Annotated in this window: 240 protein-coding genes and 4 pseudogenes (2 of these 244 only partly in view); 149 read left to right on the forward strand and 95 right to left on the reverse strand. The window is 40.2% G+C overall.

Annotation, left to right across the window (positions count from 1 at the left end):
• From MHI58_RS08895 to glnA, 3 genes are all read left to right on the forward strand, one after another.
• Positions 1–438: the 3' end of an aminotransferase class I/II-fold pyridoxal phosphate-dependent enzyme gene (locus MHI58_RS08895; RefSeq protein WP_045035117.1), read on the forward strand. The gene continues 843 nt to the left of window position 1, outside the view; the window shows 438 of its 1281 coding nt (coding positions 844–1281); its start codon lies off the left edge, out of view; its stop codon occupies positions 436–438.
• Between the two features lie 91 nt (positions 439–529).
• Complete coding sequence (locus tag MHI58_RS08900; RefSeq protein WP_045035116.1) at positions 530–940, forward strand: MerR family transcriptional regulator; 411 nt, start codon at positions 530–532, stop codon at positions 938–940.
• Positions 941–1000: 60 nt separating this feature from the next.
• On the forward strand, positions 1001–2335 hold the full coding sequence (gene glnA, locus MHI58_RS08905) for a type I glutamate--ammonia ligase (RefSeq protein WP_007499421.1): 1335 nt from the start codon (positions 1001–1003) through the stop codon (positions 2333–2335).
• A gap of 111 nt (positions 2336–2446) precedes the next feature.
• Here glnA and MHI58_RS08910 read toward each other — a convergent pair whose 3' ends face one another.
• Genes MHI58_RS08910 through MHI58_RS08920 form a run of 3 tightly spaced genes read right to left on the reverse strand, consistent with a single transcriptional unit; the run spans position 2447 to position 5019 of the window.
• Positions 2447–3601 (reverse strand): tyrosine-type recombinase/integrase, encoded by a 1155-nt coding sequence (locus MHI58_RS08910; RefSeq protein WP_368004409.1) that lies wholly within the window; start codon positions 3599–3601, stop codon positions 2447–2449.
• A gap of 21 nt (positions 3602–3622) precedes the next feature.
• A complete protein-coding gene (locus tag MHI58_RS08915) occupies positions 3623–4681 on the reverse strand; it encodes an ImmA/IrrE family metallo-endopeptidase (RefSeq protein WP_202734478.1) in 1059 nt (352 codons plus the stop codon).
• Positions 4678–5019 (reverse strand): helix-turn-helix domain-containing protein, encoded by a 342-nt coding sequence (locus tag MHI58_RS08920; RefSeq protein WP_202734477.1) that lies wholly within the window; start codon positions 5017–5019, stop codon positions 4678–4680. The genes MHI58_RS08915 and MHI58_RS08920 overlap by 4 nt, the downstream gene beginning before the upstream one ends.
• 95 nt (positions 5020–5114) lie before the next feature.
• On the opposite strand from MHI58_RS08920, the gene MHI58_RS08925 reads away from it, so the two are divergent.
• From MHI58_RS08925 to MHI58_RS08940, 4 genes are all read left to right on the forward strand, one after another.
• On the forward strand, positions 5115–5351 hold the full coding sequence (locus MHI58_RS08925; RefSeq protein WP_202734476.1) for a helix-turn-helix transcriptional regulator: 237 nt from the start codon (positions 5115–5117) through the stop codon (positions 5349–5351).
• A gap of 108 nt (positions 5352–5459) precedes the next feature.
• Positions 5460–6233: a phage antirepressor KilAC domain-containing protein gene (locus MHI58_RS08930; RefSeq protein WP_368004410.1), complete on the forward strand. Its 774-nt coding sequence runs from the start codon at positions 5460–5462 to the stop codon at positions 6231–6233.
• A 13-nt stretch (positions 6234–6246) separates the two neighbouring features.
• Positions 6247–6558, forward strand: a complete 312-nt coding sequence (locus tag MHI58_RS08935) for a DNA-binding protein (protein ID WP_368004411.1) — start codon at positions 6247–6249, stop codon at positions 6556–6558.
• Between the two features lie 40 nt (positions 6559–6598).
• The gene (locus tag MHI58_RS08940) at positions 6599–6844 is read left to right on the forward strand and encodes a hypothetical protein (RefSeq protein ID WP_217967175.1); all 246 of its coding nucleotides are present in this window, start codon (positions 6599–6601) and stop codon (positions 6842–6844) included.
• Here MHI58_RS08940 and MHI58_RS08945 read toward each other — a convergent pair.
• Complete coding sequence (locus MHI58_RS08945; RefSeq protein WP_202734474.1) at positions 6841–7218, reverse strand: DUF2513 domain-containing protein; 378 nt, start codon at positions 7216–7218, stop codon at positions 6841–6843. The two genes, MHI58_RS08940 and MHI58_RS08945, sit on opposite strands and share 4 nt — an antisense overlap.
• Positions 7219–7280: 62 nt before the next feature.
• Between MHI58_RS08945 and MHI58_RS08950 the strand changes: the two genes are divergently transcribed.
• The 48 genes and pseudogenes from MHI58_RS08950 to MHI58_RS09185 all read left to right on the forward strand — a co-directional run bounded on the left by MHI58_RS08950 (position 7281) and on the right by MHI58_RS09185 (position 45426).
• Complete coding sequence (locus MHI58_RS08950) at positions 7281–7550, forward strand: YqaH family protein (protein WP_217967174.1); 270 nt, start codon at positions 7281–7283, stop codon at positions 7548–7550.
• A gap of 256 nt (positions 7551–7806) precedes the next feature.
• Positions 7807–8361 (forward strand): host-nuclease inhibitor Gam family protein, encoded by a 555-nt coding sequence (locus MHI58_RS08955; RefSeq protein ID WP_368004412.1) that lies wholly within the window; start codon positions 7807–7809, stop codon positions 8359–8361.
• A 3-nt stretch (positions 8362–8364) separates the two neighbouring features.
• Entirely contained in the window at positions 8365–9303 is a 939-nt protein-coding gene (locus MHI58_RS08960) for an AAA family ATPase (RefSeq protein ID WP_368004413.1), read from the forward strand.
• Entirely contained in the window at positions 9293–9607 is a 315-nt protein-coding gene (locus tag MHI58_RS08965) for a hypothetical protein (RefSeq protein WP_113387296.1), read from the forward strand. Before MHI58_RS08960 ends, MHI58_RS08965 begins: the two co-directional genes overlap by 11 nt.
• 20 nt (positions 9608–9627) lie before the next feature.
• Positions 9628–10065, forward strand: a complete 438-nt coding sequence (locus MHI58_RS08970; RefSeq protein ID WP_368004414.1) for a DUF669 domain-containing protein — start codon at positions 9628–9630, stop codon at positions 10063–10065.
• A 60-nt stretch (positions 10066–10125) separates the two neighbouring features.
• Positions 10126–12540: a phage/plasmid primase, P4 family gene (locus MHI58_RS08975; protein WP_368004415.1), complete on the forward strand. Its 2415-nt coding sequence runs from the start codon at positions 10126–10128 to the stop codon at positions 12538–12540.
• A gap of 210 nt (positions 12541–12750) precedes the next feature.
• Positions 12751–13188 (forward strand): hypothetical protein, encoded by a 438-nt coding sequence (locus MHI58_RS08980; RefSeq protein ID WP_368004416.1) that lies wholly within the window; start codon positions 12751–12753, stop codon positions 13186–13188.
• Positions 13185–13724 (forward strand): ERCC4 domain-containing protein, encoded by a 540-nt coding sequence (locus MHI58_RS08985; RefSeq protein ID WP_368004417.1) that lies wholly within the window; start codon positions 13185–13187, stop codon positions 13722–13724. The genes MHI58_RS08980 and MHI58_RS08985 overlap by 4 nt, the downstream gene beginning before the upstream one ends.
• Positions 13725–14292: 568 nt before the next feature.
• Positions 14293–14817 (forward strand): putative metallopeptidase, encoded by a 525-nt coding sequence (locus tag MHI58_RS08990; protein ID WP_202734465.1) that lies wholly within the window; start codon positions 14293–14295, stop codon positions 14815–14817.
• A complete protein-coding gene (locus MHI58_RS08995; RefSeq protein WP_368004418.1) occupies positions 14817–15032 on the forward strand; it encodes a hypothetical protein in 216 nt (71 codons plus the stop codon). Before MHI58_RS08990 ends, MHI58_RS08995 begins: the two co-directional genes overlap by 1 nt.
• 27 nt (positions 15033–15059) lie before the next feature.
• Positions 15060–15293, forward strand: coding sequence for a hypothetical protein (locus MHI58_RS09000; protein ID WP_144468312.1), 234 nt, complete (start codon positions 15060–15062; stop codon positions 15291–15293).
• A gap of 102 nt (positions 15294–15395) precedes the next feature.
• On the forward strand, positions 15396–15569 hold the full coding sequence (locus MHI58_RS09005; protein ID WP_368004441.1) for an XtrA/YqaO family protein: 174 nt from the start codon (positions 15396–15398) through the stop codon (positions 15567–15569).
• Between the two features lie 112 nt (positions 15570–15681).
• Positions 15682–15828 (forward strand): hypothetical protein, encoded by a 147-nt coding sequence (locus tag MHI58_RS09010; protein WP_368004419.1) that lies wholly within the window; start codon positions 15682–15684, stop codon positions 15826–15828.
• 17 nt (positions 15829–15845) lie between these two features.
• Complete coding sequence (locus MHI58_RS09015) at positions 15846–16280, forward strand: ArpU family phage packaging/lysis transcriptional regulator (RefSeq protein ID WP_368004420.1); 435 nt, start codon at positions 15846–15848, stop codon at positions 16278–16280.
• Positions 16281–16365: 85 nt separating this feature from the next.
• The gene (locus MHI58_RS09020) at positions 16366–17013 is read left to right on the forward strand and encodes a hypothetical protein (protein ID WP_368004421.1); all 648 of its coding nucleotides are present in this window, start codon (positions 16366–16368) and stop codon (positions 17011–17013) included.
• Between the two features lie 194 nt (positions 17014–17207).
• The gene (locus MHI58_RS09025) at positions 17208–17789 is read left to right on the forward strand and encodes a hypothetical protein (RefSeq protein ID WP_286067369.1); all 582 of its coding nucleotides are present in this window, start codon (positions 17208–17210) and stop codon (positions 17787–17789) included.
• A gap of 106 nt (positions 17790–17895) precedes the next feature.
• Positions 17896–18612 carry a hypothetical protein gene (locus MHI58_RS09030; protein WP_368004422.1) on the forward strand — a complete coding sequence of 239 codons (717 nt, stop codon included), beginning with the start codon at positions 17896–17898 and terminating at the stop codon, positions 18610–18612.
• 130 nt (positions 18613–18742) lie between these two features.
• Complete coding sequence (locus MHI58_RS09035; RefSeq protein ID WP_368004423.1) at positions 18743–19351, forward strand: hypothetical protein; 609 nt, start codon at positions 18743–18745, stop codon at positions 19349–19351.
• 45 nt (positions 19352–19396) lie between these two features.
• Complete coding sequence (locus MHI58_RS09040) at positions 19397–19774, forward strand: HNH endonuclease (RefSeq protein ID WP_368004424.1); 378 nt, start codon at positions 19397–19399, stop codon at positions 19772–19774.
• 396 nt (positions 19775–20170) lie between these two features.
• Positions 20171–20677 (forward strand): phage terminase small subunit P27 family, encoded by a 507-nt coding sequence (locus MHI58_RS09045; RefSeq protein WP_368004425.1) that lies wholly within the window; start codon positions 20171–20173, stop codon positions 20675–20677.
• Between the two features lie 14 nt (positions 20678–20691).
• Positions 20692–22389, forward strand: coding sequence for a terminase large subunit (locus MHI58_RS09050; RefSeq protein WP_368004426.1), 1698 nt, complete (start codon positions 20692–20694; stop codon positions 22387–22389).
• An 11-nt stretch (positions 22390–22400) separates the two neighbouring features.
• Entirely contained in the window at positions 22401–22583 is a 183-nt protein-coding gene (locus MHI58_RS09055) for a hypothetical protein (protein ID WP_066030385.1), read from the forward strand.
• Positions 22584–22589: 6 nt separating this feature from the next.
• Positions 22590–23831 (forward strand): phage portal protein, encoded by a 1242-nt coding sequence (locus MHI58_RS09060; RefSeq protein WP_368004427.1) that lies wholly within the window; start codon positions 22590–22592, stop codon positions 23829–23831.
• Positions 23824–24459, forward strand: a complete 636-nt coding sequence (locus MHI58_RS09065) for an HK97 family phage prohead protease (RefSeq protein ID WP_368004428.1) — start codon at positions 23824–23826, stop codon at positions 24457–24459. The genes MHI58_RS09060 and MHI58_RS09065 overlap by 8 nt, the downstream gene beginning before the upstream one ends.
• A gap of 40 nt (positions 24460–24499) precedes the next feature.
• Positions 24500–25681, forward strand: coding sequence for a phage major capsid protein (locus tag MHI58_RS09070; RefSeq protein ID WP_368004429.1), 1182 nt, complete (start codon positions 24500–24502; stop codon positions 25679–25681).
• Positions 25682–25691: 10 nt separating this feature from the next.
• Positions 25692–25991: a hypothetical protein gene (locus MHI58_RS09075; protein ID WP_368004430.1), complete on the forward strand. Its 300-nt coding sequence runs from the start codon at positions 25692–25694 to the stop codon at positions 25989–25991.
• 24 nt (positions 25992–26015) lie between these two features.
• Positions 26016–26414, forward strand: a complete 399-nt coding sequence (locus MHI58_RS09080) for a collagen-like protein (protein ID WP_108611788.1) — start codon at positions 26016–26018, stop codon at positions 26412–26414.
• 14 nt (positions 26415–26428) lie between these two features.
• A complete protein-coding gene (locus MHI58_RS09085; RefSeq protein ID WP_368004431.1) occupies positions 26429–26770 on the forward strand; it encodes a head-tail connector protein in 342 nt (113 codons plus the stop codon).
• Positions 26706–27071, forward strand: a complete 366-nt coding sequence (locus tag MHI58_RS09090; RefSeq protein WP_368004432.1) for a phage head closure protein — start codon at positions 26706–26708, stop codon at positions 27069–27071. The genes MHI58_RS09085 and MHI58_RS09090 overlap by 65 nt, the downstream gene beginning before the upstream one ends.
• A complete protein-coding gene (locus tag MHI58_RS09095; RefSeq protein WP_322535922.1) occupies positions 27064–27447 on the forward strand; it encodes an HK97-gp10 family putative phage morphogenesis protein in 384 nt (127 codons plus the stop codon). Before MHI58_RS09090 ends, MHI58_RS09095 begins: the two co-directional genes overlap by 8 nt.
• Positions 27444–27812: a DUF3168 domain-containing protein gene (locus MHI58_RS09100; RefSeq protein ID WP_368004433.1), complete on the forward strand. Its 369-nt coding sequence runs from the start codon at positions 27444–27446 to the stop codon at positions 27810–27812. The genes MHI58_RS09095 and MHI58_RS09100 overlap by 4 nt, the downstream gene beginning before the upstream one ends.
• A gap of 11 nt (positions 27813–27823) precedes the next feature.
• Positions 27824–28450: a major tail protein gene (locus MHI58_RS09105; protein WP_017367768.1), complete on the forward strand. Its 627-nt coding sequence runs from the start codon at positions 27824–27826 to the stop codon at positions 28448–28450.
• Between the two features lie 38 nt (positions 28451–28488).
• Positions 28489–28824: a hypothetical protein gene (locus MHI58_RS09110; protein WP_368004434.1), complete on the forward strand. Its 336-nt coding sequence runs from the start codon at positions 28489–28491 to the stop codon at positions 28822–28824.
• 2 nt (positions 28825–28826) lie between these two features.
• A complete protein-coding gene (locus MHI58_RS09115) occupies positions 28827–29021 on the forward strand; it encodes a hypothetical protein (protein ID WP_017367766.1) in 195 nt (64 codons plus the stop codon).
• 72 nt (positions 29022–29093) lie between these two features.
• Positions 29094–33053: a phage tail tape measure protein gene (locus MHI58_RS09120; RefSeq protein ID WP_368004435.1), complete on the forward strand. Its 3960-nt coding sequence runs from the start codon at positions 29094–29096 to the stop codon at positions 33051–33053.
• Entirely contained in the window at positions 33054–33887 is an 834-nt protein-coding gene (locus MHI58_RS09125) for a phage tail domain-containing protein (protein WP_368004436.1), read from the forward strand.
• An 11-nt stretch (positions 33888–33898) separates the two neighbouring features.
• Entirely contained in the window at positions 33899–35632 is a 1734-nt protein-coding gene (locus MHI58_RS09130; RefSeq protein WP_368004437.1) for a phage tail protein, read from the forward strand.
• Between the two features lie 29 nt (positions 35633–35661).
• Positions 35662–37572 (forward strand): hypothetical protein, encoded by a 1911-nt coding sequence (locus MHI58_RS09135; RefSeq protein ID WP_368004438.1) that lies wholly within the window; start codon positions 35662–35664, stop codon positions 37570–37572.
• Positions 37573–37583: 11 nt separating this feature from the next.
• A complete protein-coding gene (locus MHI58_RS09140) occupies positions 37584–37841 on the forward strand; it encodes a hypothetical protein (protein WP_255835948.1) in 258 nt (85 codons plus the stop codon).
• Positions 37838–39250, forward strand: coding sequence for a BppU family phage baseplate upper protein (locus MHI58_RS09145; protein WP_255835947.1), 1413 nt, complete (start codon positions 37838–37840; stop codon positions 39248–39250). Before MHI58_RS09140 ends, MHI58_RS09145 begins: the two co-directional genes overlap by 4 nt.
• A gap of 10 nt (positions 39251–39260) precedes the next feature.
• Positions 39261–39608: an XkdW family protein gene (locus tag MHI58_RS09150; RefSeq protein WP_368004439.1), complete on the forward strand. Its 348-nt coding sequence runs from the start codon at positions 39261–39263 to the stop codon at positions 39606–39608.
• Entirely contained in the window at positions 39598–39810 is a 213-nt protein-coding gene (locus tag MHI58_RS09155) for an XkdX family protein (protein WP_255835945.1), read from the forward strand. Before MHI58_RS09150 ends, MHI58_RS09155 begins: the two co-directional genes overlap by 11 nt.
• A gap of 44 nt (positions 39811–39854) precedes the next feature.
• Complete coding sequence (locus MHI58_RS09160) at positions 39855–40274, forward strand: holin family protein (protein WP_202734439.1); 420 nt, start codon at positions 39855–39857, stop codon at positions 40272–40274.
• Between the two features lie 47 nt (positions 40275–40321).
• Positions 40322–41119 (forward strand): N-acetylmuramoyl-L-alanine amidase, encoded by a 798-nt coding sequence (locus MHI58_RS09165; protein WP_202734438.1) that lies wholly within the window; start codon positions 40322–40324, stop codon positions 41117–41119.
• A gap of 95 nt (positions 41120–41214) precedes the next feature.
• Positions 41215–42240 carry a hypothetical protein gene (locus tag MHI58_RS09170; protein ID WP_202734437.1) on the forward strand — a complete coding sequence of 342 codons (1026 nt, stop codon included), beginning with the start codon at positions 41215–41217 and terminating at the stop codon, positions 42238–42240.
• A gap of 513 nt (positions 42241–42753) precedes the next feature.
• A pseudogene (locus MHI58_RS09175) lies at positions 42754–42873 on the forward strand (hypothetical protein); the annotation flags it as partial.
• Positions 42874–43042: 169 nt separating this feature from the next.
• The gene (locus MHI58_RS09180; protein WP_045035115.1) at positions 43043–43510 is read left to right on the forward strand and encodes a hypothetical protein; all 468 of its coding nucleotides are present in this window, start codon (positions 43043–43045) and stop codon (positions 43508–43510) included.
• A 188-nt stretch (positions 43511–43698) separates the two neighbouring features.
• Complete coding sequence (locus MHI58_RS09185) at positions 43699–45426, forward strand: hypothetical protein (RefSeq protein ID WP_045035114.1); 1728 nt, start codon at positions 43699–43701, stop codon at positions 45424–45426.
• A gap of 277 nt (positions 45427–45703) precedes the next feature.
• On the opposite strand, the gene MHI58_RS09190 is transcribed toward MHI58_RS09185, so the two are convergent.
• Together MHI58_RS09190 and MHI58_RS09195 are read right to left on the reverse strand one after the other, a co-directional pair.
• The gene (locus tag MHI58_RS09190) at positions 45704–45979 is read right to left on the reverse strand and encodes a hypothetical protein (protein ID WP_045035224.1); all 276 of its coding nucleotides are present in this window, start codon (positions 45977–45979) and stop codon (positions 45704–45706) included.
• A 148-nt stretch (positions 45980–46127) separates the two neighbouring features.
• Entirely contained in the window at positions 46128–46298 is a 171-nt protein-coding gene (locus MHI58_RS09195; protein WP_234710333.1) for a hypothetical protein, read from the reverse strand.
• A gap of 94 nt (positions 46299–46392) precedes the next feature.
• On the opposite strand from MHI58_RS09195, the gene MHI58_RS09200 reads away from it, so the two are divergent.
• Positions 46393–47001: a hypothetical protein gene (locus MHI58_RS09200; RefSeq protein WP_045035222.1), complete on the forward strand. Its 609-nt coding sequence runs from the start codon at positions 46393–46395 to the stop codon at positions 46999–47001.
• Positions 47002–47184: 183 nt separating this feature from the next.
• Here the strand turns inward: MHI58_RS09200 and MHI58_RS09205 are convergent, their stop codons facing one another.
• Positions 47185–47325: a hypothetical protein gene (locus MHI58_RS09205; protein ID WP_156132665.1), complete on the reverse strand. Its 141-nt coding sequence runs from the start codon at positions 47323–47325 to the stop codon at positions 47185–47187.
• Positions 47326–47409: 84 nt separating this feature from the next.
• Positions 47410–47631 carry a helix-turn-helix transcriptional regulator gene (locus tag MHI58_RS09210; protein WP_045035221.1) on the reverse strand — a complete coding sequence of 74 codons (222 nt, stop codon included), beginning with the start codon at positions 47629–47631 and terminating at the stop codon, positions 47410–47412.
• Between the two features lie 172 nt (positions 47632–47803).
• Between MHI58_RS09210 and MHI58_RS09215 the strand changes: the two genes are divergently transcribed.
• The 9 genes from MHI58_RS09215 to MHI58_RS09255 all read left to right on the forward strand — a co-directional run bounded on the left by MHI58_RS09215 (position 47804) and on the right by MHI58_RS09255 (position 55296).
• Positions 47804–48160: a hypothetical protein gene (locus MHI58_RS09215; protein WP_045035220.1), complete on the forward strand. Its 357-nt coding sequence runs from the start codon at positions 47804–47806 to the stop codon at positions 48158–48160.
• 2 nt (positions 48161–48162) lie between these two features.
• On the forward strand, positions 48163–48342 hold the full coding sequence (locus tag MHI58_RS09220) for a hypothetical protein (RefSeq protein ID WP_045035219.1): 180 nt from the start codon (positions 48163–48165) through the stop codon (positions 48340–48342).
• Between the two features lie 1070 nt (positions 48343–49412).
• Positions 49413–49913, forward strand: a complete 501-nt coding sequence (locus tag MHI58_RS09225; RefSeq protein ID WP_045035218.1) for a hypothetical protein — start codon at positions 49413–49415, stop codon at positions 49911–49913.
• A gap of 159 nt (positions 49914–50072) precedes the next feature.
• A complete protein-coding gene (locus MHI58_RS09230) occupies positions 50073–51167 on the forward strand; it encodes a helix-turn-helix domain-containing protein (RefSeq protein ID WP_045035217.1) in 1095 nt (364 codons plus the stop codon).
• A gap of 201 nt (positions 51168–51368) precedes the next feature.
• Complete coding sequence (locus tag MHI58_RS09235; protein ID WP_045035216.1) at positions 51369–51629, forward strand: hypothetical protein; 261 nt, start codon at positions 51369–51371, stop codon at positions 51627–51629.
• A 658-nt stretch (positions 51630–52287) separates the two neighbouring features.
• Complete coding sequence (locus MHI58_RS09240; RefSeq protein WP_045035215.1) at positions 52288–52833, forward strand: S8 family serine peptidase; 546 nt, start codon at positions 52288–52290, stop codon at positions 52831–52833.
• Between the two features lie 131 nt (positions 52834–52964).
• On the forward strand, positions 52965–53696 hold the full coding sequence (locus MHI58_RS09245) for a DUF3986 family protein (protein ID WP_226650716.1): 732 nt from the start codon (positions 52965–52967) through the stop codon (positions 53694–53696).
• Between the two features lie 502 nt (positions 53697–54198).
• The gene (locus MHI58_RS09250) at positions 54199–54321 is read left to right on the forward strand and encodes a hypothetical protein (protein ID WP_255290856.1); all 123 of its coding nucleotides are present in this window, start codon (positions 54199–54201) and stop codon (positions 54319–54321) included.
• A 405-nt stretch (positions 54322–54726) separates the two neighbouring features.
• A complete protein-coding gene (locus tag MHI58_RS09255; RefSeq protein WP_308732662.1) occupies positions 54727–55296 on the forward strand; it encodes a sulfotransferase family protein in 570 nt (189 codons plus the stop codon).
• Positions 55297–55605: 309 nt separating this feature from the next.
• On the opposite strand, the gene MHI58_RS09260 is transcribed toward MHI58_RS09255, so the two are convergent.
• Complete coding sequence (locus MHI58_RS09260) at positions 55606–55866, reverse strand: YesK family protein (RefSeq protein ID WP_045035214.1); 261 nt, start codon at positions 55864–55866, stop codon at positions 55606–55608.
• A gap of 33 nt (positions 55867–55899) precedes the next feature.
• The gene (locus MHI58_RS09265; RefSeq protein WP_045035213.1) at positions 55900–56319 is read right to left on the reverse strand and encodes a hypothetical protein; all 420 of its coding nucleotides are present in this window, start codon (positions 56317–56319) and stop codon (positions 55900–55902) included.
• A gap of 191 nt (positions 56320–56510) precedes the next feature.
• On the opposite strand from MHI58_RS09265, the pseudogene MHI58_RS09270 reads away from it, so the two are divergent.
• The 6 genes and pseudogenes from MHI58_RS09270 (at position 56511) to MHI58_RS09295 (ending at position 60617) form a co-directional block, all read left to right on the forward strand.
• A pseudogene (locus tag MHI58_RS09270) lies at positions 56511–57349 on the forward strand (SMI1/KNR4 family protein).
• A 29-nt stretch (positions 57350–57378) separates the two neighbouring features.
• Positions 57379–57816 carry an NUDIX pyrophosphatase gene (locus MHI58_RS09275; RefSeq protein ID WP_017359023.1) on the forward strand — a complete coding sequence of 146 codons (438 nt, stop codon included), beginning with the start codon at positions 57379–57381 and terminating at the stop codon, positions 57814–57816.
• A gap of 419 nt (positions 57817–58235) precedes the next feature.
• Positions 58236–59327, forward strand: a complete 1092-nt coding sequence (locus tag MHI58_RS09280) for a Rap family tetratricopeptide repeat protein (RefSeq protein ID WP_045035211.1) — start codon at positions 58236–58238, stop codon at positions 59325–59327.
• 2 nt (positions 59328–59329) lie between these two features.
• Positions 59330–59464, forward strand: a complete 135-nt coding sequence (locus MHI58_RS09285) for a hypothetical protein (RefSeq protein ID WP_258165329.1) — start codon at positions 59330–59332, stop codon at positions 59462–59464.
• 524 nt (positions 59465–59988) lie between these two features.
• Positions 59989–60177 (forward strand): hypothetical protein, encoded by a 189-nt coding sequence (locus tag MHI58_RS09290; protein ID WP_017357918.1) that lies wholly within the window; start codon positions 59989–59991, stop codon positions 60175–60177.
• 104 nt (positions 60178–60281) lie between these two features.
• Positions 60282–60617: a hypothetical protein gene (locus MHI58_RS09295; protein ID WP_045035210.1), complete on the forward strand. Its 336-nt coding sequence runs from the start codon at positions 60282–60284 to the stop codon at positions 60615–60617.
• Between the two features lie 131 nt (positions 60618–60748).
• On the opposite strand, the gene MHI58_RS09300 is transcribed toward MHI58_RS09295, so the two are convergent.
• Positions 60749–61735, reverse strand: a complete 987-nt coding sequence (locus tag MHI58_RS09300; protein ID WP_045035209.1) for a YhdH/YhfP family quinone oxidoreductase — start codon at positions 61733–61735, stop codon at positions 60749–60751.
• A gap of 112 nt (positions 61736–61847) precedes the next feature.
• Here MHI58_RS09300 and MHI58_RS09305 point away from each other — a divergent pair, with 112 nt between their 5' ends.
• The 6 genes from MHI58_RS09305 (at position 61848) to MHI58_RS09330 (ending at position 67851) form a co-directional block, all read left to right on the forward strand.
• Positions 61848–62267: a MarR family winged helix-turn-helix transcriptional regulator gene (locus tag MHI58_RS09305; RefSeq protein ID WP_007499409.1), complete on the forward strand. Its 420-nt coding sequence runs from the start codon at positions 61848–61850 to the stop codon at positions 62265–62267.
• Positions 62268–62863: 596 nt separating this feature from the next.
• The gene (locus MHI58_RS09310; RefSeq protein WP_045035207.1) at positions 62864–63742 is read left to right on the forward strand and encodes a hypothetical protein; all 879 of its coding nucleotides are present in this window, start codon (positions 62864–62866) and stop codon (positions 63740–63742) included.
• 182 nt (positions 63743–63924) lie between these two features.
• A complete protein-coding gene (locus MHI58_RS09315; RefSeq protein ID WP_110487543.1) occupies positions 63925–65853 on the forward strand; it encodes a T7SS effector LXG polymorphic toxin in 1929 nt (642 codons plus the stop codon).
• 5 nt (positions 65854–65858) lie between these two features.
• Positions 65859–66338, forward strand: a complete 480-nt coding sequence (locus tag MHI58_RS09320) for an immunity protein YezG family protein (protein ID WP_045035332.1) — start codon at positions 65859–65861, stop codon at positions 66336–66338.
• Positions 66339–66487: 149 nt separating this feature from the next.
• Positions 66488–67357, forward strand: coding sequence for a DNA/RNA non-specific endonuclease (locus MHI58_RS09325; protein WP_234823337.1), 870 nt, complete (start codon positions 66488–66490; stop codon positions 67355–67357).
• 5 nt (positions 67358–67362) lie between these two features.
• On the forward strand, positions 67363–67851 hold the full coding sequence (locus MHI58_RS09330) for an immunity protein YezG family protein (protein ID WP_045035320.1): 489 nt from the start codon (positions 67363–67365) through the stop codon (positions 67849–67851).
• A gap of 68 nt (positions 67852–67919) precedes the next feature.
• Here the strand turns inward: MHI58_RS09330 and MHI58_RS09335 are convergent, their stop codons facing one another.
• A complete protein-coding gene (locus tag MHI58_RS09335) occupies positions 67920–68381 on the reverse strand; it encodes a macro domain-containing protein (RefSeq protein WP_025207379.1) in 462 nt (153 codons plus the stop codon).
• 186 nt (positions 68382–68567) lie between these two features.
• Between MHI58_RS09335 and MHI58_RS09340 the strand changes: the two genes are divergently transcribed.
• On the forward strand, positions 68568–69110 hold the full coding sequence (locus MHI58_RS09340) for a GNAT family N-acetyltransferase (RefSeq protein ID WP_045035319.1): 543 nt from the start codon (positions 68568–68570) through the stop codon (positions 69108–69110).
• Between the two features lie 140 nt (positions 69111–69250).
• On the forward strand, positions 69251–69832 hold the full coding sequence (locus tag MHI58_RS09345; RefSeq protein ID WP_035700890.1) for an undecaprenyl-diphosphatase: 582 nt from the start codon (positions 69251–69253) through the stop codon (positions 69830–69832).
• Positions 69833–69890: 58 nt separating this feature from the next.
• Here the strand turns inward: MHI58_RS09345 and MHI58_RS09350 are convergent, their stop codons facing one another.
• Positions 69891–70262: an iron chaperone gene (locus MHI58_RS09350; RefSeq protein WP_008343954.1), complete on the reverse strand. Its 372-nt coding sequence runs from the start codon at positions 70260–70262 to the stop codon at positions 69891–69893.
• A gap of 385 nt (positions 70263–70647) precedes the next feature.
• On the opposite strand from MHI58_RS09350, the gene MHI58_RS09355 reads away from it, so the two are divergent.
• The 5 genes from MHI58_RS09355 (at position 70648) to MHI58_RS09375 (ending at position 74755) form a co-directional block, all read left to right on the forward strand.
• Positions 70648–71301 carry a CotZ-related putative spore coat protein gene (locus MHI58_RS09355; RefSeq protein ID WP_045035321.1) on the forward strand — a complete coding sequence of 218 codons (654 nt, stop codon included), beginning with the start codon at positions 70648–70650 and terminating at the stop codon, positions 71299–71301.
• Positions 71302–71375: 74 nt separating this feature from the next.
• Positions 71376–71720 (forward strand): DUF3992 domain-containing protein, encoded by a 345-nt coding sequence (locus MHI58_RS09360; protein ID WP_008343952.1) that lies wholly within the window; start codon positions 71376–71378, stop codon positions 71718–71720.
• A 44-nt stretch (positions 71721–71764) separates the two neighbouring features.
• Positions 71765–72712 (forward strand): collagen-like protein, encoded by a 948-nt coding sequence (locus tag MHI58_RS09365; RefSeq protein WP_056408620.1) that lies wholly within the window; start codon positions 71765–71767, stop codon positions 72710–72712.
• A 247-nt stretch (positions 72713–72959) separates the two neighbouring features.
• A complete protein-coding gene (locus tag MHI58_RS09370) occupies positions 72960–74072 on the forward strand; it encodes a tetratricopeptide repeat protein (protein WP_045034818.1) in 1113 nt (370 codons plus the stop codon).
• A 461-nt stretch (positions 74073–74533) separates the two neighbouring features.
• Positions 74534–74755, forward strand: coding sequence for a hypothetical protein (locus tag MHI58_RS09375; RefSeq protein WP_008343948.1), 222 nt, complete (start codon positions 74534–74536; stop codon positions 74753–74755).
• Positions 74756–74794: 39 nt separating this feature from the next.
• On the opposite strand, the gene MHI58_RS09380 is transcribed toward MHI58_RS09375, so the two are convergent.
• Both MHI58_RS09380 and MHI58_RS09385 read right to left on the reverse strand, forming a co-directional pair.
• On the reverse strand, positions 74795–75490 hold the full coding sequence (locus MHI58_RS09380) for a YoaK family protein (RefSeq protein ID WP_045034817.1): 696 nt from the start codon (positions 75488–75490) through the stop codon (positions 74795–74797).
• Between the two features lie 34 nt (positions 75491–75524).
• Positions 75525–77390 (reverse strand): DNA ligase D, encoded by a 1866-nt coding sequence (locus MHI58_RS09385; RefSeq protein ID WP_045034816.1) that lies wholly within the window; start codon positions 77388–77390, stop codon positions 75525–75527.
• A 115-nt stretch (positions 77391–77505) separates the two neighbouring features.
• Between MHI58_RS09385 and MHI58_RS09390 the strand changes: the two genes are divergently transcribed.
• The gene (locus tag MHI58_RS09390) at positions 77506–78354 is read left to right on the forward strand and encodes a Ku protein (RefSeq protein ID WP_045034815.1); all 849 of its coding nucleotides are present in this window, start codon (positions 77506–77508) and stop codon (positions 78352–78354) included.
• A gap of 28 nt (positions 78355–78382) precedes the next feature.
• Here MHI58_RS09390 and MHI58_RS09395 read toward each other — a convergent pair whose 3' ends face one another.
• Positions 78383–78826 (reverse strand): DUF2188 domain-containing protein, encoded by a 444-nt coding sequence (locus MHI58_RS09395; RefSeq protein ID WP_007499382.1) that lies wholly within the window; start codon positions 78824–78826, stop codon positions 78383–78385.
• A gap of 159 nt (positions 78827–78985) precedes the next feature.
• Between MHI58_RS09395 and MHI58_RS09400 the strand changes: the two genes are divergently transcribed.
• The 8 genes from MHI58_RS09400 (at position 78986) to MHI58_RS09435 (ending at position 87098) form a co-directional block, all read left to right on the forward strand.
• Entirely contained in the window at positions 78986–79459 is a 474-nt protein-coding gene (locus MHI58_RS09400; RefSeq protein ID WP_051626170.1) for a VOC family protein, read from the forward strand.
• A 48-nt stretch (positions 79460–79507) separates the two neighbouring features.
• Positions 79508–79921 carry an Rrf2 family transcriptional regulator gene (locus tag MHI58_RS09405; protein WP_035700902.1) on the forward strand — a complete coding sequence of 138 codons (414 nt, stop codon included), beginning with the start codon at positions 79508–79510 and terminating at the stop codon, positions 79919–79921.
• A 135-nt stretch (positions 79922–80056) separates the two neighbouring features.
• On the forward strand, positions 80057–80908 hold the full coding sequence (locus tag MHI58_RS09410; RefSeq protein ID WP_045034814.1) for an SDR family oxidoreductase: 852 nt from the start codon (positions 80057–80059) through the stop codon (positions 80906–80908).
• A gap of 506 nt (positions 80909–81414) precedes the next feature.
• Entirely contained in the window at positions 81415–82731 is a 1317-nt protein-coding gene (locus MHI58_RS09415; RefSeq protein WP_226650718.1) for a M48 family metallopeptidase, read from the forward strand.
• A gap of 246 nt (positions 82732–82977) precedes the next feature.
• A complete protein-coding gene (locus MHI58_RS09420; protein WP_045034812.1) occupies positions 82978–83694 on the forward strand; it encodes a (Fe-S)-binding protein in 717 nt (238 codons plus the stop codon).
• A gap of 21 nt (positions 83695–83715) precedes the next feature.
• On the forward strand, positions 83716–85140 hold the full coding sequence (locus tag MHI58_RS09425) for a LutB/LldF family L-lactate oxidation iron-sulfur protein (protein ID WP_045034811.1): 1425 nt from the start codon (positions 83716–83718) through the stop codon (positions 85138–85140).
• Positions 85137–85859: a lactate utilization protein C gene (locus MHI58_RS09430; RefSeq protein WP_045034810.1), complete on the forward strand. Its 723-nt coding sequence runs from the start codon at positions 85137–85139 to the stop codon at positions 85857–85859. Before MHI58_RS09425 ends, MHI58_RS09430 begins: the two co-directional genes overlap by 4 nt.
• Positions 85860–86189: 330 nt before the next feature.
• Positions 86190–87098, forward strand: a complete 909-nt coding sequence (locus tag MHI58_RS09435) for a DMT family transporter (protein WP_039167701.1) — start codon at positions 86190–86192, stop codon at positions 87096–87098.
• A 13-nt stretch (positions 87099–87111) separates the two neighbouring features.
• On the opposite strand, the gene MHI58_RS09440 is transcribed toward MHI58_RS09435, so the two are convergent.
• Positions 87112–87303: a hypothetical protein gene (locus MHI58_RS09440; protein WP_045034809.1), complete on the reverse strand. Its 192-nt coding sequence runs from the start codon at positions 87301–87303 to the stop codon at positions 87112–87114.
• A gap of 107 nt (positions 87304–87410) precedes the next feature.
• Between MHI58_RS09440 and MHI58_RS09445 the strand changes: the two genes are divergently transcribed.
• From MHI58_RS09445 to MHI58_RS09480, 8 genes are all read left to right on the forward strand, one after another.
• Positions 87411–89615 (forward strand): RNA ligase, encoded by a 2205-nt coding sequence (locus tag MHI58_RS09445; protein ID WP_045034808.1) that lies wholly within the window; start codon positions 87411–87413, stop codon positions 89613–89615.
• Between the two features lie 76 nt (positions 89616–89691).
• The gene (locus tag MHI58_RS09450; RefSeq protein WP_045034807.1) at positions 89692–90402 is read left to right on the forward strand and encodes a DUF421 domain-containing protein; all 711 of its coding nucleotides are present in this window, start codon (positions 89692–89694) and stop codon (positions 90400–90402) included.
• A gap of 228 nt (positions 90403–90630) precedes the next feature.
• Positions 90631–91212, forward strand: coding sequence for a TetR/AcrR family transcriptional regulator (locus tag MHI58_RS09455; protein ID WP_045034806.1), 582 nt, complete (start codon positions 90631–90633; stop codon positions 91210–91212).
• Positions 91213–91233: 21 nt separating this feature from the next.
• Positions 91234–94377 carry a bifunctional cytochrome P450/NADPH--P450 reductase gene (locus MHI58_RS09460; RefSeq protein WP_045034805.1) on the forward strand — a complete coding sequence of 1048 codons (3144 nt, stop codon included), beginning with the start codon at positions 91234–91236 and terminating at the stop codon, positions 94375–94377.
• A gap of 188 nt (positions 94378–94565) precedes the next feature.
• Entirely contained in the window at positions 94566–95474 is a 909-nt protein-coding gene (locus MHI58_RS09465) for a serine protease (RefSeq protein ID WP_045034804.1), read from the forward strand.
• Positions 95475–95619: 145 nt separating this feature from the next.
• A complete protein-coding gene (locus tag MHI58_RS09470) occupies positions 95620–97614 on the forward strand; it encodes a glycosyltransferase family 39 protein (RefSeq protein WP_368004440.1) in 1995 nt (664 codons plus the stop codon).
• Between the two features lie 227 nt (positions 97615–97841).
• Entirely contained in the window at positions 97842–98222 is a 381-nt protein-coding gene (locus tag MHI58_RS09475) for a NucA/NucB deoxyribonuclease domain-containing protein (RefSeq protein ID WP_224559893.1), read from the forward strand.
• Between the two features lie 143 nt (positions 98223–98365).
• Positions 98366–99214, forward strand: coding sequence for an STAS domain-containing protein (locus MHI58_RS09480; protein ID WP_045034802.1), 849 nt, complete (start codon positions 98366–98368; stop codon positions 99212–99214).
• A gap of 32 nt (positions 99215–99246) precedes the next feature.
• On the opposite strand, the gene MHI58_RS09485 is transcribed toward MHI58_RS09480, so the two are convergent.
• Positions 99247–99789: an IseA DL-endopeptidase inhibitor family protein gene (locus MHI58_RS09485; RefSeq protein ID WP_017359584.1), complete on the reverse strand. Its 543-nt coding sequence runs from the start codon at positions 99787–99789 to the stop codon at positions 99247–99249.
• 296 nt (positions 99790–100085) lie between these two features.
• Here MHI58_RS09485 and MHI58_RS09490 point away from each other — a divergent pair, with 296 nt between their 5' ends.
• Positions 100086–100529, forward strand: coding sequence for a hypothetical protein (locus MHI58_RS09490; protein WP_008343821.1), 444 nt, complete (start codon positions 100086–100088; stop codon positions 100527–100529).
• Positions 100530–100576: 47 nt separating this feature from the next.
• Here MHI58_RS09490 and lexA read toward each other — a convergent pair whose 3' ends face one another.
• Positions 100577–101197, reverse strand: coding sequence for a transcriptional repressor LexA (gene lexA / locus MHI58_RS09495; RefSeq protein WP_007499350.1), 621 nt, complete (start codon positions 101195–101197; stop codon positions 100577–100579).
• Positions 101198–101356: 159 nt separating this feature from the next.
• On the opposite strand from lexA, the gene yneA reads away from it, so the two are divergent.
• The 6 genes from yneA to MHI58_RS09525 all read left to right on the forward strand — a co-directional run bounded on the left by yneA (position 101357) and on the right by MHI58_RS09525 (position 105773).
• Positions 101357–101668 (forward strand): cell division suppressor protein YneA, encoded by a 312-nt coding sequence (gene yneA / locus MHI58_RS09500; RefSeq protein ID WP_007499348.1) that lies wholly within the window; start codon positions 101357–101359, stop codon positions 101666–101668.
• A gap of 17 nt (positions 101669–101685) precedes the next feature.
• Positions 101686–102333, forward strand: a complete 648-nt coding sequence (locus tag MHI58_RS09505; RefSeq protein ID WP_017359583.1) for a recombinase family protein — start codon at positions 101686–101688, stop codon at positions 102331–102333.
• A gap of 69 nt (positions 102334–102402) precedes the next feature.
• Positions 102403–102633 (forward strand): DUF896 domain-containing protein, encoded by a 231-nt coding sequence (locus MHI58_RS09510; RefSeq protein WP_008343816.1) that lies wholly within the window; start codon positions 102403–102405, stop codon positions 102631–102633.
• Between the two features lie 188 nt (positions 102634–102821).
• Positions 102822–104825: a transketolase gene (tkt, locus tag MHI58_RS09515; protein WP_045034801.1), complete on the forward strand. Its 2004-nt coding sequence runs from the start codon at positions 102822–102824 to the stop codon at positions 104823–104825.
• A gap of 198 nt (positions 104826–105023) precedes the next feature.
• Complete coding sequence (sirA, locus tag MHI58_RS09520) at positions 105024–105470, forward strand: sporulation inhibitor of replication protein SirA (RefSeq protein ID WP_041507216.1); 447 nt, start codon at positions 105024–105026, stop codon at positions 105468–105470.
• 84 nt (positions 105471–105554) lie between these two features.
• Positions 105555–105773 carry a YneF family protein gene (locus MHI58_RS09525; RefSeq protein WP_003212379.1) on the forward strand — a complete coding sequence of 73 codons (219 nt, stop codon included), beginning with the start codon at positions 105555–105557 and terminating at the stop codon, positions 105771–105773.
• A gap of 268 nt (positions 105774–106041) precedes the next feature.
• On the opposite strand, the gene MHI58_RS09530 is transcribed toward MHI58_RS09525, so the two are convergent.
• A complete protein-coding gene (locus tag MHI58_RS09530; RefSeq protein ID WP_008343814.1) occupies positions 106042–106209 on the reverse strand; it encodes an aspartyl-phosphate phosphatase Spo0E family protein in 168 nt (55 codons plus the stop codon).
• A 214-nt stretch (positions 106210–106423) separates the two neighbouring features.
• On the opposite strand from MHI58_RS09530, the gene MHI58_RS09535 reads away from it, so the two are divergent.
• Complete coding sequence (locus MHI58_RS09535) at positions 106424–107131, forward strand: cytochrome c biogenesis CcdA family protein (protein WP_008343813.1); 708 nt, start codon at positions 106424–106426, stop codon at positions 107129–107131.
• Between the two features lie 94 nt (positions 107132–107225).
• On the forward strand, positions 107226–107708 hold the full coding sequence (locus MHI58_RS09540) for a CcdC family protein (protein ID WP_041507215.1): 483 nt from the start codon (positions 107226–107228) through the stop codon (positions 107706–107708).
• Positions 107709–107729: 21 nt separating this feature from the next.
• Here MHI58_RS09540 and MHI58_RS09545 read toward each other — a convergent pair whose 3' ends face one another.
• From MHI58_RS09545 to sspO, 4 genes are all read right to left on the reverse strand, one after another.
• Positions 107730–108158, reverse strand: a complete 429-nt coding sequence (locus tag MHI58_RS09545; protein ID WP_007499335.1) for a DUF2621 domain-containing protein — start codon at positions 108156–108158, stop codon at positions 107730–107732.
• Positions 108159–108415: 257 nt separating this feature from the next.
• Complete coding sequence (locus tag MHI58_RS09550) at positions 108416–108805, reverse strand: Hsp20/alpha crystallin family protein (protein WP_025207398.1); 390 nt, start codon at positions 108803–108805, stop codon at positions 108416–108418.
• Between the two features lie 102 nt (positions 108806–108907).
• Entirely contained in the window at positions 108908–109054 is a 147-nt protein-coding gene (locus MHI58_RS09555; RefSeq protein WP_003211331.1) for a small acid-soluble spore protein P, read from the reverse strand.
• A gap of 17 nt (positions 109055–109071) precedes the next feature.
• Positions 109072–109218: a small acid-soluble spore protein O gene (gene sspO, locus MHI58_RS09560; protein ID WP_017359581.1), complete on the reverse strand. Its 147-nt coding sequence runs from the start codon at positions 109216–109218 to the stop codon at positions 109072–109074.
• A gap of 220 nt (positions 109219–109438) precedes the next feature.
• On the opposite strand from sspO, the gene acnA reads away from it, so the two are divergent.
• The 7 genes from acnA (at position 109439) to MHI58_RS09595 (ending at position 114231) form a co-directional block, all read left to right on the forward strand.
• Positions 109439–112168 (forward strand): aconitate hydratase AcnA, encoded by a 2730-nt coding sequence (acnA, locus tag MHI58_RS09565; RefSeq protein WP_039167737.1) that lies wholly within the window; start codon positions 109439–109441, stop codon positions 112166–112168.
• 66 nt (positions 112169–112234) lie between these two features.
• Positions 112235–112738 carry a TlpA disulfide reductase family protein gene (locus tag MHI58_RS09570; protein WP_008343807.1) on the forward strand — a complete coding sequence of 168 codons (504 nt, stop codon included), beginning with the start codon at positions 112235–112237 and terminating at the stop codon, positions 112736–112738.
• 76 nt (positions 112739–112814) lie between these two features.
• Positions 112815–112940 (forward strand): FbpB family small basic protein, encoded by a 126-nt coding sequence (locus MHI58_RS09575; protein WP_003211002.1) that lies wholly within the window; start codon positions 112815–112817, stop codon positions 112938–112940.
• 51 nt (positions 112941–112991) lie between these two features.
• On the forward strand, positions 112992–113135 hold the full coding sequence (locus tag MHI58_RS09580) for an acid-soluble spore protein N (RefSeq protein ID WP_008357830.1): 144 nt from the start codon (positions 112992–112994) through the stop codon (positions 113133–113135).
• A 15-nt stretch (positions 113136–113150) separates the two neighbouring features.
• Positions 113151–113393, forward strand: a complete 243-nt coding sequence (tlp, locus tag MHI58_RS09585; RefSeq protein WP_017359579.1) for a small acid-soluble spore protein Tlp — start codon at positions 113151–113153, stop codon at positions 113391–113393.
• 103 nt (positions 113394–113496) lie between these two features.
• The gene (locus MHI58_RS09590) at positions 113497–113919 is read left to right on the forward strand and encodes a thioesterase family protein (RefSeq protein WP_008343800.1); all 423 of its coding nucleotides are present in this window, start codon (positions 113497–113499) and stop codon (positions 113917–113919) included.
• A gap of 3 nt (positions 113920–113922) precedes the next feature.
• Entirely contained in the window at positions 113923–114231 is a 309-nt protein-coding gene (locus tag MHI58_RS09595) for a hypothetical protein (RefSeq protein ID WP_024719080.1), read from the forward strand.
• A gap of 41 nt (positions 114232–114272) precedes the next feature.
• Here MHI58_RS09595 and MHI58_RS09600 read toward each other — a convergent pair whose 3' ends face one another.
• Together MHI58_RS09600 and plsY are read right to left on the reverse strand one after the other, a co-directional pair.
• Positions 114273–114560, reverse strand: coding sequence for a HesB/YadR/YfhF family protein (locus tag MHI58_RS09600; RefSeq protein WP_008343795.1), 288 nt, complete (start codon positions 114558–114560; stop codon positions 114273–114275).
• A gap of 96 nt (positions 114561–114656) precedes the next feature.
• Positions 114657–115238: a glycerol-3-phosphate 1-O-acyltransferase PlsY gene (plsY, locus tag MHI58_RS09605; protein WP_008343794.1), complete on the reverse strand. Its 582-nt coding sequence runs from the start codon at positions 115236–115238 to the stop codon at positions 114657–114659.
• Between the two features lie 154 nt (positions 115239–115392).
• On the opposite strand from plsY, the gene MHI58_RS09610 reads away from it, so the two are divergent.
• The 3 genes from MHI58_RS09610 (at position 115393) to parC (ending at position 120633) form a co-directional block, all read left to right on the forward strand.
• Positions 115393–115806 carry a CoA-binding protein gene (locus MHI58_RS09610; RefSeq protein WP_045034800.1) on the forward strand — a complete coding sequence of 138 codons (414 nt, stop codon included), beginning with the start codon at positions 115393–115395 and terminating at the stop codon, positions 115804–115806.
• A gap of 415 nt (positions 115807–116221) precedes the next feature.
• A complete protein-coding gene (parE, locus tag MHI58_RS09615; protein WP_007499323.1) occupies positions 116222–118189 on the forward strand; it encodes a DNA topoisomerase IV subunit B in 1968 nt (655 codons plus the stop codon).
• 2 nt (positions 118190–118191) lie between these two features.
• Positions 118192–120633 (forward strand): DNA topoisomerase IV subunit A, encoded by a 2442-nt coding sequence (gene parC / locus MHI58_RS09620; RefSeq protein WP_024719079.1) that lies wholly within the window; start codon positions 118192–118194, stop codon positions 120631–120633.
• Positions 120634–120686: 53 nt separating this feature from the next.
• Here the strand turns inward: parC and MHI58_RS09625 are convergent, their stop codons facing one another.
• The 3 genes from MHI58_RS09625 to MHI58_RS09635 form a co-directional block, all read right to left on the reverse strand.
• The gene (locus MHI58_RS09625) at positions 120687–120812 is read right to left on the reverse strand and encodes a hypothetical protein (protein ID WP_008343787.1); all 126 of its coding nucleotides are present in this window, start codon (positions 120810–120812) and stop codon (positions 120687–120689) included.
• 29 nt (positions 120813–120841) lie between these two features.
• On the reverse strand, positions 120842–121189 hold the full coding sequence (locus MHI58_RS09630; RefSeq protein ID WP_008343786.1) for a hypothetical protein: 348 nt from the start codon (positions 121187–121189) through the stop codon (positions 120842–120844).
• 195 nt (positions 121190–121384) lie between these two features.
• Positions 121385–122557 carry an MFS transporter gene (locus tag MHI58_RS09635; RefSeq protein WP_045034799.1) on the reverse strand — a complete coding sequence of 391 codons (1173 nt, stop codon included), beginning with the start codon at positions 122555–122557 and terminating at the stop codon, positions 121385–121387.
• A gap of 77 nt (positions 122558–122634) precedes the next feature.
• On the opposite strand from MHI58_RS09635, the gene MHI58_RS09640 reads away from it, so the two are divergent.
• Complete coding sequence (locus MHI58_RS09640) at positions 122635–123798, forward strand: isocitrate/isopropylmalate dehydrogenase family protein (RefSeq protein WP_045034798.1); 1164 nt, start codon at positions 122635–122637, stop codon at positions 123796–123798.
• 2 nt (positions 123799–123800) lie between these two features.
• Complete coding sequence (locus MHI58_RS09645; protein ID WP_045034797.1) at positions 123801–124355, forward strand: sugar O-acetyltransferase; 555 nt, start codon at positions 123801–123803, stop codon at positions 124353–124355.
• A gap of 211 nt (positions 124356–124566) precedes the next feature.
• Here the strand turns inward: MHI58_RS09645 and arsC are convergent, their stop codons facing one another.
• From arsC to MHI58_RS09680, 7 genes are all read right to left on the reverse strand, one after another.
• Positions 124567–124986, reverse strand: coding sequence for an arsenate reductase (thioredoxin) (gene arsC / locus MHI58_RS09650; protein WP_041507211.1), 420 nt, complete (start codon positions 124984–124986; stop codon positions 124567–124569).
• Positions 124987–125000: 14 nt separating this feature from the next.
• Complete coding sequence (locus MHI58_RS09655) at positions 125001–126299, reverse strand: arsenical efflux pump membrane protein ArsB (RefSeq protein WP_041507210.1); 1299 nt, start codon at positions 126297–126299, stop codon at positions 125001–125003.
• 12 nt (positions 126300–126311) lie between these two features.
• Complete coding sequence (locus MHI58_RS09660; RefSeq protein ID WP_041507570.1) at positions 126312–126626, reverse strand: metalloregulator ArsR/SmtB family transcription factor; 315 nt, start codon at positions 126624–126626, stop codon at positions 126312–126314.
• Between the two features lie 729 nt (positions 126627–127355).
• Positions 127356–127808, reverse strand: coding sequence for a VOC family protein (locus MHI58_RS09665; RefSeq protein ID WP_039167759.1), 453 nt, complete (start codon positions 127806–127808; stop codon positions 127356–127358).
• Between the two features lie 201 nt (positions 127809–128009).
• Entirely contained in the window at positions 128010–128723 is a 714-nt protein-coding gene (locus MHI58_RS09670) for a DsbA family oxidoreductase (RefSeq protein ID WP_041507209.1), read from the reverse strand.
• A gap of 125 nt (positions 128724–128848) precedes the next feature.
• Complete coding sequence (locus MHI58_RS09675; RefSeq protein ID WP_041507208.1) at positions 128849–129469, reverse strand: FMN-dependent NADH-azoreductase; 621 nt, start codon at positions 129467–129469, stop codon at positions 128849–128851.
• Positions 129470–129596: 127 nt separating this feature from the next.
• Complete coding sequence (locus MHI58_RS09680; protein ID WP_039167765.1) at positions 129597–130241, reverse strand: NAD(P)-dependent oxidoreductase; 645 nt, start codon at positions 130239–130241, stop codon at positions 129597–129599.
• Between the two features lie 226 nt (positions 130242–130467).
• On the opposite strand from MHI58_RS09680, the gene MHI58_RS09685 reads away from it, so the two are divergent.
• Positions 130468–131055, forward strand: coding sequence for a TetR/AcrR family transcriptional regulator (locus MHI58_RS09685; protein WP_041507207.1), 588 nt, complete (start codon positions 130468–130470; stop codon positions 131053–131055).
• 341 nt (positions 131056–131396) lie between these two features.
• Here MHI58_RS09685 and MHI58_RS09690 read toward each other — a convergent pair whose 3' ends face one another.
• On the reverse strand, positions 131397–131978 hold the full coding sequence (locus tag MHI58_RS09690) for an NAD(P)H-dependent oxidoreductase (protein WP_056408588.1): 582 nt from the start codon (positions 131976–131978) through the stop codon (positions 131397–131399).
• Between the two features lie 124 nt (positions 131979–132102).
• Here MHI58_RS09690 and MHI58_RS09695 point away from each other — a divergent pair, with 124 nt between their 5' ends.
• Entirely contained in the window at positions 132103–132447 is a 345-nt protein-coding gene (locus tag MHI58_RS09695) for a helix-turn-helix domain-containing protein (protein ID WP_017359567.1), read from the forward strand.
• Positions 132448–132835: 388 nt separating this feature from the next.
• Here the strand turns inward: MHI58_RS09695 and MHI58_RS09700 are convergent, their stop codons facing one another.
• The 5 genes and pseudogenes from MHI58_RS09700 to MHI58_RS09720 form a co-directional block, all read right to left on the reverse strand.
• Complete coding sequence (locus tag MHI58_RS09700; protein ID WP_168948636.1) at positions 132836–133939, reverse strand: threonine synthase; 1104 nt, start codon at positions 133937–133939, stop codon at positions 132836–132838.
• Positions 133940–134011: 72 nt separating this feature from the next.
• On the reverse strand, positions 134012–134386 hold the full coding sequence (locus MHI58_RS09705; RefSeq protein WP_017367342.1) for a RidA family protein: 375 nt from the start codon (positions 134384–134386) through the stop codon (positions 134012–134014).
• Between the two features lie 11 nt (positions 134387–134397).
• Positions 134398–135048: a transcriptional regulator gene (locus MHI58_RS09710; RefSeq protein ID WP_035700980.1), complete on the reverse strand. Its 651-nt coding sequence runs from the start codon at positions 135046–135048 to the stop codon at positions 134398–134400.
• 162 nt (positions 135049–135210) lie between these two features.
• Positions 135211–135870, reverse strand: coding sequence for a TetR/AcrR family transcriptional regulator (locus MHI58_RS09715; protein WP_056408622.1), 660 nt, complete (start codon positions 135868–135870; stop codon positions 135211–135213).
• 63 nt (positions 135871–135933) lie between these two features.
• Positions 135934–137102 (reverse strand): annotated as a pseudogene (locus tag MHI58_RS09720) (FAD-dependent oxidoreductase).
• 242 nt (positions 137103–137344) lie between these two features.
• Between MHI58_RS09720 and MHI58_RS09725 the strand changes: the two are divergent.
• The 3 genes from MHI58_RS09725 (at position 137345) to MHI58_RS09735 (ending at position 138670) form a co-directional block, all read left to right on the forward strand.
• Entirely contained in the window at positions 137345–137533 is a 189-nt protein-coding gene (locus MHI58_RS09725) for a hypothetical protein (RefSeq protein WP_041507201.1), read from the forward strand.
• A gap of 108 nt (positions 137534–137641) precedes the next feature.
• Complete coding sequence (locus MHI58_RS09730; RefSeq protein WP_156351431.1) at positions 137642–137809, forward strand: YdhR family protein; 168 nt, start codon at positions 137642–137644, stop codon at positions 137807–137809.
• Between the two features lie 93 nt (positions 137810–137902).
• Positions 137903–138670 (forward strand): pentapeptide repeat-containing protein, encoded by a 768-nt coding sequence (locus MHI58_RS09735; protein WP_056408594.1) that lies wholly within the window; start codon positions 137903–137905, stop codon positions 138668–138670.
• Between the two features lie 43 nt (positions 138671–138713).
• Here MHI58_RS09735 and MHI58_RS09740 read toward each other — a convergent pair.
• From MHI58_RS09740 to MHI58_RS09750, 3 genes and pseudogenes are all read right to left on the reverse strand, one after another.
• Positions 138714–139117: pseudogene (locus MHI58_RS09740) on the reverse strand (cytidine deaminase).
• 224 nt (positions 139118–139341) lie between these two features.
• On the reverse strand, positions 139342–140268 hold the full coding sequence (locus MHI58_RS09745) for an alpha/beta hydrolase fold domain-containing protein (protein WP_056408597.1): 927 nt from the start codon (positions 140266–140268) through the stop codon (positions 139342–139344).
• 26 nt (positions 140269–140294) lie between these two features.
• The gene (locus MHI58_RS09750) at positions 140295–140696 is read right to left on the reverse strand and encodes a MerR family transcriptional regulator (protein WP_056408599.1); all 402 of its coding nucleotides are present in this window, start codon (positions 140694–140696) and stop codon (positions 140295–140297) included.
• Positions 140697–141080: 384 nt separating this feature from the next.
• Here MHI58_RS09750 and MHI58_RS09755 point away from each other — a divergent pair, with 384 nt between their 5' ends.
• Positions 141081–141389 carry a DUF4870 domain-containing protein gene (locus MHI58_RS09755; protein ID WP_007499277.1) on the forward strand — a complete coding sequence of 103 codons (309 nt, stop codon included), beginning with the start codon at positions 141081–141083 and terminating at the stop codon, positions 141387–141389.
• A gap of 54 nt (positions 141390–141443) precedes the next feature.
• Here MHI58_RS09755 and MHI58_RS09760 read toward each other — a convergent pair whose 3' ends face one another.
• The 15 genes from MHI58_RS09760 to MHI58_RS09830 form a co-directional block, all read right to left on the reverse strand.
• Complete coding sequence (locus MHI58_RS09760) at positions 141444–142847, reverse strand: sensor histidine kinase KdpD (RefSeq protein ID WP_056408603.1); 1404 nt, start codon at positions 142845–142847, stop codon at positions 141444–141446.
• A 2-nt stretch (positions 142848–142849) separates the two neighbouring features.
• Positions 142850–143557, reverse strand: a complete 708-nt coding sequence (locus MHI58_RS09765) for a response regulator transcription factor (protein WP_008343743.1) — start codon at positions 143555–143557, stop codon at positions 142850–142852.
• 131 nt (positions 143558–143688) lie between these two features.
• Entirely contained in the window at positions 143689–144954 is a 1266-nt protein-coding gene (locus MHI58_RS09770) for a glycoside hydrolase family 30 beta sandwich domain-containing protein (protein WP_082055589.1), read from the reverse strand.
• A 41-nt stretch (positions 144955–144995) separates the two neighbouring features.
• On the reverse strand, positions 144996–146540 hold the full coding sequence (locus MHI58_RS09775; protein WP_056408605.1) for a glycoside hydrolase family 43 protein: 1545 nt from the start codon (positions 146538–146540) through the stop codon (positions 144996–144998).
• Positions 146541–146764: 224 nt separating this feature from the next.
• Positions 146765–148225 carry a CoA-acylating methylmalonate-semialdehyde dehydrogenase gene (locus MHI58_RS09780; RefSeq protein ID WP_008343737.1) on the reverse strand — a complete coding sequence of 487 codons (1461 nt, stop codon included), beginning with the start codon at positions 148223–148225 and terminating at the stop codon, positions 146765–146767.
• A 366-nt stretch (positions 148226–148591) separates the two neighbouring features.
• Complete coding sequence (locus MHI58_RS09785; protein WP_007499268.1) at positions 148592–149923, reverse strand: alpha-glucosidase/alpha-galactosidase; 1332 nt, start codon at positions 149921–149923, stop codon at positions 148592–148594.
• A gap of 31 nt (positions 149924–149954) precedes the next feature.
• The gene (locus MHI58_RS09790; RefSeq protein WP_056408608.1) at positions 149955–150785 is read right to left on the reverse strand and encodes a carbohydrate ABC transporter permease; all 831 of its coding nucleotides are present in this window, start codon (positions 150783–150785) and stop codon (positions 149955–149957) included.
• Complete coding sequence (locus tag MHI58_RS09795) at positions 150785–151717, reverse strand: carbohydrate ABC transporter permease (RefSeq protein ID WP_041507194.1); 933 nt, start codon at positions 151715–151717, stop codon at positions 150785–150787. The genes MHI58_RS09790 and MHI58_RS09795 overlap by 1 nt, the downstream gene beginning before the upstream one ends.
• Before the next feature lie 30 nt (positions 151718–151747).
• Positions 151748–153004 (reverse strand): ABC transporter substrate-binding protein, encoded by a 1257-nt coding sequence (locus MHI58_RS09800; RefSeq protein WP_041507193.1) that lies wholly within the window; start codon positions 153002–153004, stop codon positions 151748–151750.
• A gap of 217 nt (positions 153005–153221) precedes the next feature.
• Complete coding sequence (locus MHI58_RS09805) at positions 153222–154262, reverse strand: LacI family DNA-binding transcriptional regulator (protein ID WP_041507192.1); 1041 nt, start codon at positions 154260–154262, stop codon at positions 153222–153224.
• Positions 154263–154445: 183 nt separating this feature from the next.
• The gene (gene alsE / locus MHI58_RS09810; protein ID WP_008343724.1) at positions 154446–155138 is read right to left on the reverse strand and encodes a D-allulose 6-phosphate 3-epimerase; all 693 of its coding nucleotides are present in this window, start codon (positions 155136–155138) and stop codon (positions 154446–154448) included.
• Positions 155139–155155: 17 nt separating this feature from the next.
• Positions 155156–156418 (reverse strand): PTS ascorbate transporter subunit IIC, encoded by a 1263-nt coding sequence (locus MHI58_RS09815; RefSeq protein ID WP_056408609.1) that lies wholly within the window; start codon positions 156416–156418, stop codon positions 155156–155158.
• A gap of 25 nt (positions 156419–156443) precedes the next feature.
• The gene (locus MHI58_RS09820; RefSeq protein ID WP_017359544.1) at positions 156444–156710 is read right to left on the reverse strand and encodes a PTS sugar transporter subunit IIB; all 267 of its coding nucleotides are present in this window, start codon (positions 156708–156710) and stop codon (positions 156444–156446) included.
• A gap of 15 nt (positions 156711–156725) precedes the next feature.
• Complete coding sequence (locus tag MHI58_RS09825) at positions 156726–158798, reverse strand: BglG family transcription antiterminator (protein WP_258165330.1); 2073 nt, start codon at positions 158796–158798, stop codon at positions 156726–156728.
• 273 nt (positions 158799–159071) lie between these two features.
• A complete protein-coding gene (locus MHI58_RS09830; protein ID WP_041507189.1) occupies positions 159072–159515 on the reverse strand; it encodes a GNAT family N-acetyltransferase in 444 nt (147 codons plus the stop codon).
• Positions 159516–159623: 108 nt separating this feature from the next.
• Here MHI58_RS09830 and MHI58_RS09835 point away from each other — a divergent pair, with 108 nt between their 5' ends.
• Entirely contained in the window at positions 159624–160925 is a 1302-nt protein-coding gene (locus MHI58_RS09835; protein ID WP_045034783.1) for a PLP-dependent aminotransferase family protein, read from the forward strand.
• A 280-nt stretch (positions 160926–161205) separates the two neighbouring features.
• On the opposite strand, the gene MHI58_RS09840 is transcribed toward MHI58_RS09835, so the two are convergent.
• On the reverse strand, positions 161206–161679 hold the full coding sequence (locus MHI58_RS09840) for a GNAT family N-acetyltransferase (protein ID WP_045034782.1): 474 nt from the start codon (positions 161677–161679) through the stop codon (positions 161206–161208).
• A gap of 133 nt (positions 161680–161812) precedes the next feature.
• Positions 161813–162232, reverse strand: a complete 420-nt coding sequence (locus MHI58_RS09845) for a MarR family winged helix-turn-helix transcriptional regulator (RefSeq protein ID WP_045034820.1) — start codon at positions 162230–162232, stop codon at positions 161813–161815.
• A gap of 170 nt (positions 162233–162402) precedes the next feature.
• Here MHI58_RS09845 and MHI58_RS09850 point away from each other — a divergent pair, with 170 nt between their 5' ends.
• On the forward strand, positions 162403–163926 hold the full coding sequence (locus MHI58_RS09850; RefSeq protein WP_017359534.1) for an MDR family MFS transporter: 1524 nt from the start codon (positions 162403–162405) through the stop codon (positions 163924–163926).
• Between the two features lie 41 nt (positions 163927–163967).
• Here the strand turns inward: MHI58_RS09850 and MHI58_RS09855 are convergent, their stop codons facing one another.
• From MHI58_RS09855 to MHI58_RS09875, 5 genes are all read right to left on the reverse strand, one after another.
• The gene (locus MHI58_RS09855; RefSeq protein ID WP_025207447.1) at positions 163968–164837 is read right to left on the reverse strand and encodes a class II fructose-bisphosphate aldolase; all 870 of its coding nucleotides are present in this window, start codon (positions 164835–164837) and stop codon (positions 163968–163970) included.
• Positions 164838–164839: 2 nt separating this feature from the next.
• Positions 164840–165298 (reverse strand): PTS sugar transporter subunit IIA, encoded by a 459-nt coding sequence (locus MHI58_RS09860; protein ID WP_039167830.1) that lies wholly within the window; start codon positions 165296–165298, stop codon positions 164840–164842.
• Positions 165299–165313: 15 nt separating this feature from the next.
• Positions 165314–166729 (reverse strand): PTS fructose transporter subunit IIC, encoded by a 1416-nt coding sequence (locus MHI58_RS09865; RefSeq protein WP_045034781.1) that lies wholly within the window; start codon positions 166727–166729, stop codon positions 165314–165316.
• Positions 166730–166741: 12 nt separating this feature from the next.
• Entirely contained in the window at positions 166742–167656 is a 915-nt protein-coding gene (pfkB, locus tag MHI58_RS09870) for a 1-phosphofructokinase (RefSeq protein ID WP_041092776.1), read from the reverse strand.
• Positions 167657–167786: 130 nt separating this feature from the next.
• Positions 167787–168563, reverse strand: coding sequence for a MurR/RpiR family transcriptional regulator (locus MHI58_RS09875; protein ID WP_007499235.1), 777 nt, complete (start codon positions 168561–168563; stop codon positions 167787–167789).
• A 161-nt stretch (positions 168564–168724) separates the two neighbouring features.
• Here MHI58_RS09875 and MHI58_RS09880 point away from each other — a divergent pair, with 161 nt between their 5' ends.
• On the forward strand, positions 168725–170131 hold the full coding sequence (locus MHI58_RS09880) for a phosphatidylserine/phosphatidylglycerophosphate/cardiolipin synthase family protein (protein ID WP_045034780.1): 1407 nt from the start codon (positions 168725–168727) through the stop codon (positions 170129–170131).
• A gap of 12 nt (positions 170132–170143) precedes the next feature.
• On the opposite strand, the gene MHI58_RS09885 is transcribed toward MHI58_RS09880, so the two are convergent.
• Genes MHI58_RS09885 through MHI58_RS09895 form a run of 3 tightly spaced genes read right to left on the reverse strand, consistent with a single transcriptional unit; the run spans position 170144 to position 171776 of the window.
• Positions 170144–170629 carry a DMT family transporter gene (locus tag MHI58_RS09885; RefSeq protein WP_024718278.1) on the reverse strand — a complete coding sequence of 162 codons (486 nt, stop codon included), beginning with the start codon at positions 170627–170629 and terminating at the stop codon, positions 170144–170146.
• A 21-nt stretch (positions 170630–170650) separates the two neighbouring features.
• On the reverse strand, positions 170651–171337 hold the full coding sequence (locus MHI58_RS09890) for a Crp/Fnr family transcriptional regulator (RefSeq protein ID WP_039167844.1): 687 nt from the start codon (positions 171335–171337) through the stop codon (positions 170651–170653).
• 13 nt (positions 171338–171350) lie between these two features.
• Positions 171351–171776 carry a DMT family transporter gene (locus MHI58_RS09895; RefSeq protein ID WP_008343684.1) on the reverse strand — a complete coding sequence of 142 codons (426 nt, stop codon included), beginning with the start codon at positions 171774–171776 and terminating at the stop codon, positions 171351–171353.
• 212 nt (positions 171777–171988) lie between these two features.
• On the opposite strand from MHI58_RS09895, the gene MHI58_RS09900 reads away from it, so the two are divergent.
• From MHI58_RS09900 to cysI, 3 genes are all read left to right on the forward strand, one after another.
• Positions 171989–173416 (forward strand): aldehyde dehydrogenase family protein, encoded by a 1428-nt coding sequence (locus MHI58_RS09900; protein ID WP_024718275.1) that lies wholly within the window; start codon positions 171989–171991, stop codon positions 173414–173416.
• A gap of 213 nt (positions 173417–173629) precedes the next feature.
• Positions 173630–175441: an assimilatory sulfite reductase (NADPH) flavoprotein subunit gene (locus MHI58_RS09905; RefSeq protein WP_045034779.1), complete on the forward strand. Its 1812-nt coding sequence runs from the start codon at positions 173630–173632 to the stop codon at positions 175439–175441.
• A 33-nt stretch (positions 175442–175474) separates the two neighbouring features.
• Positions 175475–177193, forward strand: a complete 1719-nt coding sequence (cysI, locus tag MHI58_RS09910; RefSeq protein WP_045034778.1) for an assimilatory sulfite reductase (NADPH) hemoprotein subunit — start codon at positions 175475–175477, stop codon at positions 177191–177193.
• Between the two features lie 222 nt (positions 177194–177415).
• Here the strand turns inward: cysI and MHI58_RS09915 are convergent, their stop codons facing one another.
• The 10 genes from MHI58_RS09915 to MHI58_RS09960 form a co-directional block, all read right to left on the reverse strand.
• Entirely contained in the window at positions 177416–179350 is a 1935-nt protein-coding gene (locus MHI58_RS09915) for an AMP-binding protein (RefSeq protein WP_045034777.1), read from the reverse strand.
• Between the two features lie 14 nt (positions 179351–179364).
• Positions 179365–180888, reverse strand: a complete 1524-nt coding sequence (locus MHI58_RS09920) for an acyl-CoA carboxylase subunit beta (protein ID WP_045034776.1) — start codon at positions 180886–180888, stop codon at positions 179365–179367.
• An 18-nt stretch (positions 180889–180906) separates the two neighbouring features.
• Positions 180907–181689: an enoyl-CoA hydratase gene (locus MHI58_RS09925; protein WP_045034775.1), complete on the reverse strand. Its 783-nt coding sequence runs from the start codon at positions 181687–181689 to the stop codon at positions 180907–180909.
• Between the two features lie 15 nt (positions 181690–181704).
• Positions 181705–182610 carry a hydroxymethylglutaryl-CoA lyase gene (locus tag MHI58_RS09930; protein WP_024718290.1) on the reverse strand — a complete coding sequence of 302 codons (906 nt, stop codon included), beginning with the start codon at positions 182608–182610 and terminating at the stop codon, positions 181705–181707.
• A gap of 12 nt (positions 182611–182622) precedes the next feature.
• Positions 182623–182838 carry an acetyl-CoA carboxylase biotin carboxyl carrier protein subunit gene (locus MHI58_RS09935; RefSeq protein WP_017367387.1) on the reverse strand — a complete coding sequence of 72 codons (216 nt, stop codon included), beginning with the start codon at positions 182836–182838 and terminating at the stop codon, positions 182623–182625.
• Positions 182835–184184, reverse strand: a complete 1350-nt coding sequence (locus MHI58_RS09940) for an acetyl-CoA carboxylase biotin carboxylase subunit (protein WP_041507175.1) — start codon at positions 184182–184184, stop codon at positions 182835–182837. Before MHI58_RS09940 ends, MHI58_RS09935 begins: the two co-directional genes overlap by 4 nt.
• An 8-nt stretch (positions 184185–184192) precedes the next feature.
• Positions 184193–185830, reverse strand: coding sequence for an AMP-binding protein (locus MHI58_RS09945; RefSeq protein WP_045034773.1), 1638 nt, complete (start codon positions 185828–185830; stop codon positions 184193–184195).
• Positions 185831–185872: 42 nt separating this feature from the next.
• Positions 185873–187015: an acyl-CoA dehydrogenase family protein gene (locus tag MHI58_RS09950; protein WP_039167867.1), complete on the reverse strand. Its 1143-nt coding sequence runs from the start codon at positions 187013–187015 to the stop codon at positions 185873–185875.
• A 159-nt stretch (positions 187016–187174) separates the two neighbouring features.
• Positions 187175–188710, reverse strand: coding sequence for a glycoside hydrolase family 10 protein (locus MHI58_RS09955; RefSeq protein WP_045034772.1), 1536 nt, complete (start codon positions 188708–188710; stop codon positions 187175–187177).
• Positions 188711–188734: 24 nt separating this feature from the next.
• Entirely contained in the window at positions 188735–189622 is an 888-nt protein-coding gene (locus MHI58_RS09960) for a tyrosine-protein phosphatase (RefSeq protein ID WP_045034771.1), read from the reverse strand.
• A 90-nt stretch (positions 189623–189712) separates the two neighbouring features.
• Between MHI58_RS09960 and MHI58_RS09965 the strand changes: the two genes are divergently transcribed.
• Together MHI58_RS09965 and MHI58_RS09970 are read left to right on the forward strand one after the other, a co-directional pair.
• Complete coding sequence (locus tag MHI58_RS09965; protein WP_017359514.1) at positions 189713–190465, forward strand: DeoR/GlpR family DNA-binding transcription regulator; 753 nt, start codon at positions 189713–189715, stop codon at positions 190463–190465.
• A 122-nt stretch (positions 190466–190587) separates the two neighbouring features.
• On the forward strand, positions 190588–190977 hold the full coding sequence (locus MHI58_RS09970; RefSeq protein ID WP_024719417.1) for a tautomerase family protein: 390 nt from the start codon (positions 190588–190590) through the stop codon (positions 190975–190977).
• A 33-nt stretch (positions 190978–191010) separates the two neighbouring features.
• Here MHI58_RS09970 and MHI58_RS09975 read toward each other — a convergent pair whose 3' ends face one another.
• A complete protein-coding gene (locus MHI58_RS09975) occupies positions 191011–191565 on the reverse strand; it encodes a hypothetical protein (RefSeq protein ID WP_017367394.1) in 555 nt (184 codons plus the stop codon).
• A 125-nt stretch (positions 191566–191690) separates the two neighbouring features.
• On the opposite strand from MHI58_RS09975, the gene MHI58_RS09980 reads away from it, so the two are divergent.
• From MHI58_RS09980 to MHI58_RS10005, 6 genes are all read left to right on the forward strand, one after another.
• Positions 191691–192824, forward strand: coding sequence for a sugar diacid recognition domain-containing protein (locus MHI58_RS09980; RefSeq protein WP_041507170.1), 1134 nt, complete (start codon positions 191691–191693; stop codon positions 192822–192824).
• Between the two features lie 77 nt (positions 192825–192901).
• Entirely contained in the window at positions 192902–194311 is a 1410-nt protein-coding gene (gene glcD / locus MHI58_RS09985) for a glycolate oxidase subunit GlcD (protein WP_024719419.1), read from the forward strand.
• Positions 194308–195648: a (Fe-S)-binding protein gene (locus MHI58_RS09990; protein ID WP_045034769.1), complete on the forward strand. Its 1341-nt coding sequence runs from the start codon at positions 194308–194310 to the stop codon at positions 195646–195648. The genes glcD and MHI58_RS09990 overlap by 4 nt, the downstream gene beginning before the upstream one ends.
• A 78-nt stretch (positions 195649–195726) precedes the next feature.
• On the forward strand, positions 195727–197214 hold the full coding sequence (locus tag MHI58_RS09995; protein WP_045034768.1) for a spore germination protein: 1488 nt from the start codon (positions 195727–195729) through the stop codon (positions 197212–197214).
• 12 nt (positions 197215–197226) lie between these two features.
• A complete protein-coding gene (locus MHI58_RS10000; protein ID WP_045034767.1) occupies positions 197227–198327 on the forward strand; it encodes a GerAB/ArcD/ProY family transporter in 1101 nt (366 codons plus the stop codon).
• On the forward strand, positions 198324–199424 hold the full coding sequence (locus MHI58_RS10005) for a Ger(x)C family spore germination protein (RefSeq protein WP_234710313.1): 1101 nt from the start codon (positions 198324–198326) through the stop codon (positions 199422–199424). The genes MHI58_RS10000 and MHI58_RS10005 overlap by 4 nt, the downstream gene beginning before the upstream one ends.
• A 43-nt stretch (positions 199425–199467) precedes the next feature.
• Here the strand turns inward: MHI58_RS10005 and MHI58_RS10010 are convergent, their stop codons facing one another.
• Positions 199468–199698, reverse strand: coding sequence for an excisionase family DNA-binding protein (locus MHI58_RS10010; RefSeq protein WP_008346618.1), 231 nt, complete (start codon positions 199696–199698; stop codon positions 199468–199470).
• A gap of 155 nt (positions 199699–199853) precedes the next feature.
• Here MHI58_RS10010 and MHI58_RS10015 point away from each other — a divergent pair, with 155 nt between their 5' ends.
• Genes MHI58_RS10015 through MHI58_RS10025 form a run of 3 tightly spaced genes read left to right on the forward strand, consistent with a single transcriptional unit; the run spans position 199854 to position 201815 of the window.
• Positions 199854–200273, forward strand: coding sequence for a GtrA family protein (locus tag MHI58_RS10015; RefSeq protein ID WP_051404175.1), 420 nt, complete (start codon positions 199854–199856; stop codon positions 200271–200273).
• A gap of 4 nt (positions 200274–200277) precedes the next feature.
• Positions 200278–201159: a UTP--glucose-1-phosphate uridylyltransferase GalU gene (gene galU, locus MHI58_RS10020; protein ID WP_045034765.1), complete on the forward strand. Its 882-nt coding sequence runs from the start codon at positions 200278–200280 to the stop codon at positions 201157–201159.
• 53 nt (positions 201160–201212) lie between these two features.
• A complete protein-coding gene (locus MHI58_RS10025) occupies positions 201213–201815 on the forward strand; it encodes a DedA family protein (protein WP_045034764.1) in 603 nt (200 codons plus the stop codon).
• A 39-nt stretch (positions 201816–201854) separates the two neighbouring features.
• Here MHI58_RS10025 and MHI58_RS10030 read toward each other — a convergent pair whose 3' ends face one another.
• On the reverse strand, positions 201855–202676 hold the full coding sequence (locus MHI58_RS10030; RefSeq protein ID WP_045034763.1) for a uroporphyrinogen-III synthase: 822 nt from the start codon (positions 202674–202676) through the stop codon (positions 201855–201857).
• A gap of 142 nt (positions 202677–202818) precedes the next feature.
• Between MHI58_RS10030 and MHI58_RS10035 the strand changes: the two genes are divergently transcribed.
• Positions 202819–203439, forward strand: a complete 621-nt coding sequence (locus tag MHI58_RS10035) for an acetate uptake transporter family protein (protein ID WP_024425703.1) — start codon at positions 202819–202821, stop codon at positions 203437–203439.
• A 38-nt stretch (positions 203440–203477) separates the two neighbouring features.
• Here the strand turns inward: MHI58_RS10035 and MHI58_RS10040 are convergent, their stop codons facing one another.
• The gene (locus MHI58_RS10040) at positions 203478–204497 is read right to left on the reverse strand and encodes an LLM class flavin-dependent oxidoreductase (RefSeq protein WP_045034762.1); all 1020 of its coding nucleotides are present in this window, start codon (positions 204495–204497) and stop codon (positions 203478–203480) included.
• Positions 204498–204670: 173 nt separating this feature from the next.
• On the opposite strand from MHI58_RS10040, the gene MHI58_RS10045 reads away from it, so the two are divergent.
• Complete coding sequence (locus tag MHI58_RS10045; protein WP_368004314.1) at positions 204671–210523, forward strand: beta strand repeat-containing protein; 5853 nt, start codon at positions 204671–204673, stop codon at positions 210521–210523.
• Between the two features lie 21 nt (positions 210524–210544).
• Here MHI58_RS10045 and MHI58_RS10050 read toward each other — a convergent pair whose 3' ends face one another.
• From MHI58_RS10050 to MHI58_RS10065, 4 genes are all read right to left on the reverse strand, one after another.
• Complete coding sequence (locus MHI58_RS10050; RefSeq protein WP_045035315.1) at positions 210545–211105, reverse strand: CatB-related O-acetyltransferase; 561 nt, start codon at positions 211103–211105, stop codon at positions 210545–210547.
• 64 nt (positions 211106–211169) lie between these two features.
• Positions 211170–212537 (reverse strand): MATE family efflux transporter, encoded by a 1368-nt coding sequence (locus MHI58_RS10055; RefSeq protein ID WP_045035314.1) that lies wholly within the window; start codon positions 212535–212537, stop codon positions 211170–211172.
• Positions 212538–212562: 25 nt separating this feature from the next.
• Positions 212563–214047, reverse strand: coding sequence for a D-alanyl-D-alanine carboxypeptidase/D-alanyl-D-alanine-endopeptidase (gene dacB, locus MHI58_RS10060; protein WP_368004315.1), 1485 nt, complete (start codon positions 214045–214047; stop codon positions 212563–212565).
• Positions 214048–214173: 126 nt separating this feature from the next.
• Entirely contained in the window at positions 214174–215148 is a 975-nt protein-coding gene (locus MHI58_RS10065; RefSeq protein WP_044332996.1) for a pectinesterase family protein, read from the reverse strand.
• A gap of 187 nt (positions 215149–215335) precedes the next feature.
• On the opposite strand from MHI58_RS10065, the gene MHI58_RS10070 reads away from it, so the two are divergent.
• A protein-coding gene (locus tag MHI58_RS10070) for an IS3 family transposase (RefSeq protein ID WP_156351405.1) occupies positions 215336–216486 on the forward strand; the annotation gives its coding sequence in 2 pieces (ribosomal slippage) (positions 215336–215609 and positions 215609–216486; 1152 coding nt in all).
• A 32-nt stretch (positions 216487–216518) separates the two neighbouring features.
• Here MHI58_RS10070 and MHI58_RS10075 read toward each other — a convergent pair.
• The 5 genes from MHI58_RS10075 to nirB (MHI58_RS10095) form a co-directional block, all read right to left on the reverse strand.
• Positions 216519–217226 carry a DUF421 domain-containing protein gene (locus tag MHI58_RS10075; RefSeq protein ID WP_045034971.1) on the reverse strand — a complete coding sequence of 236 codons (708 nt, stop codon included), beginning with the start codon at positions 217224–217226 and terminating at the stop codon, positions 216519–216521.
• A gap of 66 nt (positions 217227–217292) precedes the next feature.
• A complete protein-coding gene (nirD, locus tag MHI58_RS10080; protein ID WP_044332990.1) occupies positions 217293–217616 on the reverse strand; it encodes a nitrite reductase small subunit NirD in 324 nt (107 codons plus the stop codon).
• A 23-nt stretch (positions 217617–217639) separates the two neighbouring features.
• On the reverse strand, positions 217640–220051 hold the full coding sequence (gene nirB, locus MHI58_RS10085) for a nitrite reductase large subunit NirB (protein WP_045034972.1): 2412 nt from the start codon (positions 220049–220051) through the stop codon (positions 217640–217642).
• Between the two features lie 90 nt (positions 220052–220141).
• Complete coding sequence (locus MHI58_RS10090) at positions 220142–222280, reverse strand: molybdopterin oxidoreductase family protein (RefSeq protein ID WP_041507108.1); 2139 nt, start codon at positions 222278–222280, stop codon at positions 220142–220144.
• Positions 222277–224538, reverse strand: a complete 2262-nt coding sequence (nirB, locus tag MHI58_RS10095; RefSeq protein WP_041507107.1) for a nitrite reductase large subunit NirB — start codon at positions 224536–224538, stop codon at positions 222277–222279. Before nirB (MHI58_RS10095) ends, MHI58_RS10090 begins: the two co-directional genes overlap by 4 nt.
• A gap of 169 nt (positions 224539–224707) precedes the next feature.
• Here nirB (MHI58_RS10095) and MHI58_RS10100 point away from each other — a divergent pair, with 169 nt between their 5' ends.
• Positions 224708–225910 carry a NarK/NasA family nitrate transporter gene (locus MHI58_RS10100; RefSeq protein ID WP_041507106.1) on the forward strand — a complete coding sequence of 401 codons (1203 nt, stop codon included), beginning with the start codon at positions 224708–224710 and terminating at the stop codon, positions 225908–225910.
• Positions 225911–225973: 63 nt separating this feature from the next.
• Here the strand turns inward: MHI58_RS10100 and gltD are convergent, their stop codons facing one another.
• Together gltD and gltB are read right to left on the reverse strand one after the other, a co-directional pair.
• Complete coding sequence (gene gltD / locus MHI58_RS10105) at positions 225974–227458, reverse strand: glutamate synthase small subunit (RefSeq protein ID WP_008346585.1); 1485 nt, start codon at positions 227456–227458, stop codon at positions 225974–225976.
• Positions 227459–227474: 16 nt separating this feature from the next.
• Positions 227475–230686, reverse strand: partial view of a glutamate synthase large subunit gene (gene gltB / locus MHI58_RS10110; RefSeq protein ID WP_045034973.1) — the 3' portion only. Its footprint extends 1360 nt past the window's final position; the window shows 3212 of its 4572 coding nt (coding positions 1361–4572); its start codon lies beyond the right edge, outside the window; its stop codon occupies positions 227475–227477.

Consider the following 230686-nt stretch of genomic DNA (forward strand, 5'->3'; position numbering starts at 1 on the left):
CAAGGATTTTTCTTAGCACCGCATGTTGTTGCACAAAGTTTAAAAGGTGCCGTGTTTACAGCGCGTTTTCTTGAAAAACTCGGGTTCCAAACAAACCCGTCGTGGAATGCGAAAAGAACCGACTTGATTCAATCTGTAGAATTTGGAGACCCTAAAAAAATGATTGCATTTTGTCAGGCGATTCAATATGCATCACCGATTAACAGTCATGTCACACCGCATGCAAGCTATATGCCGGGATACGAGGACGATGTGATTATGGCAGCGGGCACATTTGTCCAAGGAGCCAGCATTGAATTATCAGCTGATGGTCCGATTAGACCGCCTTACACAGCCTATGTTCAGGGCGGTCTCACGTATGCCCATGTGAAAAATGCCATTTGCAGTGCTGTAGATGCCTTACTAGAGCAAGGTTTTATTGAAGTGCCTGCTCGATAAAAAAATCCATGTTAATATTCCTAACATTTCGTTGACACATAATATAACATGACATATAATAAATTTAAGCAAAGAGGAGGAGACAGTTGAGATGAGTGATAACATTCGCCGCTCAATGCCTTTATTCCCAATTGGGATTGTCATGCAGCTAACAGAATTATCTGCAAGACAAATTCGCTATTATGAGGAAAATGGTTTAGTATTTCCAGCGAGAAGTGATGGGAATCGCCGATTATTTTCTTTCCATGATGTTGATAAATTACTAGAAATCAAAAACCTCATCGAACAAGGTGTAAACATGGCAGGCATCAAAAAGCTATTTGCCAAAGCTGAGGCAGAACATCCATCGTCTGAAACAAAGACAGAGGAGAAAACCACAGCGAAGCACAACTTGACAGATGATGAACTCAGGAAGCTACTGAAGAAGGAACTCATTCAGGCTGGACGTTTCCAACAAGGAACGACCTTTAGGCAGGGGGATATGTCAAGGTTCTTCCGTTAACCAATTAGCAAAAGCATTGCTATACACATTTTACCTTTTGTAGGGGAGGAGTTTTACGAAATGGCAAAGTACACAAGAGAAGATATCGTAAAATTAGTAAATGAGGAAAACGTAAAGTACATCCGTCTGCAATTTACAGACATTCTCGGAACGATTAAAAATGTTGAGATTCCTGTGAGCCAGTTAGAAAAAGCTCTCGATAACAAATGTATGTTTGATGGTTCATCTATTGAAGGATTTGTACGTATCGAAGAATCAGATATGTACCTATATCCAGATCTAAACACGTTTGTTATTTTCCCTTGGACAGCAGAAAAAGGTAAAGTTGCACGCTTTATTTGTGACATTTATAAGCCAGACGGAACACCATTTGATGGAGACCCTCGTAACAACTTAAAGCGTATCTTGAAGGAAATGGAAGAACTAGGATTTAGTGATTTCAACCTTGGACCTGAGCCAGAATTCTTCTTATTTAAATTAGACGAAAAAGGCGAGCCAACGCTCGAACTAAACGATAAAGGTGGATACTTTGACCTTGCACCAACAGATTTAGGTGAAAACTGCCGCCGTGACATCGTGCTTGAGCTTGAAGAAATGGGCTTTGAAATTGAAGCGTCTCACCACGAAGTAGCACCTGGACAGCATGAAATTGACTTCAAATATGCAGGCGCTATCCGTTCTTGTGATGACATTCAAACGTTCAAACTCGTTGTGAAAACAATTGCGAGAAAGCACGGACTTCATGCGACATTCATGCCAAAACCATTGTTCGGTGTAAACGGATCTGGTATGCACTGTAACCTATCATTATTTAAAAATGGTAAAAACGCATTCTTTGATGAGAAAGCAGACTTACAATTAAGCGAGACGGCTAGACACTTTATCGCAGGTATTGTGAAGCACGCAACAAGTTTCACAGCGGTCACAAACCCAACGGTGAACTCTTACAAACGTCTTGTACCTGGTTATGAAGCACCTTGCTACGTAGCATGGAGTGCACAAAACCGCAGCCCATTGATTCGTATTCCAGCATCACGCGGCATTAGCACACGTGTAGAAGTACGCAGTGTAGACCCATCTGCAAACCCATACCTTGCACTAAGCGTATTACTTGCAGCAGGTCTAGACGGAATCAAAAACAAACTAGACGCACCAGCGCCAATCGACAGAAACATCTATGTCATGGACAAAGAAGAGCGCCTTGAAAACGGCATCGCTGACTTACCTGCAACACTTGCAGAAGCACTTGAGCTGCTCAAGTCAAACGAAGTCATGATCAACGCACTAGGCGATCACTTATTCGAGCACTTCATCGAATCAAAAGAAATCGAATGGGATATGTTCCGCACCCAAGTACATCCGTGGGAACGCGATCAGTATATGTCTCAGTATTAATAAAGAAAACCCCTTGGAACCAATGGTTTCAGGGGTTTTTTATTTTGGTCAAAAAATGAACGGAACAATATTTTTGGTCCTTGACCAAAATATGACCAAAAAAATTTGAAGTTATGAATTTAACTCCACAATTGATGAGACGTAATTCTCATAATCCTTAATTCGATTTTGGTCAAGTTTCTTACTAATGTGTGAATAAACATCTGCTGTCACCATCATGCTTTTGTGACCTAATCTTTCTTGGATGTATTTCATGTCAGCTCCTGACTCTAAAAGGAGAACAGCATGTGTATGGCGTAAAGCATGAATTGGCATTTTATCAATATTAGATCTTTTTAAGATACGATCAAAAGCATTAAAAAGAGTAGACTTTGGCAGAAAGTTTCCGTCAACTCTGCAAAACACCAAATTGAGGTCATGCTTATAATTATCCTGTAACATTTGTTTGTTCTCAAATTGCCACTTCTTATGTTTTTGCAAAGCAGCGGAAAGGGAAGAGCTAATTAATATTCTTCGTTTGGATTCATATGTTTTAGTTTCTCCAAATAGTTCCTCAGCTGATTTTGCAGAGAAATCTAAGGTGTTAGTAATGTCTATGTAATTTTCTCTTAGATTAATATTTGTCCATTGTAGAGCGGCAGCTTCACCTTTACGCATACCGGTTTCTATGAGTGATCTAAAAAAGATATAGTAAATATAGTTGTATTTATATGCTTCCTGAAGAAATTTTGGAATGTCCTCAGAAAGCATATATTCAAGAGCGTTTTTTTTCTTGCTGTTTTTATTAGACACAGTTGCACCATAACAAGGGTTTTTTGTGAGTTTACCTATAATGACAGCCTTGCTGAAAGCATTAAACATCGTACCGTGTATGATTTCCACAGTACGCTTGCTATAACCTTGACTGGTTAAATAGTTTAAGAATTTTTGATACATAATCGGCTTAATATCTGTAATTTTGATATTTTTGAAGTAGGGAAGGATATGATTCATGATGTTTCGTTCGTGGAGTTCATATGTGTTCTTTCTAACGGTGTCTTTTTTGTATTCATGTAGCCAATTGATCAGAAAGTTTTCGAGTGATATGGTGCTCGTGTCCAACTCTAATCCTGCTGCTAATTGTTTTTCTTGTTCTGTTGCAGCTTGCTGAGCTTCTTTTTTTGTTTTAAAACCACTTTTTGATTTTACTTTGTATTTGAGTGTGAAAGGATCCTTAAAGGAAATACGATATTCCCACTTGTCTCCTCTCTTTCTGAATGTGGCCATAGTTTACCTCCCAAATATGTTTTAGGAATTTTTATAAGTAACTGTAAAAGGAAATGGGTTTTGATTATTTTGGTGATTTTGTTTTTCTATATTCCAGTCTTGCAGTAGTCCTTGACGATAGAATGTAGATTCGTTACCACACTTTGAACAATACCGAGCATTACCGTCAAGTATTGATTCACAACTTTTTTGAGAAAAATTCCATCCACTGTCGTCTGTATGATATGTCTCGATACATTTGTTAATTAAATATGTATTACAAATTTTACATATATCACCTTCGTGATTTACTTGTTCGTTTTCGCATTTAGGACAAATAATTGATCTTCCGTTTTTGTCTAATTGATAACCACTATATATCAATTCTGTATTCTCCTTTTTATTTATAATTTTGTTATTTCCGCAAATAGGACAATGTTTTGATGATTTATTAACAAAAGAATGAGTACAATTACGACAAAACATTGAATTTTTTATAGTTGAGATAAACTTACTAAAACATTTTAATTGAAGATTAATCATTGGCATAAATGTATTGTATAAATCAAAACTTAATGATTTTAATCTTACTTTTGCAGCTCCCTTAGATATTTTGAAATAGTTAATTAATTCAGTTTCTGTTTTTATGTCTAAGTGTTTAATTAATACAGCAGGGGCTAGTACATTTCTAGCAAATGAGTTCACCTCGTTTTCTAATACTCTATACTTTGATTCAGTCATTTTACTTCTTCTAAGTATAGTTTCTTCGAGTTCAACAAGGTGATTCATATATATATGGCCTATTTCATGCATTAAAGTAAAACGGATTCTTCCTGGTATCATAATTGTATCGTTATAAGCAATTGTGTGGTTTACCCCATCATAAATAGTGTAACCATCCTTACTTTGAAATGCCTCTATAATTTCAGGAATGCTCATTTCATGTATTTCAGCTAATTCAGAATACGAAATTAATCCCCATTTATTTCTTTTAATTATTTGGAATGGATCTATTGGAAAGTCAGAGATATTTTCATTAGCAAAAAAATAACTGACTTTCTGCATCACTTTAGTGTACCGAGCTTTTTTAGGGAATTTCATTCATCCATCGCTTCTTTTCCACGTTGTTGCATTGTTTTTATTAGTGCTTTTAAAGCATCCTTTTGTCCGTTATTCAAACTGTTTATATCTCTCGCGATTGTTCTTACTTCTTCATCAAATTCATTTAATGTGGGTTCATTTTTTTCTATGTCAAGAAGAAAATCAACACCTACATTATAAAAATCAGCTATCTTCTTTAACATTTCAACACTAGGTTTTGCTATATCATTCTCCCATGAATTATATCTCCCACGTTGAATATCTAACTTATCTGCAACTTGGTACTGGCTCAATCCTCTTTGTGATCTAAGCTTTTTTAGATTTGTACCTAAACTCATAATCGCCCTCCAGAAAAAAATTTTCCAATCGGGGTTGACGGATAATTAAATTATCCATTATAATCAGAACTACCGAAAGGAAGGTGGTGGATAAAGTGACCAAAAAACGCCAATACTTTTCTAAGTGCCGCAAAGCAAAAGGCACACAAGAGTATGTGGCAAAAGAAAACGGTATTTCAACTGTCTATCTGCGTATGATTGAAAATGGAACATTTACTCCTGGCAGAGATCTAATGTTTAGATTATGTTATTATTTTGATCAACCGGCAGAGGAATTATTTCCGGATTACTTTTGTAATACGTCTCTTAAGTATGTCGATAGCGATAATTAAATTATCCATATTTGGATTATAGATAATTTAATCGCACTAGTCAATGAGTTTCTGTTTTTTTATCATTTTGGATAATTAAATTATCCGTTATGGAGGAGGGAGTAAAAAATGGATTTATCAATATTGGTTAAAAACAATCAAAGAGTCTTAACTACAGCACAAATAGCTAAAGCTTATGGAACGAGTCATAGAAGAATATCTGAAAATTTCAATTCAAATAAACAGCGTTACAAAGAAGGGAAGCACTTTTTCTTACTTCAAGGAAACGAGTTAAAGGCATTTGGACAGCAATACGGAAATACCGTATCAGTCGAAAGAGTATCTAAATTATACCTTTGGACAGAAAAAGGTGCTTGGCTACATGCAAAGTCTTTAAATTCTAATCAAGCTTGGGATGCTTATGAAATTCTTGTAGATGATTATTATTCTTTGAAAGATATATATAGACTTCCAACTAGCTATAAAGAAGCTTTGTTGCAATTAGTCAGTCAAGTTGAGAAAAATGAACAACTAGAAACACAAAACTTAATTCTTTTACAACAGGTTAATGAATGTCAGCCCAAAGCTTCTTATTACGATATGGTTCTGCAAAACAAGTCACTTCTATCAGTATCCAAAATCGCCAAGGACTATGGTATGAGTGCCATAAAATTGAACAAGTTGCTTCATGAATTAGGCGTGCAGTACAAGCAGGGTGACATATGGCTCTTGTATGCAAAGCATCAAGATAAGGGGTACACACAAACTCATACTCACGTTATTGATGCTGAAAAATCTAAAGTACAAACAAAGTGGACTCAAAAAGGAAGATTGTTCATTTACGAACTTTTAAAGCAACAAAGCATTCTGCCAATAATTGAACGAGAAGAGCGTGCTTCGTAAGGGGGAACAAGAATTGTTTGAATTAACAATGAAAGCAGATTCTGATTCATTTAGAAATAATCTCTATGATTTGCTTCAGGAAGTTGCTGCTTCAATTATAGAAGACCATAAACAAGAAAATGAACTTCCTTACATGATCAGTAAAGCTCAGCTTGCTAAACATATATTTAATGTCAGTTCTCAAACGCTTGATGTTCACGTGATTAATAGACCAGACTTTCCAAAGTTTAAAGTTGGCGAAAGAATATTGTTTCCACGAGACATGGTGCTTGATTGGATTAAAAAGCATATTGAGGTCGTTGAAAAAATCCAACTAAACAATTAAAGGGAGAGAAGGAAATTGCAGATCAAAAGGAGGTGACGAAATGAGCGACAAACTAAATAAAACAACCCCTGCGGCAACAGAGGTTGAGTCTAAACTTTTTCGACGTATTGGTATTTCCAGTTATGGAATTAAACAGCAAAAAATCAGTGAAAATCCAACTGATAATCTAAAAAGCACACTGAGTGTTGAATTCTTATTTATCAGTCGGAATTCAGGTGTTGAAAAATTCGATAAGTTTTTGAAAGATTTGGCCCTATTTATTGAAGAACAGAACAAGCAAACCTAGAGTCCAATTCTAGACTTAATAAACGCAGCTGCGACTTGAGACACAGTAGGTAATGACACACTAGCAAGTTGGGAAATTTTCGCTTTAGTGTCTTTCCAAATACCATCGTCTCTTATATTGTCCAAAAATTCATGTCCGGAGAAGGAAATTGAAGAAACAACAATGTCCCATATCTCACCATCGCCTCTTTGGATAGAACCTATAAGATATTCATTTTCAATTAGTTTAGTGACACAGTAAATTGTTTCATCTTGACCAAACTTGTCTGCGATTTTAGAAGATTTAATATCTCTTAAACAGATATCATCATTGAGACCTAGGTTTTCTTCAAATTCAAGCATTAGCAATCTAACACAATCATGATTCAGTTTCATAGTTTCACCACCTATTTAAACAGATAATAACATTATACCAATGATTGGAAAGGAGAAGAAATATGGATCTAAATCAATTTTTAAAAGCTGACTGTGAAAAGTCAGTAAGGTTGATTAAATCAACACAATTTCTTGTTGATGAATTACTAAGCGATGCCATCAAGGATCAAGATTTTGACGGATGTGTTGAGATAGCTGGATCAGTTATTACGAATTGTAAGGAACTTAAACGGATTGAGCAGTCGGAACATATAGTCCAGCTACACAAAATCGCATCAAAATTTGAAGATAGAGGTTTAAAGATTTCAAATGTAACGAGACCGATGAAATAAATTTAAAGCACAAAAAGTATTGAATGATATAAATTTTGCTTAAAAATTTTTTGTTTTATGGTTGATTCACCATAAAAAACATAATTTTTACCCCAAAAATCACATAAGTTAGGAACTATTTTTATGCATTATTTAAAGAATAAAATATATATAGAACCAAAAAAGCCCACACTGCAATGTGGACTTTAAAAAAACAAAAGCAAGTTCCATTTTAAATGGAACCTTTAACAAAATCAATTAGAGGAAGGTGTCTCATTTGAATCCATTACAGGATTTTGAACTAAATGAAATTAATAACGGCGAACTGCCGAGAGACCGTCCACAGTTTGAAATTACTGATATGAACAGCCTTAATTGGGCTTTCCGGAAAATAGTTGCTCTCAAGTCGCAGGAAAAGGAAATCAAAGTGCTGGCAGCAACAGAAAAGCAACGTATTGAAGAATGGGAAAGGCAGGAGCTTAAGCCTTTAAGTGACAGTCTTTCTTTCTTTGAAAACCTAGTGAGTGTCTATCATACAAAGCAGTTGCAAGAAGACCCGAAGGCAAAAACACTTTCCACACCTTATGGGAAATCTAAAAGCCGGACAACCAAAGCATCGCCTAAAGAAGTGGACAAGGAAAAACTTCTGCATCATGTGAAAGATGCTGGCATGACTGAATTTATAAAAGAGTCTGTGGCATGGGGTGATCTCAAAAAGACACTGACTGTCACTGAGCTTGATGGGAAACCGATCGTAATTGATTTAAATGGACAAGCTGTCCCAGGCGTAGAAGTGCAGCCGGAAACAGTCAGCTTCAAAGTGGAGGTGTAAGGGATGTTTCAAGTAACAGACGCGCAGCGTCAAAAGGAAAAAGCAATTGTGGGTTTTATCGGTCCGAGTGGTTCCGGTAAGACGGCCGGCGCCCTTCTGGTAGCTTACGGAATGATGCGTGAGGCATATCCAGAAGCAAACGACGAGGAAATTTGGTCTAAGATCGGTGTCGTTGATACCGAGCACCGCCGAGCGAAACTATACGCTAATTTACAATTTGATGAAATCCGTATAGGCAGCTTTAAGCATATTGATTTTACACCGCCGTATACGACAGAACGATATCAAATGGCAGTCGAAGCAATTAAGAACGCCGGTGCCGAAGTTGTCGTAATTGATTCACTTTCCCACAATTGGCAGGGGGAAGGTGGAATTGTTGAAACACATGGCAGCATGTCGGGTAACTCTTTTCAAAACTGGGGTAAACTTGCGCCGGAAACAACCAAGCTAATCAAAACATTGACGCAAAATAATGTTCATATCCTAGCAACAATGAGAACAAAAACGGAGTATGTTGTCGAAGCCGATAACAATGGGAAAATGGCCCCTCGTAAGGTTGGGACCAAGCCAGTACAAAAAGAGGAAATGGAATATGAATTTATGCTTAATTTCACTATTAGCATTGATCATATGGCCGAAACGTCTAAGGATAATACACGCATGTTTGAGGGTTCTTCCTTAAAGTTAAATCCTGACGTTGGCCGTAAACTTTACAAATGGCTTGAGCTTGGAATTGATGTAAAAGCAGAGGAAGAAACCGAAAGGATCGGCTTAATTAGTCATATTAAAACTTTGATTGAAGGTAACGAGAAAGCAGCGCAAATGATTGAGGAATTTCAGATTAAAGCGAATCAGAAATTGGATCAATGGAATGTCAAACTTGCTAACGCTGCAATTGAAAGATTAAACGGCGTCTTGGGAGGTGATCAAAATGAGGCTTGAGGAAATCCGGCAACGTGCTGATGCGGCAACGGAAGGGCCTTGGGAAATCGGGAAGCAATCACCCAACGGATTAAATAATATCGGAACAATTGGCGGATTATTGACCGCACAAACAACGAATGAAGATAACGCAAAATATATCGCACATGCCCGTCAAGATATACCTTGGCTAATTTCAGAAATAGATAGATTAAACAGTGGCATAGACAGCGTGATTTATGATTTGCGAAATGAAGACACCAACGATCCGTATGTATTGGATCAAGTAATTCAAAATCTTGTAACTGTTCTGAACGGTAAATAAAAAATTTGGGGGAATTAAATATGTTTACAGTAGACCACAGCAAAGGCGATTCATTTGAACCAATTAAACCAGGAGAATATGAAGCAACAGTAATGCATTTTGAAGAAAAAACAGCAGCGTCAGGCAATAAGCGACTTGTCGTAGATTATGAAATTCGTTCGGATGTTGAACAGCCATGTCAGGGGCAAAAAATTCTATACGATAACTTCACGGTTACAGAGAACGCAATGTGGAGATTCCACCAGGCATCAAAAGCCGCAGGTTTTCCTAACGGAATGAAATTCAAAGATCATATCGAATGGGCGAATGCTTTCTTAAATAAACCAGTTCGTTTAGTTGTCGGAGAAAGAGAGCATAACGGCAAAAAATATCCCGAAGTCAAAGCGTTTAAGCCGTCCGAAGCATCGGCCCCGAATGATGACCCAATTAATATCAGTGACGACGATGTACCTTTTTGATCATAGAAAACACAATTGAGGGAGTGTATAGCTCCCTCTTCTTTAAAGGGGAGTTATTACATGTACGAATTTAAGAACATACCGCAAGAGCTCAAAAACGCCCCTCAATGGATATTATGGCGTTCAGAAGAACGTGACGGCAAGAAAACAAAAGTGCCATATCAAATTGACGGCAGCATGGCCCAATCCAGTAATAAAAGAACCTGGTCAACATTTCCGACCATTTTAAAATTTTATAATAACCGAGACTATGACGGGATCGGCTTCATGTTTTCAAAAGATGATCCGTTTATAGGCATAGATATTGATCATTGTGTCGAGGATGGGGTTTTGTCGCCATTCGCTCAAGAAATTATTGATAGTGTAGGCAGCTATACCGAATTTTCGCCAAGTGGAGAAGGTGTCCACATTATTGCCAAAGGTAAGATTCCGTTACGGGGACAGGGCACAGGTAGAAAGAATCCCGAACTAGGATTAGAAGTATATCGACACGGTCGCTATTTTACCTTTACAGGAAACAGTCTAGGGATTGGAGCCATTGAAGAACGATCAGACAAGCTCAAGGAGCTCTTTAATAAATATTTGAAGGACAAAAAAGAAGAAACAAAAGCATCTAGCCCGCCTGCTGCTTCATCCCGTGATATGAATAATCTTTCTAATAAAGAGATATGGGAAAGGATGTTTAACAGCAAGAACGGGAAGAGCATTCAAGATTTGTTTAATGGTCATTTGATAAACGAGGATCATTCTGCCACAGATATGGCCTTGTGTAACCACTTGGCATTTTGGACCGATAAAGACACTTCAAAAATGGATTCGATGTTTCGTGAAACGGGATTGTATCGGGAAAAGTGGGATAGGCAACATTCATCCGATGGTGCTACATATGGGGAAATGACCATTGCAGCTGCCGTTTATTCTACTCATAAAACAATATCCGATTTGATGGAAGAACAGCAGGATCAGCTGTACGAGGTATATATTTCTCATCCTGATAATTCTCAAGTTGAGGACACCGAAGAAATTATAGATACGCCGCCCGTGTTTCATTTGACCGAGTTGGGGAACGCTGAAAGGCTTGTCTATTATCACGGAAAAAATATCCGGTATTGCAATGAGCTTGAATGGTTAATTTGGAATGGAAAGATGTGGGGAGAAGACAGTAAACGAAAAATTGAGGCTTTAGCTGCTCAAACATTGCGTGCCATTTATGGTGAAGCAAAAGCAACGGAAGACGGGTACAAAAAAAAGCAGCTGAACGACTGGGCAAAAAAATGCGAGCGCCGCAATATTCGGATGAATACGATTTTAGATACACGGCCGATGGTTGCCGTTAAAAAAGAAGAGCTTGATTCTCATAAATATCTCTTTAATTGTGAAAATGGTGTGATTGATTTAAAAACAGGTGAAATATTGCCACATGATCGAGATTTACTCTTTACTAAAATTTCATCTGTGGCTTATAAAAAAGATGCTGATTGTCCAAACTGGAAAGCATTTTTAGAAAGTATTTTCATAGATGAAAACGGGCAGCCGAACTATGAAATTATTAATTTTATGCAAAAGGCCATTGGCTATGCATTAACGGGTGATACGTCTGAACAAGTTATGTTCTTCCTATTCGGAAATGGCCGTAATGGTAAATCTACATTTATCAATACTGTTCAACAACTACTTGGAGACTATGGGCGGCAAACGAACAGCGACACATTCATAAAAAAGAAAAATGATAGCAGCATCAACAATGACATAGCCCGCCTAGATGGTGCACGCTTTGTGTCGGCTGTAGAGAGTGAAGAAGGCCAGCAACTTTCTGAATCATTAGTGAAGCAGATCACCGGTGGCGAAAAGATGTCCGCCCGTTTCTTGCGCCAGGAGTATTTTGAGTTTACACCAGAATTTAAAGTGTTCTTTACGACAAACCATAAACCAATCGTAAAGGGAAGCGACGAGGGTATTTGGAGACGCATTCGATTAGTTCCTTTTACGGTTACGATTCCGAAAGAAAAAGTAGATAAGAAGCTGCCGCAGAAACTAGCTGCAGAAATGCCAGGTATTCTAAGATGGGCCGTTGAGGGTTGTTTGAAATGGCAAAAAGAAGGGCTCAAGGAGCCGGAGGTCATAAGGAAAGCAACCGAAGGATATCGAGAGGATATGGACATTCTAGGGCCGTTTCTTGCTGAAAGATGCGTAATCCATCCGGCCTCAAAAGTTGAGTCGAAAGAGATTTATAAGGAATACAAGAACTGGTGTTATGAAAATGACGATGTAGAGCTAAAAAACAGGGCCTTTTATCGTCAACTTGAGATTAGAGGTTTTAAAAAGGAAACAGGAGCAAAAAATAAATTGTTTTTCATTGGAATTGGCTTACAAAAATTACAAGGTCATCTTAATTTTGATGAAAGGGTTAGTAAAGGGGTTAGTGAACCGACAACAAAAAATAACGTAACGCCGATGACAAGAAAGAAGCTCTAAGCATTGGTATATAAGGGTTTTAGATGATATTTTTCATTGGAAAAACAATATAGGGTTAGTAAGGGTTAGTTTTTTTATATGTTCCTCTCACATGAAAATTAATTAATAAAAAATAAATATATATATATATAGGGCTTTAATACAAAAATATATAACCCTAACTAACTCACTAACCCAAAAACTAACCCTTCTTAAAAAGAGGTGGGAAAAATGCACCCAAAACAAATTTGTGCAGACATAGAAATGATGGGCGCTCGTTTGGTTCTCGATGGAAACGATCTTTATATTGAGAATCCCGAAAACGTCTATCAAGAACTTGTGGAATTTGTTCAGTCTTACAAAAGACGAATTATTCGATATTTGAAAGGCGAATACTCGGATCAAGAGCATAATGTGAAACAAACAATAGATAAAATCATCAATTATTTCATGGGCATAGATCAAGAAATGAATCCAAAAATAGACGACTGGTTCAATCATGAGTGGGATGCGGCAACTAAAGCCGCGAGATTGCTCGTTTTATTTTGGGAGAACGGATGGAGAGACCTTGACACTTCCGTTTCTAATTTTGAAAGTGAGGAAACAGACAAGCTATCTTTAGAAATTTACGAAAGGGCCATGTCTTATTTTAAGGGAGATAAATCATGACTATTATTCACTACAACTATTCAGATACAGAATTAAAAGAAATTTTAGGCAGCATGGTCATTGTTGTGGATACGAGAGAACAGAAGAATCAACATGTTCTTGATTATCTTCGCAAAAAGAACGTATCAATCAAATTCAAAGGGATGAAGACGGGTGACTATTCCGCAATGATTCCCAAAAATGAGGCATACGGGATCAATAGGGACATGTATTTGAACGCTGCTATCGAACGGAAAAACGGAGTTGATGAGCTTGTTCAATCCATTAAGGATCGTTCCAGGTTTGAAAATGAATTGATTCGTGCATCAAAAAATCCTTTCACTCTTCTTGTGGAAGACCTGGAAGGGTATCAAAAAATACTCAACGGAAAATATCGTTCCAAATATGAACCGAAATCGTTGTTAGGCAGTTTGAAAACATTTGAGGTTCGTTACAATTTCTCAACGGTTTTTATTAATCCAAGTGCGACCGGAAACTATATCTATCATCATTTTCATTATATGGCTCGGGAATTATTAAAAGGTGGATTAGTATAGCAAAGCCCAGACAGCAGAGAAGTTTATTATGTCCAAAATGAGTTTTGCTGTCTGGTTATATAATTACGTATTTTTATCAGCGTGAGCTATATCCTGTATTTTCTAGGGTGTAAATTGAGAACCATCTACTCTCTATAGCACATTCCCCAGTACCTCTTACTACTGGATATACGACATAGATGTATTCCATCCAGTCGCGTATTGTGTTGTCATATTCGAACCGTACATCATGAATAAATATTCTTGTACCTCTAGAAAAGTTAGGCGTATCGGCTGGGGCTGAAATCATCTTTCCGATACTTGGTTGATATTTTCTTAGTTCCGACCTTTGATTATTCGGTGCGTAATCATTGTGAATATAAGGTGACGGAACATGATAATACATTGGATACATTGAATACATTTTAAAACATCTCCTTGGAAAATCATTTACAGTTCATCGTATTTCTGATTTGTGTATAAGGTGATGGGTATAACTTATTGTCCTGTTTTTAGGACTTTAACCACAAAACGTAAAATGATTAGACGAAATATTCAAAAAACAATTGATTGAAAGGGGAAAATAAAAATGGCTTTTGTAGGTTTTGAAGAATCACATGAGGTGCGGCAGCTGGCTAAAAGTTTAATTGATGAACACCACCCACATTTAAAAGATGCGATAGGACACATTGGTTTTTATATTCGAGAAGGCAGTAGCAAATGGGCGGGGAAAGCGAAAAAATGCACGGCCTTTGAACGTCATATGACCGATTATATGCTTTTCGTATTTGTAAATAAGGAAGCCTGGAAGGCAATGAACAAGAAACAGCGTGCCGCCCTGGTCGATCATGAACTTTGTCATTTTACACGTACCAAAACGGAAGAACCTGACCCGAAAGATGCGAGGAATTGGATCACTGTGTACGGGCCCGCCGATGATCCTGATAGTTGGGGAATACGTGAGCATGATGTGGAGGAATTTTCCGAAATCATTGAACGTCATGGTCTTTGGGATACGGGTATTGAATCATTCGCCGCAGTTGTGCGGGAGGCTGATCACCAAATGAATATTGATGATGTGAACAGAGAACAACGAATTCAGAGGGTGAAATAGTGGAACATACCGAAATCAAAGAAGATAAGGAACTAATTCGATTAAAAAGAAAGATAGATCGGCTCATATCAAAATGTGACAGAAAAGGCTATGAATTTATTGATTTTGAAATTGGAACAATTAGAAGAATTGCTCATGCGAAAAGCATGAATGAACTCAATTACTTAGTATTAATGTCTATTCAAATGATATTTGATAATCACAAAATCAGATAATGTTAATAATATCAGGAAGGTGAAGAAATGAAGCTGTTGAGCATTGGAGACATTCTAGAAGATTTTCATGGCAATACAAGCATGGGCCTATACCTAGTTGCAAAGTTATATTTCGGGGAAATGTTCGGATATAAGTATGCTTTAGTCAGCCTAAATGGTGAAGGTGTCGCAAATGGATTTCATGATAGTTTACAGGAATTACAAGACCATCCGTACCTCAAATCAATGGTGCATGTAAAAGGATTGGAGGTCGCAGAATGAGAAATCGTCTACTTATCTTTTATATCATGTTTGGATCGGTTTCTGTTTTGGCTGTTTTGAATATGAATTAAGGAGGCAATGAAAGCCTTGAGATTACAAGACATTCCAAGTAATATTATAGATATTGAGAACATAGGAAAAGAGCCTATTGTCCTTGTTTTATCTGATGGTAAAGCGAGATTTGCACCGCTGCCGTCTCACGGAGAAACGAAAATCATCACACATGATAACAAAGTAACTCGTGTTAGCTTCAATGAAGGCGAGTTATTCAAGTAAATAAAACCGTTCTACCGGAAAGCCGGGGGACACTGATCATTACAGCATAAGCGCTGTTTGGTTGGTGTCCCTTTTTTATATTTCAGAAAAGAAGAAAACGAGGTGTAAATCTATGTCTAAAAAAAGAACTGATGTTCCTAAGAACAAATGTGCCCAAAATCGCACGCAGGAGCTTTCATATGAAGAGATAAAGGAACTCATGGGTGTTTACCGCCCAACATATAAAAGAAGCCGTGGCGGGGCATTAAAAAGCAAATAAAAGGGGGAAGTATTCTTATGTTGGGTGAACCGCCTGTAATTGATAAAAAGGAAACGAGAAAAAGAGTTGAAAGGATTCTCGACAACTACCGCTTATATCTTCTTCAAGTCCCGGACGATATGCTGCCTAAAATAACGGCCGGATTTAGCATCGTGCCGCCAGCTGCGACGAATGCTTTTCATTCTTCTACAGAGAGTACGGCCATTAAACGTATTGAGTGGGAGCAAAAACGAAATGCATTTCTTGAGAGAGTGCAAAAGGCTGTCAATCGTCTTCCATATAGCGAGAGACAGATCATTATAAAACGTTACATGCAGCAAGAACCTGTTTTCGATTATCAGGTATATAACGAGATCGGCATGAGTGAAAGATCATATACACGCTTGAAAGGGAAGACGTTCCTAGACCTGGCGTATGCGCTCAATGAAGTTGTATTTAAAGCACCCGTTTAGAGGTGTTTTTTCGTTCGACAAATTTTGCGAATGATGAAAAAAAACGTATACACTCCGAAATACAATATTATAGGAGGGATAGCACATGTTTTTCTTTGAGTTTAATTATTATTGTTTAATGATTTCAAAATTTTTAATAAATAACCGATCAATATTACAACCTTTAGCTACTATTTTGGCTTCAATAATAACTCCGAGTATTGCTTTATTAGGGGTGGTTTCTACTATTAAGAATTCTTCTGAGAATAATAGGAAAAGTATGATTACCAGTACAATAACTAAAGAAAGAGCAGCTTGGTTGAATAGATTGAGGGATTCGTTTGCTGAATTTAATGGTTACACTTATCAAGTAATGCGTTTGAGATATTATATCTCAGGAGAGGAATTACACAAAGCTAAAGAATTCAATGAGTTGTTTACTAATATGAGAAAAACTCAAAGCTATATTACATTATTACTAAACCCTCAAGAGCGCCCACCACAAACTTTAATTGAAAATATGGAAAACTGCATTAGTAATCTTACGATAATAACTATGAACGATGATTTCTTTAATGTGAAGAATAAATTAGAGTACATTCAACAAGTTATTTTAAAAGCAGAATGGTATAGAATAAATCAAGAGGCGGAAGGTGAAAAAGAAAATATGAAAATAGTCTATGAGCGGTTCTCTATAGAAATAGATCCAAAATTAGCAAAAGAAATACTAGGTTACACCCCAAAAGAATCCTGATGACATTTTGGCGTAAAACTGGCGTGTTTTTGGCGTAATGTTGGCGCAGCATGACAGAAAAAAGGTTGTAATATTGTATTATGCGATAAATTGATGGAGCATCTTACATGCAGAAACAACTTTCGTTCGACAAAATTTGCGAAGAATAAAATTATTCAAATGGCACGTCGATATATAATCTGGGGTGATTATATATGACTAGGAAACTTGGAGAAGCTAAATATGTTAAAAATTATTTAGAACACCGCTATGGTAAAATTTACAACACTACTTTCGACGACGATGTTGAGTTACAAAAAACAATTATCTTAGAGCATGATAAAGCTCAGTTAAACAGGTTGTTAAAAAGAATTGAAGCTTCAATAAGTATAGAGAAAGATACTCAAACATTATTCAGTCAACCTTTTTCAATAATACTTGTTATGATTACTGTTATGATGTCAGCAGGAATGGCAATGGTATCAAGCTTAATGTCATTTATGAGTAGTATCTTTGGTAAATATTTAGACAGTAAAGATGTTAAAGAGATTAATTTTGACGAGTTGTTCAATTCTCTAAGTGATTTTACTCCTGTAATTCGATATGCGTTGTCAATTTCTTTTGTGCCTTTTTTGTTTTTAATTATTTTTTGGTATTTTTCTTATAAAAGACATAAGAAATTTGTTAGCAAGTTATATGTGATCTTGGTTTTATTGAAGGAGAGTATAGAGAATTATGATCATGTGAAACAACAAATTAAACAAGAAGCTAATAAAGAAGATAGTAACCGAGACTAATTTTTGATAGCACAATTATTACATATTGCTTCAGGAGTAGATATGGTTAGTTGGTGAATAATGTGAGTAAGTATAGAGTGTATAATTTTTGAAAGGAGTGGATTAAATGAAGGAAGTTTTGAAAGACGAAAGTAACGCCTTAGAGAAAACTTTAGAGAAGATTAGTAATTTATTAGAAGTGAAGAATTCTATTTTGGATAATGATTATTTTCAATTAATAGGCGATACTTCAAAAATAATCGGTTTATTTCGCAGTGCATCTGAATTGATACTAAAAAAGAAATTCGAATCGTTTTTAAAAGGATTCAGTATTAATGAAAAACCAACTGAAATACAATTGGAAAAATTAAAAGAATATATTGATGATGAGACTAAAGCTGAATTTGTGGCAGATACCTTTTCTAAAATTTTGTTATCTAATTCCAGTAAAGCGTGTTTGATAATGGGAACAATATTAAAGGATATTGTAGAGATGCGGAATGATCTTAAACACGAAGAATTAATTGCTATCAATGCTCTAAAAGATTTTTATGATGTGGATATATTTAATTTTAATATTATACAATCTGTATTTGTTGAAAAATCAGAAGAGAAAATAGGTTTGACAGACATTCTTTTTAGGATAAAACATAATAACTTAGATGATATAAGTGTGCTAATGACTTTAGATAAAGCGGCAGCAACTCAATTATTATTTAAAACTTCATCCGTTGACATGTCTACTGAAGTAAATGATTTTGAGAATAGAAGAAAAGAAGCGGATGATTTTTATGTAATGACAACTGGAGGAAAATTACTAACGAAGTACATTAGTAGAATTTAAGAACTCTAGATTGGCACACTTTTGGCACGATCTTGGCAAAGCATTTTGTCTGAGAAAGGTTATGATGGTATTGGGTGAAAGTTTTATTTATTTCACTTTCTGCTGATATAAAGGCAAGGAGTTTTTCAAAATGAGAAACTGGAAAATGTATTCAAACATTATATTTTTTATTATCATTCTCTCTCTATTCTTAGGTGACCTTTTGATCTACACAGGGCTTCTAAATATGTTTTTTGAAGAGAAGGAAACAATATGGGCTGGAATAATAGGTTTCACTGGTGCGGTTTTAGGTGGAGGAATAACTTATTATGGTATTAGAATGCAATTAAACCATAGAGATAGGGAATTATTTTTGCAAACAGTTGCTACCAGAATGCATGCTTGTCAAGAATTTTTAATCAAGTATGATAGTTACTATACAGGTGCTAGGAGAGTTAGAACGCTAGCCGGAGATTTTGATGATCCTAACGTTTATTCAAGTCGACATAATTTAAGAATTATAGAATTTATAGATGTAATATTTGACGACAGAAATTCTTATATGAGTGTTCTTGATTATGAATTTGCTAAAAAAGCAAAAAATCTTAGAAACTCATTGTATAAGAAAGTGAATTATAATGATAATAGTGTTGATAGTCCTTATGAAGCGCTATTAGAAATTGAAGCGTTTTGCTTATTATTTTATGACACTATTCAACAACTTGAAGACAGGTTAATAGAGTTGAAAAAAATTAATTGAAGCATCCTTCGGGGTGCTTTTTAATTTGGGAAGGAATCAGATGAAATGAAGAAGTCATTAAAACCATTAAAACCATTAAAACCATGCAATGAACCTGGATGTCCTCAATTAACGCGCGAAAGATATTGCGAGCAGCATAAGATATCGAAGCTTTCATACGATCTACACCGTGAATCATCAGCACGTCGCGGATATAATAGCCAATGGCGTAAAGCCCGTGAAGGTTATTTAGCAAAGCATCCTTTGTGTCAGTCTTGCATGTTACAAGGCAAACGGATTGCTGCTACAGTAGTGGATCACATCAAACCGCATAAGGGAGATAAAAAACTATTTTGGGATTCTTCTAACTGGCAGCCGCTGTGCTCGTCCTGTCACAGTAGAAAGACAGCTAAAGAAGATGGAGGGTTTGGAAATGGATTATAAAAAATGCACATGTGATCACTGCGGAACAATCTTCATAGTTAAATACTGTTCCAGGATTATGAAGGTCGGTCGTGAAATCAAACGACACTTTTTTGTATGTCCGAGGTGCAATACTGAATACACTTCCTATTATACGAATGCGTATATCAGACAACAGCAAAGCGAAATTAGAAAGCTATTCGCTGTACTTCGGAGTGCGAGATCAGAAAAGTTACTCGAAATGTATAAAAAGAAAATCAAAGAAGCGCAAATGGATTGTCAAAAAGACATGGATCAACTAAGGCAGGAGATGGAGGCCCCCCTAGCTTAAATCCCTAGAAACGATTTGCCGTAGACCGCGTCTCCCCCAACGTTTTGAAAAATTCCCTAAATGAAAATTCGGAAGGAGGTGAGGGGATGGCAAGGCCGAGACAACCGGTTGACTTGTTGCTAGTGAAAGGAAAGAAAAACCTTACCAAGAAAGAGATTGAAGAAAGAAGAGAGCAAGAAATAAAGGCACCGGATGACAAAGTGAAAGCTCCTTCTTACTTACCAAAAGACTTAAAAAGAGAATTCAAAAAGATAGCGGACGAGCTAAAAAACATCGGAATTATGACAAATTTAGATGTTGATGCGCTTGCCCGTTTTTTGTTTGCTCGAAAACAATATTTACAAATAACAGAAATCATATTAAATACGCCAATTACAGCACTCACCGAAAATTCAGATGGTGAAAAGTTTGAAATTGCGAATCCTGCTTATAGTGATCTTCTTATAAATCAAGACAAGCTGTTTAAACAATGCAGACAAGCATCAAGTGATTTAGGATTAACCATTTCCTCTCGCTGCAAACTTGTCATTCTGAAAAAAGATGATGGGAAACCGAAGTCAAAAGAAGAAGAACGCTTTGGAGGTCGCATGTAATGCTAACGCAGGAAATGACCGCAGAGCTTTTAATTGAGCGTGTATGGTCATATTGCGAAAAGATCCAAACGGGGGAAATAAAAGCCGGAAAGAAGCACAAGTGGGCTGTTCAGAGGTTCATTAAAGACGTAGAGCGGTTAGCAGAAGAAGACTGCCCGTATTATTTTGATGCGGAATCAGTTTTAGACTTCTATGAATGGGCCAAGCAGTTCAACCATGTGGAAGGCATATTGGCTGGTAAACCTATTGAGCTTACAGACTTTCAGCTATTCATTTCTGCTAATATCTACGGTTTTTACAAAAAAGAGAATGACGCTAGGCGTTTTAGAAATGCTTACATTCAGCTTGCGAGAAAAAACGCAAAATCACAATTGCTTGCTCTCATGGCTTCATATGAAATTTTCCCTACTAAAGAAAAACACCGTGTGTTTATTGCTGGTTGGTCAAGGGAGCAATCAGACGAAGTATATCAAGCGATACTTGAACAACTGCAGCACGCACCAATTTTAGAAGGTAAATATACGGATGCTAACGGGCAGGTGACAAAACGCGCAACAAATTCCATCATCAAACCTTTATCCCGTGAAGCCCGCAAGGTAGGAGACGGTAAAAACCCTTCTCTTGGAATAGTCGACGAATACCACGCACATGAAACAAGCGAGATTTATGACGTTATCTACGGCGGGATGGTTGCGAGACGTAGCCCTTTGATGATCATCATTACTACTGCGGGATTTAACTTAAACGGGCCGTGTTTTAAAGAATATCAATATGTTTCCAAGATTCTTAATCCCGACATTGAAATTGAAAACGATGATTATTTTGTTATGATCTGTGAGCTTGATCCCGAAGACGACGTAAAATATGAGTCGAACTGGATCAAGGCAAATCCGATTGTCGCAACTTATCCAGAGGGAATGGAATCACTTAGGGCAGCCCTAAAAGTTGCATTAGAAGTGCCCGAAAAAATGAGAAGTTTCCTTACAAAAAACATGGATATATGGGTCGATCAAAAGGACAACGGCTACATGAAAATGTCTAAATGGCGTGCTTGTTTTGGAGAAATGCCCGATCTTAAAGAAATGGCGATCTATCTTGGCTTAGATTTATCTATGACAACGGACTTGACTTCTGTCGGGTGGGTTGGCGTGCTTGATGGTTTTTATTATGTCGGCCAGCATTCCTTCATTCCAGAGGAAAAGGCAAAAGAGAAAATGGCTACTGATAAAGTGCCTTATGATTTATGGCGTGATCAAGGTTGGATGACATTCACACCAGGGGAAGCGGTTGATTATCAATTTGTCGAAAGGTGGATCATTGAATTTGCACACGTCAACAAATTAAGGGTCATTGAAGCTACTTACGACAAATGGAATGCGCTGCACCTTGCACAACGGCTTGAGAGTAAGGGATTTAATATGGTTGAGCTGCCGCAAAGGATTCAGCATCTTTCTTTACCCACAAAGGATTACAGACAAAAGGTATACGAGGGCAAGGTCATTCATGGGAACGATCCTCTTCTAACTTTTGCGTATAATAACGCCATTATCAAACAAGATGCCCAAGAGAATATAATGCTAGATAAAGCGAAATCACCGCAAAGAATAGATCCAGCTGCAGCGATAATGAACGCTTTTGCTAGGGCCATGTATCACGATATGGGGGCAAATGTTGACTTAAACAAACATTTTTCAGGAAATTTCAGTTTTTAGGATGTGAGAGAGTGAAAAAATTTATTGTTCTTTTGAAATTAATATTAAACGACTTGTTGTTTATCGGAGGGTGCATCTTTATTCTGCTGGCAGCGTATCGGGTAAATACAAACATCGGTCTATTTCTGACGGGTGTATTTTTTATGTTTTATGCCTATTTGCTGTCGAGTCACGCACGGCAGAAAGAGAGGTGAAAATAAATGTTTATAGACAAGTTTTTTGAAAAACGATCCAGCTCAAAAACGTTAGACGGATTCAGCCAGTTGATCAATCTGTTTGGAGGTAGAGAAACGGCCAGTGGTGAAAGAGTCAGTGAAAGTAATTCATTTGAGCAGCCTGACATTTTCGCATGTGTCAACGTATTGTCTGATGACATTGCAAAGCTACCGATACACACTTTTAAAAAAGAGAGTCAAGGAGTCAACAGAAACCCTAATCACCCATCAGCCTATATGATCTACGCAAGGCCAAACCCGTACATGACAGCTTATGTATGGAAAAAGCTGATGATGACGCATGTCCTCACATGGGGAAATGCCTATTCGATGATTGAGTTTGGGGCTCACGGTTTCCCTGAAAATCTTTACCCGTTGCGGCCGGATGCAACAAAAGCATACATCCATCCCGACTCAGGGAGGCTATGGTACCAAACCACCGTTAACGGAAGGACGATGGAACTTAATGATTACCAAGTGCTGCACTTTAAAGGTCTATCAACGGATGGTATACACGGCAAATCGCCTATTGGTGTAATACGAGAGCACATAGGCGCTCAAGCAGCTGCGACAAAATATAACGCAAAATTATATAAAAACGAAGCCACGCCGCGAGGCATTCTAAAAGTACCTTCTTTCTTGGATGAAAAACCAAAAGAGAACGTCCGTAAAGAATGGCTGCGGGTCAACCAGGGTGAAAACATAGCGATTATTGATAATGGACTAGAATATCAATCTATTGCCATGCCGTTGCAAGAAGCGCAGTTTGTAGAATCTATGAAATTCAATAAAGCACAAATTGCAATGATTTATAAAGTTCCGTTGCATAAACTCAATGAGCTTGATAAAGCCACATTTTCAAACATTGAGCATCAATCCTTGGAATATGTAAAAAACACATTGCAACCGTGGATCGTGAGTTTTGAACAGGAGTTAAATATCAAACTGTTTACCGACAATGATCAAAAAGCGGGCCATTATGTGAAATTCAATGTTGATAGTGAGTTGCGCGGAGATAGTAAGACTCAAGCAGAGTATTTCAAATTAATGATCGAATCAGGAATATTAAATAAAAATGAGGTTCGCGACTTACTCGAAAGAAATCCTATCGAACATGGCGAAAAATATCTATCTAGCTTGAACTATGTGTTCCTTGACTTTATGGAAGAATACCAGCGGCTTAAAGCTAGTTCAGCCATGAAGGGAGGTGACAGCAAGAATGAGTAAAGAAAAAGAAGTGCGGCTGCTCACGTCGCCAATTGAGATCCGTTCCGACGGTGAAGGACAAGCCGCCGAATATGTGGAAGGCTATGCTTTGAAGTTTGAAAAATGGTCCGAGCGTTTGGGGTGGTTCAAAGAAATTATCAGCAGGAACGCTTTAGAATCTACCGATCTATCAAACGTCATTGCACTTTTTAACCATCGAGAGGATTTTCCACTAGCGCGAAATACCGTTTCAGGGGAGTCAGGGAAGCTTGAACTCGAAATAGATGGCATAGGTCTTAAATTCAGATTTAAACCGTCAGACACGTCATATGCGCGCGATCTCATGGAGAATATACGCAGCGGAGTTATTAATCAATGTTCTTTTGCCTTTTCTTTGGATTACAACGACCAAGAACCTGACGAGTGGCGCATAAATGAAGATGAAGACATATACGAACGAAGAATAAACAACATTCACCGCATTTATGACATATCTCTTGTAACGACACCAGCGTATAGCGATACCGAAGCTGTGGTAGGTGCTCGAAGCATGGAGAAAGTAGAAGAAATGAAAGATCAACGAAGCGCACCAACAGATGAAATTTTAAAAATTGAATTGGAACTTTTAAGCCTTGATCTTCCCGAATAAGGCTTTTTTGCGTTCCGTTCTATGAGGAGGAAAAATAAAAATGACAAAAAAAGAAATTGAACTGCGTCAGCGGTTTACGCAAAAGAAAGAAGATGCTGATAAAGCACTAGCAGAGGGAAAAACAGAGGAAGCGCGCAAGCTTCTCGATGAAGTGAAAGAGCTTAAGAATCAAATAGAATTGATGGTAGAAGGACGATCACTGAACGTTCCTGATTTACCTGGCGGTGAAAATTTTGTGCCGGAGCTAGAACGTAACCCGGAGGGACGAAAAGGAGCCGAAGGGGATAAAGAAGAAAGGCAGCAGCAATACCGCAAGACTTTTCTAAAGAAATTAAGAGGAAAAAGACTTACCGATGAAGAGCGTGACCTTTTGGATAGTGAGGAATTCAGAGCAATGTCAGGCAAAAATGATGAAGATGGCGGGATTTTGATTCCTGAAGACATTGGAAGGCTAATCCATGAACTTAAACGAACTTATGAACCACTAGAGCAATATGTAACGGTTGAACCAGTTACGGGCCGTTCAGGATCACGTTTGTTAGAAAAGAATTCTGATATGGTACCGTTTGCCCGTCTTGAAGAATTAGAAGAATTACCTGAGTCCGATCAGCCAAAATTCACAAAAATGAATTATGCTATTGAAGATTTTGGAGGCATCATGACCTTATCAAATTCAATGTTAAGCGATTCTGATCAAGCGATTATGAGATATGTCGCTAACTGGTTTGCAAAAAAATCAGTTGTTACCCGTAATAGCCTGATTTTGAATGTAATTGAATCTTTGAAAAAGGTAGAGATTGAGGGATTGGATGGAATTAAAAAAGCTTTAAATGTCACACTTGATCCTCTTGTATCCCCAGGATCTATCGTGATGACTAACCAAGACGGATACAACTGGTTAGATACACTTAAAGACGGAGATGGTAAATATTTAATGCAGCCGGATCCTACAAATCCAACAAAAAAACTTTTTGACGGCCGACCTGTTGTAAATATTTCTAACAAAGTCTTGAAAACACAAAAGGGTAAAGCGCCAATCATCATCGGTAATTTAAAAGAAGCGATTGTTCTATTTGATCGTCAGCAACAATCAATCGCTTCTACAGACGTAGGGGCGGGAGCCTTCGAAACGAATACTACGAAAGTCAGAGCGATTGAACGAGAAGACGTCCGAAAATGGGATGACGAAGCGGTAGTATTTGGACAAATTACGATCCAATAAGGAGGACACGATGGGATATACAACAAAAAATTACACCACTGATGGCGGGGATCGAACTGTCATTGGTGGTGTATTAGAGTTTGCAGGAGGAAAGATCGTCAAAGACGGCGAGGAAGTGAGTGTAGGAGGCGGCGGATCATCTGCACCAGGAAGCGTGACACATGAAATGCTGGCCGAAAAAGCGGTTCGTTCGGTAAACATCGGGACGGGAAGCGTCATGCCGGAGCATCTTAATTCGTCTATTGAAACTAGACTCAAGGGAATGGAAGACGAAATAAAAGAGCTGAAAAGCAAACTGAACAAAGAATAAACATTGGAAAGGAATTGATCTAACATGGCAAAAGATTATCTAAACGAAAGTAATGGAGTCTTCACGTCCGCGGAGGCGGGCCATGATGGTAAACCTATCACTGCAGTTACGGTGAAAGACAATAGCGAAGAAAATCCTCTTTATGTGAAGGGGTTAAAGGGTGATCCTGGTGAACAAGGCCCTCAAGGACCGAAAGGAGAAAAAGGCGATCCAGGAGAGCAAGGCCCAAAAGGTGACAAAGGAGATCCCGCAGTAATTGAAACGGGGTCTATTAAAAACGACCATTTAGGCGATGGGTCTGTCAACTCCCGAACAATCGGTAAAGGTAGCGTTAAATGGGACAACATCAATTCAGAGGTACAAAAAAGGATCACTGATTTAGAGTCTCGATTAGACCAAATTGGTAAAGAAAATACTGAATAAGTAGGCGGTCTTCTATGGATTTAAAAATGCTGAAAGATGAATATTTAAAAATTGATACCGATCAAGATGACGCCTTGCTTAAATCCTTAATTACTGCAGCAAAGGGATATATCAAAAATGGTATAGGACGTTATGTGGAAGGAAATGCACAGTATGCGCTTGTAACAGGCATGCTTGTTGCTCATTGGTACGAAAATCGAGGGGTGTATGAGTCAGGCGTTTCCGGCTCATCCATCCCTTTTACTATTCGGGACCAACTAACTCAACTTCGCTATGTGGAGGTAAAAGAGGATGAAGAAGATAAGCGAGTTGAATCGTCGATTAACTTTTCAAGTAAAGAAAAGGGTACAGGATGATGAATTGAATTGGAATGAATCCTATGAAAATGTCTTTGAGACATGGGGTTCAATTGAAGGATTTTCCGGCACAAAATCAGATACGCTTGTTGCCGGTGCGTTAGGCGTTAAGTCACCAAAGAAAATAACAATAAGATACCGGGAAGACGTTACGCAAGATATGCGTATTCGTCATCGAAAGGGGACCGATGACGCAGGAGAGCCAATATATCGCACTTTCGATGTAATGGATTTCAACAACATCGAAAATAAAAAGAAGCAACTTGAAGTCACATGCAATGAGGTCGACGTAAATGGCTGATATGGATATTGATGGATTTGATGATCTAACGAGATTTTTCAACAAGATAGGTGACGATATCGAAAAAGCTGAAAAGATTGCTCTTAAAGCTGGCGGCGAGGTGATAGCAGAGCATCAAAAACGGAACGTGAATAAAAGTTCAAAAAATCAACCTCACATGGTCGATAACATCACGGTTTCAGCTGCAAGAGAATCCAAAGACGGTGAGCTGTTTGTATCGGTTGGACCAAATAGAAAAGTCGCATACAGAGGACGGTTTTTAGAATGGGGCACGTCTAAAATGCCGCCGCATCCATTCATTGAAAAAAGTGCAATCGAAGGGGAGGGACAAGCTGTGAAGATCATGGAAAGAATTATCACGGCGCCTATTAAATGAGCTTTGATGCAAAGAAAGAATTGAGTGCAGCGTTAATAAAAAACGATGAATTAAAGCAGCTTGTTACGGGTGGTTTTCATAACCTTGTGGCCGATGATGTGGCCGCATTCCCCAGGGTTGTATTTTCAGAGATTACAAATAGGGACCAGGAATACAGAGACAACCATTCCGCAGCAAGTGAGGTTCGATTCCAGTTAAGCATATTTTCAAAAGCAGACACGCGGACGCATGAAACAGAAATAGCAAAACTGATAGACAAATTGATGAAAGATTTAGGTTACGGAAGGTACGATTCAGTCGATCTTTACGAAACCGATACAAAAATCTTTCACAAGGGCATGAGGTACGTTAAAACATTTTTCTAGGAGGAAAACAGATGGGGAAAACAATCTACGGATTAGACATGTTCCATTATGCTGAACTTATTCAAGACGACGACAAGGGACTTGAATATGCAAAGCCTGAAAGACTGCCAGGAGCTGTAAACGTCAAAGTCGATCCTAAATCAGAGCAATCTAAATTTTGGGCTGATAATGGCGTCTATGATTCATTTAACAACATGGGTGACATTGACCTTGAGGCTGAACTAGCAGATTTACCTATTGAGGTGCAAAACAAGATTTTCGGTCACAAGGTCGAAAATGGGATTTCTTTTGCCAGTTCTGATGACAAGGCTATTTTCTTGGCTTTTGGCTTTAGGGCGAAAACGTCCACAGGCGGCCATAGATTTTACTGGTTCTTAAAGGGACTTCCTGAATTGATGGCTAACGAAAATAAAACGACAGAGGGTAAAGCAGATCCTGAAACAGCAAAATTCAAGGCGGGCTTTATGACTTTACAAAATAAGAAGGGGAAAAACCGTTGGAAGGCTCAAGCTGAGTTCGACGAAGGCTTTGACCCGGATGAATGGTTTAAACAAGTTGTATACGACGGTGCGTCGTTTTCAACGGGAAAAGATACAGAGGATTCCACAAGTTCAGTAGACATTGGAAAGGGCGTTTAATAACTCTCTTTTTTATTTTGTAATCGGGAGGTAATAACATGGAAGCATTGACAATAGATCTACATTTAAATGGCAGGAAAAAGAAGTTCTCGACACCTAACTTTATCACAGGTGCCTTGTTTAGAACGGCTGTAGAAATCGTGGAAGACTTTGAATCGAACGATCCTGAAAGATTTCATACGAGTGCTCAAACCGAGTTCATTTGTAACGTGTTCGGAAACAAGTTTACTGCAGAGGAATTCGATACAGGTATTGACGCACGTCTTTTGACCAAAACCATCTTTGCGACCGCACAGTATGTCATCGGGAATATCGCTGAGGCAAGCAATATATTGAATCCTGAAACCGCAGAGGAAGCAGAGCCGGGGGAGTAAGTTTGTCCGATGCTGTCCTTGATATGTATAACGCATTAGAGGACATTGGCTTTACTCAAAATCAGATAGACGAAATGGACATTGTTTATCATCTAAAACGCCTTGCACGCAGGAAAGAAGCAAGCAAGGAAAAGCCAAGTAAGAACGCTGCAGCATCGGATAAGCCTTTATACATTGATCAGATACCTGGACTGTAAAAAGGTGGTGAGGGATTGAGCAAAGACATTAAAGTAAAGCTGTATTCTAATTCGTCCCAATTTAACGGGGAAATGAAAGCAATTGCCGTTCAAATGAAGAACATAAAGTCTGAATTTGAAAAGAATCGGACTGCCGTCGGTGTGTGGGGTAATGAACTGAAAACGTCGCAAACAAAAGTCAGAACCCTTTCACAGCAATTAGATCAGCATAAAATGAAGGTCAAAGCACTTGAAAGAGCTTATGCAGATTCAGCCGTTAAGAAGGGGAAGGACGCTAGAGAAACCCAAAATCTTGCCCGTCGGTTGAACTATGCAACAGCTGAAATGAATAAAACGCAAAATGCGTTAACACAAACGACCAACAAAATTCAGAAGATGGAAGCTGAAATAAAACGAACCTCTTCTTCGCTTTATAAAATGGGCCAAAGAATGAATACAGTTGGCAACAAAATGAGAAGTACCGGTGCTTCGGTAGCGATGACTACCGGTGTTGCTTTCGCTAGCTTGGCCCTCCCACTGAAAGATGCTGTGGAAGTGGGCATGTCATTTGAAACGCAAATGAGCAAAGTTAAAGCTATTTCAGGGGGAACAGCTGCAGAAGTCGAAAAGCTGAAAAACCAGGCTAAAGAGTTGGGGGCAACAACTGTTTTCACTGCCAGTCAAGCAGCAGACGCCCAAAGCTTCCTGGCGATGGCCGGATTTAAAGCAAACGACATTTATGCAGCGATGCCAGGTATACTGAATTTAGCAGCTGCAGGTCAACTAGATTTAGCTGCCGCCGCCGATATTTCATCTAATATGATGCAAGCTTTTGCTATGAAAGCGTCGGAAGCGGGGCACGCATCGGACGTCATCGCATACGGTGCAGCTAACGCAAACACCAACGTTGAACAGATGGGAGAGGCCATGAAGTTCCTTGCGCCTAACGCCAATTCATTAGGATGGGGCCTAGAAGAGTCAGCGGCCGCAGTCATGGCGTTTGGTGATGCAGGTTTACAAGGATCTATCGCAGGACAAGCATTTGGTACGTCTTTGATCAGGTTAGCAACGCCAGCTAAAAAGGCGCAAAAGGAAATTGATAGATTAGGATTTGCGTTTTTCGATGCCGCCGGAGACATGAAAAGCATGCCGGAAGTTGTTGCCGAGATGGAAAAGGGCATGAAAGGCATGACGAAGGAACAGCAAGCCGCAACCTTAAAAACCATTGTAGGCGCCGAGTCATATAAGCATTGGGCTATTCTTTTGCAAAAGGGCAGTAAGGCATTAAAGGATAACACGAAGGCGCTAAAAGAATCGGACGGTGCAGCTAAAAAAATGGCTGACACAATGCTTGATAATGCGCGAGGCAGTATCATTGCTTTTCAATCTGCAGTTGAAGGGGCAAAGATTAAGCTCACTGAAAGTCTACTTCCTGCACTTGGGAACCTAGCTGACAAAGGTGCAGACATCGTTTCCATGTTTAACAAAATGGATTCTGCCACAGCTCAAACGGTTGCTAAAACGGCGCTGTTTGCTACTGGTGTTTTAGGGGCCACAACAGCAGTCGCAACGCTTACGATGGGTATCGGAGCGCTTTTAGCATTTACGGGTCCAGTAGGGCTTGCGATAGTCGGTGGAACTGCTTTAATAGGCGGTATTGCCGTAGCGACATATGCGTATAATGAGCAGCTGAAAAACCAAAAGAAACGTCAGGAAGAAGCAAAAGAATCAGCGCTTCTATATGGCGAGGGCGTTTCAAAGGCAACTCAACAAGCTGCTGGATCATACGTGAATCTACGTGAAAAAGCTACATCACAACTGTTCCAACTGACACAGGTTTCAGGAAAAGAAGCCGAGAAGATGGCAAGCAATCTATTGTCTACTTATCAAAAAATGTCCACTTCTCTTATTAAGGAGTTAGAAGGATTTAAGACTGATGCAATAGCAGTTCTCAAAGGACTATTTGAAGACCAGGAAAAAGAGACAAAGAAAATCGGAGAAGATTGGTCAGATCAATTGGTTGGAGACATTGACAAAGACGTCCAAAAAGTTCGCGAGAAAATGCGGCAGTTAGAAAAATTGAAAGATGAAACAGGTTTAATGACATCGAAAATGAATGCTTCTCAAAAGAAAACATTTGAGGATATAATTTCATTCTTTCAACAGTCAACAAGTAAATTTGCTGCCAATCAAAAAGACGCTATTGCTATGCAACAGAGGGTTTCTGAAAGTCAAAATAAACTCTCTTTCAAAAATGCCAAAAGCTACAACGATCAAATCAGCGGCATTTATAAAGAGGGACAGAAGGCGGCTAAAGAAGATCACGACTACAGAAATAAAGTTTTAGACGAGGCCCTTGCAAAAGAAGCGATATCAGCAGCGCAGCACAAAGCACTAAAAGCTAAAAGTAATGCTGATTATCAAAAGGCTCTTGCTGAAAACCTAGAGGCTTACAAAAACAGTTCCAAAGCTTTGTTTGATCAGATGTCGCAAGATGGTAAGTTGCTGGACTTGGAAACGGGAAAAGCCCTGGAAAAACAAAAAGAGTATTCCAGTAATTCGATGGGGATCTTCATTGAAATGGAAGAGAGCGATGCAAAATACCAAGCACGCTGGGCCGAAAAACAGGTTGCTTTCTTACAAAAACTTGGAGACAGCAAAGAAGAAGCCTTAGAAAAAACGAAACAAGCTCTCATTGAGTTTAACGAGGGTCTAGGCTTTTCTGCAGAAGAATCGGCGAGTAAAGCAAACGAAGCAATCATAAATGCTGAAAATGAATTCAACCGTGCAACATCTGCCCGTGAATCAGGAAAGAAAATGGGCGATGAATTTGCGGACGGCTTAACAGCTGCCACGCCTAACACGTTAGCAAGTGGGTCGATCCTTAAACAAACACTGGATCAAAAACTGCGAGAAGAAAACGGCATCCCTAGAATTGCAGGACGTGAAAAAGGTCAATCATTTAGCGATGGTATTAGTTCGACAAAAGTTAACGTATCTAACAGTGGTACAGTTCTGCAGCAAGCACTAAAACAAAAGCTGAGCGAAGGCAATGCAGGTGCTAAAACATTCGGCTCACAAAAAGGCCAATCATTTAGCGCAGGTATAAGCTCAACAAAAGGCAGCACAAGCACTGCAGCAAGCAGCGTAAACCAAACAGCGTTATCAAACCTAAACAAAAATACTACTCAAGCTACTCAAGCAGGTGTAACAAAAGGGAAAAGCCATAGTGCGGGAATAACAAGCACAAAGGGCGCCAATACGTCTGCAGCATCATCCGTTAGTGCGTCAGCAACAGCCCAACTTGCCAAAACAACCGATGGCGGAGGCGGACAAAAAGCAGGGAATCAATTCGCGTCGGGCATTCGTAGTCAAGCCGGAAACGCAAGTAATTCAGGTAGTACCGTCGCAAAATCAGGAAAACAAGGCTTATCGAGTGTTAAGACAACTAGCACGGGTGCTGATTTTTCTAAAGGCTTTGCTAATGGTATTCGCAGCATGGGAGGCACAGGGGGCACGATATGGAAAGCTGCTTGGGCCATCGGGAAAGTTGCAATACGTTCGCTGAAAGATTCCATCCAATCAAAATCACCTGCAAAAAGGACCATCGCAGAAGGCGTGAACTTTGGTGACGGCTTCATCATTGGTCTTGGTGAAAAAGCGACGGAAGTGAAAAAGAGCACTGCAGCAATGGCACAAGGTGCTATGTCGTCCTTTAAATCTGAAATTAATAGAATGGCGTTTAACATCCAGGGAGCCGCAGATGAAATAAATACGATGCGCGCCGAACTGACTGTGAAAAACGAAATTGATACGCCTATTCTAAATCAGAAGCTAGATGCTCTTATTAACCTTCTATCAAATAATCTACAGACCAACAATGAAAACGTAAGTGCTACAGGGCAAACAATCAGAATCCATCCTGCGCCTGTCATTATTGGCGGTGAGCATTTAGCAGACATCGTTTTTAATCAAGGAGACACATCTATTCTAGACAAAAAGAGCGCTCAAAAATATGAGCAGAATGCCTATAAAGGAGGGCTGAAAAGATAAATGGATCTGTATTTTGATTTCAGAGATGGTTTAGGGGAGCAACCTTTGTCAGGGTTACTGCCCTATTTTAAGTTGCTTAGCTTTGCACCTGACGCGCCGAGCACTGATAGGGAGCATGTACAGTTGACCAGGTTTAACGGACTTGTACCAACGCAGCATCCGCGCGACATAGTGTACAAAGAAAGGTCTATCAAGGTTGAAATATTGCTTGATGCTAAAATCGCGGCAAACTTTTATCAGTACAGGCATGAGTTTTATGATCTCGTTGTTCAGCCCTTCCGGTATTACATCTCATGTGATCTACTTCCTGGGAGGCGTTTTGCGGTTACGTGTGACGGAGGGTTTCAAATACCCAAAGACAAGCAAAAAAACCAGGTATCCTTCCAAGTGGATTTTAACAATATCACAGGGCTGGCAGAGTCAAAAGGCACGTCTTTAAGCGCGCAGAACTTTTCTAATGAAAGATGGTTTTCAGGAATGGGAATTCAAAGGCGCGACGATCTGCAGTACCGATTCAAAAACAAAAAACGGTTTAGTGTTTTCAATCCTGGCTTACCTATTAACCCACTGCAGCATGATTACAACGTGCTGCTAAACGCAAAGGGAAAAAACATAACGATTATCAATCACACGAACAATGAGAGGCTGAAAATAGAAGCCGAACTGAAAAAGTCACAGCAGGTCAGAAATCTGAAACAGTATACCGTTGTTGGTAGTAAAAGATTGAAAACATCCGGTAGGCTGCCGTCCTTAGATAAAGGCATGAATGAGTTTGAAATACAGAACACCAATGATTTTGAGATTGTATTCGATACAAGATTTTATTTTCCGTAAAGGGGGTTGTCATGGCTGCAGCGGATTTTATAAAAAAACTAGCACCAGGGGCGCAGAAAGTCTATAAAAAATATAATGTCCTTGCGAGCCTAGTCATCGCTCAGGGGTGCCTAGAAAGTGGTTTCGGATCCAGTGGTCTTTCTCAACAAGCCAACAACCTATTTGGAGTCAAAGGAACTTATAACGGCAAATACGTATTAATGTGGACTAGTGAGCAGGACAAAAAGGGAAACGTTACTAGGATACAAGCGAAATTTAGAAAGTATCCATCATATGCTGAGAGTCTCGCAGATTTAGGGAGTTTGTACACTCGTCTAAGTCGTTATAAAGATGTGGTAGGTGAAAAAGATTATAAAAAGGCTACTGCAGCAGTTTCAAAAGCCGGATATGCTACCGACATAAATTATGCAACAAAATTAAACAGCATTATCTTTACTTACAAACTTACACAATATGACACCTTTGATGATGTGCCGGATGAATCAGAACCAGAAACACCAACTAAACCTTCTTATCCAAGTAAAGAGTATCAAGGAAAGGACGTAGAGTTAAACGACGGACTACCTTCTGATATTGATTTTAGGCAGCTGCATGTCTCAACCAAAGACGGCAAAGAGCTTGTGGAAATCGTTGGCGCTGTGTTGGAGCTGCAAGACGACACAACAGGTAAAAAGAGTTTCACTTTTACGTTAATGCGAACTGAGGATAACGGAACAGAATTTGATTTACTTGTTCCAGGGAACATACTGTATTTAGACGAGAAAGTTTACAACCATCAAAAGTATTACATTACAGACATTGAGCTTGATCAGAGTAGAAAAAACGTGCTTCAAAAAAAGGTTACGGCCAATCATGTTTATACTGTTCTTCTTGTAAATGACAGAGTCGAAGAAAAGATTTCAAAGAAACTGAAAATCAATGAAGCTTTAGACTTTGCCCTGGCAGGTACGCCTTTTCAATATGTTCTAAAAGCAAAATTATCGGAGTTTGACGAAGTAGATCAGGACGGCTTCGGAGAAAAGAACAGAGTCGAATTAATGGATCAGATTGTTGAAGATTATGAAATAGAGCTTGATGTAAATAACTACGTCATCTATGTACATTTAAAAATGGGTAAGGTAGTAGACTTCACACTTGACAGCCGATACAATATGCCAGGCTTTAAGATGAAGATTAATGATCAAAATACATCAACGCGCGCCTGGGGTTACGGTGCAGAAAAGAAAGATAAGAAAAGTGATACTAAATCACCTGATGCAAAAACGAGCGAGGCTGAAAAGGAGAAAGAGCCTGAATACGAATTCGAGCCTATCCTATACATCCATCCTGACGAAGATAAATTTTTGATCGAGGGTAAGCCGCGCTGGGGTGAGCCAATAAGAGACGACACAGTAAAAAAAGCAAGCAACATGGTATCTGCTTTGAAAAAGCACGTAAACCCATATCCTGACGTGGTAGTTGAGGCTGAGTATCAGTATATCTATGAGCCAGCATTGCAAGGTATAGAAGAGGATTTTTGGAAAGGTGACACGATCCATGTCATTGCTGATACGGCAAACGGGATCACGTTTGAGGACGATGTAAGGCTAGTGTCTGTCACTTATAATCCCCTCAACCCGTATGACAGCCCTAAAATGACTTTCGCAAACTTCCGAAAAGATATTCAGGATTATCAAGTAAGCCAGGCGCGGCAGATTAAGCAACAAAAAAGATATATAGACCAGTTGATGAGAACGCTCAATTAGAAGCGTTTTTTCTTTTGGAGTTGAAAGGAGTGAATATATTGGTCCGGCTTAAAAAGGATTATGATACGACAAGAAATTCAGTCTATGAATCACAGTTACGCGGTGACATGCAAACGGTTGAGAATGAGCTCAATAAAAACGCAACTGAATTACAGTCTCACAAGGATAGTAAAAAAGCTCACTTGTCTAGTCAGATTATGCATGGACTATTCACGGTTGCAAATAGGATTGATAACATGTGGGCTAGATTGACAAACCTTGTACTGAATCACGATGGGAATGATGTAAAAGAAGTTGTAGATACACGCGTTGCCCTGGATGCAAGCATTCATAAAACTGTAAAAGATAGACTAGACTATGATTTTGGTTTGATCATAAGTCGTTTAGATCGGCAGCCTGACATAAACGTATTAGACTTGGGTGCCGATCCCACAGGTAAATACGAATCTGCAATCGCGATTCAGGCGGCGCTAGATCGAGCTAAAAAAGGTAAAAGTATCAGGGTCGTTGTACCTCCAGGCATATACCGTCTAGGCGCGAAGTTAGTCAATTGGGGTAATACTTGGTTCGATGCAAAAGGCGCGGTGTTTTTGAATTACCATGGCAAAACCATGATGACTAATGGTGATGGGACTGTTGAGTATCGCGGATACAAGGGTAATGGAAACATGTATTTTGATGGCGGAACGTGGGATTGCAGAGGAACAGAATTTAAAACTAAAAATAACTGTTTTTCTTTTGGTCACGGTAAAAACATCTTTGTTAGAAATTCTACTTTTAAGGATGTCAGCGGCTACCATGCTATTGAGTTTAACGCGTGCCAAAACTTTAAAGTGTTAAATTCAGATTTTTATGGATTCGTAGACCATGACGGATCAAGATATTTTTCTGAGGCAATTCAGGTTGACTTAGCTCAACGTAAAGAAGTATTCGGGGCTTTTGGTGCTTATGATTTTACCGTTTGTAAGGACGGTCTTGTTCAAGGGTGCAACTTCGGAAAGTCTAACACACCGGGCACTAAAGCGTGGCCGAGAGGTGTCGGTTCTCATTCATCTACTATTGGCTACTGGCACGAAAACATAAGAGTTAAAGATTGTTTATTCGAAGATATGGACGGCTGGGCCGTTCGGGGCTACAACTGGAACGTCACAGATATAAAAGATAACACGCTGCGAAACTGTAGATTTGGTATAACCGTCAGCGCCATTGATCCAGCAAGCAAGCACCATACGTTAAACGACAAATTTGAGCAAATGTCCAGATCACAGGTATTCCGGCATGTTCACGTCTCAGGAAATACAATCCTGAACACGCGAGAGAACGAAGCTATATATATCCGTGGAATTAATGATACAGGGTTTGTGCGTAATGTAAATGTACAAAACAACATTATTGATGGAGTCGGTGGGAAAAACCAGGCGGGCATCCGATTAGATGCCGTTAGAAATGGTATCGTTTCAGCCAATCAAATATCTAATACGTCAGGTGATGGGGTTTGGATGAATGATTGTGTCGGTGTTAATGTCACAGGTGCCAATCAGATCAGCTTTATCGGCAGGGATGGCATTGCAGCATTTGGTGAATCTACCCTATTACTGATTGCAGGAAACAACATCCGACGTCCGGGCAGGTACGGCATTGAACAGTCAGGCGTGCTCATATCTGTTATCAAAGATAATTTGATCACAGGTGCCGGTCACAGCAAGTACGGGGCTTACGAAGCTATCAGAATAGCCAATAAATCAAAAGACATTTTGCTGGCCGGTAATAGGTGTCGATCACTCTCTAAATTAACCAAGCGAGCGAGAGCCGGCATATACATCACAAACACCGTAAAAGGCGTTGTAAGGTATGGAAACTACTGCAAGGGTGACTGGACGATCAGCGGCATCGTAGACAATTCTAAAAATCCAAAAACGGATGCAAAGGACGTGGCGTAGTGTATTTGATCATGGATAAAGAAAAAGTTAAAGTTGCTTCGGCCTTTGTGTCGGGGGAGGATGTCAATGCGTATGACGAGGAAGGAAATAGAATTGTGTCACTTGAAGGAGTCAACTTTGACAACGTTTATTTAGAAGACGAAGAAGGTCAAAGGGTTGAGTTTTTAAAAACTGCACCAGTTAGTCAAAATGAAATAGAAGAAATGAGAAACCTTATTAAAACGTTGAATGATAAGGTTCTGCAGCTAGAAAAGGAGGGTAGGGCATGACCAATAAAATATACAAAAATGGTTCTCTACCCTTTGCCATAGATGCTTATGATCAAAGCGTCTATGATTCTAAAATCATTTTTTCAACTCAAGATGTAGGCACAGCGAGGCTTGTTTTTAAATTGCGTAAAGACGGAATGCCGTTACCTTTATCTGCGGTAGAAGGTAAGCTAGTTCTTTTGTTTTCTAACGGTTCTAAACATATTAGAAACATTTCGCTGTTGGATAAAGTGGAAGGGATAGCAGAATACATTTTAAAAAATGAAGAGATTAAGCTATATGGAAATGTTCAAGCTTCCTTAAATCTTTTCTACAGCAATGGGCAATCCCTTTCTGTACATGAGTTTACATTTTCAATAAAAAAGAACTTAATAGATGAAAATATTGTTCCAGCAGCAGAATATTACATCGACCATTTTGACTCGTTGAAATCAAAAATAGAGCAAAAAGCAGTAGAACTTGAAAGCGATATTCAAAAGCGAACTGACGATATGCAAGGAAACATTGACGAGATCACGAAAGAGCTTCAAGAGCAATTAGATAGAATGAAGGAGAAACTTGACGATCTCGAAGCGCTTGAAACCAAACAAGGCGCACAAGATAAAGTAGACAAATCCCTTGCAGCTGCTAAAAAATATACGGACGATCATGCTAACAATAGCGAAATCCATGTTGTTAAGGCTGATAAAGATAAGTGGAATAACGGACAACTTTATAAACTCACGGCAGACAATGGAAAAGTGGCGAGACTGGCTAACGGAACTGACATTTTTACATTACCTACTGGTTTTTATATGGGGGCAAACCTTCTAAACGTACCCGTAGAAGATGGAAGCTTTTACTATATTGAAGTGTTAGAAACAGCATATTCTCAAAGTGGTATAAATTACAAAAGAATCATTGTCACAAGGTCATTTGATAATTTAACGTGGATTGGAACGTTCCACGCTCAGGGGTTTCGTGGATGGAAAAAAACGCTAACTGTAGAAGATGTGGCGAACAGCACTTATGTTGATACCTATGATCAAGATAATTCATCCGTTTCCGCTGCTGAAAATGTAGCGACAAAGCTTGTTTTTGGGGCAACACGAGCAGATGATTTATCAGAGTATAATCGGACTCGTGCTGAAATCACACTGAAAAATAGTGGTCTTTATTTGATCAGGCTTTATATAACTAGCACAAACATTACAGTTGGATCGGATAATATTTTATCGTGCTATGTGAATGGAACAGAATTTCAACGTTTTGGAAACTGGAATCCAGCAACATCATCAAGTACGTGCGTGCTTTATTTATTACAAAAATTTAAAACTGGCGATAAGGTAACTTTTTATATAACACCAAGAGCGACGAACAAAACAGTATCAATAAACACAGCTTACGTTACCATGTCTCAGTTAAGATAGGAGGGAAAAGATGAATAAGGCGCTAGCGATAAAATATTTATACCCAAATGCGGAATTAGGTGTTGATTATTCAGTGCGGGATGACGGAGAAGGGCAGTTTATAGACAAATGGTCTTTAGACGACCCTATGCCTTCGGACGAAGTATTGGAAGCCGCGTGGAATGAGTATCTATCCGAGAGTAATGAAAAGCCGTTATCAAATGTTGAAAAACAATTACTGGTTCTAGGAGAGCAATTGGCGCTAGAAAAAATAGCACGTCAACAGTCGGATAGAATGAATACAACGTTGGGGCAAAAACTTGCAGAAATGCAATTAGAAATCCTTAAATTAAAGGGAGGGTTTATAGATGAATCTTAATTTCTGGGTTTTAGCCTTATTTTATAAATGGACTTCAACTGCAATGGTTAAACAAGCAATGTCCTTTGATGACTGTAATATTAAAGATTTAGAAGACGGCATTCAACAGGGGTATGTTACGCCGGAACAGTATGAGGAGATCACAGGATTGAGGTTCGATAAGCCTGCTGTCTCAGTGGATTTAGGAACAACAGCATCTTAACAGGTGCTTTTTATTTTGCCTTCTTAAAGGAGGTGATTAACGAAATGGAGGAAACGATAGTGTTTATTAACTTTGAAACTTTGGATTTAGCGAAGACTTATTTATTTGGCGGAGTGAAATTTCTGGACTTGCTCGTGCTGCTAAGTGTTATTGATGTTCTGACGGGTATCATCAAAGCGTGGAAAGTTGGCAAACTACGCAGCCGTACAGCATGGTTCGGTTACGTGCGGAAAATGCTTAGTTTTGTTGTCGTGATTGTGGCTAACATCATTGATCAGATCATGGGCTTAAATGGAGTGCTGACCTTCGGGACAGTGCTTTTTTATATCGCCAATGAGGGTTTGTCTATCGTAGAGAACCTTGCACAGATCGGCGTGAAAATTCCAGCTTCCATCACTGACAGGCTTCATGTGATTGAAAATGACAGCCAAAAAGAAGAATCAGAAAAGAAAGCTGCTGAGTAGTCGGCGGCTTTTTTCTATATAAAAACAAATTAAGGAGTAGATGAACAATGGTAAAAATCATTCAAGACTATATCTCAAAGAGCAATAAGAACCGCCCTGGCAACTATATGAAGCCGTTATACATCACTGTCCACAACACCGCAAATACAGCAAAAGGCGCAAATGCAGCGAGTCATGCAGCATTCGTAAAACGATCTAGTACAGGTGTAAGCTGGCATTACACTGTGGACGAAAATGTCATCTATCAGCACTTACCACTAAACGAAAACGGATGGCACGCAGGGGATGGCAGAGGCACGGGAAATATGAAGTCGATCGGCATTGAAATTTGTGAAAATAGTGATGGTAATTTTGAGAAAGCAGTCGAGAACGCTCAATGGTTAATTCGCCAGTTAATGCAGGATCAAGGGATTCCGTTGGCAAACGTTGTGCCGCATAAGCATTGGAGCGGGAAAGAATGTCCCCGCAAGCTGCTTAATCGTTGGGACAGCTTCAAAGGTGGTATCGCCGTTGCTCACACAAATAAAAAGCCGACTGTTAAACCAACAACAGCAGCACCATCCAAAACAGCAGTTTCCAAGCCTGCTAAAAAGTCATACAACCTGCCTACTGGCATTTTAAAAGTCACAAAGCCTCTTACAAAGGGATCAGCAGTAAAAGCCGTACAAGAAGCCCTAGCGGCTGTTTACTACTACCCGGATAAAAAGGCAAAAAACAACGGCGTTGATGGTTATTACGGGCCAAAAACAGCGGATGCGGTCAAACGATTCCAATCCATATATGGATTGGTTGCTGACGGTATCTATGGTCCTAAGACCAAGGAGAAACTTGAAGCGCTAAAGTAGACAAGAAAAATCTTTAAAACTAGAGTATCAATTTCAAAATAATACTAATCTTAAGACTCTGAGTATGTTAAAATTTTGAAAAAGGAGGAAGATGGATGCAGAAAAAAAGAATTTTTTTACCTGAATTAACTGTTCTAAATGCAGTAAATTTTTGTAATGCTGTTAATGATTTTAATGGTTCTGATAGTGTCGTATTTGATTACAGTGGTATAGGTACTGTAGAACCCTTTGGTATGCTGTTAGTTGGTTCTAAAATAAGAAGCCTAATAACAGCAAATCCCAATATTAAATTTTTTGGAGAAAATTATAAAAACCATAATTATGCCGCACACATGGGATTTTTTCAGAGTATGTTTCTTAATTTTGGAAATAAACCTGGGGGAGCTTTTGGAAGTAATACATATGTTCCAATTACGGAATTGAAAGTTAGAGATTTAAAGAATGAATCATATGAACAAAACGAAGTAGTACAAGAAACTATTGAACGTAAATCTTATGAACTAGCAAAAGTATTGTCTCAAGGAAATCCAAATTTGACTGAAATACTTGGCTATTCTATTAGGGAGCTAATGAGAAATAGTGTGGAACATAGTACCGCCGAGAGTTGCTGGTTCGCTGCACAATATTGGCCTACTAAAAATAAAGTAGAGATTGCATTGCTTGATGAAGGAGTTGGAATTCCACAAGCCATTCGGGTTAACCCCAATTTAAAACCAAAAGATAATAAAGATGCATTGTTGTTATCTTTAGAGCCAGGCATTTCAGGAAAGGTTTTTAAGCACAATGGAGTAATCCGTGGCCAAAATAATTCAGTATGGGACAATTCGGGGTATGGACTTTTCGTTACAAGCAAAATTTGTCAAGATGGTGGAGACTTATTTATATGTAGTGGAAATATAGGGCTAGCTCTAAAGAATGAAGATCATGCTTATGGAGAAGTTAATTTTCAGGGTACTGCAATACGAATGACTTTGAATACCTCCAATTTGGGTAAATTTAATGGAGACTTAATTAAAGAAATAGTAAAGGAAGGAGAATCAAGAGCTAAATCTAATTCTAAACATTCTATAATTACTGCTTCCAAAGTTTCAAGAATACTAAACACAGCACATGAAGAGTAATTATCAAGGTTTAAACTTTATTCAATAAGTTTTGACCAAAATCATGACCAAAATTTGACCAAAAAATATTGAGAATTATAGAGATTCTATTTCAAATTTAAAATAATAGACCAATAAAAAACCTTTTGTTTTCAAGGGTTTAGAGTGTCGTATATACTGTATTTAAATTAGAAATTATGTTCCGCACCCAAGTACACCCATGGGAACGCGATCAGTATATGTCTCAGTATTAATCAAGAAACCCCTTGGAGCCATTGGCTTCAAGGGGGATTTTTGTTTTTGTGGGTGTTTCTATAAGCGAGTGTTGGAGGCGGATCCTTATGTATATTATAATCACCTTTTTTAACCGGCGCCACAGGTGCAACAGGAGATACAGGAGAGATGGGACTTACTTCAACTTGATACCAAATTCTCGAAAAGAAAAATCTGAATTGTAAGAGTGTTTAAAGCTTGATACAGAAGCGATAGAACAGTTGATACAAATATATCTTGAAGCAGATAACGTGGCTTTAGACTTTTGCTAAAAAAGGCGTACAAATTACAGTTCATTACTTAATTGAAGTAAAAGCGGAAACAGTTGAAATCAATGGTAATAAATTCTCTGAGAACTATTACTTAGAACTACATACACTTAATTTGAAAGATATATGAATATTAAATGTGAAGCATTAAATGCCAAAATGACACCGTTTGAGTTATTTTGATGAACGGTAAGATTAGTGATATAAATAAACAGCTTTCTGAGTTCACCAAGTTTATTAATTCAAACATGGAATAAATCGAGAAGTCTATCTCTAACAATTTGATTGATAAACTTAAAGAGGCTTCAAATGCTCTCGGTGTTGTAGTTAAGGGTAATACAACTGGACAAAAGATCGCTCGTTTTAAGACTGGTGGATCAGTTGGTAAAGTACCAGCCCAAGGCGCTTTAGCTGTAGTAGATGATGGAGAAATTGTCCTCAATAAACAAGACTCAGTTAACATGCTTAAAGCTGTCGAATTGCTTAGAGAAACAAAGATAGAAGATCGAAGTATGGGAGCAATAGCAAAGAGCTACGAGTCAATACGAAGTATGTTTAACAACGTTGCTTCTTCAGTAGCTATTCCTAAACTTTCTGTTCCAGGATTTGAAGTGTCAGAGACTAAGAATGGTACCAACAATTATTCAGTGAATATGCACATCGATAAAATGGTCGCTGATGAAAAAGGGGCTAATAACGCACTGCAAGCAATTCGCCAGGGATTAAAACAAATGAAAGGTAAGGTCTAATAGGTGTATAGACTGTATTCTATATACCTATTTTTTTGTTTGTTTTTTCCAAGATTTTGAGAGATAATTGAAATTGAAAGTTTTTGTTTTCATCGAGAGTTAATGAAGACATAGGAATCTTTATAAAATCATTCTTTTAATGGGGTATTAATATGACGAAAAGAATCCATATTTGATCGGAGGATATAATGATAGCTGATAAAATTGAACTAGTGCTAAAGCAGTTGAGTGAGTCGAATTATGATAGAGTTATTTTTGATGGTCACTGGGGCATTGGAAAAACTAAGCACGTTAAAGATTACACCAAGGCTAATCCAGAGAATTCATGTTACGTTTCTCTGTTTGGAAAAAAGAGTTTAAAGGAAATTGTTGAAGAAATATATTTCAAATCATTGCAAGATGATGCAAAAGGTAAATTTAAAGAATACTTAAATAAATCTGCTAAAAAATTGGAGGATGTCAATTTTTCATACCTGGGTATATCTCTATCGATTCCGTTGTTAAATGATACCTACTCTAGGATGTTTTCAGAATTAGAGGAAAAGCAATCATACATAATCATATTTGATGACTTGGAAAGAAAAGATGATGAATTAAGTCTAAAAGAATTCTTGGGACTAATTGATAACCTTGGAAACATAAAAGGAATCAGAGTTGTGCTAGTAGCTTTCTCAGATAAATTCAATGATGTTGACATGCAAGTATTTAATGATTTTAAAGAAAAATCAATTGACCGTATTTACTGTATTGATAAATATTCTGAAAACGCTCCTTTTAACATTCTTGAAACAGATAAATGGTTTGCAATTAAAAATATTGCTGCTTTATTAAATTTTAAGAACTTGAGGACATTCCAAAAAACAAACCTATTCATAGAAGAAGTTCTAAGTGTGCTGGGAAATGAAGTGTTTAGTGATAAGTTTACAAAAGAAGATATCTATAAAATGTGCTTTGCCACAATAGTGTATTTCGTTGAACATAATGGTGAAAAGCTTTTATTAGATGAGGATATAAGAAATAGCTTAAATACAGAAAGTGATATAACTGATTACATTGACGGATTAATAATAAAAAACACATTAGACAATATGATGAGTAAAAGCATACTGTTCCATATAATTAGATGGTATGAAACTGGTGAATATGACATTAAAGCAATCAAAAATGAGATTAAACTTATAAATTCTTTCATACATGAAAACCCTATCAATCATTTGTCATCTGAAAATGAGGTTTTAAATGTAATTTGTAAAGCAAAACGTTTTTTTGAAGATATTAATGGTGAAGAAAGTATAGAAGATGTAATTTTAATGATTAATAATGTTGTAGACTGGGCAGACATAATTCAAGTCGAAGACGAATTCGAAAAAGAAGCTTTTCTTCAAAAAATCAAACCGAATATATCTAAACATGTTAATATAGAAAAAACTTTATTTGAAAATGAGGTTATCATGAGAAGATATGCTTCAACAGGAAAAAATAAAGCAACTGCATTAATTTCACTAATTAACAATAATATTATTTTTGAGTTTTATGATCAGTTAACAGATAAAATCATTGAATGTTTAAATGAGAAGAAATTCAGTTCAAATGGGTACCTTAAAAAACTTTTTGAATGTGTATTATCAATTGGTGATCACCGCCCAGAAGTTTGGTGCCAAATAATTAAAAAAATAGAAAATAATGAATACTTCTTTCCGTTGCCCATGGGAAAGGTCAGTCAAGATCATTGGGATTGGTGTCTAATAAATAATGAATTAATCAAGAGAATTGATGAAAATTTTAAAAAAGACTTCTTCAAAGAGTACCAAAAAAATGTTAAGAATAGGGTAAGTGAATTTCAAGACTTAATGTTGCAACACAGGATAAATTTATTTCGTTGGGATGAGCAAATACCTGCAATGTTAAACGATTAAATAACGACATACTAATGTCCTTTAGTTAATGTCTACATTCATTTTTAAATAAAAGAAGTATTTTGAAGGAAGTAGGGGAGGGATTAATATGAAAGTATCTTTAAATGATGTTAGACCAGGAATGTGAGAAAAAGAACCCTATAATTTGGGGGTTCTTTTTTATTTTTAGACTTTTTTATATTTGTACATTAGGTGTGAGGCGAAATCATAAAACTCTTTTGAAGCCATAACTTCTTTAATGAATTTTTCTACTTCTGGTGTTACCTGTGTAGTGATTCTATAGTTCGCGATTGCTTCTTTTCTCTTCTTTGATTTGTTTTCGTGTTGTTCGCTCATGTTGATTAACCTCGGTAAATTTAGATTCCATATGTGCTTCTTTTATGATTATATTTGCTAATTCTTGATAGAATTGATCTTCTGTAACTACATCACCATATACTTGAGGGAAGATGGCTATTGAGTAGGGCTTTCCAGGAAAAGTTAATGTTTTTACTGTATTCTTTTTTGCATCCTCAAAGATTTCCTTCCAATTTCCTCTATTAGTTTTGACCACGATAAAACTCCTCTAATTAATTTTCTAAAATTAATAATAAGAAGAATAGAGGAGAGGGTCTATATGTAAATGATGGTAATAAAAAACCACCTACACATGAATGTAAGTGGTCATTTGTACAACTACCTAAAAGTATTCTTCAATCCCATTAAGTAGAGTCATTGTTTGCTCGTTTTCTAGAAACGATGTTTAAAACAAGCAACAATATAAATAATATGCCTCCAATTATACCAGTGATTACTTCATCTTTTGTAGCGAAGTTTACAATAGTGATGATTAAAATGGCTAATGCGCCTAATAAGGATAAATTATTTTTCATAAAAAAATCCCCTTTCTGAAACATATTGTACTATAGAAATATTTTTACATAAATGGTAAAATTATATCAATCTTGATTTATTAGGAGGAATATAATGAGAAAACTAAGAAATTACATCTACATAATGGTGTCCGTCTTTTTATTTTCAATGGTTGCGCCAAGTTTTGCAAGTGCCATTGATACTAGTGATGCAGCTCCCACTAAAAATGAGCGTTTAGCTGACAGTGAGATGTTTGATCAAACCGAGAATGTCCTTAAATCAATTGAAAAAATCCCCAATGCTGTTTTAGATAAGGGGATAGAAGCTACTGCTGAATGGTTTGAGAAAGAAACAGGTTTGTTCGTGTCTATTTATTACAGAGAAGGGGAAGGCTTTTTGAAGTTTGGAGAACAAGACCCTAATGTTATTAGAACTTCTAATGTTGCAGGTTGCGTTACTGCAGTTGGCATTGCATTAGTAAACAATGCTTTTTCATTCACTAAAATTACTAAAATAAAGTCTGCTCTAAAGGCACTTGGTGGGACAACTAAAGCTGTAAAAAAGATAAAAAAGCACTATGATGAATACCGATACGGTGGTTTTTCAAGATACAAAGCTATGGATAAGGCTTTACATGATGCATCAAAAGGTTTGAATAAAGATGTTAAAGACGCTCTTCTAGACTTCTTTAGTTTGACAGGTATCGTAGCAAACTGTTTTTAAAGAAATTTATCTTAAAAGTATACTCAAACAAGCGAGAAATAACTCGCTTGTTTTTATTTTCCTTTATCTTCAATTCGTGTCAAAGAATTTTCAATCTTGTCTATGTGTGTATAGACATTTTCAAACCCTTCATGCAACTCATTGCTCATCTCATTAAGTATATTAAGAATTTGTTCGGTCATTTCAATTCACCTCTGACCAATTATAATACTGCTCATTTTTTTCCAGCTTGGTGACTGTGGATTTAATTTCTTTCACATCTTGTTTAATGGTTGATACGTCCGCAGCCAATTGTTCAATCAATTTGAATAATTTTTCGTCCATTTTGCTTACCTCTAAATTTATTTGTATCACCATTGCAATTGTTTTGTTTAATAAATTTCAAAAAATAAAAAGCAATACTTTTGCTTAAGAGTCTTCCTTGATTTCTTCTAATTCAACTACATCGTGTATTTCACATTCTAGATATTCGCAAATTTTAATTATAACCCCTAACGATATAATCTCACCTTTAGACATTTTGGCAAGCGTTGCAGAAGAAATGTCCGTATCATTTCTAAGATCGGATTTTTTTTTGTCTTTCCTTATCAAAGTGATTTCCATTGGTTTATAACTTGGTCTTAATCTCACTAAAACACACCTCTTCATTATAATCAACTATTTAGATTGTAACATATAATGTTTAATTATCTAAAAAATAAATTTCAAAAAAGTATTGATTAATGTTTATGTGTGTTTTATTATATGTTTAGTAAATTAAACAAAAACAAAAAATAAATAAACATTATGTTAGGATGATTAAATGAATCGTATTACAATCGTTCAAACGGAATTCAACACACAAGAAATAAACAATCTTTACTCAGCAATCATCGTGAAAGAAGGTTGTGCAGTTGGGGAGTGTGATGGCCAGATTGTTCTAGCTGAAATCACTCAACGAACTGACGGTAACTATGATGAGGGAGCGATCTGGTATATAGGAAGAAACGTTCCATATGCAGACTTAGAAACGTTTGCTGAGGTCGTTTCTCATCTATTGAAACAAATCACGCTTTGGGAAGTCTTAACCGATTTGAGGATATTAGAACCGAAGAATCAAGAAACAGAATTTGATTGTATAATCCTTGATCCAAACAAACCAATTAAAAAGGGGAAATGAACATGTTAAACAATGTTAATCCAAACTGGAAACTATCTGTAGGTCAAAGAGTACAAACGTTATACGGACTAGGCACGATTGAAGAAGTACATAGCAATGATCAATATGGAGTCGCTGATGATGAGTACAACATGCTTGATATTTATGGTCGTGATGAGTTAGCTGTAGTGGGATTAAATTAATGGGGAAGCTGTTTAGAAGGTTCATAGATGAGTTACTGTTTTTAACAATCATGAGCATAACAGGACTATTCCTACTGCTCATGATCGTCATTTCTAGCTGATTAGAAAAGTGTTGGCGCACAATCTAATCTGATGGGTTGGTACACTCCCATGATACCAGCCCATTCTAACTTATTTTTAATCTATATTCAATATTTCGCATTATGACCTCATTTAAACATAGGTCGTGCATTTCTTGAGGTAAGTAGAGTTTACCTCATCTAACTAAATAGAATCAGTCTATACTCCTGGATCAAGGTGTTGTCTTTAGTGATGCCAAATTTAAGGGTAAGGCTGTCGTGGAATGCGCTAACACACGTTAAACTTGAAAGGGTAGTGACTCAGCCGATGCGATAAATGAGGATAGGATACCACTATGCTTCCCTATTTGCACATGTATCTGAAAGGCGAAAGCTGCCATTAAGTGCTGTACGAAGGATGGGTGTATCGTTTCTGACGATGCAGGATAAGCCATAAGTAAAAGAGTCCAGATATGGGCTTTCTGAAACTGTTAGGGACACTTGAGACAGTAGGCTTGTTTGGGGAATAACCAACGGCAAATAGGGTGACACATACGGATACCATAAGCTTGATATACTATCAAGTTAGTCAGTCGCCTGTCTGAGTTTGTTTATTTTTTTACAAGCAAATTCAGGCAGACAACTTGTTCAGCCGTTGTCCATTGCTTTCAACCTATCAAGCCAAAAAGCAAACGACAAGTTAAGACTAATAGTGCAGGAAAATCACTGACGTCACGTGATTTGGAATTAAAGGGAGTAGTCCTAACTGACACCCTATCTGTATAACACTATGACGGTCATCAGACTCTTATTTAGGGATAAGTAAAGGAAAATAAAAGAAAAAATTGGTGAGTAAAAACCAGCTGTGTGATAAAATAGTCCTTATTACAAGCGGTGTAGTTTTATTTGAACGCCAAAGCCAAAAGGGGATGCGTAGTTGATTTTTACATATTGTGCTGTGCTTATCAATTTAAATATTTTAAGAATAGGGTATACAGGAGATGACTATGAATGAGTTGGGACTATACTACGTCTAAAGAAGGACCATGTGAATGTGGGCGGGGATTTAAGTATTGTATCTTTGGTACAAATGATTGGTTACAGACAAGTATAAGCTACCATGATGATTGTGATTATTGTAATCCTAAAATTGTTCTTAGCGAAAAAATACGAGAGCAAATAGATTCGTATAAACATAGGGCTTCGGCTTCGTGGAATCAGGGTGTGGAAATAGGCAGAGAAATGGATAAAGAATACGAACAAGCAAGGATTGTATCGGGTGAACGGAAATTTAAAACTCGGGAAGCAAGTATGAAGCAGAGAGGTAGGTTATTAACCAATCCTCTAGTCAACAAAAAACTAGTTGCTTTACATGAAAAACTGATTGAACTGGAAAAAGAGTCATCCATGTACAGCAATAAAGCTAATAAATTGGAACAGGAGTATACGAACAAAGCAATAGAGAAAGCAAGGGATGAAATAGTGAAATGGGAAGCTCAAAATAAAGAATAGACAGAAGGATCCCACCAAAGATATCTATTACACTTTAATTGAAATTTATGACATGCCACTAAGAAATGAAATTATAGCTTCATTGGAAAATAAAGAAATAGATGTTATTAAAATTTTTGAATAAAATTATTCTTTTATATGAAAGAGAGAGTTGAGACTATGCCACGAGTTTTAGAAGAAGAAATTAAAAGTTTGATTAAACTTGGCTATGAAGGAGAGTATTGGGATTATAAAGAAAAATGGCATAAAGACAATGATAAACTAGTACATGATGTTCTTTGTTTTGCTAATACTTCTCATGACAAAGATTGCTTTATTATTGTTGGAGTTTCAGACTCTGGTGAGATAAAAGGTTTGGAAAAAGATGAAATGAAAAAGCAAGCGGATTTAATTGATTTATTAAGTTCACTAAAATTTGCTGGTGAAACCCCAAAACTTAACCTGTTTTCTTTTATTGTCGATGGGAAGCATATTGATGTATTGGTTATTAAAAATTCATTGGCTGTCCCTTATTTTTTAAATAGTCGTTATAAAGGGATTAACCAAGGGTTGATTTATAGCAGAGAGGGAGATAGAAATACACCGATAGTTGAAAATTCATCCTTAGAGATAATTGAATCATTGTGGAAGAAAAGATTTAGTATAGATAAAACAGGCATAGAAAGATTTAATATTCTCTTAGATAGCCCATCAGAATGGGAAGAAACTGACACGGGTTTCTATAACCTTTTTAATCCTGAATACACACTTGAATATGGAGAATTGCGAGACGGTAAACCAGCTTTTTATTCATACACCATGGATAATGAAAGCACGGTTTATCAAGATATTAATTTAAAATTTAACGGAACAGTATTAAAAACCTTTGATACTGCGATATTAGATGGAGGACGTTATACAGCAGTAACACCTGAAAGAGATGTGATAAATTTTAATTATAAAGAAAGATATCTTTTTAGATATTATACGAAAGATAGTTTATTGTATAAATTAAATAAATTTCTTTATGATGAAAATAATGATGAAGAGAGAATAGCCAAGAGTAATTTATTTGAAGTTGTATTACTATTTGAATCAAGAGAAGAAAAGGATGCTTTTATGGTGTACATTAAAGAAAATCAAGAAATTTTTGATGCGAAATTTTCTAAAACGCCTACATCTACATCCTATTTCAATTCAAATGATGAAGGTATGCGGAAGCTTCTAATTACTGGTAAGGTGCTAAAAGAGTTGCAAAGAAGCTTTATTAAATAAGATAAAAAAATTAAATAAAAGAAGTACTTGAAGGTGATCAAGTTTAATTGGCAGTCAGGGAGATGTTACCCTGTCTGCTTGTTTTAATTAAACACTAATGAAGTTTGTTAAAAACAAAGGGTGGAGCATGGTGCTAGCACCTTATTCGTCGTTCTGTAATTTTTAAATTGACGTAAATAAAAAAATGAAAGTAGGAATTAAATGTTAAACATCAAAAATGATGAAGGAGAAGTTAGAAAACTTTACATAGATGAATTGGAGAAACACTTAAATAAGCTCGACAATGAAAAACTGTTTTGGAATACTAAGGAGCTAGAATATCAGACAAGTATGTGTATGAACACTATGCAAAAAGAATTTTTCTTTGATGAAGATTTCCCAAAAAGAAAGATAGGGAACAAGTGGTATTATCCTGTAGCCCAAACTAAAGAATTCTTATTAAAATGGATTAATAATCAGTAAATCAATGGGGCTAATTTCAATATGATTTTGACCACCAAATTGACCACCGATGGATAATTTAAGATGAGTTAAGATGAGGGTTCTATCTGTCAAAACGTTGATTTAATAGGGTTAAGAAGCTATAATTACATATATTAAGCAATAAATTATGTTCCGCACCCAAGTACACCCATGGGAACGCGATCAGTATATGTCTCAGTATTAATCAAGAAATCCCCTTGGAGCCATTGGCTTCAGGGGGTTTTTTGTTTTTGTGGGTGTTTCTTATATTTTAAAATGAAGCAGGCACCACCCACCATTCATCCACAAAAAAGTGATAAAAAACCACTCCATTATCTTGGTGATATACTATTCATATTTATTCATTGAATCTGTGTCTATTTTTTCTAGTATGAGGTCCAAGCCAACGAAGCTGTACCGATGCAGAAAGATGAGAAGCAGCTACTAATGATTAGATTTCCCTCAAAGTGTGCAAGACGATTCTGATGAGAATGATTCAAAAGAAGAGGAAGACGGGGCTGCCTAAGATGGCACGCAAACGATCAAAACGGTGGTTCCTGCTTTATCGCATAGAGGATGGACAGCGTGTTCACCTCTACGAACCACTTAAAAAATATGAACTGCTTAGTTGGATCAGGAAAGGGTGGAGGGTTATCAGATGAAAAACAAATTCTTAGAAGGAGACTGGATCAAAGCATCAAGGAAAGGCAAAAGAGAAACACTTAACAAAGAAGGTTATGTACTTAAAGTATCTGAAGATGACATTTTAGTAAGGTTCCTTAGTGGTAATACCTTGGTTGTTCCAAAGTCTTGGGCTGAAAATTTGGATGAGGCACTTATTGTTGTAATATCATCGGTTGGAAATTATGGGTTACAAGAAAAGAGTGATATACTCTACCCTGCTAAATTGGAAGGTGTTATCGCTGTAGGAGCTTTAAATATGAACGGTGATATATGGAAAGGGACAACTGTAGGTAATGGATTAAATGTGTTACTTACGGGGCATTATATAAAAAGTTATTCAAAAGATGGTTCTTTTTTATATAGTAGTGGTACTTCAATGGCGGCTGCCTACATGGCAGGTCTTGCTGCTCTCTTTTTTGAAGAATATTCTTCTTATAATAAATCCACAATATCTAAAAAAATATGGGAAAAAATCAAAAATTCAGATAAAATAAATGGGTATTCAGTTAAATTTTTTTGAGAAAGTAGGGTTTATATAAAGAATAAGCTTATTTTAGTAGTACTGTCTTTTATTCTATGTTTTCCGCGGTGACTCCAGCATATTCTTAGAGCGTAACTTCACTGAATAGTGAACTTGTGGTTAGTGATCAATTGATTGAACAAGTATACGAGGATACCAGTATAGATGTTTCAAACTTTAATAAAGAATTTGACTTTCTTTTGAATGATCCAGTATTTATTGAATTAGAAGAAACTTTAGCGTTACAGAGTCAGAATGCTAAATTGAAAGAAGACAGTGTAACTGGTCAGTGGATACCGGTGGTGGCTGCTGCTTTAAGATTATTAATTTCTCAAGTTGGAAAAAAGGGAATGCAAAAAGGATGGAAAGTAGCTAGACCATATGTGCAGAAAGCATTAAAGGCGCCTCAAAATCGTATTATTGATGGCCCTGGATCAGTAGGGCGCATTATACAGGTACGTAGCAAAAAAACCACTATTCAGACTAGATTATGCACCTATAAAACATGGAAGACCTGCTGTTCTGCATTATCATGTTCCACCAAATCTAAAAGATCATCATGTTATTTTCTAAAGGGGAGATCAACGTTGCTTAACTTAGACGATACAATGCATTTGCATGTAGGCTATTATGAAAATGATTTAGATTATGAAGGAGTGTTTTTAAAAAGTTTAGATTCAGGGAAATGGTTATTGTTTTTTTATCAAGAAAGCTATGGTATAAAACTTGAACAAAAATATGAAAAATATGATGATTTTGTTTTGTTGGTTGGAGAGTATAATATTGATGATGAAGATATTGAGGATAAAGGTGATGCATTGTTCGAACAATTTCTAAAAGAAAATGGTTTAATAAAAGCATAGCGTTTTTGTGTGATACGTTACAATAAATAAAATGATATATAAGAAGATATCTTTATCTGTTTAAAGACTGTTATGTAGACTTTAAAACTTTTCTAGAAGTATATTGATTCTGAAGGCGATGCGTTTTGGGAATAATAGAACCAAAGTGTCCATGTTTATGGGCACTTTTTTATTTGCAATGCCGAGAAAAAGCAACATGAATATTTTATTTTGTACAAAAAGAAGAACCTGCGGACGCTGATCATTGAGCACTTTAAGTGCCGTGATTGGTGTCCTTTTTTTTATTGGGAGACGCGCCTTTCCCTTATCAATGGTGTATCTGGATACGGAACAAAGGTTATGAGGAATGTGGCCATACGAGAGGGACATTCTGAGCCTAGATAGCAGCTGGTCTGCGACAGCCGTATTTAGGACAGTTTTTCATTTTACTTGATGATTGACTGTACTTGGCATCCTCTCGGAGTTGCGTAAGGTGCTGCTTATTCGGCAAGGAGTGAGTGAAATGAAGATCAGGGATTCTGTTTCTAAAGAGACATTAAAGCAATTTAAAAGCATGCTCCTGATTCTATTAGAAAGAAGGAGAACGGTGCTGTTCCCATTACGAATAGGGATTGGGATGAAATGATGGGAACGTGACGCGATACGTATCAACGACAAGGCTTTTTTGAAGTACAATAGCTTCATTTTTAGGATTATACATGAACGCTGTATCAAACAAGGTTCCTAGTGGGTGGTTACGGATCATCTAAGAGTTATCGACTTCACGAATCACAAGAACAGTTCGCTTTTCATCTAGCAACTTTAAGATGAGCTTTTTTGTCAGCTGTGGAAAAAAGAGATTAGAAGAAAAGTATTACAAAATCACTACTGAAAAATGAATTTGTAATTGAATGAGTATCTATTGAATATGATTCATTTAATTACATTGTGTTAAGGTGAGTAACATGGACAGCAAGTTGTTTTTAGTATTATGTAATCATCGGTCTGGTCTAGTGCTGTAGCTGGGGTGTTGCATCATTTAGGTATACATATGGGAGAACAGTTAATTGGCCCATCTAGCTCGAACCTGAAGGGGCATTTTGAGAATATTAATTTTGTCATAATGAATGACAAGATATTGGAGTCATTAAACTCTTTTTGGTTTGCGCCTCCTTCACGATCAAGTGTCCTTTCTAACCAATTTCCTAAAGATCAAATTCGTTCTTTTCTTAGTAATCAAGTAAAACCAGTGTGGGGAGTAAAAGATCCTCGCACAGCACTAACTTTCGATATTTGGAAGCCTTTTTTTGAGGAAATTTCTGATATTACTTTTATATTTGTTTGGCGTCCTATTGAAGAGTCTGTTTCTTCACTTGCTTTAAGGGAGGGTTTTGGTGAGCGAACTGCCGATTTTATTTTAAAAATATATGAAGATAACCTTAAGCGAATTCGAAAAGAGCTTGAACAAAAAGAAAAAGACATAATTGATATAAATTTCAGTGATCTATTGGGTAACCCAGAACCATTTGTAAAAGAGATCAATTTTAGATTGAATAAAAAAGAAGATCAAAATATCGAAAATGTTAGGGGATTTCTTGATGGAAAGTTAAAGCACTTTTAAATTATTTGAGGTTTTTTCGAAAAGTGTGAGAAAAAGAAGAAGCAGTTCTAGTACTCATCTCTTTCAGATTTGAAAAAGGAGGGGAGGGGGGCAACAAGAGCAAGTTGAGAAATCTGTAGGGGCGGTTTGCTTTAAGCAGAGAAAAAGGAATTAGCATGAAGAATCCAGATCTAATTAATTATGAATCATATTGATAAGGATGTACAATAATGCCCATACTTTTTTATGGATGAAAAAGATATTCTGGATATCTTGGAGTACTATAAAGATTTAAAAGTACGCAACTTCTGAATTGGAAGTTGCTCTATGTTATTTACTCCTAAAATAACTCAAGATGGCATTTATAATTAAGGTGATCACAGATGCAATCAGTAAAGATATACTGATTGCACCCAGTCCTAAACCTTCCCACTTTCCTACGAAAAAACTGATTAATAATAAGATCATACTGATGAAGATGAGAATTGATGGTATTCCATACTGTAAAGGTGCATTCTTTCTTTTAAAGATCAAAGAAACACTCAGTATAAAAATCGTAAGAATAACTGTTAGCAGCCAAAATGATGACATTTATTGACCTTCCTTCTTTTAAAATATATGAAATTATTTTATTTCCTCATCCATTACTTTCTTATACTTTTCAAATTCAGAATCTTTCATTTCTCCGTTCATTTGTAATAGAAAATTCCCTTTTGAATGGGTGTGAGAGAAGAACATAGATCCAGCATTGCCTAACTCATCATAATAGGATTTCGCCTGCTGTAAATCAGTTTCATTTCCAAATTTAAAAATCCTTCCACCAGCATTTTCACCTAAGGAAGGAACGAGAATCCTTTTTCCTTCTTCTCTTATATTTCCAAACTCTTTTTGTTTAAGATCAGATGGTTTTTCTGCTTCAAGCCCAGCACTTTTAAAAGCTTCAATAATATTGGCTGTCGTGAGCTGTTTTTCATTTGATGCTGCGCTACTGCAGGCTGTTAGCATCATTAAACAAATAAAAATGAATATAGATAATTTCTTCATATTGGATCCTCCTGATTTTTAGGTGCAAAGGAAATTTTACATGAAGTACCTTCTTTTTACTATCGTTTCGACAAAAATAGACAACGTGAATGACTAAGTAACTAATATTCTTCTTTTATTTTGCCTAAATTGTTAAATATACTCAGCAAGATGGTATACTTATGTGCATATTTTACTAGGAGGCATTCATCTTGAAATCATTTTGGGAAATAGACGAAGAAGGTTACCATACGTTAAAAAAGATCAACGAAGCAGAAATAGCTAAGGCTGAAAAGAAACTTGGTATCACTTTGCCAGATACATATAAAAAGCTCATATTAGAGCAGAATGGTGGTTATACCATTCATAATGCTTTTCCAACCACTCACTCTAATTCATGGGCCGAGGATCATATTCAATTTAATCACCTGCTGGGAATTGCTGAAGATGAAGGAATTATGGATAGTGCCTATTTAATAGAAGAGTGGGAGCTGCCAGAAGGGCTTGTCTTAATTAACGGGGATGGTCACACTTGGGTAGCGATGGATTATCGAAAAACGAAAGAGAATCCTGCCATTCATTATTTTGATGTTGAGATGGAAGAAGACTTTAAGTTAGCAGATTCCTTTGATGAATTCATTGAGGGGCTTTATACAGTTGAGTATACTGTTGATGAGGAAGCAGCAGCGGCTGAATATGACTTTCTGAAGATCATTTAAGTAAAGAAGAACTCGAAGCTATATTTGAATTGGACGTGCTTGATGAAGGTAATCTGTATAAAATTCAATATTACCCGATGGTTGATTTGAACGAAAATGAATGGTTTTTTAAAAAGATGCAATATCACATTGAAAAAACAAAAGATGAAGATGATCTTTATCAAGTAGCTGATACGATTATTAACATTCTCTTATTGAATCCAAATATGCCAATTAATAATAATATTAAAGAGCTGGTGCAACAAATATCCGATTTCTTACAAAGTAATGAAGATCCACTTGTAGTAAATGTAGGCGAACTTATTCTTAGTCAGTTCGAGAGTATTATTTAAGGTGAATTTTAAGAAAAAGAGGTTAAGCAATGAGAGCACCGTATCAAGTATTGATATTTCCTTATATAGAAACTGAAAATTCCATTCTATATGCTATTTTTCATCGAAGCGATTATGGTTATTGGCAAGGAATAGCTGGTGGTGGGGAAGATGGTGAGGCTCCTATTGAAGCAGCAAAACGGGAAGCGTTTGAAGAGGCTGGTATTATAAGAGAATGTCCATATATAACACTCGATTCTGTGTCTTCACTACCCGTAGAGGATGTAGTTGGTGAATTTCTTTGGGGAAAAGATGTTTATGTGATAAAAGAATTTTCTTTTGGCGTTAAAGTTTCTACAAAAAATATTAAATTATCTAAAGAACACGTTGATTATAAATGGGTGTGTTTTGAGGAAGCGGTAACTCTTTTAAAATGGGATAGTAACAAAACAGCTTTGTGGGAACTAAATAAAAGGCTATCAAAATAATTGAAATGTTGTTAACAAAGCCAATAGTAGAACGAGAATTAAACGGAAGAAACTTTGCTACACCTCTAAAGCAAAGCTCTTTTGCTTCTTCAATCAATTCAGGTTCCTCCTTACATAGTGAAATATGAAGTATCCTATCAAGTTCTTCTTTAGGCGCATTCCCAATAAAACATTTAAATAACCCTGTGTTCATCTAAGTCCTTCTTTTTATTTAAGTAAATCAAAAATCTACACTTTACTTTATTTTATTTTTGAAAAACTTCTAAATAGCGAATGAGAACAAAAGTTTGATTAACGGTTTGGATTTCATGTATTTTGCGGGATACCGAAAACTTTTAAAATAAGCACCTTGTCTTTACATATGTTGTAAATGTCATGTTAAAATTATACAAAGGAAATGATAGCAAGGGGGTAATGGAATGTCGAATTTGATTGCTTCTGTAGATGTAGCAAACACTCTCAACAAATGGTATTTACATATTAAAAAGAGGGAAGTTTCACAAGCAGTAGAGTTGAGGGATGAGATTCAAGATATGTTAGACGAAATGGAAGAAAATCAAGATGTTTTACTCTATTTCAATATTCTTGATTACAGGTTTAAGGTGCTTATGGAAGATTTAGTTGGGCAACCAACCATAACAGAAAGTGAAAGAGTCAAAACAGATGACATGCTAAGGTTTTACTTTTATCTTTTTAAAGGTATGTATGAGAGTGCAAAGAATAACTATTCAGAAGCTCTAGTCCTATTCAGAGTAGCTGAGAGACAACTGGACAAGGTACATGATGAAATTGAAAAGGCTGAGTTCCATTATAAAATTGGTACACTCTACTATTTCAATAAGGTCACGCTCCTTTCTCACCATCATCTACAAACAGCAAAGGACATCTACAAGGGTCATGAAGGCTACAGCATACAGACCATAAACTGTAATATGTTGTTGGCATTGAATTTGATTGATGATGGTAGACTAGACAAAGCTGAAAAAATGCTTTTGGATTGTGTTGAGAGACTGATTGAAAAGAATGATAAGAGATTGTTAGCGTTAGCTTATTATGATCTAGGATTTCTAAAAATTCAAGATGACCACCATATAGAAGCAATTGAATATTTCAACAAAGCAATTTCTGCAGATGATCTAAAACAGTCAGCTCCCGTTTCATATTTACAATGTGCGTATGAATTTGCAAGATCAAGCTATAAATCAAATCAGTTTGATCAGGCAATAAGTTGGGTTGCTGAGGGGAAAACCTTTTCTAAAGAACAGCAGAACACAAACTTTATTTTGAAATTCAATATCCTTGAGAAATGTTATACAACACCACAGGAAAGCTATGAGGACATTAAGAAAGAACTAGGTCTTTTGGAAGGAAGAAAAGCATATGTTGATATAGAGTCTTTAGCTCCTGATGTTGCCTCCACTTATAAGAAGTTAAATCTTTATGAAGAAAGTAACTATTTCTTGGAATTGGCTTTAAAATCTTGTACGCTTATAGGAAAGGAGGTCATATGATCATGAAAAAAATAATAATGATGATTACTACTGCTTTGCTATTAGGTGCAATTCTTGGAATGCCTGTTGTACAACAAACTCAGGCAGATGCTAAAAATGAGATAGTGTTACTTTCCTCAAGAGGTGCAGGATCATAAAAGGGATAGGGTTTTAATCCATCACTGCGAAGTATAATTGGTTAAAAAACGATAAAGTGGATTAAAGTGTCAGGCTCCTTATGGTATAAAAGAATATGCCATAATGGAGTCTTTTTTATATTAGATGCTCCATTTACTTTGATGGCAGCGTATAGAGATACTAAAAAACAAATGAATTTATTAAGCTTTTTGAAGAGGAAACTTTTAATGTCAGTTAGAGAAAATATGGGTATTACCCAATTTCACTGTATATATTTATGTGAGAGCTGTATAAAGTATGGGATTCTGAAAAGCTGAAAAAATGTATGAAGAATTTCAAGATGTTTTTATGAAGAAAGAGAAGAAAACAATTTGAGGTAAAAACAAATATAGTACATACTTTCAATTTTGTTACTTAAATCCTAAATATGGAACTGACTGTAGAATGTTGAAACTGATTGTTTTATAATTTCACGGTAACATAACTTTCTCTGGATTGTAATTAAAAGTATAAAACGTATGTGAAAGTATATCGGAGGATTTGGATGATAAAAAAAGAAGTTTTTCAAATAATTTTGTTTACAGTCCTTTTAGCAATTTTTCTTTATCAAGGTGTACAAAGAGATTTTCCTTTTGAATATCTGATTACCTTAGTTGTGTGCTATGTTGCTGTAATAGTTTATAGAATTATAAAAGTAATGAAATATAAAAAGGAGCAAAGTACAGTTAAGTAGTTTGAGCTATTTTTGTTTGCGGTGTCCGCAATCACTATTGGGATCAGACGTTTGAGGTCATGGCTCTTTGGCATGTTGACATTTAACTTCGGAGGTGCTTTTATATGTCTATTCAAGTGAACGATGATGATGTTTTAGAGATGTGTAATATATATGCTCAAGAAACTCATCACAGAGAAGCATTGATTTTAGGAAACAGGAAGGGTCTATTGGAATTAAAAAATGCGATAGATCAGGCTTTAAAAAACGGTAGTGCTGTTGCAAATTTATACCCATCTGATTTTGAAGGGTATGAAACTTGTATTGCTCTAGTGGATGATGAAAAGCAGTTTGAGAAATTAATTACTCCTTATGTAGAGGAATATACACAAGATGATGATGCGATTGATCCAATTGATATTATTAAAGAGTACGATTCCAAAAAAGAAAAACCCTTATAATAGAGTTTTTCTTTTATTATTTAGTGGAGTATAGTTTCACCTTTTTTAGCTTTGTGTTTACTTGGTATTGATGCTCTAAGAGCATGGGGTATATGGATTGGTAGTCTTGTATAATATAGTTCAAATAGAGTTTAATATTTAATAATTGTTCTTCCTAAATGTTGGCCATTTTTAATGGCTTCAATTGTTTCAGGTAACGTATCGAGAGTAATCTCATTGACTAGAGTCGTTTGGGCGATATTCCATTCGTTTGCTATCTCGTTCCAAATGACTTTGCGTTTATTGATTGGTACATTTACAGAATCGATTCCTAGAAGGTTGATCCCTCTTAAAATAAAAGGTAACACAGTTGTTGTTAATTTAATTCCACCTGCATTCCCGCACATGCTCATGCTTCCACCATAAGAAATTTGGGGGATTATGACAGAAGCCACATCTCCTCCTACGGTATCTAAGACGAAGTCAAATTTTTGCTTGTTTAATGGTTTTTTGAGCTCTCCTAACTCGTTTGCAAAAATGACATCAGTTGCTCCTAAAGATTTTGCAATGCCAACTTGATGATCTTTACGCACTAAAGCATGAATATTTTTGTACCCAATTTTAGATAATAATTGTATCGCGATGCTGCCAACTCCACCAGTTGAGCCTGTAACGAGTATATGAGGTTGATTTTTTGTATTCATACCACTTTCCTGTAAAGCCATGATCGAAAGAGCGGCTGTAAAGCCTGCTGTTCCAAAAATCATTGCTTCTTTTAAAGTCAAGTTATTTGGCAAAGGAACAATCCAATCCGCAGGCACTTTAGCATATTCTGAAAAACCTCCAGTGTGGCTCATGCCCATAGCGAAACCTGTGACAATCACTTGTTGACCTTCTACGAAACGATGATCTGTTGTATGAACGATCGTTCCACTTAAATCAATTCCGGGAATCATCGGATAGTTACGAATAACACCTCCATTTTTTTGAACAGCCAGCATATCTTTATAATTGATTGAAGAATATGCTACTTTAATTAATACTTCTCCTTCAGATAGATCATTCACACTTACATTTTGAAGATCATAACTCACTTGATCATTTTGTTCTGTCACTAGTATCGCTTTAAATGAATCCATTATTTATCTTCCTTTCTAAAAATATATTATCACAAAACATTTCTGGTGCAAAAGTGTTTCAATTAAAAAACTACCATGATATTATAGGTAAAGTCAATGTGGGGGAGATAAAATGGAATTATCAGAGTGCATAAATTTTTTACTAAGTGTTAGTCAAAATAAAGTGTTTAAGTACTTTAGTAAGCTTTTAGAGGAATGTGATTTGACACCCGCTCAATATGGTGTGTTGAACTGTTTGTGGAGAGAGGGCCAGCTATCTCCTAAACAAATTGGAGAACTTGTGTATTTAGAAGCCTCAACAGTTTCTGGAATTTTAGATAAAATGCAAAAAGCGGACTTAATTGAACGCACAATAGATCCAAAAAATCGAAGAAATATTTTAGTAGAGGCGACTCAAAAATCTTTAGCCATTAGAGAAAAAGTTGAAGCAGCAACAATTGAGCTGAACAATACAGCGCTCCAAAACTTGTCAAATGATGATAAGGTTGTGCTAAAGAAAGCATTGTATACAATTATCAATAACTTTAAATGATGTATTTTTATAAACAAATTTCATATCAAATCCATCACTATCACAAGACTCCTTTACAGGAGTTTTTTTCGGTATCGTTTCGGTCCATTGTAAATTCCTGCATGTAATATAAGGGAGTAATTGATGGAGAAAGTTCTTTCTTCACATATAGGTGTGAAAATAAATAAATGAATGGTAAACAGAATATTACAGGGTGTCATTACAAGCCCAAGTGATTTGAGATGCAAAATATTAATAAGTGTCTTAATGATTGCTATCATAATTTGATGAAGTTTGAACGTGAAAGTAATCTATGTGAGTACTAAGAGCAACTTTGCTAAATCATTTTTGAAAGGTCTTAAAAAATATGATATCGTTGAGAAAAAATTGTTGGGGGATGTATATGAAAAGCACATTATACATGTTGTTAGGAGCCATCATTTTAACATATTTTACTTTGATTTTACCTTTTTCAAAAATATACAACAGTGGACTGTTTGAAGTATTGTCTTTTTGGTTAATTCTAATCTTTGTATTTTCTTATAATAATAAAAACCATACTTGAGATATTTACGATTTTTTCTTTATATGGTAGTGTGTGGGCGGAGGTGTTTGGGATGAAAAACAGGTTCATACTCATTTTACTAGCTTTCGTATTCTCATTGACAATGTTTGGGGGTATTTCAAGTGCAAAAAGTAAGGAAACTAAAGATAATACAAGCCAAGAACATTCAGTCAAACTTGAAGTTGTCAAGTCTACTACATATTATAATTCACTAGATGGAGAACGAATTGAATATAATTCTGAGAATGAAAAGCGGATTGCAAAAACAAAATTAGAGGACATAAAGAAGTATAAAAAGATCACAGGAAAAAGTATTTCATACGAAGATGTAGGGTTGAAAGATAATGGTGATTTAGGAGAATCTGATAAAATACATACCTTATCATCTTTACCGCCAACCGATCCGGCAACAAATAGCAAACTGCTTATTTCTCAACAAGTTTTTTATAAAGGTACATCTGGAACTAATTATAAATATCAATATCATTCTTATGCCGAATGGTTTAAAAAGCCTGTTAACCATAAAAAAGATGCGTTTGCAGTAGCTTGGGATACATCTGCAGTCCCTTTATCAGGTACTTTTGAGGGGTATTGGCAGCAACAAAAGGCCGTTGCTGATGGTAAAGGTGGCCTCACACATGTAACAGAAGATAAACAACTATCAGCTGATACAGACTCATACAAAAATTATGGTCATGGAGTTATTCTTTCACCTGGCTATGGAGATACTCAATTTATAACAATGGATAGAGATGTACTTGTTCCAAAGTCTAAAAAAGGAGATCCTGCAAATATTATCACAAAATATCATCACACTTATGCAACAATAAATGGTATTTCCATTAGTGTTGGCCCAGCTTCAATAAGTTTTAGTGATAGTTGGGGAGATGATTTAGTTACAGAATATAGCTTTGTATATGGAGATAGATAAGAGAAGAGGGAAGCCCTTCTCTTTATTAGGATTCCTTATTAATTCCTATTGATAACAGCATCTCATTCAATGAGTATGTTCAAATTCTTCAAAATTGGTTAAAAAACGATAAAGTGGATTAAAGTGTCAGGCTCCTTATGGTATTCTAGTAAAAGAATATGCCATAAAGGAGTCTTTTTTATATGAAAATATTAGATGCTCCATCTTTACTATCAGCTGTAGAACAGAGATCAAAGGCCTATCATGAGCTTCAAGAAGAAATGAAACTTGTGAAAAAAGCATTAAAAAGTGTGTCGGGCTTAGGTGATGAATTTACTGGAAAAGGTGCAGACAATATCAAAGCTTTTTATGAGGATCTTGCGCTGTACACAGACACTTATCTTGATTTTATCAATATGCAAAAGGCTTTTTTAGATGGGGTGAAAGGAAAACTTGATGATGAATCATTAGGCGGGAGTACTTTTATTGATGAGCACTTTTTAGACACTCAATTGAAACAAGGGATTCAGAACAATAAAGATATGGTCAAAGAACAAAAAGAGGCACTTTCCACTATTTTTGACGATATCAGTGATTTAATTGAATTACATACATTTTCAAGTAAAGAGGTCAATGAACATTTAGACGATGCGAACAAAAAAAGAAAAGAGACCATTGAAGTTTTACATCAAATAGACAAAGATTTAAAAACGGAATACGCAAAGTCAGAAGCGGTTGAGAACCACCTCAACACTTTTTATGCAAAGATGATGGCTGCTACTGGAAAAGGAAAGAATGCGCAGCCAATGTATTATGATGCACAAGCATTTCATGAGACAGACGTGTACAAGAACCATGATCAGATTGATGCTCAAGTGAAAGCCTATTTAAAGGTGAAAAAAGAAGAAAAAGAAAAACGAAGAATCAAAGAACTGAAAGAAAAGCTCAATGATCCTTCGTGTCTATCAGAATCGAAGTACTTTGAGATTGTAGATGAGATCGGTTATGAGAATCTCACATATGATCAAAAAATGTATTACAGCCAGCTTCTCCAAATCAAAGCACAGGAAGAAGCATCGGAGGTGTTCATTGATAGTGTAAAAGGTGCTGCAGTTGGTCTATATGATGTGGCAAAAGATACAGTAGTTGGTATCTACGATCTTGTGACAGATCCTGGAGGTGCCGTTGAATCGGTCGTAACGGCTGTTTCTCATCCAATTGAAACGTCGAAAGCGATTGGAAAGTCGATTTCAGACTCATTTCAAAAAGAGGTCATAGATGGTGATGCGTATTCTCGGTCACACTGGTTCGCCTATGCGACTGGTTCTCTTGCAGAAATTGTCTTTGGTTCTAAAGGGGCAGGAGCCATCACAAAAACAGGGACAACAGCTGCCAAAACAACAGTGAAGAAAGGCCTTGAACAAGGAGCAAAATCATTAGATAGAGTCTCTATTCCGAATCTATTGCCATACTCACCAAAGTTTCAAATGGCTGGTGGACAGAAGCTTCCGTACAATGTATTTGACGGGGAGAATATCAAAAATAAACTCCTCTCCATGGCAAAGCGTCTAGACAACAATTCAGGATACGGTATCTCTCAGACAGGCAGACGATTACCAGCACCTAAATCACCACCGACCATTGTCAGTTACGGAGATCACTATGTGCGGTGGAAACGCAAAAAGGTATTAAAACCGAATGTCGTTTATTCAACAAAGCAAGGCTACACCTACAAAACCGATCACTACGGACGTATTGTCAAAGTCGAAGCAAGTGATTTAAAATACGGAGAGGTCAAAAGAAACCAATATGCCCAATCCAATTCAGGCAAGCCGGACCGATTATCAAAAGATGATGGAGGTCATTTGATAGCCTCTATTTTTAAAGGGTCTGGAGATATTGATAATCTTGTGCCGATGAGTTCACAGATTAATCGGAGTGGTGGGAAATGGTACACTATGGAACAGGAATGGTTGGCAGCCTTGAGGAAAGATCCCCCTAAACATGTAGAGGTCAGTATTCGACCTATCTATAAGGGTGATTCATTTAGACCTGATAAGTTCGTAGTACAATATAAAATTGGTGGAAAATTCGAACAACGTGAGACTATTAAGAATCAACCTGGAGGTTAAAGAAAATGGAATCTATAGAACGCTATTACAAAAAGATAGCAGAAACAATTAATGAAATGATCCCATGTGATTGGGATAAAGTTTGGATGTATGCAGAAATACTTGATGATTCAGCCGGAATTAATTTTTATTTTACTGAAACTAATAATGAAGAACGTATTTATGGGCATCACATTCCTGAGAGATATAGTGTAAGTGACTATGTTTACGACCATTTATTAGTCGAACTCAGTGAAGACTTTGAAGAATTGAAAAAGGAATATATAAAAAATGGTTTAGGTACTTGGACAACAGCTACTCTGGAGCTGGAGAGATCGGGGAGATTCTCAATTGATTATGGATACGAAGATATTCTCAATACAGGGCTTTATGGTATTCAGAGAAGAGAGGTTTGGGAATATAAAACTTTTGGAATTCTACCTGAAGATGAGGAAGATAAAGAAGCAGTACTGAATTATATTAAAAATAAAGAAGAAAACAACTAATACATTACACACCATTAATTTGGAGGATTTTTTATATACTAATATTTACATTGAACAAAAGTTCTTGAATCAGAGGTGTTCGTTGATAGTGTAAAAGATGCTGCAGTTGGTCTATATGATGTGGCCAAAGATACAGTGGTTTGGCATATATGATTTTTCTTGATTCATTCCAAAAAGAGGTCATTGAAGGTGATGCCTACTCGAGATCACACTGGTTCGCCTATGCGACTGGTTCTCTTGCAGAAATTGTCTTTGGTTCTAAAGGGGCAGGAGCCATCACAAAAACAGGGACAACAGCTGCCAAAACAACAGTGAAGAAAGGCCTTGAACAAGGAGCAAAATCATTAGATAGAGTCTCTATTCCTGGTCTATTGCCATATTCACCTGGACCGAAGCTCCCGTACAATGTATTTGATGGAGAAAATCTCAAAAATAAACTCCTCTCCATGGCAAAGCGTCTAGACAACAACTCAGGATACGGTATCTCTCAGACAGGCAGAAGATTACCAGCACCTAAATCACCACCGACCGTTGTCAGTTACGGAGAGCACTATGTGCGATGGAAACGCAAAAAGGTATTAAAACCGAATGTCGTTTATTCAACAAAGCAAGGTTACACCTACACAACAGATCACTATGGCCGCATTGTCAAAGTCGAAGCAAGTGATTTAAAATATGGAGAGGTCAAAAGAAACCAATATGCCCAATCCAATTCAGGAAAGCCGGATCGATTGCTGGATGATGATGGAGGGCATTTAATTGCGACTATTTTCAAAGGTTCTGGTGATATTGATAATCTGGTGCCGATGAATTCGCAGATTAATCGTAGTGGCGGGAAATGGTATGAGATGGAACAGAAATGGAGAAAAGCATTAGCATCTGATCCACCAAAGCGTGTAGAAGTTATAATTGAGCCGAAATATTTAAATGATTCAATTAGACCCTCTGAGTTTGGTGTGTTTTATAGCATAGAAGGAAAAGAAAAGTATCTAATTATTGAAAATAAAATCGGAGGGTGAATAATATGGAAAACATAACAATAGATTCTATCTATCAAAAAATAGCTGAACTTATTCATGATAACATTCCAGTTGAATGGGAAAAAATACGAATGTATACGGAAGTGGTCAAACACGAAGCAGAAATAACTTTTTACTTTAGAAAAAAGGGGGATAAGGAGTTTATTTACGGGCACAATATACCTAAATTATTTAATATCAGTAGATCAATATATATGGATTTTTTAGTTGAATTAACACGATTATTTAGACAGTTAAAAACATTTTATGAAAAAAATAATTATGGTTCATGGACTAATCTCACGCTTGAGATGGAGCATTCAGGTAAATTCTCGATTGAATATGGGTATGAAGATATTTTCTCATTAGGTATTGATGGTGATCAAAGAATAGCCGTTTGGGAATACGAAACGTTCGGATTTCTACCTGAAGATGAGGAAGATAAAGAAGCTGTGCTAAATTATTTGAAAAATAAAGAAGAAAATAACAAATAGTAAATGACCCTCCAAATGAATGAAGGAGGGTTTTTGTAATACTTATTTCATAAGAATTATCGCTCTACTTATTTAAACCGATAAACCGTCACTTCACACTCACCAAGAACCTCTTCCATCATCTCTCGAACAATCGTCCAATCGCCACCTGCCAAGCCGCAGCCGATCCCATAAGGAATGGCGATAGAATGAAGGGGGTTCTTTTCATTTGGATTTGTCACTGTCTGTTTTAGATGTTCAAAGCAGCTGCGTAATGCGTCGTCATCTGTTTGTTTTGTTTTTCTTCCGTATCCAACTTGAGCGAATAAGTTGGCAATGGTTTTTCCGTCGCTCGTTGTGATGAACTGGACGGAGCTTAATAAATCATCTCCTTGTTCTGCACATAAACGTTTATAGTCTTTATACACATTTGGGTATTTGCTTTTGATTTGCTTTGCTAATCCTGCTCCCATGACACCCTTACAATTCACTTGGTGACAGATGATATCTTCTTCTGCGTCTAAGATATTGCCTTCTACCGTTTTAATCATTTTAAGTCATCCCTTTTCAATAAAATGCAAACTTATGTTCTATTATATCAGTTTTGATGACATTATTTCATTACAAAAAGCGCTAGGAGTTTAAAAAATGGATACGTCCATGCGATCAAATGATCAAAAACAGTCCATGAAATCTAAAATTGTGAAAGATAAAGAAGAAATAGTAAGGAGACCCTTATGGATAAAATAGAAACAAAACGGTTAATTCTTAGACCATTTCGTGATGAAGATGCACCCGGAATGCTTGCATACTTGTCTCAACCAAGAGTGAATTGTTTTCTGGATGATCAAATCTCTACATTAGAAGAAGCGGTCGCTAAGGTGCAAAAAAGAAAAGCAGATCACTCTTATATGGCGGTTTGTTTAAAAGAAAGTCAGTTGATTATCGGTGAATTGTTTCATTTAAAAGATGAACCGGACACGTATTCGATTGGCTGGAATTTTCATGCGTCATATGAAGGAAAGGGATATGCCCGTGAAAGTGCTGAAGCGCTCTTGTCATATCTATTTGTCAATAAAGGGGCAAGGCGTTTATATGCATATGTAGAGGATGACAATGATCGATCTCAAACATTATGCGAACGTTTAGGTATGAGGAAAGAAGGCTTCTTTCTTGAGTTTGTTTCATTTACTACAAATGAGGATGGGACCCCTAAATATGAAAACACCTATCAATATGCTTTGCTGAAAAAAGAATGGGAGCAGTATCATTCTAAATAGTGCTTTGTTTCTTGGTATCCGAATGACAACGAAGTGACAAAAATGTGAGATGACCCCTTTATTTTGTTCGCTCGATCGATGTCATGGTCTTCTTTTTTCATTTATCCTTTTCCTAAACGAAGCAAAAGGAATGAAATGAGATGCAGGAGTTTAATGAACGGGTATTTCGGTCGATTAATCAGCTTAGTATGAATCACGATGTCTTAAATCCAGTTCTTATTGGATTGGCTGAATATTCAGTGATGTTCATTGCAATCATGTTTTTGATCATGTGGTTTCAAAACCGAAGCAGAAAAAACAGATGCATGATGATATCTGCTGGGTTGACCTTTATCTTGGCAGAGATGCTAGGGAAAGTCGCTGGGCTCTTTTATTCCAATCAGCAGCCCTTTGCAGAATTGAATCAAGTCAACCTTTTAATCGAAAAGGAAGTGAACAACTCTTTTCCGAGTGATCACACCATTTTTATTTTTTCCATTTGTATGGTCTTTTGGCTTTTCCACAAGCGTCATATTTATTGGCTTTTCATTGCCTGCGCTGTAGGATTTTCAAGGATTTGGGTAGGTGTTCATTATCCATTTGATGTGTTGGCAGGTGCTGTGATCGCCTGTTTAACGGCGGTAACGGTTGTTTATTTGCCGCTATTCCAAAAGGGCGTTAATGTACTTCTGTCGTGCTATGAATGGGTGGAGCAGAAATGGACAGGAGAGAGAACCAAATAAAATGTAAGTCTCACGAAAAAACACCCCAATCTGTTATGACATCAGATCGGGGTGTTTATTATTTTCGCCAAAATGTGGAACAATCTGCTTTGTCTTCAATGTTAAATTCGATGATTTTTTTTAGCAGAGGATAGTCAATCGGTAAGCTTTCCTTCATCCGAAACATCTTTTTTCCATGGTCATAACCAGCTTGTACAATATCTGCTGAAAAGTGATCAATCCCTTTTCCTTCTGGTGCGACAGAAATGTGGTGTTTTGCGACGCTAAATCCAATAATAAATGTGCCATGATCTGTGAACATGGGCTGATTCCAAGCAATTCTTGGCTCTAATTGAGGGAATGTGTCTGAAATCCATTGTAAGATGTCTTGCATGCGCTGTTTCAGCTCTGGATGACCGATGTTGCTTACATATTCTTCAAAAACCTGCATTGTTTTCATCCTCCATATTCATCAAGCCTCAGACGGGATTCGAACCCGCACTCCTTTCGTAAGCATAGGCTAGGGGGCAACACGCTTCCCTACGGAATTTCACCGACAGGAGTTTCACCTGTCTCAGCTCATTTGCTTTTCGGTGCTTCTGAAACTCTTGCCTTGCGACCCGCCAGCTACAATTGTTTTACGGCGCTCTTCCCTTCTAGAGCTACTGAGGCACGGAAAGTTCTTGTTCATATTATATAGAGAAACTTGAAAAATGAAAAGCTATGCTCATCATCTAATCCAATCGCACAAAATAGTCAAAGGCACATATGATAAAAGACCATATAGTTATGTATACAGCATGGAATTGGGCTGATTGTAAGTGACAAACCTGTTGATGAGTAAACTAAAAGAGATAAACAATCAAACAAAATTAGAAGGCTTTACTCACAAACGTTCGATGAGCTCTCCTTTTTTGCTCACCATGGAAGGTGGGGAACCTTTTTACTCATGGGTGTTTTTTGAAAGAAGTGTGTTTAAGACTTGCTATTTTTCTTTGAGCTCTATCAATGAAAAGCAGAATTGTGTGGTGTTGGAACTTCTTGTACCGTGCTGCAATAGATCGACATGCTGTCAAAAAGTTTTGTATCGATCCAGTTCGAAAATTCTTGTAGATCTATCTTTTTTATGTGGAATCATTGAAGTAGAGCTTCCTGTATATGATGCGCTTATTTTAAAAAACATAGAATCTCACCACATCTTTCTTTGTTTTTCCACAACGCCCAGTTCGGTGGAAGTATGGCGGAATGGAACAAAATTTCTCAATACGGCAACTGTTGTGTTGCATCATCAAGATCATCAGGATGTACCAGTCGCAATTAGGATTCACACTGGTACATTTTGTTATGATCTTCTTGTCCAAAAAGGAGAAAGTCGTGCGATTACTGTGAAAGATGTGAAATTTATCTTGAAATCTCCATCAACTGAAAATGTGCAAGCACGATTAGAGATGCAAATCAACATGGTGCAAAGAAGAAAAATAAAGCTTTGAAGCTGTGATAATCGCACAATCTTCAAAGATCAATGGATCATAGTCTATCAAGACTAGGTTGAAGGAGGGTTAAAATGGCTATTTTAGGCGGATGTAGTAATGAACAAGCGGGCTTTGTAAATGATGCAGTATGCTTCACACTTGATTTAGCAGCAGCAGCTGATGCAGTTGTCGTCTGGACAGATGGAACACCTTATGTCATAAACGGAACCATCATGGTGGAAAACAATGGGATTGTGGCTGTAGCACCTACTGTGGCTTTAGAGGTAAACGGTACAGCTGTTCCTGATTTCACGGTACCGCCAGGAGAGAGTCGATCCATTACGCTCAGTGATCTGAACTCGATTGGGATTTTAGCTACTGGTGGAACCTCGACTGGAAGTATTGTCGTTTCGTTTTCTCTCAATTATCAGTATTAGTGTGTATGTCTTGAAGATTCCACAGTTTGAAAGTAGTGAGAGACATGTGCGCCCAACTTAATATGTGTGGAGGAATAACCGGCCCGACTGGAGCCACAGGTCCAACGGGAGTAACTGGCGCAACAGGGACAACTGGAGCCACAGGTCCAACGGGAGCCACGGGTTCAACGGGAGTAACCGGTCCAACCGGCTCAACAGGAGTAACTGGTCCAACGGGAGTAACTGGCGCAACAGGGACAACTGGAGCCACAGGTCCAACGGGAGTAACTGGCGCAACCGGTGCAACAGGAGCCACGGGTTCAACCGGAGTAACTGGCCCAACAGGAGCCACGGGTTCAACCGGAGTAACTGGTGCAACAGGAGCCACGGGTTCAACCGGAGTAACTGGCCCAACGGGAGTAACTGGTGCAACAGGAGCCACGGGTTCAACCGGAGTAACTGGTCTAACTGGAGCCACAGGTTCAACCGGAGTAACTGGCTCAACTGGAGCCACAGGTCCAACGGGAGTAACTGGCGCAACCGGTGCAACGGGAGCCACAGGTTCAACCGGAGCCACAGGTGACACAGGTCCAACCGGTACTAGTTTAACAACTAACTCGATGTACGCATCCAATACGTCGGGAAGTACGGTGCTGGTTGTTTTAGGCGGAACGGCAGTGACGCTGCCTAATAACCAAAGTTTAGATGGATTTACCGTAAGTGGTGGGAATACGGTGTTTACTGTACCTGTTTCAGGGAGGTATTTCATCACGTATCAAATAAACACAAACGCTTCACTGCTTGCAGGAGCAAGGGTAATTAACAACGGAACACCCATAGCAGGGTCTATTTTATCACCCGCTTTATCTACATCTACCTACAACGTATCTCTCATTACAACACTTGCAGCAGGGAATCAAATTTCTCTTCAAATATTCGGTTTAGTCGCAACCGTAGTATTACTTGGCGGGGGATCTGTTGGAGCGGCATTAACCATTATCAGATTGGAATAAATCCAAAAAGCCCAATAAGGGCTTTTTTTTTTCAATTCAACCATGTCCTTTAATAGAAAAAAGACGGAATTTTTAGTGTATACATCATTGACTAGGAGAAAGAAACGCAATAACAAAGGAATCGGTTATTGAAGATTCAAGTGATTCATATTAAAATGATGTCAAATGGACGAATTAGCAATTGCTAATAGAAGTTCCATATTTAGTGAAATCATGTGGTGTAGCTGAAGGTGATTGGGGGTGTAGAATGAGCAAAGTTCCTGTGGCGGAATTGGCATCACTATTAAATGACTGGAACATGGAAATCAAAAAAGATCATGCAGATGAGGCAGAACGGCTATTTGCTAAAGCGAAACAAGCAGTAGAGGAAATTGATGATGCTGACATCCTCATGTATTATTCTCTTCTAGAGAAAAGGCATCATATTCTGATGTACAATTTAAGAGGACAAAAAGGCAATGTTTCTAAGAAAAGTATAGAAGGCCATTATGGGAAAAAAGATGATGATTTGTCTAATCGTCTTGCTTATTATTTTGATTTTTATGAGGGTGTGTATGAACAGCATCAGGGGAATTATGAGGTTGCATTACAGATGTATCAAAGTGCGGAAAAGCTCTTAGATAAAATTCCAAGTGAAATTGAACGCGCTGATTTCGATTTTAAGGTCGCGTGGCTTTACTATCGCCTGAGTCATATTATGCTTTCATTAAGTTATATTCGTAGGGCTCTACACGTCTATAAACGTCACAAGCACTATGAAAGAAGAACTGCACTTTCATATTCTCTTATTGCAGCCAACCTTACAGAGATTGGCAGGTACGAAGAAGCGCTTGAGAATTATCGTTTAGCGGAAGAGGTGTTGACTAGCGAACAGGATGATTTTATGCTGGCTCAGCACCACCATAATGTGGCCATTTTATATTCATTTTGGAATAAACCGAAAGAATCTATACGACATCTTGAAAAAGCATTGTCTCATCAAGAGTATTATGATTCAGATTTCTTTTTCCATTCTACGTATCTGATCAGCCGGGAACTCTGTGTGATTGGTGAAAAGCAGCGCGCAAGCCAGTATATAGAGGCTGCATATGCACGAATGAAAGAAGCTTCTCATGAAGTGTTTCAGCTCAAAATAGGCATCGTACATGATCTTTACTTAACGAATGTGCCACAAAGATTTCAGCAAATTAATGAGAAATTAAGAAAGTTAGAAGAAAAGAATGAATATCATGAAGTGAAAGAGCTTTCTCACTTTGCTGCAAAGTATTGTGAAAAGCAAGCACTTTATGAGCAGTCTGTTTTTTACTTGAATAAAAGTTTAGAAGCGGATTTACATATGAAAAGAATGGGGTTGATATAAGATGAAAACAGGATTAAAAGTATTATTCGTTGTGGGTTTAGCGGTCGCTGCGGCTGTTTTAACTGAAAATGTAGCGGGTTCGTTCGAAGTAGCAGAAAAAATCATTGGTGGTTAATCACCCAATCATATCTCGCCCTTGTTGATGATGATCAGCAAGGGTTTTTATATGGGTGAAAATAGGCTCTTCTTATTAAACGCTGCAAGAACGTTTAATAAGAAGAATTCGCAACAAAGGGGGTGTGCAAATTTGTTACCTGCTCCATTATTCTAAATAAACATTGGGCAGAGCAACAAGTTAAAAAGGTCACCTTTCTTTGCTTAATTTAATTTTTTGCAGGACTTTTCATTCAAATTTCATCAAATTGGTCTATTGTACATAGAAATTGTTACAAAAGAGGGAACACCGCTCCATTTGTCACGCATATGATGAGATGAGGTGTAAGTTGAAGGCAGGTGATTGTATGGATCCTCGGGTGTATGGAGGCTTTCATGGCGGCGGTTTTAGCGGCGGAGCAGTGGGACCTCATATTGGCTTTGGCGGGTATTATGTGAGCCCTGGCGTGTTCTCGGGCTTAGGAGGTTACCCTGGATATGGAGGGTTCGGGACGTTTTCTGGATATTCTCCATATGGCTCCACATTCATTATGGGGCGTCCTCCTGGTTTTTATGTAAGAAGTTATTAATGTTTCATCACAGTGATTGAAATAGCCATCTAAGATTGGCTATTTCAATTGGTGAAAGTGCTTAAATGTAGCTGTGATCACAATAACCCCTAGGATGCAAATAGGCAGCCAAATGATGATAAACGGATCGTAAGCATCTGTATACGCAGCTAAAGCAGCACCTAGGCAGTAAAAGACAATAGAACCGATTCGCAGCAAGCTCACATGTTGAATAGGGGCTTTTCTTTTTTCCCGATTGGATAAGCGTTGCGCCAAATCTTCAAATAAGTTAGCAAGTGTACTCGTTAAAACTGTTGTAGAAATGCCAGCGACATTTAATTTGCGTGCGGCCGCCGTTTGCATGCCCATCGCCATACTTAAAAGGATAATCAGCATAAAATAAGCACCTTGTGTATAAGGAAAAATGGTCATAAGAGCAAATAGAAGCAAGATGATGACTTCTATGATAAAGATGCGTGTAACGGCTTTTGGCCAAAATGTTTTTTCGTGTTTTCCACCTATGACTACAGCTAGTAAAACACCTAGAACAAATCCGCTAAGTGCCGTGATGGAATGAAGAGCGGTTAACTGCAATGAACTGCCTGCTGCAATGCCAAGCAGTACAATATTTCCCGTCATATTTGCTGTAAACACATGCCCTAGGCTTAAATAGCCGATAACATCCACTATTCCTGCGGTAAGACATAAGAACATCAGGGCAATGTTTCGTATTGAGTGTGCGGTCAAAATGGTCATCCCTTTCTTTCTCTCTAATGAATAAGTGTAACGCTTAATGACCGCGTATGTCCATTTTATGAGCTGGTAACATGTCCTGCAACTGATATAAAACTTGTCGAAAAGAATCATCATTCACATGGTGCCTCATTTTCCGGAATGGATCGCCTTTTTCCTTTAGACGTTTCATAACAGCCGGCATCGTAAATAAAGAAGGGTGACATTCTTCGCTATTTAATTCTTCCCATTGAATCGGTGTTGCAACAAGTCCGAGCTCGTTTCCTCTCGAGGAATACGGGGCGATGATTGTTTTTCCAGCATCATGTTGAAGGTAGTCTAAATATAAACGGTTGCCGCGGTTTTTCTTTAGACGCTCTAGCGTAAACAGCTCGGGTGCTTGTTCACATAAAAATTGGCAGATGAACGCCGTGAATTGTCTAGTTTGTTCATATGTGAAGGCATTTTTCTTCAAAGGGATATAAACTTGCAGCCCTTTCCCACCACTTGTTTTAATAAATGCGGTGAGAAAGAGTCCATCTAAAATGGCCTTGATTCGTTTGGCTGCTTCTATTGCTAGGTGAAACTCTTTAACAGAAGGCGGATCTAAATCAAATACAATTTCTACAGGCCGATCTGTATCTCTCGTTTCAAAAGGAATATGAAATTCCATCGCCAGCTGGTTACCAAGCCAAAGCAACGAGTTAGGATCATTACAGATTGTGTAAGAAATATCGTGCGCTTGATCTGTCTCAACAAAATCAGGCGCATAATCGGGCGTTGCCTTTTGATAAAAAGATTCTCCACCAGTGCCATGAGGAAAACGTATTAACGTAAGACGTCTTTCACGTAAAAAGGGTAATAAATAGGGAGCGGCTTGCCTCAAATAAAGTAAGTAATCTGCTTTTGTGATATGAAGGGCAGGTACAACCGGTTTCTCGGGGTGGGTGACGTCAATCATAGCTGGGAGCGGATAAAGCTGTTTGAGCATGTGTTGAAAGGTACACGTTGCTGGATCTGCATCGAATAAAAACGAAGAAAACCGGGGCTCTCGTAAGGCTGATCCATCAAAAGAGATACAGGCAATCTTTACGACAATGGATGGTGGGATTTCATAATGTGATACTCCAGTCATTTGACCTTTGGTTAGAAATAAGGTGCGCAGGGTTTGTTCTTCTTCTTTAGAAAAACCATGCTTAAATTGGACAACCTCAACGAGATTCGTTTCTTGATAAAGACATCCTTGAAAATAGCCATTGTCTTTATCAAAACGAGTCACGATGACAGATACATACCGCCAATTTTTGATTTTGAGCCATTCTTTCGAGCGGGTATGCTCCTGCCATTTACTCATCTTCTTTTTAGCAACTAATCCTTCCGCTAAATAGGTCAGCATGATTTTTTTCATGTCATCAGGGCTGCTATCGGTTTGGATGATTTGAAGAAGAGAGGGGTGATTCAGCTGAACGGAGGGAGGAAGATTTGCAGCTTGGAACACCTCATGCAGCTCAGCTTTTCTTTCAATCAGCGGTAAATCAACGAGGGATTTCCCTTTGCATCTCAATAGATCAAATGCAATCAAATGACATGGAAACCGCTTAGCCTGGCGTTGAATGGTTTGTGTGTTTTTCAGGCGGCCTCTTTGCTGAACTTTAGTAAAGTCGCTTTCTTGTTCGCTCAGTAAAAAGACCAATTCTCCATCTAGGGTCAGCGGTAAAAAAGGTGCAAGCTGCTTCGTTAGTTGCTGGCACTGCTCAATGACTTCAGGAAATTGTTCATTTAATCGTTTTCCCGCTCTGCTCTCTAAATGGATGGCGTCTTTTTCCCATATAAGAATGGCCCTAAAGCCGTCATATTTTAATTCATACAGCCAGTCTGCTCCAACAGGAATATCATGTGAAGACGTTAAACGCATCGGTTTCATTGTGTTTTTCACTCCCTTACATCATGTGTTCTTAGAGTGGGATGAAATTTTCATAAACATACATAACTCTGATGAAAACATTACATAGTAAGGAGAAAAGAACGGAGGCGTTACGATGCATACAGTATGGAAGGGCGGCATTAGCTTTGGACTGGTGAATATTCCAGTCAAGCTGTTTACCGCTACAGAAAACAAAGATATTAAATTAAGACAGCTTCATAAAGAATGCCATACGCCGATTAACTACAAAAAGGTTTGTGCTAACTGCGGCGAGGAGGTAGCGCCAGAGCAAATTGTAAAAGCGTACGAGTATGCCAAAAATAAATTCATTGAATTGGATGAGGAAGAACTCGAAAGGCTGAGAAAAGAAAATGAAGAAAAAGCCGTCGAAATCATTGATTTTGTGAAGATAGAAGAGATCGACCCCATCTATTATGAAAGAAGTTATTTTCTATCTCCAGATACCGGCGGAGCAAAGGCTTATTCATTATTAAGAAAAGCGTTGCAAGAATCAGGGAAAATCGGTGTAGCCAAGATCATGATTCGCTCAAAGGAGCAATTAGCGATTGTTAGGTGCTACGAACATATTTTACTAATGGAAACCATTCATTTCCCTGACGAAATTAGACAAGTATCAGACGTCCCGAATATCCCGCAAGAGGAAAACATCGTGAAGAAAGAGTTAGACACAGCACTCCTTTTAATTGAGCAGCTGACCACCACATTCGATCCAGCCGCTTATCGCGATGAATACAGAGAGCAGCTGATGAATGTCATTGGAGACAAAATCTCTGGAGAACATACCGTTCAACCTGAAACGACAGGTAAAAAAGAGGCTTCATCCAATGTCACTGATTTGATGGCCGCTTTGCAGGCTTCTATCGATCGATCAAAACCAGAAAAAACGAAAAAAGCAGCACCTAAGAAAAGAAAAGCAACCGCTAAAAAAGAAAAGAATGCATAAAGAAAAGACCGCTCGCCAAAGGGCGGTCTTATTTTGGCTTCACCACATCCTGAATCGTCCCGTCTGTTCGGTGGATGACAACTGCTGTTCCTTTTTTAGATGAAATCTCTTTCGCGCGGTCAATCGCTTCCTGTTTCGTTTCTTTTACCTCACTTGCACGCTTCGCTTTTTCAGTTTGAACCGCCCAGCCTTCATCATGTTTCACGACATGCTGCGCATGATCCATGAGCTCAGGTCGTGCAGAGCTGCTTTTCTTAGAAGGAGTCACAGAACCATGAGAGTGAAAGTCCTCCATTTCTTTTTCCGTCGCATTCTTTTTCCACTCTTTTGCTTGATTGATCGCAATTGGAATCGCTCTACCTTCTTCATAGCCTTCCTGCACCATTTTGTTGGCAATCTCAAGTGCTTTTTTTCGAATGACTTTGTCTAGTGATTGGAATGAAGCTGGATAATCTTCCATTGTCCAAGGCATATTGAACGCTCCTTTCTTTTATTTGAACACCTTCCCCCATATGCAATGGATCAAACATTTAACCATCTCAATCCAATGGCTTGGTTGAAATACATCGTTTTGCTGAGGAAGAATGTTTTCAATTCCTGCACAATAGAAGATAGTAAAGGAGTGATTGAAATGATGATGAAAGGCTTGTATGAAGCACATTTACCTGTGAGTGATTTGAAGGCATCCATTTCTTTTTATGAAAAATTGGAATTAACACTTGCTCATGAAAATGAACGAGTGGCCTTTTTATGGATTGAGAAAGGAAAGAGCTGGCTTGGCTTATGGAAGGCTGATATATCCACTATTCCATATCACCCAGCGACGCGACATGTCGCCTTCCAAATAGAAACATCCAGCATTGAGCAGATCAAAGAATGGCTGATAGAAAAAGGGATCAGCATTCATCCGATGTTTGGTTTTTCGGAAGAGCAGCAGCCTTTAGTTCTTGATAATCCGCCACAATTTCATGCCGCGATTTACTTTCTTGACCCAGATGGCAATTTGCTTGAATGCATTGCACCGCTTGAAATCGATGCAGGAGAACATCATGAGATGATGACATTTGAAGATTGGGAAAGAAAGAAACATCCGTTTATTGATTGACAAATCCGCTCATTGTAACTATATTGATTACAACGGTGGTGAAGGAATGTGAAACAAATTAGCAGCAGGTATACCATTGCTGTTCATATCTTGTCTTTTATTGCGGGTGTTTCAAAAGAGTGCACAGGGGATTTTATTGCAGAAAGTGTCAATTCAAATCCAGTCATTATCAGAAAAATGATGGCTATGCTCAAAAAGGCAGATCTCATTGAGATTCGCCGAGGAGTTGGCGGTGCTTCCTTAAAAAGGCCGGCAGAGGACATTACTCTACTAGACGTGTACCGGGCTGTGGATGTAAGCGAAGATGAAGAGTTATTTAACTTTCATCAACCAGTCATTGCATGTCCAATTGGTCAAGCCATGGATACAAGACTGCGGCAAGAACTTAAAGAAGCACAGTCCGCACTTGAGCATCACCTTAAACAAGTGACAATTAAGCAATTATTAATCGAGGCGGAGTAGAAAAAGCTCATACATAGAGCTTTTTTTACCCCTTCGTTGTAACCATTTTGATTATAACGAATGATCTGATGTAAGAAACTAGCTGCTTCATACATGAAACATCACCGTTGAACGAAAAATGAGGAGGTCAAATCAATGACATTATTAGTGACAGGTGCAACAGGACAACTTGGATCGCTCGTCGTCAAACATTTGCTCGCAAAAGTACCAGCTGAACAATTGGCGGTCAGTGTTCGAGATCCGCAAAAAGCAGTCCATCTAAAGGAAGCTGGGGTGGATGTGCGCAAGGGAGACTTCACACAGCCGGATACACTTCAATCAGCGTTTCAAGGGATTGATCGCCTTTTGATCATTTCGTCTGGGGATGGAGACCGCGTGAAGCAGCATATCAATGCCATCCAAGCAGCGAAAGCAGCGAATGTGTCATTTATTGCTTATACAAGTGTTGTCAATGCAAGAGAAAGTCAGCTTAACCTAGCACATGACCATGCAAAAACAGAAGAAGCAATTTTGGCCTCTGGCATACCTCATGTTTTTCTAAGAAACAATTGGTATGTGGAAAATGAAAAAGATACGATTCTGGCATCAGTGAACGGAGCGCCGTTTATCAGCCCAATTGGTGAAGGTAAAGTCGGCTGGGCAACAAGAAATGACTATGCAGAAGCAGCAGCAAAAGCGTTAACACTGCCGGCACATGATCAGGAAATCTATGAATTGTCAGGACCGCTTCGTACACACACTGAACTTGCACAAATGGTCAGCAAAGTGAGCGGGAAAGAAATCAAAGTAGAACACATGGATGTAGATATATTTGGAGAATTTTTAGCGTCAAATGGTGTACCGAAAGAAGCTGTTCCATTTGTCAAAGCGATGCAAAGCGGAATTCGCGATGGGGCATTAGCAGTCGAAAGCCATGATTTCGAAAAACTATTAGGCCGCTCTTTAACACCTATTGAAGATAGAATACGAGAAATGATGTCAAACTAAACATGTCAAAACGCCCTGTAAAAAGGGCGTTTTTTCTATCCTTGTTGATCCGTTATTTTGAAAATATAGGTGTAATGTCCATTTTTTCGTACATATTCTTGTATGTAGATGTTAGAATTTTAAGAGATGATTCCAACAAATGAATGACGCTTACTTTATTATGAAATACATTATTCAAGATATTCATTTTGTTTTAATCCTATTAAACAGCAGGATGTGATGACATGTTACGCAAAGCCTTCCTCTCTTATTTGACTGCCAGTATGATCACAATCATCGTCATTATGATTGAACTCGGCTTTCGTTCAGCCGTTGTTTCACCATTTGTTTTACTTGATTCGAACGAAGAAAGCAACCCAAAAGTATTCGTCGCTCATTCGCTATATCAGGGTGACGTTTTATTAACCTATCAAGACGGTTCTTTCAATGGCCCTTCAGAAGCATCCCTTCAATTAAGTGGAAAGAACATAAATCTCACACAGATCCCATCTCCGAATGGAATCAGTATGATTGAAACAGACAAAATAATGAATGATAAGGCATTGGTTTTTCTAAGAAAAGGTTTTGTACCTATCCATGATGATACGATCATGATGGAACAGGTAACGCAAAATCCCTTCTTTTCTACATACAATCTAACGAATCTAACAGAAACAACTAAGATCAACACAAACTTTAAGCATAGCATTACATTTGTTACATTCATGACTTTAATGGGAATTCTTTTGCCCGCTTTGTTATTTTTCCTTTTTAACCTTCATGAATCGATGAAAAACCTATTCACATTATTCATTCCCTTTGTTCTAGCCATTTTTCTTCCCTTGGGATTAAATTATTATTTCTTAATGGGATACGTGCTATCAGTTACAGGATCTTATGTGTTGAGTATGATTCTCTCTATACTTGTGCCTAGTTTCCTGTCAGTCTTATTGACAGCTTATTCATTTGAGTATGTGACAAAAGATTCTTCTGATGTATTAGGAGAAAATGAAGACACTTTAGGGAATTCATTCTTCCTGAACGTTAGGGAGCAAGCCGTTTTATTTGGTGCTATCACATTATCCTTGATGTATTTCGGCTCTTATTTAGTCATGCCTTTGGCGTTTCAAGCGAAGGTTATGAATCATCTTTTTCTATTTTGTGCATGGTATTTCGCCCTAGTCATCTTATTTATTATGGGTTACTCATTCATTCAAAAAATGATAAATAAGTATGAAGTCTTACGGACGGACGAATTCATAAATATTTGCAAAGATATTGAGCATCAAACGAACCAAAAGGTAAAAATATGGGTAAAAAAAGACTCACAACATGATGTCAATGCCTGGATATATTCATTTCAACTTCCATTTAGAAGAAAAGTCAATCTATATGTGACGGAAGGGTTATTAGATAAGTTTGATACAGAGGAAATTCGTGCGATCTTATTCCACGAAATGGGACATGTAAAATTAAAACATGCGCATTTCACCATTTACCTCACTGTGATTGTCACCTTACTTATGGGAATCAGTATGTATTATGCCAGACAGGTGATGCTTGCCAATGGTTGGTGGCAATATATTTTGTTGTTCCCAGCAGGGATATTGATCATGATATTTATGACGGAGTGGCTGCCAAAGAAAATGAGTCGGTTATTTGAGATTCAGGCGGATCGCTTTGCTGTTCACCATCTTGAGAATCAAACTCTATATCTCAATACTTTGATAAAATTAAGTCATTTGATTGAAGAAGATGGAGATGATGGAAGAAAATCTGAATGGCGTGAAAGTCATCCTTCTTTTGAAAAACGAATTCATCACATAAAGAAAATCATGAAGTGAAGGCGGTTTGTGTGAAAGACGACACTTCCTTCGGTAGTATGAAGAAATAAAAACATGAATGTTCTCAAACGTCCTGTAAAAAGGGCGTTTTTTCATGTACCTTCACAAGCATGATGTCCAAATTTTAGACAAATCCGTTCGTTGAAATTTCAGAAATTTGGGATTAAAATGAAATAAAAGTCTATTATTTAGTCGTCAGATGACCAGATATAAATCAAGGTGCAGTAAAAGAAAGGAAGTTCGCCGATGAGAGTCAGTTTATTTGTCACCTGTATCATTGACACGATGCAGCCACATGTAGGAAAGGCAACTGTTGAGGTACTAGAGCGGCTTGGTGTTGAAGTGGAATTCCCTGAAGCACAAGTGTGCTGCGGGCAGCCCGCCTTTAACAGCGGCTATACAAAAGAAACAATCAAAGCGGCCAAAAATATGATAAAAGCCTTTGAATCAGCTGAATATGTCGTCACACCATCAGGTTCTTGTAAGGCCATGTTTTTAGAATATCCGCACCTTTTTAAAGAAGACCGAGCGTGGTTCGCCCGTGCTCAGGCACTTGCTACGAAAACATATGAATTAACAGAATTTATTGTTGATATATTACATGTAACAGATGTAGGTGCGAGTTTGAAAGGAAAAGCCACCTATCATACCTCCTGCCATATGACGAGACTGCTTAGAATTAAGGAAGCGCCTTTTACACTGTTGTCAAATGTCAAAGATTTGGTGATGGAACCATTGCCTCGCGCTGAAAATTGCTGCGGATTTGGAGGAACTTTTTCAATCAAAATGACACCCATTTCTGAGCAGATGGTCGATGAAAAAGTACAAAGCATAGAGGAGACAGGCGCTGAATATATCATCGGTGCTGACTGTGGATGTCTACTGAATATCGGAGGAAGGCTGAATCGTCTTCATAAGCCAGTTAAAGTGATGCATATCGCAGAAGTGTTGAATAGCCGCTGAAGCTAAGAGGGGGAACGGCACATGAGTATGAAAATTGGAGAGAAGGCTTTTAAAGAGCGGATCGGCGAAGGATTAGAAGACGCTGTGATGAGAGGAGCTGTTTCCTCTGCACAGGAGCGTCTGTATAAAAGACGGATGACTGCAAGTGAAGAGCTGGGAAACTGGGAAAAGTGGCGTGCACTTGGAGAGGACATCAGGCAGCATACACTTGCCCACCTTGATGACTACTTATATCAATTAAGTGAGAGCGTGAGTAGACGTGGAGGTCATGTGTTTTTTGCAAAAACAAAGGAAGAGGCATCGGCGTACATTCAAGATGTAGCACAAAAAAAAGCAGCAAAAAAGATCGTGAAATCAAAATCAATGGTCACAGAAGAAATTGAAATGAATGAAGCGCTAGAAGAGATTGGCTGCGAGGTAGTTGAAAGCGATCTTGGAGAATATATTCTTCAAGTTGATGACCATGAACCACCTTCACATATCGTGGCACCAGCCCTTCATATGACGAAAGAACAAATACGGGAAGTTTTTCACGAAAAGCTTGGATATGATATGTCAGAGACTCCTGAAGAAATGACCAAATTTGTAAGAGCTTTGTTACGGGAAAAATTTCTTGAAGCAGATATTGGTGTGACGGGCTGTAACTTTGCTGTGGCTGACACAGGATCGATTTGTCTTGTGACGAATGAAGGGAATGCGGATCTTGTCACGTCCATTCCAAAGACACATATCGCAGTCATGGGGATGGAGCGGCTTGTACCAACGATGGAGGAGCTCGATGTTCTTGTCGGTCTATTGTGCAGAAGCGCAGTCGGTCAAAAGTTAACAAGCTATATCTCTGTCGTGGGACCAAAAGGAGAAGGAGAGGTCGATGGACCAGAAGAGTTTCATTTGGTCATTGTGGATAACGGACGGTCAAATATATTAGGGACGAAATTTCAGCCAGTTTTGCAATGTATTCGGTGTGCAGCCTGTATCAATGTGTGCCCCGTTTATCGGCATGTTGGCGGTCATTCGTACGGATCAATTTACCCGGGTCCGATTGGCGCTGTTCTTTCGCCACTACTTGGAGGATATGACGACTACCAAGAGCTTCCTTTCGCCTCAAGTTTATGCGCAGCCTGTACAGATGCTTGTCCAGTGAAAATTCCACTTCACGAATTATTAATCAAACATCGACAAGCCATCGTTGAAAAAGAGGGGAGAGCGCCTAAAGCGGAAATGATGGCAATGAAAATGTTCGGAATGGGCGCATCCACTCCTAGAATGTATCGATTTGGCACAAAAGCAGCCCCTGTGCTCTTGAAACGTATGGCTTCAAACGGACAGATTTCAAAAGGTGCGGGTCCTTTAAAGAATTGGACAGAAATTCGTGACCTCCCAGCGCCAAGCAAAGAAAGGTTTCGGGATTGGTTTAAAAAGAAACAAAAGGAGGAGCGGCAATGAAAGGTACCATTTCTCATCGAGATCCATTTTTAGCACATATCCAGCAACAATTAGGCAAAAGCTCCTCCAAGCCTGCATCTATTCGGTGTCCGGTTTGGAAGCATCGAGTCAATTGGGAAACAAATGAAGGTCTGTCGAAAGAAGAATTGGTAGAGCAATTGAAGGTGCAATGTCAGCAAATTCATACGAGAGTGGTAGAAACAACGCCGAAAGAAGCACCCTCAACGTTACGATTATTGATGAAAGAGTATGGAGAAGGTCCTGTGATGACTTCGAGCGATAGACGTTTTGCACAATATGAATGTCATCCTATGTTTCAAGCCTTGCAGAAAGAAGGAATCTCAGTCACTAGCTGGAATGCAGATACATCAAGAGAAGAAAATATAAGGCAGGCAGAACAAGCGAAATATGCAGTGGTATTCAGCGATTACACACTTGCAGAATCCGGAACGGTTGTTCTTTCGTCCCATCAAGGTCAAGGGAGAGCACTTCATTTTTTACCGATGATGTATATCGTATGTATTGAAAAAAGCACAATTGTCCCGCGGATGATTCATGCTGTTTCAGCTCTTCATCGCTTAGTAGAAGAAGGAGAGCAGACGAAAGGCGCCATTCATTTTATATCAGGTCCAAGTAATTCTGCCGATATTGAAATGAATTTAGTGGTTGGTGTTCATGGGCCGGTGCGGGCTGTGTATGTATTAATAGATGATGAATAAGGGCTTTCGTGAAGAAAGCTTCAGCGTGTAGACAAACCCTCGCAATCGTTGTCAGTCCTGCGCTTCGGTGCTCACGAATGTCAAATTCGCTCCGCGCCGATGCTCGTCCTTCCTAGGGCTGCAAAGGTTTTCTATCACGCTGAAAAGAAGACAAAGGGCTAAAATAAAGTTCATTTTAGCCCTTTGTCAACAATCTGGGGCTTTCGTGAAGAAAGCCTTTTTTATGTAAACATTCTTAAAATTCATCTTGCCTCTAGGCGAATAGTCATAGTAAGATGACGTCATACAAGATGAGAAGCTCATCTACTGCTGATGTAAAGGAAGCTGCTAATGGAAATGAAGACAAATGCTCCAAAGAAGTCGATTGCGGTGCCGCTTGTGATCTCCATCATTGCGATTTCGTTTTCGGCCATTATTGTGAAGTGGTCAAGTGCGCCTGCTGCTATTTTAAGTATGTATCGAATGATATTTGCGGCGGTTTTGATGCTTCCCTTTATTCTGCCGCGTCAAAAAGAGTTTGTCTCGTTAAAGCGGAGAGACTGGTTTTTCTTATGTATGTCAGGTTTCTTTTTAGGGCTCCATTTTGTTTTGTGGTTCGGCTCATTGAAGCTCACCACAGTGGCGAGCTCTACAATCATCATTGCACTTCAACCGATGGTGTCATTATTAGGCGGATTTCTCATTTTTCGTGAACGAACAACGAAGTCAGCCATTTTCACAATGTGTGCGGCGATTGTTGGTGCGCTCATGATTGGATGGGGGGATGTCGGACATAGCCAAGACGCCATTATAGGAGACATTTTATCCTTTTTCAGTGTAATCGCTGTTGTTTGTTATTTATTAATCGGTCAACAAGCTGTGAGAAAGATATCTCATTGGATTTATAGTTTTTGTGTATTTGGTTTTGCCGGCCTTTTTTTAATTTTATTTAACCTTATACAGCAAACGCCTTTTGTAGGCTATTCGGGTAAAGAATGGGGGATTTTCTTACTGCTCGCCATTATCCCTACCATGTCCCATGTCATTAACAACTGGCTGTTAACCTATGTGAATGCGACAACTATTTCAATGAGTATTCTAGGCGAACCTGTTGGGGCAACGATACTCGCTGTTTTACTGCTTGGAGAGAAAGTCACGCTGCTACAAATGTTCGGTGGTCTTCTTGTCCTTTTAGGTGTCTTTTTCTTTTTGATGCAGCAGCGACAAGGAATCGTGATGAAAACAAAAAAATCCGGTTAACTCCCGGATTTTTTCACTCTTTTAAATGATTTTTTTCAATTACTTTGTTTAATCTAGCCTCGACTTTCTTCAATTCCACTTGTTTTCTTCTTATCATTCGAATGGCAATCACAATGATGGTCACGATCAACGCAATGAATAGAAGAGAAAATACTTGGAATACGATATCCCCAATGTTGAATGCAGTATTCGCTTCATTAGGCATGTGTAACCCTCCTTATATCTATATATTACCATAATCAATAAAAGATTGAGATTTATCCATAATTTATCTATAATAGGTAAAATATCACTCATTAAAGGAGAACCATTATGAGAACTTTAGTCCTTTTACGAGGTCTCCCAGGTGCAGGTAAATCAACTTGGATCAAAGAACAAGGCTTAGAACCATATACATTATCAGCGGATCAAATCCGTCTGTTAACCCAGCCTCCGCAGTTATCAGTCAATGGGAAACCGGAAATTTCAAGCAAACATGATCATAAAGTCTGGTCTTTATTATTTGAACTCCTCACAGCCCGAATGGAACGAGGAGACTTTACTGTCATTGATGCAACACATGTCACAAGTAAGTCCATTTCGCAGTATAAGTCATTGGCTACTTCATATCGCTATAGAGTGTATGTCGTCGATTTTACGCAAGTGCCTCTTGAAACAGCCCTGCTGCAAAATCGCGGTCGAGAGCCGCACAAAGTAGTGAAGGAATCTGTGTTATATCAAATGAATGAACGGTTAAAGACAGAGAAGGTGCCTTCATGGGTAACCGTTTTGACGCCTGAGGAATATCCAGCCATTATGACGTATCAGCCCAGGTCTTTTGATCAGTATGAGGCCATTCACGTCTTCGGTGATATTCACGGCTGTTACACAGCTCTAAATACTTATTTGCAAGGAGACTTGAAAGAAAACGAGCTTTATATCTTTGCAGGTGATTTGCTTGATAGAGGAATAGAAAACAAGGAAGTTTTAGAATGGATGCTGGCACATAGAGAATGCCGCAATGTGATCGTCATTGAAGGAAATCATGATCAGCATCTTTACAAATATGCACATGAAGAAAAAGTGAGAAGTAATATGTTTAACCGTCATACTGCGCCTGAAATTGCGGAAGCAGGTTTTGACCTAAAAGAATTAAGGAAGTTTGTCAGAACATTTCATCAGCTCACCTATTTTACGTATCATGGTCAGACATTTCTTGTCACCCATGGTGGGCTTGCCCATTTGCCAGAAGAGCTTCTGCATGTCTCAACGCAGCAGCTTATTCACGGAGTAGGTGAATATTCAGATGACATTGACCACTTATTTGTGCAAAATACTTCTGGATTAGATATCATTCAAATTCACGGTCATCGCAATTTATATAGACTGCCTATCCAAGCGGCGGAAAGATCTTATAATCTCGAAGGTCAGGTTGAATTTGGCGGACAGCTGCGTGTGTTAAAAATCACAGCAGGCGGGATTGAGACACATGAAATTGATAATCCTGTCTACAGAGCTTCTGAAAACAAACAACCGGTCTTTGTTCAGCCCAATGTGACGCTGGATGATTTCTTAGCCCATTTAGATCAGCATGAATATGTACAAGAATTAAAGCTGCCACACGATATTTCATCTTTTAATTTCACCAAAAAAGCATTTAGTGAAAGACAATGGGATGAAATAAATGTCAAAGCAAGAGGCTTGTTTATCAATATGACTTCAAAGCAGATTGTGTCTAGAAGTTATAATAAGTTCTTTAATATTGATGAACGTCCTGAAACCAGAATGCAGCATCTAGTGAATCATCTTCAATTTCCTGTGACGGTCTATGATAAAGCAAATGGATACTTAGGCACGGTTGGGTTTAACGACATAAAAGATGAACTGGTGTTTACGTCCAAATCGTATACGTCACATGTGAAGCAAAATCAGCATGCTGCTTGGGTCGAAGAGCTATTTTATGCGACCTTTGACGATGTGCAGGTCGATTACATCAAATCATACGTACGCGACAACCATGTATCCCTTGTATTTGAAGTCATTTTGCCAGAGAAAGACCCGCATATTATCACATATGATCATGATCAACTCATTTTACTTGATATCGTGAAGCGTCAGCTGAGCTATGAAAAAGAACCATTTGCTGAAGTGAAAAGGCTCAGTGAACAACTTGGCATGCGGTGTAAACAGAAAGTGGCAGTGTTTCATGATTGGACCTCTTTCTATAAATGGTATCAATCTGTATCACATGATGACACAATCAAAGAAGAAGGTTATGTCATTGAGGATAACAGCGGCTTTATGACCAAGTTAAAGCTTCCTTATTATCAATTTTGGAAGCAAATGCGATCCATTAAACAGCGTGTTGCAGATAAGCGCTCCACCCAAAAATATATGCAGGCTTTGCAAACAGCAGAGCAAGCAAGATTTTATACATGGCTGCTCGAGCAAGATCCAGTAAACGTGAGAAACAGCTCAATCATTGAGCTGCGTTCACAATTTGAGCAAACGGAAGTGGGCCATTTGAATAATGACTGAACAAATGCATAGTCTAACAAAGAGTCTTTTCTAGAGAAAAGGCTTTTTTTCATGAAATCGAAAGGTGGAAGCTGAAATGCCAGATCACATTGAAGTCATTCTTCGAACCATATTTGCTTTTGCTATTTTATTCGGCGGTGCCCGTCTTCTTGGAAAGCAAACCATTGCGCAAATGAATATTTTTGATTTCATCGCAGCGATCAGTCTAGGTTCAATTGCGGCGAACCTGGCGTTTAATACTACGCTTCCGCTTCATCACACCACCATATCTTTTGTGTCACTTGTGATCATCATTTATGTCATTTCTTTACTTGCTTTAAGAAGCCGGAAGATGAGAGGTTTTATGGCGGGTAAACCAACGCTTGTGATTCAAAATGGCAAAATCCTTGAAGAGAATATGAAAGGAATGAGGTATACACTTGATTATTTAAATCAACAGCTCAGAGAAAAGAATGTGTTTGACATTAGTGAAGTTGAATTTGCAATGATTGAAACAGATGGGCATATGTCAGTGAAAAAATACCCTTCATTTGATTATGTCACGCGAAAAGATCTTAACCTGTGGATGCAGGCAGAGCGTTACATGCCCATTGAAGTCATTATGGACGGAAAGCTCATTTTGAAAAACCTTCATGAAAACCAATTAACGGAGCAGTGGATCTATGAAGAACTTCGAAAAAGGCAACTGTCTTTAAAAGACATTGTTTATGCGGTTCGTTCAAGTAATGGCAGTTTATATATTGATACATATGACGATCACATCCATTCTCCAATTGACCAAGAATGAATATGTAGTACGGACGACACCCACACGTCACAAAACTGCCAATATTTATAAGTCATTTGGATGTCATCTATCTAGGTATCATTTCTCAATTATTATTATTTTCAGAAAATGTAGTGACGGAGTAAAATAAGTATGTTTAAGTATAAATAGAAGAATTTAAAATATTAATATAATATACATCAAGCGGAATGAACATTCATTCCTATTACAGCGAAAGGAGAGGATGAAATGCCCGCAGCAACTTCTGATAAACAGGAGCAGATTATGAAGGCTTCTCTGGACTTATTTATTGAACGGGGTTTTGACGGTACAACGATGCCGATGATTTCGAAAAGAGCCAATGTTGGAGCAGGAACCATTTATCGTTATTTTGATAGTAAAGAAGCTCTTGTGAACATTTTATACCAGCGAAGCCTGACTGCATTTATCGACAAGGTGAATACAAACAGTCCAGACCCTAAAGCAAGCATCAGGGCTTATTTCAAACATGTCTTTTATTGCTTAGTGCTCTTTACAAAAGAGAATCCAAGTGGTCTGTACTTCTTAGAAATTGACAAACGCTCACACTATTTAGATGAGACAAGTAAAGAGAAGATGCAGCAGCTATTAAATGAGCTATTTCATATTTTTGAAGAAGGCAAAAAGAATGGAATTCATCCAAATCTTTCAGGGAGAACGATTTTATCCATTGTATTTGGAGCGTTCGTTCAGCTTCATAAACAGATTCTAGCAGAGGAAATTGAACCAACGATTGAATTTTTAGAAGATATTGAGCAATGCTTATGGCGTGCCATTAGCGTTGCATCATAAAGAAATAAAGGGAGTGGGCACATGCAACAAACATCAATCATTCCAAAACCAAAAACATACGGACCTTTAAAAAATATTCCTCATATCAAAAAAGGAGAGCTTTCTCAAACCTTTTGGCGGCTGGCAGATGAATTAGGAGGGATTTATCAATTTGAATTTTCAGATATAACCGGTGTTTTTGTTTCCAGTCATGAGCTTGTCCAAGAAGTATGTGATGAGAGCCGATTCGATAAATTCATCGGGATTAGTCTTGATAAAGCAAGAGCATTTGCAGGAGATGGCCTATTTACAAGCTGGACAGAAGAACCAAACTGGAGAAAAGCTCATCAAATCTTGATGCCGGCGTTTAGTCAGCAGGCGATGAAGGGCTATCACGAGATGATGCTCGATATTGCAACGCAGCTTGTGCAAAAATGGCAAAGAACAGGCCGCGATGAAGAAATTGAAGTAGCAGAGGATATGACAAAACTCACTTTAGATACAATTGGTCTTTGCGGTTTTGATTTTCGGTTTAACAGCTTTTATAAAGAGAATCAGCATCCATTTATCGAAAGCATGCTGAAAGGCTTAAATGAAGCGATGGACCAATCGAAAAGATGGCCGATTGCAGATAAACTCATGATCAAAAGAAGAAAAGAATTTGAGCAAAATGTCGATTTTATGAAGCGATTAGTAGATGATATTATTCAGGAACGGAAAAAACAAGATAAAATGGGCGATGATTTGCTGTCCCTTATGCTGCATGCGACGGACCCTGAAACAGGTGAGCGTCTGTCCGATGAAAATATCCGTTATCAGATCATTACCTTCTTAATTGCGGGGCATGAAACGACAAGTGGTCTGCTATCATTTGCGATTTATTTCTTATTAAAGAATCCAGAGAAACTAAAGAAAGCCGTCCAAGAAGCAGATGAGGTGCTACAGGACGGTCTGCCGACATTTAAGCAGGTGCAACAGCTAAGCTACACCCGTATGGTGTTACATGAGGCACTTCGACTTTGGCCGACTGCGCCTTCTTTCTCAGTTTACGCTAAAGAGGACACAGTAATCGGAGGGAAATTTCCGATTGAGAAAAACCAAAGTGTGACTGTGCTGCTTCCTAAATTACACCGTGATCAAGCGGTTTGGGGAGAGGATGCGGAAGAATTTAAACCAGAGCGGTTTCTGCACCCTGAAAAAATCCCGCAGCATGCCTACAAGCCTTTTGGGAATGGACAGCGTGCATGTATTGGGATGCAATTTGCCCTTCATGAAGCCACGATGGTTCTGGCGATGGTTCTGCACAACCTTGAACTGATTGACCATACGTCGTATGAACTGGATTTAAAAGAATCCCTGACGATTAAGCCGAATGATTTTAAAATCAAAGTGCGGCCAAGAAAGCAGCAATTCTTTATGGCGCCTCCGAAAGAAGAACCAACAAAAAGCACGGCATCTGCTGAAGCAAAAATAGCGAGTCATGGAACACCGCTACTAGTCTTGTACGGATCAAATCTTGGCACAGCAAAGCAGATGGCAAACGAATTGGCTGAAGACGGAAAAGCAAAAGGGTTTGACGTGACAACGGCACCGCTTGATGATTATACTCGAAAGTTACCAAAGTCAGGAGCAGTTTTAATTGTAACGGCTTCATACAACGGTCATCCGCCTGATCATGCGAAACAGTTTGTGGATTGGGTGACGCAGGATGAGGAGCAAGATCTATCAAACGTGACATTTGCAGTCTTTGGGTGTGGGGATCGAAATTGGGCGAGCACGTATCAGCGTATTCCTCGTCTGATTGATGAAGCACTTGAAAGAAAAGGGGCGAAGCGTGTAACGGATATTGGTGAAGGCGATGCGGGCGGTGATATGGATGAAGATAAAGAAACATTCCAGAAGACAGTCTTCGATGAGCTTGCAAAAGAATTCAATTTAACCTTGCAGGAGAAACGCCAAGAAAAGCCAAACCTATCCATTGCATATACGAATGAGCTAGTGGAACGTCCTGTAGCTAAAACATACGGTGCCTTTTCAGCTGTTGTATTGAAAAATCAAGAATTACAATCTGAAAAAAGTACCCGCCAAACAAGGCATATCGAACTTCAATTACCTGAAGGCAAGCACTATAAAGAAGGAGATCATATCGGAATCGTGCCAAAAAATAGTGCAACACTCGTTCAGCGAGTGACCGATCGTTTTAAGCTGGATCCCAAGCAGCACATGATACTCTCTTCGGAAAGAGAAGCAAGTCATTTACCATTAAATCAGCCAATTCAAGTCGGAGAATTGCTGGCGTCACATGTAGAGTTGCAAGAGCCTGTGACACGTACTCAGCTAAGAGAACTTGCAAAATATACGGTATGCCCACCTCATCGTATTGAACTTGAACAAATGGCGGGAGACATTTATCAAGAAGCTGTATTAAAGAAGCGTGTGACCATGCTGGATTTACTAGAACAATACGAAGCATGTGAACTGCCATTTGATCATTTCTTAGCCCTTTTACCAGGATTGAAGCCTCGTTATTACTCGATCTCCAGTTCGCCAAAGATAGATGAAAAGAGGCTTAGTATCACAGTAGCTGTTGTGAAAGGAAAATCATGGAGCGGACGCGGTGAATACGCAGGCGTCGCATCAAACTATTTATGCGGACTGCAAGAAGGAGATGAAGTGGCCTGCTTCCTTCATGAAGCTCAAGCAGGATTCGAATTGCCGCCTTCTCCTGAAATACCAATGATCATGATTGGACCAGGAACAGGTATCGCCCCGTTTAGAGGGTTCATTCAGGCAAGGGAAGCATGGCAAAATGAAGGGAAGTCGTTAGGTGAAGCCCATCTTTATTTTGGCTGCCGCCACCCGCATGAAGATGATCTGTATTATGACGAAATGCAGCTTGCACAAGAAAAAGGAGTCGTCACCATCCACCGTGCTTACTCTCGCTATGAGGAGCAAAAAGTGTATGTCCAGCACTTCATTAAAAATGATGGAGCCAAGCTCATTGAATTGCTCGACAAAGGCGCCTATCTGTATATTTGCGGGGATGGAAAGGTCATGGCACCAGATGTCGAGGCAACACTTATTGAACTGTATCAGACTGAGAAACAGTGTGCGAAAGAAACAGCTGAACAATGGCTGACATCTCTAGCCAATGACAACAGATATGTAAAAGATGTATGGAGCTGATCATGTTGAAACCGCCAAAATGGCGGTTTTTCTTTTTTCATAGAGAGATCGCTAGAATAAATATTTGGAAGATACGAAACACCTAATTTACAAATGAAATATTTTGTAAAAAATAAGAATATTCTCTCATTTACTCCAATATGAAACAATCGTATCATTTTCGATATAGGACATAAAGGAGGAATATGATGAAAAAGGTGAAAAAATTAATCCCTTCTCTACTCGTTTTTGGTGCTTTAAGTGTGCCTAGTTTTGCCCATGCAGCATCTGATTCAGTACTTACGTCTGATTATGACATGGTGACTTCTGACGGAAAGGTGATTTCTTCAGCTGACTTCCACAACGATATGAAAACCCCCTCATCCTTTGACAAAGTGGATGATCTCTCTTCTACTATTGGCGAAAAAGTAAAACCACTCACAACATATTTAAAAGATTTTCAAACAAAAGTAGTCATTGGAGACGATGGTAGAACAAAAGTGACGAATACAAGAGTAGCCCCCTATAATTCTATTGCTTATATTACATTTGGTGGATCTAGCTGCACCGGAACACTCATTGCTCCAAACAAAATATTGACAAACGGACACTGCGTCTACAATACAGCTACAAGAAGCTATAGTGCAAAAGGGTCTGTCTACCCAGGCATGAATGACAGCACGGCCGTGAACGGCTCAGCAAACATGACCGAATTCTATGTACCAAGCGGATATATCAACACGGGGGCGAGTCAATATGATTTTGCCGTCATTAAAACAGATACGAACATTGGAAATACGGTCGGCTATCGCTCCATTCGTCAAGTGACAAATCTAACAGGTACAACAATTAAAATTTCTGGATATCCAGGTGATAAAATGAGATCGACTGGCAAAGTGTCACAATGGGAAATGTCAGGTCCAGTCACGAGAGAAGATACGAATCTCGCATACTATACGATCGATACATTTAGCGGAAACTCTGGCTCTGCGATGCTAGATCAGAACCAACAAATCGTCGGGGTCCATAATGCGGGTTATTCAAACGGAACGATCAACGGCGGACCAAAAGCGACTGCTGCTTTTGTTGAATTTATCAACTATGCGAAGGCGCAATAGAAATAGAACAATCAGCTTGTTTCCTTTACAGGGGACAGGCTTTTTTTATCGTCAAATGCAGAAAAGTTTCTTTTTTTGTTCATCACTATTTCATATTTAAAAGCTATGCTGAATGAAATAAATGAAAAAGAAAGAAGAGATATGAGTGAAAAATAAAAAAATAGATATGATATTGTTGTTGATTTTATTGATTGCAGCATTTCTCTACACTTATCAAATTTGGCAGAATGACAGTGCCAATCAATATTATTTAGCTGCAGTCAAAAGTATGTCCAAAAGTTTCCATCACTTTTTTTATGCCTCATTTGATGCAGCTGGATTCGTATCAATTGATAAACCACCCGTCGTTTTATGGATTCAAACCATCAGTGCACTTATTTTTGGTTTTCATACATGGAGTGTGATATTGCCGCAGGCACTTGCTGGAGTGGGGTCTGTTCTTCTTCTTTATCTCATGATAAAACCGGCTTTCGGTCAAGGTGCTGCAAGGGTGTCAGCGGCCGTTATGGCTCTCACGCCAATTGCCGCAGCTGTGAGCAGAACAAACAATATCGACAGTATGCTCGTCTTCACATTACTTGCGGGTACGTATTTCTTAATGCGTGCTGTAAAAAGCGGAAAGATGCGCTGGCTTCTTATGGCCTTCGCTTTGGTAGCGGTAGGATTTAATATGAAGATGCTGCAAGCGTTTATGGTCGTTCCAGCATTTATTTTCTACTATTTCATTGCTGCTCGTGTACCGTTAAAAAAGAAAATTTTCTCTCTCTTATGCTCGATCGTCGTATTAGTCTGCTTATCTCTATCGTGGGCAGTTGCTGTAGATATGACAGCTGAAAGTGAGCGCCCTTATGTGGGAAGCAGCCAAACAAATTCAGTGTTAGAACTTGCCTTTGGGTATAACGGCACGGAACGGCTGCTTGGTCAGACGACAGGGAAATCCTTTGGAGACATGAACCAGCAAGCAGGTATGATGATGCCAGACAATTCTGGATTAGGGAATTCGTCAGAGGATCAGTCAAACAGAAATCAGCCGCCTCCATCCCAAAATCAAATGACGCCACCTCAACATGGTCCAGGTGGTGGTTCTCCGCCTGGAAGTGCTGTAGGTCAACAAAGTATGAATATGTATGGTACTGGGAATCCCGGTATATTTCGTTTATTTCAATCTGCATTGTCAGGTCAAATCAGCTGGATGCTGCCGTTTGCTTTGTTTGGACTTTTGGGGATGATCATCAGCTGGTGGAAGGAGAGAAAAGCTCAATTAAATGAATGGAAACAAACGATGTTTTGGACAGCATGGCTGATTCCTGCTGCCGGATTCTTTAGTATTGCGGGTTTCTTTCACCATTACTATCTCATTATGCTTGCCCCGCCTATTGCAGCACTATGCGGCATAGGAGCTAAGAAGATGGGAGAGTTATTTAAGGCTAACAAAGGAGTATCTGCGTATTTGCTTCCAGCAGCAATCGCTGTTACAGCCATCTTCCAAGGGTATATTTTGAGTAACTATACGACTCAAATCAGTAGTATTTGGATGTATGCCATTGCGATTGCGGGAACAAGTATCGCTATCCTATTGCTGATGTACAGAGAAAAACAATTGATCATGAAACGACTGCTCATCACTGCTTTGACAACGCTGTTACTGTTTCCAGGTTTTTGGTCCGCCACCCCAATCATATATGGTGGAAATGCTGTTCTTCCAGAGGCAGGTGTACAGCTGGCTAGTTCACGAGGAGGGAACATGTTTACATCTAGTGTCGATCAAGGCTTACTCACTTATTTAAAGGCTCATCAAACAGGTGAAACGTATTTATTTGCAACGCTTACAACTGTTACCGCAGCGCCATATATCATTGATGAAGATGAGAATGTCATGGCTTTAGGCGGTTTTAATGGGACAGATCCTATTTTGACTGTCAACAAATTAAAAGCACTTATTCAACAAGGAAAGGTGAAATACTTTTTATTACCAGACAATCAGTCATCAGCTAACAGCAAATTGGTTAGCTGGATTAAATCACATGGTACAGTCATCTCATCTGAAGAATATAAACGATCCACATCAGCTGAAGAGGGGATGCCATCCGAGATGTCTTCACAAAACGAAACATTATATAGAGTAGATGAAATATCTTAAGTAGAACAAGGCGAATGATGAAGAGATCATTCGTTTTTTCTTATGGATCAGTATCCAGGAAGATTCAGCTCATGTTTTTCACATGTCATCACTCAGCCACTCATACATTAAAAATGACTCATTCCCTTCAAGTCAACATCATTTCATCAAAAGTATGAGGAGGTCACGAGCTTTTGAAGATGAGAAAAGGCTGGATCGCTGCTGTCGTTCTTTGTTTTGTCATTTGGATGGGTGCGTTATTAGGTGGTTTTGGAGAGGATCGTTCCGCAAAAGGAGCAGATCGTTATGATCATGTGATTCAATTTCCTAAGGAACGATATCCTGAAACAGGCAGTCATATTCAAGAAGCTATTCGAAAAGGGCACTCAGACGTGTGTACCATTGACCGAAATGGGGCAGATGCCCGCAGGCAAGAATCATTAAAAGGAATTCCCACAAAACCTGGTTTTGACCGGGATGAATGGCCGATGGCAGTGTGTCTTGAAGGAGGAAAGGGGGCGAGCGTTCAATATGTCAGTCCATCAGATAATAGAGGCGCTGGTTCATGGGTCGGGCATCAAATCAGCGGGTATCCTGACGGGAAACGAATTTTATTTATTGTCAAATAAACATAGACAAGAGGCTCCTTGAGAGGGGCTTTTTTTGTTCAACAGGAGCGTATTCGAGCTAGCAGGTACAAAAGATTCAGTGGTACAATCAATCCATCAGGTATAAAGAATGACAAGTAGAAAATGTGAAGGGACATATGCTTATGGAAAAGAACCGTGCATTATACGATTTTTTCATGCAACATGCAGAGAAACTGACTGAAGCATGGTATGAATCAATTGAGGATGATGATCCAGAATCCATTTATCGTTCAACAGATTCCAGCATCATAGCAGAGCTTAAACGGCAAAATCAAGATTATTATCAGCATTTTATCCGCGCACTTATTGAAGACAAGACGTATTTACATACGAAATTTAAAAAATGGTCTGAAGACTTAGCAAGTGATCCGAAGCACTTGAACACGCCACTAGATTACGTCGTGAGAGAATATATGTCCAATCAAAGAGTGGTTCTTCATTACTTAAAAGAGTTTATAAAACAGCATCAAGGTGATATTGACATTGACCGAATATTTTATTGGTATGATTTGATATCTGAGGCATTTAACATTTCAATTCATGTCTTTATTCAGCAATATGTGAAAAATACCACCAAAAAACTCGTTGCACAAAGAGACATGATTTATGAGCTGAGTTCCCCAGTCATTGTGTTAAAAAGTCATGTTGCCTTATTGCCTTTAGTTGGAGATATTGACACTGCGCGAGCAAAGATTATCTTAGAAAATACATTAAAACAGTGTTCGCAAAAAGGTGTTCAACATTTATGTATTGATTTATCAGGTGTCGTCATCATTGATACGATGGTAGCACATCAAATCTTTGATCTTGTCACGTCACTTCGGTTAATTGGGGTTGATACGACCATTTCAGGCATTAGACCAGAAATTGCTCAAACGGCTGTACAGCTTGGACTTCCTTTTAATGAATTTCAAACGGCTTCATCACTTGCTCACGCTTTAGATCGTATGACTGAATTTTCATCCAAATAAAAACCAGGCCTAGTAAACGGCCTGGTTTTTATTTAGATCACAGCGTCAATTTTTGTTACTTTCCACTCGTTTTGTACTTTCTCGAAAGTGACAGTACGTTTTACTTTGCGTCCATCAAGTGTTGGAACTGTGAATTCGTATGTGCGGATTGTACTTTTCTTAGAGACGAGTTTAGGTGTTGCCTTATCCCAATTAAGCATATTGTCTCCGTCACCAACTGGCACAGCCATTTTTCCTTTATGAACGATGAACTGATAGTCTTTTAAACCGTGAGTAATGGCATCTTTTGTGAACACTTGAGATAGATAGCTGTTTAGTTTTTTCTTTGTATCAAATGTTTTAGACAGGTAGTTGTAAGTCATATCTTTATAAGTAAATGATTTTAATTTGTAATCTGAATGCTCTTTAATGTTGTAGCCTGACATCGCACTCCAAAAGTGTTCTCTTGCATCAAGGGCAATATGTAACGCTTCTTTATTTGTCAAAGCGGCTGATTTTTTGGAAGCGGCCAGTGTTGTTGTTTGTAATGAGATCATAAGCATAATAGCGGTTAATAAAACAAATAATTTTTTCAAGGCGATTGCCTCCTTTTCTCAATGAAAACTTCTTATGTTACAAATGTTACAATAGTTACAGAGATATTACAAGTATTAAATCTAAATGTTTTTTATTTCTTTTCTTTCTACATATATAACGTTTGAGGGAGACAAAAAGTTTTCATTTTTTTATTTTTTTCTTCCTCATTAGTATTTAACCGTTCTAAAGAAGAATAAAACGTCTTTTGGAAAGATTTCTATTTGTCTCCTCAACACTCTTTTTTTATGTATGACATATACTGTCGTGATGAATGTCTAAGAAAGTGGTGTTTAGTATGTATAATCCATATGAAGGTACGTGGAATGGGTACTTGTACGATCGGCAGGTACAAAGCATGCCGGCGTTTCCTATTTCTCAAGTTGGAGGATTTCCCGGCTTGCCATTCGGAGGGACTGGGCAAGGGCAAGGTGCAGGAGGACAATCGGTCCCGCCAGCCCCGCCGCAGCATATCATCTCGCAATATCAACAAGCAGTTTCTCAGCCTCAAAGTATGCAGCCGCTCATTGCAGGGCAGAGTGTAGGCGGAAGCCAGCAAACGGTTCAATTTGCAGCTGGATGTAATAGAAGGTGGACCATTGTGTTCCTTAGAAACGGTCAAGTATTTCTCATGTATGTTCTTTCGTCGCAACCTTTTGGCCGTACAACGGGTTTTATATGGCCGAACTTTACATTTGGCTCGTTTCCAAGCTCTAGTATTCTTGCATATTCTTGTTCATAAAAGAAAAAGCCGGCTCTCATCAAACGTTGATGAAATACCGGCTTTTTTTAATGAATATTTCTAAATACGCCAATCACTTTACCTAGTATACTCACATTCTGTAAAATAATCGGTTCCATTGATGGATTCTCGGGCTGTAATCTAAAGTGTGTATCTTCCTTATAAAAACGTTTCACTGTTGCTTCATCTTCTTCTGTCATAGCCACCACAATATCTCCATTGTTGGCAGTGCTTTGCTGACGCACAATGACGTAGTCTTTGTCCAAAATACCTGCATCAATCATACTTTCTCCCATAATTTCAAGCATAAAGACTTGTTCATCTGGCGCTGCAAAAGTTTCTGGAAGTGGGAAATATTCTTCTACATTCTCAACAGCCGTGATAGGCAAGCCTGCTGTGACTTTTCCGATGACTGGAACATTCATTACAGCGCTCTTTGGAATATTCATTTCCTCTTCATCTAGTACTTCGATCGCTCTAGGTTTTGTTGGGTCTCTTCTAATTAAACCTTTCGTTTCTAGTCTAGCTAAATGTCCATGGACAGTTGAACTTGATGCTAGACCGACAGCTTCGCCAATTTCACGAACGGATGGGGGATAACCCTTGCTTTTTACTTCTTCTTTTATGAATTTCAGGATATCGAGTTGTCTTTTTGATAGCTTCGTCATCTTTTGCACCTCAAAACGTCAATTTTAAAGAAATTATAGCATGTTTTTCCTAACAGTACAAACATAGGTTCGAAAAAAACGTTTGACAGAAACGTTTGTTCGTATTTATAATGAGTGTCAGAAAGAACGAACACACATTCTATTAGGAGAGATGACATTATGAGGTTAAAGGAATCTATTATTTTTATTGGGCTATTCTCATTCATCGTTGGCATATTTCTCTCACTTATTGCAGTCACTAGCCATAATGATCCAAATCAATATGTTAAAATAGAGGTTCAATCAGGTGATACTCTTTGGGGATTAGCTGATCAAGTAAACGACAGTAAATCAATCGATAAAAATGCTTTTATTGACTGGGTAACTGAACACAATGATCTCGCTTCAACTGACATCCAGCCGGGAGATATCCTTGTCATTCCAGTTAAAAAAGAGCATCCAGTCGTATATCAACTTGCAACAGTACAGTAGAAAGGTCGATTGAAGACATGAATGCAATCATTTATGCGAGAGTAAGTACAGCCAAAGAAGAGCAAGAAACCTCGCTTAAAAGACAAGAAGAAGAACTGCTTGCTTTAGCTGCAGCGCACAAGATGAATGTAGTCAAAGTGATTAAAGAAAAAGCGAGTGGATACGATCTTGATCGTGACGGTGTTTTTGACATGCTGGCTGCGCTGAAAGAGGAAGAAATCGATGCTGTTCTCATTCAAGATGAGACACGCCTTGGAAGAGGGCAGGCGAAAATCGCTCTTCTTCATTGTCTGTTTAAAGAAAAAGTCAAGGTGTACAGCGTATTTCATAGAGGAGAGCTTGAGCTTTCAGAAGCAGACGAGATGGTCATTGAAATTGTAGGCGTTGTAGAAGAGTATCAGCGGAAAATTCATAATTTGAAAATTAAGCGTGGGATGAAAAAAGCTGTTGAGCGAGGGTATCAACCCGAACTAAATTTAAAACATCAAGAGCAAGCGCCTGGCCGCGAACGTATTGAAGTACCGATTTCTGAAATTGTTCGATTAAGAAAAAACAACATGACATTCGCTGAAATTGCAGTGACATTGCAGGCACTTGGTTTTGACATTTCAAAAGCAACCGTCCATAGAAGGTACCAAGAATATGAAAAAGGGCTTGCGACTTAAAGCGTGATTTGTTGTAAAAATGACTGATATTTAGTAGTATGTAGAGAAAATGTTTTAAAGGAGTTTGTCATGATTTCTAAAGAACAGCTTGCAAGAATCAATGAGCTTTCAAAAAAGTCGAAAGAGGCCGGTTTGTCGGACGCTGAGAAAACAGAACAGAAGCAATTAAGAGAGGAATATTTAAAGGCTTTTCGTTCTTCTATGAAAAATACACTCAAAACCGTGAAAATCGTCGATCCAGAAGGAAACGATGTCACACCAGAAAAATTAAAAAGAGAAAGAGACCAGAATCTTCACTAAAGGTCATCATTTCTTGATTTTTGAAAAGATGGGAGGAATATTCTCATCTTTTTTCATATTTGTATAAGTTTTTAGGTGATCGATAAACTAAATGTGACAAAATCCTTCTTTTTCGGCGTGAAATAGTTGTGAAAAAAGGACAGTAGATTTATGATAATGGTGTACACAAGATACGGAAGGGGATTTATATGGAAACGATTGAATTGAAATCTATTGCAACAATACGTACTCTCTCCATAGACGCAATTGAAAAAGCGAATTCCGGTCACCCTGGAATGCCGATGGGCGCTGCACCAATGGCGTACGCTTTATGGACGAATCACTTAAACGTAAGTCCGCAAAATCCAAATTGGTTTAACAGAGACCGTTTTGTGTTATCTGCGGGACATGGCTCTATGCTTTTATATAGCATGCTTCATTTAAGCGGATACAATCTGAGCATCGAAGATTTAAAACAATTCCGCCAATGGGGAAGCAAAACACCTGGACATCCTGAGTTTGGACATACAGAAGGCGTAGATGCGACAACAGGTCCTTTAGGACAAGGGATTGCGATGGCTGTTGGAATGGCACTTGCAGAAAGACATCTTGCAGAAACGTATAACAAAGATAACTTTAATGTTGTGGATCACTATACATACAGCATTTGCGGAGATGGAGACTTAATGGAGGGCATTTCCTCTGAAGCTGCTTCACTTGCTGGTCATTTAGGCTTAGGCCGTTTAATTGTTCTTTATGATTCAAATGACATTTCTTTAGATGGCGACCTCGATCGTTCTTTCTCTGAAAATGTGAAGAATCGTTTTGAAGCGATGAATTGGGAAGTTCTTTATGTAAAAGACGGCAATAACATTGAAGAAGTGACGGCTGCCATTGAAAAAGCCAAACAAAGTACAGACAAACCTACACTTATTGAAGTGAAGACGACAATCGGTTTCGGATCTCCAAACCGTGCGGGAACGTCTGGGGTGCACGGTGCACCGCTTGGCAGTGAGGAAGCGAAGCTAACGAAGGAAGCTTATTCTTGGACGTTTGAAGAAGATTTCCATGTACCTTCTGAAGTGTACGATCATTTCAAAACAGCTGTTAAAGACGCTGGACAGAAAAAAGAAGCAGCGTGGAATGAACTGTTTGAGCAATATGAAAAAGAATATCCAGAACTAGCAGCTCAGCTGAAGCTTGCGATTGAAGGAAAACTTCCTGAGAATTGGGATCAAGAGGTTCCTGTTTATGAAGCAGGTTCAAGCCTTGCCTCTCGTGTCTCTTCGGGAGAAGTATTAAATGGCATTGCTAAACAAGTACCATTCTTTATTGGCGGGTCTGCTGACCTTGCTGGATCAAATAAAACAACCATTAAAGATACAACTGACTTTGGCAGAGAGAATTACGCTGGCAGAAACATTTGGTTTGGTGTGAGAGAATTCGCAATGGGTGCAGCATTAAACGGTATGGCACTTCACGGCGGACTTCGTGTATTCGGCGGAACATTCTTTGTTTTCTCTGACTACTTAAGACCTGCCATTCGTCTTGCTGCATTAATGGGACTTCCTGTCACTTATGTATTTACGCATGACAGCATTGCGGTTGGGGAAGATGGACCAACGCATGAGCCAGTTGAACAGCTCGCTTCATTACGTGCGATGCCTAACCTTTCTGTGATTCGTCCAGCTGATGGAAACGAAACAGCTGCAGCATGGAAAATTGCTGTATCTTCAACGAATAAACCGACAGCGCTTGTTCTTACTCGTCAAAACCTTCCAACGATTGATCAAGCACCAGAGAAGGCGTATGAAGGCGTAGAAAAAGGTGGATATGTCGTCGTTGAAGCAGCTGATGCACAGCCAGAAGCTCTTCTACTTGCTTCAGGATCTGAAGTAGGTTTAGCCATTGAAGCGCAAAAAGCACTTGAAAAAGAAGGCATTCGCGTTTCTGTCGTGAGCTTACCTGCATGGGATCGCTTTGATGAGCAGTCAGACGAATACAAAGAGTCCGTTCTTCCTAAAGCAGTGAGAGCACGTGTTGCAATCGAAATGGGTGCTTCACTTGGCTGGGAACGTTACACTGGCCTTGATGGCGATGTGATTGCGATTGATAAATTTGGCGCTTCTGCACCAGGCGAAACCATTATTGAAAAATACGGTTTCACTATCAGCAACGTGGTGAGCCGCGTAAAAGCAAAGCTGAATAAATAATCAGTCTCCAAGCATCATGCTTTTTTGCAGTCGGTTTGCAGAGCTTTTCACTATGCTCTGCAAACTTTTTTCTTTTTTCTTGTTTTTTTGACAAAACTAGTTTCTTCTTGCTTCATATATAGACAATTCTTTCTTTCACATTTTTGTATAATACAAGCAATAAGCGAGATTGACGAAATGTGAAAGGAAGGGATAGACATGGAACGCCATTATTATATTTATTGGATTGAGGATGAGTTTGCTCATCATTATTTTGGTAGAGAATCTATTTTGTTTCATTTGTTTGAATCGTTACACTGGACGAACCGCAGTGATGACGAATTAGTCATGCTTGTTAAGCAAGTGGATTATGTAACGAAACGAATCCCTGCTTTTCATATGCACCAGCGTTTAATGAACAATTTAACCAACATTCACTATACACAAATAGGCTCAATATACAGTGCATCGCTGCCAGATGGAAAAGGCACAGCCGCATTCATTATAAAAGACCGTTACATTCAAATGTCTGCCACAGGCAGTTATGAGGCAGAAGCGGTGTTTTTTGAAGTGCTCAGAAAAATTAGTCCTTGTTTCCTGGCTATGGACTTTGGATCAAAGAAGCATGGGTGGCTCAATCCGGTAAAAGTGATGAATTTTGTTTAAAAAAATAAAATTGAACGTGAAATGTTGTATAATAGCCTTTTGTTTAGTACACTTTATACGAGACAACATGAAGGAGGAAGAATTATGGATTTATGGGTTGTCATCCTTGTAGGCGTTGTTGCACTGCTTGCAGGAGTTGCACTCGGATTCTTTATTGCTCGTAAGTATATGATGAGCTACTTGAAAAAGAATCCACCAATTAATGAACAAATGCTTCGAATGATGATGATGCAAATGGGCATGAAACCGTCCCAAAAGAAAATCAATCAAATGATGAAAGCCATGAACAACCAAGCGAAATAATACGTACGTTATTATGATCATAGATGGAACATGGTCCCTAAAGATTGGACAAGCGATGTCCTTTCTTTATTGAAGTCACCTTCATCAGACGCATAAAACCACTGTACTTGCATGAATAAAGCAGGGAAAGTGGTTTTTATTTTGCCGTGAACCGTCCGTTAAAGACAAAACAAAAAACCCCTGTGAGCAGAGGTTTTCGTTTCTTTTATTGTCACACATATCAACTTTTCTAAAATCGTGCGGCATTTGTTTCTATCTTGAGATATCATTAGTTGGCTGAGTTTGAGTGTAAGTGTCGTTGATATTGTAAGAGGAGATGATCTAGCTGCTGGCTATGTTCGATGGTCACTGTTGATGTCATCCCATTATGCAAGACAACTTTCATCAACTCTTCTCTTTTTTCTTCAATTTGAGTTAATAATGATGTTTTTACCAAAGTCATGTTCCTTTCATGCAAATCTTGATAAAAAGAATCGGTTCTATTATATCCATTTTAAGGTTTATTTTCAAATTTAAAGGGTTTGGTATCTTGATGTCAAATTAAATTATATAAGGTTTTAAGAGATTAGACCATCTTTATTGAGATGATGTAAAAAAAATGAAATGAATTTGTCATCTCTTATTGTATATTGTAAGAAGGGGGTGTTCTTTTGTCAGATTTGAATTACTTTTTAGCGTTTGGAGCAGGGTTTCTTTCTTTTATCTCACCGTGCTGTCTGCCACTTTATCCAGCCTTTTTATCCTATATTACGGGCGTTAGTATAGATGAAGTGAAATCTGAGAAGGTGATGCTGAGAAGGAGAAGTCTTCTTCATACATTATTCTTTTTAATTGGATTCTCTCTCATTTTTATTGCCATTGGATTTGGGACATCGTTTGTTGGGAAGTTTTTCATTGAATATCAAGATGCGATTCGTCAAATTGGTGCCATTCTCATTATTTTCTTTGGCTTTATGATTCTTGGTGTATTTCAGCCTTCTTTTTTAATGGGAGAAAAGAGGTTGCAGTTTAAGAATCGTCCAGCCGGTTTTTTTGGATCGATTCTCATCGGAATGGGTTTTGCTGCTGGTTGGACACCATGTACCGGCCCGATTTTATCAGCCGTCATCACACTTGCCAGCAACAAGCCAGAGTCCGCTGTGACCTACATGATTGCGTATGTATTAGGTTTTGCTATCCCATTTTTTGTTCTTTCCTTTTTCATCACAAAAATGGCTTGGATCAGAAAGCGTCAGCAGCTCATTATGAAAACTGGCGGGATTATTATGATCGTGGTAGGAATCTTGCTGTTCTTTGATCTTCTGACATGGATCATTATTATGTTCTCATCATTATTTGGAGGATTTACTGGTTTTTGAAATCGTTTTCTACAGTCGCGGCGAATGGTTTTTTTTCGTCAATTGGAGTATATTATACATAGGCTGACCTTAAAGAATAAAGGAATGATTTGATATGATGATCATAATTTCTTCTATAGTGGCGGTATGTATGGCGGTAGCCGTCATGTTTATTCGCATTAAATCATCTGCAAAACCTGCAACCGCGAAAAAAATTATTTTACCTCCTATCTTTATGAGCACTGGTGCACTGATGTTTTTTGTGCCAATGTTTCAAGTAACTGGAGCTGAATTTTTAGAGGCGATTACTGTAGGGATGTTTTTCTCTATCTTTTTAATTAAAACATCGAAATTTGAAATTAGAGGCAATGAAATCTATTTGAAGCGTTCAAAAGCATTTGTGTTTATTCTCATTGGACTTCTTGTCCTTCGTATCGGAATGAAGACGATTTTAAGCTCTTCTATTGATTATGGTGCGCTCAGCGGGATGTTTTGGATTCTAGCCTTTGGCATGATTGTCCCTTGGCGGATTGCGATGTATTTGTCGTTTAGAAAGATATCTAAACAATTAGATGTGCAGCAGGCCCAAATAAATTAAACCTCCTTTTTAAAAAGGAGGTTATTTTAATAAAGATTCATATGGTGAATGGTCGATCTTTTTTTCTTGAAGGCGCTTTAGTAGAAATTTATGATCCCGCTTCGGTGTAGCGATAATATAGCCGCGAATGATTAAGTCTAAATTAATGCTGGCCGCTTGTTCTTTAAGTGCCAGCTCGCCAATTTTACCGGCGATTTTTTCTTTGGCGACATCTCTAAACAGCTCTGGAACCGGTAATACTAGCTCATTTAATAGCTGTTTGTCTTCATCGCGCCATAGGTGCAGGCTCTTTTGAATATATTCATCCTGCCAATCAAGCTCTGATTTCCCGTCTTCTTTCGGCAATCGTTTTAAAAACTTGCGAAACATAAAAAAGCCACCGATTGCTAGTAATCCAATCATCACTGTACCCCAAAATAAAATGAACCACAAAAACCAGCCGCTTAACATGTTCTCACTCCCTATATCCCTTCTCTCTATTCTATTTTACATGAAGGGAAGGTAGAAGAAAATAACAAAAATGTATGTGTTTTTTTCTATAAACGCTTTTTTGATCAAGAGACGCCCATTTACTAGAATGACCCAAACCATTTAGTAGAAAAGGAATACATTATTGTATAGCGACTCTACTATTTGGCCATGGTGGTTCGCACAAGGTATTGACTTGAAACGAACGGAAGAGAGCCCGCCTGTATACAGGCGGGCTCTTAATGTTTGAAGTGCGGCATTTGAAAGGAAAATGCTCCGTCTTGACGATGGGCATCCTTTTTAATTTTGATTGATATGATTCGGTTTTCGTAATCTGTATCAATGTCTTTGTCATTCAAATAAAAAGGGAGCATGACACTTTTTTCAATCGGCTGTTCTCTTTCATCAATCAAATAAGCGAGGATGAGCTCACATCCGGAAAAGGTCAGTTTTAAATCAGTGATCGATAGGGTGGAGAGGTCGATCTCAATAATATAATCACGGCTCGTTTCGTAAAGATCTATTGGGAGCTGTTCGTCATACCATGCAAAAGGATCGTCCATTAATACATTCAGCCAATCATCTATTTCAAGAAAATCAGAGGAATTCACTTGCTTTTCATTCTCCATAAACACTCCTCCATCACATCTCATAATAAATCATATGATGAAAGCTGAAATGTGTGAAAGACCTAAAACATCCCGTTTGGTCACGGGCTTAAGAGAGAATGTTTACATATCATGATGTGAATTGTGCTTTTGTCTTGTATGGTTGCGGTTTTTCACTTTTTTACTGCCTGATAGTGGCTCAGGCTGCCCGCCTTGATGCTCTTTAGGAGAGTTTTGACGTATGTCTTTCCCTGTGTTTTTGTTCGTCATCATTTCTTACTCCTTTCTTATTGGTTTTTTTTACGCTTTTTATTGTTTTGCTTTTGTTCTTCTGTTAAAACGAGCTGATCATTTTCTATATAACCTGCACCATTTCCTTGGCTTTTGGCTGCGTTCATGCCGTCAATGACATGATTTGCTTTTCTTTTTGTCATGTTCTATCACCTCAGCATTAGTATGAACCCGTGCTACTCAGTTTATGAAGAGTAATCATTTCCTTATGATAAGCTAAACTTATTGAATTTAATAAAAGCATTGTTATTTACTTATGTATGAATTTGTTTTAAGATGAAATTGTGAGAAAATTGTGGTGAAATACGACGATTTTTCTGAGAATTGAAATTGATCTTGATCATCAAAAGGGGGATTTTGGACATGTCGAAACAGCAGCAAGTCGCTAAACAAGACGCTTTTCAATCTAGAAAAACGTTTTCGACAAATGGGAAAACGTATCACTATTATTCGTTAGAAGCACTAGAGAAACAAGGAATCGGAAATGTTTCTAAGCTGCCTTATTCCATTAAGGTACTGTTAGAATCAGTGCTTCGCCAAGTAGACGGTAGAGTGATCAAAAAGGAACACGTTGAGAACTTGGCAAAATGGGGAACTGCCGAGGTAAAAGAAATTGATGTTCCATTTAAACCTTCTCGTGTTATTTTACAAGACTTCACGGGTGTACCAGCCGTCGTTGACCTTGCTTCTTTAAGAAAAGCAATGGCAGATGTGGGCGGAGACCCAGATAAAATCAACCCTGAAATTCCAGTTGACCTGGTCATTGACCACTCTGTACAAGTCGATAAAGCTGGAACTGAAGATGCATTAAACATTAACATGGATTTAGAATTCGAACGTAACGCAGAGCGCTATAACTTCCTTAGTTGGGCAAAGAAAGCGTTTAACAATTATCAAGCTGTTCCGCCTGCAACAGGGATCGTTCACCAAGTGAACTTAGAGTATCTTGCAAGTGTTGTTCATGCAATCGAAGAAGATGGCGAGATCATCACTTACCCAGATACATTAGTTGGTACTGACTCACATACAACAATGATTAACGGTATCGGTGTACTTGGATGGGGCGTTGGCGGTATCGAAGCAGAAGCTGGAATGCTCGGTCAGCCTTCATACTTCCCAGTACCAGAAGTCATTGGTGCTAAATTAGTTGGAGAGCTTCCAAACGGAACGACTGCAACTGACCTCGCACTAAAAGTGACACAAGTTCTGCGTGAAAAAGGCGTAGTGAACAAATTCGTTGAGTTCTTCGGACCTGGAGTTGCACAGCTGCCGTTAGCGGATCGTGCAACGATTGCAAACATGGCGCCTGAATACGGTGCTACTTGCGGATTCTTCCCAGTAGATGAAGAAGCGCTAGCTTACCTTCGCCTTACTGGACGTGATGAAGAGCAAATTAATATCGTTGAAGAATATTCTCGCGCAAATGGCTTATTCTATACGCCAGATGCAGAAGAGCCAATCTTTACTGATGTTGTGGAAATTGATCTTTCTCAAATTGAATCAAACTTATCTGGTCCAAAGCGTCCACAAGATTTGATTCCACTTTCTAAAATGAAAGAAACGTTCCATCAGCACATTGAAAGCCCAGCTGGTAACCAAGGGTTTGGCTTAGAAAAATCAGAGCTGGATAAACAAATTGAATTTGATCTAGCAAATGGTGAAAAAGCTGTGATGAAGACAGGTGCGATTGCCATTGCAGCGATTACGAGCTGTACGAATACATCGAACCCATACGTCTTAATCGGAGCAGGTCTTGTTGCGAAGAAAGCAAGTGAGCTTGGCATGAAGGTTCCAAACTACGTGAAAACGTCACTAGCGCCAGGTTCTAAGGTTGTAACAGGATACCTCGTGAACTCAGGACTTCTTCCATACTTAAGAGACCTCGGATTTAACATCGTTGGGTATGGCTGTACAACTTGTATCGGAAACTCAGGACCGCTTGCACAAGAAATTGAGGATGCTGTCTCTGAAAATGATCTGCTGATCACTTCTGTTTTATCAGGTAACCGTAACTTTGAAGGACGTATCCATCCGCTTGTGAAAGGAAACTACCTTGCATCTCCACCATTAGTTGTGGCGTATGCACTTGCTGGTACGGTGAATATTGATTTAACAAAAGATCCGATCGGTGTCGATAAAAATGGTGAGAACGTTTATTTCAATGACATTTGGCCATCAATGGACGAAATCAACAGTGTTGTGAAAAGCACAGTTACTCCTGAACTCTTCCGTTCAGAGTATGAAACTGTATTTGACAGCAATGACCGTTGGAATGAAATTAAAACGACGGACGATGCATTGTATAAATGGGATGAAGATTCCACATACATTGCAAACCCGCCATTCTTCGAAAACTTATCAGTTGAACCTGGTAAAGTTGAACCGCTTAAAGGATTGCGCGTCGTTGCCAAGTTCGGTGACTCTGTCACAACAGACCATATTTCTCCTGCTGGAGCGATTGGTAAAGACACACCTGCAGGTAAATACTTGCAAGAAAGAGGCGTATCGCCTAGAGACTTTAACTCATACGGATCTCGCCGTGGTAACCACCATGTTATGATGAGAGGTACTTTTGCAAACATCCGCATTAAAAACCAAATCGCACCAGGAACAGAAGGCGGGTATACAACGTACTGGCCAACTGGTGAAGTGACATCGATTTATGATGCATGCATGCGTTATAAAGAAGATGGAACTGGTCTTGCGATCTTAGCAGGTAAAGATTACGGAATGGGCTCTTCTCGTGACTGGGCTGCAAAAGGAACAAATCTTCTTGGAATTAAATTCGTTCTAGCGGAAAGCTTTGAGCGTATCCACAGAAGTAACCTTGTCTTCATGGGTGTACTTCCTTTACAGTTTAAAGATGGAGAAAGTGCAGAAACTTATGGACTAACAGGAACAGAAACATTCGAAGTAGATGTTGATGAAACAGTTCGTCCGCGTGATCTTGTCACTGTAAAAGCAATTGATACAGATGGCAACGAGAAAACATTTGAAGTAATTGTTCGCTTTGACAGTGAAGTCGAAATTGACTACTACCGTCATGGTGGTATCCTTCAAATGGTACTGCGTGAAAAATTGGCAAGCAACTAATAAAGCAAAGAAGAGAAGGCGCTTAGACAGCTTTCTCTTCTTTTTTAACATAGTGGAGGATCAATCATGTGGAAAAAAGGAATGGCAAGCGCTGTTTTACTTGTGTTGATTGGTTTACTTGCATGGAATGTATTCGGACCAAAAGAACCTGCCATCGGTCTTGAAACAGGGGACAAAGCCCCTGATTTTGAGCTCAAAACCCTTGATGGCAAAACGGCATCGTTATCTGATTATCGAGGGAAAAAAGTACTCCTCAATTTTTGGGCGACATGGTGTAAGCCTTGCCGAACAGAAATGCCAGATCTAGATGCAATTAGAAGTGAAAATGACCAAGTTGAGGTACTAGCGGTGAATTTGACGAACACTGAAAAGAGTGTGGATCACGTCGCCTCATTTATTGATGAACTTAAGGTCAGTTTTCCTGTTTTATTAGATCAAAAAGGTATTCAAGCGAGATATCAGGTACTTTCCTATCCGACGACATACATACTAGATGAAAAAGGGCGTATCCTGTCTGTAAAGCATCAAATGCTCACAAAAAAAGAAATTGAAAAAGAGCTGGATCTATAATGATTCAGCTCTTTTTTGCTTATTTTCTAAATGTTTTGGCGAAAATGGTATGAACAGAGTGGAGGTGGTGATAGACATGAGAAGAAGAAAGCGCCGTACATTTGAAGAACTTGTGCTTGAAAATAAAAAAGAATTATTAAGCAATGAGGAATTTTTAAACCAGCTTGAAGAAAAGTTGGAAGAGCGATTTAGACAGAAATAAGTTATGATTTGTCCTTTTTCGTTCATCCTAAAGAAGAGGGAGGGATGAATGATGGGTAGAGAGCATGATAAACAAGCGCAGTTTACACCAGACCATTTAGGGACAAAACCTGTAGCATACAAACGAAATAAAGGTAAAAAGATGCATAATAAATCGAATGAACAGCCTGATGTGATACAGACGAAGGGCGAATAATAGGAGGGAAGAATGATGAATGACAAGTCATATCAATCCAATCCAGATGATCGTTCTGACAATGTTGAGAAGCTGCAGGATATGATCGAAAACACACTTGAAAATATTGATGAATCTGAAGCAGCAATGGGTCTTTCAACCGAGGAAGAAAAGCAGATGATCAAGCAAAAAAATGAAAACCGTAGAACAAGTATTGACGCAATGCGTTCTGAAATAAAGGACGAGGAAGCAGCAAGAAAGAGCGGTTACACTGAATAAACCAGGGATTCCTGGTTTATTTTATTGCCTCTTTTTAGAAGAACCATTTGGAATGTGGTAAAATGTCAGAGACGTTAGGTTTTGATAGGAGAGCGATGAAAACGTGTATGTATCTAAAAAAGAAATAGAAGTCCGTTATGCAGAAACAGATCAAATGGGCATTGTGTATCATGCCAACTATTTAATTTGGATGGAAGTCGGCAGAACAGCGTTAATTAAAGAATTAGGCTTTTCCTATGCCCAGTTAGAGGCAGACGGTGTCCTTGCACCTGTTGTCGATCTTCAGGTTCAATATAAGAAACCACTACTGTACGGTGAAACGGCTACAGTTCACACATGGATTGAAGAATATAACGGCGTGAAAACAGTGTATGGCTATGAAATACAAAAACCTGATGGACAAACGGCTATTACAGGGACCACCTCACATATATGTGTGGACAAAGAAACCTTTAGACCGATTCAATTTAGAAAAGCTTTCCCTGCATGGCACAGCGTATACGAACAGTCCAAGAAGCAGGTTTGATTCATGGCATTTGGAATTAAAAGAAAAGATTTGAATGCTTGGAAATCAGCTGTTCGGCAAGGGAATGTGGCCTTTTTGACACACTATTGGCTTGATGACCGTTTTCCACATGCGAATACTGTCACAAAGGCAGCCTGTCAGGATATGGAGCAATTAATCGCTTGGGGACAAAAGCATGGATTAAAGAAAGAATGGATTCATGTTCGCGAAGGTTTTCCTCATTTTGATCTCATCGGTGATTCGCAAAAACGAATTTTGCAAAAAGAGCGGTCGTTAGGAAACATTCAGGAGTATGGACTTTATATTGAGTGATAAACAAAAAAGATACCCGAGGGATGAGGTATCTTTTTTGTTTATTCATAATGGAATTCTGGTTCTTTCACGGACTCGTTATAATCAATATGCAGATCATGGTTGTCAAAATACCAAATATCACTTTCTTCCACGAAGAAAGTAATGCCTTCTACTTCAGCGGTTGCGCCTGCATTTTGAGGTTCATCTTTTGCGACGCCGAGAGAAAAGCCTTTTTGTACATTACTGCACCCGCCATATCTGACAAAAAAGCGAACATGATCACCTTTTTCTAAATCTAGTTCATTCTTGTACCAATTGAGTGCATCATCTTTTATCGTTAATTTCAATGTGATCGCCCCTTTTTGAAGTCATGCTGTTTTTAAATGCAGGATGCAAAAACAGCTTTTCTTTACTTTTACCACATATTTAAATTGATGAAACGGCTAAAGCCATTTGATTTTCGGTTCAGTTTTGTTGAGAATTCGTTTGAGGTTGGCGATGTGTCTGAAGATCACAAAGCCAGCAAGAACAGCAACAACAATAATTAAAAATAGATCTTGGGTGAATATGCTGTAAATGAATGTGTAGATCCCAGTCAGCATAGATGATAATGAAACATATTTACTAATGTATAAAAATAAGAAAAAAGCAGCGATCATCGTGATAAATAAGAACGGGGCATAAAATAACAGCACGCCGCCTGATGTAGCGACCGCTTTTCCCCCTTTAAATTTTGCAAAGACAGGAAAGCTGTGACCGATAACAGCAGCAACTCCTGCTAATAAGGGATGAATGTCCAGTTGCATGAAAAACGGTAAAGCCGAAGCAAGAGTCCCCTTTAAAATATCAGCTGTGATAACGATCGATCCTGCTTTCACACCTAGCGTACGGAATGCATTCGTCGCACCTAGGTTCCCGCTGCCATGTTCACGGATATCGATTCCCTTTGCAGCTTTCCCGACAATGAGACCTGATGGAATACTGCCGAGAAGATAAGCCAAAATAAACATCAAAGCAATTAACATCTGCATAACTCCTTTATATTCTCCCTCTTGTCTTACATTTTAACATGATCTTATGAAAAACATGGCGATCTTTTTTTGAAAAAAACGATGGCCGATGAATTCAGCTTTGTTTTTAACAAGAAATTCGCTAAAATAGAAGAAAAGGAGTGTCTGGATGAATCATCCTTCAAAACAAGAAATTGGGCGTATATTAAAAAACAGTAAGCGAATTGCAGTTGTAGGTTTGTCAGATCAGCCGCACCGAACGTCCTATATGGTTTCAAAAGCCATGCAAGATGCCGGTTATGACATCATTCCTGTCAATCCAACGATTGATGAAGCACTTGGGGTAAAAGCGGTCGCCTCTTTAAAAGACATAAAAGAGCCTGTTGATATCGTCAATGTCTTTAGACGTTCTGAGTTTTTGCCTGAGGTGGCGAAAGAATTTCTTGAAATAGACGCACCTGTTTTTTGGGCGCAGCAAGGCGTATATCATGAAGAGGCAAAAAGGCTGATTGAGGAAAATGGCAAGGTCGCCATCATGGACTTATGTATCAAAGTGGCTCATGCGATGACAAAAACTCATTAAATCGTCAAAAATCCTTGGTTTTTCAAGGATTTTTGCTTTTTTGTTGCAGAAATATATTTGCGATTCTAGAAGAAAGCGATAAAATAAGGCGACAGGGACCTATCGGTGACCTTGCATATCGAGAAAAAGAGCGATAAGATAAATATAGAACATTTGTTCTGTTTTGCTAAAACCATCATATGATTGCATTTGGCTTATGAAACAGTCTTGTTTATAATGGACTTCTAGTTCTGATTGCAGAATGTAGAACATTCTCATAACCGTGCAAAAGAGCATGTATCACTGAATCACACATGCATGGTGATGATGCAGCTTATTAAAGTGGACAGTAATGAGCAGCATGATCATCATTAAAATCTAGAGAGATCATTGATGATTAGCCGGTTATGTTTGTTAGTGAAAGGGGATTAAGCATTTGGTTAAAAAGCAGCAAGTAGATTATAACGATGATTCTATTCAGGTGCTAGAGGGGCTTGAAGCCGTCCGTAAACGCCCAGGGATGTATATTGGATCGACGGATTCACGCGGTCTTCATCACCTTGTCTATGAGATTGTAGACAACTCTGTCGATGAAGTGCTCGCGGGCCATGGAGATCATATCATTGTCAAAATACATAAAGATAACAGCATTTCCGTCCAAGATAAAGGGCGCGGAATGCCTACTGGTATGCATAAGCTTGGAAAACCGACACCAGAAATCATTTTAACGGTCCTGCACGCAGGCGGAAAATTTGGTCAAGGCGGTTATAAAACAAGTGGTGGACTTCACGGAGTTGGGGCGTCCGTTGTGAACGCACTTTCAGAGTGGCTCACCGTGACGATAGAACGCGATGGATTTATTTATCACCAGCGCTTTGAACATGGCGGAAAGCCAGTCACATCACTTGAAAAAATCGGGAAAACGAAAAAGACCGGTACACTGATTCATTTTAAGCCAGATCCAACGATGTTCAGTGTCACCACCTATAATTTTGATACATTATCAGAGCGTTTAAGAGAATCAGCCTTTTTATTAAAAGGGCTAAAAATAGAGCTGATTGATGAGCGCCATGATGTGCAGGAAACCTTTTATTATGAGACAGGTATTGAAGCGTTCGTTGCTTATTTAAACGAGGAAAAGGATGTACTTAGTGAAGTCGTTTCGTTTGAAGGCGAACATCAGTCCATTGAAGTCGATTTTGCCTTTCAATTTAACGACGGATATTCAGAAAATATTTTGTCGTTCGTCAATAACGTAAGAACCAAAGATGGTGGTACGCATGAGTCTGGTGCAAAAACGGCCATGACGAGAGCCTTTAATGAATATGCACGCAAAGTGACCCTTTTAAAAGAAAAAGACAAAAATTTAGAAGGTACGGATATTCGTGAAGGTCTGTCAGCTGTTATTTCTGTCAGAATTCCTGAAGAACTTCTTCAATTTGAAGGACAAACAAAAGGAAAGCTTGGAACGAGTGAGGCAAGGTCAGCTGTTGATGCCGTGATTTCTGAAAAATTGGCTTATTTTCTTGAAGAAAACCGCGAAACGGCGACACTGCTTGTGAAAAAAGCGATTAAAGCGCAGCAGGCAAGAGAAGCGGCTAGAAAAGCAAGAGAAGAAGCAAGGAGCGGCAAGAAACGGAAAAAATCTGAAGCAACACTCAGCGGAAAATTAACACCTGCTCAATCTAGAAACCCGGCAAGAAACGAACTGTATCTTGTAGAGGGCGACTCAGCGGGTGGATCAGCCAAGCAAGGACGTGATCGAAAATTCCAAGCGGTGCTACCACTTCGAGGGAAGGTCATTAATACAGAGAAAGCAAAGCTTGCGGATATTTTCAAAAACGAAGAAATCAACACCATAATCCATGCCATTGGCGGCGGGGTTGGTGTCGATTTTAATGTAGAAGACATCAATTATGACAAAATTGTCATCATGACAGATGCTGATACAGATGGCGCGCATATTCAGGTTCTATTGCTTACATTCTTCTACCGCTATATGAAGCCGCTGATTGAGCATGGCAAAGTATTCATTGCTCTTCCGCCTTTATATAAAGTTAGCAAAGGCTCAGGGAAGAAAGAAGTCATTGAATATGCTTGGTCTGATGAAGAAATGGATGACGTACTAAAGAAAGTTGGAAAAGGATATACGATTCAGCGCTATAAAGGTTTAGGTGAAATGAATGCCGACCAGCTATGGGAAACGACAATGAATCCAGAGTCGAGAACGCTTGTCAGGGTGAAGATCGATGATGCTGCACGGGTGGAGCGCCGCGTCACGACACTGATGGGTGACAAAGTAGAACCACGCCGTAAATGGATTGAAAAGAATGTCGCCTTTGGACTTGATGAGGAAAGCAACATTCTTGAAAATGAAAACTTGTCGCTAGCTGAGGAGGTTTAAACATGGCACAACAAGAACGATTTCATGATTTACCGTTAGAAGAAGTGATTGGGGACCGTTTTGGTCGCTATAGTAAATATATTATCCAAGATCGTGCACTTCCAGATGCACGTGATGGATTAAAGCCTGTACAACGAAGAATTTTATATGCAATGTATGCAGAAGGAAATACACAAGATAAAAACTTCCGTAAAGCTGCCAAAACAGTCGGTAACGTAATTGGTAACTATCATCCCCATGGTGATTCTTCTGTTTATGAAGCAATGGTGAGAATGAGCCAGGATTGGAAAGTGCGAAACGTGCTGATTGAGATGCATGGAAATAACGGGAGTATCGACGGAGATCCTCCTGCTGCCATGCGTTATACGGAAGCAAGGCTTTCTGCAATTGCATCAGAGCTTTTAAAGGACCTCGACAAGGAGACAGTCGAATTTGTCGCGAACTTTGATGATACAAGCAAAGAGCCTGTTGTCTTACCAGCGATGTTTCCCAACCTTCTTGTGAACGGGTCAACAGGGATTTCAGCCGGTTATGCGACTGATATTCCGCCGCACCACCTAGGAGAAGTGATTGATGGCGTGATTAAGCGAATTGAACAGCCGCATTGTACGGTTGAAGATTTAATGACAGTCATCAAAGGGCCAGATTTCCCAACAGGCGGGATCATCCAAGGTGTGGATGGTATTAAGAAGGCATATGAAACAGGAAAAGGAAAGATTATGATTCGCGGAAAAGCGGAGATTGAAACCATCCGCGGTGGACGCCAGCAAATCGTGATCACAGAAATTCCTTATGAAGTGAATAAGGCCAATCTTGTCAAAAAGATGGACGAGTTCCGCATTGAAAGAAAAGTAGAAGGAATTTCTGAAGTTCGGGATGAGACGGATCGTACCGGCCTTCGGATTGTTGTAGAGCTGAAAAAAGAAGCGGATGCGAATGGTGTCTTGAATTTCTTATATAAAAATTCTGATCTGCAAATCCCATATAACTTTAATATGGTCGCGATACATAACAGAAGACCGACTTTAATGACGCTTACAACTGTACTAGACGCTTATATTGCTCATCAAAAAGAAGTGGTGACGAACCGCTCAGCATACGAGCTTCGAAAAGCAAAAGAACGTCATCATATTGTAGATGGATTAATTAAAGCTCTTTCCATTTTAGATGAAGTCATTGCGACGATTCGTTCGTCTAATGATAAGCGTGATGCGAAAAACAATTTGATGGAGAAATATGATTTTACAGAAGCTCAATCAGAAGCGATTGTTTCTCTCCAGTTATATCGTTTAACAAATACAGATATCACTCAACTAAGAGACGAAGCAAGAGAGCTTGACGTGCGAATTGCAGAGCTTGAAGACATTTTAGCGAATGAGAAGAAGCTGTTTAAAGTCATTACGAACAACTTGAAGAAGTTGAAAAAGACGTATGCTGATGAAAGACGATCCGTCATTGAGGAAAAAATTGAAGAAATTAAGATTAACCTTGAAGTGATGATCGCATCAGAGGACGTGTACGTCACAGTCACAAAGGATGGATACATCAAACGGACGAGCCAGCGCTCCTATGCTGCATCAAACGGTAAGGACTTCGGTATGAAGGATACAGACCGACTGATTCACCAGTTTGAAATGAATACAACAGATGTTCTTCTGCTATTTACGAATAAAGGGAGCTACATTTACTGTCCAGTTCATCAGTTGCCAGATATACGCTGGAAAGACATGGGGCAGCACATTACGAATATTATTTCGATTGATCGAGATGAAACCATTCAAAAAGCGATCCCAATTAAAGAATTCGATGAATCATCGTATCTCTTGTTCTTCACAAAAGGCGGTATGGTGAAGAAAACAGAGCTTCTCCAATATAAAGCGCAGCGCTATTCAAAACCGCTTGTCGCCTTGAATTTAAAAGGTGATGATGAACTTGTAGATGTTCATGTCACAACAGGTCAGCAAGAATTGTTTATTGCAACGAAAAATGGCTATGGATTATGGTTTGATGAAGAAGAAGTGAGTGTGGTCGGTCCGAGAGCGGCTGGTGTGAAAGGCATCAATTTGAAGGACGGAGACGAGGTGGTCTCTGGACAAATCATTGATCCGAAGAACAATGTGCTTGTTCTTACGACACAAAGAGGTGCTGTGAAGCGGATGAACCTCTCTGAATTCGATAAGACATCAAGAGCAAAACGTGGAGTCATCATGCTAAGAGAATTAAAGAAAAACCCTCACAGAATTGTTGCTGTGATTGCTGCTTCACTGCACGATACACTTGAGATTGATACGGAAAAGGGTGCCACGATCCCGCTCGATATTTCCACACTAAGGGCAAATGATCGTTATAGCAATGGATCGTTTATTTTAGATGAGGAAGAGCAGGGAGAAGTAACTCAAGTTCTTTTATCACCTGCTGCATCTGACCAAGATGACAATAAATAAGCAAAATGAAAACCCCCTGCGTAAGGCAGGGGGTTTTTTATGATGAGGTCAATTTAACTCTCGTGATTGCCAAACATGCTTGTGATGGCATGCACTACTTCAATTCCTTGGTAAACGAAAAGAGAAAGTGAAGTGACAGAGAATAGACCTAGAATGAATACTCTTAAGAAAAATAACATCGTGTAAAACCTCCCAATTTTTGTTTGATTTAAATGGTTGGGTTAACACGAGCTACTCGGAAATTCGAAGACTGGTAGAACACTGCAAGTAAATGCTTCTTTTTCCGGTCAAATCGATCAGTATAAGTGATGCGTGCAAATCCAGCTGCCATACTGCCAATGACTAGCAGTGCTGTAAATGCCGCAAATACTGCGTTCACATGTTTTTGTTTCTTTTCATCGCCTGCTGTCTGAACGATTTTCATTTCATGTGATTCTTGATCAGCAACCACCTTTGCATGATGGTATACCTGAACGGAATGAGGCATTGAGAACAAATGAAAACTTGCAAGTGCTATGAATAAGACTGCTAATTTTAACAGCATATTTTTTTTCATTTTTCTCACCCCTTCCTGTTTATTTTCATGATCTTACCACGTTTTCAGTTATTTGAAAAGTCTTATTTTTTTACTTTCCCTCTTTAAAAAAGCGATAAACATCAAGACATCTATAGGACTGTTTCACTTCATGAAAGGTTTCAATTTTATTTATTAAATTTAAAAAAAGTACCGAGATCAAAGATCTGGCACTTTTCAAAAAGAATGTATTGATGTCGGTTTTGCAACAGCTTTTGTAAAGATTCCTGCAATACAAATGGCAAACAGAACAAAAATAAACGCATGAAGCAGACCGACTTGATTGGCGAGCAGTCCTAAAACAGGGGGCCCTGATAGAGAGGCTGTATACCCAGATAAAGTGACGATACTGACACGTTTGACAGCATAGCGGCTATCATCACCAGCTGCTGAAATGGTCAGCGGGAAGCCTAAGGACGCGCCAAGTCCCCATAAAAAGATAGATATCATACACACGACGAGTGAAATCTTTAAAATCACCAAGAATAGTCCGGCGGCAGCAGATAAGATCGCGACTCTTAGCAACAGCACCCTGCCAAAGTGATCAATGAAACGTCCGCTCAGTAATCTGCCACTAATCATCCCGCACAAAAATAATGCATAGATGACCGTACTCATTGAATGAGAAACCTGATAGCCATCAACCATTGCTAGTGGAATCCAATCATTTGCAGAACCTTCTACAAATGCGAGACATAAGGCAATCATCGCTAATGAGATCGTCCGTTTGTTCAGCCATGATGTTTGAGAAGCCTCAACTGATTCTGTCTGCGTCTCATCCGGATCTTTTCCTGTCCCGTGCGGAATAAACCGTGTACAAATCAGGATGCTGAGAAAGAAAATGAGTGCAATGGTGAGAAGGTGAATGAGGACAGACACACCTAAATAAATAAAGAGTATTCCGGCACCTGCACCAATTAACGTTCCAATACTGAAAGAAGCATGCAAAATCGGCAGGATCGTTCTCTTGATCTGATACTCAATCTCCGTTCCTTCTAAGTTCATGGCTACATTGCACATGCCTGAGCCTGAACCAAAAAGAAAAAGACCAGCAGTGACAATCAGCGTAGAAGAGAGGGCGGCTCCGATTGCAAGGGTTGAGAATCCAATAAACATCAAAAAAGCGCTGACCACAATCGCCACTCGGCCGCCTTTTTTGCGAACGAATACATTGGAAAGAATCAGCCCGACAATGGAACCTACAGATAAGCCGAGTAAAATGAGTCCCATTGTGCCTGTATCTGCTTGCAATAAATCTCTCACTTCTGGTGTTCTTGAAAACCAAGTGGAGATGGAGATCCCAGACATCGTAAAAATAACAATAATCGCTTTATACCACTTTAATTTCATCTAATCCCTCATATCTATGTAGTCATACAGAACAAATCTACTCGATTATAAAGGAGACTTCTTGATTCGTAAATAACATGAGGGAGGATCATCATGAAGAAAATATTCCAACTTCATCATTCTTTGATAGAATAAAGACAAAAGGGGCGATACATATGTCATATCGAATAGGTATTTTAAAGGGAGACGGGATTGGACCGGAAATTGTTTATTCTAGTATGCGTATTTTAAAGACAGCGTTGTCACAGTTCAATGAACTATTTGTGGAATTTGTAGAGTGTCCTATCGGTGCTGAAGCCATTCATTCTCATCAAGATCCAGTGCCAGCATCTACTATAGCCGCCTTGAAAAAATGCCATGGCTGGATATTAGGACCTCATGATTCAGATTCATATCCTGATCAATTGAAAGAAAGAAGAAATCCAAGTGGAGAACTGCGTCATACATTTGATTTATTTGCAAATATTCGTCCATCGCAATCGCTGCCAGGTGTGAAAAGCGTTGCGAGTGGCGTCGACCTTGTCATTTTTCGAGAAAATACAGAAGGCTTTTATCCAGACCGGAATATGTATCAGGGGACAGGAGAGTGGATGATTACACCAGATGTCGCCATATCTACAGGTGTGTTTACAAAAAAAGCAATTACCCGTATTGCCCACGCAGCCTTTCAACGTGCAGTGGAGAGGAGGGGGAAAGTCACCATTGTTCATAAAGCGAACGTGATCAAATTAGGATCTGGCTTGTTTTTACGAACATGTCAAGAGGTAGCGACAGCATATCCACAAGTGGAGGTTGAGGATATTCATATTGATGCGATGGCTGCTCATTTAGTGAGACGTGCAGGTGATTTTGATGTGATTGTGACAGAAAATATGTTTGGCGACATATTATCTGATCTTGCAGGGGAACTAGTCGGCAGTTTAGGAATGGCACCCTCATTAAATTGCAACGAAAATCAAGCGATGGCACAGGCGGCACATGGTTCAGCACCTGATATAGCTGGTCAAAATATCGCCAATCCAATGGGCATGATTCTTTCTACAGTAATGCTTTGTAACTGGCTACATGTAAAATATCAAGATGAAAGATTAAAACAGACAGCCAGTCTGATCGAACATACTCTTGATGAGACCTTAAAAAAGAACTTGAAAACGAAGGATTTAGGAGGAAATGAGACGACAACACAATTCACCGAGTCATTCATTCAAACGATGAATGAATTTTCAACAAAAGGGAGATGAACATGAAAACAGAAAAAGAAAAGATGATCAAAGGAGAATACTATCATCCAAATGACCACACATTGATGACAGATCGAGCAAAAGCGCGACAATTGACATTTGCCTATCAGCAAACAAATGAGCCATCACAGAGAAAGGCCATTTTAAAGGAGCTTTTAGGCGCTTGCGGAGATGATGTGGTATTTGAAGGCAGAATACAATGTGATTATGGATACAATATCGAGGTTGGCGAGCATTTTTTTGCAAATTTTGATGCTGTGTTATTAGATGTTTGCAAGATTACAATTGGAGATCATTGTTTGTTAGGTCCGAATGTACATATATATACAGCTGGACATCCGTTAAATCCAGAAGAACGTCAAACAGGTATTGAATTCGGCAAACCAGTCACAATTGGACATCATGTATGGATTGGCGGTGGTGCCATTATCAATCCAGGTGTGACAATCGGAGATCATGCTGTCATTGCATCAGGAGCCGTTGTGACAAAAGATGTTCCGTCAAATGTGATTGTTGGCGGGAATCCTGCAAAAATTTTAAAACATTTAGAGGAATGAAAATCTGACGAATCAACCGTTGGATTTTCATTTTTTGTTTTATCTCAATAAGATAAGTATACTTAATAATGAGACAAAAAAATTCAATTGTTGTTTAACTTCCTAGAATATATATTATGTAAACTAGATATTAATTAATGCAAAAAAGAGAACCTTTGACTTGATCCTCTTTATTATTAGATTTTATATTCAATTGACTCAAACGGCAGCATTATTTTCCAGTCTCAGCAAACTGTTTCAATCGATCTCCAATTTCATCTCTTACCCTTTGGAAAAATACCCACTTCTCTTCTTCTGTTCCTTCTGCTTTTGCTGGATCATCAAAGCCCCAATGGACACGTTCAACATGAGGAGGAGTCATCGGGCATTTATCAGCTGCGTCACCGCATAGTGTGACGACTAAGTCAGCGTGATGCAATATCTTCTGATCAATCAGGTCAGACGTTTGATGAGAAATATCAATCCCTATTTCTTTCATTGCTTTGACAGCATTCGGATTTAATCCATGAGCTTCAATACCAGCGCTATAGATCTTCCACTCATCTCCAAGGTATTTTTTAGCCCAACCTTCAGCCATTTGACTGCGGCAAGAATTACCGGTACATAAAAAGTATATTGTTTTCTTTGACATGTTGATCGTCTCCTTTAATGTATAATCATTAGCCAGAAATACAACGCTAAAAGTGTGATGAATAGTGTTGGTACAGTTAAAATGACCCCTATTTTGAAATATGTCCCCCAGGAAATCTTCACCCCTTTTTGAGAAAGGACGTGGAGCCATAGTAGTGTTGCTAAGGAGCCAATGGGCGTAATTTTTGGTCCTAAATCAGAACCAATGACATTTGCGTATATTAACGCTTCTCTCATCATTCCTTGTGTATCGGTGCCGAAAATGGCTAATGCATCGATCATGACCGTCGGCATATTATTCATGACAGATGAAAGAATCGCTGCGATAAATCCCATACCAAGAGTACCTGCCAATAAACCTTGATCTGCTACAGCTTGAATCACGCTAGAAAGAGCATCAGTAAGCCCTGCATTTCGCATGCCATAGACAACAACGTACATACCTATGGAAAAGAATACGATCGCCCAGGGAGCTTCTTTTAGAACGCTTTTTGTTTGAACAGCAGGGCTTTTTTGTGCAATGACCAAGAATAAAATGGCAATCACTCCAGCTATGACCGATACAGGTATAGATAAAAATTCGCTTGCAAAATAACCAATCAACAAAAAAGCTAATATATACCAAGATAATCTAAACATCTTTGGATCTTTTATTGCTTCCCTAGGTTGCTTTAACTCAGTCATATCATAGCGTTTTGGTATACTCTTTCTAAAGAAAAGGTACAGCACAGTGATACTCGCTAGCAATGAAAAAAGGTTTGGAACAACCATTCTGGATGCATATTCAATAAACGTAATGTTGAAATAGTCGGCTGTTACAATGTTCACCAAATTACTTACGACAAGTGGAAGCGACGTTGTATCTGCAATAAACCCACTCGCGATAATAAAAGGGAATACAATTTTTTCATTGAAGTGTAATGCTCTGACCATGGCTAAAACAATGGGTGTCAAAATAAGTGCTGCACCATCGTTTGCAAATAAAGCAGCGACGATTGCCCCAAGGATGGTCACATACACAAACATAAGTAGCCCACTGCCTTTTGCAGCCTTTGCCATATGCAATGCTGCCCATTCAAAAAAGCCGATTCGATCAAGTATGAGTGAAATGACGATAATGGCGACAAAAGCTAAAGTCGCATTCCAAACGATGCCTGTCACGGTGATCACATCGTCAACATTCACAACACCTACGATTAAAGCTAAAATAGCTCCTCCACAAGCGGACCACCCTATGGATAAATTTTTTGGCTGCCAAATAACCAATACCAAAGTGAACAAAAATATGATTAATGATAAAACGGCAAAACTCAAACCCATCCCTCCTTACGAACAAGACATGTTTGTTGCTTTATGTTGTATACTTTTTATAAGGTCGTCTTCTTTATCAATTTGATTTAAGATGATCCGAATCGTCTCAAATTCTGGACACAGTGTATTGATTGAATAATAACGCCACTGCCCTTTTCTGTTCTCCTGAACAAATCCAGCTTTTTTTAATTTTCGTAAATGCTGACTAATCGCTGGTTGACTCATTTCGAACATATCTACCAGTTCACACACACAATATTCCTTCTCCAAAAACAATTTCATCATGATCAGTCTTGTTTGATCACTGAGTGTTTTTAAACAATTCGACATATGTGTCACACCAATTGAAACATCTGTAGTCACAATGATTCCCCCTCTTTTCAACTCCTTCAATAGTATATAACTGAAAACTTATATAATCAATTGATTATATGAATTCAAACAAAGATTCATTCGTGTGAAAATGATTGATTTAAATACCCACTTCTCTTCTTCAAATGAAACCACATAGTTATTTAAATAGCCCAGTCCTCCTAATTGGCAAAAAGGTGGTGATAAAAACAAAAGACAGAGATCTTGTGCCTTTTATCATTCGAGTGAAATTAAATAATCAAGAAGAAAAAACTTACGAGGCAAAGGCGGTTATACATGCCACTGGTACGTGGAAAAACCCTAACCCAATAAATGCTGAAGGGATTATGACAGAAAATGAACAATCGAATGGTATTCCTGATATTTTAAATCGCGATCTGACTCGGTATCAGAATTGCAGTAGTTGGCATTGGGCATTCTGCTGTTAACACTTTGCTCGAGCTGCCAAAGCTAAAGAGAGACATCAAAAAGCACAGAAATGATATGGATTTTAAGAAAGCAGGATATTAGTGAGGTATTAAGAGGAGAAAACAATGATCAATTGCCTGCAAGAGGTCAACTAGATGGAAAGGACCCTTCTTGGTGTCCTTTGATCAGAAGGAGAAAGAGGGTCCATTAATAAAGATACAGTTATTGTTTCAACTAATTAAAGGACCCTTGTTCTTGTCTTGGTACAAATTAGATAGGTCATAAAGGTTTTTGGGGTAATTCCATTATTTGAATCTCCATCCCCCATGAAGTTGTGATATAGAAAAATCCAAGAGGGCTCAGCTCTCTAACTTTAACATCAGACTGTTCTGCAAAATATTTTAAAGCCTCTTCTATATTGGTAACTGTAATAGCTAGATGGGCTACACCGATATCACTGGGTTTTAGGTGAACATTCTGTTGATCTGGCGTCGACCATTGAACCAGTTCGATCTTTCTACCGCCATATTGCAAAAATGCCGCCCCTTCTACAATTGACTGTTCGTGAACCCCAAAGTATCTTTTTAAACTATCGTCCTCAAACTGCATCCGTCCTGGCCGGAACAAGACTTCAAAACCCAAAATATGAGTGAAGAATTCAACTGCTACTTCGATATCGGGTACTACAAATCCTGAATGCTCGATTGTGCCTTGGAAAATTGTATTTTTCATATCGCTAAACCCCTTTGATTTTTTGGAAGTAAATGATTCATAATAAAGTGGTATTTAAAGCAGCTGTATCACACGAGCACCAATTAGGTTCAATACAAGTCAACTGATGTTGGCACTACTGCAAGATTTAGAACAACTATACCTGAGCCTTGATATACTATAATATTCTTTTGTGATTTCTGTATCTTTTTTGAATATCCATTAAAATTTACATGTTCCATCTGAACAATAATCCTCAAGCGATGACTCTAATTTATGCTCTTCAACCTTACGATTCGCGTACTCTTCTTTCCATACCTGTTGTAATGTTTCTAAAAACACTTCGCTAGGTTGTGCTCCTGAGATGACATATTTATCATTCACAACGTAAAAGGGCACGCCCTGAATCCCAATGTTAGATCCCTCGGCTCTATCAGCTGCGATATTCTCGCTATATTGATCATTTGCTAAAACATCCAAAGCTTCGTTACCATCAAGCCCTATTTCACTTGTAAGTTGAGCAAGTGTTGCGTGATCACCGATATCTAGTGAATCTGTGAAATGAGCTTTCAAAATACGCTCCATAAACTCCCGAATCTTCCCTTTCTCTTTTGCATAATAAGAAAGACGAAGTGCATCATATGAATTCGTAGGAATCATTGTATCAAATTGATAATCTAACCCAACCTCTTTTGCTTTCTGTTTCAATTGATTGTTCAGTACTTTTGCTTTTTCATATGGGACACCATGCTTAGAGGATAATACTTGATGGATATCCATTCCTGTATTTTTTTTCGCATATGGATCTAATTGAAAATGTCGAAATAAGACTTCGACCTCTTCTTTATGTTCAAACTGTTCTAACCCTATTTCAAATTGACGTTTGCCAATATAACAAAACGGGCAAACAAAATCAGACCAAATTTCTACTTTCATCCTATGTTCCCCCTTTATGATTTTGATGAATGTATCTTGTCCATTCTTCTTTATTACGCTTTTGAACGTGCGAGGTGGGATGATGTTAATTAAAATCTTTTTAACTAATCCCACCAATGCTTTTTTTAAAACGTTCGTGCTACCGCTTTTGCTTTTTCAATTGTTGAAGTAACAATTTCTTCTTCTTTAGTTGGATCATAGTCAATACCTTCAACAAAAATCGTTGGTTCCACTTCAATTCCTACAAACTTTAGCGCACCTCTTACGTAAGAATCGGAATGTTCCATTCCAATTGCCTGCGAATAAAATCCTCCCATTCCATGAATATGGATTGCTTTTTTCCCTTTCATCAATCCTTCTGGACCTTCTGATGTATATTTAAACGTTTTTCCAGCACTCATGATTGTATCAAAATAGGCTTTTAATAAAGGTTGGATTCCTAAATTCCACATTGAAGACTGAATAATGTATTTATCTGCTTCCATAAATTGCTTTGTAAATGCATTCACTGCTTCTATTTTTTGAGCTTCAACATCTGTTAGCACTTCCCCACTTCTTAACTTCTTTTGTCCAGTTAAAAAATCAGCATCGATTAATGGCACATTTGCATAATAGACATCTACTTCTATTATTTCATCTGTTGGATTTACTTCCTTATATTCATTGATAAATGCTCTAGCAACTTGCGTACTTCTTGATTGTTCCTCACTTTGAGGTGTTCCTTTAACAAATAATACTTTTGACATGATCATTTCCCCTTTATGATTTTGATTTTGAATACTTATAAAAAGAATTCACACGCAATATTTTGGTATGACTCTAAATGATTCCTATAAATTCTGCTGAATCAACAACCTCATACAAAAAGCTCATTTAATGATTATAAACAATGGGCATTTTTCCGATTAATTGGTGTTGCCTAGCAGCGTCATACATGAGTTTAGCGACATTTTCCCTAGATACGGACATTTTAGCTGGCTGATCGCCGAATGAATAACCGTAAGATTGCCCGTTGTATTTGATATTAGGATTAATGATTCGAACGACTGTCCAATCCAGGTTCGATTGTTTAATCAGTTCTCCTATCTTCTTCATTTCGGCATAACCATTTGGCATGAGAAGTTTAGGCAATATTCTTGGCAATATCGTCGATAAGCTTTTCTTATCGTCTTCAGATTGCAAGGCTGGCGTCGCGAGTGTAATCAACCTTTTTTTGGTGAACTTCTTCATCGCTTTGACAATTCGGTTATGTCCGTCGGCGATCGGTGTACCTTTTTGTTTTCGAGATAAATCAATGCCGGGACCTAAGGTGCTTATCACGACATCAGCTTCTGAAACTGCCGTTTCAATAGCTGAAGTGTTCGTTAGTTCACCCGTTACAATGCGTAAATTCGAATGCTTTTGCTTGATTTTCTCAGGGTTTCTAACATATACCGTAACGAAATCTCCGTTTTCTAATGCAAACTGTGTTAAAAGTTGACCGATTGCACCAGTTGCCCCAAAAATAGTGATATTCATGGTCGTCTATCTCCTTTTGTTATTCAGAATGATCACAATGATTTCCTTGATCAAAAATCTTTCGTGATAACATGTGTTATTTAAGCAACGCGCGTTGTATAATTGATGATAAGATGAAAAAGAATAATAAACAATAACCAAAATAGCCAATATGTAGTTTACGCAACACTTCTATATGTATTGTCGTTTTTAGACAAGATGATGAACCCTAAAAGGAGAAGAAAAAATGATTATGCCAAAAAAAGATCCGAGAATACTTCGTACAAGACAGTTGATTGTAGACTCTTTTCTTTCGTTAGCTAGTGAAAAAGATTTCAACCATATAACGGTACGTGATATCACAGAAAAGGCTACTATTAACCGCGCTACATTTTATGCGCACTTTGACGATAAATTTGATTTGTTACATTCTACAATCACCAATACATTTACAGACAAATTGAAAAAAAGACTCAATGATCACGATGGATTCAATGAAAAAGTCATTGCAAATATTTTTCTAGCCATGTGTGATCACCATAAAGAGATAAGCGACCTATGTCCCAAAGGTTATCATTCTTTAGGAACTATTATCGAAAGTAAAATTAAAGAGGAGTTACAGAAGCTAATAGCTGATCTTATGCTAAAAGGGACTAAAAACATCATCGAATTAGAGGATAAACAAATGGTAACAACCCTATCTACTATGCTAAGTTGGGGGATATACGGAGCTGCATACACATGGAATAAGGAAGGAAGACTTATTTCATCAGAAGAGCTAGTGACTAAGACCCTGCCTATCTTTAGAAATGGTATGAGTCAGTATTATTTTTAATGAAAATGATGTTAACAATCTGCTTGAGCCGGCAGTGCTAAATGATCAATTGTCTGCAAGAGGTCAATTAGGCAGGCTCGATTCGTTGTTGCTTAAATGACTGGTGATAAAGAGTCTGCTGAAACGTGTAGCACTAAAGTTATAAAGCTTTACTTTAAATAGTGGGATTCTTATACGACTATTGTTTATCAGATCATACAATGGATCTTCATTTACCTTCTTGTACAAGTCTATCCTTTTGTTTGTCTAAATCTCACCTCTTTCAAATTTCAAAACTTCTACGACCTTCTCAAGAAATTAAATCGGTCGTAGAAGATGGGCCTTATTTGTTGTACTGTAAATCAAATATTCTGGGATATATCTTTTAAAAATTGCTTTCTCTTTTCATCTGTTGTTAAGTTCACTCTAGAAAAATGAATCCATTTCGTGGATTCATTTTTCAATCCCAAATCAGCTAGAGTTCTGTTAATAAAAACGCTTTGAATGGCATTTCCAGCTTCCGATTCAATATAATCCTTATCTGTTGTAGATGTTGAGATCACGGTTGTTTTTTTTATATTTGTCAATAAACCTTTCAAAGCACCAGTGTGTTGATCTTCCGTAAAAGCGAAACCCCTTAACATCACTTTATCAATAAATCCTTTTAAAATAGCAGGTAAATCCCACCACCAGACAGGGAATATAAATATCAATTCTGTTGACTGTTTTAATTTTTCTTGATAATCCTTCACTAATGAATAAGGCGTTTCTCCTTTATGAAAATGCTTTAATTCTTCAGCTGTAAAAACAGGATTAAATCCATCTTTATATAAATCGATCACTTGAAACGGTTCTTTCTTTGTTTCTAATTTTTCTGTTATGGAAGTCAAAATGGCATGATTATAACTTCCATCCCAAGGATGTGCATAGACAATCGTTTTCATTATTCATTCACCCTTCTTCTGAGTTTTGCATCATTTTTTTGATGTACATTCATTTTATTGTGTGCTATAACATACTACAAGTACGGTAATCAAAGTGCGATACTAATCCAAAGGAGAGTATAAAATGAATGAGGAGTCCTTCCAGACGAAAGCTGAGCTAAAAGATACTGGTTTTGGGTATACTTTGTCATTAATTGGTGGGAAATATAAAATGCCAGTTCTGTATGCTTTATATTCAAACGATGGTCCTGTTCGCTATAATCAGCTGAAACGTAAGCTCGGAACGATTTCTTTTAAAACATTAACCAATACACTAAAAGAGCTTGAAGCGGATCACTTAATTCATCGTAAAGAATATCCCCAAGTGCCTCCAAAAGTAGAATATAGTTTATCTGAAAAGGGTTTATCACTGATGCCTGTATTAGATGAGATATGTTATTGGGGAGAGGAACAAATGAAAAATAATTAGGTAGAGTGGAAAGAAAGCTACTACGGTTTAAACATGCTTTCTAAAGTAGCTTTCTTCTCATCTTATATCAATCCGATTGGCTCATTTTGTTGATGTGCTAACTCCATTCCTTCTGCCAGATAGAGAGCGTTCTTCTTATCTAATCAGGCCAATTGTGAATCAGTTGACGTAATCTAATTGCAACAGTCTTACAAACATCTAGCATTAAGTAACTATCAGAATCCGAAAGATTCAGCAAAGGAATGATGTCATCTGTAAAGTTCTCAAATGGTATGTCTCCGCCAAAACCCTCCATATCATCTAAATTCATTTCGCAAATATTACTCCTGATTGAACCTATAATAGGACAACGAGGCACGCAACGCTCTATTCTACCAGAGTCCTAAGGTTATTTTGATTTAATCCCTGCCCCACAAAGAGGTATGATAATGGTTTCTTCTGATTCCTTTTGATATTTCATGTAGCCAGCAAAATTGATGGCAGATGTCACTTCGACATAAAATCCTTTCTCACTCAGTTTAGAACGTGCATGTATAATTTCTTCTTCTTCAATATCAATAAACGTACCATTCGTCTTGTATACAGCTTCTAAAATTTGTTTGGAGCGAGCCGGGGCAGCAATAGCGATCCCTTCTGCTACGGTCCCTTTATTTGTGACAGGTGATGCTGATTCTTCTTCATTTTGATAGGCTTTCACAAGGGGTGCGCAGTTTTTCGCTTGTACAGCAACAATTTTCGGTATTTTATGAATGAGACCATTTTCGAATAACTCTCTAAAGCCATAATACGCACCGAGCAGCAGAGTGCCGTTTCCAACCGGAATGATTAAAGCATCCGGTGCTCCTTTTAGTTGCTCATAGATTTCATAGGCATATGTTTTTGTACCTTCGAAAAAATAAGGGTTATAGACATGGCTTGCATAAAAAACGTTTTCCTCGTCTACTGCCTTTTGGGCCGCAGCTGCAACGTCCTCTCGTGTACCATGAATTTCTTTAATCGTTGCTCCGTGGGCTTTTATTTGAGCGACTTTTTTAGGTGATGTTTGATCACTTAGATAGATGTCACAGGCAATACCACAACGCGCAGCATACGCAGCAATTGCCGTTCCTGCATTCCCGCTGCTATCAGCAATGACTTTTGTTACCCCTAATTCCTTAGCTTTTGTCATTAACACAGCTGCTCCACGGTCTTTAAATGATAGTGTCGGCATCATATAATCAACTTTTACATAAGTGTTTGGCTCATTAGGATCTAGAACGATTAAAGGAGATTGGCCCTCGCCCATTGTCACAGTTTCCCACGTCTTAGAATCTTTTGGAAATGGCATGGTTTCAACATAACGCCATAATGAATTTGGATAGTGCTTCCAAGCTGTGACGTCTATTTTCGGGGTATCTTTCACTAGATTTAATACTCCACCACAATCACATTTCCATAGAGTTGGTGTCATCTCATATTTTTTCCCGCAATGGTTACAACTTAATTGATTCATTCTTCATCTGCCCCTTTGAATATTTTTTTATACAAAATATAATTTTTTATATAGGGTGGTCAAAAAAATATTCTAAATATATGCAATGGCATCCATTTCAATTTTGAAACCAAAATGTAATTCATTCGTTGGTACAATCGTACGAGCTGGTTTATGTTCACCGAAAAATTCGGTATAAACCGCATCTACTTTGTCCCATAATTCAATATCTGAAATGTATAATGTCATGCGCAAAATCTTTTCTTTTTGACTTCCAGCAGCCTCTACAATCATCTCTACATTCTTAAGCGCTTGTAATGTCTCTTTTTCAATGGGGCCGAACTCTTTTTCTGTCGTTTCAGGATTGATGGCAAATTGTCCTGACACATAGACCGTGTTTTGATGAATGGTTGCGAATGCATAGTGTCCGTTTGATTTTAGATTTCCTACCTCGAGTATGCTTTCCATGTTGACACTCCTTACCTCGATTTATTTTTGATTTCATCCAAATAGCTATAGACGGTTACTTTGGAAATACCTAACATAGATGCGACCTTCTCAACAGATCCTTTCATTAAAAAAATGCCCTTTTCATCCATGAATTTGATTAGTTCAATTTTTTCATGACGTTTCATAACTGGATGAACACTGTTTTGAATGATTTGTTGAATCAATTGATCGACGATTTCTTCCACATTTTCAAGATCATCATTTGATGTTGTTTCTTTCTCTTGAGCTTCCACATGTGTAGTAAGAAAAGTATCCATAAATTGCTGCATTTGATTCAGTGCTTCAACATCAAAATTGATACAGAAAGCACCGATCACTTTTTGCTTTGAATCACGTATTAATGAAGTCGAAGAACGAATCGTACGCTTATCTTCTGTTACAAATGTATAACCAGCCAGATAATCTTCTTTAAAATCTTCTGATTGTAATACAGTCTTTACTAGATGATCAAATGATTGGCCGATTTCTCTTCCTGTCACATGGTTATTTACTGTAAACATGACAGATGCTTGAGGATTTGTTAAATCATGAATCACCACTTCACAATTTGGTCCAAACATTTTTGCAGTAGATTTTGCTAAAGGAATATAACTCTCTAATAACTTTTTAATATGTTCCATGCCTAAGCACCTCATTTTTTTATTCCACTAGATTATATAATTTTTTATATATAAAAACAATATATAGATTTATTTATATATTATAATGCTCACAAGATCACAAATATGAAAATCACCATATAAAAAAAGCAGCCATTGACTGCTTTTTGCTTATGCTCCTTTCTAATTGTCTTCCTGCTGGATTCCATACAAAATGACGTCAATTCCCCATCGGAACCGTTCCATTGATACGGTATCACCTGCAAACATTTCTTCTTTTACACGATGAATGAAAGGAAACTGCGTTTTGTCTGCTTGAAGAAATGCTTTTTTTGTGTCTGAAATCTGTGAAGAGCCTTGTTTCTTCCAAGAGACCTTTTCGTAAGCTACAGAAGATACGTATAACAGCAATAGGTCTACTCCCCATGCTGCGGATGTAGATTCGATCCCGCCTTCATGCAATGCAGCCAGAATACGTTCGGTCAACTGAAGAAAGTTCGTTCCTTGTGGAATAGTGGAGAGAGAAATTTCAGCGAGACCCGGTTTTTCGAATAGCAGTAGGAAATAAGTATGCAATATGTCGAATAACTGTTCTTTCCATGTGCTATCCTTTGAATCTGGATAAACCATTTGTCCGAGACCATAATCCAATACGTAAGCACTGAGTTCTTGAACATTGTTCACGTAGACATACAAGGATGCAGGTCCCGTATCCAATGCTTTAGCCACCTTACGCATACTCATGCCCTCTATTCCTTGCTCCTTAAGAAGCTCATAGGCCGTTTTCACAATAAGCTCACGGCTTAAGGGTTCTTTAGCCGGCCGAGACCGGCGACTGATCATACGACGATTTGAATTGTTCATACTCTCTTTATAACATGTCAAAGTAAAATAGTAAATTGAGCATCAATCATCATCCTTTTGAAAAGAATTCATCATATCTGCAAGCTTGACCGCAGCGTCTTTTGAAAAACACAGTTTTAAACTATTCTCCGATTCATGCGCTTTTTCTGATGAATATTCGTACATCATGTCTTCGTATTCTTCAATCGCCTTTTCAATATGATGAGGATGTCGGACAATAGCAAGTGCTAGCTCCCTTGCATCAAACATCGCCATGTTCACACCCTCGCCTGCGAATGGCGACATGACGTGAGCTGCATCACCGATAAGCGTTACTCCTTTATGACGATTCCATTTAAAACCGGTAGGAAGCGTATAGATCCGCCTTGGAATGATGGCATCTTCTGCATAACGAATATAGTTTTTCAGCTGATCATCCCAATCACTAAATAACGCTAATAATTGTTCTTTTGCTTCTTTCGCTTGATGAAACGGTATACCACAAGTCTCGATCCAATTGCGTTCTACCATGAAGCTTGCGTACACTTTGATTCGGCCATCTCCGTTTAACTGCCCAATCAGTCCTTTGTGGTCTGCCAAAGCAAACATCTTACCTCGTTTATTAAATTCAGCTAAATCAGGGTGGTTCTCCTCTACGCTTATGACATTCAGTTCTAGCATCGTGAGCCCAGAGTATTCAATCTCAATATCTGTTAACAGAGGACGCACACGAGAAAAAGCACCATCAGCCCCAATCAAAAGGTCAACTGTTTCGACAACTCCGTTTTCAAAATGAAGCTCGGTCATACCACTTTCTAATGAAACGCATCTTTCTAGTTTATATCCATATTTGATGGTTTCAGCATCAATTTGTTCTAATAGTAGTTCACATAACACACCACGATCAATTTCCGGGCGAGTACCTTTTTGATCTGATTCCGTTTCTTCATCTAAATAAATTCTTCCTGATTTATCAAGTAATCGGAAATCTTCCCCTTCATAGCGGGCATTCCTTTGAAATTTCTCATAAACTCCTGCTTCTTTTAAGGCTTTTTGACCTGTTTCTTCGTGAATATCCAGTGAGCCCCCTCGTTCAAGGCTCTTGTCATGCATCTCCCGTTCATAGATGGTTGTTTGTATACCGTAATTTTGCAAAATTAAGGCAAGTGTTAGTCCCCAGGTCCTCCTCCAATGATAGCGATTTGCTTTTGATTCTTAGATAATGACGTCATCTTTTGCATCTCCTCATCCCTTTGTGGAAAGCGTTTTAAATTTCATTTCATTTATATTATAACGAACACCGTTCGTAAAGAACAGTGTTCGTTTAAAATTGTTTGTTGTACGATTGTGTTTTCATGAAAAAAACAATCTCCTACCATCATATGATACACTCCATTTAGGACGGTTAAAGGTCGTCGAATCCTTAGATCAGTAGGTCTCCATTGTTCTCACTCTAAGTGTAAGAGGTGTTTCTATGAATAAATTATTGGCCATGTTGATATTAGGATTAAGCTTTAGTGGTGCTGCGCTCATTCTTTCAGTCCCTTTGTTATTCAAACCGAAACCAGAACAATTTGAGTTGGTGTTTGCTGCTGGATCAGCGGGCGCTTTCGTAGTATTCGCTGTCTCATGCCTAGTTCTTCGAAAACGATTCAATCGCTAAAAAACCTAAACAAATACCCATTGTTTATGACGGTGGATTTTGTTTAGGTTTTTGTGATTTACCTTAGTGTTCAGTCAAAGAATGTATACAAGCTGACCCCGATAGGGAATCTACTTATTCAAAACAAAAGAAACCGCTGCAACATATCACGATATGCACGCTAAACGAATCACTAGCTTTGGCATAATAGACATCAATGCGAAAATCTTTAATATGAATTCTGACATTCCTCATATCACAAAAGGTCCATTAAACGCATATCGTTTTGTGATATAATCTTGAGTCAAAGACAAGCGCTAAGAGAAAATGAACTGGCTGAATGGACATCATGATTGTGAAAAATTCTGAAGAAATGATGGGGTGATAGCGATGAGAAGACTTGAGTCTGGTATATCAGTAGATAACGAAACATTTTCTGATGTTGCCAGGTATGAAAACGAAACAATCAGCAGAACGACGATCATCAACTCAAATGTTTGTTCTCCTATTTTTTGGAGCTGTCACTTGGATCATCTTGTATTTGATACGTGTGATCTGACGAATGCGAGATTTTTTGCCGGTAGTACGATTGATCATTGTACTTTTAGTCGTTCAGACTTGCGCTCTGTGGGCATTAGCAAAAACGAAGCTGTCTTCACCAATTGCGAATTTTCTTCCTGCGATATGAGGGGAATGACATTGGAGAATGCTACGTTTATCGATTGTACTTTCTCTAATTGTAGATTCAATGACCGTGTTTTACAGGCAGCGAATATCGTCAATTGTACCTTTGCTGGTAAGCTAATAGATATAACGTTTGATGGAAATGGCAAACAAAAGCTGATCGCCAATTTTGAAAACTGCACCCTTGATGGTGTTCGTTTTATAGGCTGTGACCTGGGGGCATGTATTCCGCCAGCATCCAAAAACCATTTATATGTTGAACATGTATCTGCACGTGTGAAAAAGGCCTTTGAGAAGATAGATGATGATCCTACTCTGTCTGACCATGATCGGAAAATACTAGTGCGGAGTCTGCGGAAGCTTGAACAAATGGAACAGTATATTTTTAACACGAAATATATGGAGAACATACATGGGGCCGCTTTTGTTGAACGCTTTTTCAGTCATCTTGGATGTAGCAAGGATCACATGTAACGTTTGCTACATCCCTTTTCCTATTTTATCTTTATGTGGTACATCAGTTTCGAGTATATTTGAGCGGAATGAGTTCTTCGATTTTCACCTTGACCAGCTCCCCATCCATATCAAGGATGACAAAACATGTTGGCCCAAAGTCTGAAATGAGCTCTCGGCAGATGCCGCAAGGGCTGACTACCCTAATTCTTCTATCTTCTTCATCTGAATAAGGGTGTCTCACTGCAACAATTGTATCAAAATCTTTGTATCCATTCGATAAAGCGCTACCAATCGCAATGGCTTCTGCACAAACAGTTACCCGTCCGATATAGGCTTCTATATGGACAGCTGATATGATTTCTCCTGTTTTCATGCGGATCGCTGCCCCTACATGATGCTTGTCATCTTCTTTTTTGCTTCGTCTATTAATTCGATATCTTCTTGTGATAGATCAAACGTTTTCATTGCGTTCCCCTTTCGCCTCACTGCTCGTATGTATTATACCAAACATGAGGTGATGAACTGAACTTCACTCTCCTTTACAAACCAGCCAAAAGACCGTTTAATCTGTAGTGCATTGCCATTTTGAATGTATTTCATATTCAATTGAAAAAGGCTGCTTTCAAGTAAGCAGCCTTTTCGCCTATTTACACCAGAACATGTACCCTTTCTAGGTGTGAACTGAATCCCTAACGATTGATCACTTGAATGATTTTCTTCAGAGCATCTGCCGCTTCTGGAATTGGCATGACAACAAACACATGTAGCATTTCAGGATAAACAAAGGTTTTGATGTCCATTCCTTGTTCTGATAGTTTTTCATCAAGTTTTATGGCATCTGGATATAACATATCATGTGTTCCGATAAAATGAGTGATCTTCCCGAGCCCTTTAAAGTCACCGTAAATGGGACTAATCAATGGGTCTGTGAGACTTTGATCAGCTGCCCACATTTTTGTGATGACTTCCATTCCTTCATGACCTAGAATCGGATCCTTTTTTGCGTATTCAAATATGAGAGGGTTGCTCATGCTCATATCCACACACGCAGATAGTAACACGATATCCTTCGGCTGCGGCAGATCCTCTTTCTTTAAAAGGTGCGCAAGACCAAGTGAGATGTTTCCGCCAGCTGAATCTCCCATGATCGTCAATTGATTGGCACTTCCGGCAGTTTTCAGAAGGTCTTTATATAGGTTAAGCATTTTCGGATACGTATCCTGGTTGCTATAATGAGGTACTTTTGGGTAAATAGGAGCGACTACTTTCGCACCTAGTGATTGCGCCATTTTATCCATGAACCACCAATGGACATTCAAAGGCTGATTTGTCCACGCGCCACCATGTAGATAGAGAATGGTTTTTTGATTTTGTGATACTTTTTCATTCAATGTGAAAACTTGCATGCCTTCGAATGTCTGCTCTTGTACCTCACTGATTAACTTCACATCATCCCCAATGGCATAAGGCTGCGTATTTTCAATTCCTTTTTGCTTAAGAAATTTTTTTGTCTGTTCGATACTAGAAAAACTCTCTTTATTACTTTGCGAAGCGAATAATGTTTCAAATTGAATACTTTCTTTAGAACGTTCACCATGATACATTTCTACGCTCATTTTTTTCTCTCCTTCACTCAATAGGTTTATTGATCATCCTGCTTCGGAATACGAAATGATTCCAGATAGACTTGTACTTTTTTTTCAGGGGTTTTTAATAAGTTAGATAAAAGGTCTTGAATGAGACGAAGGCTTTTAATTTTCTTTTCAATTTCTTCATGTTTAAGATGGACAATTTGTCTTAGGGTATCAAGGTCTATGTCTTGACTTAGCATGTTCATAATTTCAGCTATTTCCTTTAATGAATAACCGAGCGTTTTTGCATCTTTGATCAATTGAATCTTCACAACATAGTCTTCTGTATAGAATCTGTAACCGTTTGAACGTCGTCTTGGAGCAGGCAATATGTTGTGTTCTTCATAGTAACGAATTGCGGCAGGACTTACTCCTGTTTTTTTGGCAAGTTCTCCTCTAGTCATCAACTCCATCGTTACTCCTTTTTTATTATTTTGTTTTACTATATGTACATTATAAAGGTTGAACTATACTTCAAGGTCAAGGTGAAACATTTTTCGGCCAACTTTTGTTATCAAATGATTGTAGCAAAGAGATCTCTAGCTTGAACATCCGGGTAGAACATCTTCAAATGGTTCGACTTTACTGATTGTAGATTCAGAGGGGGCGAAGTCAACTTTTTTTCTGAAAAAATAAATGGAAATATCGATCATCGTTTTATGGTTTAACATATTTAAGGTTGCTGTAAGGTTCGGATTAATACGAGTTAAGGTTGAGGTTGTACAATGAGTTTGTAAGGAATTGAGGGATGAGTCAAATGGTCCCCTCTTCTAAATCAATCATAGAGGTGAAAAGCTTTGAGAGAAAATAAAATTTTGTCTTCATTATGTTACTTCAGTATCTTTTTTGCACCATTTCTATTTCCGATTATCGTTTATTTCTTAGGAAAAGACGAAGTGAAATACCATGCGAAAAAATCACTATGGACACATATTATTCCTTATTTGATTTTCGGTCTTGGGATTGCCGGTTCAGGTTTACTTGGCATGAACGATATCAGTCATGCTGGTCCGTTCTTAATTGCAACGTATGCTGTGACATTCCTTGTGGCGATCTACTTCTTCATTTGGAACATTGTGAAAGGCATAAAAGTGTTTTCAGAATAAGAGTTAGAAAAAACGGTTCTGTGATTGAGCAGAACCGTTTTTTTGTATGTCCGTTTAAGCGGGTAATTGGATATCAATCGTTGTTCCTTCTCCTATCATACTTTGTATTGTAATATCTCCCCCGTGTTTTTGGATGATATCTTTTGCAATCGCCATTCCAAGACCTGAGCCTGCATGTGTCCCTCCTGTATTCGTCCCTCTATAGTAGCGGTCAAACACTTTTTCTAGCTCTGCCTCTTCAATTCCTTTGCCGTTGTCTTGAATGGTGATATGGGTATGTTCTTTTTGTTCAAGCTGTACAATGATTTTCACATCAGCATCATTGTGAACAAGGGCATTTAAAATGAGATTGGTGACCGCTCTTCGTATGAGGATCGTATCAATATTCAGCATAAGCTTGTCTACATTCGTTTGCAGTTCAATGGTCTGATCTACATATCTCGAATCGTTGAGGATATCAATTAACGTTTCACGCAGCAATGGCACAATGTTCACCAGCTCTTTATGCAGCATCACGTCGTTATTTTTCAGCCTTGTTGTTAAATTGAGATCCTCCATCACATCTGTGATGTACAGTGATTTATTCTCAATGATGTCAGCGTAATGTCTGATATCTTGTTCTGAAAGAGGATAATTTGGATCTTTCATGATTTCTGCATAGCCTTGAATAGAGGATAATGGTGTTTTAATATCATGAGAAATATGACTGATCCACTCTTCCCGCATTTGCTCTAATTTGTCTTTTTCTTTTTGGCTTGAAGCGAGCTGCTCGGATAAGTGATTGACATTATAGAACACATCTTTATATATTCCCTTAGTTGGCAGATTCGTCGTATAATCTCCGTTTGCGAGCCGCTGGATGCCGTAAATGGCACGGCCGAGCGGTTTGATGAGTTGCCGGCTGAATAAGTATCCAATGAATAAGGCAATGATGGCATCAATCGATAATAAAATCATCGTCCCGATATTGAATTGCGATATTAATTCTTTCGTATCAAAAGAAAATAAATATTTTCCGATGGAAGGGTCCTTAAATCCGATGAAGTAGCTGTATTCCTTACCCTTTGCATTTTTTCCTCCAGCATAGATCGTCGACATTAATTGCTTATCTTTATATTTATGTAAGTTTACAATTTCTATAGGTGTGTATTTGCTCTTTATGCCTTTAGGTGCTAGTGCATGATAGACGTCTTGTCCATTTTCGTCTAATATTTGAATCCACGCATTTTGTTGTTTTAAGGCTTGCTGTCCTTCTTTACTCACAGTGATATTTTGATCAGACAAGATGATGTATTGTTCAAATGTTCTTGTGAAGGTTTCCGGCGTATTTTCTTCGTTTTGCTGACTGCTTGCTTGTAGTACAAGCCATATCATGAATCCAAATAAGTTAATAAAGACCGTGATAATGGTCACGATAATGACAGAGACCATGTATCTGCCTGTTAATCGCCATTTCATCTTTACGCATCCTTTACAACAAATTTATAGCCAAGCCCTTTGACCGTCACGAGAAATTCTGGTGTAGATGGGGAATGTTCTATTTTTTCCCGCAGTCTTCGTATATGAACCATTACCGTATTATCAGAACCGAAGAAATCCTCTCCCCAAACCGTTTGATAAAGCGTTTCTTTACTGATTACGCGATTCGGATGCTGCAAGAAATAAGTCATCAACATAAGTTCTTTCGGAGTGAGCTCAATTGCCGCTCCGTTTTTCGTCAGTTCGGCTTGCTGCTCGTTTAACTCAAATGGGCCTTTTTTGATCACGGGCTCCGCTTGAGAAGGCTGTAAGTATGATGACCGTCTTAGCTGGGCTTTTACCCGGTAAGCGACTTCTTTTGGACTGAACGGTTTTGTAATGTAATCATCGCCGCCAATGGCAAGTCCTACAATTTTGTCTGATTCCTCTCCCTTTGCTGATAAAAAGATAATCGGAACATGCGAGACATCTCTGATTTGTTTGCAAATATCGTAGCCTTCTCCGTCTGGCAGCATAATATCCAGTATGACGAGATCTGGTTGTTCTTGATGAAATTGCGTGAGCCCATCACGGGCAGTTGAAGCTGTTAACACCTGGTCAATGCCTTCTCTTGTTAATACGGTATGGATTAATTCTAAAATTTCTTTTTCGTCATCTATAATCAATACTTTGCTTTGAACCTTTGGCATGATGATCACTCTCCTGAAGTCATTGTTATTATTATACCCAAAGTGTTGACGTCGTGAAAAATCAACTTTCTATTTACACAGAAAAAAGCCAATTTTCTTTTTTAATGAGAAAATTGGCTTTTCGTGTTTCTCTAGCGTTTGACCACAAATGTTGTCACACTTTGAGCAGGGAGATGAGCCCAAAATTGATTTCCTGATATGTTTAAGTCAGTTCCAGGCTGAAGGTTGCTGCTGCCGCTCGTCACCCATCTAGACGCCTGAGAAACGGAGCCATTTTGCACGACGAAGTGTTGATTGACCCCTGCATTGTTTTTATTAATCGCCACAATGACGACCTGATTGTTTCCTTTGTAGGCTGAGACGAAAACATTCGATTCGGGGCTTTTCGTTGCATCAATTCTGACGTACCCTGGACGCACAAACTTGGAGAAATGCGCCATGTTGTATCCGCGTTTGCTAATCATTCCATCTTCTTTCATAGGACCGTATGACCTCCGGATGTACCACCACACATACGCCTGAAAGTCCCCTTCCACCATTGAATGGTGAATATGCTCTGATACCCCTAATGCCTCAGGCCAGCGGTCCGCTGAATTGTTATCACTATTCGGATAGTAGACCTCTGTCATCCATAGCTCTTTCCCTGCCCCTTTTTGTTTGAAAAGAGGGTACGGAAGCTGGCTAATTTGGGTTCCGTATAGATGTGCGCCGAGAATGTCCATATTTCCAAGCGCCTGCGGATCGTTTAAGATAGGATCTGAGATATTCTTAAGGTATTGAAACGATTCTGGTGCAATCACACGTGCATTAATGGAGCCGGCATTTTCTCTCATGAATCGCAGGATTTCCTGAGGTGTCCACCATGTCCATTCGTGTGCATAATCGGGCTCGTTTTGAACAGAAATCGCATAAAGATTGACTCCGTTGTTTTTCATGTAAGTGACAAAATCATTCAGATGCTGAGCATATGCTGCGTATTGATTGTATTTAAGCCGCTTGGCAGGTGATCCATTCCGATTGAATGTTTCAACCATACTGCTTGGAGGATTCCAAGGGGAAGCAATGACTAGAGCACCATGCTCGATCGCTCGTTTGGCCGTCGCGACTTCTCTGCTCCAATTGTTTCTGTTTTCGTCTACATAAATTCTAAGAATGGAAAACCCTAACTGATTTTGTCCATTGCCAAAGGCGGTTTCCCTTTGTGGTGCTGTCAAATCACCAATCCAAGCTGGATGGTTCATTCCGCCAAAACCACGAATCACTTGTCTTTCTGCGTTGAGGTTAATGTTTGCGTCAGCTGCTGATACTTCAGCTACTCCGGGCCCTATGAACATGACAGACAGCATGGTGAAACACACCAATAAAGCAAGCATTGGTTTTTTTATACATGACATCAAATTTCCCACTCCTCTATCAAACATTTAAGCACCTTTATTCGCTACCTTTGAGTAAACTGCCAAGAATCAAATTGGAATAGATTTCCCCCGCCTGTTCCGGTAAAGACAAAAAATACGTTGTGCACTCCGGATGCGCCGTTAATCGATGTTTCTATTTCCCGCCAGTTTTGTGTTCCACCGGTGGAAGGGACATTCAGTGTACCGACCAGTCTGCCGTTCGCGCTGCCAAGGCGTACTTCTATTTTCCCGCCTACTGTCGATGCGACATTGGCTTTAAATGTTCTAGCGCCATTTGAACCAAAGTCTACATTCCCTAAAGCGACCCAATCGCCATTTTGAATATTGGTGACATGCTGGTTATTCACTGGTCCTCCGGGTGCTGACGAGGCTTCTGTCAAAATGCGTCCATTCCAAGCGAATGTTTCAGCTTCAACACGTTGATATGGATTCAGATTAGATAGCTGTTTCACTCCTTCATAATTGGCTGCTACTTCTCGAAGGGAGCCATCTGCATTATGCACAAGCTTGTTAATATGTGGAGAGCGATAGCCTTTGCCGCTTCCGTATAATGCAGAGCTAACGGTTTGCGTATGATACACCACATACCACTCATTTTTAAAATTGAATACCGCATGATGGTTGTTACCGCCGCCACCAAAAAAAGCACCCGGATTTTTCAGAAAGTGTCCTTTATACGTGAAGGGTCCCATCGGACTTGAGCTCGTCATATAGCCGATTTCACCAGGTGGTTTATCAGCAGGATGTGAGCCGCCAAAATTGATGCAATAGGAATAGTAATAGGTTCCGTTATACTTATGCATCCCTGAGTCTTCAAACATAAAAGGAGCATCAATGGTGGATGCGCTACTGGCCACACTTGTCATATCAGCACCTAGCTTCAAGACTCTTGCTGTTTTAGGATTTGCCCATTGTCCCTGCGTTGGATTGGAACCGCCTGGAACGCCTCCGCCGGCATATAGATAACCAGTACCGTCATCATCTACAAATACGGCCGGATCAAAAAGCCATACAACTCCGGACATGCCAGGTGTACTTGGCGTAACGAGTGGTTTTCCAATCGGATCAGTCCATGGGCCGATCGGGCTGTCTGCTGTAAGGACACCTATCCCTCCGCCGCTGTTAGCGAAATAAAGGAAAAATTTATCCTTTCCGTTGATCTTCTTTACTGCTGCTGATGGGGCCCATGATGCGCCTGCCCATTTGGCAATGCCTCTGCCGCCGTTTGCCCCATTTGCCCCCGCTACTGGAATCGCTCCGTGATCGGTCCAGTTGACCATATCCGCCGAAGAGATGACGAATACTCTATTCAGATTTGCAAATGAATTGTCCTTAATCGTTCCGTTGCTTTGATATTCATAGTCATCACTCGACATATAAAGGTACACTCTTCCGTTATAGGTAAGTGCAAACGGGTCTGCTCCTAAGTGATGGTCAATGAGCGGGTTTGCATTTCCTACTTGCTTGGCAATAGGAGTGCTTGCCGCATTCGCTTCATATACCGGCAAACAACTCAGTACCAAAGTGAAAATCAATAAACAAACGCTGCACTTCATCCTCGTCCTCATCGTGTCATTTCCTCCTGTTTTCATCTTCCTGATATTGGGGTTTAGGCCCAATTTCAAATTATGTTGATGTTTCGTGATGAAGAATGAATACAAAGAATGATTTCTCCCTGTGAATCCTTGTAAAGAGTGCGATGAAAACCCTTACTTTTTAACTAGAAGACAACAAAAAAATGCAGTCTCCATTTTGGAGCTGCATTCTTTCTCAATGTTCAATAAATGTACTTCTACATATACCGAGCGGTCACCATTTTCTTTCTCGTGTAAAACTCTACTCCGTCTGTTCCATTGGCGTGCAAGTCTCCGTAGAAGGAATCTTTCCAGCCGGAAAATGGGAAGAAAGCCATTGGAGCAGGAACACCAATGTTAATGCCTAACATGCCGGCTTCGATGTTTTCACGAAATTCTCTTATGCTTGAAGCGCTGTCTGTATATAGGCAGGCACCGTTTGCGAATTTTGATTGATTGGACAGGTCGATTGCTTCTGCGAGTGATGAGACACGGACAATGGATAAGACTGGGGCAAAAATCTCGTCCTGCCAGATTTTCATTTGATTTGTGACATGATCAAAGATCGTTGGTCCGACAAAATACCCTTCTCCATTTGTTTCGTTATCTTGTCTGCCATCACGAATCAGGCTTGCGCCTTCTTCAATTCCTGATTGGATATATTGAAGAGTTCGTTCTTTATGCTCTTTCCGAATGACTGGTCCGAGAAAGACATCTTCATTTATTCCGTTTCCGATGACAAGCTGGTTGGATTCATCGACCAATTGTTGAATCAAGTCGTCCGCCACGTCTTCTTCCACTGCGACAACGGCTGCTGCCATGCAGCGTTCACCTGCTGATCCAAAAGCAGCGCCAATGATTTGTTTTGTGGCTGATTCTAAATCAGCATCTTTCAAGACGATGGAGTGATTTTTTGCACCGGCAAGTGCTTGTACACGTTTACCATGTGATGTCCCTTTTTTATATACGTATTCTGCGACTGGCTGAGAGCCGACAAACGAAATGGCTTTTACCTTTTCATGTTCAAGCAGACCGTTTACTACATCGTGAGCGCCATTGACAATGTTGAGCACACCTTTTGGAAGTCCCGCTTCTTCAAATAGTTCTGCTAACCGTGCAGCAAGGATTGGCGTCCGTTCTGAAGGCTTTAAAACAAATGTATTTCCGCAAGCGATGGCAAGCGGGAACATCCAGCATGGGACCATCATCGGAAAGTTAAACGGGGTAATGCCGCCGATGACGCCAATTGGGTAGCGGTACATGCCAGACTCTAGACCAGTCGCAATATCAGGCAGTTGTTTCCCCATCATTAAGGTTGGTGCACCAGCGGCAAATTCCACACATTCAATTCCTCGCTGCACCTCTCCTTTTGCTTCTGTTACACTTTTTCCGTTTTCCAGCGTGACGAGTTCAGCCAACTCATCCCATTTCTCAACGAGTAACTGTTGGTATTTAAATAAAATACGTGCCCGCCGGGGAACAGCTGTTTTAGACCAAGTGGTGAACGCTTCCTGTGCTGCTTGGACTGCATGTTCTACATCCGTTTTTGTTGAAAGCGGTACTTCTGCGATGACTTCGCCAGTAGCTGGATTATAAACAGCTTCCGTTTGGTTCGTTTCGGCGTCCACCCATTGTCCGCCAATATAATTTTTCAACGTTTGTACATCTGTTTTGGTCATGTTCCCTCTCTCCTCTTTGTTTGGATTGTGATGCAATCGTGTGTTGATTTATCGTCATTGTCTCATCTAAGGGGCCTTCATCTGTATACACTCTTTGTCAAATGAAACCACAGTTTTGCTTTACGTTCTGATAAAACATGTGAAGTCTATACCTTCTAGCTCTTTTGGTTCCGAAGATCTGTCCCCCTTTTAGGTCGTTTTGTCTGTGTGGCATGATCATGTTAACTAATTGATGATGTATTTTTGGTTAACTGTTGGTTAACTTTAGAAAAATCATAATATTAAAAACGCTTTCAGTCAATGATCAGTTTGTTGATCTAAAAAAACCTGATGCCAAGTGCATCAGGCTAAGACTGTTTATGTTAGTTATTTAGAAGAAATTGCGTATTGACTCGGCTCTGTATAAGCCGGGAGCATCTCCCCGTGTGCTTCAATTAATTCATTACATAGTTTAATGGTGTCATCAATTGATAATTCAGCACTTGTATGCGGGTCTAATAATGCCGCTTGGTAAATGTGTTCTTTTTTGCCGCTGATTGCAGCTTCAATCGTCATGAGCTGTGAGCTGATATTGGTCCGGTTGAGTCCAGCCAATTGTTCAGGTATCTCTCCGATATAACATGGCATGATACCGCTCCGGTCTGCAACACATGGCACTTCGACACAGGCTTTTTCCGGAAGGTTGTGAATGAGTCCTCCTGTGTTCAGTACATTTCCACCAAATTTAAAGGGAACGTTCGTTTCAATCGCTTCAATGATACGTGAACCATATTCTTTAGAGCGCGTATGCGTGATCTGTGTGTTTCCCACAAGGTCATGTTTCATCGTATTCCAATTGTTGATTTGTTCCTCGCAGCGTCTTGGGTATTCATCGAGCGGAATGTTAAACTGTCCAATCAGTTCTGGATAACGAGATTTGATAAAATACGGATGATATTCTGCATTGTGCTCTGAGGATTCGGTGACATAGTAGCCGAATTTATCCATTAGTTCAAAACGAACCATATCTGGATGCCGCGTTTTTTGTTTTTCTTTTGCTCTTGCTTTGATTTCTGGATACAAGTCTTGACCGTCCCGTTTCACTTCTAATAACCATGCCATGTGATTAATGCCGGCAATTTTTTCTTCAATGCCTTCATGGTCCATTTCAAGTGATTGAAATAAATCTTTCGTACACACCTGTACGCTATGGCAAAGACCAACCGTTTGAACCCGAGTATAACGCAGCATAGCGCCAGTCAGTGTGGCCATTGGATTCGTGTAATTTAATAATAAAGCGTGTGGACATACTTCTTCCATATCCTTTGCGAAGTCCAGCATCACGGGAATGGTTCGAAGTGAACGGAAAATACCGCCGATGCCAACCGTATCCGCAATCGTTTGTCTTAATCCATATTTTTTTGGAATCTCAAAATCAATAACAGTGCTTGGCTGATAGCCTCCTACCTGGATGGCATTGATGACATATTTCGCATTCTTTAAGGCTTCTTTCCGGTTGTGATACGACTGAATGGTCACATGTGCACCGTAGTTCTCTTTTAAGTGACGTAGCATCGTTTCTGATTCTTTCAGCCGGTTGTGGTCGATATCATATAACGCAAATTCAAAGCCGGCAAGTGCGGGAACGAACAGACAATCTCCTAATATATTTTTAGCAAAAACGGTACTTCCTGCACCGATAAATGTAATTTTAGACATAGACGACACTCCTTTTTACATCAAGGTTGGATTACCCTTTAACAGAGCCTTGAGACAGCCCTGCGATAAAGTATTTTTGCAAAAGTAAAAACATCGTGACCATTGGCAGCATCGCAATAAGAGCAGCGGCGCCAACTAGCTGGAGCTGGTGTTGATTTTGACCAAAGAAATTGGATAAGGCGACTGTAAGTGTATGCATCTCTTTATCTTGCAAGAAGAAGATGGCAAATTGATAGTCGTTCCAAATATACACACAGGCAATGATTAAAACAGAAGCGGTAATCGGCTTCAGCAGCGGAAAAACGACGGTGAAAAAGACTCTAAGTGTTCCCGCGCCATCAATACGAGCGGCTTCTTCAAGCTCCTTGGGAATCGTCGACCGGATAAAACCGGCATATAGAAAAATCGTCAGTGGCAAAAAAGCAGCAACATTGTTTAAAATAGCGATTTGATAAGTATTCATCATGCCAATTTGTACAACCATTTTGTATAGCGGGACAAGGGCGGTGAGCGGCGGTATGACCATAATGGCAATGAATAAGAGATACACCGCTTGATTCAGCTTTGTTCCTCTTCTTGCGAGCGGATAGGCGGCAAGTGATCCAAAGATGATGAGTAGGGCAGCCGAGCTGAACGTAATGATCACTGTATTCAAAAAGGACTGGCCAAGCTGAGCATCTGTCCATGCCATGCGAAAGTTTTCAAAATGAAGCGTTGATGGGAACAGCCATTTTGAGCTAAAATCTCCTATCCCCTTTAGAGAGGTCGTGACTAAAATATAAAATGGAATCAGGTGCAGCAATGTTATCAAAAGGGCGAGTAAGGAGTACCTTCTTTTCTTTCGTTTATAGGCGTTATCCATCACACCTCGGTCTCCTTTCGTTTGAAATAAATGAGCGCTGCGACACTAACGACAAGGATGATGACAGCCATGAAGACACCTTGCGTCGCTGCATAGCCTGCATCCTGCCGTTTGAAATACAAATCGTACATAAAAGTCGACATCGATTGCGAGGAATCTCCGGGTCCTCCGCCAGTGAGCGCGACAATGACATCAAATAATTTAAGTCCACCGATGACATTGAGCACAACATTGATGGTGATAGATGGCATTAAAAGTGGTAATGTGATGCGCCAAAATTGCTGAAGACCTGAAGCTCCGTCGAGTTGTGCTGCTTCATAATAATCTTTAGGAATGCTTTGGAGTCCTGCTAAATAAATGATCATGGCAATCCCGACGAATTGATACGTATTCACAAACACAATGATCCAAGTGTTTAGCTGCGGATTACCAAGTGCGTTCATTGGATCAAATCCAAAAAGGGTAACAACGTCGTTTAAAGCACCACCTTGGTACGCAAAGACAAAATACCAAATATAGCCCATGGCAATCGGGCTGATCATGACAGGTAGATAGATCACCGTTCTTGTGATGGCTCTCATTTTTAAACTTTGATTTAATAAGAGTGCATATCCAAGACCAATCATATTTTGTAAGATGGTGCTCCCGATGCCGTAAAGAAGGGTATTTTTCACAACAAGCCATGTGGTTGGATCTTGCAGTAGCCGTTTGTATTGATCAAGTCCGATCCACTCATACTGTTGTGAGAAACCGTTCCAATTTGTAAAAGAGAGCTGAATCCCATTAAAAAAGGGATAAATGATAAAGGTACTGACAACGAGAACAGCAGGCAGATACATCCACCAAAGTGAAGAATTTTGGCTATTTTTCATCTTCTGTTTGGGAAAAGAGGTAAATGTCGCCGCCTGTTTTTCTTTTGTGATGTCACTCATTGGCTTCACTCCTGTTTCAGCATGAGCCTGCTATTGTTTTTTCAGACGCTTATATTCCTCTTCCATTTTCTTCGATAGTTGTTCCGGTGTGATGGAGCCTGCTAATAATTCTTGACCGGTCGTTGCCATGACAGCCCACATGCCGCTCGGTAAGTATTTCCGATCAAAATATGGTTCAATTTTAATATCTTCATATTGCTCGTAAAATGTAGAGTAATAGTTTTTGGCTTTGACTTCTTTTAAAGCCGTTTCAGAGGAAGTGCCCTCTGCGATTTTCTTTGCGTTTTCAGGCTTTGCTAAAAAGTCAATGAATTGTTTTGCTTCTTTTAGATGCTTTGAGTCTTTCCATGCCGCAACAGTAAAGCGTTCCCCGCCAATCCAGCTTTGCTCATCTCCTTCATGAATCGCTGGTACGGGCATGGTGCCTACTTTGATCGATTGATTGAGTTCAGTCGCCTCAGGTCCTAAAGATCCTCCCACAAAGGTGAAAGCGATTTTGTTTTGTGCCATCAGCTCAGGTGCTTGGGATAGTTTCGCAGTGAGTACATCTTTGTTTAAAAGGTCTTGATCTTTCAGCTCCTTCATAAACTGTGCAAGCGGTGTATAGTGAGACCAATCAAATGATCCATTTTCAAGGTCTTTTCCGTATTGATGTTTTTGATCGGTAATGAGTAAAGGCGTTGCCAGCTCATCAAAGACTTGGGCAATATTAGAATTATCGCCTCCTGGTATCCAGAGCGGCACAACGTCTCCTTTACTTTTTTCTTTGACAGTCTGTAAAGCACTTTTCAGTTCATTCAGTGTTTTAGGAACTTTTATGCCATATTCTTTTAATAGATTGGCATTAAAGCTGAGTCCGTCTTTTGCTTGATTCAGCGGATAGGCATAGACTTTGCCATCTTTGTCTTTTAAAATTTGATCAAGTGAAGGATCGAGTTGTTTTACCCAGTCCATCTCCTTTAGATCAGCCACGTATTCGCTATATCGCAGCTTGGCCCAGCCGTGTGTATCAAATAGGTCTGGCATGTCGTTTGCGCCCATTTTGACGCGTATCATATCTTCATAGCTGTTACCAGGGAAGTTGGCATCAATTCGGATGTTTTGATGTTCTTTTTCAAAGTCACGGATCACTTCTTCAAATGCCTTTCTCTCCCCGCTGTTGCTCATTGTAGAGAATAGAGTCAAGGTCACTTTTCCGTTTGCTTCAGACGCACCGTTATTGCCACAAGCAGACAAGATTATCGACAAAACTAGAGCTGCACACAGCATCAAATTTTTTTTATTCATCGTTTCCTCCTTTTGATCACTGAAAATTCAGACGATTATAGGTAGAATTCATGCAGTTGCGGAAACAAAAGAAGTCCATTATACTGGAATTCTATTCTTTTCAAAGAGATAAGAGAGCAATTGGGTGAACTGCATTGTTTTCAGCATGATCTGGCCATCATGCTCAGCAGCTCCCTTCCTGCTTTTTTGTCTCTTTTTTGTTTACTGAAATGCTTATTCACCCCCTTTCATGGATTGGGCATGTGCTGCCTCTTTGCATGAGTTTTGTTGGCACGACGACTTTTAGGGGAAGCTTTCTTCCTTCTATCCGCTCAAGCAAAAGCTTTAGACCTACTTCCCCCATTTGTTCTGTATATACTTTAACCGTTGTGAGCGGCGGGCTTGAAAAGGAAGCGGCTTCGATATCATTAAACCCCACGATTGAGACATCTTGAGGTACACGAAGACCGGCTTCATGTAGCGCACGCATAGCGCCTATTGCCATAGAGTCACTTCCGATAAAAAAGGCTTCTGGAAGATTTCCTTTCTGAATGGCTTTTTGCATAAGCGAGTAGCCTTCTTGCATGGAATATTCGCCTATGTGGATATCATTCATATGAAGAGTTCCCGCTTCTTGCATTCTTTTGATAAAAGTTGTTTGTCTTTCGTCCTCAATCACAGCATTTCCTTCGAAATAATGCTCCCTCTCTTTCCCGCCAATATAGCCTAGATGTGTATAGCCGAGAGATTGCAGATGACGAATGGCACGATCTGCCGCTCTAACAAAATCCACATGTACACAATCATACAAATCTTCATCCGCATAATGATTGATAAAAACAATATGTTCCATTCGGTTTGTCATCTTTTCAACCGTATCAGGGCTGATTCGTCCAATGACGATCAAACCGTCAATATCCTTTAGTATCGCCCCTTTATCCATGTTTCTTAGGCGAAAGGTATGGAGAGTAGACAGACCTTGTTTGGCATATTCTTTTTCAATTCCTTTTCGAATCGATGAAAAAAAAGGATCATTTAATTCTTCGTCAATGGATTGGGCGACAACGACACCGATGACTGGGGATGCGGGTGGGCTTTTTACTTCTGCTTGATCGGCTTTTCTTGCTCTGACTGGGGTATAGTTTAATTTCTTGGCTATGTCGAGGATGTTTTGTCTTGTTGCGTGTGAAACGGCAAGCGTTTGGTCGCCATTTAACACACGGGATACAGTAGAGACGGATACTTTTGCATCATGAGCAATATCTTTGAGTGTAGTCATAGGCAAACTCCTCATCATTTTGACTAAATGTTTACTAAAGATATTTGAAGAATAACACATAAATAAAGCGCTTTCAATTATAAATTTGTGCTTTTATGAAGTTTTTGAGTATGTTTTGATAAGGAGATAGTTTGTTTAGTAAAATTGCGTAAAAAAAGAGGATGGGCTTCATCCTCCTTTTTACTAAGGTGATTTCATTGTGGCTGTTTCTTTTGCGAACAATTGCTTCATTATTTCCCATGCTTTATCTAATTCTTCGTGAAGTCCAAATAAACCTGAGGTGCCGATGATGTAAATTTCATTTCCTGCCTCAGCAAGCAACCGGAACGTGCTTTCATTACAAGAGCCGTCTACCTCAATTGAAAATGAGTATCCCCCCTTCTCTTTGATTTCTTTCACCTCTTTCATTTTCGGAAGCATTTCTTTGATAAAAGGCTGACCCGCAAACCCTGGATCAATTGTCATGATCGTCACCCGGTCTATTAAATGAATAAAAGCATCTAATGCTGCAACTGGTGTGGCGGGATTGAGAACAAAGCCGACCTCACACTTTCTTTCGTGGATATGCCGAATGATTCGAAAAACGTCTTTTTGCACCACTTCTGGATGTAAACAAATCATCGTTGCGCCTGCATCAATACATGCATCAATTAAAAATTCCTGAGGCTGTTCGGCCATTAGATGAACATCAATCGGAACGTCTGTCAGTTTCCGAAGTTGTTCAATGAAAAAGGGTGATAAGGTCATATTTTTTACATAGTGACCATCCATGACGTCGACATGATAACGGTCTGCCCTTGTGTTCAGAAGCTGAATTTGTTCACGGAAGTGCGTTAAATCCATGCACATCAATGAAGGTGAGAAAATAGCTGTCATCCTGAAATGCCTCCTTTTTAAAGATGGAATAAAAATTTGATCAATCCAATCAAGATTCCGATGATACCGAAGTCTGTATCGCCAAATGTTGTCCCTTCAAAGCCAAGAGTGCCTAACACAGGAAGTAAACAAGCTGGTAAAAATGAAAGGAGTATTCCATTCACAAAGGAACCGGCGACTGCACCTCTCACTCCCCCTGTTGCATTGCCGTATACGCCCGCTGTCGCACCGCAGAAAAAGTGCGGCACAAGTCCAGGTACAATGACAGTTAAACCAAACAATGGAAGAAGGAAAATAGACACGATGCCACCTGCAAAACTGCATAAAAAACCGATGATCACCGCATTTGGAGCAAATGGGAAAACAGTTGGCGCATCAAGTGCCGGCTTTGCCCCTTTGACGAAACGATCGGCAATCCCTTTAAAAGCAGGCACAATTTCCCCGATTGCCATCCGTACACCTGCTAAAATAATGTACACCCCAGCAGCAAAGGTAATGGCCTGAATGAGAATGAAGACAGCAAAGTTCGTACCACCACTAATGTTTTCTATATATGAAATTCCCGCAAACGGTGCAATCGCAAAGAAAAGCAAAGACATCGTAATGGAGATGGCCACCGATGTATCTCTTAGAAAACCGAGTGATTTAGGCACTTGAATGGTTTCCGTTGATTTCTCTGGGCGCCCGACCCATTTGCCGATCATTCCCGCTGTAAAATAGCCGAACGTACTGAAATGACCGAGCGCCAGATCATCACTTCCAGTGACTTTCCTTGTAAACGGCTGAAGGATTGCGGGAGCAATGACCATCGCTGCACCTAATACGATTGAACCAGTGATGATCAGCAGCGTTCCTTGCATGCCGGCTGTTGACAGAACGACTGCAAGCATAGCCGCCATATATAGCGTATGATGACCAGTTAAAAAGACGTATTTAAAGGGTGTGAATTTTGCCAAAAGCAAATTGACCACCATACCAAAAATCATAATGAGCGCTGTCTGTGTACCGAATTCCTTTTGGGCAATGGCCGCCATGGCATCTGTATTTGGGACAACCCCTTGAATGTGAAAGGCTGCTTCAAACATCTTCCTGAAAACCCCAAGTGAATCAGATACGATTGTGGCGCCCGCTCCTAATATTAAAAAACCCATTGTTGTTTTTAAGGTGCCTGATACAGTATCGGCAGCTGACTTTTTCTGCAAAAGTAAACCAGCCAGTGCAAACAAACCGATGAGAATTGCGGGTGTGCCCAATATATCGTTCATGATCAGTTCTATCATGATGTGAATCCCCCTTTTCCGTCGATTATATGTGTTTACGAAGGACGTCTTTAATGGCTTCCTGGTCTAACAAGTTATTTAATCCAGCGACCTTTCTTGTGCCGTCATCCAGCTGATCGATAATGTCTGTTGCGCCAATATAGAGGTCTGCTTGTTCATTTTTGCTTGTACTGAGATCGGTGTGATCCACTTCCGCTAAAAGTCCTAATTCTTCTAAAGCCTTTTTGACATTCATTTCAACAATAAAGCTGCTTCCTAAACCGTTTCCGCATACAACTAGAATTTTTTTCATCCTCTTTTTCCTCCTTTATACTTGTGAAAATTGATTGATTAGTTGTTGGATAGTTGCTAATTCCTCTGCTTCAATCAATTGTCTCACCCGTTTTTCTTCACTTAACAGCATCGTCAGCTGTTTGAGTGCTTTCAGGTGGGTCATACTGTCAATGGCAGCTAATACAATGATGAGCCGAACTTGCTTTTTTCCATCCTTTGAAAAGAAAACGGGCTGATGACATGACATAAGTGACATGCTTAATTTGTTCACGCCATCCTCTGGCCTGGCATGCGGAATCGCCACTTGTGGCGCAATCACAATATAAGGGCCATTTTGATGAACAGACTGGATCATCGCTTTCACATAACTTTCCTGAATCGCTTGTTGATCAAGCAAAGGCTGCGCTGCTTTTGTAATGGCCTCCTGCCATGTGTCTGCTGTTTGCTGGAGCTGAATGGTTTCTTCTGTTAATAAATCGTTTAACACTGGTTTCCACCCTTTCTGGTGTGATACATATGTGGAATGAAGCAGCTCCTTCAAGTCATGAAGCAATGCTTTTTCATTTTGAACGATGGTATGCTGCTGAATGATATTGAATAAAGCATTCACATGTTGCTCATCAAGCTTAGGTTCTGAGCCTTCTCCATATTGAAGCAATGTTTTTTTCTCATAAGCAGTGAGAATAGGGTGAACGAGATGAACAGGTTTTCCTTTAAACGAAATAGGTGTCGTTGACACAACAAAGTCGGCATCAATGGATGTTAATTCTTCATATGAACGTTTTGATAGCAGTCCGCGTATGTCGATGTAGCCGATTAATTCAAGAAGCTGCGTTTTCAGCATGTGACTGGTGCCAATTCCTTCTCCGCAGACAATGTAAACAGAACGTTTCGCAATCGACGAAATCCCTTCTCTTCTCATCCAGCCGCCAAAATGCATCGCCACATAGGCAATTTCATGATCGCTCATCTTTGAACAGGCCGCCTTCTCTAAATGGCAAGCAACCTTTTGCGTGATGTCAAACACCTCTGGCTGTGCATGTTTCATGGAATCTGTTAATTCATTGATGATATCAATGTGATAGATGAGCCTATAATAGGCCGGAATTAAATGCATGGTTAAGTTTTGTTCCAAGACTTCTACTTCCTGGAAGGAAATACACGCATAACGCTGAAAGTCAATGATCATTTGTCTCGCAATGGTTCGAATGAGATGTTCTTCTGGTTTTTGACTTGTTGGAAGTTTTTGTTTTTTGGCACTGAGCCATAGCGTACTAAGAAAATAGATTTCATCATCATGAACCAAAAGACTGGTTTCTTTTTGAATTTGCGCCATGAAACGAATAGCAGCCAAGCATTCATCTGTTTCCTGCAGTGTCCGTTTTTCTTCTGTTGAAATGTGTACAGCACGTCCTAGCTTCATCCGTTTAAAGTAGAAAAAGAGATCCATAGACAGCTGATCCAGCATGTCATCTGCAAACTCAAGCTTCAGATCTTGTTCGGACTGTTGAAGGAGAGCATGTATTCTCTTATATGAGATAGGACCCTTTAACCAAACCGATGGAAATGTTTTTTCATTTTTTATCATGTTGCGAATGAAATGAATATAAGGTTTCAGCGCCAACCGAATTGTTCTTTCTTCTCCTGAAATTAAATAGCCACTGGCCGCCTGATAATGAAGTGTAAGCTGCTGTTTTGAAAGTGCTTCTTTTAGTTGTTTCATATCTTCAAGCAGTGTATTGCGGCTTACCTTCGTCATCTCCATAAAATCATCAATTTTTAGATGCTTCTCACTGCATGTAATGGATAGGAGCAAGATGGCACGTCTTTCTTTTACACATGGTTCATAGTCATGACCGACTAGAACGGTGTCAGCTTTTTCGATAATGACTTCTTTCTCGTGTGGATTTAAATAGTAGCCTCGTTGATCTTTTCGCTGGACGCCACTAAGCTGATGGGTTTCCAGCCAGCTATTCATTCGCTTGATTTCAGCGTAGACCGTTCGAGTAGAGACATTCAGTCGATTCTGTAAATCTTCAATTGATAGATAAGTGGTCGTGTGAAGCAGCATCGATAATAAAGTCGTGCCCCTCTTGGTTAAGTGCAGTTGGAATCCCTCCCTTCTTCCCTTTGGTTATAAGTCTAATCAACTCACATGTGTCAAAGAAGTCCAAATGTCTTCAGTAAATGCTGTGCAGCTTTTGGATGCTGTTTTTTCGTCAAAAAAGCACACCCGTATGAGTGTGCTTTCAACCTTATAGACAAAGATTTCTTAGTCTTCTTTTACTTGAAAGAAAACGATGCTAACGATGTCGTGAATGTTCTGGTAAATCTTTCTTCACAAATTAGTGTTTTGCATCAGTTCATATTTCTTCTGTGTTCAATCCCAATAATAAATATAGTGCTGAGTTGAAGAATCGCTTGTCATCCCCATTTTTTCATACAATTGTTGTGCTTTTATATTAGAAGTTGCTGTTTCTAAACAGATAAATCGGGCTCCTTTATCGTTTGCAAATGAAAATGCTTTTTTCATCAATTCCTTACCTACTCCCTTTTGACGAAAATCGTTTATAACAAACAAATCATTTAAAATGAACGCATCTTTCATCGCAACAGATGAAAATGTGGGATACAGTTGTACAAATCCTACATATTGTTCACCTTGCTTTGCAACAAGCAAAATAGACTCTTGTTTACGGTATCGTTCCACTAGAAAATGATAAGCAGCTTCTACATTAGAAATCTGCTTATAAAATTGGCGATATTGATCAAATAGAACCGAAACTTGTTTTAAATCATTTTCATTAGCTCTTACTATATCCACTCTTCTATCCCCTTTTCATATCAATTAATAGTATAATAATCGATATTCTGACATGTAAAAATGTACAGATTTATACTTTATTAAATGTCAGGAGGGAGGAATGAAGAAATGAAACATTATATTTTCCCTTTCAGTGCCAATCAACCAAAATATAAACAAATTTATGAACAATTTAAAAAATTAATCGAGGAGGGAAAGTTAAAAACAGGAGAAAATCTTCCTTCCATTCGTTCACTAGCCAATGAGCGTAAAAGCTATAGTGTCAATGAATTTGAACCAATATTTCTTCATACCCCGATTCCAGAAGAAACTAGAAATGAACCAATACAATTGATCGATTTCATTGATTTCAAAGCAAGTACTGTTGATGAGGAACAATTCCCTTTAAAAGTTTGGCGGCAATTTTCCAACAAAGTGCTGCAGCAATCCATTAGCTTTCAATATGGAGATCCTTTTGGAGAACCGGGGTTTAAACAAGAACTGACTGATTATTTATTTCAAGCGAGAGGTATGATCATTAACCCCAAAAATATTATCGTTGGAAGTAATACACAGCAACTACTGTTGTATTTGGGATTTCTATTAAAAGAAAGTTTTTCTAGTATGATTGTTGAAAACCCTGGTTATAGCGGTGTACGGGAGGTCTTTCATTTACATGGATTTGAAATGGAGAGTATTCCTGCATTAAAACAGGGTGTATTATTGGACCAACTTGTACATAAAAATGGGAAATTATTGTATATAACACCTTCACATCAATATCCTACTGGTACTGCACTATCGATTCAACAAAGAATTGAATTGATTCAATGGGTACGATCAAATAACGGTTTCTTATTAGAGGACGATTACGATGGAGAATTTCGATATGGACAAAAACCGTTTCCTGCTTTAGCCTCTTTAAATGCTGCACATGTCATTTATTTTGGTACGTTTTCAAAAGCATTTCTACCAGCTATACGATTAGCATATATGGTTTTACCTGATTCATTAATCAATATCTATATGAGTAAATTTGAACATTTCGAACATAATGCTTCTTTATTGCACCAACTGACCATGACTGAATTTATGAAAAGTGGTGAATGGACAAAGCATATTAAGCGTATGCGCAATACTTATAAAAGGAAAATGAATTTATTGGTACAACAAGTTCAACATTTATTTGGAAAACAAATTGAGATCATTGGTGACAATGCAGGGTTATATATTATGTTACGTATACACACACCCCATTCCGAAAAAGAATTAATTGAAAAAGCTCTTCAACAGCATGTTAAAGTGTATCCTACAAGTCATTTATTTATCGAAAATCCACCTGTACAACCGCACATACTGCTCGGTTTCGCAAACCTTACTCTTGAACAAATCGAAAGAGGCATTTGTTTATTAAAAGAAGCATGGAAATAAAATTGATGGTTCATTGAAGGTTTTTTTGTAACTTAGATGGATAAACTCATCTAACGCTTCCTCTGGCGAATCAATATCCTGATGAAATGTCCCATCTAAAAAATCTTCTAACTTCTTTAAATAACTGGAGCTATCATTCATTGAATCACCTCTGCAATGTATTATATCTTTTCTACTATTGAAAAAAAGTTAAATAAAAGGGTATAACATCTTTTATATGACCAATATGTTATACCCTTCTTCTTAAACTAACGCATCTGTTAGCATAACAAGAAAATGATTATTTTATTTTTTTTAGCATTTTAAAATTATCCAACTTAACCCCCTTTTTTTCCACAGTTTGTGAACAAACAATTTTGTAACCTAGATGTTCAAAAAATGGCTTAGCTGTAATACTTGCTTCGGTATCAATTTCTAAAAGATTTAGTTTCTTTGCCTCAGATTCGAGCATATCAACTAAAGCTGTGGCTATACCTTGTCCTTGATAATCTTTATGAACGAATAGTCTATCTAAGTACCCGGTATGCGTTAAATCGCTAAAACCAACAACTTTATCATTCACTTTAGCAACAAATGTTATATTTTGACCCAATGATTCCTTCCAAGAATTCATTTTAGATTCTTTTTCATCTCTTGGTGCCCAAGCATCCAATTGTACTTGGGAATAATTTTTTGAATTTACGGAATGGACTGTTTCATAAAACAATGAAACAATCTCTTTTGTATCAGTTTCCTTAAACTTTATAATCTCCACTTTCTGTTATACCTCCCCTTATTAGGATAAGCATCCTATGTTGTTATTCTCAATGAGAACTTCTTGCACCCTCATAACACATTTCTCATAAAAGATATTACCGCTTCGTCTAAAGGCCTCACATTGTCCTTTCTTACGCCTTAGACTTAAGCAATTGCAGCTCTTGATCCATGACCTCAGCTGCCTCGGTAATAAATTGAATGATTAAATCCAATTCTTCAGGCTTGTATTCATTTGTGAGTTTTTTGGTGGATGCCGATAAAGATAGAAAGAGTTCCTTCACCTGTGATTTCCCAGCCGTTAATGGAACAATGATGACTCTTCTCTTGTCTTTTGGGTCCTTCTCCCTTTTGACGTAGCCTGCTTTTTCTAACCGGTCAATGAGAGCTGTGACCGCACCTGAGCTGAGACCGGTTTTTTCACTTAATTCACCTGCTGTGAGTGGTCCAAGTTCGTTTAACAAATCTGCTGATTTGAGATCTGTTGGGAAAAGGCCGAGCGATTGAGCGGCTGCTTGGTGAAATAGGACTGTTCGTGTAGCAAGGCGTCTCATTGTATGTATGATCTGGTCCGCTCGATCTTCTGCCTCGTTCTTTATTGACAACTTGTTCTCCTCCCTTTAAAATCAATTTATCTTGATCATCAAGATAAATGTTCTCTTACTTTATAATTAACTTGATCATAGCAAAAAAGTGAAGAGAACGTAAGCAGGAGGTAAATGAAATGAATAACGTGGATCATAAAGGCAAGGCATCCACTCGCTTTGTTGTCATCGGGTTGCTGTTAGGGATTTTTATGGCAGCGATGGACAACACCATTGTCGCAACAGCAATGGGAAGCATCGTCGCCGATTTGGGCAGTTTTGATAAATTTGCTTGGGTGACTGCTTCTTATATGGTGGCAGTGATGGCCGGTATGCCGATTTATGGAAAGCTTTCAGATATGTATGGTCGAAAGCGTTTTTTTCTGTTTGGACTTATTTTCTTTTTAATTGGATCTGCGCTGTGCGGCATCGCACAAACAATGGATCAGCTCATTATTTACCGTGCGATTCAAGGACTTGGAGGCGGTGCTCTTCTTCCGATCGCTTTCACGATTATCTTTGATATCTTCCCGCCAGAAAAGCGCGGGAAAATGTCCGGTATGTTTGGTGCAGTTTTTGGTCTATCCAGTGTATTAGGACCGCTGTTAGGAGCAATTATTACGGATTCGATCGGCTGGCATTGGGTGTTTTATATTAACGTACCAATTGGTATCGTCAGTGTGTTCTTGATCGCCAAATTTTATCAAGAATCGCTCGAGCATCGTAAGCAGAAAATTGACTGGTCAGGTGCCATTACACTTGTCGTTGCGGTTGTCAGTTTAATGTTCGCTCTTGAGCTTGGCGGTAAATCGTATGCATGGGATTCTGTTCAAATCTTGACACTATTTGCTGTGTTTGTTGTCTTTGGCACCATCTTCTTCATTGTTGAACGAAAGGCAGAAGAACCGATTATTTCTTTTTGGATGTTTAAAAATCGTTTGTTTGCGACATCTCAAATTTTGGCGTTTTTATATGGCGGGACGTTTATTATTCTAGCTGTCTTTATTCCTATCTTTGTCCAGGCGGTGTACGGTGAATCTGCAACAAGTGCCGGGTTCATTTTAACACCGATGATGATTGGTTCCGTGATTGGCAGTATGATTGGCGGAACGATGCAGACGAAAGTACCTTTTAGACGATTAATGACCATCTCTGTGATTTCATTTTTTGCTGGAATGCTGCTGCTTGCCAATATGTCGCCTGATACAGCAAGATTGTGGCTTACGCTCTTTATGATGATTTCAGGTTTTGGCGTTGGATTTAGCTTCTCCCTTCTGCCATCTGCTTCAATGAATGATCTCTCTCCGCGCTACCGCGGCAGTGCTAATTCTACCAATTCGTTCATGAGATCACTTGGGATGACTTTAGGCGTGACGATTTTTGGAACGATTCAAACCAATGTCCTGACAAATCGTTTAGCAGATGCTTTTAGCGGAATGAAAGGAGCTTCTTCTCAAGTTGGTGATCCACAAGCCATTTTCCAAGAGGGGGCACGCTCACAAATTCCGCCTGATATTTTAAATAAAGTGATTGATGCGATGTCACAAAGTATTACGTATGTATTTATGATTGCTTTATTCCCGATTGCACTTGCGGCGATTACGGTCGTATTTATGGGAAATGCACGAGTACGTACATCAAATGAAATGAAAGAAAGCGAATAATGTGAAAAAAGCAGAGCGATGCGGCTCTGCTTTTTTTCATCTTATTGATATAAAAGTTGGGCTTTTCCTTCACTGCCAACGATCTTTATTTTAGATGTGACCATGTCTTTGGCTGCTTGTTTTGCTTTTTGTAAATACATACGCGGATCTAAGCTTTCAGGTTCGTTTGAGAAATGATCACGAATCGCTTCAGAGTATGCATTTTTCAGTTCAGTGGACACATTGACCTTTGCCATACCGAGTGCGACACATCTTTTGACATCCTCATCTGGTACAGCTGAACCACCATGAAGGACAAGCGGCACATCGACAAGCGCTGCAATTTGTTCAATGCGGTCAAAGTCGATATCCGGCACCCCTTTATAAATGCCGTGGGCCGTGCCGATCGCAGGTGCTAAAGTAGGTACACTAGTTTCTTCTACAAATTGACGGCATTCTGATGGAATGGCTTTTTGAGCATCCTTTTCATCCACGACAATATCATCTTCTACCCCGCCTACCTTGCCTAACTCGGCTTCTACATTCACACCTACTTTTAAGGCAAGGTCCACCACTTCTTTTGTGCGGCGTACATTTTCTTCATATGAATGCATGGAAGCATCGATCATCACGGATGTATATCCTGCTCGTATACAAGTCAGAATCACATCAAAATCAGTGCAATGATCGAGATGAAGGCCGATTGGTATTTGGTATTGATCAGCTGCCGCCTTTACTGTATCTGCAATGGCTTTTGCGCCAAGCGATTGGACCGTGCCAACCGTTGTTTGCAAAATGACAGGTGATTTTAATTCAGCTGCCGTTTCGAGTACCCAGTAAATACTATCAAAGGAATGTACATTGAATGCGACAATTCCGTATTTTTCTTTTTTTGCTGCTTCAAGCATAGGTGTTGTGGAAAGTAAAGGCATGGTCAAACATCCTCTCTCGTCAAAATATCTGTTTTTAATACAGCGAGCATTTCTTCATTTGTTCTTGTTTCGAGCAGTTTTTGCCGTTTCGTTTCATCCATTAATCCGCGTGAAAGAGCAGAAAGTGCTTGTAAGTGAGTGGTTCCTGCTTCACTTTTTGGAATGAGTAAGGATAAGAAGAAAAAGCAAGGCTTTCCATCAAAAGCGTCCCATTCGATTCCGGTTTCTGTACGGACGATGACGAGTGCCGGTTTTGTGATGGTGTCTGACTGTGTATGCGGAATGGCAAATCCATCTTGAAAGCCGGTTGTACTCAGAGCTTCTCTTTCAGCTAGTCCTTTTTTGACAGCCTCAGGAGATGTACAAATCCCTGCTTTAGAGGCAATGTCAGCTATGGCTGCGAAAACGCCAGCCTGTGAAGAAGCTGTTTCATGTAGATTCATATAAATATGTTCCATCATTTCTCTTCCTCCCTATTAAACTGCGGGTTTGTCTATTTTCTTGCGGTAAAGCCCGTATAAAATCGCACCTACAAGTGAACCGATGAGTATGGAAAGCACCCACTGAAATGCGCCTGTGACGACTGGAAGGACAAGGAATCCACCGTGTGGAGCAGGAACCTGTACGCCAAAGAGATACGTCAATATAGCAGAGATGGCGGAACCAAACATGATAATTGGCAGGACAACGACTGGGTTTTTTGCTGCAAATGGAATGGCTCCTTCGGTAATATGAGTCGCTCCGAGAATATAGTTGATCATCCCAGCATTTCGTTCTTGTGGTGTAAAATGTTTTCGGAAAATCGTTGTGGCAATCGCAATGATAAGCGGCGGTGTGATACATGCTGCTGACACCCCTGCCATGAAGTAAAGGTTACCTTCTGCGAGTAAAGCCGTTCCTGTGACATAGGCTGCTTTGTTAAAAGGTCCTCCCATATCAAATCCACACATGGCTCCAACAATTAAACCTAAAAGCAATGGATTTGTGGATTGAACTGATGAGAGAAAATCCATTAATGAATTATTTAGCCCTGTAATTGGAACTAATAGCGGGGTCATGACAGCCCCAATTAAGAAAATACCAATGACAGGATAGATGAAAATTGATTTTAATCCGTCAAGTGATGCTGGTAATTTTTGAAGCAGGAATTGAAGAAGTACGATGATATACCCTGCTGCAAAACCTGCGATAATACCACCTAAGAATCCAGCGCCTCCATCGTTTGCAAGCAAGCCGCCGATAAATCCGACAACCATCCCTGGGCGTTTGGCGATTGAATCAGCGATAAATGCTGCTAAAATAGGTACCATTAAGCTAAAGCCGAGTCCGCCAATGTTTTTCAAGTAGGCAGCAAACGGATGATACGTTTCATGTTGAGGATCAGCTGAGTAAATACCGAATAGAAAAGATAAAGCAATTAAGACCCCGCCTCCAACAACAAATGGAAGCATGTGTGATACACCGTTCATCAAATGTTTGTAGATGGTGTGTATCCACTTATTCGCTGACTTTTGTTGAGCTGATGAAGGCGCAGATGGTTTTTCTGTTCCAGAAGCTCTTCCTTTCACTTGATGAACGGGTGCTTCTCCATTGATAATGCCTTGAATCAGTTCATTTGGTGTGCGAATCCCCTTTGCTACAGGCACTTCAATGAGTGGTTTGCCGTGAAAACGATCTGTATTCACATCTTTGTCAGCAGCGACAATGACTCCATCAGCCTCCAAAATGTCTTGATCCGTTAAAGCGTTTTCAATTCCTACTTGACCATGCGTTTCAACTTTGATGTCGACCCCTAATTGCTCAGCTGCGATTTTTAATGCCTCAGCTGCCATAAATGTATGCGCAATGCCTGTTGGACAGCCAGTGGCAGCGACAATTTTCTTGCGGCTCATGTGAACTCCCCCTTATATGTTCTGAATGTGTATTTGCTCAATTAATGAATCAATGTCATGTAAATCACTTAACCCTTTTGAAAAGGCGGTAGATGCCCCTGTTGCAATGCCGTAGCGTAAGCATTCTTCATGAGGTTGTCCTTCCAGCTGTTTACTTAGGAATGCAGCGAGCATGGCATCACCAGAACAAGCCGTGTTTACGACCGTTCCTATTGGTGCATTTCCTTTTAATACGGCTTCGTTTGTAAGGAATAGAGCTCCTTCCCCTCCTCGGGAAATGAGTACTTGCTCTGCACCCATCTCGATCAGCTTTCGTCCTGATTCAACGAGTTCTGTTTCTGATAAACGGTGGGTTTTTCCAAAAAATGCGGCTATCTCTTCTTCATTTGGTTTTAGTAAATATGGTTTGTATTGAAGTGTTTCTAAAACCGCTTTAGAGCTTGTGTCTAAAATAAATTTCACGTTGTTTTGATGACAAATAGCGGCTATCTCTGAGAAAATGCTAGCAGGAACGCCTTTAGGCAGACTGCCTGACATAATGAAGATGCTGCCTTTTGGAATGGTCGAGATTTTTTCGCGAAACGCATCAAGCGCTTTTGCCTCAATAGCAGGTCCTTGATTCACAAGTTTGTATTCTTCCGTTGTGTTAATAAATACATTAATGCGTGTAATCCCATCCACTGGGATAAAATCGGTTTGAATGGAGAGATCGTTTAACGATTGTTCAATATATGAACCTGAAAACCCAGCAATAAATCCTAATGCAGTGCTGGTGAAGCCATATTTCTTTAGCATAATGGACACATTAACACCTTTTCCATTCGGCTGATAATCCTCATCTTCCGTGCGGTTGACTGTATCTGCCCGCATTTCTTTTAATGCAATATATAGGTCAATAGCAGGATTTAAGGTGCAGGTATAAATCAATTGGTTTCACCTTCTTTCTTTTCTCTAAAGAAAGTATCTCATACGATTCAGTGAAAATGTTTTCAGATTGTGTAAAGGTTTTCACGGTAAAAAGCCTCCCATCATAAAGTGTGGAAGGCTTTTTGAGTGTTTATTTCATCCGAATCACATAGGCGTCTAGTAAAATGCGGGCAATGACATGAAGCGACAGGCGGGACCTGACTTCATAATCTGGGAAGAATGATTGTTCCCCTTTATATCCGACGAGTGTCATATCTGATATTTTACTTAATGTAGAATCAATTCTAGTTGTGACCGTAATGGTCGTGACCTGCTTCATACTGAGGTTTTGACAGGCTTCCACTAGTTCCGACGTTTCTCCATTTAATGAAACAAAGATGGCAAGTTCGTTTTTATCAATGTCACGCGATTTGAGCCGAATGATATTCGGGTCGTCATGTACCTCGCATGTTTTTCCGATGAGCTGCAATTTGATGGTCATCTCTTTAGCGATCATCTCTGAAAAGCCTCTGCCAAAAATATAAATTTTGTCCGCATCATGGATCTTTTGAACCGCATCTTCAATTTGCCCAATACTTTGCAGTTGAATCGTCTTTAAGACCTCTTCTTCATTTTTTCGAATGGCTAGTTTGATGTCTTCGTCAATATTTTTTAGTTGATCACTATCATCTGTCATTTTCTTTTCTTGCTTCAATCGATATTTAAAAGATGTATAGCCATTGTATCCGATTTTCTTCATCAGTCTGACAATGGTCGCTGTCGACACGTTGGCTCTTTCACTTAATGTGACGATGGATAAGGTGGAGATATCCTCTAAATGCTGGTGAATATAATGCAGTAAATAACGTTCTGTTTCACTTAACGTTTGATACACATCACTTGGTATATTAAATAATGGTTCATTCAATGCGATTCCCCCTTACTCATTTCATACTATAATTAAATGCCCTATGAAAACAAGGTGATTCTTTTATCCTGTATTTTTCGTTGGAAAAGCTGGATGAGTGAAATTTTGTTTTTAACATAAACTAAGAAAAAGAACGGTTTGTGTGAAAGGAGTTGATCACTGTGCTTCAATTCTTGTTTTTTCTGATCCTTTTATATGTGGTGTATGTATTTTTGACCGCATTTGTCTTGTTTTATTTACCGTTTCAAAAAACATGTAAAGAACATTGCATCTATAAAGCCTCTTCTATCTCAGGAGACGACCAAGGCATAAATCAAGTCATGCTGCTTGATGACGGATTTGAATCAGGTCAAGTGAGAGTTCAAATGATTCGAGAGGCTGAAAAGAACATTCGTTTGAGTTATTATTCCATTCAAAAAGGAAAAACCGCCGAATGGGTGCTTGGTGCTTTAATTGAAGCGGCTGATCGAGGAGTAAAAGTTCAGCTGTTGTTAGATGGCATTTGCCATAGCCTGCGTGGACCGCTAAAGCATTTGCGTTATGCTGTGGCGAATCATCCGAATATGGCCATTCGTTTTTATGAGCCTTTTCGTTTGTTCAAGCCATGGACGTGGCATAACCGCCTTCACGATAAGCTTCTTTTGGCAGATGGCAGGGTCGCTGTCATGGGCGGCAGAAATATTGGTGATAAATACTTTGCAGATCAGCCGCCGAAAGACTTTGCGTATGACCGAGATGTGCTGCTGTACAACGCCAAAAAAGGAAAAGTATTAGATGAAATGGAACAGTATTTCGTTTATTTGTGGAATCATGATTTTACGAAAAGAACGAAAGATGTATTTTCCAAGGCAAAAGCGAAAAAAGGAAAAAAGTTAAGAAAACAGCTGCTTCGATCTTATCAGGAAGCCATTCGTACAAAAGAACCCTTTGTCACGTCCACATATGATTGGGCAAAAGACGCCATTCGTGCAAAACAGATTGCATTTTTCACAAATCCAGTGGAACGCTTAAATAAACGTCCGCTCGTCTTGAAAAAGTTAAACGATCTCGCACAGCGGTCAAAGCGTTCGGTTCTTATCCAGACGCCTTATGTCATACCGACACGGCCAATGAAAGACGGACTCACGCCATTACCAAGTGATATTCAAACGACGATCGTGACGAATTCTCTTACAGCGACACCAAACCCTTTAGCATTTGCAGGATATTTAAGCACGAAAAAGGAATTGATGAAAACAGGTGTTCATTTGTATGAATATCAAGGTCCGTATTCAATTCACGCCAAATCAATGGTCATTGATGATAACTTAAGTATTATTGGAACATATAATCTAGATGCAAGATCCAGCTTTTTAAATACTGAATCGATTTTGGTGATTGATAGTGCACCATTTGCGTTATCTCTGACGGAAGCAATCGAACGAAAAATCGCTTATAGTGTTCTCGTAGCGAAAGATCGGACAGCATATAAAGCAAGCGACTATGGACAGAAAAAAAAGCCTTTCATGAAAAGGCTCCTTTTAACTGGTTTATCTACCATAACGGTTTTATGGCGGCGGTTGATTTAAATAAAAGGGCAGCTACTTTTGTGGCAGCCCTTTTTCTCTTGACTGCTCCTCTTCTACTGGTTCAAGCTTGGTTAACTTAAATACTAGGATTCCTGCCACAATGACAAGTACACCTAATAATTTTGTAAAAGAAAATGTTACTTTTTCTAACCCAAGCCAGCCAAGCGAATCAAATAGAAGCGCACAACCTAGCTGGGAGGTGAGAACAATCGAGATTCCATAAGTGGGACCGAGACGTTTGATGCTCTGAACAAGACAGATGACAACGCCTACCCCGATGGCTCCGCTTATCCAGTACCAGGCTTCCATATGCCTTAATTGAAACATGCCGGTTCCTTCTAACAAAAGACCCATCAGAAGTGAAGCGATAAAGCCCATTCCTAGAACTAGCGTCGTTGTTGACCAAGAGCCTGTATGCTCATTGACTTTACTATTAAAAATGGTTTGTAAGCTGACAAGTGCCCCAGCAGTGACAGCTAATATTATTCCTATGATCATATAAAAGTCCCTTCGTTTCTTCTATTCATAAATGTTGTGTTCTGCTATTTCTAAAAGCCCTTTTTGATCACAAATCGTAATCTTTCCTCTTCGCCTTTCAATCAGCCCTTTTTCTTGGAACTGCTGAATGACCCGGTTAATATGGCGGTAGCTTGTTCCAATTAAGCTCGCTGCATCCGTGAGGCGAAGCGGCCGTGCGCGTGCGTCATCATCACTTGTTAAAACAGACAATAAATAGCTTGCAAGCCTGACCTCTACAGGGTATAAAAGGTGGAAGCTTAAATCATTTGATTTTGTATAAAATTTGTTTGTGATGCCCTTGAGCAAAAAGGTTAAAACTCGAGGATCGTCCTTTGCATGCCGCATGAGGGCTTGATGAGAAATCCTGAGCATATGTACTTCTGTAACGGCTTCAACTGTATTGACCATATCTGTCTGCTGAACGTATTCAATATCTCCAATCGCTTCAAGAGGGTTTTTAAAGCAAAGAATAAATGTTTTTCCTTCTTTTGTGGTGGTGAAAATCTTTAATTTCCCTTTCACCAGCAAGTACATATACTCCCTTTTATCCCCTTTTGAACAAATCAGCTCACCTTGCTGATAGCACCACAAGCTCACATGTGAGATGAGTTTTTGATGAAAGACATTCTGTAACTGATGCGTCTTCATATAAGAGGAAAAAAGAGATTCATCATGCAGCTCCTCCATCTGATGCCCTCCTTTATAGTTTTAAGATGATGACGCCTGCAATCATTAAAAAGATGCCTGCATAATGGGGCCATTTCATTTTTTTCTTCTGAACACCAAACCATCCTTTTGCATCGATGGCAAAGGTAAACGCAAGCTGTGCGATAAGTAAAGCAGCGATGGTGAGTGTCACACCAATGATTTGAATGGCAGTGACCTCATTAAAGATAATAATGGCTGCAAATGCACCTCCAATTAAATAAAGAGGCTGCACTTTTTTGTATTCCTTAAAGTGGCCATCCCGTACGATGAGTAAAATGACGAGAGAGATGATAAACCCTGTCAGCTGCGTGATCGTTGCCGCCTGCCACGTCCCGATATCTTGACTAATTCTGGCGTTGGCTACGCCTTGCAGTGTAATACAAGCGCCTCCTAATAATGCAAAAATAACACCTTTCATTCGTTCAAAAGCTCCTTCTTTTTTCAGTCTAGTTCCATTAAATGATAGATGCCCTCATGTTGAAAAGGACATATGTCCCACTTTGCGTATTATATCAGAAACTTTTTCTCATGCAGTTTCTCCGTTTTAGATTTTTCACAGTGGGTACAGTTTTATATGAGCTGAAAACAGAATATTGGATTGAATCACACATAAAAAGGAGACATGTCAGAATGAGAAATCAAGAGAAACACTTTATTAATGGAGAATGGGTCGCATCAACAGGAAACGAAACGACGGAGGTCATTAACCCTGCGACAGAGGAAGTCATTGGCACCATTAGTTTAGGAACGAAAGAAGATTTAAATCAAGCTGTCAAAGCAGCTCGAGCTGCCTTCCCTTCTTTCTCAAAAACATCTCGAAATGAACGAGTAGAAATGCTGGAAAACATTGTGCGCGGGTACGAAAAACGCAAGGATGAACTTGTAGAAGTGATGACAAAAGAGCTTGGTGCACCGCTGAAAGTATCCGAAGAAGTTCATTACAAAATGGGTTATGAACATTTTTCTAAAGCAGCGGAAGCACTGAAATCTTATACATTTACCGAAGACCGCGGTGGACATACGATTATAAAAGAAGCAATTGGTGTCAGCGGATTGATTACACCGTGGAACTTCCCGACGAATCAGACATCTCTTAAAATTGCGGGTGCCATTGCGGCAGGCTCAACAGTTGTCTTAAAACCAGCGGAAATTACCCCTTTTGCTGCGATGATTCTTGCAGACATTATTGATGAAGCAGGTGTACCGAAAGGAGTCTTCAACTTAGTAAACGGAACGGGTGACGTGATTGGTGACGGCATTAGCTCACATCCTGATATTGACTTCGTTTCATTTACAGGATCAGGTGCCGTCGGCTCTAAAATTATGGAAAACGCAGCGGACAATGTGAAGAAAGTAGCACTTGAGCTTGGCGGAAAATCCCCTCTTATCGTCTTAGACGATGCAGATGTGGACGAAGCAGCAGAAACAGCCATTCATCATATTGCGATGAATACAGGTCAAGTGTGTTCTGCAGCTACACGTGTGCTAATTCCAGAATCAATGAAAGACAAGTTTGAAAAAGCGCTGCTGAACGCCCTGCCGAAGTTTACAGTTGGTGATCCGAGAGAAGATCACGCTACTGGCCCGCTTGTTTCTAAAAAGCAGTGGGATACGGTGCAATCTTATATTGAAAAAGGAATCGAAGAAGGTGCTACCCTTCTTGCTGGGGGAACTGGAAAGCCAGACGGAATCGATAAAGGATATTTCGCCAAGCATACCATTTTCACCAATGTGAAAAATGATATGACCATTGCGCAAGAAGAAATCTTTGGGCCAGTCATGAGTGTGATCACGTATCAAGACCTCGATCATGCCCTTGAGATCGCCAACGATACAGTGTATGGTCTTGCCGGCTATGTTGTTGGTCAAGATGAAAAAACATTAAAATATGTCGCTGAACATATTCGTGCCGGTCAAATCACCATTAACAATGCAGAAACAGATTACTTTGCCCCATTTGGCGGCTTTAAGCAATCTGGTATCGGAAGAGAATGGGGAGACTTCGGGATCGAGGAATATTTAGAAGTGAAAGCTGTGATGGGACTTCCAACGGCGTAAGTCAGGCGAAAAAGAGGAAAACGGTGATCCGTTTTCCTTTTTTTGTGCCCTCTCCCCTATTCATCCGTGTTTTGTCATTAGAAATCTTAATCATGACAATCAATATTATATATTTTACTTAATGGCAAACTTTCGGTAAAGTTCAAATTGAACCTATATATATAATTCCTATCGAATTAATCTATGTTTATATTCCTTGTGAGGTGGATATTGTTGCAACTTCATGTATTGAACAGTCCGTTTAGCCAGGAGCAGGCAGAGTTACTCAATCAGCTGCTTCCGACTTTAACAGATCAGCAAAAAATTTGGCTTACTGGTTATTTATCAGCGCAGGCAGCGCTTGCCGGCTCAGAAGCTGTCACTCCGGCGCCTGCTGCCGCAGCATCTGCCCAGCCTGTGAGCAAAGATGTGACCGTGCTTTATGGGTCGCAAACAGGCAATTCCGAAGGGTTAGCAAAAAAGACAGCCCAGCATCTTGAAGAGAAAGGCTTTCAAGTGACGCTCTCTTCTATGTCCGATTTTAAACCGAATAATCTGAAAAAAATAAACAATTTACTGGTCATTGTCAGCACACATGGCGAAGGAGATCCGCCGGATAATGCCCTTTCGTTCCATGAATATGTTCACGGCAGACGTGCGCCGAAGCTCGATCATTTAAGCTTTTCTGTCCTTTCATTAGGTGACAGTTCATACGAATTCTTCTGTCAGACAGGAAAAGAATTTGATGAACGCTTCGAAGAACTTGGCGGTACTCGCCTGTTTGACCGAGTGGATTGTGACCTTGATTATGATGAGCCGTTTTCAGAATGGCTTCAAGGTGTTGCCTCTTCTTTGAGTGAAGGTGAAGCTGTATCACTGCCGCAAGAATCAGCGGGAGCCAACAGTACGGCCGTTTCTGAATATTCAAGAACGAATCCTTTTTATGCTGAAGTTCTTGAAAATATCAACTTAAATGGGCGTGGATCTAATAAAGAAACACGTCACTTAGAGCTTTCGCTTGAAGGTTCAGGTCTCGTGTATGAGCCAGGTGACAGCCTTGGCATTTATCCGACAAATGATCCTGCGCTTGTCGACGAACTGATTCAAACATGCGGGTGGAATGCAGAAGAATCCGTCACCGTTCATAAAAATGGAGACACTCTTCCTTTAAAAGACGCACTCACCTCGCATTTTGAGATCACGGTTTTAACAAAACCACTTCTTCAAAAGATCGCTGAACTGACAAAAAGCGAATCCTTGCATGCCCTTTTAGAAGAAGGAAACGAAGAAAAACTGAAAGAATATATCGCAGGCCGGGACTTAGTAGATGCGGCTCGTGATTTCGGTCCTTTTGAAGGAACCGCCGCAGATTTCACAGCCCTTTTAAGAAAAATCCCTGCACGCCTTTATTCCATTGCAAGCAGTCTCAAAGCAAATGACGAAGAGGTTCATTTGACGATAGGGGCTGTCAGATATGATGCGCACGGCAGAGAACGCCAAGGTGTCTGTTCGATTTTATGTGCAGAGCGCCTGCAGCCAGGTGATACGTTACCTGTTTATATTCAGCACAACCAAAACTTTAAGCTTCCTCAAGATCCAGATGCACCGATCATTATGGTAGGACCAGGCACAGGCATCGCCCCTTTCCGTTCATTTATGCAGGAACGTGAGGAACTGGGTGCAAACGGAAAGTCATGGTTATTCTTCGGTGATCAGCATTTTGTGACGGATTTCTTATACCAAACGGAATGGCAAAAGTGGTTAAAGGATGGCGTCTTAACGAAAATGGACGTGGCTTTTTCAAGAGATACTGAGGAAAAAGTATATGTCCAGCACCAAATGAAGAAACAAAGCAAAGAATTATTTGATTGGCTTGAGCAAGGTGCTTACGTGTATATTTGCGGAGATGAAAAGCATATGGCGCATGATGTTCACAATACCCTTCTATCCATCATTCAAGAAGAAGGTGCGATGAGCAAAGAAAAAGCAGAAAGCTATCTTGCCAACTTACAGCAGCAAAAACGCTATCAGCGTGACGTTTATTGATTTGATGCTTGAAAGAAAGGAGCTTTTACTTACATGGTGAAGACAGCATTAACAGCGCCGGATGGACCTCCGAGCGACGTAGAGGAAATCAAAGAAAAAAGTGATTATTTACGGGGTACGTTAAAAGAAGTGATGCTTGATCCGATTTCAGCGGGAATTCCGGATGATGACAACCGTCTGATGAAGCATCACGGCAGCTACTTACAAGATGATCGTGATCTGAGAAATGAACGACAAAAACAAAAGCTTGAGCCTGCCTATCAATTTATGCTGCGTGTCCGTCTGCCTGGCGGAATCGCCACATCTAAGCAGTGGCTTGTGATGGATGAGCTTGCTCACAAATACGGAAACGGTACGTTAAAGCTGACTACTCGTGAAACCTTTCAGCTTCACGGTATTTTAAAATGGAATATGAAAAAAACCATTCAAGACATTCATTCTACTATGCTTGATACAATTGCTGCTTGCGGCGACGTGAACCGGAATGTCATGTGTACATCGAATCCTTATCAATCAGAAGTGCACCATGATGTATACGAGCTGGCGCAAAAATTAAGTGATGATCTCCTCCCGCAAACAAGAGCTTATCACGAAATTTGGCTTGATGAGGAAAAGGTTGCGGCAACGCCAGATACGGAAGTTGAACCGATGTATGGTCCGCTTTATTTGCCAAGGAAATTCAAAATTGGTGTGGCGGTCCCTCCTGCTAACGATATTGATGTCTTTTCGCAGGATTTAGGCTTCATTGCCATTATCGAAAACGATCAACTGGTCGGTTTTAATGTCGCAATTGGCGGCGGAATGGGTATGACGCATGGTGATACAGCGACTTATCCGCAGCTTGCAAAGGTCATCGGCTTTTGTACACCTGAACAGGTCGTAGAAATTGCCAAACAAGTCATCACCATTCAGCGTGACTACGGAAACCGTTCCGTGCGAAAAAATGCCCGCTTTAAATATACGGTGGATCGCCTTGGTCTTGAGAATGTAAAAGAAGAGCTTGAGCGCCGTCTTGGGTTTACTCTTTTAGAGGCAAAGGATTATCACTTTGATCATAACGGTGACCGTTATGGCTGGGTAAAAGGCATTAATGGCAGATGGCATTATACGATGTTTGTAGAAGGCGGACGCATCACAGATTATGATGATTATCCGCTGATGACAGGCATCCGCGAAATCGCCAAGGTTCATACAGGTGACTTCCGTTTAACAGCCAATCAGAATTTAATCATTGGGAATGTGACAACTCATAAAAAGAAACAAATCGAACAGCTCATTCAGAAGTTTGGTTTATCAGACGGCCAGCAGCATTCTGCCCTGCGCCGCAGCTCAATGGCTTGTGTATCTTTGCCAACTTGTGGTTTAGCGATGGCTGAAGCAGAGCGCTACCTTCCACGATTGATTGATAAAATCGAAGACATCGTTGAAGAAAACGGATTAAGTGATAAAGAAATCACCATTCGAATGACTGGTTGTCCAAATGGCTGTGCTCGTCATGCGCTTGGAGAGATTGGATTTATCGGAAAATCACCTGGTAAGTATAATATGTATCTTGGTGCCGCATTTGATGGCAGCAGATTAAGTAAATTATACCGTGAAAATGTGGGTGAGGAAGACATTCTAAAAGAACTTGGCTCTATTCTCCCCCGCTACGCAAAAGAACGAGAAGAAAATGAACATTTCGGCGATTTTGTCATTCGGGCAGGGATTGTGAAAGAGACAACAGATGGAACGAATTTTCATGTGCAATAAAAAAAGACAGGAACCATCCTGTCTCAGATTGTTGACAAAGGGCTAAAATGAACTTGATTTTAGCCCTTTGTCTTCTTTTCAGCGTGATAGAAAACCTTTGCCAGTCTAGGAAGGACGAGCATCGGCGCGGAGCGAATTTGACATTCGTGAGCACCGAAGCGCAGGACTGACACCGAATGCGAGGTTTGTCTACACGCTGAGACAGGAACCATCCTGTCTTTTTTATTTTTTCTGTTTCTTATTCAAGTATTCGGTCAGACTCTTATATACATCTGGATTGTCTAATGAAGATAGATCGGGTGAAGGCTGCTTTTCATACGCCCCTTTAAGTAAACGCCGTACGATTTTTCCATTCCTTGTTTTCGGCAAAGCTGAAATGAGATGAACTTCTTTTGGTGTGAGCGCTTTTCCGGCATGTGAACCAACATGGGCTGAAAGCTCTTGGATAAGGGCAGCTTCTTCAAAAGCATGCGGACTGGTCACGATGAAACAGACGAGCGCCTCCCCTTTCACCTCATCCTTTACCCCGATCACAGCGGCTTCATGCACGGCAGGATGCCAGGTAAGGATGGATTCAATTTCAGCTGGCCCGATGCGTTTCCCTGCTGTATTAATGACATCATCCGATCTGCCGGTGATGTGGAATTCTCCGTCCTCTGTTTGCATGACCCAATCTCCGTGTGTCCATACACCATCAAATCGTTTGAAATACGTATCTTCATAACGCTCCGGTTCGTTCCAAAAACCACATGTCATGCCGACCCATGGCTTTTTCACCACAAGCTCCCCTACTTCATTCATCACGCTTTGCCCAGCTTCATTGTATACATCTGCCGCCATTCCTAAGATCGCCGCATTAAAGAGAATCGGTTTGATGGGACGAAGCAACGTACTGCCTACAATGCCACCAGAAACCTCGGTTCCTCCTGAATAATTTAAGATTGGAATGTTCTTTTGACCAATGGTGTGAAATAACCATTGCCACGGAGCTTCATTCCATGGTTCCCCTGTAGAAATAATGGCTTTGACATGCGATAGTTCGACCCCATCAATCGTTTGCTGCATCGCAGAACGAACAAATGTAGGGGAAAGTCCAAAATGAGTGACTTTCTTCTCGTGGATGAATGACCAGAGCTGCTGCTCATCTGGATAATCGGGAGCGCCGTCATATAAAACGATGGCAGCTCCATTGATCAAGCCGCCAAAGACGAGGAATGGCCCCATCATCCAGCCCATATCAGTCAGCCAAAACAGCCGGTCTCCTTTTGCCACATCCATACATAGCCCGGCATCAAAAGCTGCCTTTATCGGAAAGCCTGCGTGTGTATGAACGGCTCCCTTTGGTGTGCCGGTTGTGCCTGACGTATACAAGATCATCAGCGGGTCTTCATTTGTGACATAGGTCGCGCCGGTGAACGGCTGTTCTTTTAACAAATCATTCAGCAGGACATCGTCCTGATATCCGGTATGAGAGGAAGTGTGCACAATCACTTTTTGCACAGTTGTGGTTTTATTGATGGCATCCGCCACACATTCCCGCATGTTGATCGTTTTCCCTCGCCGCATCATTTCATTCGCTGTGACGACAATGGATGCGCCTGACGCACGAATGCGTACAGCGAGTGGCTCGCTTCCATAGCCTGAGAAGACTGGGCTGAAAATAATACCAATCTTTGCAAAGGCAAGCATGACGGCGACCGTTTCTGGAAGCATTGGCATATAGATGATGGCTACATCCCCTTTTTGAAGTCCTTCTTTCAAAAAGCCAGCTGCAAGACGGCTCACTTTCTCTTGAAGTTCGAGAAATGACCATTTCTTTTCTTCACCGGCTTCATTGCTCCAAATGATGGCGGGCTGATGCCTCGTCTCTTCTTTTTCTGCCCATTTGTCCACAGCCGTTTCGGTGATGTTTAGTGTGCCGCCCTGATACCATTTCGGCCACATCAATGAGTGGTGACCTAATGCCGCTTCATATGGTTTTTTCCACTGAATGCCGACCGCCTTTTCCGCTTCTCTCCAAAACCAGTCTGTGCGTGCAATACTGGCTTGATAGAATGAGTCATACGTAGAAAAACCAAGAGATTTCATCCACTGATGCAAACGTGTTTTTTGGCTCTGCTTTTCTTCCGGTATCCATTCTGGTTTCAGGTTGATCATGAGGTCTGCCCCCTTTAGACCGGATAGACCGGATGTTTTCGTTTCGTAAATGTCATGTCTTTCGATGAATAGGCTACTAATCTATGACAAAGTTCCGTTCTGAGACGGTCAAATGGGATGACGCCATCGACAATCATTTCAGAGGCAAGCTCATAGATATTCATATCTTCCTGGTATTCCTTCCGTTTCTCTTGTATAAATGAAGCCCTCTCTTCGGGCGGGAGTTCTGCAATTTTATTTGCATAGACGGCATTTACAGCGGCTTCTGGACCCATCACAGCGATTTGCGCCGATGGAAGAGCGAGACAGCAGTCTGGCTCAAAAGCAGGGCCTGCCATTGCATATAGTCCTGCTCCGTATGCTTTACGGACGATGACGGATATTTTCGGAACGGTCGCTTCTGACATAGCGGAGATCATTTTTGCCCCATGACGAATAATGCCGGCTTGTTCCACTTTTGTTCCAATCATAAATCCTGGTATGTCCGCAAGAAAGAGCAGCGGGATATGAAAGGCATCACAGAGCTGAATAAACTTGGCGGCTTTATCAGCTGAGTCGTGGAATAATACGCCGCCTTTTACTCTTGGCTGATTGGCAATGAGACCGATAGGCTGACCGTTCATTCTGCCAAAGCCGGTAATTAACTCTGCGGCAAACAGCTTTTTGATTTCAAAAAATGACCCTTCATCAATCAGTAAATCGATGAGTTGATACATATCAAATGGGGTATTCTGGCCTTTAGGGATTAAGTCTTGGATGGTGGTTTCAGATGGTTTAGGTGCTTTTGCTGCTGTCGTTTTTGGTTTTTCTGTATAGTTGGCAGGCATATAGGTTAAATAATCACGTGCAATTTGAATGGCCTCTTCCTCTGTTTTGGCTAATATATCTCCGCATCCAGAAATGCTGCAATGCATTTTCGCACCGCCCATTTCCTCAAGTGATACTTTTTCACCGATCACCATTTCAGCCATTCGCGGCGAGCCTAAATACATAGAGGCATTTCCTTCGACCATGACGACAATGTCACAAAAAGCAGGGATATACGCACCACCGGCTGCAGATGGACCGAAGAGTAAACAAATTTGCGGGATACGTCCAGACAGCTTGACTTGGTTATAAAAAATGCGCCCTGCTCCTCTTCTGCCTGGGAACATTGCGATCTGATCGGTGATTCTTGCACCCGCAGAATCGACTAAATACAGCATAGGACAATTGAGCTTCTCGGCCGTTTCTTGAATTCGAATGATTTTTTCTACTGTTTTGACACCCCACGATCCTGCTTTAACCGTAGAGTCGTTTGCCATGACACAAACAGTCTGCCCATTCATACGACCGGTTCCGGTGACGACACCATCTGCTGGTAAGTGTTCATCTTTGCACTCTGCAAACATGGCATCTTCAATGAAAGAATCCTCATCTAATAACAAATGGAGGCGGTCACGGACAAATAATTTTCCTTTTTCTTTGTTTTTTTGATGGTAGCGTTCTGCCCCGCCCTTTTCAATTCGTTGTTTTTTTAATTCATATTCTTCGATCATAAACATTCCCCTTTCTTGCTATTTCCCTCTGTAATAAGGCGTTCGTTTTTCTTGAAAAGCCTTGAGACCTTCTAGTCGATCTTCTGTATGAATAAGCCGCAGATAAGCTTCGTATTCTTTCGTCAGACCTGTTTGTAAATCGTGATCAAGGCTGGATTGAATGGCTTGTTTTGCTTCTTTTAAAGCGATCGGTCCATTTTTGGTGATTTGTTTTGCGAGTGTGATGGCATCATTCATCAGTGAATCGGCTGTAGAGATACGTTCAATCAGCCCAATTTGAACGGCTTCTTCTGCTCGTAAAGAAGTGCCTGTGAAGATCATTTCTTTCGCTTTCCCGGGTCCGATCAGGCGCGAAAGTCTTTGTGTGCCCCCTGCTCCCGGCAGGATAGCTAGTCCTGTTTCCGGCAGGCCGAGCGCTGCACCCGCTCTTGCGATGCGGAGATCACAGGCGAGCGCGAGCTCAAGACCTCCGCCAAGTGCGTGTCCGTTTATCACGGCAATGACAGGAACAGGCAAAGATTCAATGTCTGTAAAGGTTTGCTGAATGGTCAGAACGGCTTCTTTCGCTTCTTGTTCTGTCATCAATCGCCGTTCTTTTAAGTCTGCTCCTGCGCAAAAAACTTTAGCGCCAGCTCCTGTCATGAGCAAACAGCGGATGTTTGCATCATGTTTGATTTCTTGAATCGTTTGGTTAATTTCCTCTAGCATAGCAGCTGATAGAGCATTGGCTTGTGCTGGTCTGTTTAAGGTCATGATGCCAATGTGATCATCTTGTATTGAAAAATTGATCAATGAAGTCATGTGATTCACCCTTTATCAAGTAGTGTGAGACTGAAAAGCGCGTAAACAGTGACTTGGCAGGGTTCGATCCACTTTTGCTTCAATCCATTCAGCCGCTTTAATCAAGCGAGGAAGGTCGACATTTGTTTCGATCCCGAGTTTGTGAAGCATGTGCACCACGTCTTCTGTCGCCACGTTTCCGCTGGAGCCAGGTGCATAAGGACAGCCGCCAAGCCCTCCGCTAGAGGCATCAAATATGGTGATGCCGGCTTTTAATGCTGTATAAATATTGGCAAGCCCCATTCCTTTCGTATCATGAAAATGAAGTGCGATTTTATCAGCAGGAAAGCGTTCAAGTAAAAGGTCTAACCGTCTTTCTACTTGCAGCGGATGGGCTTCCCCAATGGTATCCCCAAGTGATATTTCATCAATGCCGAAGGACAGCAGCTGTTCCGTTAATCGCAGCACTTGGTCCATCGGCACTTGTTTTTCATAAGGACATCCAAACACGGTAGAAATATAGGCCCGCGTTTGCCGTCCTTCTGCTTTTAAATCGGCTGTCATTTGTTTGATCACAGGCAGTGTTTCCTGTATAGATCGATTCATATTCTTTTTGTTATGTGTCTCACTCGATGAGATAAACATAGCCCCTACCTCAAGGTTTGCTTCAAAAAAATGAGCTAACCCCTTTTCATTTGGGATGAGTGCGGCATAGGTGATATCCTCTTTTTTGTTGAATGATTGGGCTAATTCTTTGGCGTCTTTTAAGGCTGGAACCCATTTCGGATGAACAAATGAGGTGACTTCAATATAAGGAAGATGGGCTTCTTCGAGTAAATGGATCCATGTTCGCTTCTCCATTGTGTCCAGCCAAACGGATTCATTTTGTAGTCCATCGCGCGGGCCGACCTCTCTAATGAGCACATTTTTTGGTAATGCCATGCGGCTTTCCCCCTATTCTGTCAGCTCCAAAAGTACCTCTCCCTCGTCAACAAATTCCCCCTCCGCCTTATACACTTTACTGATCACACCTGCTTCTTCTGCAACAATGGGAATCTCCATTTTCATCGATTCTAAGATGGCGACTTCCTGTCCTTTTTGCACATCATCACCCTGTTTCACAAGAAGCTTCCATAAGTTTCCGGCCATTTGTATCGTGACAGTTTTCATGAACGGTTTTCCTCCCTTTTTTTCATCAGATAATCGGTTGTGATGCGGCCATGTAAAAAGGCGGTTGATTCGGCCATTTCCTTTAAAAGCGGTACATTGGTTTTGATCCCTTCTATTTCATATGCTTGTAATGCTGCTTTTAATCGTTCTATGGCGAGTTTTCGAGTATCACCGTACACAATCATTTTCGCAATCATTGGATCGTAAAATGGGGTAATGACACTTCCGCTCGTGACGCTTGACTCATGACGGATATATGGGGCATCAGGTGTAGAAAGCCGAGTGATCGTGCCTGGCGAAGGGTAAAATGTCACAGGGTCTTCAGCGTATATTCTAACTTCAATCGCGTGCCCAATTTGATGAATATCCTCTTGGCTGAAGGACAGGGGCTCTAATGCGGCAATTTTTAGCTGCTCCTCGACAAGGTCAATCCCGGTAATTTCTTCTGTGACAGGGTGTTCTACTTGCAATCTCGTATTCATTTCTAAGAAATAAAATTGCTGGTTTTGATCGACTAAACATTCAATCGTGCCCGCATTTTCATACCCAATTGCTTTGGCAGCTTTGACGGCCATCTGTCCCATTTGCTGTCTCACCGTTTCTTCAAGACAGACGGCTGGTGCCTCTTCAACAATTTTCTGATGTCTTCTTTGGAGTGAACAATCTCTTTCAAATAAGTGAACGCCGTGACCGAACGAATCAAAAAGAACTTGAATTTCGATGTGCCGTGCGTGTTCAATCACCTTTTCCATGTATAAAGTTCCGTCTTGAAAGAAACTTTGTGCTCTTTTTTGATTTCCTTCAAACGCTCGATGCAGTTCTTCGTCGTTGCGGACGAGCTGCATACCAATCCCGCCGCCACCGCTCGATGCTTTTAGCATAATGGGATAGCCGAGTGTCTGTGCTTTATGAACACCTTCGTCTGCATCATGGAGTGGGGCTGAAACACCAGGAACGATTGGGATGCCCGCTTGTTCCATCGTTTTTCTCGCTTCAATTTTATTTCCCATCTGCTGAATGACTTGTGCAGATGGTCCAATAAAGGCAATGCCTTCGCTCCGGCAGCGTTCAGCAAATGCCGCATTTTCTGATAAAAGACCATACCCTGGGTGGATAGCATCAGCATTTGTTTGTTTGGCAACCTTAATGATCGCTTCCATGTTTAAATAGCTTTCAGAAACTTTAGCGCCGCCGATATAATAGGCGCTGTCTGCTTCTTGCACATGAAGTGCATGCTGATCAGCCTCTGAATAAACGGCAACGGTTTTGATTCCGAGCCGTTTACATGTCCGAATTACTCTACGGGCAATTTCGCCTCGATTGGCGATCAATACTTGTTCAAACATCGCTGCTTTCACTCCTTTATTAGATCAAGCGCCTGCTTTTTCAAGCGGAATTTCTGAATTTTGCCTGAGGCGGTCATTGGGTACTCATCTGTAATGAAAAAGTATTTCGGGATTTTGTAGCGTGCCATTTGCGACTGGCAATAGCTCGTTAATGTCTCAATTGAGACCGACTTCCCTTGTTTCAGCCGAATGAATGCGGCTGCTTCCTCGCCGTATGTCTCGTCAGGAATACCAACGACCTGTGCGTCAAGAATGGCAGGGTGAGTGTATAGGACATCCTCAATCTCTTTTGGGTACACATTCTCTCCGCCTCTGATGATCATATCTTTGAGCCGGCCTGTGATTTTCACATAACCGTCATGATCCATCTCAGCTAAATCCCCTGTATGAAGCCATCCGTCCTCATCAATGACTTCATTTGTTGCTTCTTCGTTTTTATAATAGCCCTTCATGACATGATAGCCTCTTGTACAAAGCTCCCCTTGCTGTCCTCTTGGCACTTCTTCTGATGTCCCTGGTAAAGCAATTTTGACTTCAATTTGAGGAAGCGCACGTCCGACTGTTTGAACGCGTCTTTCAAACGAATCATCGGTTCTTGTTTGGGTAATGACGGGTGAACTTTCGGTTTGACCATAGGCAATCGTGAGCTCTTTCAGTCCCATTTTTTCAATGACTGCTTTCATGACGTGGGATGGGCAGAGTGAACCGGCCATAATCCCCGTTCGTAATGTGGACAGGTCATAAGAGTGGAAATTTGGATGATCGAGCTCTGCGATGAACATGGTTGGTACACCGTGAAGAACGTTGCATTTTTCTTTTTCTACTGTTTGAAGGACTCGTTCTGGATGGAATGATTCAAGTGGAATGATCGTTCCCCCTTTTGTGAGACAAGCAAGTACACCAAGAACAGAGCCGAAGCAATGAAAAAACGGCACTGGGATACACATACGGTCCTGCTCTGTTAATTTCATACAATCTGCGATCTGACTCGCATTACAGACGATGTTTGTGTGGCTGAGCATGACGCCCTTTGGATAGCCGGTTGTGCCTGAAGTGTACTGCATATTAATAACGTCATCAGGCGTGAGCTCATTCATTCGCTTCTCCCATTCATGATCTTCGGTTCTTTTGGCTGCCACTTGAAGACGATCCCAGCTGAGCATACCGTTTGGTACATGCTGACCGATATAGATACATCTTTTTAAATAAGGAAATTGTGTGGAAGTGATCTCCTCTTGATGAGCGGTTTGAAGTTCTGGAATTAGCTCTTCAAGCATGTTGACATAGGACGTTTCTTTAAAGCCGTCTACAATAAACAACATTTTGCTGTCAGAATGCTTGAGTAAATAGGCGAGTTCCTGTGATTGAAAATTGGTATTCACAGTGACAAGAACAGCACCAATGGAGGCGCAGGCAAATTGAAGAATGAGCCATTCAGGTATATTTGGTGCCATAATGGCGATGTGATCTCCCTTTTGAACCCCTAATGCCATGAGACCTTTACCTGTTTCCTTGACCTCTTGATAAAACGCTTCGTACGAATAACGTAAAGAACGTTCTGGGTAAACAATGGCTTCATGTGCTGGGTGCTGTTCTTTTTTTTCTCTTAATAGGGAGCCAATCGTTTGCGGGTGAATCGACATCATTGCTTTCCTCCCTTATGTGTAGTAAGCGTTTTCATTAAGGTGTTACGCTAACAACTGTCTTGCGATCACGAGCCGCTGAATTTCAGAGGTCCCTTCTCCGATTTCCATGAGCTTGGCATCTCTCACAAGTCGTTCAACACCGCATTCTTTCATATAGCCTGTTCCGCCATGAATTTGGACCGCATCAAGACTTGCTTTTGTCGCCATTTCTGAAGCAAACAGTTTGGCATAGGCCGCTTCTTTTGTAAATGGTTTGCCTTGATCTTTCAGCCAAGCGGCTTTCCAGACCATTTGTCTTGCAAGCTCTATTTGCATCGCCATATCCGCCAGCTTAAACTGAATGGCCTGGAAGGATGAGAGCGTCTTTCCAAATTGCTTTCTTTCTTTTGCATAGGAAAGTGAAGCATCAAGTGCAGCTTGTGCAATTCCGACAGATAAGGCTGCAATGGAAATTCGTCCGCCGTCCAATGTATATAAAAATTGCTTGAATCCTTTCGATTTGTCTCCCAATATATGATGCGCTGGTACACGCACTTCGTCTAAAATGATTTCAGCCGTATCTGAACCGCGAACCCCCATTTTGTCATATGGATTTGTAATTGAAAGTCCCTTTTGCCCTTTCTCCACAATAAAGGCGGAGATGATTGGACGTCCGTTTTCATCATGATCTGTCACAGCGGTGACAATAATCGTTCTGGCATAATTGGCATTGGTGATCCAGCACTTTTCCCCACTGATGACATATTCTTGTCCGTCTTTAATGGCTTTTGTTTTTGTTCCTTTTGCATCTGATCCGGCGTTTGGTTCTGTTAATCCGAAGGAGCCAAGCGCTGTTCCAGAGGCTAATGGAACAAGATGGTCCATCTTTTGCTCCTCCGTGCCAAAGTAATAAAGTGGACTTGCGCCTAAGGAAACCGCTGCGGCATAACTTAGACCTGTACTGGCACACTGTTTTCCAATTTCCTCGACTGCCAGTGCATACGAGATCGTATCTCCTCCAGAACCTCCATATTTCTCTGGAAAGGGTATACCCATAAAACCGAGCTCCCCCATTTTTTGAAATGTGTTCACCGGAAATGCTGCCTGTTCATCAACTGTTTGGGCGTGTGGTGCAATTTCTGTTTTTGCAAATTCTTTGACCATCTGACGGATCATTTGCTGCTCTTTCGTTAATTCAAAATCCATTTTGCTTCCCCCTTTGGCGCTTTTCTATCATATTTATTATTGAAATAGCTGCTTCATGCCAAGCTTGATTGAATTCAGAAAATTAAAATAAAAATAGTAGAAAAATAGAGAAAGCAAAAAAGCATAAACGGAGGAAACCCCTCATTTATGCTGTCTTTGTTACTTTACTGTTTTTGTAGAAGGTTTGCTTTCATGATGAAGGCGATTGAGTGCCGTCACTTTATAGGTATAGCTCTTCTTTTGATTTGCTAAAATGTCTTTCGTTTGTGTGAAGGAACCTGTTTCTTTTCTGACCGTTTGCGCAAATTCGTATGTCCCTTTATTCGACAATCGATAGACTGCATAATAGGATGCACTAGAGCGCGGATCATTTTGTATCTGTAAAACTGCACCATCCTCTGTCTTTTTCACCGATTGAATGATTGGTTTTTTAGGCGCTTTTTGATGAAGCCATGGCATCTCTGGTATGAGAGCCGGTTTGCTATAGGTTTCTTCTATTAATCGTTTCTTTACATTCAAGGGATTCCGATTGATATCTTTCAGACTAAAATGCATGCTTCCTTGTACGAGCTGTGACTGCCTGTTCAGCTCGATCTGGCGAAAATACTCCTCGGGATCAGACCAAGCAGGATCACTGTTTTGATTGATTTTATACGTCGCTTGGCCAATGTACAAGTGAACAGGTTGCCCCTTCACTTCATTTGACCACCATTTCGTCAGCACATCATAGGCAGCGGGCTGAAAGCCGATACTCCAATAAATTTGCGGGGTGATATAATCAATATGGTGCTGCTGTATCCATTCTCTTGTATCAGCATACAAATCATCATAATTTGTCATCCCTGCTGTTGTGTTTGAACCGGTTGGGTCATCTTTTATGTTGCGCCATACACCAAATGGGCTAATTCCGAATTTCACATACGGCTTTTCTTTCTTAATGGTGTTATTGATTTGCTTCACTAGCTCGTTCACATTATCTCTTCGCCAATCTTCTATATGAGTGAACTTCTTCCCGTAAGTTTCATACGTTTCTTGATCTGGAAATGGGACACCAGCGATTTTATTCGGGTAAAAATAATCATCCATATGCACCGCATCAATATCGTAGTTTTTCACTACTTCCTCTATCCCGTCAACAATGAAGTCCTGAGCATCAGGAATGCCTGGATTAAAGTACAGCTGATTTCCATAGGCGATGGTCCACTCAGGGTGTGCTCTTGCAGGATGATCGGTTGATAACCGGTTGAGATCGGTATGATTCATGGTGATTCGATAAGGGTTAAACCAAGCATGAAATTCAAGGCCGCGTTTATGTGCTTCTTCTATCATAAATTCAAGCGGGTCATATCCAGGGTCTTTCCCTTGTGTACCAGTCAAATATTCAGACCATGGACCAAATTTCGATGGATAAAAGGCATCTGCTGTTGGCTTAATTTGCATGATGACGGCGTTCATATTCATCGCTTTGATGTCGTCTAACAGTTGAATGAACTCTTGTTTCTGCTCATCTCTGGGCAGTCCTTTCTTTGAAGGCCAATCTAAGTTATAAACTGATGCGACCCACACTGCACGCATCTCTCTTGTGCTCTCAAGCTTCCCTTTTGGCATCGAACGAGCTAGACTGCTAGACGGAATCAATAAGAAGACACCCATGAAAACTAGTGTCAGAACCGTCATACTGATCTTTTTCAGCATGGTTTGCATCACCTCATATTAAGTTTATTCTGCGTTTTGTGATGGAATGCCAGCAGATGGTGTAAGCAAGATGTTTTTTACTTTAAGCAGCTGAGCTTTAGGGACGCCGCAGGCTTCTAGTAAATATCGCTCTGCATTTCCGTATGTATCCATCATCTCATTCAGTACATCTTCAAGATAATCTTGCTGCACACCGAGCAGGGGCTGAATTTGTTCTTTTGACACCCGATATAAACTCATCATGCGAACAAATCGTTCTTGTCTTTTCACTAGCATTTTCACGCCTTCATTGGAACGCATGTATTCACTTAAAACGGTATGCACCGGTACACCCGCTGCTAATTGAATAAGAGCAGATAAAAAGCCTGTACGGTCCTTTCCGCTTGTACAGTGAAGCATAAGCGGATAATTTTTTTCATCGGACAGTAATGTAAACAATTGCTGAATCTCTTTTTTTCGCTCATAGAGCATGCTTTGATATACATCTTTCATGATCGGTGTAAAAGATAGAGATTTTCCTTCTGCTATCAGCATTCGAAACATGGTCCATTTGCTAGGCATCATGCTGTCAGGCTGCATAGGGATATGAACAATTTTGTCATGTTCCATGATCTTTGGCGGGTGTGATTTTCGTTCTGAGCTTGTACGCAGGTCACAAATCGTTTGAATTCCAAGTGTTGAGAACGTCAATATGTCTTGCTTCGTGAGACGTGATAAATCGGCAGAGCGATAAATCATTCCTTGTTTGATGACCATCTGATCCGTTGTTTGGAGTCCCCCTACTTCTCTAAAATTTGCAAGCTTTGAAAATTGTATGTTGTGTTGATTCATAGAAGTGAAAATCCTTTCTATCCTCTTTTCTCTATCATACGCTTTTATGAAAAATGAGAAAAGATAAGAGAAAAAGATCATTCGATTCTCCCATGTTGATCAGTGACATCTTTTACGTGGAATTATTGTTATAATAGAATCAGCATATTCGTATTGATTGGAGATTGTAGCATGATAAAAACAAAACGTATTCAGCAAATAAAAGAGTATGTATTTGACCGGGAATCTGCCTCTCTTGATGAGCTTGTGACGCATTTTGGCGTCTCAAAAAACACCATACGCCGAGATGTACAAGCATTGGTAGAATCCGGCGTGCTAAAGAAAGTGTACGGCGGCGTCGCTGTGAATCACTCAACATTGGTGGTGTATCAGGAGCGAAAGACTCGTCAGCTGAGTAAAAAACAATTGATCGGACAGGCTGCCGCTGCTTTTGTTGAACATGGTGATATGATTTTTGTTGATTCTGGTACAACGACACTGGAGATGCTTCCCTATTTGAAGGAGAAACGGATTACCGTTGTGACAAATAACGTGGATTTCATTACACAGGCTATGCCTTATGAACACCTCACCATCTTTTCAACCGGCGGTATGCTAGAGCGAAAAACAAATTCTTTCGTTGGTTATCAAAGTGTTGAGCGTCTAAAAGCATACAATGTCAATAAAGCATTTATTGCATCAACTGGTTTATCCATTGATCATGGCGTCACGAATTCCTCCCCGCTTGAGACAGATATTAAAAAAACGCTCGTTGAAAAAAACGCCAAAACCTTTTTATTAGTCGATGATAGTAAGTTCGACCATTATGCCTTAACCACGTTTTGTGACTTAAAAGACATAGACATCGTCGTGACGAATGAACAACCAAATGAAGATTACCTTCAATATGGAAAAGAGCATGATGTGAAGTTTGTCACGCCTTAGTCCAGAGCGAAAAAGCCAAGCGCCAATGTTTTGGCTTTTTTCTTATGTCGCAAAAGAGTGAAACGGCGAAGTGTTGGTTACATTATGATTGTATATTAAACTCATGTTTGGAGGTTGACCTGATGCCGTTGTTACGATTTGACGTGATAGAAGGCCGTTCAAAAGAGGAATTAAAAAAACTGCTGGACACTTGCCATGAAGCAATGGTTGATGCCTTTGGGGTACCTGAACGAGATCGCTATCAAATTGTTCATCAGCACCGCCCTGAAGAGATGATCATTGAAGACACTGGGCTTGGTTATCCGAGAACAAAGGATCTTGTTGTCATTAGTGTTGTCAGTAAACAGCGGACGAAAGAGCAAAAGGAACAGCTTTATGCACAAATCGCAGAACGTATAGAAAAAGAATGCGGGATTGCCAAGACGGATGTGATGATCTCCATCGTGGAAAATGGAGACGCCGATTGGAGCTTCGGGATGGGTGAGGCTCAATTCATAAGAGGATGGCTCTAAAAAACGGCTCAGGAGTGTGAGCCGTTTTTTGATTCATTCATTTTCAAGCTGCATGAGCAAGTTGAATAAATAGCGGTACACTGCTGAGATCACACCAATTAAAGGCGTATCTTCTTTGATGTCTTCTAGTTCAAGAAGCGGAATGTTGATATCAAATAACCCGTCTTGTCCATTAAATTGAAGCTGAGCACCATTTAATGTTGAGAGCATCTCTTTTAGTAATCCAGTATCTTTTTTAGGACGCTTCAATCCGAATAACACGGTATACGTCTGAAATACTTCATCCCATTCTATGGCAAGTCCGTCGGCTCTCACCACATCAAACCACTTCGACTCGATATAAATGAATTCTTTTTGTTGTTTTTTTACGTATGTAAGAGGTGTATTTAAAAAGGAAGCATTTTCTGTTTGAATCATTTCCTCTGATTCCTTGTCTACACGTTCTATATAAACATCAGCAAAGCGTGCTTCTTCTGTCATTTTTGCCCCTTCTAGCGGCCAATTTTGACTTGCGGCTTTGTTATATTCAAAGTCGGTGAGCGCCTGCCCTTCTTTCAATAAATCTTGTAAGCGATTTTGCAGTGACATGACTGTATCTCCTTTCATCTACTTCATATGCGTTTTTTATTTTAGCATAACACATGAAAAGAAAGATATGCCTGAGCATATGATGGTATGATAGTGGAAAAAGAAACATCTCGGAGGGGACCGTTTTGCTCACAATGACACTGGCAGAAAAAATCGTAGATGAGGTCAAAAAGGTACTGACGGAAGAAATCATCATCACACAAACAAACGGTACCATTATTGCTGCAACAGATCCAGCACGCATTGGTCAATTTCATGAAGGAGCATATGTCACATCCTTAGAAGGGCAGAAACGAATTCTCACAAATGATGATGTGCTGCAGATGAAAGGCGTCAAAGCCGGTATCAATCTACCTATTTATTTTAAACAAGAAGTCATTGGGGTCATTGGAATGACAGGTGATCCAAGGCATGTCTCCCCTTTTGGCGACATTTTACGGAAAATGACGGAGCTGCTCATTCAAGAACATGAATTTTTTCAAGAAACGGAAACAGATGAACGGCAGCTTGAAGCATTTGTATTCGACTGGCTTCATCTGCCAGAGACAGCGGTTGGTATGACCGAGAAGGCGCAGCGGCTTGGCTTTGATGTCAACAAGCAGCGTGTCGCTATTCTCATTGATTGTCAAGACGAATCGTTTATGAAGCAGGATCAATACAAACTGATGAAGGACAAATTGCACCTCACCAATCAGGAGATCATTGTGCGCTGGGGGCATGCACGTTTTTTGCTCATGCTACAAGCCACACCAGATGGTCGAGAAACATGGCACAAGCGCTTGTTCCATATTCATGCTGCGCTCACAGCGTTGTCACCATCGAGGATTTTAATGGGGGCAGGAAAACCAGCAGCTTCTCATGTCATGAAGCAGTCCTTTCATCAAGCTTTTCGCGCTTTAAAATTGGCGCATGCTGAAACACCCATTGTGTTTGATGAAGATTTGACGCTTGAACTTTTTATGGAGGAAATCAGTCAGGAAACAAAAGATGCGTTTCTTGATCGAACGATTGCGTCCCTTTTCCCCTATCCTGAACTAGTGAAAACATTGCGGGTACTCATCGCTTCGGATTACTCATTGAAACATACAGCAGAAGCTATGCATGTCCATATTAATACACTTCATTACAGATTAAAACGGATTCAGGATTTAACGACACTTGATCCAAAGCGCATGCAAGATGCGATGCTTTTTTATTTGGCCTTGCTGCTTTTAGATCATGATACAAAAAATACGATAAAACAGCCTGATATTTTGTAGAATCGTCTATAGTCATGTGACGGTTCTTTTTTTATACTGGTAGAAACGAGACGTTAAATGAGCGGGAGTGATTGCATATGCTAGATTCAGAATTTTCAAATCAATTAAAAGAGATTGTCGGTGCGCCCAATGTCCAAGACAGCAAGGCGGATCGACTTGCCTACTCTTATGATGCGACACCAAATTTTCAACAGATGCCAGATGCCATCGTGACACCTCGCACGGCAGAAGAAGTGCAGCAAATTGTGAAACTGTGCGCCTCTTACAAGGTGCCGATCGTCCCAAGAGGCTCAGGGACGAATCTGTGCGCAGGAACATGCCCTACTCAGGGCGGATTGGTGATTCTCTTTACTAGAATGAATCAATTATTAGAAATAGACGAAGAAAATTTAACCGCAACGGTGCAGCCTGGCTTAATTACGCAGGAATTGATTCATCAAGTAGAGGAAAAAGGTCTCTTCTACCCGCCTGATCCAAGCTCTATGAAAATTTCCACATTAGGCGGCAATATTAACGAAAATTCAGGGGGACTGCGGGGGTTAAAGTATGGAGTGACAAGGGATTATGTCCTTGGGCTTGAAGTGGTTTTGCCAAATGGTGACATCATCAAAACAGGCGGAAAGCTTGCAAAAGATGTCGCTGGCTATGATATGACTCGATTGTTCGTTGGTTCAGAAGGAACACTCGGGATTGTCACAGAAGCGGTGCTAAAGCTCCTGCCGCTTCCAGAAACGAAACAAACAATGCTTTGTTTATACGAAAGCCTTGAAGAAGCTGCGACTTCTGTATCGGCCATCATTGCTGAGCGTATCATTCCTGCTACATTAGAATTTATGGATCAGCCGACCCTTGAAGTCGTTGAAGATTTTGCAAACATCGGCCTGCCTACTGACGTTCAAGCTGTGTTATTAATTGAACAGGACGGCAACCCTGAAGCTGTTTCTCGTGATATCCAAAAAATCGCAGAAGTCTGTGAGCAGCACGGGGCTAAAAGCGTCAAGATTGCACATTCAGAAGAAGAGGCAAGTGCGCTCTTAACAGCGAGACGCTCTGCTTTATCTGCCCTCGCTCGATTAAGTCCTACAACGATTTTAGAAGATGCTACCGTTCCCCGGTCTGAAATTGCCAATATGGTTCGTGCAATCGAAGACATTGCACGAAAGTACGAGGTGAACATTTGTACGTTTGGTCATGCAGGTGATGGCAACTTACACCCCACTTGTGCGACAGATGCAAGAAATGAAGAAGAAATGAAACGTGTAGAAGCTGCCTTTCAGGCCATTTTTGAAAAAGCCGTTGCACTTGGCGGCACGATTACAGGCGAACATGGCGTGGGTCTCATGAAAGCCCCCTATTTGGAGCTGAAGGTCAAAAAAGAAGGAATCGCTGCCATGAAGGCGATTAAACAGGCACTTGACCCAGCAAATATCATGAACCCAGATAAAGTGTTTGGAAAAGCCTCAAGAAAGCGAGTGGTGGTCTCATGAGTTCTTCTTCTAAGCAAAAAGAGATCCAGCAGCAGTTTCAGGAGCAAATGGATGAAAAGGAGCTGCTTAATTGCATGCGCTGCGGCTTCTGCCTCCCTTCCTGCCCTACCTATATTGAATCTGGACAACAAGAAACGCACTCTCCTCGGGGCCGAATTGCGTTAATGAAAGCTGTAAGAGATGGCGTCATTGAGCCAGATGAAGATGTTGAACATTCCCTTAATCTTTGTCTTGGCTGCCGTGCATGTGAACCAGTCTGCCCTTCTGGCGTCAAGTATGGACAGTTGCTAGAAGATGCCAGAGACATTATTCAACAACATAAAAAACAATCATTTCCTGTCAAATTGATGAGACGTGTTGTGTTTAAAGGTCTCTTTCCGTCACAAAGTCGTATGCGACAAGCTGCTAGTTTTCTTCGATTTTATCAAACATCTGGACTGCAAACAGCCGCCAGAAAGACGCGCATACTGAAGGTGCTTCCCTCCCATTTACAGTTGATGGAACAGGCACTTCCAAAGGTGCCACCTCAAAAGAAAAAACGTTTGAATGAATATAAAGCCATTGGTCAGGCAAAAAAACGGGTGGCGTTTTTTACTGGCTGTTTAATGGATACAGTTTTCTCAAACACAAACAAAGCGACCATTCATCTCTTGCAGCTGGCAGGCTGCGATGTGATCGTTCCTCCTATACAAACGTGCTGCGGCGCGCTACATGGTCATAGCGGAGAAAAAGACCAAGCAAAACAGTTAGCCAAGCGGAATATTGAAGCATTCGAGGAAACAGATGCCGATGCGATTGTCATGAACGCGGGCGGCTGCGGTGCCTTTTTAAGTGATTACGGTCATTTGCTTCAGGATGATCCAGAATTTCAAAAACGAAGTAAAGCCTTCTCACAGAAAATAACCGATATATCAAGTATCCTTGTAGAGCTGGAGTTTCACCGCCGCGTGCCACTGGCTTTGCCAGCGCAAGTGATCACCTATCAAGACTCCTGTCATTTACGAAATGGGATGAATGTACAACAGGCGCCGAGGGTGCTCATGAAAGCCATTCAAGGGGTAACGTTTAAAGAAATGAAAGATGCCGGCCGCTGCTGCGGATCTGCAGGAATCTACAATATCTTACAGCCAGACATGTCGATGCAAATTTCAGATCATAAAATGACTGAAGCGAGCAACACAGCTGCAGCTGCCATTGTGACGTCGAATCCAGGTTGTCAATTACAAATGGCAGCAGGCGTCAAAAAGGCAGGACATATGACTAGCATGAGAGCGATTCATCTGGCTGACTTTTTATTAGAAGCCGTTCAATATGGAAAAAAAGCGTCCAGTTCATGAAGCTGAACGCTTTTTTTATGCATATCTTCAGATGATCGGTTGGATAATAGAGGCAAATCGCGGAAGGAGATGGTTCAAGTGCTGAAGAAAAACAAATCAAAACAGAAAGACCCGAATTCAGTATTTGAAGCATTATCGCGCTCTTCTGATTTTATCAATGAATTATCAAGTTCCGGAGGTTTTCTTTACAGAATTTCTTTTTTTCGATCTTTAATTAATGGAAATCTCCTTCATGAACAAATCTTGCCTTTTATTCAACAATTGCATCTAACACCCACCCTTGAAGAGCTGAAAGAACACATCCCAATTGAACAAGCTGTGATTACGAGGGATCTTCAAAAAGTGGAAGAAGCGCTTCATCGAGGCAGTATTGCTGTTCGAATTGAGACAGACTGGGGCAAAGCGCTCCTTTTGCCGATTGAAGAAAAGAAAGGCAGACAAGTGAGCCAACCTGAGATTGAATTCGGGATTATCAGTGCGCAGGAAGCCTTTGTGGAAGGGCTGGATACAAACTTAAACTTGCTCAGACGCAGGCTGCCCACTCCTGACCTTAAAGTAGTTGAACACACAGTTGGTACCCTTTCTCAAACGAAAGTAGCCGTTGTATACATAGAGGATATCGCCAACCCGCAGAACATTGAAACCGTTCTTCAGCGGATTCAAGATGTTGACTATGACCAAATTCTAGATTCTAATTATCTTGCGCAAATGCTTTATGATGTGTCCAATACAATCTTTCCATTGTTTTTAAATACAGAACGGCCAGACAGGGTTTCCTCAGGTCTAACGGAAGGAAAAATAGCCATTATGGTTGACGGTTCGCCTCATACCCTGCTTGCACCTACAATTTTACTCGAGTATTTTTCTACAATGGAAGACTATAACATGTCTTGGATCGCAGCATCCTCCTTTCGGCTGTTACGCATTTTTGCAGTGATATTTTCTATTTTTGCAACCCCTTTGTATGTAGCTGTTTTAACGTTTCACTATGAACTGATTCCTAAGGACTTATTAGAAACGATCGTAGCATCACGCTATCTCGTGCCCTTTCCGCCTATTATTGAAGCATTATTTTTAGAGATATCGATTGAGCTACTTAGGGAAGCCGGGTCTCGCCTCCCTGCAAAAGTCGGACAGACGCTCGGGATTGTTGGAGGTATTGTGATCGGGCAGGCTGCGGTTGCAGCGGGATTAACAAGTAATATCCTGCTCATTATTGTCGCATTATCAGCTCTTGCCTCTTTTGTCACCCCTATATATAAAATGGGGACGACCATTCGTCTCTTACGTTTCCCATTCCTTTTTGCTGCACAAGTGTGGGGAGCGCTAGGGATTTCGCTCATGGGAGCTTTTCTTCTTACACATTTAATGAAATTAACGTCTATAGGCCAGCCTTACTTAGAGCCAATCTTTCCACTTCGATTGGCCGATTTAAAAGGTAGTTTGATTCGGCCCCAACTCCGCTTTTTGAAAAAACGTCCAGAAAATTTACGGCCGCAAAATGAAACGATACACCGCCAAAAGCCAAAGCAAGGCCGTAAGGGGAAAAATGATTTTTATGAATAAGGAAGTGAAGGCATGAGCTCTTCTTCTGTGAAAGAAAAATTTCAAGTATCCCCTTTTTTTGTGTTTTTTCTGATCAATGCCAATCAAGTTGGTGTTGGTATTTTAAATTTCCAGACGAATCTTGTCCGGACGATTAATAATGATGGGTGGATCGCCATTTTAATTGCTGGTGCAAGCGTCAATTTGATGATTTTCCTCATTTACTTTTTGTTTAAAAAAGCACCTACTGACGAATTTAGTGACATTACGCAATCTGTGTTTGGTAAATGGCTCGGACAATTGATCAACATTCTCTACATTTTGTATTTTTCTTCATTGTCTTTGATTGTGCTTGTTCATTATATGGATGTAATCCATGTTTGGCTGTTTAAAGAAATTCCTGGTCTTTTATTTGCATCAGTGCTGCTCATCCTCGTCTATTACATTCACACAGGCGGATTTAGAACAATCGCTGGCTGGGCATTCTTTAGCATTGTCCTAACGTACTGGATGACCTTTATCTGTTTTTATGTCATGAAATATAGTCACATCCGCTTTATGTTCCCAATGTTTGATCATTCATTTTCACAACTCATGATGGGGGTCAAAGATGCCTCTTTATCCATGTTTGGTTTTGGAACATTGCTTGTCTATTATCCCTTTATTAAAAAAGCACAAACGTCGCAAAAATTTGCACATATGGGAGTGTTGCTAACGACATGCCTGAATTTGCTTGTATTTCTCGTCTCTATTGCGTACTACTCAAGTGCTCAGCTCAAACTAACGAAATGGCCAACATTGACATTAACCAGCATTGTCAAACTTCCGTTTATCCAGCGCTTTGAATTTATTGAAGTGTCGCTATGGCTTTTGCTTATCGTTCCAAATATCGCCATTCCATTATGGGCAGCCAGCAGAATGGCAAAACAAGTGTTTCACACGAGCCAGCGCACCACGTTGATAGTTCTCAGCCTTCTCATTCTCGTCATGTTTTCATTTTTTATTAGAGCTACCTCATTTGAGACATTTAATAAATGGGTGGAATATAGCGGATACATCCTCGTCTATGGATTGATTGGATGTATGATCATTGTGCTGCTGCTGAAAAAAAGGTGGGTGAAAAAACGAACATGAAACATTCTATTCTGATATGTCTCATGTTATTGAGTCTTTTCTTAACGAGCTGTGCACAGCCTCGTCTCTTAGATGAATTAAGTATCTCGCAGGCGGCGGGATTTGACTTATTGCAAGATGGAGAAATGAAGGGCTTCTTTGTTTTCCCTGTTTTTAAAAGCGAAGAACAAGGAAGCTATCAAATTGTAAGTGCTAAGTCAAATACCATTAGTAATATTCAGTTTCTTGTGTCGGAAAAATCGCCTTTCCCCGTTGTCATGGGACAAGTACTCGTGATTTTAATAAGTGAAAAGCTGGCGAAAGAAGTGGGTATGATTGATTTGATGAATTACATCTATCGTGATCCGATCATTGGGTCACGACAAGTATTTGCCATAGTAGACGGAGAAGTTGAAGATTTATTGCATACAAAAATGAATCAAACCAACTTAAATATCGGTGTATATCTTTCAGATTTACTGGCTCAAAACATGCGAAACGGCAATCAACCTGTGACCAATCAGCATATTTTTATGAATCAGATGATGGCAAAAGGCGTGGATGCCTACCTCCCTTACATTAAAAATACAAGCAACTCTATTAAAGTGTCAGGTGTCGCTCTTTTCGATCAAGAAAAAATGGTTGGGCATATTCCAGGGGAAGATACGTTTACGTTTAAAGCGATGATTGAAAATCATAAAAACGGGATTTATGAGTTTCGATTTAATGACAAAAAGAAAACCCATGTTGTTATTGAAAATATCAAATCACATGTGTCTTATCACATTAAGCCAACTGAAAACCTTTCAAAAAAGCCTCATATCACCATTGATATCAAGCTGAAAGGTGAGTTAAAAGAATTCATGAAATCAAAAAAAATCGATACGCCTTCTATCTTGCAGCATGTTGAAAAAGAAGTGGAGAAGCGTGTGGCCCAGCAAGGGCAAGACCTTGTTCAATCCTTTAAAAAGCAAAAAATTGATCCACTTGGACTTGGTTTGAGATATCGCTCTAAAGATAAAGCCATGACACCGGAGAAATGGCAAAAACTCTACCCTGATGCAGATGTCCAAGTGAATTGTCATATGAACATTGTCCAAACGGGTGTCAGCCAATAAAAAAGACTGTATGAAAAGGTTCTCCCTTCTCGTACAGTCTTTTTTAATCTTCATCTTTTACGTCCGGGTCCTCAGGGATTGGTTCATTTAAGATGTCTTGAATGAGCTCTTTATATTGTTCTAGCTGTTTCATATGAGTTTGAAACTGCCCTTGATAAATGAGATACGATTCCCCGTCAAATACGTAACGAATCTTTTTTTGCTGGATTAATTTTTCAACATATGCTTCTGATACTTCTAAGTATTCAGCTGTTTCTCCAATTGTTAAATACATGCATGTGCACCACCGTTCGTTTCATCTTACAAATTATATCACGAGCTGGTGAAAAAACAGATATCGCTTGTTCATGTTTTTTTCATCTTTTCTTCACTGATTCGTCAACTCGCTTTTGTACAGTATTCATACACCCACTCAAACACTAGGAGGTGATGATCCTTCGCATGACAAAGAAAAATATTCGGACCTATGCCACATTTTTAACTGTAGGCGCAAGCAATACGATGATTGACTTTCTGTTCTTCTTTTTTTTCACTGCTTGCTTTGTTCCCTCTTTTCTTGCACAGTGCCTGTCCTATACAGCAGGAATGCTGAACAGTTATGTTTGGAATCGAAAATGGACGTTCCAAGTAAAAAAGAAAGCGGACAGGTGGGAATGGATCAAGTGGGCCACAGTCAACGGCGTCGCGTGTCTCCTCACCTATGTTGTCTTATATGTCATGCAGCAAGCAGGTTTCTCATTATTTATTAGTAAAGCGATTGGTACCCTTCTTGGCATGATGATCACTTTTACTGGAAGCCGCCTATGGGTGTTTCCATCAGAAAACAAACGATCAGAAATGGAGCGATGATTCAATGAACATCAAAAAAGCCGTTATACCAGCAGCCGGATTAGGCACACGTTTTTTACCCGCAACGAAAGCACAGCCAAAGGAAATGCTGCCGATTATCGACAAACCCGCCATTCAATACATAGTTGAGGAGGCTGTTCAATCAGGCATTGAAGATATACTAATTATCACAGGAAGAAATAAAAAATCAATTGAAGATCACTTTGACCGTTCGATTGAGCTAGAACAGAATTTGCTTGAAAAAGGAAAAAAAGAACAGCTGGCTGAAATCAAACATATTGCGGATATGGCCAATATTCATTATATTCGTCAAAAGGAGCCCTTAGGTCTTGGACATGCGGTATTATGTGCACGCCATTTTACTGGCAACGATCCTTTTGCGGTGCTTTTAGGTGATGATGTCATGGTGTCAGAAAGACCTGCACTCTCTCAGCTCATGGAAGTCTTTGAAGACAAACAAAGAGAGGTCATTGGCGTCCAGCAAGTGGATCGTCTAGATGTCAGTAAGTATGGTATGATAAGACCAGCTAGAGTAGACGGTCAAGTGTTTGAAGTCACAGACTTAGTGGAAAAGCCAGCTATTCATGAAGCTCCTTCCGATTTAGCCGTGATGGGCAGGTATCTGTTAACACCATCGATTTTTCCTATTCTACAAGGAATCGAGAGAGGTGCCGGGAACGAAATTCAGCTGACAGATGCCCTGAAAATCATTGCACATGAATCACCCATTTATGCAAAACAATTAGATGGGATGAGATTTGACGTTGGTGATAAGCTGGGCTCATTTAAGGCAGCGGCTGAAATTGGATTGATGCGTCATGATATGCGGCCAGCCATGCTAGCATATATGCAAAGCATACTCATGAGAGAAGAAAAACAAGCATAGGCTCTTATAAGGATGCTTGAAGAAAATTCGTATTTAAAGGCAGAGTGAAATGAATGGGAACCTTGTTTAATGAAATTTTAACCTGGCTGACAAGCCTAGGTTACGCGGGTGTTGCACTTGGACTGATGATTGAAATCATTCCGAGTGAAATTGTACTTGCCTATGGCGGATATATGGTATCAACAGGCACAATTGGTTTTGTAGGAGCTGTGATTGCCGGCGTCATCGGTGGTACGCTTGCCCAGTGTTTTATTTACTGGATCGGTCTGTACGGCGGACGACCTTTTTTAACAAAGTATGGAAAGTATTTATTCATCCATGAGCATCATATTGCCACGGCAGAACGCTGGTTTGACCGATATGGAACTGGTGTCGTATTTACAGCTCGTTTTATCCCAGTCGTGCGCCACGCGATCTCGATTCCAGCTGGTATTGCAAAGATGCCATTTCTCAAATTTGTTCTTTTGACCGGATTAGCCGCCATCCCTTGGTCCATCCTATTTATTTATCTTGGAATGCAGCTTGGGACAAAATGGGACCACATTCAAAGTGTCGCTCACACGTATACAACACCAATTATGGTCATTGCCATCGTTCTGATCGTACTGTATTTCGTTTTGAAAAAAATTCGCACAAATCGAAAACGGACAATCTAACGAAAACGCCTTTCACTCGTCATGTGAAAGGCGTTTTTTCTATGCGTGCGTCGATTGTTTTTTCATATATTGAGATAATTCCATAATCATTGCACCCATTCTTTCAAGTGAAGGGGCTAGAATGCGGCTTATCCCCTCTTCTTTTAAAGCTTCAGCTGTGACTTTTCCAACAGCTACAGCTAATACATGCTGCTCGAATAGATGTTGCAGTTCTTCTTTTTTGTCCCATTCTTCTGCTAGTTTGAAAAAGGCATGAACCTGAACAGCAGTTGTAAAACAGACGGCATGAACTTGTCCATCTTTCATTTCTTGCAGCAGCGTTTCAGCTGCCTCTGGTTCAGGAGGTGTGTGCTGATATGGTAAAAGCGGCAAAACATCTGCCCCCTTGTCATGTAAAAACTGAATGAGAGCTGGTGCATTTTCACCATGAAGCTGCACCATCACGCGTTTGCCTTGAAACTCCTTGTCTTCAAGCTTTGAAATCAAGTCACGAACCGTACCGTCTTCATCAGAGACCTCTGGCTGAATTCCGCGTTTTTTCAGCGCAGCAAAGGTTTTGTACCCTCTTGAAGCAATATGTGCGTTTGATAGAATGTTCATAAATTCTTTACCAAGCTGCAGCTCTTCTGCACTCTCAATCAATGTATCTGTACCAATGCCTGTTGTCAAGATCACCCAGTCGGCCCCTTGCTTCACAAAGGTTTCTATGCCTGGCTTTAATTCCTCTTTGGCTAAAAATACGGTTCCTTGAAGAGAGCGAATAACGGCTTGTCCTCCTTGTTTTTCGACAAGTGTACGCATTTCTTCTGTTTTTCTTGTTCCACAAATGGCAATCGTTTTTCCAGATAAGCCTTTACTCATGTTATCCCTCTTTTTCTATCACATTTGATATGTATTAAATATAGATTTATTTGGAAGACGATGCAAGTGTCTACTAAAAAAGAGCTTGACGTTTCTATCGAATTCGAGTATCTTTTGTAAGTGCAAATTGTAGGAGGTCATTATGGAAAAACAGAATGTTCAAGCAATTCGATTATCAATTGCAGACCCAACACCACTTGGTTTGTTTGGTTTAGCAATGGTGACGCTCGTTGCGTCCTCACAAAAACTGGGAATCACAGATGGCACTTCCCTTATTTTACCTTGGGCTATCTTCCTTGGAGGAATCGCGCAGCTGATCGCGTCCATACAAGATTCAAAGCATCATAATATTTTTGGAGCCACTGCTTTTGGCGCATTCGGTCTTTTCTGGATGGGCGTTGGAACAACTTGGCTCATTCAAGCCGGCGTCTTTGGGAAAACGCTTGCGGGAGCAGCAGATCCAAAACAGCTAGGCTTTGCGTTTATTGGTTATTTGATTTTCAGCTTGTTTATGACGATTGGTGCAATGGAAACACATAAAGTGTTATTTTTGATTTTCGTCTTTATTGATTTCTTATTCATTGGTCTTTCCCTTAGCACTTTTGGTGTGATGTACGATGTGACTCATACCATGGCTGGTATTGCAGAATTGATCATTTCCCTGCTTTCATTTTATGGTTCTGCAGCTGTTGTTCTTAATACACATTTTGGCCGTATTGTTCTGCCAATCGGACAACCATTTCGCATTTTTACAAAAGCTTAAATAAAAAAGAACTGCTCTGTGCAGTTCTTTTTTTATGTTTATTTTTCTTGTGCCTCTTGAAAAATCTCTCCGATGATTTCATACGAGCGCATTCTTTCTTGATGGTCAAACATATCCGAATTAATCATCACTTCATCTGCTTGAGTAGCTTCTATAAAGGCTTCTAATTCTGTTTTCACCTTTTCTTTATCCCCAATGATAGTCGAGCTTAATTGTTCATCCACCATTGCCTTTTCATATGGACTCCAAAGACCGTCCATGCTGTCGACAGGCGCCTTCAGTTTTCCTGGTGTGTTGCGAATGAGACTTAAAAACCGCTGATAATGAGAGGTTGCCAAATATTCAGCCCGTTCTGTTTGATCTGCAGCAAAAACCGTCACACCGACCATGGCATAAGGCTCTTTTAATACATCAGAAGGTCTAAATGACTGTCTGTACAACTCTAACGCGGGAATTGTATTTTTAGGTGAGAAATGTGCTGCAAAGGCAAATGGCAAGCCAAGTTTTCCTGCAAGTCTAGCGCTAAAACCGCTTGAACCAAGGAGCCAAATTGGAATGTCCAGGCCTTCTCCTGGAACAGCTCTTACATGTTTTTTAACCTGACCGGTCGGTTTGAAATATTGACGAAGTTCTTCAAGCTGCTCAGGGAAATCTTCTCCGTTATGAAGATTACGTCTAAGCGCTCTTGCTGTTAACTGATCTGTCCCTGGTGCTCTGCCAAGACCTAAATCAATTCTCCCTGGATACAATGTCTCAAGTGTGCCAAATTGTTCGGCAATGACAAGTGAAGAGTGGTTTGGCAGCATAATCCCGCCAGATCCTACTCGAATTTTTTCGGTTCCTCCCGCAATATATCCAATTAAAACAGACGTTGCAGAGCTCGCTACCCCTTCCATGTTATGGTGTTCTGCCAGCCAGTATCTATGATAACCCCACTTCTCCGCCTTCTTTGCTAAATCCATACTACGATCAAAAGATTCTTTAATGGTACCTCCTTCTGTCACTGAGGATAAATTTAAAACGGAATAGGCTTTGCCTTGTAAAACTGATTGACTCATATATGATGTCCCCATTTCTGTCAAAAATCATACTATTTTATACTTTCAACACCATAACACAAATCAATGAAAGATTTAAATGATTTGATTCGATGATTTTCGAAATGATGATTTTCTAGGTTTTACTTCCAATTTGAAAATTTGCACATAGAATGAAATATCAATTCTAGGAGATGGGCAATTTGTACAATCAATTCGAACACAAATGTCCCTTTTGCGGTAAATACCATGAACAGCCTCATTACAAAAGATCACGTCATGACCGTCCTCGAAAAAGAGACTGTCCATTCATTAAACAAGAATATTCAAAACAAAATACATCTCAAGGGAATCAACCTTGCCACATTGCAAAAGGAATAAAACAATCAAAACAAAATCAAAGAGCTGGACCAAGAGGCCCGGCAGGCCCAGCAGGTCCCCCTGGACCAACCGGACCTACTGGACCTGCTGGCGGGTTAACCGGCGCCCTTCCTTTTAATCCCTCACAATCACAAGATTACGATGCAGGGCAAGTGGTCACGTTTGATGGCAGTACTTACATTGCCAATGTTGACGCTCCATCAGGAATACCTGGACTCTCCCCCGACTATACCCTTTTAGCTGCTTCTGGAGAAACTGGTCCTACGGGTCCTACTGGGATCGGATTAAGTGGTATTGAAGCCTATGATCCTGTTATGGCACCAACATATTCAGTCGGTCAAGTGGTCACTTATGGTGGTGGTACGTATATTGTGGATTCTGCACCACCTTCAGGTACGCCAGATACGTCGCCAGATTACACACTTTTAGCAGCACCAGGTGAAACTGGCCCTACCGGTGCTACTGGGGCTACCGGACCTACCGGTGCCACGGGTATCACTGGACCAACTGGAGCTACCGGCGCTACCGGCGCTACTGGGATTACCGGATCAACTGGTCCTACTGGGGTGACAGGTATCACCGGATCAACAGGGCCTACTGGCGCAACAGGGATCACTGGAGCTACCGGACCTACTGGTGCCACGGGGATTACTGGATCAACTGGTCCTACCGGCGCCACAGGTATCACCGGATCAACAGGGCTTACTGGCGCAACAGGGATCACTGGAGCTACCGGACCTACTGGTGCCACGGGGATTACTGGAGCTACCGGACCTACTGGTGCCACGGGGATTACTGGGTCAACTGGTCCTACCGGTGCCACGGGGATTACCGGAGATACCGGGGCTACTGGTGTCACGGGTAGCACTGGGTCAACAGGTCCTACCGGCGCCACAGGGATCACTGGATTAACCGGAGCTACCGGACCTACCGGGGCTACTGGGATCACTGGATCAACTGGTTCTACCGGTGCCACAGGGATCACCGGGGCTACTGGAGATACCGGGGCTACTGGGATTACTGGGGCTACCGGACCTACTGGTGCCACAGGTATTACTGGATCAACTGGGCCTACTGGTGCCACGGGGATTACTGGATCAACTGGACCTACTGGCGCAACGGGTATCACTGGACCAACAGGACCTACTGGTGCCACGGGGATTACTGGTGCTACCGGACCTACTGGTGCCACGGGGATTACTGGATCAACTGGACCTACTGGCGCAACGGGTATCACTGGAGCTACCGGTCCTACTGGTGCCACGGGTAGCACTGGATCAACTGGTCCTACCGGTGCCACGGGGATTACCGGAGATACCGGGGCTACTGGTGCAACGGGTAGCACTGGGTCAACAGGTCCTACCGGCGCCACAGGTATTACCGGATCAACTGGAGATACGGGTACTACAGGCAGCACTGGAGCTACCGGACCTACTGGTGCCACGGGGATTACTGGATCAACTGGTCCTACCGGCGCCACGGGGATTACCGGATCAACTGGAGATACGGGTACTACAGGCAGCACTGGACCTACTGGACCTACCGGGGCTACTGGGATTACTGGAGCTACCGGACCTACCGGGGCTACTGGGATCACTGGATCAACTGGTTCTACCGGTGCCACGGGGATCACCGGGTCAACTGGAGATACCGGGGCTACTGGGATTACTGGGGCTACCGGACCTACCGGGGCTACTGGGATCACTGGATCAACTGGAGATACGGGTACTACAGGCAGCACTGGACCTACTGGACCTACCGGGGCTACTGGGATTACTGGGGCTACCGGACCTACCGGGTCTACTGGTGCCACGGGGATTACCGGAGCTACCGGGTCTACTGGTGCCACGGGTAGCACTGGACCAACAGGACCTACTGGTGCCACGGGGATTACTGGTGCTACCGGACCTACTGGTGCCACAGGTATTACTGGCTCAACTGGGCCTACTGGTGCCACGGGGATTACGGGAGCTACTGGACCTACTGGCGCAACGGGTAGCACTGGAGCTACCGGTCCTACTGGTGCAACGGGTAGCACTGGATCAACTGGTCCTACCGGCGCCACAGGTATTACCGGATCAACTGGAGATACGGGTACTACAGGCAGCACAGGACCTACTGGTCCTACTGGTGCAACGGGTAGTACTGGAGCTACCGGACCTACTGGTGCCACGGGGATTACCGGAGCTACCGGACCTACTGGTGCTACAGGTATTACCGGATCAACTGGACCTACCGGTGCAACTGGTATCACTGGAGCTACCGGACCTACCGGGGCTACTGGGATCACTGGAGCTACCGGACCTACCGGGGCTACTGGGATCACTGGAGCAACCGGACCTACCGGGGCTACTGGGATCACTGGAGCAACTGGAGATACGGGGGCTACAGGCAGCACTGGGTCAACAGGGCCTACCGGGGCTACAGGCAGCACTGGACCTACTGGTCCTACTGGTGCAACGGGTAGTACTGGAGCTACCGGACCTACCGGGGCTACCGGTGCCACGGGTAGCACTGGGTCAACAGGTCCTACCGGCGCCACAGGGATCACTGGATTAACCGGACCTACCGGGGCTACTGGGATTACTGGAGCTACCGGACCTACCGGGGCTACTGGGATCACTGGATCAACTGGTTCTACCGGTGCCACAGGGATCACCGGGTCAACTGGAGATACCGGGTCTACTGGTGCCACGGGTAGCACTGGACCTACTGGTCCTACCGGGGCTACTGGGATTACTGGATTAACTGGTCCTACTGGTGCCACGGGGATTACCGGATCAACTGGTCCTACCGGTGCCACGGGGATTACTGGAGCTACCGGACCTACTGGTGCCACGGGGATTACTGGATCAACTGGTCCTACCGGTGCCACGGGGATTACCGGAGATACCGGGGCTACTGGTGTCACGGGTAGCACTGGGTCAACAGGTCCTACCGGCGCCACAGGGATCACTGGATTAACCGGAGCTACCGGACCTACCGGGGCTACTGGGATCACTGGATCAACTGGTCCTACCGGTGCCACGGGGATTACTGGATCAACTGGTCCTACCGGCGCCACAGGTATTACCGGATCAACTGGAGATACGGGTACTACAGGCAGCACTGGACCTACTGGTCCTACCGGGGCTACTGGGATTACTGGATTAACTGGTCCTACTGGTGCCACGGGGATTACCGGATCAACTGGACCTACCGGTGCTACTGGGGCTACCGGACCTACCGGTGCCACGGGGATTACTGGATCAACTGGTTCTACCGGCGCCACAGGTATTACCGGATCAACTGGAGATACGGGTACTACAGGCAGCACTGGACCTACTGGTCCTACCGGTGCCACGGGTATCACTGGACCAACTGGACCTACTGGCGCAACGGGTATCACTGGAGCTACCGGACCTACTGGAGCCACGGGGATTACTGGATCAACTGGTCCTACCGGTGCCACGGGGATTACCGGAGATACCGGGGCTACTGGTGCAACGGGTAGCACTGGGTCAACAGGTCCTACCGGCGCCACAGGGATCACTGGATTAACCGGACCTACCGGGGCTACTGGGATCACTGGATCAACTGGTTCTACCGGTGCCACAGGGATCACCGGGTCTACTGGAGATACCGGGGCTACTGGGATTACTGGGGCTACCGGACCTACTGGTGCCACAGGTATTACTGGATCAACTGGGCCTACTGGTGCAACGGGGATTACTGGATCAACTGGACCTACTGGCGCAACGGGTAGCACTGGATCAACAGGTCCTACCGGCGCCACAGGGATCACTGGATTAACCGGACCTACCGGGGCTACTGGGATCACTGGATCAACTGGTTCTACCGGTGCCACAGGGATCACCGGGTCTACTGGAGATACCGGGGCTACTGGGATTACTGGGGCTACCGGACCTACTGGTGCCACAGGTATTACTGGATCAACTGGACCTACTGGCGCAACGGGTAGCACTGGATCAACTGGTCCTACCGGCGCCACAGGTATTACCGGATCAACTGGAGATACGGGTACTACAGGCAGCACTGGACCTACTGGTCCTACCGGGGCTACTGGGATTACTGGATTAACTGGTCCTACTGGTGCCACGGGGATTACCGGATCAACTGGACCTACCGGTGCTACTGGGGCTACCGGACCTACCGGTGCCACGGGGATTACTGGATCAACTGGTTCTACCGGCGCCACAGGTATTACCGGATCAACTGGAGATACGGGTACTACAGGCAGCACTGGACCTACTGGTCCTACCGGTGCCACGGGTATCACTGGACCAACTGGACCTACTGGCGCAACGGGTATCACTGGAGCTACCGGACCTACTGGAGCCACGGGGATTACTGGATCAACTGGTCCTACCGGTGCCACGGGGATTACCGGAGATACCGGGGCTACTGGTGCAACGGGTAGCACTGGGTCAACAGGTCCTACCGGCGCCACAGGTATTACCGGATCAACTGGAGATACGGGTACTACAGGCAGCACTGGAGCTACCGGACCTACTGGTGCCACGGGGATTACTGGATCAACTGGTCCTACCGGCGCCACGGGGATTACCGGATCAACTGGAGATACGGGTACTACAGGCAGCACTGGACCTACTGGACCTACCGGGGCTACTGGGATTACTGGAGCTACCGGACCTACCGGGGCTACTGGGATCACTGGATCAACTGGTTCTACCGGTGCCACGGGGATCACCGGGTCAACTGGAGATACCGGGGCTACTGGGATTACTGGGGCTACCGGACCTACCGGGTCTACTGGTGCCACGGGTAGCACTGGACCAACTGGGCCTACTGGTGCCACTGGGATTACTGGATCAACTGGAGCTACCGGGGCTACTGGGATTACTGGGGCTACCGGTCCTACCGGTGCCACGGGGATTACCGGAGCTACCGGTCCTACAGGTATCACTGGACCAACTGGACCTACTGGTGCCACGGGGATTACCGGAGCTACCGGACCTACTGGTGCCACGGGTAGTACTGGATCAACAGGTCCTACCGGGGCCACGGGTAGCACTGGGGCTACCGGACCTACTGGTGCCACAGGTAGTACTGGATTAACTGGTCCTACCGGTGCCACGGGTATCACTGGGTCAACTGGACCTACCGGCGCTACAGGCATCACGGGTGCGACGGGTATCACTGGGTCTACTGGTCGTACTGGCGCTACAGGTATCACCGGACCTACTGGCGCGACCGGTGTTACTGGTGTCACTGGGGCTACTGGAACAGGTGGTTTTACGGATACTGCACTTTATGCTGCTAATAGTTCTGGACCTACCATTATCACTGTAGCTGGTGGAACCAATATTCCTCTGCCAAACTTTCAAAACATTACTGGTTTTACAGCAAACGGCACAAGCACTGTTTTTACCGTTTTGCAAACTGGTAAATATTATATTACGTATCAAGTCAACACCACTGCAGCTCTTTTAATTAATACACGTTTGCTTTTAAATGGAGATACTGTGCCTGGTTCTGTTCAATCACCGGTTATCTCTACTTCGTTTCTCAATAATACTTTAATCGTCAATATAACAGCTGGAAGCACCATTTCGCTGCAGTTTTTTGGGGCAGTTGTCACAGCTATTTTAGTTGGCGGGGGCGGTGCTGCAGGTGCTACCTTGACCATCATACGGCTCAGCTAAAAATAAAAAAGAAAGGCTTTCTCAGCCTTTCTTTTTTATATCTTCTATTACAGTTATACAACGTTCAATATCATTAGATTGTAAAAGTTGAAAAATAGATTGGATGATTGAAAACTCCAAATTCCACCATTCTAATAACTGCAGTTTTTCGATTATTTCGGATGAAAATCGATATTTCATGAGCTGCTGGGGATTTCCTGCGGCAATTGCATATGGCGGCACATCTTTTGTGATCACACTATTTGCTCCGATCACGGCCCCGTTTCCTATACATACTCCTGACATAATCGTCGCACCATATCCAATCCATACGTCATGTCCAATATGAACATCTCCCTTCGATTTGGGATGTCCTTTAATATGGGCAGCTTCTTTAAAAATTTGATTAAACGGATACGTTGTGACCCAATCAGTACGGTGTTCCCCGCCTAGAAAAATTTTCACTTCGTTTGCGATGGAACAAAACTTCCCAATATGTAATGTCGTTCCTTCTCCCCAAGTCAACACTTGGAAATCTGGCCCGGCATAAGAAAAGTCACCGATATTGTGCGAACTCAGTTCACTTCTTTGATTTAAAAACATAGAAGATTCGGCCTCCTTAAAAGTGAGAGATCTTCGTATGTATATGCTGCTTTACGCTTTCACATTATGATTGAACAAGCGAGACAATTTGTTTTTTCTTCCATACGAGCTGATAGTAGCTGTATTGGAGGAGTAAGTTCACAAAAAAAGCAGCTGGGTAGCCAATCCATATTCCTTTAATGCCAAGAGATGTATAGTGTGATAGCACATAAGCGACTGGTACTTCTACAAGCCAAATGGAACAAATACTAAAGATCGTCGGCCAAAGAACCGTCCCGCTTGCTCTCATTGTGGCTGCAACAATTTGGGCCGTTCCAAAAATGAGATAGCTCCATAGTGTAATGACGACCAAACTATAGGCAATGTCTATTGTCTTAGGATCTGTTAAAAAGATAGATAAAATCTGCGGTGCAAAAATATAAACGAAAATAATGATACATCCGCCTATGGCAAAGTTAAGTCCTAACCCAATTTTAATGACATCTTTCAGTCGATTCATATTCCCTGCACCAATGAATTGTGCTGCAAAGATTGAGACCGCAATGCCAAGACTCACTGCCGGCATCTGCACATAACTCACGACTTGATTGACAACACCATAGGCAGCTGTCGCCTGTGATCCATAATCGTTAACGAAAGAAATAACGGCAATTTCTGATAAAGAAATAAGGATCATATTAATGCTTGATGGGATACTAAGCTTTAATAACGTTTTTAATAGATCCCCTTTCATTAATAAATGCTTTCTCACCGATGCATCAATGCGAAGCGGATGCTTTGTCTTATATAAGTAGATATGTAGAATGATAAACGTCACAATTGTTGAAATCACAGAAGCATACGCAGCGCCATATAAGCCGAACGCCGGCAGTCCCAGCCAGCCAAATAATAAAATGGGCAGCATCAAAATATTCGTTGCCGTACTAATCATTAAGAAATAAAAAGGTGTTTTCGAATCCCCTGTTCCCCTCAAGAAGGTCGTATAAACAAAATAAAGAAATAAGATCGGCATTGAGATGAATAGAATTCTGGCATATGCCGCACTTTCCTCCACGATATTAGCGGGTGTTCCCATGAGGTTTAAGATATCAGTTGCGAAAAAACCTCCAATGATCGCTAAAAATACTCCGATTAAAAAAGTGAATGAAAGCGTTGTGCCAATAATTTCTTTTAATTTCTGTTCATTTTTTGCTCCATACGCTTGTCCAATAAGGATCGAGCTCCCCGATCCAATGCCAATGGAAAAAGAAACGAGTAAAAAGAAAAGCGGAAAGAATGCAGAAATGGCAGCTACTGCATCCTCTCCAATCCATCTTCCGACAAGAACAATTGACACTAATTGTCCGATCGATTGCAAAATATTACTTAGCAAAAGCGGGATGAGAAAAATGGACATGGTTTTTACTAAAGATTGATTATTATCTAACGTCATGATGGTTCTCCTTCTCTCTCTAAATCTAAAGATTCTCAGCAAGTATGCTGACAATACGGTCTTCTATCTCTTTCCCTTTTTCGTCATCAACAAGGTGATTTAATAAGATGGAAAAAGCGAGCGTTTTTCCGCCCTGCGTGTCAATATATCCAGAAAGTGTGCTGACCGTTGTTAACGACCCTGTTTTTGCACGTACTTTTTCTAGTGTAGCTGGTTCCTTCAATCTGTTCCTTAACGTTCCCCCCACCATTCGTTCACTTGCTCCTGCTAAAGGGAGCGCATGTTCATAGGTTTTAAACCATTTTTCCTTTTGAATGTTTGTCAAAAATAAAGTGAACTGGTTAGCGGAGACAAGGTTAATAGGTGATATCCCCGATCCGTCACGCAGCACTGCAAGCGAAGGATCGATGCCAAACGCAGGAAGCCGTTCATTCATGACATCCAGCCCAGCTTCAAAGATCCCTTTGTTCTTCACTTTTTTGCCTAGTTCCTTTAGCAAAATTTCTGCATGGGTATTGTTGCTTAATTTCATCATAGGAACAAGTAGCTCTGATAATGGCATCGATGTATGGGAAGCAATTTTTTTGGCTTTTTTAGGAACTTGTTTTGATTTCAGCGGTCCCTTTACTTGAATCCCTTCCGCCTTTAACGCTCGTTTCATTAAGTCTAAAGCATAGGCGGACGGATCCCATAAAGCTACCCATTGTTTAGATGAGCTTGCTTTAACCGGAATGGTTCCAGTCAACGTTATCTTGTTGGTTCCGTGAGAGCGCTTAAAAGAAATTTTCTTTTTTCCGCCTTCTGGAACGGTTTTCACTTGATTGATGACTTGAGCGACATCCGTCTTCGGGATCATATCATAGGCGGCTTTCTGTCCTGCTTTTTTTCCTGGTTTTACTTCGAGAATCACGGTCCCTGCATCATAATCTAGATTCGGTGAAGCAGTGAGAGCAGAAATTTGTGCACCGTAATATTGATCCTCATCACTCCAAGGCAGATCAATGGAATATCTCGTGTCATCAAACCAAGTATCATCTGCCGCAAGCTGTCCGCGAATGGTATGTATTCCGGCCTTTTTGACCTGTTTGGCGAGTGCTGCAAAATCCTCCTCTAATAAAGTCGGATCGCCGGTGCCACGAAGATAAAGGCTGCCATGTAGCGTTTTCTTTTGAATAGAACCATCCATCCAGATGTCTGTAGGGAATGTGTGTGTTTCTCCAAGTATATCAAGTGCGATGGCTGATGTGAGCAGTTTCATATTAGAAGCAGGAGTAAGACGAATATCGGCTTGATGTTCATAAAGAAGAGAGGTGTCAGAAGTATCGCGGACGCTGATGCCAGAGATCGCGCCCTCTAAATCAGGTGCTGTTCGTATGAATTCGTCTAAAGCTGTCATCCATTGAAGTGAATCGTCACGAGCTTTGAGTTGTTCATCTTTCGCTGAAAAAGGGAGAAATAAAATCGACAGGATACATATTTGTAAAAACATGAGCTGTGAAAAACGCTTCACGCAATCCCTCCTTTTTGTTGCAGCCAATTTTAGAAGAATATGTTCATTATACACAAAAGAACGTTTGTTCTCAAAGGTTTTTTAAACAGAAAAGTCAGCTTTCTTTGACGAAAACTGACAAGCCCTTTACCTCTTTTCTGGATTCCAGCCATCGGCTCCGCCAAGAACAGCCTGAACTGTGATTTGACTTGCTTCATTTTGGGTTAAAATGGTTGACCATTTTACGCGGTTTGCTGGACTGCTTCCTGCTCCTGTCGATCCAAATTCTTTGTACCTGGCTGTACTTTCGTTGTCACGGTTATCCCAGTTATGCCATCCCTCGGCTTTTATATGGTCATCCATTTTTGTATGGAGGAATGTCACAGCCGAATAAGGTCTCCACGGACGTCCTAAATAAACCGATTGCACAGCTGCCGTTCCCTTTTTCAACGTAGAATCTATGAATACATAGCCGTACCTTTGTGCTTCTGTTGTGGATGCTGCAGTAATATACCCATTTCCAAGGCTTTTTATTTCAGCTCTTTTAAACACAGCTGTGGCTGATCCAAAAATAAAATCGACCGTGCCTTCAATATAGCAGTTTTCGTAATATTGTCGCCCAGTGCCCGTTGCATAAAGTGTATCTTGATAGCCTAACACACGTATTTGTTTGAACACAGCCCGGTCGCCAGACACATACAGCGCAACTGCCTGACCCGCATGTCTGCCAGCTGTATTTTGAAAGGTGATATTTTCTGCATAAAAATCGTTTGCACGAATCATTGTGCTTGAGCTGTTTGTTGTACTCCCAGTGCTTGCATTTGTATCATCATACGTAAGAATCGTCTTGTGCTGGTTTTCGCCAATAAAGGATACGTGTGGCTTATTTTGCGGAAGCAATATTTTTTCTTTATATACGCCATTTTTAATATAGATCGTTGCCGGTTGTTGATTGTTTGCTGGAATCGCATCAATGGCAGACTGAACGGTGCGGTATGTCCCGCTTCCCTTTTGATCAACGACAAGGACGCGGTTATGCCCGGCTTCTGCTGCTTGAAGTGAAGCTGGGTCAAAAAGAAAGAAAGACAAGACCATGACCATCCATATGTTTCTAAATTTCATCACATATCTCCCCCTCATTTTGTGAACGTTTTCATCAAACATTCTTTTTGATCCTATTCCGTACACGCACAAAAAAACACCCACGTTTTTATGGGGACTGACCCCATAAGATGAGACAAATAAAAACACCTTCAAGTTTGAAAACGGATCGTTGTAATCCGAAATAAAACATGGAGGTGTTTTTTCTATGGGGACAAGAGTGAGTTATCCGGTTGAAGTCAAGCAGAAGGCTGTAGAAATGAGATTGGCAGGCGTATTTATGAAAGAGATCATGCAGGAATTGAATATCAAGAATAAGACGCAGGTTCAGACATGGGTGAGGTGGCATAAGGCTGGGGATACACACCGGTTCGAACAGCCTGTTGGAAAACAATATACCTATGGAAAGGGTCCCGAGTACTCTTCCGAATTAGAGAGACTGCAGGCAGAAAATCGCTATTTGAGTCAACAGAATGAAGTTTTAAAAAAGTACAACGAATTGGAAAGGAAGTTGATAAGGAAACGTCAATCAAACTAGTAGAAGAATTGTGCAAAATGATGACAGTACAGGACATTTGTGTCCATTTAGGCATCTCTCGCGCTTCGTACTATAGATGGAAAAAAGATCTGACTCAGAATCATTCTAAAAAACAATTAGAGGAACAAATCGGCACGTTGTGCCGAGAGCACAAGTATCGATATGGATATCGAAAAATCACAGCCATACTAAAAGTGAGAATGCTTATTAACCATAAAACTGTTCAACGTATCATGCAGAAAAACCAGTGGCAGTGCCGGGTTAAAATGAAAAAGCGTAAGAAAAATGGGCATCCCTATGCTGTGGCTGGTAATATACTGGATCGGAACTTTCAGTCTGATCGCCCTCTTGAAAAACTAGTAACGGACATCACGTATTTGCCTTATGGACAGAAACAATTGTACCTTTCCAGTATATTGGATTTATATAATGGAGAAGTGATTGCGTTTACGATTGGTGATAAGCAGGACACAGACTTTATTTTAAACACACTTGATCAGCTCCCAGCACTGCCTGAAAACTGTGTGTTACATAGCGACCAAGGTTCTGTGTATACATCTTACGAGTATCAGAAAGCTGTTCATATAAAAGGCATTACCATGAGCATGTCCCGTAAAGGGACGCCCGCTGATAATGCCTCCATCGAATCGTTTCATTCCTCGCTAAAGTCTGAAACGTTCTATCTTAACAGCATTGATCGAACTACGACCACCATCGTAGAACGCACTGTCAAAGAATACATTTATTATTATAACAACATTCGTATTCAAACAAAACTAAACAACCAATCACCGATCAACTATCGGCAATTGGCTGTATAAAGGTGTTTTGATCCCTGTCTCAAAAACGGGGGTCAGTCCCATGTTGTGGATGTTTTTTTAGACTTTTCATATTGCATCGCATAAATCCCTTCATTTTCAATCCATTCACAAAATAGAACGTCTCGATAAGAGGAAATATGCTGCTTTTTTAATTGCTCATTCAGCCAAGATTCATCAAAGCCGGCTTCTTGAAGATCTTTTTTTAAAATTTCGCCGTCAATAATAAACGTTCTAGGCAATTTCACTTCTTTTCCCTTCACGTTCACATCTTCGGCTGTGGCTGGGGCGTATTTCATTTTCGGAAGAACGCTGACAGAGCCGTCCGTTTCCAAAATAGCATATTCAATTTCATTCAGGGCAAAATGGCCTTTTCCTCGCACCAGTGTCTGCAACTGATTGATATCAAGCATATTCTTCTTCAACCGATTGTAGCGAATCTTCCCCTTATCAATCACAAGAGTAGGTCTTCCTTCTAATAAAGCGCGAATGGATTTAAAGCGCTGTGAAAGCCATTCAACTGTATAAATGAGAACGCCCCATACTGCAACAGCAAACAAAATGTGCTGAATCCTGACTTCCGGATCAAAAATAGCGTTTCCGACCATTTCGCCTAAAATTAGTGCAGAAATGAAATCAAACGGTGTGATTTGTGCAAATTGTGTTTTCCCTAATAATTTTGTAATAAAAAATAAAGCGAAAAATCCGATTAAGAGTTCAATCAAAATATTAACGAACGGCACAAAAATTCCTTCCTTTCTTGCTGCATTTATATACAGCATATACATGAAAGGAAGGATCTAAACCATTTATGAAGGCAATAAAATAAAGACATTGTCCCCTTCAACGAATGTTTCATATGTTTTAACGCATCCGTGGTCTGGTGCTTGAACGTTTCCTGATGAAAGATCAATTTTCCAATCATGCATTGGACAGAAAACGTGATTCCCGCTCACCATGCCTTCAGCCAGAACGCCGCCTTTATGAGGACAGCGATTTTCAATGGCTTTGAACTGCTTATTAGAAGTTTGAAAAACAGCTAATTCAAGTGTACCGACTTCAACTGTTTTCCCTAGCTGGAGCGGAAAATCTGATAGGGTGCCAATGTGAACTTTAACAACTGAAACTGTCATATGATCTCATCCCTTCAATTGATTTATACGGAAGCCGTCGCTTTTTGAAATAATTGTCTCGTGTCTTTTTGGCTCTCGCGAAGCTCCTGCCAAGGCTCTTCATATGTTGAAAGCGCAATGTCCATTCTTTCGATTAAGGCTGCTCGTTTTTCATCATCCAGGAGTACTGATTGAATATGATCTAACCCAAGTCGCTCAACCCAAGCAGAGGTTCTTTCTAAATAATTTGCCGTTTCTCTGTAATATTGAAGGTATGCTGCGGCCATTTGCTCTACTTCTTCTGCTGTACTGACCTTCATTAATAATTCTCCAGCCCGCAAGTGTGTGCCGCCATTTCCGCCGGCGTACAATTCAAACCCTCCATCTATTCCCACAATACCGAGGTCTTTAATTCCGGACTCTGCACAGTTTCTCGGACAAGCAGAGACGGCCATTTTTACTTTATGCGGTGTCGCAAGACCTTCAAATTTCTTTTCAAGTGCAATTCCAAGAGCCATGGAGTCCTGCGTGCCGAACCTGCAAAATTGTTCTCCAACACATGTTTTAACTGTTCTTAAAGATTTCCCATATGCATAACCCGATGGCATATCTAGATCCGCCCACACTTTTGGTAAATCTTCTTTTTTGACACCTAGAAGATCGATACGCTGACCGCCAGTCATTTTCACAAGCGGTATTTCATATTTGTCGACGACATCGGCTATTTTCCTCAAGTCATTTGCATTGGTGACGCCGCCGTACATTCGCGGAACAACTGAATAGGTACCATCGTTTTGAATATTGGCATGCATGCGTTCATTTACAAAGCGTGAGCTCTTTTCATCTTTGTATTCAAGTGGATAAAGCATGCCTAAATAATAATTCAGTGCAGGTCGGCATTTTGAACAGCCCTCTTCTGTATTCCAGTCAAGTACATTCATTACTTCTTTGACATGCTGCAAGCCTTTTTCTTTGATTTCATGAATGACTTCATCTCGTGAAAGAGTGGTGCAGGCGCAGATGGTTTCTTTTTGGGCTGTCCGGCTTGCATCCTCACCTAGCGTATGCCAAAGAATCTCTTCGACAACAGGCTGACAGCCTCCGCAAGATCGTGAGGCACTTGTACATTGCTTGACTTCCTGAAACGTTGTTAAGCCTTCTTTCTGAATGGCTTCTACAATCTGCCCTTTTGACACGCCATTACAGCCGCAAACGATATGGTCGTTTGCCATGCTGTCAATCGTGCTTTCTTGCGCCGGATCATTGGAGGTTAAGACAGATACCTTCTCCATATCCGACATATCTATTCCTTCTTTAATGTACGAGAATAAACGAGGTCCGTCGCTTGTTTCTCCAAACATGACTGCGCCTACTAATCGGTTTTGCTGGAAGACGAGTTTTTGATAGATGCCTTTTTGTTCGTCAAAAATTTTAATCGCTTTTTTCTCATCGTTTTCAATAAAATCACCAGCTGAAAATACATCAACTCCTGATACTTTCAGCTGTGTTGACAGAACAGAGCCTTCATATGGAGCAGGGTTCAAGCCGCATACATGCTTGGCAAGTACAGCCGCTTGATCGTATAAAGGAGCAACTAATCCGTACGTTTGTCCCCTGTGTTCCACACATTCTCCGACGGCATAAATGCCTGGGACACTCGTTTCCATAAAATCATTGACGATAATCCCACGGTTCACTTCAAGCCCGCTTATTTCTGCAAGCATTTTACTTGGTTTAATTCCCGCAGCCATGACGACTAGGTCTGTCTCAAGTGTAGTGCCGTCTGAAAATGATAATCCTTCTACTCTTGTATCTCCTAAAATCTCATTTGTCTGTTTTCCAAGCAGAAATTTCATCCCCTGTTCTTCTAATGCTTTTTGAAGAAGCTGTCCTGCAATAGGGTCTAGCTGGCGTTCCATTAAATGAGAGCCGAGGTGAATGACATTCACTTCCATCCCTAAGTTTAATAGACCGCGTGCTGCTTCAAGCCCAAGGAGTCCGCCTCCAATGACTGCTGCTTTTTTGTACATAGTAGAGGCATTGACCATTTCCTCAGTGTCTTGCAATGTACGAAAAGCCGTTACGCCTTTTTTATCACTCCCTGGAATTGGCAGAATAAATGGAAGTGACCCTGTTGCTAAAATCAATCGGTCATAATATACGGTCCGTCCTTGATCACTGGTGACTGTTTGGTTCTCTGTATCGATCTTCACAATGGTCTCGTTTGTAAACAGCTGAATATCATGCTTTTGGTACCAGTTCCAATCGTTTAACGTAATATCTTCGACTTTCGTATCCCCTTGAAGCACTTTCGATAAAAGAATTCGGTTATAGTTAGGATGCGGTTCAGTCCCAAATACCGTCATGTCGAATCGTTCGCCGTCTGTTTTTAAAATGTTTTCAAGGCTTCGAATGCCGGCCATACCGTTCCCCACTAATACGAGTTTTTCTTTCATGAAAAAACACCCCTCATGTGATCATTTTTTAGAAAGTACCATAATCTAAACATAGATGAAAAATACATGTTAAAATTTCTCACATAGTTTTCAATTCTTGTAGGCTGACAGCTGTACAGGACAATATTTAAAACCTGGCATTTTACTGTGTGGATCTAACTGTTTACCAATTAATAGGTTAATTGATTGATGTTTATTCCAGTGAAATGGAACAAACACAGTATCTTTTCGGGTGGTATCTGTTATGTGGCACCTCATGATGACACTACCTCGTTTTGACTGGATGGTGACGAGTTCCCCGTGCTGAATCCCGTAAGCTTCGGCTGTATCAGGATGAAGCTCTACATAAGCTTCAAACTGCCGGGCAACAAGAGAGGTGCTTTTTCTTGTTTGAACGCCCGTTTGGTAATGAGCCATCACCCTGCCGGTCGTTAAATAGAGTGGATATTCTGGACTGACTGGTTCTTTTGCACCCTGTTGTCCATGTGCAACGACTGCAAATTTTGCTAATTTATCAGGATGTGAGAATTGATGCTCAAATAGTCTTTCTGTTCCTCGGTCTTCCAAATGAGAGCAGGGCCATAATATGCCTTGCGTCTTCCTTAACCTGTCATAGGTCATACCGGAATAATCGGCTTTGGCTCCTTTCGTTGCTGTTCTCAATTCCTCAAAGATGTCTTCTGCAGATGAAAAAGAAAAAGAGCCGCCTTTGCCTAATACTGCTGCTAAATCACAAATGATTTGCCAATCGTGCTTTCTTTGGTGTTTGAGTGGATAGGTTGCTTCTCTCAGCGTAACGCGTCCTTCTATGTTCGTCATGGTCCCTTCGTCCTCTAAATATGACGAAGCTGGTAAAATAACATCTGCGAGTGCAGCCGTCTCAGAGATAAATAAATCAATTGCGACAAAAAAGGACAGCTGCTCGATGGCTTTTTTGATAAAGCTTGCATGCGGACCTGATTGAACGGGATTAGAACACATTAAAAAGAGCGCTTTTATCTCTCCTTTCTGCATTTTTTCAAACATTTCAAAAGCAGATACACCTTTTCCAGGCAGTTCTTTTTCATCGATCTTCCATATTTCGGCCATTTCTTTTCTATGTACTGGGTTTGTGATATCACGGTAACCAGGAAGCTGATCTGCTTTTTGTCCATGCTCTCTTGCACCCTGTCCATTTCCTTGCCCAGTAATCGCACCATAGCCACACCCAATCCGGCCAATTTTCCCAGTAACAAGCAGAATATTCAGGAAATTACGAACGGATGCTGTCCCGTCTATTTGCTGCTCAATGCCTCTTGCAGTCAGAATCATGCCTGTTTTTTCGCGTGCGAATTTTCTCGCTATTTTTTGAATGACTTTCATCGATACACCGGTTTGCTGCGTAATGTCTTGCAGGGACATGTGTGAAATATGCTGTTTCATTTCTTGAAAACCTGATGTTCGTTTTTTAATAAATTCTTCGTCTAGTAACTGTTCATGAAGCATGACGTGTAAGATTCCATTTGCGAGTGCAGCATCTGACCCAGGCCTTAAGCTGACATGTAAGTCAGCTAGTTTGGCTGTTGCTGTTTTTCGCGGATCGATCACGATGAGAAATGCCCCGTTCTTTTTAGCTTCTTCCAAGTACGGTATGAGGGTCGGCTGACATTCCGCTATATTGGTTCCAACCAATAGTAAAACCCGGGCATGCTTGATGTCACGAAGCGGAAAGGTTAGACCCCGATCAAGTCCAAATGTTTGGTTAGCTGCTGTTGCTGCTGAAGACATACACAGTCTTCCATTGTAATCAATGTATTTCGTTTTAAGGGCGACCCTTGCAAATTTTCCGAGTAAATAAGCTTCTTCATTTGTAATCGATGCACTACCATACACACTGATAGCATCGTTCCCATGTTCCGTCTGAAGGGTTTGAGTGCGTGCTTTGATTTCGTCAAGTGCCTCTTGCCAAGTCACTTTGACAAATTGACCGTTTCTTTTGATGAGGGGGTGATTCAATCGTTCCTTGTGCAGTGCGTGCTGGTGGGCATGCTGCCCTTTCATACAGATCCTGCCGAACGTGGTTGGATTATGAATACCTATCGTCTGGTAGCGTGTTCGCCCTTCTGCGTGCTGCTCGACTAATTGCATTTTGCACTGCATACTGCAAAACGGACATTGAGATGGGAACACCCTTTTTCGCTCTTGCTGCTCTGATGTTTGCTGCACATATTGTAAAAAAGATTGATTCATACATTCACACCCTTTTGTCTACTTTGCTCAAATTGTTCGCAGAGCTCTTCTCTCATTTCCTCATCGAGCAATTTTTCTCGGATGGAAATGATGCCGTTTTTTTGGATCCAGTCTCCAATAGATTCTTGAAAATATGCACGTTTTCTATAGTCTTCAAGCAGTGCTTTTAAAAAAGGAATCAGCTCATCCGTTCGGCTCACAGAATAAAAAAGTTGACCTGCCTTAGGTTGACGTATGCTGCCTCCTATATAAATGTCCCATTCATCCAGCTGCTTCTTGATGCAGATGTCATAGATGGGGCTGAAATGACATACGCAGGAAGGACCAGCGATATGAATCGATGTGACTGCAGGTAAAAGCGTGTTTTCTAGTTGTCTTTCGATCTCCATGACAAGTGTTGTGACAGATGAATCGTGATGACAATCACATGAAAGAACATGAGAAAGTCTCTTGCTTTCTTGTGGCATGATGTGTCCATGTTCTTTTACAATATGGGCGGCCTCTTGTGAAATACCGATCAGCCGAATTCGTTTATTCTCCGTTAGTTCTACGTGCTGAATTTGCTTTTGCTCTAATAATCCGGTTATCATCTGTAAAAATGTCAGATCAAGACGGCCACCATATAACTGAGGCATTAGTATGTGCTCATGATCTGATGGGCTGTCTTTTACGAAAAGATCTTGAAACTGCTCAAGATAGTATGGAATGGCTGCTCGGCACTTGTCACAGCCGTTATCTGTCATCCAATCAAATTGTCTTCTTACTTGCTCTTCATTTAGCGGATGCTGATTTTTTATATACGAAAAAATGGTCTCTTCCTCTACATTTGTGCACGAGCAAAACGTGTCCAGGGCTTCCGTTAGCTGATTTGATGAGACATGGTAGCAGGCACGAACAAGCTCTTGACAGCCTCCGCAGCCCGTTGCGGCACCTGTCTGCTTTTTGACTTCTTCTAAGTCTTTCAGCTGATGGACCGATATGCTTTTGAATATTGCTCCCTTCGTCACCGTATGGCATTGGCAGATGAGATCCTCTGCTTTTAATGAATCTAAAGGGGATATCTGCTCTTCATTCAGTGATTTCATGACTACGCTTTTATCACGCCCCACTTTTACATCCTGCAAAAGCTGCTCAGCTCTCTCAAGTTGACCAACTAATACAACGCCTGTGAGCACATCATGTTCAAACACTAGTTTTTTATATACTTCTTGTTCTTCATCTAAGTAAGTCACCACTGAAGCGGAGGGGGATCGGTTTACAATACTGCCAGCAGAATAAATAGATATGTCATTTGCTTTCAATTTTGTTGAATAAATGGCAGGAGGTAAATTCGTGACCAGTTCATCTAATAAATGATTCGCAAGCACGTTTGCTTGTTCATAAATAGGCTGCACAAGACCGTGCACCATCCCCTTATGCTCTGCACATTCTCCAATAGCATAAATATTCTCAACGTTTGTCTGCATGACATCATTTACAACAATGGCTTTTCTTGTATGAATGCCGTGCTGTTTTGCAAGCTCTATATTCGGACGGACCCCCGTTGTGAAAACCACGAGATCAGCATCCACGATGCCTCCACTTTTTAACAGAACGCCTTCTACTCTCTCGTTTCCTACACATGCAATCGTATGAGCATTTGTTTTTACCTGAATCCCCTTGCGACTTAATTGTTGAGACAAAAGTCCTGCAGCTGTTTCATCTAATTGGCGTTGCATAAGCCAATCCGTGTGATGAATCAAGGTTGTCTTCAGTCCAGCGATCTGTAAACCAGCGGCCACTTCCACACCAAGTACACCACCTCCAATGACTGCTGCACGCTCATAGCGTAAAGAATCAGCGTAAATGGCCTCATAATCGTCAATCGTACGAAAAGCATAGACCCCTTTTTTGGATACGCCTTGTATAGGCAGAAAATGAGGCGATGAGCCTGTGGCGATAACCAGTTTGTCATACGGGATATTCCGGCGTGCTTCTGTCATGAGCAATTGACGCTTTGTATCGATGTGGACAACTGCTTCGCCTGTTTGGATGGTGATGTCATGTTTGGTGTACCATTCTTTTGGCTTTAGTTCAATTTGAGACAACGATTCACTTTTTTGTAAAACCGATGAAAGTTTTATTCGATTGTAAGCTGGGTGCTTCTCTTTTCCAATGATTGTGATGGAATAGCGTTCTGGCTGTTTCTTTACGATATGTTCGATACATTTCATACTCGCCATGCCATTTCCGATAAACAAGAGTTTACGTTTCGCCATGTGAGATCAACCTTTCTAGCTTTTTGCGCCAAAGCAATGTTTGCCTAGATTATGGCACACATTTGTAAAAAAGTGTTTATCCATGTCATTTTTTCTAACACAATACTTCCATTCTTTCTATCAACTCGCTATCTTTAAGTCAGAAAATTCAAAACAAAGGAGGGGTTTTGTGAAACTCTCAGAATTGACTTCTAGTGGTCATCCTAAGACATTGTTTGGTTCATTTTTATATTTTGACGTGAGTTTCATGATTTGGGTTTTGCTGGGGGCACTCGGTGCATTTATTGCACAAGATTTTGCCTTATCGACAATAGAAAAAGGCATGATTGTAGCCATTCCGATTTTATCTGGATCTTTTTTTCGAATTGTGCTAGGCCTATTAACAGACCGAATGGGACCTAAAAAAACAGCGATGATGGGCATGATTTTGACCACCATTCCGCTCATATGGGGGTTTTTCGGTGGTACAACCCTTTCAGAGCTAGTACTGATCGGGATTTTATTAGGGGTTGCAGGTGCGAGTTTTGCGGTCGCTTTACCGATGGCAAGCCGCTGGTACCCTCCTCATTTACAAGGGATAGCGATGGGAATTGCCGGCGCCGGAAACAGCGGAACACTGATCTCGACACTCTTTGGACCAAGACTTGCGGAGATGTATGGCTGGCATACAGTAATGGGGCTCGCTCTTATTCCTTTAAGTTTCGTCTTTTTGTTTTTTATTTTCACAGCAAAAGATGCACCAAACCAGCCCGCCCCTCAGCCGCTTCGGTCCTATTTTTCAGTCTTTCAAGTGAAAACAACGTGGTTTTTCTGCCTGCTTTATGCGATTACATTCGGTGGTTTTGTCGGCCTTTCAAGTTTCTTGAGTATTTTCTTTGTGGACCAATATGCGATTTCAAAAATTCATGCTGGTGATTTTGTGACGCTTTGCGTGGCGGCAGGCAGCTTCTTTCGGCCAGTTGGCGGTTTGATTGCCGATAAAATTGGCGGGATGAAAGTACTGCTCGGTTTATTTGCTTTGATTGGTATCTGTTTAGGGGCAGTGAGTAGTCTACCTGCTTTACCAGTGGTCATTGCGCTTTTATTTGTCGGAATGATGTGTCTTGGTATGGGGAATGGGGCGGTGTTCCAGCTTGTGCCGCAAGTGTTTCATAAGGAAATTGGGATTGTGACTGGAATTGTAGGGGCTGCAGGAGGCATTGGGGGATTCTTTTTACCAAACGTTCTTGGCAGTTTAAAAGAAATGACGGGCTCCTATACGTTTGGTTTTTTGACCATTTCTCTTTTTGTTCTTGCTGTCTTCCTCTGTTTGGTTGTATCCCAGTTCAAACGTAAAAAAGTCATTATCCAGCCAACCATGTCTGAATCATAAAAAGCCATGACCACTCTTTGGTCATGGCTTTTCTCTATATATGGTAAACACCCTTTGTTTGACCTATTTTGGCAGAACCGAACTCCCCATTAAATAACGGTCTACCTCATGCGCCACTTGTCTGCCTTCGTTAATTGCCCAGACAATCAAGCTTTGACCGCGTCTTGCATCTCCCGCTGCAAATACGCCTTCTACATTCGTTGTATATTCCCCATATTTTGCGTCAATCCGATTGTTTTTGCTGTCCACGCCAAAGTGTTTCACTAGTGGCTGTTCAGTTCCCTCAAAACCAATCGCAATAAAGACTAGCTGAGCTGGCCATACCTTCTCTGTTCCTGGAATCTCATGAAATTCAAACTTCCCTTGCTCGTTTTTCACCTTTTCCATTTGAATGGTATGAAGCTCTTTTAACTTCCCATTTTTATCAGCCACAATCTTTGTGGTTTGAATCGAATATTGGCGCGGATCTTCTCCAAATTTTGCTTGTGCTTCTTCGTAAGCATAATCTAGAGAGAAGACATAAGGTTGTTCTGGCCACATGTTATCCCCTACACGTGTATCTGGAAGCTTTGGATGCTTTCCGAATTGAACAACACTTTTTGCTTTTTGGCGAAGTGCAGTTGCGACGCAGTCAGCGCCTGTATCTCCTCCGCCAATCACAATGACGTCTTTCCCTTTTGCGTCAATAAAGTTTTTATCTTTGAATCCTGAATCAAGCATGCTTTTTGTTGCGAGTGTTAAATAATCCATTGCCAGGTGAATCCCTTTTGCTTCCCTGCCTTCAATTAACAGGTCACGCTGCTTTTGTGCACCTGTACAAAGGATGACCGCATCAAATTGCTCTTTCAGTTCATCAGCCGTGATATCCACACCAATTTCTGTATTGGTCACAAAGTCAATGCCTTCTTGTCTTAGCAGTTTAACTCTGCGCTCAACGACTTCTTTGTCGAGCTTCATATTAGGAATACCATAAGTGAGCAGTCCGCCTAGACGATCAGATCGTTCAAACACGGTTACAGCGTGTCCTGCTTGGTTTAGTTGGTCTGCACTTGCCAGTCCTGCTGGTCCTGATCCGACAATAGCAACCTTTTTCCCTGTACGGCTTGAAGGAATTCTTGGTGTAATCCAGCCATTTTCAAAACCTTTATCAATGATCGTCCGTTCGATATTTTTAATCGATACTGCTGGATCATTGATGGCGACGGTACATGAGCCTTCACAAGGTGCTGGACATACTCTTCCAGTAAATTCAGGGAAATTGTTCGTTTTTTGTAGTCTTTCAAGCGCTTCTTTCCATCTGCCCCGGTAGACAAGGTCGTTCCATTCTGGAATTAAATTGTAGATCGGGCAGCCAGAAACGCCGCCCCTGATCTCCATCCCAATTTGACAAAACGGTGTTCCGCAATCCATACATCTAGCACCCTGCTGTTTCAATACCTCATCTGTATAAGGAGCTGAATATTCTTTCCAGTCATTTTGACGAGTGAGAGGGTCACGTTCATTTGGCTTTTCTCTTTTATAATCCATAAAACCTGTTGCTTTGCCCATTGTCCTCTCCCCTTTCTTAATGAGCGACGGCTGCTTTTTGCCCGTTTGCCGTTTCTTTATTTTTCGGTTTTGTGTTTGCTTCAAATGCGAACATAACGGCTTCCTCGTGGCTGAGGCCTGCTTGTTTTTGTTCCTCAATGCTTTGAAGCATCATTTTGTAATTTCTCGGAATGATCTTAATGAATTGATTCTTTTCTTGTGCCCAGTTCTCTAGAAGCGCTGCTGCTTTTGAGCTGTTTGTATAATCAAGGTGTTCCTGAATCATTTGCTTCACTTCTTGTTCTTCTTCGTGATCTGTGAGTTTTTCAAACATGATCATTTCCATGTTGCACATTCTTTTGAACTGTTTTGCATCGGATGTATGCACATAAGCGATACCGCCAGACATCCCTGCGCCAAAGTTTTTCCCGACGTCACCTAAAATGACAACACGTCCGCCAGTCATGTATTCACAGCCGTGATCACCGATTCCTTCAACGACCACATTGACACCTGAATTACGAACGGCAAATCGTTCACCTGCACGACCGTTAATATACGCTTTTCCGCTTGTCGCGCCGTAAAATGCAACGTTACCGACAATCACGTTCTCATGTCCATTTTGTACAAAGTGATCAGATGTTTTGACAGCAATTTTGCCTCCAGAGAGTCCTTTGCCGATATAGTCATTTGAGTCACCTGTTAAATATAAAGACATCCCCTTTGGAACAAATGCGCCGAAGCTTTGTCCAGCTGAACCAGTGAACCGAAGTGTGATCGTATCCTCTGGCAGGCCTTCTTCTCCGTAGCGCTTAGACACTTCACTTCCCGTAATCGTTCCAGCTACACGGTGAATGTTGCGAATGTTTAGTGACAGATCAACTGGTGTTTGATGATCGAGCGCTTCCTGTACATAAGGGAGAATCTCATTCATATCCAGTGATTCATCAATTTTATGATTTTGCGGCGTTCTGAATGTGCGTGCTCCCTCTGGCTGATAAAGCAGGGTTTCAAGGTTCAGCTGTCCTGCTTTCCAGTGTGATTTTGCTCTTTCACTTACTGATAAGACATCCGTACGTCCAATCAATTCATCCATTGATGTAAATCCAAGTTCAGCTAAGATTTCTCTTACTTCCTCTGCAATAAACATCATGAAGTTGACAATGTGATCAGGGTCACCCATGAATTTTTTGCGAAGTTCCGGGTTTTGAGTAGCGACACCGACTGGGCAAGTATCTAAATGACATGCTCTCATCATGACGCATCCTAATACGACAAGTGGAGCTGTCGCAAAGCCGTATTCTTCTGCTCCTAAAATCGCAGCCATGACAACGTCGCGTCCTGTCATTAATTTGCCATCCGTTTCAAGAACGACTCGCTCTCGAAGGCCGTTTAAGACAAGGGTTTGATGCGCTTCTGCCAATCCAAGCTCCCAAGGAAGTCCTGTATGTTTAATACTTGTTTTCGGAGAAGCCCCAGTACCGCCATCATATCCACTAATAACGATGACATCCGCTGTCCCTTTTGCGACACCTGCTGCAATCGTACCAACGCCAGCTTTAGAAACTAGCTTGACACTGATGCGTGCATCACGGTTTGCATTTTTCAAATCATGGATCAATTGAGCCAAATCCTCGATTGAATAAATATCATGGTGAGGCGGTGGTGAGATTAGGCCAACACCTGGCGTAGAACCACGTACGTCTGCGACCCAAGGATATACTTTATTCCCTGGCAGTTGTCCACCTTCTCCAGGCTTTGCCCCTTGCGCCATTTTAATTTGCAGTTCATCTGCATTGACTAAATAATGACTTTTCACGCCAAAGCGGCCAGAAGCAATCTGTTTAATCGCACTTCTGCGATCATCCCCGTGCTCATCTACTGTGAAGCGTGCAGGGTCTTCCCCGCCTTCTCCGCTGTTGCTTTTGCCGCCAATTCGGTTCATCGCAATCGCTAGTGCTTCATGCGCTTCTTTACTTAATGAACCAAATGACATCGCACCTGTCTTAAAGCGGCGTACAATGGATTCAGCAGATTCAACTTCTTCTAGACGAACTGGCTTTTGTTTTGAATGAAAAGCAAATAGATTTCTAAGGAAACCAATTCGTTCTTCATCCGCCGCCTTCGTATATTGCTTAAATAGATCATAATCTTCGTTGCGGCATGCCCACTGAAGGGTATGAATGGTTTTTGGGTTAAAGGCATGATGCTCTCCATTTTTTCTCCACTGGAACTCACTGCCTGATTCTAGCGTTTGATCAGTTGATGCCTGATACCCAGCCTCATGACGAAGCTTTGCTTCACTTGCAATGGTGTCAAGATCAATACCGCCTAGCTGAGAAGCTGTTCCTGTGAAATACGCCTGGATGACATCTTCACTAATGCCGACTGCTTCAAAAATTTGTGCGCCTCGATAGCTTTGGACAGTGGAAATTCCCACTTTAGACATTACTTTAACTACGCCCTCAGTCACACTTTTCCCAAACTTTGTGACAGCTTCATCAAAGCTAATCGCAATCGCTTCTTCAGCAATAAGCTGTTTGTATGTTTCGTAAACGAGGTACGGATGGATCGCATCTGCACCGTAGCCAATCAGTGCGGCAAAATGATGAACCTCTCTTACTTCTCCAGATTCGACGATTAAGCTCACCTTTGTTCGTAAGCCTTGACGCACAAGATGCTGATGAAGTGCACTCAATGCAAGAAGTGGTGGAATCGGCACTTTTTCTTCCGTCATGTCACGATCGGAAAGAATTAGTAAAGATACCCCTTCACGAATCGCTTTTTCTGCCTCTTCAAACATCGCATCAAGACCACGTTTTAGGTCATCAGTGAAAAGTGTATGAATCGTTTTGCTTTTAAAGGCGTTATGAACAATCGTTTTCAAGCCGTTGAACTGCCCGCTTGTTAAAACAGGTGTATAAAGTTTAATTCTTCGGCATGAATATTCATTTGGATGTAAAATATCTCCCTCAGCACCTAACCAAGTCATGGTCGATGTAACGAGCTGCTCACGAATGGCATCAATTGGCGGGTTCGTGACTTGAGCAAACAGCTGTTTGAAATAAGAAAACAGCGACTGCGCACGATCTGATAACACAGCAAGCGGTGTATCACTTCCCATCGAGCCGATTGGGTCCTTTCCTTCTTCTAGTAAAGGAATTAAATACTTTTGAATGTCTTCGTACGTATAATGGAAAGCACGCTGACGTGTTAACAAGTCACTCATGATACTAGAATTTTCTGAAT

The organism is Bacillus sp. FSL K6-2869, assembly GCF_040869405.1.
GTDB classification, from domain to species: Bacteria; Bacillota; Bacilli; order Bacillales; family Bacillaceae; genus Bacillus; species Bacillus altitudinis.

Excerpts from the sequence above, each read along its gene's own strand:
- MHI58_RS10000 (WP_045034767.1), top strand. The coding sequence starts at position 197,227 with ATGAGCTCTTCTTCTGTGAAAGAAAAATTTCAAGTATCCCCTTTTTTT.
- MHI58_RS09225 (WP_045035218.1), top strand. The coding sequence starts at position 49,413 with ATGAGTTGGGACTATACTACGTCTAAAGAAGGACCATGTGAATGTGGG.
- nirB (WP_041507107.1), bottom strand. The coding sequence starts at position 224,538 with ATGGCGAAACGTAAACTCTTGTTTATCGGAAATGGCATGGCGAGTATG.
- MHI58_RS09950 (WP_039167867.1), bottom strand. The coding sequence starts at position 187,015 with ATGGATTTTGAATTAACGAAAGAGCAGCAAATGATCCGTCAGATGGTC.
- MHI58_RS09890 (WP_039167844.1), bottom strand. The coding sequence starts at position 171,337 with ATGGAGGAGCTGCATGATGAATCTCTTTTTTCCTCTTATATGAAGACG.
- MHI58_RS09310 (WP_045035207.1), top strand. The coding sequence starts at position 62,864 with ATGAAAAACAGGTTCATACTCATTTTACTAGCTTTCGTATTCTCATTG.
- MHI58_RS09685 (WP_041507207.1), top strand. The coding sequence starts at position 130,468 with ATGATTATGCCAAAAAAAGATCCGAGAATACTTCGTACAAGACAGTTG.
- MHI58_RS09930 (WP_024718290.1), bottom strand. The coding sequence starts at position 182,610 with ATGGCATTACCAAAAAATGTGCTCATTAGAGAGGTCGGCCCGCGCGAT.
- MHI58_RS09430 (WP_045034810.1), top strand. The coding sequence starts at position 85,137 with ATGAAAGGTACCATTTCTCATCGAGATCCATTTTTAGCACATATCCAG.
- MHI58_RS09505 (WP_017359583.1), top strand. The coding sequence starts at position 101,686 with ATGAATGCAATCATTTATGCGAGAGTAAGTACAGCCAAAGAAGAGCAA.
- MHI58_RS09325 (WP_234823337.1), top strand. The coding sequence starts at position 66,488 with ATGATTTTTCTTGATTCATTCCAAAAAGAGGTCATTGAAGGTGATGCC.
- MHI58_RS09320 (WP_045035332.1), top strand. The coding sequence starts at position 65,859 with ATGGAATCTATAGAACGCTATTACAAAAAGATAGCAGAAACAATTAAT.
- MHI58_RS08900 (WP_045035116.1), top strand. The coding sequence starts at position 530 with ATGAGTGATAACATTCGCCGCTCAATGCCTTTATTCCCAATTGGGATT.
- tkt (WP_045034801.1), top strand. The coding sequence starts at position 102,822 with ATGGAAACGATTGAATTGAAATCTATTGCAACAATACGTACTCTCTCC.
- MHI58_RS09895 (WP_008343684.1), bottom strand. The coding sequence starts at position 171,776 with ATGAAAGGTGTTATTTTTGCATTATTAGGAGGCGCTTGTATTACACTG.
- MHI58_RS09885 (WP_024718278.1), bottom strand. The coding sequence starts at position 170,629 with ATGATCATAGGAATAATATTAGCTGTCACTGCTGGGGCACTTGTCAGC.
- sspO (WP_017359581.1), bottom strand. The coding sequence starts at position 109,218 with ATGACAAAAAGAAAAGCAAATCATGTCATTGACGGCATGAACGCAGCC.
- MHI58_RS09035 (WP_368004423.1), top strand. The coding sequence starts at position 18,743 with ATGAGAAACTGGAAAATGTATTCAAACATTATATTTTTTATTATCATT.
- MHI58_RS09145 (WP_255835947.1), top strand. The coding sequence starts at position 37,838 with ATGACCAATAAAATATACAAAAATGGTTCTCTACCCTTTGCCATAGAT.
- MHI58_RS09735 (WP_056408594.1), top strand. The coding sequence starts at position 137,903 with ATGAGAAGACTTGAGTCTGGTATATCAGTAGATAACGAAACATTTTCT.
- MHI58_RS09925 (WP_045034775.1), bottom strand. The coding sequence starts at position 181,689 with ATGACTTCATTGATCAATTTTTCAATACAAGATGATCACATTGGCATC.
- MHI58_RS09955 (WP_045034772.1), bottom strand. The coding sequence starts at position 188,710 with ATGCTGAAAAAGATCAGTATGACGGTTCTGACACTAGTTTTCATGGGT.
- tlp (WP_017359579.1), top strand. The coding sequence starts at position 113,151 with ATGAATGACAAGTCATATCAATCCAATCCAGATGATCGTTCTGACAAT.
- MHI58_RS10055 (WP_045035314.1), bottom strand. The coding sequence starts at position 212,537 with ATGACGTTAGATAATAATCAATCTTTAGTAAAAACCATGTCCATTTTT.
- MHI58_RS10050 (WP_045035315.1), bottom strand. The coding sequence starts at position 211,105 with ATGTTTTTAAATCAAAGAAGTGAACTGAGTTCGCACAATATCGGTGAC.
- MHI58_RS09065 (WP_368004428.1), top strand. The coding sequence starts at position 23,824 with ATGAGTAAAGAAAAAGAAGTGCGGCTGCTCACGTCGCCAATTGAGATC.
- MHI58_RS08960 (WP_368004413.1), top strand. The coding sequence starts at position 8,365 with ATGTTTCAAGTAACAGACGCGCAGCGTCAAAAGGAAAAAGCAATTGTG.
- MHI58_RS09390 (WP_045034815.1), top strand. The coding sequence starts at position 77,506 with ATGCATACAGTATGGAAGGGCGGCATTAGCTTTGGACTGGTGAATATT.
- MHI58_RS09425 (WP_045034811.1), top strand. The coding sequence starts at position 83,716 with ATGAGTATGAAAATTGGAGAGAAGGCTTTTAAAGAGCGGATCGGCGAA.
- MHI58_RS09400 (WP_051626170.1), top strand. The coding sequence starts at position 78,986 with ATGATGATGAAAGGCTTGTATGAAGCACATTTACCTGTGAGTGATTTG.
- MHI58_RS09150 (WP_368004439.1), top strand. The coding sequence starts at position 39,261 with ATGAATAAGGCGCTAGCGATAAAATATTTATACCCAAATGCGGAATTA.
- MHI58_RS09835 (WP_045034783.1), top strand. The coding sequence starts at position 159,624 with ATGAAACATTATATTTTCCCTTTCAGTGCCAATCAACCAAAATATAAA.
- MHI58_RS09745 (WP_056408597.1), bottom strand. The coding sequence starts at position 140,268 with ATGAGCGTAGAAATGTATCATGGTGAACGTTCTAAAGAAAGTATTCAA.
- MHI58_RS09300 (WP_045035209.1), bottom strand. The coding sequence starts at position 61,735 with ATGGATTCATTTAAAGCGATACTAGTGACAGAACAAAATGATCAAGTG.
- MHI58_RS09820 (WP_017359544.1), bottom strand. The coding sequence starts at position 156,710 with ATGAAAAAAATTCTAGTTGTATGCGGAAACGGTTTAGGAAGCAGCTTT.
- MHI58_RS09105 (WP_017367768.1), top strand. The coding sequence starts at position 27,824 with ATGGGGAAAACAATCTACGGATTAGACATGTTCCATTATGCTGAACTT.
- MHI58_RS09315 (WP_110487543.1), top strand. The coding sequence starts at position 63,925 with ATGAAAATATTAGATGCTCCATCTTTACTATCAGCTGTAGAACAGAGA.
- MHI58_RS09350 (WP_008343954.1), bottom strand. The coding sequence starts at position 70,262 with ATGCAGGTTTTTGAAGAATATGTAAGCAACATCGGTCATCCAGAGCTG.
- MHI58_RS08920 (WP_202734477.1), bottom strand. The coding sequence starts at position 5,019 with ATGAGTTTAGGTACAAATCTAAAAAAGCTTAGATCACAAAGAGGATTG.
- MHI58_RS09900 (WP_024718275.1), top strand. The coding sequence starts at position 171,989 with ATGAGAAATCAAGAGAAACACTTTATTAATGGAGAATGGGTCGCATCA.
- MHI58_RS09475 (WP_224559893.1), top strand. The coding sequence starts at position 97,842 with ATGGGTGCGTTATTAGGTGGTTTTGGAGAGGATCGTTCCGCAAAAGGA.
- MHI58_RS09970 (WP_024719417.1), top strand. The coding sequence starts at position 190,588 with ATGCCGTTGTTACGATTTGACGTGATAGAAGGCCGTTCAAAAGAGGAA.
- MHI58_RS09305 (WP_007499409.1), top strand. The coding sequence starts at position 61,848 with ATGGAATTATCAGAGTGCATAAATTTTTTACTAAGTGTTAGTCAAAAT.
- MHI58_RS09465 (WP_045034804.1), top strand. The coding sequence starts at position 94,566 with ATGAAAAAGGTGAAAAAATTAATCCCTTCTCTACTCGTTTTTGGTGCT.
- MHI58_RS09490 (WP_008343821.1), top strand. The coding sequence starts at position 100,086 with ATGTATAATCCATATGAAGGTACGTGGAATGGGTACTTGTACGATCGG.
- MHI58_RS09960 (WP_045034771.1), bottom strand. The coding sequence starts at position 189,622 with ATGATCTTTTTCTCTTATCTTTTCTCATTTTTCATAAAAGCGTATGAT.
- MHI58_RS09240 (WP_045035215.1), top strand. The coding sequence starts at position 52,288 with ATGAAAAACAAATTCTTAGAAGGAGACTGGATCAAAGCATCAAGGAAA.
- MHI58_RS09935 (WP_017367387.1), bottom strand. The coding sequence starts at position 182,838 with ATGAAAACTGTCACGATACAAATGGCCGGAAACTTATGGAAGCTTCTT.
- MHI58_RS08915 (WP_202734478.1), bottom strand. The coding sequence starts at position 4,681 with ATGAAATTCCCTAAAAAAGCTCGGTACACTAAAGTGATGCAGAAAGTC.
- MHI58_RS09610 (WP_045034800.1), top strand. The coding sequence starts at position 115,393 with ATGAATCATCCTTCAAAACAAGAAATTGGGCGTATATTAAAAAACAGT.
- cysI (WP_045034778.1), top strand. The coding sequence starts at position 175,475 with ATGGTGAAGACAGCATTAACAGCGCCGGATGGACCTCCGAGCGACGTA.
- arsC (WP_041507211.1), bottom strand. The coding sequence starts at position 124,986 with ATGTCAAAGAAAACAATATACTTTTTATGTACCGGTAATTCTTGCCGC.
- MHI58_RS09015 (WP_368004420.1), top strand. The coding sequence starts at position 15,846 with ATGTTGGGTGAACCGCCTGTAATTGATAAAAAGGAAACGAGAAAAAGA.
- MHI58_RS09185 (WP_045035114.1), top strand. The coding sequence starts at position 43,699 with ATGATAGCTGATAAAATTGAACTAGTGCTAAAGCAGTTGAGTGAGTCG.
- galU (WP_045034765.1), top strand. The coding sequence starts at position 200,278 with ATGAACATCAAAAAAGCCGTTATACCAGCAGCCGGATTAGGCACACGT.
- MHI58_RS09775 (WP_056408605.1), bottom strand. The coding sequence starts at position 146,540 with ATGAGGACGAGGATGAAGTGCAGCGTTTGTTTATTGATTTTCACTTTG.
- plsY (WP_008343794.1), bottom strand. The coding sequence starts at position 115,238 with ATGTTAATTGCTTTGATGTTTATTTTGGCTTATCTTCTCGGCAGTATT.
- MHI58_RS09215 (WP_045035220.1), top strand. The coding sequence starts at position 47,804 with ATGAATCGTATTACAATCGTTCAAACGGAATTCAACACACAAGAAATA.
- MHI58_RS08990 (WP_202734465.1), top strand. The coding sequence starts at position 14,293 with ATGGCTTTTGTAGGTTTTGAAGAATCACATGAGGTGCGGCAGCTGGCT.
- parC (WP_024719079.1), top strand. The coding sequence starts at position 118,192 with ATGGCACAACAAGAACGATTTCATGATTTACCGTTAGAAGAAGTGATT.
- MHI58_RS09865 (WP_045034781.1), bottom strand. The coding sequence starts at position 166,729 with ATGAGCCGCAAGAAAATTGTCGCTGCCACTGGCTGTCCAACAGGCATT.
- MHI58_RS09000 (WP_144468312.1), top strand. The coding sequence starts at position 15,060 with ATGAAGCTGTTGAGCATTGGAGACATTCTAGAAGATTTTCATGGCAAT.
- MHI58_RS09045 (WP_368004425.1), top strand. The coding sequence starts at position 20,171 with ATGGCAAGGCCGAGACAACCGGTTGACTTGTTGCTAGTGAAAGGAAAG.
- MHI58_RS09625 (WP_008343787.1), bottom strand. The coding sequence starts at position 120,812 with ATGTTATTTTTCTTAAGAGTATTCATTCTAGGTCTATTCTCTGTCACT.
- MHI58_RS09630 (WP_008343786.1), bottom strand. The coding sequence starts at position 121,189 with ATGAAAAAAAATATGCTGTTAAAATTAGCAGTCTTATTCATAGCACTT.
- MHI58_RS09060 (WP_368004427.1), top strand. The coding sequence starts at position 22,590 with ATGTTTATAGACAAGTTTTTTGAAAAACGATCCAGCTCAAAAACGTTA.
- MHI58_RS09670 (WP_041507209.1), bottom strand. The coding sequence starts at position 128,723 with ATGAAAGTAGAAATTTGGTCTGATTTTGTTTGCCCGTTTTGTTATATT.
- MHI58_RS09110 (WP_368004434.1), top strand. The coding sequence starts at position 28,489 with ATGGAAGCATTGACAATAGATCTACATTTAAATGGCAGGAAAAAGAAG.
- MHI58_RS09790 (WP_056408608.1), bottom strand. The coding sequence starts at position 150,785 with ATGGATAACGCCTATAAACGAAAGAAAAGAAGGTACTCCTTACTCGCC.
- MHI58_RS09525 (WP_003212379.1), top strand. The coding sequence starts at position 105,555 with ATGGATTTATGGGTTGTCATCCTTGTAGGCGTTGTTGCACTGCTTGCA.
- MHI58_RS09550 (WP_025207398.1), bottom strand. The coding sequence starts at position 108,805 with ATGGAGAATGAAAAGCAAGTGAATTCCTCTGATTTTCTTGAAATAGAT.
- MHI58_RS09085 (WP_368004431.1), top strand. The coding sequence starts at position 26,429 with ATGGATTTAAAAATGCTGAAAGATGAATATTTAAAAATTGATACCGAT.
- MHI58_RS09020 (WP_368004421.1), top strand. The coding sequence starts at position 16,366 with ATGTTTTTCTTTGAGTTTAATTATTATTGTTTAATGATTTCAAAATTT.
- MHI58_RS09480 (WP_045034802.1), top strand. The coding sequence starts at position 98,366 with ATGGAAAAGAACCGTGCATTATACGATTTTTTCATGCAACATGCAGAG.
- MHI58_RS09845 (WP_045034820.1), bottom strand. The coding sequence starts at position 162,232 with ATGAGACGCCTTGCTACACGAACAGTCCTATTTCACCAAGCAGCCGCT.
- MHI58_RS09450 (WP_045034807.1), top strand. The coding sequence starts at position 89,692 with ATGCCAGATCACATTGAAGTCATTCTTCGAACCATATTTGCTTTTGCT.
- MHI58_RS09025 (WP_286067369.1), top strand. The coding sequence starts at position 17,208 with ATGACTAGGAAACTTGGAGAAGCTAAATATGTTAAAAATTATTTAGAA.
- MHI58_RS09440 (WP_045034809.1), bottom strand. The coding sequence starts at position 87,303 with ATGCCTAATGAAGCGAATACTGCATTCAACATTGGGGATATCGTATTC.
- MHI58_RS08980 (WP_368004416.1), top strand. The coding sequence starts at position 12,751 with ATGCACCCAAAACAAATTTGTGCAGACATAGAAATGATGGGCGCTCGT.
- MHI58_RS09170 (WP_202734437.1), top strand. The coding sequence starts at position 41,215 with ATGCAGAAAAAAAGAATTTTTTTACCTGAATTAACTGTTCTAAATGCA.
- lexA (WP_007499350.1), bottom strand. The coding sequence starts at position 101,197 with ATGACGAAGCTATCAAAAAGACAACTCGATATCCTGAAATTCATAAAA.
- MHI58_RS08930 (WP_368004410.1), top strand. The coding sequence starts at position 5,460 with ATGGATTTATCAATATTGGTTAAAAACAATCAAAGAGTCTTAACTACA.
- MHI58_RS09260 (WP_045035214.1), bottom strand. The coding sequence starts at position 55,866 with ATGTCATCATTTTGGCTGCTAACAGTTATTCTTACGATTTTTATACTG.
- MHI58_RS09435 (WP_039167701.1), top strand. The coding sequence starts at position 86,190 with ATGGAAATGAAGACAAATGCTCCAAAGAAGTCGATTGCGGTGCCGCTT.
- MHI58_RS09155 (WP_255835945.1), top strand. The coding sequence starts at position 39,598 with ATGAATCTTAATTTCTGGGTTTTAGCCTTATTTTATAAATGGACTTCA.
- MHI58_RS08945 (WP_202734474.1), bottom strand. The coding sequence starts at position 7,218 with ATGAAACTGAATCATGATTGTGTTAGATTGCTAATGCTTGAATTTGAA.
- MHI58_RS09920 (WP_045034776.1), bottom strand. The coding sequence starts at position 180,888 with ATGATCGAAGAATATGAATTAAAAAAACAACGAATTGAAAAGGGCGGG.
- MHI58_RS09375 (WP_008343948.1), top strand. The coding sequence starts at position 74,534 with ATGGATCCTCGGGTGTATGGAGGCTTTCATGGCGGCGGTTTTAGCGGC.
- MHI58_RS10005 (WP_234710313.1), top strand. The coding sequence starts at position 198,324 with ATGAAACATTCTATTCTGATATGTCTCATGTTATTGAGTCTTTTCTTA.
- MHI58_RS09285 (WP_258165329.1), top strand. The coding sequence starts at position 59,330 with ATGAAAAAAATAATAATGATGATTACTACTGCTTTGCTATTAGGTGCA.
- MHI58_RS09660 (WP_041507570.1), bottom strand. The coding sequence starts at position 126,626 with ATGTCGAATTGTTTAAAAACACTCAGTGATCAAACAAGACTGATCATG.
- MHI58_RS09120 (WP_368004435.1), top strand. The coding sequence starts at position 29,094 with ATGAAAGCAATTGCCGTTCAAATGAAGAACATAAAGTCTGAATTTGAA.
- MHI58_RS09710 (WP_035700980.1), bottom strand. The coding sequence starts at position 135,048 with ATGGAACATATTAAAAAGTTATTAGAGAGTTATATTCCTTTAGCAAAA.
- MHI58_RS09420 (WP_045034812.1), top strand. The coding sequence starts at position 82,978 with ATGAGAGTCAGTTTATTTGTCACCTGTATCATTGACACGATGCAGCCA.
- MHI58_RS09050 (WP_368004426.1), top strand. The coding sequence starts at position 20,692 with ATGACCGCAGAGCTTTTAATTGAGCGTGTATGGTCATATTGCGAAAAG.
- MHI58_RS09280 (WP_045035211.1), top strand. The coding sequence starts at position 58,236 with ATGTCGAATTTGATTGCTTCTGTAGATGTAGCAAACACTCTCAACAAA.
- MHI58_RS10015 (WP_051404175.1), top strand. The coding sequence starts at position 199,854 with ATGATCCTTCGCATGACAAAGAAAAATATTCGGACCTATGCCACATTT.
- MHI58_RS09290 (WP_017357918.1), top strand. The coding sequence starts at position 59,989 with ATGATAAAAAAAGAAGTTTTTCAAATAATTTTGTTTACAGTCCTTTTA.
- MHI58_RS09370 (WP_045034818.1), top strand. The coding sequence starts at position 72,960 with ATGAGCAAAGTTCCTGTGGCGGAATTGGCATCACTATTAAATGACTGG.
- MHI58_RS08975 (WP_368004415.1), top strand. The coding sequence starts at position 10,126 with ATGTACGAATTTAAGAACATACCGCAAGAGCTCAAAAACGCCCCTCAA.
- MHI58_RS09335 (WP_025207379.1), bottom strand. The coding sequence starts at position 68,381 with ATGATTAAAACGGTAGAAGGCAATATCTTAGACGCAGAAGAAGATATC.
- MHI58_RS09100 (WP_368004433.1), top strand. The coding sequence starts at position 27,444 with ATGAGCTTTGATGCAAAGAAAGAATTGAGTGCAGCGTTAATAAAAAAC.
- MHI58_RS09250 (WP_255290856.1), top strand. The coding sequence starts at position 54,199 with ATGAAGATCAGGGATTCTGTTTCTAAAGAGACATTAAAGCAATTTAAA.
- MHI58_RS09125 (WP_368004436.1), top strand. The coding sequence starts at position 33,054 with ATGGATCTGTATTTTGATTTCAGAGATGGTTTAGGGGAGCAACCTTTG.
- MHI58_RS08910 (WP_368004409.1), bottom strand. The coding sequence starts at position 3,601 with ATGGCCACATTCAGAAAGAGAGGAGACAAGTGGGAATATCGTATTTCC.
- MHI58_RS09990 (WP_045034769.1), top strand. The coding sequence starts at position 194,308 with ATGAGTTCTTCTTCTAAGCAAAAAGAGATCCAGCAGCAGTTTCAGGAG.
- MHI58_RS08940 (WP_217967175.1), top strand. The coding sequence starts at position 6,599 with ATGAGCGACAAACTAAATAAAACAACCCCTGCGGCAACAGAGGTTGAG.
- MHI58_RS09360 (WP_008343952.1), top strand. The coding sequence starts at position 71,376 with ATGGCTATTTTAGGCGGATGTAGTAATGAACAAGCGGGCTTTGTAAAT.
- MHI58_RS09230 (WP_045035217.1), top strand. The coding sequence starts at position 50,073 with ATGCCACGAGTTTTAGAAGAAGAAATTAAAAGTTTGATTAAACTTGGC.
- MHI58_RS09165 (WP_202734438.1), top strand. The coding sequence starts at position 40,322 with ATGGTAAAAATCATTCAAGACTATATCTCAAAGAGCAATAAGAACCGC.
- MHI58_RS09130 (WP_368004437.1), top strand. The coding sequence starts at position 33,899 with ATGGCTGCAGCGGATTTTATAAAAAAACTAGCACCAGGGGCGCAGAAA.
- MHI58_RS09690 (WP_056408588.1), bottom strand. The coding sequence starts at position 131,978 with ATGAAAACGATTGTCTATGCACATCCTTGGGATGGAAGTTATAATCAT.
- MHI58_RS09030 (WP_368004422.1), top strand. The coding sequence starts at position 17,896 with ATGAAGGAAGTTTTGAAAGACGAAAGTAACGCCTTAGAGAAAACTTTA.
- glnA (WP_007499421.1), top strand. The coding sequence starts at position 1,001 with ATGGCAAAGTACACAAGAGAAGATATCGTAAAATTAGTAAATGAGGAA.
- MHI58_RS09460 (WP_045034805.1), top strand. The coding sequence starts at position 91,234 with ATGCAACAAACATCAATCATTCCAAAACCAAAAACATACGGACCTTTA.
- MHI58_RS09945 (WP_045034773.1), bottom strand. The coding sequence starts at position 185,830 with ATGATGTCGATTCACCCGCAAACGATTGGCTCCCTATTAAGAGAAAAA.
- MHI58_RS09635 (WP_045034799.1), bottom strand. The coding sequence starts at position 122,557 with ATGAAATTAAAGTGGTATAAAGCGATTATTGTTATTTTTACGATGTCT.
- nirB (WP_045034972.1), bottom strand. The coding sequence starts at position 220,051 with ATGAAAGAAAAACTCGTATTAGTGGGGAACGGTATGGCCGGCATTCGA.
- MHI58_RS09555 (WP_003211331.1), bottom strand. The coding sequence starts at position 109,054 with ATGACGAACAAAAACACAGGGAAAGACATACGTCAAAACTCTCCTAAA.
- MHI58_RS10025 (WP_045034764.1), top strand. The coding sequence starts at position 201,213 with ATGGGAACCTTGTTTAATGAAATTTTAACCTGGCTGACAAGCCTAGGT.
- sirA (WP_041507216.1), top strand. The coding sequence starts at position 105,024 with ATGGAACGCCATTATTATATTTATTGGATTGAGGATGAGTTTGCTCAT.
- MHI58_RS09140 (WP_255835948.1), top strand. The coding sequence starts at position 37,584 with ATGGATAAAGAAAAAGTTAAAGTTGCTTCGGCCTTTGTGTCGGGGGAG.
- MHI58_RS09675 (WP_041507208.1), bottom strand. The coding sequence starts at position 129,469 with ATGTCAAAAGTATTATTTGTTAAAGGAACACCTCAAAGTGAGGAACAA.
- MHI58_RS09765 (WP_008343743.1), bottom strand. The coding sequence starts at position 143,557 with ATGCCAAAGGTTCAAAGCAAAGTATTGATTATAGATGACGAAAAAGAA.
- alsE (WP_008343724.1), bottom strand. The coding sequence starts at position 155,138 with ATGACAGCTATTTTCTCACCTTCATTGATGTGCATGGATTTAACGCAC.
- MHI58_RS09075 (WP_368004430.1), top strand. The coding sequence starts at position 25,692 with ATGGGATATACAACAAAAAATTACACCACTGATGGCGGGGATCGAACT.
- MHI58_RS09220 (WP_045035219.1), top strand. The coding sequence starts at position 48,163 with ATGTTAAACAATGTTAATCCAAACTGGAAACTATCTGTAGGTCAAAGA.
- MHI58_RS09235 (WP_045035216.1), top strand. The coding sequence starts at position 51,369 with ATGTTAAACATCAAAAATGATGAAGGAGAAGTTAGAAAACTTTACATA.
- MHI58_RS10040 (WP_045034762.1), bottom strand. The coding sequence starts at position 204,497 with ATGAGTCAATCAGTTTTACAAGGCAAAGCCTATTCCGTTTTAAATTTA.
- MHI58_RS09265 (WP_045035213.1), bottom strand. The coding sequence starts at position 56,319 with ATGAAGAAATTATCTATATTCATTTTTATTTGTTTAATGATGCTAACA.
- MHI58_RS09695 (WP_017359567.1), top strand. The coding sequence starts at position 132,103 with ATGAATGAGGAGTCCTTCCAGACGAAAGCTGAGCTAAAAGATACTGGT.
- MHI58_RS09195 (WP_234710333.1), bottom strand. The coding sequence starts at position 46,298 with ATGAAAAATAATTTATCCTTATTAGGCGCATTAGCCATTTTAATCATC.
- MHI58_RS09095 (WP_322535922.1), top strand. The coding sequence starts at position 27,064 with ATGGCTGATATGGATATTGATGGATTTGATGATCTAACGAGATTTTTC.
- MHI58_RS10010 (WP_008346618.1), bottom strand. The coding sequence starts at position 199,698 with ATGTATTTAACAATTGGAGAAACAGCTGAATACTTAGAAGTATCAGAA.
- MHI58_RS09715 (WP_056408622.1), bottom strand. The coding sequence starts at position 135,870 with ATGATCAGTCGCCGGTCTCGGCCGGCTAAAGAACCCTTAAGCCGTGAG.
- MHI58_RS09380 (WP_045034817.1), bottom strand. The coding sequence starts at position 75,490 with ATGACCATTTTGACCGCACACTCAATACGAAACATTGCCCTGATGTTC.
- MHI58_RS09510 (WP_008343816.1), top strand. The coding sequence starts at position 102,403 with ATGATTTCTAAAGAACAGCTTGCAAGAATCAATGAGCTTTCAAAAAAG.
- MHI58_RS09575 (WP_003211002.1), top strand. The coding sequence starts at position 112,815 with ATGAGAAGAAGAAAGCGCCGTACATTTGAAGAACTTGTGCTTGAAAAT.
- MHI58_RS08950 (WP_217967174.1), top strand. The coding sequence starts at position 7,281 with ATGGATCTAAATCAATTTTTAAAAGCTGACTGTGAAAAGTCAGTAAGG.
- MHI58_RS09965 (WP_017359514.1), top strand. The coding sequence starts at position 189,713 with ATGATAAAAACAAAACGTATTCAGCAAATAAAAGAGTATGTATTTGAC.
- MHI58_RS10090 (WP_041507108.1), bottom strand. The coding sequence starts at position 222,280 with ATGAATCAATCTTTTTTACAATATGTGCAGCAAACATCAGAGCAGCAA.
- MHI58_RS09395 (WP_007499382.1), bottom strand. The coding sequence starts at position 78,826 with ATGCCTTGGACAATGGAAGATTATCCAGCTTCATTCCAATCACTAGAC.
- MHI58_RS09940 (WP_041507175.1), bottom strand. The coding sequence starts at position 184,184 with ATGTTTGAACAAGTATTGATCGCCAATCGAGGCGAAATTGCCCGTAGA.
- MHI58_RS09415 (WP_226650718.1), top strand. The coding sequence starts at position 81,415 with ATGATTGAAACAGACAAAATAATGAATGATAAGGCATTGGTTTTTCTA.
- MHI58_RS09160 (WP_202734439.1), top strand. The coding sequence starts at position 39,855 with ATGGAGGAAACGATAGTGTTTATTAACTTTGAAACTTTGGATTTAGCG.
- MHI58_RS09080 (WP_108611788.1), top strand. The coding sequence starts at position 26,016 with ATGGCAAAAGATTATCTAAACGAAAGTAATGGAGTCTTCACGTCCGCG.
- MHI58_RS09365 (WP_056408620.1), top strand. The coding sequence starts at position 71,765 with ATGTGCGCCCAACTTAATATGTGTGGAGGAATAACCGGCCCGACTGGA.
- MHI58_RS09860 (WP_039167830.1), bottom strand. The coding sequence starts at position 165,298 with ATGATGGAACATATTTATATGAATCTACATGAAACAGCTTCTTCACAG.
- gltD (WP_008346585.1), bottom strand. The coding sequence starts at position 227,458 with ATGGGCAAAGCAACAGGTTTTATGGATTATAAAAGAGAAAAGCCAAAT.
- MHI58_RS09975 (WP_017367394.1), bottom strand. The coding sequence starts at position 191,565 with ATGTCACTGCAAAATCGCTTACAAGATTTATTGAAAGAAGGGCAGGCG.
- acnA (WP_039167737.1), top strand. The coding sequence starts at position 109,439 with ATGTCGAAACAGCAGCAAGTCGCTAAACAAGACGCTTTTCAATCTAGA.
- MHI58_RS09645 (WP_045034797.1), top strand. The coding sequence starts at position 123,801 with ATGAAAACAGAAAAAGAAAAGATGATCAAAGGAGAATACTATCATCCA.
- MHI58_RS09255 (WP_308732662.1), top strand. The coding sequence starts at position 54,727 with ATGGGAGAACAGTTAATTGGCCCATCTAGCTCGAACCTGAAGGGGCAT.
- MHI58_RS09750 (WP_056408599.1), bottom strand. The coding sequence starts at position 140,696 with ATGGAGTTGATGACTAGAGGAGAACTTGCCAAAAAAACAGGAGTAAGT.
- MHI58_RS10035 (WP_024425703.1), top strand. The coding sequence starts at position 202,819 with ATGGAAAAACAGAATGTTCAAGCAATTCGATTATCAATTGCAGACCCA.
- MHI58_RS09800 (WP_041507193.1), bottom strand. The coding sequence starts at position 153,004 with ATGAATAAAAAAAATTTGATGCTGTGTGCAGCTCTAGTTTTGTCGATA.
- MHI58_RS09760 (WP_056408603.1), bottom strand. The coding sequence starts at position 142,847 with ATGAAATGGCGATTAACAGGCAGATACATGGTCTCTGTCATTATCGTG.
- MHI58_RS09275 (WP_017359023.1), top strand. The coding sequence starts at position 57,379 with ATGAGAGCACCGTATCAAGTATTGATATTTCCTTATATAGAAACTGAA.
- nirD (WP_044332990.1), bottom strand. The coding sequence starts at position 217,616 with ATGACAGTTTCAGTTGTTAAAGTTCACATTGGCACCCTATCAGATTTT.
- MHI58_RS09855 (WP_025207447.1), bottom strand. The coding sequence starts at position 164,837 with ATGCCTTTACTTTCCACAACACCTATGCTTGAAGCAGCAAAAAAAGAA.
- MHI58_RS09595 (WP_024719080.1), top strand. The coding sequence starts at position 113,923 with ATGGCATTTGGAATTAAAAGAAAAGATTTGAATGCTTGGAAATCAGCT.
- MHI58_RS09455 (WP_045034806.1), top strand. The coding sequence starts at position 90,631 with ATGCCCGCAGCAACTTCTGATAAACAGGAGCAGATTATGAAGGCTTCT.
- MHI58_RS09915 (WP_045034777.1), bottom strand. The coding sequence starts at position 179,350 with ATGATCAACCTGAAACCAGAATGGATACCGGAAGAAAAGCAGAGCCAA.
- MHI58_RS09545 (WP_007499335.1), bottom strand. The coding sequence starts at position 108,158 with ATGTTAAGCGGCTGGTTTTTGTGGTTCATTTTATTTTGGGGTACAGTG.
- MHI58_RS09540 (WP_041507215.1), top strand. The coding sequence starts at position 107,226 with ATGATGATCATAATTTCTTCTATAGTGGCGGTATGTATGGCGGTAGCC.
- MHI58_RS09640 (WP_045034798.1), top strand. The coding sequence starts at position 122,635 with ATGAGGGAGGATCATCATGAAGAAAATATTCCAACTTCATCATTCTTT.
- MHI58_RS09700 (WP_168948636.1), bottom strand. The coding sequence starts at position 133,939 with ATGAATCAATTAAGTTGTAACCATTGCGGGAAAAAATATGAGATGACA.
- MHI58_RS09705 (WP_017367342.1), bottom strand. The coding sequence starts at position 134,386 with ATGGAAAGCATACTCGAGGTAGGAAATCTAAAATCAAACGGACACTAT.
- MHI58_RS09805 (WP_041507192.1), bottom strand. The coding sequence starts at position 154,262 with ATGACTACACTCAAAGATATTGCTCATGATGCAAAAGTATCCGTCTCT.
- MHI58_RS08965 (WP_113387296.1), top strand. The coding sequence starts at position 9,293 with ATGAGGCTTGAGGAAATCCGGCAACGTGCTGATGCGGCAACGGAAGGG.
- MHI58_RS09010 (WP_368004419.1), top strand. The coding sequence starts at position 15,682 with ATGTCTAAAAAAAGAACTGATGTTCCTAAGAACAAATGTGCCCAAAAT.
- MHI58_RS10065 (WP_044332996.1), bottom strand. The coding sequence starts at position 215,148 with ATGAAATTTAGAAACATATGGATGGTCATGGTCTTGTCTTTCTTTCTT.
- MHI58_RS09850 (WP_017359534.1), top strand. The coding sequence starts at position 162,403 with ATGAATAACGTGGATCATAAAGGCAAGGCATCCACTCGCTTTGTTGTC.
- MHI58_RS10030 (WP_045034763.1), bottom strand. The coding sequence starts at position 202,676 with ATGAGTAAAGGCTTATCTGGAAAAACGATTGCCATTTGTGGAACAAGA.
- MHI58_RS09445 (WP_045034808.1), top strand. The coding sequence starts at position 87,411 with ATGAGAACTTTAGTCCTTTTACGAGGTCTCCCAGGTGCAGGTAAATCA.
- MHI58_RS09355 (WP_045035321.1), top strand. The coding sequence starts at position 70,648 with ATGAGTAAACTAAAAGAGATAAACAATCAAACAAAATTAGAAGGCTTT.
- MHI58_RS10045 (WP_368004314.1), top strand. The coding sequence starts at position 204,671 with ATGGGCAATTTGTACAATCAATTCGAACACAAATGTCCCTTTTGCGGT.
- MHI58_RS09665 (WP_039167759.1), bottom strand. The coding sequence starts at position 127,808 with ATGAAAAATACAATTTTCCAAGGCACAATCGAGCATTCAGGATTTGTA.
- MHI58_RS09725 (WP_041507201.1), top strand. The coding sequence starts at position 137,345 with ATGAATAAATTATTGGCCATGTTGATATTAGGATTAAGCTTTAGTGGT.
- MHI58_RS09815 (WP_056408609.1), bottom strand. The coding sequence starts at position 156,418 with ATGATAGAACTGATCATGAACGATATATTGGGCACACCCGCAATTCTC.
- MHI58_RS09070 (WP_368004429.1), top strand. The coding sequence starts at position 24,500 with ATGACAAAAAAAGAAATTGAACTGCGTCAGCGGTTTACGCAAAAGAAA.
- MHI58_RS09090 (WP_368004432.1), top strand. The coding sequence starts at position 26,706 with ATGAAGAAGATAAGCGAGTTGAATCGTCGATTAACTTTTCAAGTAAAG.
- MHI58_RS09580 (WP_008357830.1), top strand. The coding sequence starts at position 112,992 with ATGGGTAGAGAGCATGATAAACAAGCGCAGTTTACACCAGACCATTTA.
- MHI58_RS09205 (WP_156132665.1), bottom strand. The coding sequence starts at position 47,325 with ATGGACGAAAAATTATTCAAATTGATTGAACAATTGGCTGCGGACGTA.
- MHI58_RS09340 (WP_045035319.1), top strand. The coding sequence starts at position 68,568 with ATGGATAAAATAGAAACAAAACGGTTAATTCTTAGACCATTTCGTGAT.
- MHI58_RS09385 (WP_045034816.1), bottom strand. The coding sequence starts at position 77,390 with ATGAAACCGATGCGTTTAACGTCTTCACATGATATTCCTGTTGGAGCA.
- yneA (WP_007499348.1), top strand. The coding sequence starts at position 101,357 with ATGAGGTTAAAGGAATCTATTATTTTTATTGGGCTATTCTCATTCATC.
- MHI58_RS09680 (WP_039167765.1), bottom strand. The coding sequence starts at position 130,241 with ATGAATATCACTATTTTTGGGGCAACTGGTGCAATCGGTCAACTTTTA.
- MHI58_RS09780 (WP_008343737.1), bottom strand. The coding sequence starts at position 148,225 with ATGACCAAAACAGATGTACAAACGTTGAAAAATTATATTGGCGGACAA.
- MHI58_RS09330 (WP_045035320.1), top strand. The coding sequence starts at position 67,363 with ATGGAAAACATAACAATAGATTCTATCTATCAAAAAATAGCTGAACTT.
- MHI58_RS09410 (WP_045034814.1), top strand. The coding sequence starts at position 80,057 with ATGACATTATTAGTGACAGGTGCAACAGGACAACTTGGATCGCTCGTC.
- MHI58_RS08970 (WP_368004414.1), top strand. The coding sequence starts at position 9,628 with ATGTTTACAGTAGACCACAGCAAAGGCGATTCATTTGAACCAATTAAA.
- MHI58_RS09200 (WP_045035222.1), top strand. The coding sequence starts at position 46,393 with ATGAGAAAACTAAGAAATTACATCTACATAATGGTGTCCGTCTTTTTA.
- MHI58_RS09570 (WP_008343807.1), top strand. The coding sequence starts at position 112,235 with ATGTGGAAAAAAGGAATGGCAAGCGCTGTTTTACTTGTGTTGATTGGT.
- MHI58_RS09345 (WP_035700890.1), top strand. The coding sequence starts at position 69,251 with ATGCAGGAGTTTAATGAACGGGTATTTCGGTCGATTAATCAGCTTAGT.
- MHI58_RS09795 (WP_041507194.1), bottom strand. The coding sequence starts at position 151,717 with ATGAGTGACATCACAAAAGAAAAACAGGCGGCGACATTTACCTCTTTT.
- MHI58_RS08985 (WP_368004417.1), top strand. The coding sequence starts at position 13,185 with ATGACTATTATTCACTACAACTATTCAGATACAGAATTAAAAGAAATT.
- MHI58_RS09040 (WP_368004424.1), top strand. The coding sequence starts at position 19,397 with ATGAAGAAGTCATTAAAACCATTAAAACCATTAAAACCATGCAATGAA.
- glcD (WP_024719419.1), top strand. The coding sequence starts at position 192,902 with ATGCTAGATTCAGAATTTTCAAATCAATTAAAAGAGATTGTCGGTGCG.
- MHI58_RS09295 (WP_045035210.1), top strand. The coding sequence starts at position 60,282 with ATGTCTATTCAAGTGAACGATGATGATGTTTTAGAGATGTGTAATATA.
- MHI58_RS09785 (WP_007499268.1), bottom strand. The coding sequence starts at position 149,923 with ATGTCTAAAATTACATTTATCGGTGCAGGAAGTACCGTTTTTGCTAAA.